Raw genomic sequence first — 227,588 nt, 5'->3', positions numbered from 1 at the left:
TCTGGCCCTGTGGAATCCCGCGCAGCTGCGGCGACCGCCGGCGCGCCGCCGGCGCAGCCGAGCGCGGCCCGCGAGCCCAAGCGCGGCGCCAAGGTCGAACGACCGGGCGAGACGCTGTCGGACATCGAGCGGGGTCAGCGCAACAAGTTCCTGGGGAAAATCGGTGCCTGGGCGGAACAGGAACCCATCAAGGCGCGCCTGGCCAAGGCATCCGATCGTTGGCAGGCAAAGCTGGTGCAGGGGGTTTTCGATCAGTTCGCGCCGCTCAAAGGGATCAGCGCCACTGCCTACATGCAGGCGCGGCTGTCCAAGGGCGCCGACGGTGCCGCCGAGTATCTGGTGCGCCATGGCGCGGTCAAGCTGCAGGATGGCGCGCTGGACACCGCCGGCGGCAAGGGGCTGGCCGAGATCCTGGCCGACCTGAATGGCGAGCACGACCATTTCATGGCCTGGATCGCCGCCAACCGGGCCGAGCGCCTGGCCGCCGAATGGCAGGTGCGGTTCGACAATGGCGTGACCGAGCGCTTCTCCAGCGAGGCCGCGGCGCGCGCCGAGGCGGGGAAGTGGCCCGGCGCCAAGGCCGAGCCCGCGTCGCGCGAACGGCTTTTCACGCCCGACGATATCGAGGCCGGCAAGCGCCTGGCTCAGGGCAAGATGGCCGACGGCCGCGACCGAGCCTCCGTCTACCGCGAAGCCCTGGCCCAGTTCAACGAGCTGCAGCGCTCCGTCCTGGACGTGGCGCAGGAGGCCGGCCTGGTAGACCCCAGCTCGCGCAAGCTGTGGGAGAGCGAGTTCTATGTGCCGTTCTACCGGGTGATGGAGGATGACGCCACCGGCACCATGGGGCCCGGCCAGATCGGCGGCCTGGTGGGCCAGCACGCATACAAGCGCCTCAAGGGCGGCACGGACAAGCTGGGCGACCTGGTCGCCAACACGGTGTCGAACTGGTCGCATCTGCTGTCCGCCAGCATGAAGAATCTGGCCGCGCAGGGCGCGCTGCAGGCGGCGGAAAAGCTGGGTGTCGCCACGCGCGTGCGCCAGGCCGAGCGCGGCAGCGTGCGCGCGATGTTCGCTGGCCAGGAGCGGAACTACCAGGTATCCGATCCCCTGGTGCTGAACGCTCTGACGGCCCTGCACTATGTCGGCTCCAATGACCCGTTCACCAAGGCGGCGCGCAAGTTCAAGCACGCGCTGACCGTGGGGGTGACCATCAGCCCGACCTTCCGCGTCCGCAACCTGCTGCGCGACACGATCCAGGCGATGGCGATCGACAGCAACCTGTCCACCAACCCGCTGCGCAACCTGGTGGAAGGGTGGAAGGCGACGGGTGCCGAGAGCGACACTTGGCGCCGGCTCATGGCTGGGGGCGGGGCGGTGCGCTTCGGATCCTTCAACGACGGCAACGCCCGCAACGTGAAACGCCTGGTCGACGAGCTGGGCGCCCATCCCGATGACGTCATCACGTCGCCGGCTGGCATGGGCCGGGCACTGCGCAAGGCCTTCGACTGGTACCAGGAAACCGGCGATCGGTCCGAGACGATCAACCGCGCGGCGATCTACCAGCAGGCACGCAAGGCCGGCCGCAGCCACCTGGAGGCCAGCTACGCCGCCCGCGACCTGATGGACTTCACCGGCGGCGGCACGTTCTCCGCAGTGCGGATGCTGTCGCAGGTGGTGCCGTTCTTCAACGCCCGCCTGCAGGGCATGTACAAGCTGGGCCGCGGCGCGGCCGCGGATCCTGCCCGGTTCGCCGCGGTAACGGGCGCCGTGGCGATGGCGTCGGCGCTGCTGTACCTGGGCATGAAGGACGACGACGACTACAAGCAGCTGCCCGACTGGGCGCGCAATTCGTTCTGGATCACGAAACTGCCGGGTACCGATCATTTCGTCTACATCCCCAAGCCGTTCGAAATCGGCGCCCTGGGCAGTGTCGTCGAGCGCGGTACCGAGCTGGCTTTCGGCGGCGAGGATTTCCGCCTGCGCGACTTCGGCCGGACGGTGGGCGCCATTCTGAGCGAGCAGCTGTCGATGAATCCGGTTCCGCAGCTGGTCAAGCCGGCCATGGAAGCCGCGTTCAACTACGACTCTTTCCGCGAACGCGACATCTACAGCGTCGGTCAGCAGCGCCTGCCGGCCGGCGATCGCTTTACTGCGTCGACGTCGGCCGGGGCGGTGGCGGTAGGCAAGGCCTTGGGCCTGTCACCGCAGCGTTTGGAGCACTTGGTGCGCGGCTACTTCGGCTGGCTGGGCACGCAGGCGCTGAACGTGTCCGACCACCTGGCGCGGCCGCTGTCCGGCCTACCGGAAAACCCGCGCCGCGACCTGAACCGCTTGGATAACTGGTTCGTCGTGGGCGACTTCGTCAAGGAGTCCGACCCGCGCTCGAGCAAGTACATCCAGCGGTTCTACGACGAGCAGCGCGAAATCAATCAGGTCTACGCGGCGTTCTCCCAGGCCCGCGAGCTGGGCGATTTGGAGCGCGCACGCGAGCTGGCCGGCGACGACCACATGCGCGTGCGCGCTTTGTTCAAGGCCGCCGACACTCAGTTGCGTGACGTCAACCAGAAGATCAAGGCGCTCGAACGGGCCAGCATCCCGGCCGACGAGAAGCGCACGCAGCTGGACCTGCTGTACCGCGCCCGCAACCGCCTGGCCGCGCTGGCCGACCTGCACGCCCGCAGCGCACGCCCCTGACACCTACCTTTCCGATTCACCCGCCGCGCGCCCTCGGGCGCGCTTTTTCATTGAGGAGCAACCATGCCCGGATTCAACCTATCGGCGCGCAGTCTGCAGCGCCTGGACGGGGTGCACCCCCGACTTGTCGAAATCGTCAAACTGGCGATTCAGCGAACGGCGGTGGATTTCACTGTCGTGGAAGGGGTGCGCACGGCGGAGCGCCAGCGCGAGCTGGTCGCCCAAGGCGCCAGCCAGACGCAGAACAGCCTGCATCTCAAGCAGCAGGATGGCTTTGGTCACGCCGTCGACCTGGCGCCGTTGGTGGGCGGCACGATACCCTGGGCCAATTGGGAGGCGTTCATTGCTGTGGCAGATGCCATGAGATCGGCGTCGCTCCAAGTCGGTGTCTCTATCCGTTGGGGCGGTTCATGGACGCTCTTGTCAGAGCTTCCGAAAACGATCACTCGCTCCATTCTTCACAAGACATTTCCGGATGGCCCGCACTACGAGATCAAAGGGCTTCGTTGATCCGCTCAATTGTGTGCCCCATACATTTCCAGCCATATTTCAATGCCTTGTAGATGCGGTCCTGACTTGTTCCCAGCATGTCAGCAGCTTCGGCCAATGACTCTAGGCGGAAGTGGCCGTCAACTAGGACGGCCACGTTTGCGCGCGTATTTCGGGCTTGGCCTGTCCTCGTTATCCATCGGCAGTTTTCGGGGCTGTATCCCAGATCGTTGTCGATACGGTCGAGCGTAAGTATCGGCGAAAAGCCACTGGATTCCGCCCACGCAATGAACGCGCGGGGGGTGTGCCATTCCTCGCAAACCGTGATGCCTCGTTCCTTGTAGTACGGCTTTTTTTGTTCATCGTCGCTTTGACAGCGAGACATCATCGTCTTCCAGCGCGTGTAGGCGGGGTGAGCAGAAAGAGCGGAATTGAGCAATGTCCGGGTTTGCGCCGCACAAGATTGGCATCGTCCTTGTGTTCTCTTGGCCGTGTCGGCTCGCACCAATCGCAGCGTCCCGCAGGACGGGCACGTTTGCATGACTTGCGTACGTACTCGATTTTTCGCTAGGCAAGCGCGGCAGGTTCTTCTGCGCCCAACAGTCACCGTTCCGCTTGGTAGCTTATTGCGGAATTCCTCAAACGATTCAGGAGATTTGGTCTCATGACACGCTTTGCACTTGATCATCGGTTCAGTATAGCAACGGGGTTTGGTTCCCTCTTTCAGTTGCCGCGCGGTTGGACGGCGGCAGCATGATGACCGCCGGCGAAAAGGTGGCCGGCCTGTTGTTGGGGTGGCGGGGTTACGCCGCAGCGGCGTTGGTCGGGGCGCTTGCCGCGGGCAGTGGCGCCTGGACGGCGCAGGCCTGGCGCTACACGGCGCAGGTGGCGGAGGTGCGCGCCGCCCACGCGCAGGAACGAGATGCCCAGGCCCAGGCCACTGTTGCCGCCGTCGAGGCGGTCAGAAATGAAGAATGGCGGCGTATGGCCGCCGTGGAGAAAGCCCGTGATGATGCCCAGAAACAAGCCTCTGCTGCGGCTGCTGACGCTGCTGGCGCTCGCGATGAGCGCGACCGGCTGCGCACCCGCACAAACGCGTTGGCTCGCGCCGCAGCTGCCGAACACCCCCGCCTTGCCGACGGAAGCCCGTCAGGAACAACTGCCGTCGATCTGCTCGCCTACATGCTCGGCCGCGCTGTCGATCGAGCTGAGGCGCTTGCGGGCGTTGCAGACCGTGCCCGCCTCGCGGGACTGACGTGCGAACGCTCATATGACGTGCTGACTACGGTGAAGTGATGGCGCGGGGTGGTGGCGGCGGAGTAGCCAAGACGGAAAATGGCTACCCAAGAGGGAAGCCATTTTGATGTGAGCACTAAGAAACAGAGAACCCCGAAGGGAGAGCAATAGGCTACGCCGATCTTAGCGGGCGCCGCACAGGTGAAAAGGGAAGTATCTGGCCCCTTCCTTCGATACTACTGTCAAGGGGGGAGGGCACCCGATTAGAAATGTCTTTGAGCTTTGGTAGTTCAACAACGTCCCCTTTCCCGTCAAGAAACAGTGCTGGCAAGCCAGTCAACGATTCTATATCTCGCTCGGAAAGCCCAAAGTGGCGTGCTACGCCATCGATTGCCATAATTCCGGCATCAAGCACTAACTCCACCGCCCGACGAAGCATCCGGGGCGTCTCCGGCTGCCTAGACGGATCACCAGGCTCAGATTTGGCACCCCAGCGGGCGGATCGTTGCTTAAAAAGCGCGGTCTTGCCGAAATCATTGATGATGTCGAGCGCTCGCAGGCGCATGATCATAGCCCCGACGGATGCTCCCCACCGTTGCTTCAATAGCAATAGACTGTCTAGCGTCACAGGAAGTCTAACTTCGCCAGCAAAGGTCTCAGCAGGAAGCAAAAATGCGCCAGCAAAAGCATGGGCTTGTTGTTCCATCTCGGCGTGCCCAGCAGCTGCCCTCGTCGCTGGAATCGATTTATGGAGCATGAGGTGCCCGAGTTCGTGCGCAGCGTCGAATCGGCCACGGAAAGCATTCCCCTTGTCTGCGACGAGAAGGATGATAGGGCGATTTAGAGGATGAGCCCAAGTCGAGAGCCCTTCTATTTTTACCGTACCGGTTTCTTCCCTCACCAGTATCACACCTGCGTTTTCAAGAGCTAGTGAAACGTCGGGAATCGGCCCAGAGCCGAGACCCCAAGCGTCTCGGCATTCTTGCGCTGCAGCTTCAATATCTTGCTGTGAAATATCGTCGCTCGACAAAAAAGCTCGTGCAGGAATGTTCACCGCGGGGAAATCCATGAATTCCTCGAGCGCCAACGCGATGTCCTGCGCCCATTCAGTGCGCGCGGCCAGCATGGCTCGAGCCGCAGCATGGGCAGACGCGTTGCTTCTGTAGAGGGGAGCGGTAATTTCAGCCGAAATCGGCCGAGTAAACCATTCCGGCGCCACATTCACGACAGACGCGAGCCGGTCTAAGGCTGTGGCATCTGGTGCTTGAGTACCTGCTTTCCACTTGCTGACCGTAGACGGTGCCATTCCAACCATAGTGGCAAGCTGAGTTTGGGATAGCCGTCGAGCCGACAGGACCTGCTGGAGACGTTCTGGCTGAAAGCCATTTATGCCTCGTTTCATGATGATGTACCACCTTCGTTGCTTTGCTTGCGCGTCCGATTTGCTTTGAGCGCTGGCTGAGCCTTGTCGACTTGTTCGACGGGTTTGCTATAGCACTGGAGAAACTCCGCCACAGACTTTGTGTATAGCCAGGTGCGCATCTCTGGATCTGGGACCGCAATTTGAATATCTACTGGACGCTCGGGTGACTCCGCCAAGCTTTTCGCAAAAATCGCTACGAAGAAAACCGTAGCCTTTGTGGGTGCTTCTTGGTGTTCCCCGAACAAATCTGGTTGCACTAGGTGTGAGATCGTCCGATTTACCTCAGCTAGAGCTCTCCGCTGCACGCTGCGCCGCGCGTTGTACCATGGGCCATCCTTTATGCTCATGCGCGCGACGCTGAACATTCCCGCCTTTCCCACCACGAGGGCGTTGCCCCGTAAGGGGGTCGGCTGGCCGCCGGTCGCCTCCAGCGCATCATAGAACGCTTCGCCGATTTGAAAGTGCCGCATCATTCCCACAACGTGAGCCTTGTGGCCATTTCTGGCGTTCTTGGAAACGTCGTGCGCCAGTTGAGCTCCGGCATCGAAAGATGCCTGTACGGCGAGAACTAGTTCCCGCGGCAGATCTCTAGTTAACAGGGACTCAATGGATTCGGGAGCGGACATCGGCATAAATCACATCTCTGTACGGGTTGCGTGAAACCGGATTTTACATCAAAAAAATTTCCAATGTGAGATGTGTTGTTTTTTTTGTCAGTCCCCAGGCTCTCGACATCCGTCCGATTGTGGGTGCCGTTTTTACGGTCCATCGTCGCAGACGGCGGCAACCCGCGCAGCATAGTGGTGGGCTGTTTTTTTGTACAGTAAAAATCGTCTAGGGGCGACCCAAGCTCAGCTTGGGTACGCCTGCAAATGCGCCCACGGCTCGAGGTCGGCGCCATAGCAGGGGTAACCCGGCCACACCAGATCTATCGCTTCTGGTTGTGCTTACGTCGAGTCAGAAACGAACCCCCCCCCCAACCCGTGAGGGGGCTTGGGGGCGTAGTGTCCAGATGCTGCCCGCGAAGGGCGCAAATGGGCGGCAGGAGTCTATCAGGTAGACCATCTTTCGGATTTGGCTGATCAGGCCCCAGCGGCCCACGACGGCCTCGCGCTCGGGAACTGCCTCGTCGCCGGCATCGTGCTCGACCGGTCGGCGGATGAAAACGCCCGGGTAGCGCGGCCACATGTCGTACTTGCCACCGGCCGGCTTGTTGGGCGCGCCGAACTTCTTCAGCAGCAGCTCGGCGTCCTTCAGGGTCTGGTAGTGGCTGCACATCAACGTTCTCCCACGACGCGCGTTCACGTGGCCGCTATTCCGTCAAGCCAAGTTCCTTAAGCGCGCGCTTGACGGTGTTGACATCGAACCGCTCGATCAACGCCATGATGACGGCCTTAGGCACAGTATCGTGTGGCGATTCCTCAAGATACTCCAGGTCGCCGAGAGCTGCGAGGGCCTGGGGCGTCAACTCGCGGACGCGCTGTTTCAGTCGGCGATCACTATGGACTTCTTCGATCGACAAACGCAAGTCGGCCAAAGGCGTCTGCATCTCGACGGGCCCGTCCGGACCTTTGAGAAAGACGTGATCGGTGACTTCAATGTGGCCTTTCGCCACCAGCTTTCGGGCCAGATGTGCCAGGTCCAGAACCGTAGCGTCATCCGGTAGCCGCTCGATGCTTCCATCGAACCGGATGCCGCGGCGTTGGATGAACCGATCCTTCCGCTTTTGGCGCCCGTCTTCGTTGGCAGTAACGAGATGGTATCCGGGGATCAGGCGCTGATAACGCAAGAGGCGATCCGAAAAATCTTCCCAAGTGCTTATGGCCATGCCAATTCCTTTATGGGTGTTAAGGATGGCAGGCAGTATATCTTTCTTGCCAGCAGAAAACAATATCGATGCTATAGATAAATAATTTCACGTGGGGTTTAAATTTTGTGGTAAGCACTGCATCATCCGGCTTGGCGCAACGGTGTCACGTTCCATTCTGCGCCCGAGGCGCAACTGCCCAGGAAAGCCGCCCACAGTTCCAGCGCCACGCGCCGCTCGGGGATGTCCTCCCGAACATCGTAGATCCCCTCCATCCCCTTGAGCTTGTGGTTCAGCGCCAGTTCTGACACCTCATTGCTGACGCCGAGGTTTCGCATGTGGCCTTTGGCCGTGCTGCGGGTGTCGTGCGGGGTAAACCGCCGGATGTCAATGTCGCCGCGCGCGAACGCGCGCTGGATGGCTGCCCACAGGGTGGTCTTGCCCACGTGGGTGTCGCCGCCCTGGTTGCGTCGGCGCCGTTCCTGGCGTGCGGGCAGCACCCATTCGGAAGTCCCGGCCAATTCCTGCAACTGACGGAACCAGCCGACCACGGTAGGGGTGAGCGGCACCATGAAGGCGCGCCGGACCTTGACGTTTTCCTCTGGCACGATCCAGCGGCCAGCCTCGAGGTCGACATACTCCCACCGCGCCGTGGCCAGTTCGGTCGATCGCACGCACGTGGCCAGGAGAATCCGCAGGGCCAGCGCGTTCTCGGTGCCGATATCCTCGAGGCCGGCCAGCAGCGTGCGCAGTTCCGGCTCGGTGAGCATGACGCGCCGACGGACCGGCGGCCGGGGGCCGCGCAGCGCAACCAGGTCAATGCCGACCACTGGGTTGACGTTGATCAGCCGTAGGCCGCAGGCGTGGGCGAACAGCATCTTGGCGCTGGTGAGGATGCGCTTGGAGATCGTCCAGGTGCGGTTTGCCGTCTCGAGCATATGCACGACGTCGGCAGGCTGCACCTGGTCGACGGGCAACGATCCCAGCTTGGGCAGGATGATCTTGTCCAGATCCCAGATGCGGTAGCGCACCGTGTCGACCGCCAAGCCGCCCAGCTTCTTGCCTTTGAAGTCCTCGACCAGTTGCCGCACCGTGGCGATCTTGGTGACGCGGGCCTTTTCCTGGCGCTTCTCCACCGCTGGATCATCGCCGCGGTCGATCGCGGCGCGCAGCTTCCGGGCGGTCTTCCTGGCCTCGGCCAGGGTGACGTCTGGATAGTTCCCGATCGTCACTTCTTTCTGGGGGCCGCCAAGGCGATAGCGCAGCACCCAGGTGGCCGTACCGGCCGCTGACAGGGTGAAGGTCAGGCCGTCGCCGTCGCTGCGCGCGATGCGCTCGCCGGCGGCGATCCACCGCCGCAATTGGATATCGTCCAGCAGGTTCGATCCACGCTTTGCCACACAGGTCTCCCACTCATTTTGAGTAGCTGGGGCCCTGGCTACTCATCTGGCTACTCATTGAATTGTCGCCAGCAAAGTACTACATGGCACGCCCAGAAACAAAACAGCCCGCGTTTATGCGGGCTGGCGGGGAGGCGGGTGTTCGCTGGGAAACGGTCTGACACCTGCATGCAGCTTGCAGGTGGCGAGTTTCATGTTTCTTGTGGATCGCTTCGGTGTTGCGGGAGGGCGGGCTGCGGGGACCGCGTCAGGAAAGCCTGGCCACGTGCGCGCTGCGCGCCAGGCGATGCGCCGGGACAGGCCAGATGATACCGCGCGTGGGCGGCAGGGCTGCCTTGCGCGGCTTGCGCTTACGCCGTTCTCGGCAGGCGGTCTTCAGACGTGGGCGGGTGGCCATGACACAACGCCTGCGCGACGCTGACCCAGTCAACTAGATCGAAAAATGGAAAAGTGTGTTCGGATAAATGGAACTTTGGCAGAATATGGGGGCCGGCCCCAATTTTTTTCCGATGAATCCCATGAGTCCTGGTCGTGTTGATTTTCGAGGCGCATGCCGCGCCGCACGCTCGCAATGGCGCCCCTTTCTACTGGGGGTGCTGATGGTCTTTCTGGTTGCGTTGACCTGTTATCTGTATCTGCACGGTTCTGAACGCGCTGAACGCGCCGCGCTGGCCATGGGCGGCACGTTCATCGGCATGCTGGGCGTGGCGTGGTGGGTCTGCCGGCGGTAAGACTATCCCTTCACCAAGCCCCCATCCACGATCAGGTTCTGTCCCGTCACCGCACGTGACCACGGGCTGGCAAAGAACAGTACCGCGTCCGCGAACTGGTCGGGTGTGGTCACTTCGCGCAGCGGCGTGCCTTCGGCGATCAGGTCGAACACGGCTTCGGGGGTGGCGGCCGACGCGTCGGTGGTGCGCAGCAAACCGCCGGACACCATGTTGACGGTGATGCCGTCGGCGCCCAGTTCATGCGACAGGGTGCGGGTGAAGGCCAGCAGCGCGGCCTTGGCGGCGGTGTAGTCGTGGTAGGGCACCACCGGGTTCTGGACCAGGTTGGTGCCCACGTTGATGATCCTGCCGCCGCCGGCCGCGCGCATCAGCGGCAGCACAGCCTGGGTGGTGTTCAGGGCCGCGCGCACGCTGCCTTCCAGTTGCGCTTGCATCTGCGCCCAGTTCAGCGTGTCGGCATGCGGCCGCGCGTCGCCGTTGAACTGGAAGGCGGGCAGGGCGTTGTTGACCACGGTGCTGACGGGCCGGCCGAAATGCTGGCTGGCGCGGGCGACCATCGCGGCCACGGCCTCGGCATCGCGCACATCGGCCTGCAGCGCCAGGGCGCGGTCGGGCGCGGTGGCGGCCAGCGCGCGGGCCTGGGCTTCGCTGTTCAGGTAGTTGATGACCACCTGCGCGCCTTCGCGCAGGAAGGCGCGCGCGATGGCCGCGCCCAGGCCGCGGCTGGCGCCGGTGACGATGACGAGTTGCTGGTTCAGGTTCAAGACGGGACGTTGCATGGGAGATTCATGGCGCGTGCAGCGCCGCGGTTCGGATTCAGGAAAACGGTCGCTGGCCGGCGGCGTGGCCGGGCAAGCATCGAAGGCGCAGTGGCGCCGGTTCAGTGTTCCGAGCCGCTGTTGAGCATGCGGCTGCGGGCTTTCTCGATATGGGCCAGCATGATGTTGCGGGCGCCGTCGGCGTCCTGCTGCTGGATCAGGCGGTAGATCTGGCGGTGTTCGTCGATGGCGGCGCGGGTGCGCTTCCAGGGTTCGCTGTGAACCAGGTGGCGCATCATGTTGACGGCATGGCTGACGTCGTATTCCAGGGACTTGAGCACCTGCACGAAGCGCTGGTTGCCGGTGGCCGCGGCGATGGCGCGATGAAAACCGTAGTCGTGGTGATGGGCGATGGCGCCCGCTGCGTCGGCCGCCTCGTAGCCGGTCAGCATGCGGTCCATTTCGTGCAGATCGTCGTCGGTGCGGCGCAGTGCGGCCAGATAGGCGCATTCGGGTTCGATCACGCGGCGCAGTTCCAGCCCTTCCAGGATGTGGCCCACGCGCCGGGCCGGGTCCACCGCGGGCATGCCGCCCATCAGGTCGGGTTTGGCGCGCACGTAGCTGCCGGATCCGCGTATCGACTCGACCAATTGGTCTTCGCGCAGCCGGTCCAGCGCCTGGCGCACGACGGGGCGCGACACTTCGAACAGCGCAGCCAGTTCCAGTTCGGTGGGCAGCTTGGCGCCCGGGCCGATCTTGCCGGTGGCGATGGCATAGAACAGGCTTTCGTAGACGCGCTCGGCGAACCGTTCGGCGCGCACATAGCCCAACCCGGAAGCGACTTCCGCCAGCACATCCAGTTCGGGCCGCGGCCGGCTGGCCGCGATCAGCAGCTTGTCCAGCTGCGGGTCGCGCACATTGCTCATTGCTAGGTTCCTCCGGTCGGGCCGGTCGGTTTTGTTATTTGTCCTGACAAATCGGGTCGGTGGCAGGGGCTTTGTAAGATCGCCATCCAACTAGGGATTTCCCCAGGTCGGCCCAAATTATCCTGAAGCTTGGGACGAAAGGTGTCAATTGAATTGACAAGTCGAGGAGGGCTCTCGTACCTTGTTCCGATACCGACACCCCCGCCATACGGCCCACACTTTACTCCGCACACCGTGACTCAGAAGAACTTTATCGCCAATCAATGGGTGGCCGCCGCCACCGGTGAAACCATTCCCGTGCTGAACCCGTCCGATGGCAAGCCGTTCGAGGCCATCGCGCGCTCGGGCGAGGCGGACGTGGACCGCGCGGTCGTAGCCGCGCGCGAGGCCTTCGAGGGCGAGTGGGGCCAGATGGCGCCGGCTGCCCGCAGCCGCCTGCTGATGCGCATCGCCTTTGCGTTGCTGGACCGCCAGGAAGAACTGGCGCAGCTGGAATCCGCCGACACCGGCAAGCCGATCAAGCAGGCCCGCGCCGACGCGGCCGCCGTGGCCCGCTATTTCGAGTTCTATGCCGGCGCGGTGGACAAGCTGCATGGCGAGACTATTCCCTACACCCCCGGCTTCACGGTGCTGACCGTGCGCGAAGCGCATGGCGTGACCGGCCACATCGTGCCGTGGAACTATCCGCTGCAGATCTTCGGGCGCAGCGTGGGCGCGGCCCTGGCGGCGGGCAATGCCTGCGTCGTCAAGCCGGCCGAAGACGCCTGCCTGTCGCTGCTCAAGGTGGCCGAGATCGCGGCCGAAGCCGGCCTGCCGGCCGGCGCGCTGAACATCTGCACGGGCTACGGCCACGAAGCCGGCGCGGCGCTGTCGGCGCATCCGGGCATCGACCACATTTCGTTCACCGGTTCGCCGCAGACGGGCAAGATGGTGGCGCACGCCGCCGCCGACAACCACGTGCCGGTCACGCTGGAACTGGGCGGCAAGTCGCCGCAGATCGTGTTCGACGATGCCGACCTGGACGCCGCGATGCCGGTGCTGCTGGCCGCCATCATCCAGAACGCCGGCCAGACCTGCTCGGCCGGCAGCCGCGTGCTGATCCAGCGTGGCGTGTACGAAAAGGTGTTGACGCGCCTGGGCGAGGCGTTCTCGGCCACCGTCACCGGCCCGGCCGCCCAGGACCTGGACGTGGGCCCGCTGATCAGCGCTCGCCAGCATGATCGCGTGCGCGGCTTCCTGGCCGAGGCCGAAGCCGAAGGCCTGAAGGTCGCCGCGCGCGGCAAGCTCAAGGACGGCACGCCCGAATCCGGCTTCTACCAGCCGCCCGTGCTGTTCCGCGACGTGCCGCCCAATAGCCGCCTGGCGCAGGAAGAAGTGTTCGGTCCGGTGCTGGCTGCCATGGTGTTCGACACCGAGGAAGAGGCCCTGGAAATCGCCAACGGCACGCTGTACGGCCTGGTGGCCGGCGTGTGGACGCGCGACGGCGGCCGCCAGCTGCGCCTGGCGCGCCAGCTGCGCGCCGGCCAGGTGTTCGTCAATAACTACGGCGCCGGCGGCGGCGTGGAGCTGCCCTTCGGCGGGTCGCGCCAATCGGGCTACGGCCGCGAAAAGGGCTTCGAGGCACTCTACGGCTTCACCACCCTGAAGACCATCGCCATCCGCCACTGATCCGGCGGCAATCGGGCGCCGCGCCCCGCCCGGGGCGGGCGTCCGGTGGCAAAATATCGGTTAACTTTGATGTTTTGCCAGGGGCGCCACGCCCCGTATCCAGGATCAGCATGTTTACCGGTATTGTCCAAGGCACCGCGAAGATCGCGAACATCGCGGACCGCGAAGGCCTGCGCACGTTTACGCTGCAATTTCCCGAAGGCTTCTGCCAGGACCTGGCCATTGGCGCCAGCGTCTCGACCGACGGCGTCTGCCTGACCGTCACCGAAATCCTCGACGCCAACCAGGCTACCTTCGATGTCATGCTGCAAAGCCTGGCCATCACCACCCTGGGCAGCTACCAGGAAGGCGACCGCGCCAACGTCGAGCGCGCCGCCAAGGATGGCGCCGAGATCGGCGGCCACCCGCTGTCCGGCCACGTCGATTTCACCTCGGAAGTCGTGATGGTGAAATCGTCGGACACCAACCGGCTGATGCGTTTTTCCATTCCCGAGGCGTTCCGCAAGTACGTCTTCGCCAAGGGCTACATCGCCATCAACGGCGCCAGTCTGACCGTATCGGAAGTGAACCGCGCCGAAGGCTGGTTCGAAGTCTGGCTGATCCCCGAAACCCGCCGCATGACGGTGTTCGAAGACAAGCAGGTGGGTGATTCGGTCAATATCGAAATCGAACGCAGCACCCAGGTGGTGGTGGACACGGTGCGCGAAACCGTCCAGGAAAGCCTGGGCCGCCTGCAGCCCCTGCTGGAAGCCATCCTGAAGGAAAAAGGGCTGACGCTCGAAGATTTCGTCAGCCCCCAGGGCAAGCTCAAGTAACGCTGGCTCTGCGCGGCGCGGCGGCCGTCGTGCCGCTTGCCGCGCCCATTCATTCACTCGGTAAACGCGCGCCCCAGCGGCTTGACGCGGATGCCCGGCTGCAGCCGGGTCCAGGGCAGGTCGGCGGGGTCGGCCTGCATCGGGCCGGGGGCCTTGGCCACCAGCACCTCGTGCGCGATCGGCTGGAAGTCGGCGCGAAAGTGCACCGAGCTCTTGACCACCAGGATGGCCATTTCCTCGGGCTGCACGCCGCCCACGCGGAACAGGTTGCGGTCCAGCATCTGCGTCTTGGTGGCGCTGACCACCACGCGCACGCCGCCCAGCCGCAGGCCGGCCACGGCTTCCAGGTCCACGTCCATGCCGTGCATCATCGGGCCGTCATAGCGCAGCTTGCCGGGCGACAGCGTTTCCACCACGAATTCCCCTTCGAAGGGCGTATCGCCGGCCACGCCGGACTGCCCGCCCAGCCGCAGCCGCACCGTGTTGCCCACGCCCGCGGCGGTGGCCTGGCGCACGGCGTCGGGATCACAGAGCAGGCCCAGCGCCGCGTTCTGCGCGTCGGCCTCGACCAGCGCGCGCAGCATGCCGGTGGTGTTGGCGTCGCCGCCCGCCCCGGGGTTGTCCTGCGTGTCGGCGATGACCACGGGCCGCGAGGCGCCGGCCGCCAGGGCCTGCGCGCGCTTGACGGCGTCGGCCGGCGCCAGGAAGTCGGGCGACCACTGCGGCTCCAGTTCCAGCACGCGCTGGTACAGCGCTTCGGTCACGCGTTCGACCGCGGCGGCGTCGGTGCCATAGGCCCAGACCACCGGCCCGCACTCGGGAAAGTCGGCTGCCGGAAAGCCCGGCGCGAACGAGATGGACGCGACACCCGGCGTCTTTTCCAGGCGTTCCAGTTCTTCGTACACGCCTTGCGACGGCTGCAGCAGCGTGCACATGCCGTTGATGGGAATCAGGAAGGGCAGGCGGCGCTCGGCCCGCACCCAGGCGTTGCCCGCCGCGAGGCGCGCGGCCAACAGGCGCGCGGTGTGCTCGCCGGTATCGGCCATGTCCACGTGTGGATAGGTGCGAAACGCCGCCAGGCCATCGGCCTCTTGCAGCATCTGCGCGGTGACGTTGGCGTGCAGGTCCAGGCTGGCCACGACCGGCAGATCGGGGCCGGCCACGGCGCGCACGCGCGCCAGCAGCTCGCCTTCGCCATCGTCCAGGTGCTCGGCGACCATGGCGCCGTGCAGGTCCAGGTAGATGGCGTCGTAGCCGCCGGCCCGGGCCGCGTCGACGATCTCGCCGGCAATGCGCTCATAGGCGTCGCGGGTGACGTGCGCCGACGGGCTGGCACCCGCCCAGATCACGGTGCTGACCGTATGGCCGTCGGCCAGCACGGCGTTGATGAAGCCGCCCGCGGGGATGTTGACCTCGCGCAGCGCCAGCATGTCTTGGCCGCGCACCATGGCGGGAAATCCCTCGCCGCGCACGAAGTTTTCGTAGGCGGCCTTGGACGGCGCAAAGGTATTGGTTTCGTGCTGGAAGCCAGCCACCAGGATATGCATGATCGATTCCTTGGTTCGTCAGGCGCGCGCGGGCGCGGATTTCGGAGGACGGTTCACCAGCAGCAGCAAGGCCCCGGCCACCAGCAACGCCGAGATCACATACAGGCCGCCGGCCAGCGTGCCGGTGGCCGCTTTGGACCAGCCGATGATGGACGGGCTGAGAAAGCCGCCCAAGAGGCCGATGCTGTTGATCAGCGCGATGCCGCCGGCTGCAGCTTCGCCTTGCAGATACTGCGACGGGATCGCCCAGAATACCGTGTATGCCGCCCACATGAACCCCGTGGCAAGCGTGATGGCCGTCAGGGATAGCGCGAATTGCGTCGGTGCGGCGGTGGCCACGCACAGGGCGATGCCGGCCAGCAGCGCGGGCACCAGCGTGTGCCAGCGGCGCTCGCGGCGGCGGTCCGAACTGCGCGCAAACGCCAGCATGAAGATGGCCGCGGCAATGTACGGAATCGCCGAATACAGGCCGATCTCCATCGTGTCCTGCACGCCCGCCAGCTTGAGCAGGGTGGGCAGCCAGAAGCTCACGGCGTAGATGCCGCAGATCAGGCAGAAATACGTCAACGCCATGCCGTAGATGGCCGGGTCGCGCAGCACCTGGGCAAAGGCGTGCTTCTTGTGCGCGCCGCGGCTTTCCAGGTCGGCGGCCAAGAGGGCCTTTTCGTCGGCGCTGAGCCAGCGGGCATCGGCCGGCTTGTCGTCCAGGAAGCGAAAGGCAATGACGCCCAGCAGCACGCAGGGCAGGCCTTCGAGCAGGAACATCCATTGCCAGCCGTCCAGCCCGTGCGAGCCGGAGAACGCCGTCATGATCCAGGCGGACACCGGGCCGCCGACGATGCCGCCGATGGGCCCGGCCAGCATCACCACGGCCATCACGCCGGCCATGCGCGACTGCGAATACCAGTAGGTCAGGTAGAAGATCATGCCGGGCGCGAAGCCGGCTTCGAACACGCCCAGCATGAAGCGCAGGACGTAGAAGCTCCATTCGCCCTGCACGAACAGCATCGAGGCCGACGTCAGGCCCCACAGCACCATGATGCGGCTGATGGTGCGGCGCGCGCCGATGCGCGTCAGCAGCAGGTTGCTGGGCACCTCGAACATGACGTAACCCAGGAAGAAGATGCCGGCGCCCAGGCCGTAGACGGCATCCGAGATGCCGATGTCCTGCTGCATCTGCAACTTGGCAAAGCCGATGTTGATGCGGTCCAGGTAGGCGAACACATAACAGAGCAGCAGGAACGGCAGCAGGCGCCAGGTGATCTTGCGGTAAAGGGGGGCCAGGCGCGGATCGGCGCCTGGCGTGGCCTGATGGGGCATTGTCGAGTCTCCTCGCGCGGGTCTGCGCCCGCGGCGGCTGAAATAGGGGGGGGCGGTCCCGGGGCGGGTCCGCGCGGCGTCCATATTGCGAGAGCCGGGTGTTCGAAACAATGACCAGGGTGATAAATTATCGTTGCCTTCAAGGCAACACTTAAAACAAGACGCAGCACGGGACGGTTGCGCGGCAGGGACGGCACGCGTGCGGTCGCGCGCCGCGCCGGCCACGCCGCGTCAGACGGGGAAGCGCCATGCAGGAAATCAGCCAGCTGCGGCTGAAGTACTTCAACGAGGTCGTGGCCTGCGGTTCCATCCGCGGGGCGGCCGACAAGCTGGGCACCGCGCCGTCGGTCATCAGCCGCCAGATCCAGCTGCTGGAAAAAGAGCTGGGCGTGGCGTTGTTCGAGCGCCGTTCGCGTGGCCTGACGCCTACCGAAGCCGCCGACATGCTGCTGGAATACCACCGCGGCTGCCGCGCCCAGCAGGAACACCTGAACACCCGGCTGCAGGAACTGCGCGGCATGCGGCGCGGCAATGTCCACCTGATGATCAGCGAAGGCTTCATCGACAGCCTGATGGAACACGTGGTGGGGCCGTTCTGCATCGAGCACCCGCAGATCAACATCAGCGTCAATGTCGGGTCGGTGAACGAGGTGGTTGAAGCGGTGGCCACCGATGCCGCGCATATCGGCCTGGCCTACAACCCGCCGGTGGACCCGCGGCTGCGCTGCCGGGTCAGCCGCAAGCACCCGGTATGCCTGTTGGCGGCGCGGGGGCATGCGCTGGCGCGGCACCGCGCGCCGCTGACCATCGCGGACATCCTGCCGTATCCGTTCGCGCTGATGTCGGCGCCCTATGGCCTGCGCCAGGCGGTGGACCTGCTGGAATTCACCGAGCGCATCCACCTGACGCCCAGCCTGACCACCAATTCGCTGCGTGTGCTCAAGCAATACGCCATCAGCGGCGCAGGCGTGACGCTGATGCCCAACCTGGGCGTGCACCACGAGCTGGCCAGCGGCGAGCTGGTGGCGCTGCCGATTGCGCATCCGATCCTGAGCGCGCCGGAATGCCAGGTGCTGCTGCGGCTGGGGCGGCCGTTGTCGTCGGCCGCCCACGACGTGGTCAGGCGCATCGAGCAGCGCCTGCCCGCGTTTGTGCAGGAATAGCCGGGGAGTGCCGGCGGGTGGCGGCTACGGGGGAGGCGGGTAGGCGCCGGGTGGGTTCGGCGCGGCGTCAATCCATTTGGCGTGGCCGGACCTGGCTCCAGATGTCGGCGGGCATCAGGTTGGCCAGCCACTCCTGGCGCTGGCGCAGAATGTCGTCGGCGTAGGTGGACCCAAGTGCCTGGCAGAAATCGCTTTCGATGGCGCCAGTGAGCGCCGACGTGATGCGGGCGCACCAGGCCGGATCGTCGTACAGGGCGGTGTGCACGCCGATGACGACGGTGCGCAGGGCTTCGAGCTGGGCCTGGCTTTGCAGCAGCGCGATGTGCATTTTCTGGACGGTTTCGGCCAGCGTCAGCAGCAGGTCGTGTTCTATTTTTTTCAAGCGATGTCTCCCCTTGCGGACCCGCGAGCGGGGTGCCGCGGGTGGGTAACGGAGATCATGGACGGGGCAAAGGGCGGCTGGAATCAGAACTTTCTGAAAAGGGCCCGATCGTTCGAGGCGGCGTGCATTCCGTTACCGTTGGCCGTGAGGTGAAAATTTAAAATCCAGCATTCATGCGATTTTCAGGGCATTTTGTTGCTGTAGGTCAATGAATACGCCACTTCTGTTGCAAGAAAACCGTGTGACGGGCATTTCAGGGCAGTGTCAGCTACAATGGAGCCACTTTCGGAGGTTTCTATGTCGGTCATATCCGATATCAAAATACGCCCCCTGGAGCGCGGCGACCTGCACTTCGTGCACAAGATCAACAACAACGACGTCATCATGCGTTATTGGTTCGAAGAGCCCTACGAGGCCTACGACGAACTGGTCGCCCTGTATGACCGCCACTTGCACGACCAGAACGAGCGGCGCTTCATCATCGAGCACGATACCGGCCAGCCTGCGGGCCTGGTCGAGCTGGTGGAAATCGACTACATCCATCGTCGCGCCGAATTCCAGATCATCATCGCGCCCAGCTACCAGGGCCGGGGCTACGCCAAGGCGGCGACCCGCATCGCAGTGGGCTACGCGTTCCGCGTGCTGAACCTGCACAAGGTCTACCTGGTCGTCGACAAGGACAACACCGCCGCCGTGCACGTGTACGAGCGCTGCGGCTTCCAGATCGAAGGGCTGCTGAAGGAAGAATTCTTCTCCAACGGCATGTACCGCGACGCCTACCGCATGGCGCTGTTGCAGCACGAGCACCTGCGCGACGTGGGGCCGGGTGCGCCCGATGCGCCGGTGCTGCGTGACTGGCCGCAGGAAGAGCAGACGGGCTGACGGGTTTGCCAGGCCAGGCCGCCCGACTGTGCGTCGATCAAGGCATCGGCCAATCCGCCGGCCCCAAAGCAAAACGCCCTGGAGGTTTCCCTCCAGGGCGTTTTGCATTGCACTGGCCTTGCTGCGCGGGATCAGGCCGCCTGCGGCGCCGCGCGCAGCAGGCGCAGGCCGTTGGCCACCACCAGCAGGCTGGCGCCTACGTCGGCGAACACCGCCATCCACAGGGTCGCGTTGCCGGTCATGGCCAACGCCAGGAACACCACCTTGATGCCCAGCGCCAGCACGATGTTCTGGATCAGCACGCGGTGGGTGGCGCGCGACAGCCGCAGGAAGGTGCCGATCTTGCGCAGGTCGTCGTCCATCAGGGCCACGTCGGCCGTTTCGATGGCGGTGCCGGTGCCTGCCGCGCCCATGGCGAAGCCGATGTCGGCGCGGGCCAGCGCGGGGGCGTCGTTGATGCCGTCGCCCACCATGCCGACCTTGCCCGCGGGCGCCAGCTTGCTTTCGATGGCGGCCAGCTTGTCTTCAGGCAGTTGGTCGCCGCGGGCTTCGTCGATGCCCACCTGGCGGGCAATCGCTTGCGCCGTCGGCGTGTTGTCGCCCGTGAGCATCAGCGTGCGCACGCCCAGGGCATGCAGGTCGGCAATGGCCGCCGCGCTGGTGGGCTTGACCGTGTCGGCCACGGCCGCCACCGCCAGCACGCGGGCGCCGTCGGTCAGGGCGATGGCGCTCTTGCCCTGGCGTTCCAGCTCGTCCAGCCGGGTTTCCAGCTGCGGGCTGGCCACGCCCAGTTCTCGCATCAGGCGCCGGTTGCCCAGCTGGAACGGCACGCCGTCCACCCGGCCGCTGACGCCGCGCCCGGGCAGGGCGGTGAAGTCGTCGACGTCCAGCAGGGGCTTGCCGGCTTCGCGCGCGGCGTTGGCCACGGCCAGGGACACCGGGTGGTCCGAACGCGCGGCCAGGCTGGCCGCGATCAGCGCGGCGGGTTGGCGGGTCTGGTCGGACACATCCCAATCCAGCAGGTCGGTCTGTACGGGCTTGCCGTGGGTCAGCGTGCCGGTCTTGTCCAGCGCCAGCCACTTCAGGTTGCGGCCTTCTTCCAGATAGACGCCGCCCTTGACCAGGATGCCGCGGCGCGACGCCGCCGTCAGGCCGCTGACGATGCTGACGGGCGTGGAGATCACCAGCGCGCAGGGGCAGGCGATGATCAACAGCGCCAGCGCGCGGTAGATCGCGTCGAACCAGGGCTGGCTCCAGAACAGCGGCGGCAGCACCGCCACCAGCAGCGCCACGCCGACCACGGCCGGGGTGTAGATGCGCGAGAAGCGGTCGATGAAACGCTGGGTCGGGGCGCGGGCGCCCTGGGCTTGCTCGACGGCGTGGATGATGCGCGCCAGCGTGGTGTTGCCCGCCGCCGCGGTGACGCGGTAGTCGAACGAGCCGGCCGCGTTGACGGTGGCGGCATAGACGGGATCGTTCTCGGCCTTTTCCACCGGCAGGCTTTCACCGGTGATGGGTGATTGGTCGACCGCGGAACGGCCGCTGACGATGATGCCGTCCGCGGCGATGCGTTCGCCCGGGCGCACGCGCACCACGTCGTCCACCTGCAATTGCGCCGCCGGCACTTCGCGCCAGTTGCCGTCAGCCTGACGCACGGTGGCGGTTTCGGGCGCCAGGTCGAGCAGACCGCGGATGGCGTTGCGGGCCCGGTCCAGCGAGCGCGCTTCGATCAGTTCGGCCACGTTGAACAGGAACATCACCATGGCGGCTTCGGGCCATTGGCCGATCAGCACGGCGCCGGTGACGGCGATGCTCATCAGCGCGTTGATGTTCAGGTTGCCGTTGCGCACGGCGATCCAGCCCTTGCGGTAGGTGCTGATGCCGCAGGCCAGGATGGCGGCCAGGGCCAGCGCTGCCGTGGCGCCCCAATGCATGCCGGCAAAGTGCGAGGCTTCGGACAGGGCGGCCAGCACGCCCGCGCCGCCGATGGCCCACCAGTTCACCGGGGCGGCGGCGGGGGCCGGCGCGCGGGGAGCGTCGTCGGCCAGGGGCTCGGGCGTCATGCCCAGCGAGTGGATGGCGGCCACGACGCGGTCCAGCGCGCCTTCGGCGTGCACCACGGTCAGGATGCGCTGCATCAGGTTGAAGTCCAGCGCGTGCACTTCATTCATGCCGTCCAGCTTCTTGCGGATCAGCGTTTCCTCGGTCGGGCAGTCCATCTGGCCGATGCGCAGGCGGGCCAGCACCTGGCCCGGGCCGGCTTGCAGCGCGGCTGCGCCGCCCGCGGACAGGCGCACGTCGGCCGCGCCATGGTCGTGGCCGCAGCAGGCCGCGGCGGCGGGGGCGTGGCCGTCAGCGTGGTCGTGCTTGTGGTCGTGATTATGGTCGTGCCCATGGTCATGGCCGTGATCGTGCCCGTGGTCATGCTTGGGGCCATGATCTTGCGCCCGGGCCGGGGTATCGCCGTGGCCGCCGCAGCAGGCGTCGGCCTGCGCAGGAGGGGTGCCGCGAGAGATTTTGATGGGTGCCAGGGACATGCTCGTTGCCTTTTCGTAAGCGATTGGCCGCATTTCACACCTTGGAGTTACTATAGGGTCAACCCCCTGGGGCTTTTTCGTGTGAATCGGCCCCGACCCATCGGATGCATTCCGGGAGGCGTCATGCGTATCGGCGAATTGGCCACGGCGGCCGGCACCACGGTCGAAACCGTCAGGTATTACGAGAAAGAAGGGCTGCTGCCCGCCCCGGAACGGGGGCTGAACAACTACCGCAGCTACGGCCAGACCCATCTTGAGCGGCTGCGGCTGATCCGCAACTGCCGCGCGCTGGACATGACGCAGGACGAAATCCGCGCCATCCTGTCGCTGGCCGACAATCATCAGACCGGATGTGGCCCCATTAACGAGCTGTTCGACGAGCATATTTCCCACGTGGATGAGCGCATCGCCGAACTGACCCAGTTGAAGTCGCAGCTGACCGACCTGCGCCAGCGCTGCCTGTCGGCGCGGCCGGATACGGACGATTGCGGCATCCTGCACGGCCTTTCGGAAATGCAGGTCGAAGAACGCCAGGAACGTCATACCCACCTGGGATGATCCTGCCGGGCCGCCGGGCATTTCCCGCGCCGCCGGCCCGAGTCGCCATGCCCGGGGCAGGGGGATAGCCCACCCGGCCGCGGTCGTGGCGTAATATGAGAACCTTTCCTATTTACGCCGTTGCGGTTCTTGCCGCTCCAGCCCCATTGCGCCAGATCTATGACCCAGACCACCACTGCCACGCCGCTGCACGCCATCACCTCACGCCGTTCCGTCAAATTCCTGCGCGCCCCGGCGCCCAAGCCCGACGAACTTGAACTGATCCTGCAGGCCGCCATGTCGGCCCCCGACCATGGCGCGCTGCGTCCGTGGCGTTTCGTGGTGATCCAGGGCGAGGCCATCGGCAAGCTGGCCGACGTGGCGCTGGACGCGGTCAAGCGCAGCGGCGATCCGCGCATGACGCCCGAAAAGGAAAAGTCGGTGCGCGAATGGATGGCGGCGGTGCCGCTGTTCATCGCCGTGGCGCAGAAGATCGCCCACGACAACACCAAGATCCCCGAAGCCGAGCAATTGCTGGCTACCGGCTGCGCCACCATGAATATCCTGAACGCCGCCCACATGCTGGGCTACGGCGCATTCTGGAGCACCGGCATCGGCACCTACGTCGAAGACGTGCAGCACGCGCTGGGCCTGGATTCCCTGGACTACCGCTTCCTGGGTTTCCTGGCCATCGGCACGCCCGCCTGCGCAGTGCCGCCGGCCAACCGCCCGGCGTACAGCGAATTCGTCACCACCTGGACCGGTCCGGTCTGACGCGGGGCGCGAGTGCGTCATGAAGTGAAAAACCCGGCCACGAGCCGGGTTTTTCATTCTCCCGCCGGGCCATCGCAAGCCCTCGTGCCCTGTGCTAATCTGGCCCCCGGCCATGCATGATCATCCCTTTGCATGCGCCGACGATGGCAATGTTCGAGGTCACCCCCTTGAACAGTGTCTTTGGCAAGAAGAAGACGCATGACACGATCAAGCGTGGAGACAATACATGAGCCAATATGGGCCGCTGAAGTTGCACGTCCCCGAGCCTACCGGGCGTCCGGGTTGCAAGACAGACTTTTCCTACCTGCGCCTGTCGCCGCCAGGCGAGGTGCCCAAACCCCCCATTGATGTTGCCGCGATCGATACCGGCCCCCTGGCGTACAGCCTGGTGCGGGTGATCGACGACGATGGGCGCGCCGTCGGGCCCTGGGCCCCGGAGATCAGCAACGAGCTGCTGCGCGCAGGCATGCGCGCCATGCTCAAGACGCGCATCTTCGATGGCCGCATGCTGACCGCGCAGCGCAAGAAGAAAATCTCTTTCTACATGCAGAGCCTGGGCGAGGAAGCCATCGGTTCGGCCCATGCGCTGGCGCTGGAGCAGGGCGACATGTGTTTCCCGACCTACCGCCAGCAAAGCATCCTGCTGTCGCGCGACGTGTCGCTGGTGACCATGATGTGCCAGCTGATGTCCAACGAGCGCGACCCGCTCAAGGGCCGCCAGCTGCCGGTGATGTATTCCGACAAGCCCAACGGCTTTTTCACGATTTCGGGCAACCTGGCCACGCAGTTCATCCAGGCGGTGGGCTGGGCCATGGCCTCGGCCATCAAGGGCGACACGCGCATCGCGTCGGGCTGGATCGGCGACGGCGCCACCGCCGAGGCCGACTTCCACACCGCGCTGACCTTCGCGCACGTGTACCGCGCCCCGGTGATCCTGAACGTGGTCAACAACCAATGGGCCATCTCGACCTTCCAGGCCATCGCCGGGGGCGAGGGCGCCACCTTCGCCGGCCGCGGCGTGGGCTGCGGCATCGCCTCGCTGCGGGTGGATGGCAACGATTTCCTGGCGGTGTACGCCGCCTCGCGCTGGGCCGCCGAACGCGCCCGCCGCAACCTGGGCCCGACCCTGATCGAATGGGTGACCTACCGCGCGGGCCCGCACTCTACCTCCGATGACCCCTCCAAGTACCGTCCGGGCGACGACTGGAGCCACTTCCCGCTGGGCGACCCGATCGAGCGCTTCAAGAAGCACCTGATCCTGCTGGGCATCTGGTCCGACGCCGAACACGACGCCGTGCGCGCCGAGCTCGACGCCGAGATCCAGGCGGCCCAGAAAGAAGCGGAAAGCTACGGCACCCTGGTGGACGGCCACGTCCCCAGCGCCGCCAGCATCTTTGAAGACGTCTACAAGGACATGCCGGATCATCTGCGCCGGCAACGTCAGCAGCTCGGAGTGTGAGTGATGGCTATCGATAACAACGTGGGTCCGGCCTCTGCGCCGATGACCATGATCCAGGCTTTGCGCTCGGCCATGGATGTCATGCTGGAGCGCGACAACAACGTAGTGGTGTTCGGCCAGGACGTGGGCTATTTCGGCGGCGTGTTCCGCTGCACCGAAGGCCTGCAGGCCAAGTTCGGCAGTTCGCGCGTGTTCGACACGCCCATTTCCGAAGGCGGCATCGTCGGCGTGGCGGTGGGCATGGGCGCCTATGGCCTGCGGCCCGTCTGCGAAATCCAGTTCGCCGACTATTTCTACCCGGCGTCCGACCAGATCGTGTCCGAGGCGGCGCGGCTGCGCTACCGCTCGGTGGGCGAATTCATTGCCCCCATGACCATCCGCATGCCTTGCGGCGGCGGCATCTACGGCGGCCAGACGCATAGCCAGAGTCCCGAGGCGATGTTCACCCAGGTGTGCGGCCTGCGCACGGTGATGCCGTCCAACCCGTACGACGCCAAGGGCCTGCTCATCGCGTCCATCGAAAACGACGATCCGGTCATCTTCCTGGAACCCAAGCGGCTGTACAACGGCCCGTTCGACGGCCATCACGACCGCCCCGTCACGCCCTGGACCGGGCGCCCCGGCAGCGTGGTGCCCACCGGCTACTACACGGTGCCGCTGGATACGGCCGCCATCGTGCGGCCCGGCAACGCGCTGACGGTGCTGACCTACGGCACCACCGTGCACGTGTCGCTGACCGCGGCCGAGGAAACCGGCATCGATGCCGAGGTCATCGACCTGCGCAGCCTGTGGCCGCTGGACCTGGAAACCATTGTCAATTCGGTCAAGAAGACCGGCCGCTGCGTGGTGGTGCACGAAGCCACGCGCACCTGCGGCTATGGCGCCGAACTGATTTCGCTGGTGCAAGAGCACTGCTTCCATCACCTGGAGGCGCCCGTCGAGCGCGTGACCGGTTGGGATACTCCCTACCCGCATGCGCAGGAATGGGCGTACTTCCCCGGCCCGCGCCGGGTCGGCGAAGCGTTCAAACGCGCGATGGAGGTGTGAGATGGGGATTCATGTCATCAAGATGCCTGACATCGGCGAAGGCATTGCCGAGGTCGAACTGGTCGGTTGGCACGTCAAGGTCGGCGACACGGTCGCCGAAGACCAGCCGCTGGCCGACGTCATGACGGACAAGGCCACGGTCGAGATTCCGTCGCCCGTGGTGGGCCGCGTGGTCGCCTTGGGCGGCGACGTGGGCCAGGTGATGGCCGTGGGCGGCGAACTGATCCGCCTGGAAGTCGAAGGCGAGGGCAACCTCAAGGCCGACGCGGCGCAAAAGCCCCAAGCGGCAGCTGTGTCCACGGCGGCGCCGGCTGCGGCTTCCGCGGCGGCGCCCAAGGCGGACAAGGCGCCCGCGGGCGGCGTGGCGGGGCAGATCGCCGCGTCGCTGCAAGCGGCGGCGCCGGCGGCATCCACCGCAGCAACCCCGTCGCACGCGGCCGCGCCGCAAGGCCAGGGCCGTTCGGGCGCCGCGCGCCAGGCGCCCGCCGCGGCGCGCCAGCCCGGTGAAAAGCCGCTGGCCTCGCCTGCCGTGCGCAAGCGCGCCTGGGACCTGGGCATCGAACTGCGCTTCGTGCCGGGCAGCGGCCCGGCCGGGCGCGTCTTGCACGAAGACCTGGACGCCTACCTGCAAGGGCAGGGCGCCGCCAGCGCGCGCAGCGGTCCGGCCTACGCCGAGCGCAACGACGAGGAACTCGTGCCGGTCATCGGCCTGCGCAGGAAGATCGCGCAGAAGATGGCCGAGTCCAAGCGCCGCATTCCGCACTTCAGCTATGTGGAAGAGATCGACGTCACCGAGCTGGAAGACCTGCGCGCGCAGCTGAACCAGAAGTTCGGCGAGGCGCGCGGCAAGCTGACGCTGCTGCCGCTGCTGGCGCGCGCCATGGTGATCGCGCTGCGCGATTTTCCGCAGATCAACGCGCGCTATGACGACGAAGCGGGCCAGGTGACGCGCTACGGCGCCGTGCACATCGGCATCGCCACGCAAAGCGACGGCGGCCTGATGGTGCCGGTGATGCGCCACGCCGAAGCGCGCGACGTCTGGGCCATGGCGGCCGAGATCACGCGCCTGGCGCAGGCGGTGCGGTCCGGCAGCGCCGGGCGCGACGAGCTGTCCGGGTCCACCATCACCATCACCAGCCTGGGGCCGCTGGGCGGCATCGTCACCACGCCGGTCATCAACCATCCCGAGGTTGGCATCGTGGGCGTGAACCGCATCGTCGAGCGGCCCGCCTTCCGCCAAGGCGCCGTGGTGGCGCGCAAGCTGATGAACCTGTCGTCCTCGTTCGACCACCGCGTGGTTGACGGCATGGACGCCGCGCGGTTCATCCAGGCCGTGCGCGCGCTGCTGGAACAACCCGCGCTGCTTTTCGTGGAGTAAGCATGAGCCAGACTACCAAGACGACAACCTTGCTGGTGATCGGCGGCGGGCCCGGCGGCTATGTGGCCGCGATCCGGGCCGGCCAGTTGGGCGTGCCCACCATCCTGGTCGAAGGCGACCGCCTGGGCGGCACCTGCCTGAACATCGGCTGCATTCCGTCCAAGGCGCTGATCCACGCGGCCGAGGAATTCGACAAGGCGCGGCACTACGCCGGCCAGTCGGCGCTGGGCATCTCGGTGTCGGCGCCGGCCATCGACATCGGTCGCACCGTGGCCTGGAAAGACGGCATCGTCGGCAAGCTGACCGGCGGCGTGGGCGCGCTGCTCAAGAAGAACGGTGTGCAGGTGGTACACGGCTGGGCCAGCCTCCTGGACGGCAAGACGGTCGAGGTCGATACCGCCGACCAGGGGCGCGTGCGCATCCAGTGCGAACACCTGCTGCTGGCGGCCGGGTCCGAGCCGACGCCGCTGCCGTCGGTGCCGTTCGGCGGCATCGTGGTGTCGTCCACCGAAGCGCTGTCGCCGGCCGACATCCCCAAGAAACTGGTGGTGGTGGGCGGCGGCTACATCGGCCTGGAACTGGGCACGGTGTACCGCAAGCTGGGCGCCGAGGTGGCCGTGGTCGAGGCGCAGGACCGCATCCTGCCAACCTACGACGCCGAACTGACCAAGCCCGTGGCGGCCGCGCTGGCCAAGCTGGGCGTCGAACTGCACCTGGGCCGCAAGGTGCTGGGGCTGAACGGCGCCGGCAACGCGGTGCGGGTGCAGGACGCCAGCGGCGCCGAGACCCAACTGCCGGCCGATCGCGTGCTGATCGCCGTCGGCCGGCGCCCGCGCACGCAGGGCTGGGGCCTGGAAAACCTGCAACTGGACCGCAAGGGCAACGCGCTGCGCATCGACGATCAATGCCGCACGTCCATGCGCGACGTCTGGGCCATCGGCGACATTGCCGGTGAACCCATGCTGGCGCACCGGGCCATGGCCCAGGGCGAGATGGTGGCGGAATTGGTGTCCGGCAAGCGCCGCCACTTCCAGCCGGCCGCCATCCCCGCCGTGTGCTTCACCGACCCCGAGGTGGTAGTGGCGGGCCTGTCGCCCGCCGACGCCGAAGCCGCGGGGCTGGACTGCCTGGCGGCCTCGTTCCCGTTCGCCGCCAATGGCCGCGCCATGACGCTGGAATCCACCGACGGCTTCGTGCGGGTGGTGGCGCGTCGCGACAACCACCTGATCGTGGGCTGGCAGGCGGTGGGGCGCGGCGTGTCCGAGCTGTCCACGGCCTTTGGCCAGTCGCTGGAAATGGGCGCCACGCTGGAAGATGTGGCGGGCACCATCCATGCGCATCCGACGCTGGGCGAAGCGGTGCAGGAAGCGGCGCTCAAGGCGCTGGGGCACGCATTGCACACCTAGCAGGCCTGGCGTGCATTGACTGGCTCGGCGTGACCGGCCGCGGCGCGAGGAAATCGCGCCGCGGCTTTTTCATGGGCAATGACGATGCCGCCGCCACGTTTCAAGCGGCACGGCGGCGCTGCTCAACGGCGGCCGTCGACGTAGGGCCGCGATTGCAGGATCACGATCTTGTCGCCCACCACGGCCCACTCGATGTCCTGGTCCACACCGCCCAGCCGCTGCTTGATCTGCCTGCCCACGGCGGCCAGCCGCGCCACCAGCGCGTCGTTCAGCACCTGGCGGTTGTCCGTCAGCGCCACTTCGCGCACGCCGCCGGCAGCGTCCGCCACCAGTTGCGTGTCTTCGGCCGAGCGGGTCAGCACCTGTACCGCCTTGGACCAGCTGGAATACATCACCTGTTCCGCCTGGCGCTTGCCTTCGACCACCTTGATGCCCAGGCCGCGCTTGGCCGAAATGTAGGTCACGTAGCGCCGGCTGGCGTCGAACGGGTCACGCGTGATCATCACGCCGGAGCTGTCGGACGGCGCGGCCAACTGCACCAGCACGGCCATCACCACCGCGTCCTGGCCGATGCCCGCGGCGCGGCGCGCCTCGTAGGCCTCGAAGTTGTAGACCGAGGCCCATACCGTCAGCACGGCCTGCACGAACGCGTCGGCCTGCACCACGTTCGGCACGGTGGTGTACAGCCCGGCGCCGCTGAAGCCCGGCAGGTCTTCGGAATTGGACGAGCTGCGCACGAACACGCCGCGGCCTTTCAATTGCTGTTGCCAGCGCGCCTGCCAGGCGGCGGCCAGCGCCGGGTCGGGGCGGGCGGCCTGGATGTCCTGGCGCAGCTTGGCCAGTTCCTGCCGGCGCACCGTGGCGTCGGCCTTGAAATCGTCGCGCTGTTCCAGCGCTGCCACCCGCTGGGCGATGCCCAGCTGCGTCATGAATGCCGCGTACTGCGAGAACGGAATGCAGAAGCCGTCCGGCACGCTGGCAGCCGGGGGCAGGGCGGATTTCAGCGCACCCAGGTTCGCGGCCTTGACGCCGCAGTGGCGACTGTCGCGCACCGCCAGGGCGTCCAGCGGCTTCAGGACCTGCACCGTCAGGTCGGGCTTGGGCAGCACGGCCTGCGGCTTGGGCGGCTGGCTGCCGGGCCCGGCCGTGGCGGGGCGTTCGGCGGGCTGCACCTGGTAGTCGTTGCCGGTGACGGTCAGCGTCACCCATTGCCCGTCGTACTGGCGCAAGGCCGTGGCCGCATCGCGCACATAGGCGTTGGGCACGCCCCAGCCCTTGGCCAGCAGGTTGACGTGCGACAGCAGCGTGGACGGCCGCTGCGTGATCAGCCCGGCCACGGGCGGCAGCCAGATCGGCACCTCGTCCAGCACCACGATGTCGTCGCGCGCCAGGTCGGGGGTGTTGTCCACCGACGCGACGATGCGCAACCGGCCCTGGGCGCGGCCCGGGTTCAGCGGCAGAAAGGGCTGTTCGCGCAGCAGGGCTTCCTGCGTCACGAACGTCAGTCCCGTGGTCTTGGCGGCCTGTTCCTGCAAGGTGGAATTGCTTTTGAACTTCACCGGGGCATAGAAGCTTTTGCTGACCGCGTCGTCCGCCACTTTCAGCAGATCGGGCGTCAGGCGGTCGCCTTCCCAGAATTCATAGGTGTAGCCCGGCAGGTCGCGCTGCCAGCTGAGGGTGCCGAACAGCAGGCGCCGGTTCGGGTCCTTGTATTGCGCGGTCAGCGCGGCCTTGTCCTTGCCGGGCAAGAGCTTGCGTTCGCGCGCAAAGGTCTCATGCAGGCCATAGCGCGGCGTGTCCAGATAGAAGATGCGGTTGCCGCGCTGGCGGTCGATCACGAACAGCAGGTGAGGAATCTCCAGCGGCGTGCCGGCGTTGTACACGCGGGCCAGTTGCTGGAATTCGGCTTGGCTTTGCACCTTGGCCAGAAAGGCCGGCCCGCCGCGGCGAGCATCCTCGGCCTTGCGCGCCTCGATTTCATCGGGCGTCGGCGGGCGCAGGTTCTCGTAGGGCGACGGCTTGCGCGCGGTCTGCGCCTGGGCAAGCTGGCCGGCGGCCAAGGCCAGCAGGCAGGCGCCAGTCAGTAGAGACAGGCGCAAACGGGAGGAAGCGAACGGCGTGGCGGCAGACGAGCGCAAGGCGGGCATGGAGGGAAATAAGGGCCGGAAAGCGAACATGATAACGAACCTGGCGGGGCTCGAGAGTGTCCCCCTCATGGGGCATGAGTACGTCCGATTTGTGGCCAATTGCGACGGATAGACGGCGGAAGGCAGTTAACGTGGACTGCTTTCGCCAACCGCTGGGCGCCGTGCAGATCTATCCCTACATCCTGATGCTGGATTCCAACCATACGTGGCTTGTGCGTTTCCCGGACATCCCGGAGGCGGTGACGTTAGGTGAGGATGTACGCGAGGCTGCGATCAACGCCCAGGAGGCGCTTGAGGCCGCACTGGAAATCTACGTTGACGAGGGGCGTCTCATCCCTGCGCCATTCTCTACAACGATGGTCCCGGCCTCGGCTACGTTGTCGCCCTTGGCCACCAACCATGATTCGAAATCCACGTATCTGGGGTGGGCAGTCGCTGATTTGCCAACGTTCAAATAAAAAACGGCTCCGGAAACCCGGAGCCGTTTTTGCGTGCAGAGCCGACTGGCGTGTCAGGCTGCCGTTTCCTGCAACACGCGGCGGGCTTCTTCGGCGACGCGGTCGGGGGCGGTGCCGCCGACGTGCTTGCGGGCCGCGACGGAGCCTTCCAGGGTCAGGACCTGGTGGACGTCGTCGCCGATCTGGGCGTGGTAGGCCTTGAGTTCGGCCAGCGACAGGTCGGCCAGGTCGCAGCCGCGTTGTTCGCAGTCGCGCACGGCGTGGGCCACGACTTCGTGGGCGTCGCGGAAGGGCACGCCGCGCTTGACCAGGTAGTCGGCCAGGTCGGTGGCGGTGGCGAAGCCTTGCAGGGCGGCGGCGCGCATGTTGTCGGCCTTGACCTTGATGCCGGCAGCCATGTCCGCGAAGATGGTCAGCGTGTCGCGCACGGTGTCGACCGTGTCGAACAGGCCTTCCTTGTCTTCCTGGTTGTCCTTGTTGTAGGCCAGCGGCTGGCCTTTCATCAGGGTCAAGAGGGCGACCAGGTTGCCGTTGACGCGGCCGGTCTTGCCGCGGGCCAGTTCGGGCACGTCGGGGTTTTTCTTTTGCGGCATGATCGAGCTGCCGGTGCAGAAACGGTCGGCCAGATCGATGAAGCCCACGCGCGGGCTCATCCAGAGCACCAGCTCTTCGGACAGGCGCGAGACGTGCGTCATGATCAGTGCGCCGGCGGCGCAGAATTCGATGGCGAAGTCGCGGTCGGAGACGGCGTCGAGCGAGTTGCGGCAGACGCCGTCAAAGCCCAGGGTCTTTGCGACGCGTTCGCGGTCGATCGGGAACGACGTGCCGGCCAGGGCGGCGGCGCCCAGCGGCAGGCGGTTGACGCGGCGGCGGCAGTCGGCCAGGCGTTCGGCGTCGCGGCCGAACATTTCGGCGTAGGCCAGCAGGTGGTGGCCGAACGTGACGGGCTGGGCCACTTGCAGGTGGGTGAAGCCGGGCATGATGGTGCTGGCGTTGTCCAGCGCGACCGAGGCCAGCGCGTGGCGCAACTGGCGCAGCAGGTCGATCAGGGTGTCGATTTCGCCGCGCAGCCACAGGCGGATGTCGGTGGCGACCTGGTCGTTGCGCGAACGGCCGGTGTGCAGGCGCTTGCCCGCGTCGCCGACCAGCTCGACCAGGCGCTTTTCGATGTTGAGGTGGACGTCTTCCAGGTCGAGCAGCCACTGGAAGCTGCCGGCGTCGATTTCGGACAGGATCTGGGTCATGCCGCGCTGGATGTCAGCCAGGTCCTGGGCGCCGATGATGCCCTGGGCGGCCAGCATGTCTGCGTGCGCGAGCGAACCTTGAATGTCGACGCGCGCCAGGCGCTTGTCGAAATCCACGGACGCCGTATAGCGTTTGACGAGTTCGGAAACCGGTTCCGAGAACCGGGCGGACCAGGCCTGCGCCTTGTTGGCGAACTGGTTTTGATCGGGGGAGGGAGTGTTTGCCATGATGGCCCGAATTATAGGGCCTGCCATGGGGGGCTGACTTGTCGGATAATTCAGGGTCGCATCCGCGGGCCGCCGGGGCGTATCCTGGCGGCAGCGATCTGGCCGGTTCGCGCCGCGCCGCCTTGTCCGAATCACCATAGAGAGCACCCGAGCTATGCCCATGGAATGGGAAGAACTGGCCACCGAACTTGATACCTACATGCCGCACCAGCCCTGGGCCCAGACGCTGGTCGGCATCGGCGTGCTGATCCTGACGGCGCTGTTCGTCCAGTGGGTGGTCGCGCGGGTGGTGCTGCTGCTGGCCCACCGGCTGCTGGTGGTGAGCGGCCACGAAGACTGGGACAAGGCGCTGCAGCGCCGCCGCGCCTACCAGAACCTGTGGTACGCCGTGCCCTTCGCGGTGGTGTCGATCGGCATCGAGCTGGTGCCGCACGTGGAAAAGGCGGCCGCGCTGGTGGGCCGGCTGGCGCATGCCGGGGCCTGGATCTGCGTGTTCGTGGCGTTTTCGGGGGTGCTGAGCGCCTGGCAGGACACCTATTCGGCCACCACGCGGGCGCAGACCCGCTCCATCAAGGGCTACATCCAGATCAGCAAGCTGATCCTGATGGCCGTATGCACCGTTTTGGTGCTTTCGATCTTGATCGACCGCTCGCCGCTGTGGATGATTTCGGGTCTGGGCGCCTTGTCGGCGGTGTTGCTGCTAGTGTTCAAGGACACGTTGCTGTCGCTGGTGGCCAGCACCCAGCTGACCAGCAACGACATGCTGCGCATCGGCGACTGGATCGAGATGCCGCAGTCCAACGCCGACGGCTTCGTCAAGGATATCGCCCTGCACACGGTCAAGGTGCAGAACTGGGACAACACCGTCACCACGGTGCCGACCTACAAGCTGTTTTCCGAAAGCTATCGCAATTACCGCCACATGTTCGAGTCGGGCGGCCGGCGCATCAAGCGCACGCTGCGCATCGACGCCAGCAGCGTGCGCTTTCTGACCGACGAAGAAGCCCAGCGGCTGATGCGTTTTCGCCTGCTGCACGACTACCTGCGGGTCAAGACGCACGACATCGCCCAGGCCAACCAGACCATGGGCGAACTGGCCAGCGTGCCGGCCAACCGCCGCCGCCTGACCAATATCGGCACGTTTCGCGCCTATGGCCTGGCGTTCCTGAAGCAGAACACCGAGGTGCGCCAGGACATGGCGATGATGGTGCGCATGATGGAACCCACGGCCGACGGCATCCCGGTCGAGGTCTATTGCTTCACGGCGGTCACGGCCTGGGTCGAGTACGAGCGCATCCAGGGCGACATTTTCGACCACCTCCTGGCGATCCTGCCGGAACTGGGCCTGCGCCTGTACCAGCAGCCGTCCGGCGCCGACATCGGCGCCATGGGCAGCTACCTGCGCGACGGCGCCATCCAGGCCGCGCTGGCGGCGGAAGGGGGGCGCCAGGGGCCCGACCGTCTGGCGCCACCCGCCGCCTAGGCGGCCTGCGGGCGGCTGGCAGGTGGGGGGCGACTCGTCGGCAGGCGCTTGCCGCACCCTGCCGCTCATAGGGGAATGCCCCGGTTCGCCGGATGACGCCGTGAGATAATCGGCGCTTGGATTCCTAGGCGATAGAAACCCGATGTCGAACCCGTTCTTCAACCTGTATTCCCACGGTTTCGCCCGCGTGGCGGTGGGCGTGCCCGAGTGCCGGGTCGCGGACCCGGCCTTCAATGCCGCGCAGACCATTGCGCTGGCGCAGCAGGCCGCCCAGGGCGGCGCCGTGCTCGCCGCGTTCCCCGAGCTGGGCCTGTCGGCCTACACCTGCGACGACCTGTTCCACCAGAAGGCCCTGCTGGACGCCTGCGAGGCGGCGCTGGACCAGGTGGTGCAGGCCACGGCCGAACTGGATATCGCCCTGATCGTCGGGGCGCCGCTGCGGGTGGCGCACCAGCTGTTCAATTGCGCGGTGGTGGTGGCCGGCGGCCGCATCCTGGGCGTGGTGCCCAAGACCTATCTGCCGAACTACGGCGAATTCTACGAAGCGCGTCAGTTCAGCGCGGCCGATTGCGCCGCGCAGGCTGAAATCTCCCTGCTGGGCCAGACGGTGCCGTTCGGCGCCGAACTGCTGTTCCAGATGGAAAAGCTGCCGCTGTTCCAGTTCCACGTCGAGATCTGCGAAGACGTGTGGGTGCCGATCCCGCCGTCGTCGTTCGCGGCGCTGGCGGGTGCGACGGTGCTGGTGAACCTGTCGGCCTCGAACATCGTGGTGGGCAAGTCCGAATATCGCCACCAACTGGTGGCGCAGCAGTCGGCGCGCTGCCTGTCGGCGTACCTGTACACGTCGGCCGGGCGCGGCGAGTCGTCGACCGACCTGGCCTGGGACGGCCAGGCGCTGATCTACGAAAACGGCGAACTGCTGGGCGAGTCCGACCGCTTCCTGACCGAATCGCATCTGCTGTTCTCGGACGTCGACCTGGAACGCCTGTCGCGCGAGCGCATGCGTCAGACCACCTTTGGCCAGTCGGTGCGGCGCCACCAGGACGAAGTGCGCAAGTTCCGCAGCGTGCTCGTGCCGGTGAATCCGCCGCTCGAAGACGCCGAGCTGCCGCTCGAGCGCCGCGTGGCGCGCTTTCCCTATGTGCCGGCCGATGCGCAGCGCCGCGACGCGCGCTGCAAAGAGGTCTACAGCATCCAAGTGCAGGCGCTGGCGCAGCGTCTGTCGGCCAGCGGCATGTCCAAGGTGGTGATCGGCATTTCGGGCGGACTGGATTCGACCCACGCGCTGCTGGTGTGCGCGCAGGCGATGGATACGCTGGGGCTGCCGCGCTCGAACATCCTGGCGATCACGATGCCGGGTTTCGCGACCAGCACGCGCACGCTGCAGCAGGCGCGCCAGTTGATGGCGGTGGTGGGCTGCACGGCGTCCGAGATCGATATCCGCCCCAGTTGTCTGCAGATGCTGAAAGACCTGGGGCATCCTTATGCCGACGGCCAGCCGGTGTATGACATCACGTTTGAAAACGTGCAGGCGGGCGAGCGCACCAACCATCTGTTCCGCATCGCCAATTTCAAGAACGCGATCGTGATCGGCACGGGCGACCTGAGCGAACTGGCGCTGGGCTGGTGCACGTATGGGGTGGGTGACCATATGTCGCACTACAGCGTGAACGCCAGCGTGCCCAAGACGCTGATCACGCACCTGGTGCGCTGGGTGGCCGAGTCGGGCCGTCTGGGTCCGGAAGGCGCGGCGGTGTTGCTGGACGTGCTGGGCACGGACGTGAGCCCCGAACTGGTGCCGGGCGGGGCCGACGGCAAGCCGGGGCAAAAGAGCGAGGACACGATCGGGCCGTACGAGCTGCAGGATTTCAATCTGTATTACACGCTGCGCTACGGTTTTTCGCCGACGAAGGTGGCTTTCCTGGCCCTGGCGGCCTGGCGCGACCGGGATGCGGGGGCCTGGCCGGACGGCGGCCACGTGGCGCGCAACCAGTACGACCTGGCGGCGATCAAGCGCAATCTGAAGATTTTCCTGGATCGGTTCTTCCGGCTGAGCCAGTTCAAGCGGACGTGCGTGCCGAATGCGCCGAAGGTGGGGTCGGGCGGGTCGCTGTCGCCGCGTGGCGATTGGCGGGCGCCGAGCGATTCGGAATCGGTGGTGTGGATGCGGGACGCGGACCGGATTCCGGACGAGGCGCCGGGCAGCTAGGCGCCTGCGGGTTTTCCCGGCAGCACGGGGGGCGGCGCCAGGGTGGCGGCCGCTATGCCCGGTGGTATTCTCTTAATCATTGCGCCTTGCCGGCATGTGGCCGGGGCGGGGCGTTGCAACAGATCAAAAACCAGGACGACGAACGTGAAACAAGTCACCGCCATTATCAAACCCTTCAAGCTCGACGAAGTCCGCGAGGCGCTGGCCGAGGTGGGCGTCAGCGGGCTGACCGTGACGGAAGTGAAGGGGTTCGGGCGCCAGAAGGGGCATACCGAGCTTTACCGGGGGGCGGAATACGTGGTGGATTTCCTGCCGAAGATCCGGGTGGAAGTGGTGTTGCCGGATGATCAGGTCGAAGCGGCGATCGAAGCGGTGGTGAAGGCGGCGCGTACGGGCAAGATCGGGGACGGCAAGATTTTCGTCACCCCGGTTGAGCAAGCCATCCGGATTCGGACGGGTGAGAGCGACGAAGAAGCTTTGTGATGGTTGTTGGATAGGTTTTTTTTGTAGGTTGTTGTCTTCGTAGGTCGCCCGGCACGGGCCGCGCATCGCGTGTGCGCGCCAACGATTGCGGTCCGGAGCCTTCGCTCCGGACTTCCCCCTCGTCATCTTCGTACGGGCCTTCGGCCCTCCCTTCAGATTCCCTCGGGCGCATCGACGGCGCGCACACGCGATGCGCGGCCCGCGCCGGGCTACGGGTTGCCAGAAATGGTTCGCCGCTAGACCTGTGAGGGGGGCGAGGTTTGCGGGGCCCGCCGAAAACGGCCGCGCGGGCGGCCGTCCCCGGCTTACGCGTTGTGGGGCGTCGTGGCGGTGGCCGCTGCGCGCTGGCGTTGAGCGGGTTTTTTTGGGGTGTCGTAGCTTGCTGGCTGCGGACCTTTGCTATTTGCGTCGCGTGCAATGCGCGTATCGCCGGTTTGCTTTCTAGCGGATCAGTTGATTCATTTCCAGAATCGGCATCATCACCGCCAGCACAATCAACAGTACGAATCCCCCCATCAGCAGGATCAGCGCGGGCTCCAGCAGCGCCGTCATGGCCATGGCTCGGCGTTCCAGGTCGCGGGAGAGGTTTTGGGCGCCTCGGTCCAGCAGTTCGGGGAGCTGGCCGGTCTTTTCGCCGCTGGCGATCAGGTGCACGAGCAGGGAGGGGAAGACTTTCTGGGCGGCTAGCGAGCTGGACAGGGCGGCGCCTTCGCGGACGCGGGCGGAGGCTTCGTCGACTGCGGTGCGCAGCACGTCGTTGCCGAGGGTGCGGCGGGCGGCTTCGAGGGCGGTGAGCAGGGCGACGCCGCTGCCGCACAGGATGGCGAGGGTCGAGGCGAAGCGGGCGGCGTTGACGCCCAGGACGAAGCGGCCGGCCAGGGGCAGGCGCAGGACGCGGGCGTGCCAGGCGTGGCGGGCGGCGGGCACGCGCAGGGAGTAGCGCCACAGGATGATGGCCAGGGCGATGGCGGCGCCGGTGGCCAGGCCCCAGTCGCGCACGTAGTCGGACAGCGACAGCATGATGCGGGTGAGCAGCGGCAGCTGCTGTTTGGCGTGGCTGAAGGCGGAGACGACCTGAGGCACGACGTAGCCGAGCAGGAAGATGACGATGATGACCGAGACGCAGCCGACGACGGCGGGGTAGATGAACGCGGTCATGACCTTGCTGCGCAGGGTGTTGCGTTCTTCGATGTAGTCGGCAAGTTTTTCCATGACCTGGGCGAGGTCGCCGGATTCTTCGCCGGCGCCGATCAGGGCGCGGTAGATCTCGGGGAAGTCGCGGGGGCGCGAGGCGAGCGCGGTGGACAGGCGGTGGCCGGCGCGCACGTCGTCGCGCACGCCTTCGAGCGTGGCGGCGATGTGCTTCTTTTCGGCTTGTTCCAGGGTGGCGGACAGCGCGGCGTCCAGCGGCAGGCGGGCGGCGAGCAGGCTGGCGAGCTGGCGGGTGAGCCAGGCCAGGTCGGCATCGGACAGGCGCGTGCGCAAGGCCGCGCCCAGCCCTTCGGCGCGCGCGGCGGGGGACGTGGACAGGGGCAAGAGGCCGCGGCCGCGCAGTTGATTGCGGGCGCCGCGTTCACTGTCGGCGTCGATCGTGCCGTGCACGATTTTTCCGAGCGCGTCAGTCGCTTCGTAACGAAAGGATGGCATGGTGGGAGGGTGATCCGGGTGCCTGCCCGCAGGCGCGAGAGGCCCGTGAATAAAGGCTTTCCAGGCCGTCACCTTGCCTTTGGATTATGACCGTAGTGTTGCAGTGTCACCCCGTATACTCCGACGCGCTTTCACCTTTTTTTACACGACTTCACGTCTCAGGCACATCCCGTCATGCGTCATATCGCGCAATTCAGCCTTGCGGTCTTGCTCGCGGCAAGCCAACTCGGACCTGTGGCCAGCACGGCCTACGCTCAACAGGCGGACAATCGCGTCAGCCTGAACTTCGTGGACACGGATATCCCGGCCGTGCTGCGTGCGCTGTCGCTGTTCACCAAGCGCAATTTCCTGGTGGACCCTCGGGTCAAGGGCAAGCTCACGCTGGTGTCGGACCGGCCTGTCGATAGCGGCCAGGCGTTGTCGATGCTGACGGGGGCGCTGCGCTTGCAGGGCTTTGCGATCGTCGAGGTGGACGGCGTGACGCGCGTGGTGCCGGAAGCCGACGCCAAGCTGCAGGGCAGCGCGGTGGTGGGCGATCCGCGGCCGGCGACGCCCGCGGGCGGATCGGGCAAGGGCTCGGTGCCGGTGGCGGCGTTTGCACGCAACGGGTCGGGCAACAGCGGCGAGATGCTGACGCGGGTGTTTCCGCTGAAGTACGAGAACGCGGCGAACCTGGTGCCGGTGCTGCGCCCGATGGTGCCGCCGAACAACCCGATCAACGCGTATCCGGGCAACAACACGCTGGTGGTGACGGACTACGCGGACAACCTGGACCGCATTGCGGCGGTGATCGCGCGCATCGACGTGCCCAGTTCGATCGACACGGACGTGGTGCCGGTGCGGTCGGGCATTGCGTCGGATATCGCGGTGTTGGCGTCGCAGTTGCTGGACACGCAAAGCAACGACCCCACGCAGCGTATCGCGGTGGTGGCGGACCCGCGCAGCAACAGCGTGCTGGTGCGCGCGGGCAGCCCGGCGCGCACGCGGTTGGCGCGCGACCTGATCCTGAAGCTGGACGCGCAGCAGAACCGCGCGGGCAACCTGCACGTGGTGTACATGCGCAATGCGCAGGCCACGCGTATCGCGGAAGTGCTGGGCGGCTTGCTGGCCGGCCAGGCCAATGCCGCGCCGGGCGCCAACCAGGCGGGTGGAAATACGGGCGGTGCACAGACGGGCAACAACCGGCCGCAGCAGCCCACGGGCAGCAGCACGGGCAACAACGGCCTGGGGCTGTCGGGCTCGACGGGCTCGTCCAGTTCGTCCAAGGGCGGCATGTCGGGCGACCAGGAACGCATCGCGCGTGACGAGACCGGCAACCAGGCCGTGTCGTATTCGGCGGGCGGCGCCACCATTCAGGCGGACCCGGCCACCAATTCGCTGATCATCTCGGCGCCGGAGCCGCTGTACCGCAGCCTGCGTGAAGTGATCGACCAGCTGGACCAGCGCCGCGCGCAGGTGCTGGTGGAAAGCCTGATCGTCGAAGTGAGCGAAGACGCGGCGGCCGAGTTCGGCATCCAGTGGATGACGGGCGCGGGCAACATCAACAGCGGCGGCACCAGCTTCATCGGCGGCACCAACCTGGGCGGCAGCGGCCTGTCGGGCAAGGGCCCGACGTCGATCGATGCGCTGGGCGGCGGCCTGAGCCTGGGCGTGGTCAAGGGCACGGTGGACGTGCTGGGCAACAAGGTGATCAACCTGGGCGTGCTGGCGCGGGCCATGCAGAACACAGGGCAGGCCAACATCCTGTCCACGCCGAACCTGCTGACGCTGGACAACCAGTCGGCCAGCATCCTGGTGGGCAAGACGGTGCCGTTCGTGACGGGGCAGTACGTGACCAGCGGCGGCAACAACAACAATCCGTTCCAGACCATCGAACGCGAGGACGTGGGTCTTAAGCTGAACATCCGGCCGCAGGTGTCGGAAGGCGGCTCGGTCAAGCTGGACATCTACCAGGAAGTCAGCAGCATCGACGAAAGCCGTTCGACGCCCACCACGGGCATCGTGACCAACAAGCGCGCCATCGATACCAGCGTGCTGGTGGACGACGGCGAGATCATCGTGCTGGGCGGCCTCTTGGAAGAAAACGTGACGATCACGTCGAACAACGTGCCGGGCCTGAGCTCGATTCCCGTGCTGGGCGAGCTGTTCAAGTACGAAAGCCGCAAGCGCACCAAGACCAACCTGATGGTGTTCCTGCGGCCCTACGTGGTGCGCGATGCCAATCGCAGCGCATCGGTCACGTTGGACCGCTACGACTACATGCGCCGTGCGCAGGCGGCCACCCAGCCGAGCAACCACTGGCTGCTGCCGGACGCGCAGGCGCCGATGCTGCCGCCGGCCGGCGCGGGCGCGGGCTCGGTGTCCAACAACGTCTACGACTTCCGTGGCAACCCGCAGGCCCAGGCCACGCGGCCGGCCGCGGCCACGGTGCAGTCGTTCGCCGTGCGGCAGTATCCGGACCTGGTGCAAACCGGCGATCCGTCGGTGCCGATCCGCGCGACCCGGCCGCTGGCCGCGGGCGCGGCGCGTGACCTGTCGTCGCTGCAATGAGCGCGCATCCCTTGCCCTATGCCTGGGCCCGCGCCCAGCGGGCGGTGCTGTCGCTGCGCGCGGGCCATGCGCAGTTGACGGTCAGCCCACGCACGCCGGAATGGGCGGTGCGCGAGATCCGGCGCTGCCACGGTGATATCGCCGTGGCGCAGGTGGACGACGAGGCGCTGGAAACGCTGCTGGCGGCTGCCTACAGCCATGCGGAGGATGCGGCATCGGTGATGGGCGTGGCCGAAAACGAGATCGATCTGGACCGCCTGCTGCAGGACATGCCCGAAGTGGCGGACCTGCTGGACGCGCAGGACGACGCGCCGGTGATCCGAATGATCAACGCGCTGTTCGCGCAGGCCGCGCGCGACGGCGCCAGCGACATCCACATCGAGCCATTCGAGACGCATTCGGTGGTGCGCTACCGGGTGGACGGCACGCTGCGCGACGTGGTGTCGCCGCGCAAGGCGCTGCATGCGGCGCTGATCTCGCGCATCAAGATCATGGCGCACCTGGACATCGCCGAAAAGCGCTTGCCGCAGGATGGCCGCATTGCGCTGCGGGTGGGCGGCCGGCCGATCGACATCCGCGTGTCCACGCTGCCCACGGGGCACGGCGAACGCGCGGTGCTGCGCTTGCTGGACAAGGAAGCCGGCCGGCTGCGGCTGGAAAAGCTGGGCATGGCGCCCGGCGTACTGGGCCAGCTGGACCGGCTGATTCGCCAGCCACACGGCATCGTGCTGGTCACCGGGCCGACCGGTAGCGGCAAGACCACCACGCTGTATGCCGCGCTGAGCCGCCTGGATGCCTCCACCAGCAACATCCTGACGGTGGAAGACCCGATCGAATACGACCTGCCGGGCATCAGCCAGACGCAGGTCAACGCCAAGATCGACATGAGTTTCGCGCTGGCGCTGCGGGCGATTCTGCGGCAGGACCCGGACGTGATCATGATCGGCGAAATCCGCGACCTGGAAACGGCGCAGATCGCCGTGCAGGCGTCGCTGACGGGCCACCTGGTGCTGGCCACGCTGCACACCAACGATGCGGTGTCGGCCGTGACCCGGCTGACAGACATGGGCGTGGAACCCTTCCTGTTGTCGTCGTCGCTGCTGGGCGTGTTGGCGCAGCGGCTGGTGCGCAAGCTGTGTCCGGCGTGCAAGAAGCCGTCGATGCAGGATGGCGCGCCGGTGTTCCAGCCGGTGGGCTGCGAGGCCTGCAACCACACGGGCTACAGCGGCCGCTCGGGCATCCACGAGCTGTTCACGGTGGACGACGAGGCGCGCAGGCTGATCCACGAAGGCAGCGACGAGCGCGAGCTGCGCCGCGCGGCCAGCGCTGCGGGCATGTTCAGCATGCGCGAAGACGGTGCACGCTGGGTGGCAAGCGGCGATACGTCGCCGGAAGAAATCCTGCGGGTGACGCGGGACGCCTGAAGGACGCGGGGCGGCAGTGCGCACGCCCCGCAATGCAAGAGGGCGCGAGCCCGCGTGGCATGCGCGCCCTTACTTGCCCCCTTACTTGCCGGTGCCGAACTCCACCGTATCGCCGCTGCGCCGCCCCAAGGTGGACATCAGGCCGTCCAGCGCCGCGCGGTCGGCCTCGCTGGCTGACGGCGCAAAGGTGGCCTGGCCCGTGAAGCGCACGCCGCGCGCGTTGGCGCTGCCCTGGCCGGTGACGGCCAGCGGACCGCTTTCGGTGGTGAGCGCCAGCGTGGCGCCGGACTTGCCGTTGCCGCGAATCCTGAGCAGATACGTGCCCACCGGCGCCACGCGCGTGAGCGCCGTGCCGGCATCGCGCCAGCGCAGGTCGGCCAGCGGCGCGTCGGGCAGGTTGCCGCCCAGGCGCAGGGCCTGCCAGCTGACCTCGATCGTGCCTTCGGGCGCCAGCGTGTTCCAGGGCGCGCCCAGCGCGGGCAGGGCGGTGGCCGGCAGGCGCAGCGATTGGGCCGAGAGCGTGACGCCCGTCCAACTGACGCCAGCGCGTACCGGCCCTTGCAGCCAGGGGTGCGACAGTTCCAGTGTCATCGACGGCCAGCGCCATTGCCAATGCAGCGCCTGCGGCAGCAGCCGGCGCGCGCCGGGCGGACCCAGCGCGATCCAGGCATTGCCGTTCCAGATCGTGCCGGCGGCATCGGCCAGCGTGACCGGGGCGTCGGCGGGCAGCAGCGCCAGCAGCCAGCGGGCCGGCAATACTGTGGCGGCGGCCGCCAGCGCACAGGCGCCGCAGGCCAGCGCCAGGCCGGTGCGCTTGGGCAAACGGGGCAGGCGCATCAGGACCGGGCCTTGCGTGCCGGCAGCGCCAGCGTGACGCTGCCATTGACCAGGCCCGGCAACGGGCGGCCGTTGGCATTGGCGGCGCGGGTCAGGTCCACGTCTTTGACGGCCAGGCCCCAATCGCCCGCGGCGTTTTCCAGCCAGCGCAGCAGAGCGGACGAGGGGATTTCGGACAGGGACAGCGTGACGCTGTCGCCCTGGCCCGGGTGGTCCAGCTTCCAGTGGTCGGCCGGCAGGCCCGCGCGTTCCAGGCTGGCGCCGATGTCGGCCGCAGCAGGCAGGGTGGCGGCGGGCGCAGCCGCCTTGCCGCGCAAGGCCATGGCCTGCGCGCCCAGGTCGGCCACGGATGCCGCCTGCGTGCGCAGCAGGGGCAGTTCATCGCGCAGCTTGCGGGTGGTGGTCAGGGCCGGTTCGATCATCACGGTAAACACCACGACCGCGCCCAGCAGCGCGCCGGCCGTGTTGACCAGGCGGCGTTCGCGCGGGGCCAGGGCCAGGTAGCGCTGACGGGCGCGTTCGGCGGCGGGCGCCAGGGGTTTGCGGACGGCGCGCCAGGCGGCGTCCAGGCGTTCGAGGGGCTTCATGGTTGGCTGCGCGTGATGCGCCAGGTGTTGTCGGTATCGCCGCGTTCCAGCTTCAGGCCTTGTGCGGCCGCTTGCTGGATCAGCGCGGGGGTTTCGGCCACGCGTTGGGCGGCAGGGCCGGCGTCGGCCAGTTGCAGGGTGAGAGCCTGGTCGGCGTAGGTCAGCCGCGCCACTTTGTCGGCGGCGAACGGCAGGGTTTGCGCCGCGGCACGGGCCAGCGGCAGGAAGTCGCCCGCGCTGGCGGCGCCGCGATGGTTGCGCAGCGCGTCCAGGCCTTGCTGGGCCTGGCGGGCCGGGTCCAGCACCACGGGAATGTCCGGGAACGCGGCCAGCACCTGGCGGCGCATGCCGTCGCGCAGGGACTGGGCCTCGCCGCGCAGTTGCGCGGCATGCAGATTCAATCCGCCGATCCAGACCACGGCGGCCGCCGCGCCCCAACGCCAGACGGGGCGCCAACGCGACACGCGCGCGGGCGCCAATTGCGGCATGGCGAGCGACCAGGAGGGCGATGGGGCCCGCCAGCGCGGGTCCGCGGGGTCGCGCAGCGGCGTGGCGTCGTCGGGCGCCAGGGTCTGCGGCGCGATCAAGGCGTGGGCGCGCAGGCCGTGCGTGTTCAGCAGGCTCCAGGCGCGGCGCACCGGCTCGCGCGCGGCCCAGGCCAGCGGCACCGAGCCGTCGGCCGCGCGCGGGCCGTGGCCGATCGCCAGGTCGTCCAGGTCGCTCAGCACCAGGGGTTCAAGCGCGCTGCGCACCGCGGCGCCGAAGCGTGCGCGCGTTACGGCCGGCACCTGCACGGTGGCGGCGATGACGTCGCCGGGATGCAGCACGGCTTCGCAAGCGGCTTGCGGATAGGCCTGGCCCAGGGCGGCCAGCGTCAGTTCACCGCGGCGCGCGCAATTGCCGCGGCGGTCGAACCACGCAAAGGGCAGCGGCGAGCCGGGGCCGAATTCGGCCAGGGGGGGCAGCGCGATGCGCAAGGAATTCTTCACGGATTTTCTCTTGTCCAGAGGGTGTCGGGCGCGGCCGGCGGGGCGCTGCGTATCAGTGCCTGCATCGAGACCCGGGCCCGTTCGTAGGCAACCACGCCATTGGCGATGAACCAGCCGCTGGCGGTGACGACGGCTGGCGCCGGGGTTTTCACGCCCGTGGCGGCAAGCCGGTTGGCGAAGTCGCCGCTGTTGTTGAACCAGTTGCCGCGGTCGCGTTCGCCGGTGATGGCGCGGGCCTGGCTGAGCGACAGGCCCGGCACCAGCGCGGCGATGACTTCGGGCGGTGCGGTGTTGACGTTGACATTGGTGGCCAGCGGCAGCACGGTCATGGTGCGGCGCAGTTCGTTGCGCACCGCGGGCTCCAGCCCCAGCAATGCGGCCACATCGTCGATGCCGCGCGGCTGCGGCGCACGGGCATCCGGGGTCTGGCCACCCTGGGCCGGCGTGGGCGCATCGGCCGGCTGCGCGGGCGGCTGGCTGGCCACGATGATGTCGAGCATGCGCGCGGCCAGCGCGTCGGGCAGGCGCAGGCTGGCGAGCAGGCGCCGCAGCACCTGTTCCTGTTCAGGCTGCGGCACGCCGTGGCTGGCCAGGTTGTTCAGGTTGTACTTGCCTTGTTCGTCCTGCACGCGGCCGGAGAACACGGCCACGCGGTCGTCACCGGGGCGTTCGATGCGGGTGTCGAGTATCGGCGTGGCCCAGATCTGGTCGCCGCGGGTGGTGGATTCGCGCTTGCCATGGTCGCGGATCACCAGGCGGGCCCAGTCGATGCCGCCGGCCAGCATCATGCGCGCCTGCACGCGTGCCATTTCGTTTTCGACGCGGCGCGTGCTGGCGGTCTGGCGCTGGAACAGGCTGGTGGTCAGCGCGGCCACGATGGCCACGATGATCAGGGCGCTGATGACGGCAGCGCCGCGTTCGCGCGGGCGGGGCGCGTTCATGGCAGCTCCAGGATGCGGCTGTAGCGGCGGGTGTCGGCGCCCGCCCCTCGGTCCAGCGCGATCTCGATGCCGCTGGGCGTGGCCGAAAACGGCGAGCGCGTATCCATCCAGCCGGCGCCGGGCACCCAGCCGCGCAGCACCAGCGCGCGCACGCCGGGCAGGAGCAGCACGCCGTCGCCCGCGGGCGGCAGCGGCGCCTGTTCGGCCGACGCACCGCTGGCGCGCCACAGCCCGTCCTTGCGCACGGACCATTGCACGCGCTGCCAGCGGCCGCTGCCGTCCGGATCGGGCCGCAGGATTTCCAGCGTCTGGGCGCCGGCGGTGCCGGGCAACAGGCGGATACCGCTGGTGAAGACGCGCGCATCGATGCCGGGCGAAGCGAACGACGGGCCGTTGTAGGCCAGTTCGGCGTCGCGTCCGATCTGGCCCAGCGTACGCACGATGGCGTCGGTGTCTTCGGCCTGCTGCGAGATCCATTCGCGTGCGCTGGACACGCTTTCCAGGCCGCGCCAGGCCATCAGGCTGACCAGCGCCATCAGCGCCAGGGCCACCAGCACTTCGATCAGCGTGAAGCCCGCTTCGGCGCGGCCGCGGGGGCGGCGAGCGTGGCGCGGGGTTGGGTGCGGGGTGTGGCGCAAGGTGTGGAGCAGACTCATCGCAGGCTCGACAACAGGCCGTCCAGTTGCAGCAGGACCCCGCCGTCCGCGTTGTCGCGGACCTTGACCGAGACCTGGCGGAAACTGCGATTCAGCGAATTGGTGAATTCCAGCTCGCAGCGCAGCGCCAGGCCGCCTTGCGGGCAGGGCACGGTCTGCGTGCCGGCGCGCGGCAGCGTCTGCTCCAGCCGCAACTGCGTCAGCGCGTTCTGCGCGGCCAAGAGCGCCAGCGTCTTGTCCTGCAGCGCGCGGTTGTTGGCGGCCATGACGCCGGTGGCGCGCAGGGCCGCGCCCATCGCGACCGCGATGATGGCCAGGGCCACCAGCACTTCAATCAATGTGAAGCCGCGCTGGCGCTGGCGTTGCCGCAAAGCGGGAAATTCAGCGGATGTCATAGCGTCCCGACGCATCGCGCGACAGCGTCACGAGCGATTCGCCCGCCCGCAGTTGCAGGCTGAACGGATCGGCCACCCACTCGGTATTGAAGACCAGCGGCCGGTTCGGGTTCAGCCGCAGTTGCACGGGGCCAGCCAGCCAGGCGCGCGGACGCAGCGCGTCGTCGCGTTCCAGCTTGTCCACGGGCAGCGTCACGTCTTCGTCGGCGGTGGGCGAGTCGGCGCGGCCCTGGCGTTCGAACGACCAGCCGGCGGCGGCGGGCAGCCAACGTATCGGCCGGCCGTCGCTGCGGGCTTCGCTTTGGGCCACGGTAAAGGCGTCGGCCAGGCGCTGCGCGTCGTCGCGCAGCGGGTCCGGGCCCTTGCCGATGGACAGGCTGACCATGCTGGCGGCGATGGCGACGATCACCAGCACCACCAGGACTTCGACTAGCGTGAAGCCGCGTTCAGAGTTCCCACGAACCGATGTCGGCATCACCGCCTTCTCCCCCGGGCTTGTTGTCGGCGCCGAACGAGAACACATCGATATCGCCTTTGACGCCAGGGCTCAGGTATTGATACGGGTGGCCCCAGGGGTCATTGGGCAGCTTGTCCAGGTAGCCGCGCCAGTTGGACGCGCCTTCGGGCTTTTCGACCAGCGCGCGCAGGCCCTGGGCGGTGGTGGGGTAGCGGCCGTTGTCCAGCCGATACAGCTTGAGCGCCTGCATGATGCCGCCGATATCCTGGCGCGCCGCCACCTGGCGGGCCTGGTCGGGACGGTCGAGCACGCGCGGAACGATCAGGGCCGCAAGAATCCCCATGATCACGATGACCACCATGATCTCGATCAGGGTGAAACCTTGCTGGCGGGCAGGCCCACGCGATGTCTGACGCACTTTACAACTCCGGTCTTTCAGTAGAAGCGGAGGATTGTGGACATGAAATATGACAGCAATATGAGCCTGGCGCGCTCACTTGGCCGCGCTGGCGATGCCGTCCGCGGGGGCCGGGAACACCGGGGCCGCCAGGCGGTTGGCGCGGCCGCCTTGCTCGACCGTGATGGCGTCGGCGCCGATCTCTTTCAAGACAATCCCCGGCGCGACTTCATCGCCCACGCGCCAGGCCAGCGGCGGGCCGCCGTCGACGCTGAAGACGGCGGCGCCATCCGTGCCGGCGGCAATCACGCCCAGCACGCTGATCTGCGTGCGCATCACTTCATCGCGGCCGAACCAGAGCGCCACCGGCGTGTTGTCGGCGGCGCGCGGTGCGGGCGCCGAGAGCGCGGGGGGCAGGGGGCCGGGGCCGGGTGCGAGCAGCACCGCGCCCCAGACGCCCAGGCCGGCGGCCAGCGCCAGCACGGCCAGGACACGAAGCGCGGCGGGCGCCGCGGGAAGAGACAAGCGTAGGGACAAAGGCATGAAGGGCAAGGCGAAAGGCGCGCACCGGCAGTCCGGCGCGCGCAAACAGGAATGCGCCCGACTATAGCGGCCGATCATGACAAGCCTGCGATAGCGCGGCGCCATTGCTTTCAAGATGCAAACGAAGCGCTGTCATCAAGCTTAAATGCCGCCTGTCTAGCATGCGTGCACGCTGCGGCGAAGCCCCGCGGCATTGACCCCTCCCCACAGGAAACAACGATGCAAGACACGACACACGCCAACCGCCGTCGCCTTCTGAAAATGCTCGGCGGTGCGCCGATGCTGCCGCTGGGCGGCGTAAGCATGGCCGCGCTGCTGGCGGGCTGTAATTCCAGCGACGATGACGATGATGAAGTCGTCACGCCGGGCAATCCGCCCGCGCCCAACGTCACGTTCAAGTCCGCCTCGTTCACGTCGATGCCCGCGCCTTCCCTGGCCAACCCCGCCCTGATGGCGCGCACCACGGTAGGCTCGTCGATGGTGCTGACGTTCAGCGACGGCTCGACCCGCAAGGTCGACCTGGGCTACGAACAATTCTTCATGACCGGCGACGCGGTGCCGGACGGCAAGGGCGGCAGCATCATCGCCGGCGCCTATTTCGACAACACCGGCGCGCCCATCATGGACAACTCGGTGCCCGCCAAGGCGCGCGCGTTCTTCTCGAACTGCCCGGACGGCATGTCGCTGTTGAAGCTGGAAGCGCCCAAGGTGCCGGGCGTCAATGGCAACACCGTGTTCGCCGTGGTGCAGTTCGAATACCAGTCGATGGACCAGGCCGGCAACGACATGTACGGCCGCCTGCCGTCGCCGATCGCCGTGCTGACCCTGGCGCAGGACCCGGCCACCGGCAAGCTCAGCCTGGTCAAGTACAGCAACGTCGACACCTCGTCGGTGAACGGCCTGTGGATCACCTGCGGCGCCAGCCTGTCGCCCTGGAATACCCACCTGTCCAGCGAAGAGTACGAACCCGACGCCACCGTCGCCAAGACCCAGGCGCAGTTCCAGGCCTACAGCCAGAACCTGTTCAACGACCCCAACAAGGCCAACCCGTACCACTACGGCCACATGCCGGAAGTGACGGTGAACCCGGACGGCACCGGCAGCATCAAGAAGCACTACTGCATGGGCCGCATCTCGCACGAGCTGGTCCAGATCATGCCCGACCAGCGCACCGCGCTGATGGGCGACGATGCCACCAACGGCGGCCTGTTCATGTTCGTGGCCGACCGCAAGGCCGACCTGTCGTCGGGCTCGCTGTACGTGGCCAAGTGGGCGCAGACCTCGGGCACCGGCCCGGGCGCCGGCACGCTGACCTGGATCAACCTGGGCCACGCCACCAGCGCCGAAGTCAAGGAACTGGCCGACCAGCTGACCGCCGCCGACATCATGGACGTGCGCAAGACGGACCCGGCCGACAACACCTTCACCAAGATCCGCTTCAGCGGCGGCGACAACTGGGTCAAGCTGATGCCGGGCCGCCGCCAGGCCGCCGCCTTCCTGGAAACCCACCGCTACGCCGCACTGGTCGGCGGCACGCTGGGCTTTACCAAGATGGAAGGCACCACGGTCAACGTCAAGGACAAGATCGCCTACAGCGCCATGTCGCGCATCGAAACCTCGATGGTCGACGGCACCGTGGCCGGCATGAAGGTCACGGCCAATTCGGCCGGCGCCGTCTACCAGCTGCACATGAAGGCCGGCCAGGTCGACACCAACGGCCAGGCGATCGACAGCGAATGGGTGCCGGTGGACATGGCCGCCGTGGCCGAACTGGTCGGCGCGCCGATCTCGCCGGTCGACGAGCTGGGCAACACCCACAACGCCGACAAGATCTCCAACCCCGACAACCTGAAGTTCTCGGAAAAGCTGCGCACGCTGTTCGTGGGCGAAGACAGCGGCGGCCACGTCAATAACTTCCTGTGGGCCTACAACGTCGACACCAAGGCGCTGTCGCGCCTCTTGTCGTGCCCCGTGGCGGCTGAATCCACCGGCCTGCAGGCGGTGGACGAGATCAACGGCTGGACCTACATCACCAGCAACTTCCAGCACGCCGCCGACTGGACGGGCTTGCACGCCAAGGTGCGGCCCACGCTGGAACCGCTGGTCAAGGCCAACTACAAGGACGGCTTCGGCGCGTCGGTGGGCTACCTGACCGGCGTGAAGATCGGCAACTGATCGGCCTGGCGCCGAACAGGGCGCAGGCGGCGCGCAAAACGCCGCGTCCGCCTGCGCGATACCTCGAAGGGACCGGCGTGCCGGTCCCTTCGCTTTGTTTCCGTCTGTGTCGCATCAGAAAAAAATCCTGATCCGTCGATCAGCGATTCCTTTCTTTGCTTCATGCGTCGTTCACCTTGCGAAGCCACTATGTGGGCCACCCACAAAGCGGGTTTCGAAAGGGAAAGAACATGCAGGTAATGAAGTGGAAGCGCTGGTGCGCGGCACTGGCCGCCCTGGGCGCGCTGGCCGGATGCGGCGGCAGCGATGACAAGAACGACGACGATGCGGCGACGCCGCCGGCCACGCAGCCGCCCGCCGCGTCTGCGGCCAACAAGGTGCTGTTCATCGGCGTGGACGGCCTGACGTACGACGCCTACCGCCAGAGCGTGGCGGACAAGTCCCTGCCCAGCCTGGCGCAACTGACCGTGACGCGCAGCTGGACCGGCGGCGTGACGGGCGGCGTGACGCAGCAACCCACGCTGCTGGTGCCGGGCTGGACCACGCTCCTGACCGGCCAGTGGGCCGACCAGCACGGCGTGCGCAGCAACGCGCCGGGCCAGGCGCCCAAGACGCCGACGCTGTTCCAGCGTGTCAAGACGGCCAAGCCCGCCGCGCGCACGGCAGCGGCCTTCAATGCAACGTTGCTGGCCAGCCTGGCGGGCAACGACCGCGCCGCCGGCTACCTGCAAAGCCTGACCGACTGTGCGGGCGTGGACACCTGCGTGGCCAGCCAGGCGCGCGATCGCATCACCGAAGGCTACGACGTCGTGGTGGCGCAGTTCGGCGCGCCCGAGACCGCGGCCCTGGCCGCTGGCTTCGGCGCCGGCTACCAGGCCACCCTGCGCCAGACCGACAGCGCCATCGGCGCCTTGCTGGCCCAGGTGGCCGGCCGCCGCACCGACCATCCGGAAGAGAACTGGCTGGTGGTGGTGGCGTCCAGCCATGGCCTGGACCGTACGGGCGGCAGCGACGGCCTGCAGCTCTCGCTCAACAAGACCACGCTGCTGGCGATGAACCGGCCGCAATTGCTGGGCGGCAGCGCCGACGACGCGTCGTTCGACGGCGTCTGGAACAGCGCCTGGTACGCCTTGCCCAGCGCCGCCGACGCCGCGCCCACCGTGCTGGCGCACCTGGGCGCCTTGCCGGCGGCCGGCCAGTACGACATGGCGGGCGCTTCCCTGACCGAGTCGGTGGCCCTGCGCCGCGCCGCCAGCCGCACGTCGATGGACAACAAGAGCGTGTCGCTGAACTGGACCCGCGTCGGCATCCCGACCGGCGACATCGTGATTGCGCGTGACGGCGCCGAAATCGCCCGCCTGCCCGGCACGGCGACAGACTACGTCGACACCGCGTTCTCGTTCACGACCGAAGGCATGCACGAGCTGAACTACACCATTTCAGTGGGCAATGCCGTGACGGCAGTGCGCGCCACGGTGGTGTACACGGCGCCGGTGCCGCTGCTGGCGTCGCTGCGTACCGGCCTGACGATGCTGTTCCCGTTCGAAGGCAACCTGACCGACAAGGCGGCCGGCGGCGGGGCGATCACCCCCTACGACGGCACGCAGACGCCGGTGTTCGCCGACAAGGGCGTGTTCGGCAAGATGTTCCAGAACGTGCGTACCGGTGACCCCATCGGCGCCTTCAAGCTGGACTATCCGGCGGGCCTGCTGGACACCGTCAACGCCTTCACCATCGGTTTCTGGTACCAGTCGGACGGCACCGCCAACGACCGCTCCATCCTGGGCAACAAGGACTACAACTCGGGCGGCAACCCTGGCATCACCATCGCCCAGTGGGCCGGCCCCGAGCTGCGCTTCAACCTGGCTGGCGGTACACGCGTCGACATCAATGGCGTGAAGTTCACGCCCAACAAGCCCGTCTACGTGGCCATGTCCGTGGACAAGACCGCCAAGACCATGTCGGCCTACGTCTATGACCCGGAACTGGGCTTCACCAGCCGTTCCACGCCCACCGCCGCGGTCGACCTGACCAAGATCGCCGGCCTGTTCGGTCCGCACCTGGGCCTGAATGAAGACGGCAAGGGCACCTACGGCGTGTGCTGCGCCGGCACCAAGGGCCCCTACACGATGTATTTCGACGACCTGGCCTTCTGGTCGCGCGCGCTGACCGAAGCCGAGGTCAAGTCGCTGGCCCTGTCCGGCAAGTCCGTTTCCGAACTGATCCCCTGATGTCCCAAGGATAGACACAACATGAATACTTCCCCGATCTTGCGCGCGTTCCTGCGCCTGGGCGCGGTGCTGATGATCGCCGCCACCCTGACCGCCTGCGGCGGCGACAAGGACGACGACAGCGACAGCGGCACCCCCGGCGGCGGCAACCCCGAGACGCCGACCCAGCCCGCCAAGCCCCAATTGCGTTGCGCGCCCTGACGGCGGCGCCTCAATCAGAATTCAAGGAATAGCACCTGTGACGTCCGAAAAAGACCCGATCCACGCCGGCAAGCGCCGCTTCCTGCGCAATGCCGCCGCCTCGACCGCCGGCCTGACCGCCTTGTCGATGTTCCCGCCGGCCATCCGCCGCGCGCTGGCGATTCCCGCCAACAACCGCACCGGCACCATCAACGACGTCGAGCACGTGGTCATCCTGATGCAGGAAAACCGCTCGTTCGACATGTACTTCGGCACGTTCAAGGGCGTGCGCGGCTTTGGCGACCGCATCACCGTCCCGCTGCCGCAGAACCGCTCGGTCTGGGAACAGACCAACGGCACCCGCGTGGTGCTGCCGTATCACCTGGACAGCACCAAGGGCAACGCCCAGCGCGTGTCCGGCACGCCGCACGACTACCTGGACGCGCAGAACGCCTGGGACGGCGGCCGCCTGTATCAGTGGCCGCGCTACAAGCAGAACCAGTCCATGGGCTACTACACCCGGCAAGAACTGGGCTTCCAGTTCGCGCTGGCCGAGGCCTTCACGTTGTGCGATGCCTATCACTGCGCCTCGCACGGCGGCACCAACACCAACCGTCTGTTCCACTGGACCGGCACCAATGACCCGCTGGCCCAGGGCAACGGCCCGTCCACTCGCAACCAATGGGACGGCCTGGGCGCCTCGACCATCGGCTGGACCTGGAAGACCTACCCCGAGCGCCTGCAGGAAAACGGCGTGACCTGGAAGGTCTACCAGAACCTGCCCGACAACTTCACCGACAACCCGCTGGCCGGTTTCCGCCAGTTCCGCAAGGCCTACGAACTGTCGGGCAACGACCCCACCGTCACGCCCAACCCGCCGGCCTGGACGCCCGCGTCGGACGCGACCAACCCGCTGTACAAGGGCACCGCCAACACCATGCCGGACGGTGGCCTGCTGCAGGCCCTGCGCGATGACGTGATGAACGGCAACCTGCCGCAGGTGTCCTGGATCGTCGCGCCCGCGAACTATTCCGAGCACCCCGGCCCGTCGAGCCCGGTGCAGGGCGCCTGGTACATCCAGGAAACGCTGAACGCCCTGACGGCCAACCCGGACGTCTGGAGCAAGACCGTGCTGCTGGTCAACTTCGACGAGAACGACGGCTTTTTCGACCACGTGCCGTCGCCGGCCGCGCCGTCGATCAACCCGGACGGCTCGATGGCGGGCGCATCCACCGTCAACACCGACCTGGAACGCCACACGCGGCCTTCCGCCCAGGATGCGGCCGACAACCGCGTCTATGGCCCCGGTCCGCGCGTGCCGATGTACATCGTGTCGCCCTGGAGCCGCGGCGGCTGGGTCAATTCGCAGGCGTTCGACCACACCTCGGTGCTGCGTTTCCTGGAAGCGCGTTTCGGCGTGGCGGAAAAGAACATCAGCCCGTGGCGCCGCGCCGTGCTGGGCGACCTGACGTCGGCCTTCAACTTCGCCACGCCCAACAACGAAAAGCTGCCCGACCTGACCTTGCTGACCAAGTCCCAGGCGGACCAGACCCGTGCCGACCAGCAGGCGCTGCCCCAGGTGGCCTTGCCCGACACCACCACGCAGGCCAAGCCCGTGCAGGAAACCGGCGTGCGCTTCTCGCGTCCGCTGCCTTACGAACTGCACACCAGCGGCCGGGCCCAGCCGGGCACCAGCGCCATGTGGCTGGTGTTTGCCAACACCGGCACGGCCACCGGCGTGTTCCACGTCTATGACCGCCTGCACCTGGACCGCCTGCCGCGCCGCTATACGGTCGAGCCGAACAAGCAGCTGGAAGGCAGCTGGGACACGGCCGCCGACGGCGGCAAGTACGACCTGTGGGTGATGGGCCCGAACGGCTACCTGCGCCATTTTGCCGGCGACCTGGCCCTGGCCCGCAGCGAGCAGCTCGATGCCGAGATCCGCGTCTGCTACGACGTGGCCAACGGCGACGTCTACGCCAGCTTCATCAACAGCGGCAAGAAGCCGGTCACGTTCGTCGTCACGCCCAACGCCTACTACACCAATAACGAGAAGTGGTCGTTCACGGTGCCGGCGGGCAGCCAGGTGGAACAGTCGTGGGCCCTGAAGGCCAGCGGCGCCTGGTACGACTTCTCGGTGCGCCTGAACGAAGACCCCGCCTACCTGCGCCGCTTTGCCGGCCGCGTGGAAACGGGCAAGCCGGCGGTGACCGACCCGGCGATGGGCACGTAAGACACGGCCCGCGCGCCCCGGAACCTGCCATCCCCGGGCAGGTCCGGGGCCGCTCTGTTTCGGCTGGCCCCCCGGCGCTGCCGAAGCCGGCCTGGCGTTGCCGTCAGGCCGGAGCGGCCCCTTGCGGTTCGCGTGCCCGGAACGCCGCGGCGCAGGCCTCGCAGATGGCCGCGGTGATGCCCTGGCGGGCGTGTTCACGCCGTTCCAGCATGCCGATGGCCCGCGACATCGGGCCCAGGTCCGCGGGCAAGGGCAGGATGCGCAGTTCCGGACTGGCGTGCCAGTTCGAGCCGTTGATCAGCGGCAACAGCGTCACGCCGACCTCCTGGCGCACCAGCTCGACCAGGGTCTCGATCGCGTTCAGTTCCAGGAATTCGTTCAGCGGCACCGCCAGGCGCCGCAGCAGCCGGTCGATCTGCAGCCCGGTGCGCTGGGTCCGGTCGAACCGCAAAAAGGGGTTGCCCGCCAGCACCTGGCGGGCATCGCGGCCCGCAGCGGACGGCGAGGCGATCACCACCAGCGGTTCTTCATATAGCGGCACCCAGCGCGTGCTGGCCATCTTGCGGCCGGCTTCCACCAGGAACGCGGCATCCAGCTCGCCGTCTTCGACCTTGCCGGCCAGTTCACTGGCCTTGCCCGACAGAATCCGCACGTCCAGCTTGGGATGGGCCTTTTTCATGCCCGACACGACCTTGGACAGCGTGCCCATGCAGGACACGATGCTGCCCACCGACACCGACCCTGCCAGTTCACCCGGCACGGTGCGCGGCAGCCGCATGCGGTCGTATAAATCCAGCAAGTGCTTGATTTCCGGTAGCAATTCCCGGCCGGCTGCGTTAAGAATGGCAAGACGCCCGCTGCGGTCGAACAATTCGCGCCCCAGCTCGGCTTCCAGCGAGCGCATCTGGAAGCTGACGGCGGCCTGGGTCAGGGCGACTTGTTCGGCCGCCTCGGAAAACGACCCGTGGTGGGCCACGGCCAGGAACGTGCGCAGGAAGCGGATGGTGCTCATCAGGGTGATTCCGGGGTTGAATCCAGGGGCGATCTGTGCAGGAAAAGCCCCCATTGACTCACAAAAATTTCTTTTATGAGCGAACAAAAAATCAAATTGATTTAATTAGATCACGGGAGTACCTTCGCGGGCTTACCTATCTGAGACACGCGCCATGAAATCCTTCGACTGGGTCAACCCTTACCCCTCCGTCCGCATCCCGCTGTTCGCCCGCAACGTGGTGTCCACGTCGCACCCGCTGGCGGCCCAGGCAGGCCTGCGCATGCTGCTCAAGGGCGGCAACGCCGTGGACGCCGCCATTGCCGCGGCCGCCACCATCGTGCTGGTCGAACCGGTGTCGTGCGGCCTGGGTGGCGATTGCTTCGCCATCGTCTGGGACGGCAAGGAACTGCATGGCCTGAACTCGTCGGGCGTGGCTCCGGCCGCCTGGAACGTCGAATACTTCAAGCGCAAGTACGGCACGGGCCCTGACGGCCTGGCCATCCAGCCCAAGCGCGGCTGGGACTCGGTGACGGTGCCGGGCGTGGTCGCCGGCTGGTCGGCCCTGCACGAAAAGCTGGGCAAGCTGCCGTTCGAACAGCTGTTCGAACCCGCCATCGAAATCGCCGAGCGCGGCTACGCCGTGCCGCCGGTGGTGGCGCACAAGTGGGCCGCCGCCGCCAAGGAACTGAGCAATCAGCCGGGCTACGCCCAGGCCTTCATGCCGGAAGGCCGCGCGCCCAAGGTCGGCGAACACTTCCGCTTCCCGGACGCCGCCAACACGCTGCGCCGCATCGCCGAATCGCATGGCCGCGACTTCTATGAAGGCGAACTGGCCGAACGTATCGCGGCTTTCGCCAAGGAAGGCGGCGGCGCGATGACGCTGGAAGACCTGCGCGGCTACCGCCCGGAATGGGTCAAGCCGATCTCCAAGTCGTACCGCGGCTACGAGCTGCATGAAATTCCGCCGAACGGGCAGGGCATCGCCGCGCTGATCGCGCTGGGCATCGTCGAACGCTTCGACATGGCCAGCCTGCCGGTCGATTCGGTGCAGTCGCAGCACGTGCAGATCGAAGCCATGAAGCTGGCCTTCGCCGACCTGTACAAGTACGTGGCCGACCCGCGCTCGATGGAAGTCACGCCCGAGCAGATGCTGTCCGACGACTACCTGGACAGCCGCGCCAAGCTGATCCGCCTGGACGGCGCCACCCACTTCGAAGCCGGCCGTCCGCATGCCGGCGGCACCGTCTACCTGACCGCCGCCGACGAAAACGGCATGATGATCTCGTTCATCCAGTCCAACTACATGGGCTTCGGCTCGGGCGTGGTGGTGCCGGGCACCGGCATCAGCATGCAGAACCGCGGCGTGGGCTTCTCGATGAATCCCAAGTCGGCCAACGTGGTCGAAGGCGGCAAGCGCCCGTTCCACACCATCATCCCGGGCTTCTTGACCCGCGGCGGCAAACCGGTCATGAGCTTTGGCGTGATGGGCGGCGACATGCAGCCCCAGGGCCACATGCAGACCGTCGTGCGCATGATCGACTATCACCAGAACCCGCAGGCCGCCTGCTGCGCGCCGCGCTGGAAGGTCAACCGCGATTTCACGCTGGATATCGAGACCAATATGAAGGCTTCCACTATTGCGGGCCTGAAAGACCTCGGGCATGCTTTGAAGTCGGTGGACGATCCTTACATGGACTTCGGCGCCGGCCAGTTCATCTGGCGCATGTCCGAAAGCGACAACGAGCTGGGCTACGTCGCCGCCAGCGACAGCCGCCGCGACGGCCAGGCCGTCGGCTTCTGATACTCGGCAGTGCAGCCTCAAGGGGAAAAATCACAATGAAACGCTTGACCATGACCTTCGGCGCCAGCGTGCTGGCGCTGGCCGCCGGCGCCGCCTGCGCGCAGAACATCCGGATCGGCCTGCAGGAAGATCCCGACGTCCTGGACCCGCACCGCGCCCGCACCTACGTCGGCCGCATCGTCTTCACCTCGCTGTGCGACAAGCTGGTGGACATCGATCCCAAGCTGCACTTCGTGCCGCAGCTGGCCACCTCGTGGTCGTTCAGCCCCGACAACAAGGTGCTGACCTTCAAGCTGCGCGAAGACGCGCTGTTCCACGACGGCAGCAAGTTCGATGCCGCCGCCGCCAAGGCCAACCTGGACCGCGCCATGACGCTGCCCGACAGCCTGCGCAAAGGCGAACTGGCCTCGGTCGAGAAGGTCGACGCGCCTGACGCCACCACGCTGGTGCTGACGCTCAAGCAGCCCGACGCCACGCTGCTGGCGCAGCTGTCCGACCGCGCCGGCATGATGCTGTCGCCCAAGACCTTCGCCGATCCCGACGTCGCCTCGGTGGGCCGCAAGCCCATCTGCTCGGGCCCGTACAAGTTCGTCGAACGCATCCAGAACGACCGCGTCGTGCTCGAGAAATTCGACCAGTACTACGACGCCAAGGACTACGCGTTCAAGCGCATCACCTTCCTGCCCATCCCGGACACCACCGTGCGCCTGTCGAACCTGCGCGCCGGCGACCTGGACATGCTCGAACGCCTGAACCCGTCCGACGCGCCGCAGGTCAAGACCGACGCCAGCCTGACCTTCGCGCCGGTGGCCGGCCTGGGCTTCCAGCAGTTCATGTTCAACGTGGGCAACGGCAAGCGCGCCGAAGACAACCCGTTCAAGAACAAGCTGGTGCGCCAGGCGTTCCAGCTGGCCATCGACCGCAACGCCATCAACGACGTGGCCGGCGGCGGCATCTTCGAACCGGCGCAGCAGCCGTTCCCGCCCGCCAGCCCCTACCACAGCGACAAGTTCCCCGTGACCAAGCGCGACGTCGCCAAGGCGCGCGCGCTGCTCAAGCAGGCCGGCTTCGACCGCGTCAAGGCCGAGGTCATGTTCGGCAACAACACCACCACCTCGTCGGTGGCCGAAATGGTGCAGGCGATGGCCTCCGAAGCCGGCTTCGACCTGTCGCTGCGGCCCACCGAATACGCCGCGCTGCAAAAGGAATCGGCCGGCGGCAACTTCCAGGTCGTGATGCTGGGCTGGTCGGGCCGGGTCGATCCGGACGGCAACATCCACACCTTCGTGACCTGCAAGGGCGCCCTGAACGACGGCCACTATTGCAATCCGGAAGTCGACAAGCTGCTCAACGAGGCCCGCACGGTGCCGGATGAAACGAAGCGCCGCGCCATCTACGACCAGGCCCAGGCGATCATCCAGGACGAACTGCCCGGGGTGTACAACTACTACCAGCCGTGGCCGTTCGCGCTGGGCAAGAAGGTCAAGGGCTTCGTGCCGTACCCGGACGGCATGATCCGCCTGAAGGGCGTGACGTTCGCACAGAAGTAAACGGGATGCGGCGGCTTGCCGCCGCGCCCGCCGGCCGCGCGTTTCGCGCGGCCGCTTGTTTCCCGCGGTGGCCGTGCGCCAAGCCTGACCGGCCCGGCTCCGTCCACCGCTTTTGTTCTACGGTTTTCCCACATGCTTAAACTTATCTTGCGCCGCGTGATCGTCGCGATACCGACACTGATACTGGTGTCGATGATCGTCTTCATGCTGCAGAAAATCCTGCCCGGCGACGCGGTGCTGACCATGGCCGGCGAAGAGCGCGACCCGGCCGTGCTGGATTACCTGCGCGAAAAATACCGCCTGAACGACCCCTTGCCGATGCAGTACGTCGCCTGGGCCACCCAGGTGGTGCAGGGCGATCTGGGCAAGTCGCTGCGCACCGACGTGCCGGTCACCACGCTGATCGCCCAGAAGCTGCCCGTGACCCTGCAACTGGCGGCCATGGCCATGTTCTTCGCGTTGCTGGTGGGCATACCCATGGGCATCCTGGCCGCGGTGCGCAAGGGCAAGCCCATCGAAATGGGCGCCAACATCGCGGCGCTGTCCGGCATGTCCATCCCCAATTTCTGGCTCGGCATCATCCTCATCATGGTGGTGTCGGTGCAATGGAAGCTGTTGCCGGCGTCGGGCTACGTGTCGCCGGCCGAAGACTTCTGGCTGTCGATCAAGACCATGCTGATGCCGGCGCTGGTGCTGTCCACGGCCATCGCCGCCTACCTGATGCGCCACACCCGTTCGGCCATGCTCGAAGCGCTGTCGGCCGACTACGTGCGCACCGCGCGCGCCAAGGGCGTGTCGCCGCGCCGGGTGGTGCTGCGCCATGCGCTGCGCAATGCGTTGATGCCCATCGTCACCCTGGTGACGCTGTTGTTTGGTGAATTGCTGGCGGGCGCCGTGCTGACCGAGCAGGTCTTCACGATCCCGGGGTTCGGCAAGCTGGTGGTCGACGCGGTATTCACGCGCGACTACGCGGTGGTGCAGGGCGTGGTGCTCTGCGTTGCAGTGGGCTTCATCCTGATGAACCTGCTGGCCGACATCCTGTACATCCTGGTCAATCCCCGCCTGAGGCACTCATGAGCGCACTTCCTGCAACGGCCGCTGCCGTCACGCCGCCCCGCAGCCGCAACCGCGCCTGGGGAAAATTCAAACGCAACCACGTGGCCATGCTGGGCCTGGCCATCGTGCTGTTCTTCGTGCTGCTGGCCCTCCTGGCGCCGCTGATCGCCAACCACGATCCGTTCCAGACCAGCTTCACCACCATCCGCAAGGCGCCGTCGGCCTCGTACTGGCTGGGCACCGATGAGCTGGGCCGCGACATCTTCAGCCGCATGGTCTATGGCGCGCGCGCCTCGCTGATGGCCGGCCTGGTGTCGGTGCTGATCGCGCTGGCGGTTGGCGTGCCCTTCGGCCTGGCCGCCGGCTATTTCGGCGGCTGGACCGACAGCGTCATTTCCCGCGCCACCGAAGCCCTGCTGGCGATTCCGTTCCTGATCCTCGCCATTGCGCTGGCGGCCTTCCTGGGGCCCAGCCTGATCAACGCCATGATCGCCATCGGCGTGTCGGCCGCGCCCAAGTTCGTGCGCCTGACGCGCGGCCAGGTGCTGGCCGTGAAAAACGAAGACTACGTCCAGAGCGCCCGCGCGCTGGGCGCGTCCGACCTGCGCATCATCGCCCGGCACGTGTTCCCCAACGTCATGCCGCCGCTGATCGTGCAGGCCACCATCACCATTGCCACGGCCATCATCGCCGAGGCCAGCCTGTCGTTCCTGGGCCTGGGGCTGCAGCCGCCGAACCCGTCGTGGGGCTCGATGCTGAACACCGCCAAGAACTTCATGACCCAGGCCCCCTGGATGTCGATCTTCCCCGGATCGGCCATTTTCCTGGTGGTGCTGGGCTTCAATCTGCTGGGCGACGGGCTGCGCGACGCGCTGGATCCCCGTCAGGAAAAATGATCACCATGGCAACAATGGATCCCAAACGCGTCGTCCAGGTCAACGACCTGACCGTACGTTTCAAGACCCCCGAACGCACGGTCGAGGCCGTGCGCAATGTGTCGTTCCACGTCGATCGCGGCGAAACGCTGGCGATCGTGGGCGAGTCCGGCTCGGGCAAGTCGGTGACGTCGCTGGCCTTGATGCGCCTGGTGGAATACGGCGGCGGCAAGATCGTCAATGGCGGCATGCTGCTGCGCCGTCGCAATGGCGAGGTGCTGGACCTGGTCAACGCGCCCGACAGCACACTGCAACGCGTGCGCGGCGCCGACGTGGCCATGATCTTCCAGGAGCCCATGACCTCGCTCAACCCCAGCTTCACGGCCGGCAACCAGATCGCCGAAGCCCTGCAGCTGCACCAGGGGCTGGACGCCGCGGCCGCGCGCGCCGAAACGCTGCGCATGCTGGAACGCGTGCGCATCCCCGAGGCCCGCGCCATTCTCGACCGCTATCCGCACCAGCTGTCCGGCGGCATGCGCCAGCGCGTCATGATCGCCATGGCGCTGTCGTGCAAGCCGCAGCTGCTGATCGCCGACGAGCCCACCACGGCCCTGGACGTCACCATCCAGGCCCAGATCCTGCAGCTGATCCGCCAGTTGCAGGAAGAAATGGACATGGGCGTCATCTTCATCACGCACGACATGGGCGTGGTGGCCGAAGTGGCCGACCGCGTGCTGGTCATGTACCGCGGCGACAAGGTCGAAGAGGGCGGTTCCGACGAAGTCTTCGCGCGGCCGCAGCATGCCTACACCCGCGCCTTGCTGTCGGCCGTGCCGCGCCTGGGCGCCATGCACGGCACCGACGAGCCCGCGCCGTTCCCCTTGCTGAAGGTCGAGGAAGCGGCGCATCAGCCCCTGCCGGACCAGGCCCCCGTGGCTGCTGCGTCCACCGTGCGCCGCGAAAACGGCCCGGTGCTGAAGGTACGCGACCTGACCACCAGTTTCGACATCACCGGCGGCATCCTGGGCCGGGTGCAAAAGCGCGTGCACGCCGTGGAAAAGGTCAGCTTCGACCTCTATCCCGGCGAAACCCTGTCGCTGGTGGGCGAGTCCGGTTGCGGCAAGACCACCACCGGCCGGTCGCTGCTGCAACTGGTCAAGAGCCAGGGCGGCTCGATCGAATTCGACGGCCAGAACATCGGCGCGCTGCGCGGCAGCGCCATGCAGACGCTGCGCCGGCACATCCAGTTCATCTTCCAGGACCCGTTCGCCTCGCTCGATCCGCGCATGACGGTGGGCTATTCCATCATGGAACCCCTGCTGATCCACAACGTGGCGCGCGGCCGCGAGGCCCAGGAACGGGTGCGCTGGCTGATGGACAAATGCGGCCTGGCGCCCGAAATGATCGACCGCTATCCGCACGAATTCTCGGGCGGTCAGCGCCAGCGCATCTGCATCGCGCGCGCCCTGGCGCTGAACCCCAAGGTCGTGATCGCCGATGAATCCGTGTCGGCGCTGGACGTGTCGATCCAGGCGCAGATCGTGAACCTGCTGCTGGACCTGCAACGCGAACTGGGCGTGTCGTTCCTGTTCATCTCGCACGATATGGCGGTGGTCGAACGCGTCAGCCACCGCGTGGCGGTGATGTACCTGGGGCAGATCGTCGAGATCGGCCCGCGCCGTGCCATCTTCGAGAACCCGCAGCATCCCTACACCAGGAAGCTGATGGCGGCGGTACCCATTGCCGATCCGCAGCGGCGCCACCGCGAGCGTTCGCTGCTGGTCGACGAGATCCCCAGCCCGATGCGCAAGCTGGGCGACGACCCCCTGGTCGAACCGCTGGTGCAGGTGGGCGAAGGGCACTACGTCGCGCGGCACGCCATCGGCGTGTATTGATGCGGTAGACGCCTGCCGCCGCCAGGCGGCCTGGACCAAAAGAAGCGCGGCCCGACCTTGTCCGGCCGCGCTTCTTTTGGTCTGATTGTGAAACATTTATATCGGGGTAATCATTAATGGATCAAACGTTTCATAAGCGCCTACGATGACTGCCTGAGCCGGGCCGTCTCCCGGCCAAAGAAGATCCAGGGGAAAACCATGTTGCACCGAGTCTTGAAACGTGGCGCCGCGCTGCTGTCCGTGGGCGCGGCGTGTTTGCTGGCCCAGGCCAGCCACGCGCAGGAATATCCATCGCGGCCGATCCGGCTGGTGGTGCCGTCGGCGGCGGGCGGCTCGCCCGACACGGTGATGCGCCTGGTGGCGCAGGAAGCCGGCAAGCGGCTGGGCCAGACGCTGGTGGTCGAGAACAAGCCGGGCTCGTCCGGCATCGCCGGCATGCTGGACGTGTATCGGGCCGCGCCCGATGGCTACACGCTGGGCTACGCCAACAACGTCACGCTGGCGATCAACCGCAGCACCTTCAGCCAGCTGCCCTACGATCCGCAAAAGCTCACGCCCGTGATCTTCGTGCTCAAGGTCGCCAACGTGCTGGCGGTGAATCCGGACATGCCGGTCAAGACCTTGCCTGAATTCGTCGAATACGTGCGCCAGCATCCCGACAAGGTCACCTTCGCGTCGCCCGGCCAGGGCACCTCCGGCCACCTGACCGGCGAAATGCTGGCGCAGGCATCCAAGCTGCGGATGATCCATGTGCCGTACCGCGGCAGCCCCGCGGCCACCACCGACGTGATCGGAGGGCAGGTGGATGCCATCTTCGACAACACCATCAGCATCACGCCCTACATCCGCTCGGGCAAGCTGCGGGCGCTGGCCTCGACGGGCCTGGCGCGCTCGCCGCAATTTCCTGACCTGCCCACCGTCGCCGAAGGCGCCTTGCCGGGCTTCGAAGGCGTGGCCTGGGGCGGCATCGTGGCGCCGCCGGGCACGCCGGCCGCCATCGTCGACCGCCTGAACCGCTGTTTCAATGAAGTGCTGGCCGATCCGGCCGTGCGCGACCGGCTGGTGGCGCTGGGCAACGATGAAATCGTGGGCGGCGCGCCGCAGGCGTTGGCGGATTACGCCGAAAAGGAAACCGTCAAATGGGCCGCCGTGGTGCGTGCGGCCAAGCTGCCGGTGCAGTGATGACGGCAGTGTGCCCGGCGCGGCGCGCCGGCACACCGACGCCGGCCGGGCGCCGCGCGGAGGTCAGCGCTTTTCCAGCGCCAGCCGGATGCCGAAGGCGATGAACACCGCGCCGGTCATGCGATCCAGCCCGCGCATCACGGCGGGGCGCGACAACCAGCGCGCCAGCGGCCGGGTCGCCGCCACCAGCAGTGCAAACCACAGCACGCCCAGCAGGGCGTGGATGCCGGCCAGCAGCAGGCTGAAACGCAGCACGTCTACGCCCGCGGGAATGAACTGCGGCAGGAAGGTGATGTAGAACACGCCCACCTTGGGATTGAGCGCGTTGGTCAGGCAACCGCGTGCGAACCAGCCGGCCGCGCTGGCGCTGGTGGGCGCGACCGCTGCCGGGGCATCGCTGGCGCCCGTTGCCACGCGGCGGCCGGGCAGGGTGCGCCACAGCAGCTTGGCGCCCAGGTAGAACAGGTACACGGCCGCGCACAGGCGCAGCACATCGTAGGCCAGCGTCGATACCGCCAGCAGCGAACCCAGCCCCAGCGCCGCGATGGCGCCCCACACCAGGCAGCCCGCGCAGATGCCCAGGCCCGCCATGAAGGCGCGGCGTCCGCCTTCGACCGCGGCGGTGCGCAGCACCAGGGCGGTGTCCAGCCCCGGCGTGATGGTCAGGATGGCGGCGGCCAGGGTGAAGGCGAGCAGGGCGGCGGTGGCGGTCATGAGGGTCTGCCTTGAAGGGAAACCGGCTGCAAGCAGGCCGGGGGGAAAGCCGGCCAGCGACGGCCTGGCCGAGGGCGTCAGTGTAGCGCCGGGCGTGCAGGCGGTATCATGGCGGCCTTCGACAATTTGCTTTCTGAACGGATTTTTCGCCATGGCCCTGCGCGCCACCATCTACAAGGCCGAGCTCAACGTCGCCGACACCGATCGGCACTACTACGGCAGCCACTCGCTGACCGTCGCCCGCCACCCGTCCGAAACCGATGAGCGCATGATGGTGCGTCTGGTCGCGTACGCGCTGCACGCGCAAGAAGACCTGGCCTTCACCAAGGGCCTGAGCGACACCGACGAACCGGACCTGTGGGTCAAGGACCTGACCGGCGCAGTCAAACTGTGGATCGAAGTGGGCCAGCCCGAAGAACGCCGCATCCTGCGCGCCTGTGGCCGCGCCGATGAAGTCATCGTGTATTGCTACGGCGGCTCGGCCAGCAAGATCTGGTGGGATGGCGTGCGCAACAAGCTCGAACGCACGCGCAACCTCAAGGTGGTCAACCTGCCGTCGGACCAGACCCGCGCACTGGCCAAGCTGGCCGAGCGCACCATGCAGCTGAACGCCAATATTTCCGACGGCGTGGTGTATTTCTCGGCCGACAAGGGCGAAGTCAGCGTCGAACCCGAAGCCTGGCGCTGAGGTGCCTCGCAGGCGCTAGCCGCGTGCGGCCAGCGCCTGGATATCCGCCGTTTCCAGCACCGCCGACGGCGCCCCGTGGCGCGCCGCCGCCAGCATGGCCTGGCCCACGCTGCGCGTGGTCAGGATATGGCGCGGCAACAGCCGGCGCAGCGGCGTGAGCAGCGGGCCGATCACCCGGTACATCCAGCGGTAGGCGGGCGTCTTGGACTGGATGCCGTCCAGCGGCTGGATCATGCCCGGCCGCATCAGGTACACCGCCTTGAACGGCAGCCGCAACAGCGCGTTTTCGGTACGGCCCTTCACCCGCGCCCACATCGTGCGCCCCTGCTCGCTGCTGTCGGTGCCGGCGCCCGATACATAAATGAAGGTCATGCCCGGATTGGCGGGCGCCAGCGCGGTGGCGATGGCAAGCGTCAGGTCGTAGGTCAATCGCTGGTAGTCGGCTTCGGCCATGCCGCCTGACGACACGCCCAGGCAGAAAAAGCAGGCGTCGTAGCCCGTGGGCAGCGGCTGGGCGGTGGCAAAGCCGAACAGGTCCGGCAGCACCAGGTCGCGCAGCTTTGCGTGCTGCAACCCCGACGGCCCCCGGCCCACGGCCAGCACCTCGGTCACGTCGTCGGCCTGCAGGGCCGCGCGCAGCGCGCCTTGCCCCACCATGCCGCTGGCGCCGAACAGCATCACTTTCATGGCGTGCTCCTTACATTTTGGCCGGCAGGCCCATGAAGGCCCGGGTGGACCAGTCACGCAGGCGGTCGCTGCCCAGCAGCTTGCCCACCCACAGCATGACACGCGCGGCGCGCGGCGCGGTATAGGCCGATTTCGGCCGCGCCGCCGAAATGGCGCGCTGGGCCACGTCGGCAATCACGGCCGGGTCGCCCGCCATCTTCTGCAGGCGTTCGCTGGTGAACAGGGCATGCAGCGCGCCGACCGCCGCGCCGTAGGGGCCGGCGCCGGACACCTCCTGCATGTGGCCGGCCGCGATGTCGGCCCACTCCGAGCGGATCGCGCCCGGGCGGATCAGCACCACGTCCACGTCGAACGGCGCCAGTTCCTGGCGCAGCGACGACGACAGCCCTTCGACCGCGAATTTGGTGGCGTGGTACCAGCCGCCGTAGGGCGCGGCCTGCACGCCGCCGATGGACGTGATGTTCAGGATCTTGCCCCAGCGCTGCTCGCGCATGTGCGGGATGACGCGGCGGGTGATCGCGGCCAGGCCGAACAGGTTCACTTCGACCTGGCGGCGCGCTTCGTCCATGGGCATTTCCTCGACCGAGCCGTAGGCGCCGTAGCCGGCGTTGTTGACCAGGATGTCCACGCCGCCATGGCGGGCAGTGATCTGCGCCACGCAGTCGTCGATGGACGCGGCGTCGGTCAAGTCCAGTGGCAGCACGTGGATGCCGTGCTGGCGCAGCGCCGCCATGCGGTCGACGCGGCGCGCGGCGGCGTAAGTGGTGATGCCCATCGAGGCGAATCGCAGGGCAATGGCTTCGCCGATGCCGGAAGAGGCGCCTGTCACCAGGGCGACGCGTTGGGTGAGAGGGGTGGTCATGAGGGCGAATCCAATCGGCGCAGCAGGGTTGGGTAGGGGTTTCAGGTATCCAACCAACTGGTTGGTTTTATCAATGTACGGCCGGCATCGCGATGTTGTCAACCAACCGGTTGGTTATAATTCGCCATGGCCAGAAATTCAGAAGACACCCGCAAGCGCCTGCTCGAAGCGGCCGCCGCCGAATTCGCCGCGTATGGCATTGCCGGTGCCCGGGTCGACCGCATCGCCGAGGCCGCCCGCTGCAACAAGCAGGCCATCTACGCCTATTACGGCAGCAAGGACGGCCTGTGCGACGCCGTGCTGGACGCCATGGTCGAAGACATCCTGGAAAGCGTGCCCATCGACGCCTTTGACCTGCCGGGCTACGCGGTGCGCCTGTTCGACCGCTACCAGGCGCATCCCGAAACCTTGCGGCTGGCCGGCTGGTACCAGCTGGAAGGCAAGCCGCTGCCGCCGGCCGCCATGGCCTCCATGGGGCACAAGATCGATGCCGTGCGCCAGGCGCAAGAGGCCGGCCGTGTCAGCAAGCGCTTCAGCCCCGAGATCCTGCTGCTGCTGGTGCTGACGCTCACCCGGATGGGCGCGCCTGACAGCCCCGAGGCCCACAGCGGCATGGTGCCCCCGGCCGATTCGCGCCAGGCCATCGCCGACGCGGTGGCTCGCCTGATCGAGCCCTGACGCAGGCGACGGTGGGGCGGCAACCTGTCGTCCCCTGGGCCGACGCCCATTCCAGAATGAATACTGCGCCGCAACAAAAAAGAACGTGCAAAGTTCTTTGGGCGGATTTATATTGCGACCATCATATTTTAGGAATCCCGATCATGGCCGGCCCCGCCTCCCGCAAAGAGCTATCCCACGAGCGCATCGTGGAAGCGGCCGCGCGCGCGATCCGGCGTGAAGGGTATGCCGGCGTGGGCGTGGCCGACGTCATGAAGGAAGCCGGCCTGACCCACGGCGGCTTCTACGCCCATTTCCCGTCGCGCGATGCCATGCTGGCCGCCGCGATGGAACGCGCCGGCCGCGACGGCGCCGCCCGCATGGCGCAAGGCATGGCCCGGCGCCAGGCCGAAGGCGCCAGCCCGCTGCGCGCCATGGTCGAGAGCTACCTGTCCGACAGAATGCTGGTCAGTTGCGAAACCGGTTGCCCGATATCGGCGCTGGCCTCGGAAATGCCGCGCCAATCGGTCGAGGTGCGCGCAGCCTCCGCCGCCCGGGTGCAGGGGCTGGTCAGGGCGGTGCAGCAGGCGCTGCCAGCCGATGCGGGCGAGCACGCGGCCATGGCCATCACCGCGAACCTGGTGGGCGCCATGCAACTGGCGCGTGCGCTGGGCGACAACGCCGAGGGCAGGGCCATGCTGGCCGCGGCGCGCCAGTCCATCCTGGATCAATACGACACCGAAGGCGGGCAAGCTTCCCATTGATGCCCGCCGTGGCCGGCCGCCGTCCGCGGCCTTTTTTCACTCCCTAAATATGATGATCGTCATATTTATATAACCGGCCTTGCTATCGGGGCCACTGCTGCGAACCTGAAGGAACCCATCATGCAACTGAAGAACGCAACCGTACTGATCACCGGCGCCAACCGCGGCATCGGCCTGGCCTTTGCCCGCGAGGCCCTGGCGCGCGGCGCCCGCAAGGTCTATGCCGGGGCCCGCGACCCGGCCAGCGTCACGCTGCCCGGCGTAACGCCGATCAAGCTGGACGTCACCCGCGACGACGACGTGGCTGCCGCGGCCGCGCGGGCCGGCGACGTGACGCTGGTCATCAACAACGCGGGCATTGCGGCCATCGGCGGTTTCCTGGCCGAAGACGCCATCGAATCGACCCGCCGCCACCTGGAAACCAATCTGATCGGTTCGCTGCGCGTGGCGCAGGCTTTCGCTCCGGCGCTGGCCGCCAACGGCGGCGGCGCGCTGCTCAACGTGCTGTCCATCGCCAGCTGGATCAACCGCCCGCGCCTGGGCGTGTACGGCATGAGCAAGTCGGCCGCCTGGGCGCTGACCAACGGCCTGCGCCACGAACTGCGCGAGCAGGGCACGCAGGTGCTGGGGCTGCACATGGGCTTTGTCGATACCGACCTGACCCGCGACCTGGACGCGCCCAAGCTCAGTCCCGACGCGGTGGTCAAGGCGGCGTTCGACGCGCTGGAAGCCGGCGCCGAAGAAGTGCTGGCCGACGACGCGACCCGCCAGGTCAAGCAAGGCCTGTCCGCCGAACAGGCGTCCTACCTGCAAGCCTGATATCCCCTTTCGAGCCCGACCATCATGTCCTCCCCTGCAACTTCCGCGGCGGCCCAGCCCGCCGTCGTGCCGCATGCGGCCGCGTCGCCCTGGCCCATCTTCTGGATCGCCAGCGTCGCCGTCTTCCTGGTCTCGCTGGACGCGACCATGCTCTACGCCGCGTTCAGCGCCATGCGCGCCGGCTTTCCCGAGGCCTCGGCCGCCGACATGTCGTGGGTGCTCAACGGCTACACCGTGGTCTACGCGGCGATGCTGATTCCATCGGGCGGCCTGGCCGACACGCATGGCCGCAAGCGCATGTTCATGGTCGGTGTGCTGCTGTTCCTGGCGGCGTCGGCGGCCTGCGGGCTGGCCGGCAATGTGGGCTGGCTGATCGCCGCGCGCGTGGCGCAGGCGGTCGGCGCTGCGTTGCTGACGCCCGCGTCGCTGTCCATCGTGCTGGCCGCCTTTCCGGCATCGCAGCGTTCGGTGGCGGTCAGCCTGTGGGGCGCCGTCGCGGGCTTGGCGGCGGCGGTCGGCCCCAGCCTGGGCGCCTTCGTGGTGGACGCCGCCGGCTGGCCCTGGGCGTTCTACATCAACCTGCCGCTGGGCGCGCTGTCGCTGTGGTTCGGCGCCAGCCGGCTGGTGGAATCGGTGCGGCCCGAAGCGCGCCGCCGCGTCGACGGCGTGGGCATGGCGCTGCTGATGGTGGGCGTGGGCGCGGTGGCGTTGTCCATCGTGCAGTCCGAGTCGCCCACCTGGACCCGCGGCGAGCTGTGGATGGTGGCGGCCGTGGGGCTGGTATCGCTGGCGGCCTTCGTGGGCTGGGCCCGCACCACGCCGCATCCGCTGGTGGATCTGTCATTGTTCAAGCATCGCACCTATCGCTACGTGAACCTGGCCACGCTCAGCTTCGGCATCGCGTTCGCGATGATGTTCTTCGCCTTCTTCTTCTACATGACGGGGGTCTGGCACTACAGCCTGCCGCGCGCCGGCCTGGCCGTCACGCCGGGGCCGCTGCTGGTGATGCCCACCGCCATCATCACGGGCAAGCTGGCCGCGCGCCGGGGCCATCGGCCCTTCCTGGTAGGCGGATCGCTGGTGTACGCGGCCAGCGGCCTGTGGTTCCTGCTGGTGCCGGGCGCCGAGCCTGCGTATCTGACGCAATGGCTGCCGGGGCTGATCCTGAGCGGCCTGGGCGTGGGCATGGTGCTGCCGTCACTGGCCGGCGCCGCGGTCAACCGCCTGCCGCCGCAGCACTATGCGGTGGGCAGCGCCGTCAACCAGGCGACGCGGCAGATCGGCGCCGTGCTGGGCGTGGCGCTGACGGTGCTGCTGCTGGGCAAGGGCACGCTGAGCCATGCGGATTTCGATCCGCTGTACATCGGCCACGTGGGCCTGGCGCTGCTGACGGCGCTGTTGTGCCTGGCGGTGGATACCCGGCCGCGGCCCGCGCATGCCTGAGCGCGCGGGCAGGGCGCGCCGCGCGCAACGATCAGCGCGGGGTGCGCTGGTGCGGCACCAGGGGCGGCGCCTGGCGGCCCGCCACCTGTTCCCAGAAGCCCGGCAGGAAGCATTCGGCCACCAGCAGCGGCTGGCCCTGGCGCCAGAACACCGAACGGCGCGCCCAGACGCGGTCGGCATCCTGCGGCCGTCCGCCTTGCGCCAGCGCCGTGGCGGCGGTGGCATGGAACGGCACGGGCGAGGCCAGGCGCCGGCAGGCGAACGGCGAACGGATGACGGTGCTGTCGTGATACAGCATGTCGGCAAGCGGCCGCGTCAACAGGCGGCGCATGCCTTGCCAGGCGCCGTGCGAGGCGCGCAGCGGCGTCAGGCTGCGCGCCGGCACGCTGTCCACGCCATTGACCGACATCAGCACTTCGCGCACCCACACCGGCGAGCCGGGGGCGATGCGCATGGCGCGCGCTTCGTCGGCGGGGGCGCCGTCGGCGTATTCGGCCAGCACCCGCAGGCGTACCTGGCCGACCTGGCGCAGGCCGGCGGTCAGGGCGCCGGGACGGAACAGCCAATGGCGCTGGGCCAGGGTCAGCACGGGCGGGGCGCTGGCCAGCCAGCCCGTTGCCAGGGGAGGGTGATGTGCTACGGCTAGGTTCATCATGGCTGCGTATTATGCCAAGGGCCGCGGGCGGATTCGCGCCCGCGCCCTGTGTCCGATTGCCGCAGGGGCGCAGGGTACGGCGCGGCGTCGGCCGCGCGCCGGGCTCCGCATACAATACCGCCCATGGAAAAAGTACGTATCTCCAAGCTCATGTCCGAGCGTGGACTCTGTTCGCGCCGCGAGGCCGACAGCTATATCGAACGCGGCTGGGTCCGGGTCGACGGCGAAGTGGTGTCCGAACTGGGCGCCAAGGCCTATCCCGACCAGGTCATCACGCTGGAACGCGCGGCGCAGGCGCGCCAGACCTCGCGCGTCACCATCCTCATCAACAAGCCGGTGGGCTACGTGTCGGGCCAGGCCGAAAAAGGCTACACGCCCGCCGTCGCGCTGATCGACGCGCGCTCGCGCTTCGAGGGCTGCCGCAGCCCGCAGCGCTTCGAACGCGGCCACCTGGACGGCCTGGCCGTGGCCGGGCGGCTGGACATCGATTCGCAGGGCCTGTTGGTGCTGACGCAGGACGGCCGCATCGCCAAGCACCTGATCGGCGAGGATTCCAGCGTCGACAAGGAATACCTGGTGCGGGTGCAGGGCGACCTGTCCGACCATGGCCTGGCGCTGCTCAACCATGGCCTGTCGCTGGATGGCAAGGCGCTCAAGCCCGCGCAGGTGCGCTGGCAGAACCACGACCAGCTGCGCTTCGTGCTGCGCGAAGGCAAGAAGCGCCAGATTCGCCGCATGTGCGAACTGGTCGGGCTGAAAGTGGTGGGACTCAAGCGCGTGCGCATCGGCCGCGTGTCGCTGGGCGACCTGCCGCTGGGGCAATGGCGTTACCTGCGCGACGACGAACGCTTCTAGGGGCCGGCGCCCGCGCGCCGCTCAGCGCGGTGCGGGGCCTGGCCGCCGCGCCACAAATTTTTCAGTCTGTTTCCAAACCGCCTTCATTTCATGAAGGGCGCGGTATCCTTCGCCTGCCCGTCGCCGCCCAGGCGTTCCATCAGGAATTCGATGAAAATCCGGGTCTTGGCGGGCAGCAATCGTGTTTCCGTGACGGCATACACCGGAAACGGGCCCAGCTGCCAATCGGGCAGCACACGCCGCAACTGGCCCGATTTCTGTTCGGCGGTCTGCCCGCCGACCAGCACGGTGATTCCCGCGCCCAGCATCGCCAGGCGCCGGGCCATCGCCACGCCATTCACGGAAAACCGGTTGCCCGGCGTGAACTGAATGTGCTGGTCACCGCTGTTCAGTGGCCAGCGGGTCACCCGGCCGGCGCCTTCGGCGCGGAACTCGATGCACTCGTGGCGGGTCAAGTCGCTGGGGTGCGTGGGTTCGCCATGTTTCTCCAGGTATTCGCGCGAGGCGTACAGATGGGCCGGCAGCATGCCCAGCAGCCTCGCAATCTGCGTCGAATCGGGCAGATCGCCGATTTCGATGGAAATATCGCAGGTCTGGAACACGCGCTGTGCGTGGTCGGGATTGGCAAGGTCCAGGAAAAAAGTGACGTCGGGATAGCGGCGCGAGAATTCCATGAACGATTCAGCCAGGAAGTCCGTGCCGAAATCCGCCGGCATGTTCACCCGCAGCGGCCCCGACGGCGTGTCGACCAGCTTCTGCAGCTCTTCATGGGCGATCTGGGCCTCGGCCACGATGCGCTGGCAGCGTTCGAAGTACAGCCGGCCGGCGTCTGTCAGCTCGACCTTGCGGGTGGTGCGGCTGAGCAGGCGCAGGCCGACCGAACGTTCAAGTTCGGCCACCTGGCGAGACAACGTGGATTTCGGGACACCCAACGCGGCCGCGGCGCGGCTAAAACTACGCGTCTTGGCGACCTCGACGAAGAGTTCCATGCCTTGTAAGCGTTTCATGAAAGCGATTCTGTCACACGTTGGGACGAAAGATTGTCCCATATCTGGAATGATGTTTTCTCCATATGCCCCTTTGTTTCTGGAGCGGGATAACGCAAAATGCAATTTCTGCAATGCAGCATTGCGTCTAAGCCCCGCCTGATGCCTGAGGCAACACCACCCCAGTCAATCCTCGCGATCCCGACCGCCGCGCGGCTCGGGACGTGCCGCCGATGCCGCCGCGACTCCCGCGGCGACCGGGGCCTTCCAGCGGGCGATCAGCCCCTGACGGGCGGGCGCGAGGGCTACCTTTTTAGTTGGAAATCGGGAATGCAATCTATGAACAAGAAAAGCGCTATGTGGCGCAGCGCGGCGGTGGTCACGCTGACGGCATCGGCTCTGACGTTGGCCGCTTGCGGCAAGAAGCAGGACGCGCCCCAGGCGGGCAAGCCGCAAGTGACGGTGGTGACGCTGACCACCAAGCCGGTTTCCCTGACCACCGAACTGCCCGGCCGCACCTCGCCTTTCCGCGTGGCTGAAGTCCGCCCGCAGGTCAACGGCATCGTGCAAAAGCGCCTGTTCACCGAAGGCGGCGAGGTCAAGGCGAACGAGCAGCTCTACCAGATCGACCCCGCGCTCTACCAGGCCAGCTTCGACAGCCAGAAGGCCGCGCTGGCGCGCGCCCAGGCGCAGCAAAAGACCGCCGCGCTGCTGGCCGAACGCTACAAGCCGCTGGTCGCCACCCGCGCCGTCAGCCAACAGACCTACGACAACGCCGTCGCCTCGCGCGACCAGGCCGTTGCCGACGTGCTGTCGGCCAAGGCCGCGCTGGACACCGCGCGCATCAACCTGGTCTATACCAAGGTGCTGTCGCCCATCGACGGCATCATCGGCCGCTCGGCCGTCACCGAAGGCGCGCTGGTCACGGCCAACCAGGCCACGGCCCTGGCCGCGGTCCAGCAGATCGACCCGATGTACGTCGACCTCACCCAATCCAGCGTCCAGCTGCTGCGCCTGCAGAATGCGCTGGCCAGCGGCCAGCTGAAAAAGGCTGAAGGCGAGCAGGCTGCGCTGGTGACGCTGACGCTGGAAGACGGTTCGCAATATACCCAGCAAGGCAAGCTGCAGTTCTCGGAAGTGACGGTGGACCAGGGCACGGGCTCGGTCACGCTGCGCGCCGTGTTCCCCAACCCCGATCGCCGGCTGCTGCCGGGCATGTTCGTGCGTGCCCGCCTGGTCGACGGCGTGGCGGCCGATGGCCTGCTGGTGCCGCAACGCGGCGTGACGCGCAACCAGCGCGGCCTGCCGACGGCCCTGGTGGTGAACGCCGAGAACAAAGTCGAACTGCGTGAACTCAAGACCGATCGCGCCATCGGCGACCAGTGGCTGGTTACCGACGGCCTGAAGGCCGGCGAAAAGGTCATCGTGGAAGGCGTGCAGATGGTGCGTCCGGGCGTTGAGGTGGTCGCCACCGAAGCCGGCGCCAAGTCGCCGCAGCAGCCGCAAGCGGGCGCCGCGGCCGCCAAGCAGTAGTCAGGGAGCCTTGCATGGCAAAGTTTTTTATCGAAAGACCGGTTTTCGCATGGGTGATCGCGATCGTGCTGATGATGGCCGGCGCGTTGTCCATCCTGAAACTGCCGGTTTCGCAATATCCGAATATCGCGCCGCCGGCCATCGGCATCGCGGTGACCTACCCGGGCGCGTCCGCGCAGACCGTGCAGGACACCGTGGTGCAGGTGATCGAGCAGCAGATGAACGGCCTTGACGGCCTGGAGTACATTTCCTCGGAAAGCAACTCCGACGGCAGCATGTCCATCACGCTGACGTTCCGCCAGGGCACCAACCCCGACACCGCCCAGGTGCAGGTGCAGAACAAGCTGTCGCTGGCGCAACCGCTCTTGCCGCAGGAAGTGCAGCAGCAGGGCATTCGCGTCACCAAGGCCACCAAGAACTTCCTGATCGTGGCGGGCTTCGTGTCCACCGACGGCACGATGACCAAGGACGACCTGGCCGACTACGTCGCCTCGTACGTCCAGGATCCCATCAGCCGTACCGAGGGCGTGGGTGACTTCCAGCTGTTCGGCTCGCAGTACGCCATGCGCATCTGGCTCGATCCGGCCAAGCTGGTGAACTACGGCCTGACCACGGTCGACGTGGTCAACGCCATCAAAGAGCAGAACGTCCAGGTGTCGTCCGGCCAGCTCGGCGGCCTGCCCGCCGTGCGCGGCCAGCAACTGAACGCCACCATCATCGGCCCCTCGCGCCTGGAAAAGCCGGAAGACTTCGGCCGCATCCTGCTCAAGGTCAATCCCGATGGTTCCCAGGTGCGCCTGGCCAACGTCGCCCGCATCGAACTGGGCGGCCAGACCTACGCCATCGACAGCTACTTCAACGGCAAGCCCGCTTCGGGCCTGGCGATCAAGCTGGCCCCGGGCGCCAACGCGCTGGATACGGCCCAGGCGGTGCGCGACACCATCAACAACCTGAAGCCTTACTTCCCGCCGGGCATGGACGTCGTCTATCCGTACGACACGACGCCGTTCGTCAGCCTGTCCATCGAGGAAGTGTTCAAGACGCTGATCGAAGCCATCATCCTGGTCTTCCTGGTGATGTACCTGTTCCTGCAGAACTTCCGCGCCACGTTGATTCCGACGCTGGCGGTGCCGGTGGTGCTGCTGGGTACGTTCGGCGTGTTGGCCGCGTTCGGCTATTCCATCAATACCTTGACGATGTTCGGCATGGTGCTGGCCATCGGCCTGTTGGTGGACGACGCCATCGTGGTGGTGGAAAACGTGGAACGGGTGATGGCCGAAGAGGGCTTGACGCCCAAGCAGGCCACGCGTAAATCCATGAGCCAGATCACCGGTGCGCTGGTCGGCATCGCCATGGTGCTGGCCGCCGTGTTCATCCCGATGGCGTTCTTTGGCGGCTCCACCGGCGTGATCTACCGCCAGTTCTCCATCACCATCGTGTCCTCGATGGTGCTGTCGGTGATCGTGGCCATCGTCTTCACGCCGGCCTTGTGCGCCACGCTGCTCAAGCCCATTCCCAAGGGGCACCACGGCACCAAGCGCGGCTTCTTCGGCTGGTTCAACCGCACGTTCGAGCGCAGCAGCAACGGCTACGCCAACACCGTGGCGCGCGGCCTGGGCCGCACCAAGCGCCTGATGGTGGTGTACCTGGCCATCGTCATCGCGATGGGCTGGATGTTCACCCGCATCCCGACCGCGTTCCTGCCGGGCGAAGACCAGGGCATTCTGTTCGCCCAGATCCAGACCCCCGCCGGCGCCACCGCTGAACGCACCAAGGCCGTCATCGACGAAGCCACCAACTACCTCCTGACCGAGGAAAAAGACGCCGTCACCTCCGTGTTCGCCGTCAACGGCTTCAACTTCGGCGGCCGCGGCCAGAACGCCTCGATCCTGTTCATCAAGCTGCGCGACTGGGAAGAGCGCGGAGACGCCAAGTTGAAGGCGGCCGCCGTGGCGGCGCGCGCCAACGCCCACTTCAGGAAGACCCAGCGCGACGCCCAGCTGTTCGTGGTGCCGCCGCCCTCGGTGATGGAACTGGGCAACGTCGACGGTTTCGACTTCCAGCTGATGGACCGAGCCGGCGTGGGCCATGACAAGCTGCTGGCCGCACGCAACCAGTTGCTGGGCGAAGCGGCGCAAAGCAAGATCCTGCAGGGCGTGCGCCCCAACGGCATCGAAGACGCGCCGCAGTACCAGCTGGACATCGACCGTGAAAAAGCGCGTGCGCTAGGCGTGTCCGTGTCGGACATCAACAGCACGCTGTCGACCGCGTGGGGCTCGTCGTACGTCAACGACTTCATCGATCGCGGCCGGGTCAAGAAGGTGTTTGCGCAGGGCGAAGCGTCCTCGCGCATGCTGCCCGACGACCTGGATAAATGGTACGTGCGCAACAACAACGGCGACATGGTGCCTTTCTCGGCGTTCGCCAAGGCCACCTGGAGCTTCGGCCCGCAAAAGCTGAACCGCTACAACGGCGTGCCGTCCTTCAACATCCAGGGCCAGGCGGCGCCGGGCTACAGCTCGGGCGCGGCCATGAACGAAATGGAACGCATCGCCAGCAAGCTGCCGGTGGGCGTCGGTTTCGAATGGACCGGCATGTCGTACGAAGAACGGCTGTCGGGCGCCCAGGCTCCCGCGCTGTACGCGATTTCGCTGATCGTGGTGTTCCTGTGCCTGGCGGCACTGTATGAAAGCTGGAGCATCCCGACGGCGGTCATGCTGGTGGTGCCGCTGGGGATCATCGGCGCGCTGGCGGCCACGCTGCTGCGCGGCCTGTCCAACGACGTGTACTTCCAGGTGGGCCTGTTGACGACAATCGGGCTGGCGGCCAAAAACGCCATCCTGATCGTGGAGTTCGCCAAAGAGCACTACGAGGCCGGCGCCAGCCTGACCGAATCGGCCATCCACGCGGCTCGCCAGCGTCTGCGCCCCATCCTGATGACGTCGCTGGCGTTCATCCTGGGCGTGGTGCCGCTCGCGATCTCGTCGGGCGCCGGTTCGGGCAGCCAGAACGCCATCGGTACCGGCGTGATCGGCGGCATGCTGACCGCGACCTTCCTGGCCATCTTCTTCGTCCCCGCGTTCTTCGTGATCATGCTGCGCCTGTTCAAGGTGGAACGCATGAGCGCGCGGCGCGACAAGCACGATCCCAGCGCCAACGATGCGCAGGACGTGTCCGTCGAAGGAAAACCGCAATGAAGCTTCAGATGAGAACCTTGCTGTCTGTTTCCCTGGCGGCGGCCCTGGCGGGCTGCTCGCTGGCCCCGACCTACGAGCGGCCCGATGCGCCGGTGTCCTCGTCGTACCCCACCGGTCCGTCCTACAAGGCGGACGCGGCGGGTACCGGCGTAGCCACCGCCGACATTGGCTGGCGCGACTTCTTCACCGATCCGCTGCTGCAGCAACTGATCGAGCAGTCGCTGGCCAACAACCGCGACCTGCGCGTGGCGGCCCTGAACGTCGAGGCTGCCCGGGCGCAATACCGCATCCAGCGCGCCGACCTGTTGCCCAGCGTGGGCATCGCCGGCAAGGAGACCGCGCAGCGCACGCCGGCCGACCTGTCGGCCAGCGGCCAGGCGTCCACCAGCCACAATTACCAGGTCGGCGCCGCGTTGTCGTCGTGGGAACTGGACCTGTTCGGCCGCATCCGCAGCCTGAGCGACAAGGCGCTGGAATCCTACCTGGCGCTGGACGAAACCCGTACGGCGACCCAGTTGACGCTGATCGCCGAAGTGGCCAACGCCTACTTGACGCTGCGCGCCGACCAGGAACTGCTGAACCTGACCCGCGACACCTTCAAGAGCCAGGACGATTCGTACAAGCTCACCAAGCAAAGCTTCGACCAGGGCCTGTCGACGGCGCTGGACCTGAGCCAGGCCGAAGTGTCGCTGCGCACCGCGCAGAGCAACCTGTCGCAATACACGCGCCAGGCCGCGCAGGACCGCAACGCGCTGGTACTGCTGGTGGGCCAGCCGCTGTCGCCGGACTTGACGGCGGCGCTGGACAACGCCGTCAAGCTGGACGACGGCATGCTGCCTACCGCCTTGCCGGCCGGGCTGCCGTCCGAACTGCTGGCGCGCCGCCCGGACATCCGCGCGGCCGAGCACCAGTTGAAGGGCGCCAACGCCAACATCGGCGCGGCGCGCGCCGCGTTCTTCCCGACCATCAGCCTGACCGGCAACGCCGGCACGGCCAGCGCCAGCCTGGGCGGCCTGTTCGACGGCGGTTCCGGGGCCTGGAGCTTCGTGCCCCAGATCACCGTGCCGATCTTCGCGGGCGGCTCGCTGCTGGCGAATCTGGACTTGGCCAAGGTGCAGAAGAACATCCAGGTCGCGCAGTACGAAAAGTCCATCCAGACGGGCTTTCGCGAGGTCGCCGACGCCCTGGCCGGGCGCGGCACGCTGGACGAGCAGATCCAGGCGCAACAGCTGCTGGTGTCCGCCAACCAGCGCGCCTACGACCTGTCCGACCAGCGTTTTCGCCAGGGTATCGACGACTACCTGACGGTGCTGGACTCGCAGCGTTCGCTGTACAACGCCCAGCAGACGCTGGTGAACACGCGCCTGACGCGCCTGTCGAACCTGGTGACCTTGTACAAGGTGCTGGGCGGCGGCTGGACCGAGCGCACCGTCACCGCGGCGCAGCCTGGCTGACGCTGCATCCGGCATGGTGCACCGCCTCGCAGCACGGGGCGGCGCAAAAAAAAGCGGGCCGATCGAAAGATCGGCCCGCTTTGTTTCTGGCGTGCGCGACGGAGCGTCAGCCGCGTTTCTTGGTGACCAGGCCGACCACGAACAAGACGATGATCGCGCCGACGACGGAACCGATCCAGCCTGCCGGTTCGCCGGGGGCATACCAGCCCAGGTTCTGGCCCAGGAAACCGGCCACGACGGCGCCGATGATGCCCAGGATGGTGGTCATGATGATCCCCATGTTCTGGTCTCCGGGCATGATCGCGCGGGCGATCAGGCCCACGATGAACCCGACGATGATCATGATGATGATGCTCATGCGCGTACTCCTTGCGAGGGTAAAGGGGCAATGCGTCCTGATATTACTCACGCGCGCCGCGCAGGGGCTGTAACAACTGGTATGTGGGGCGAGGGCGCAACATGCTGCGCCGCATCGTGCCGGTGTCGTGCGGGTGAAGCAATCGTCAGGACGTCAGGTCGATCAGCTGGCGCAGGTCGTGGGTCAGCGTCTCGATGCTGTCGGTGTCCGAGGCCAGCAGCCGCGCGCGGCCTTCCTTGTCGAATATATACACGCCGCGGCTGTGCGTGACTTCGTACTGGTCGGCATCGTCGCCCGGCCTGGGCTTTTCGATCTGGTAGGCCACGCGGTAGCGCCGCGCCAGGTCGGCCACCTGCTTTTCGTTGCCGGTCACGCCGATGGCGTTGTTGTTGAAGGCGTTGACGTAGGCCTGCAGGATGTCGGGCGTATCGCGGTGCGGATCGACGCTGACGAACAGGATGCGCACGTCGCGGGCCTTGTCCCCCAGGTTCTGCAACACGGCCGACAGCTGCGCCATGGTGGTGGGGCAGATGTCCGGGCAACTGGCGTAACCGAAGAACAGCAGTACTGTCTTGCCCTTCAGGTCGTCGCTGCTGACCGTCTTGCCGCCGGCGCCCGGCAACGAGAACTTCAGGTCGGGCAGATGGCCGCGAACGTTGTACAGCTTCCAGTCGACGTTGCGGTCGCCGCACGCGGCAAGCAGTACGCACAGGGCCAGCAGCAGGCCGCGCCAGGCGCGGCCGGTGTTCAGGTGTCGCATGAGTTCCATCGCCGGTTGGGGGATAAACCCGTCGATTCTACCTGCTTGGGTGGGGGCGGCCGGCGGGGCGGCAGACGCGGACTTGTCCTGGCGCAAAGGGCACTTGTGAAGCTTTGTCTGAATATTGTTGGCCTTCTGCCAAAACGGCCCCTGCGGGGCGCGGCAGGGCATACATTCAGGGCCGTGTCAGTAACCGAACCGGCGAGGCGTCATCCATGAATACTGCGGCCACCCATGCGCTGGGCTATCCCTATTTTCCGTATTACCCGGTAGTGCTGGACATCCTGCGCAGCCGGCGCGCCGACAGCGTGCTGGACGCCCCGTGCAATCGCGGCTGGCTGGGCGACATGGCGCGCCCAGCCACGGGGCGTGACGTCGAGGTGGACGGCATCGGCCCGGCCGCCTTGCCCGAATCGGCCAATGGCTATCGCCGGCTGACGGTACACGACCTGGAATCGCCGCTGCCCGTGCCGGCACCCTACGACGCGGTCGTCTGCAGCGAAGCCATCCATCAGGCGACCGATCCCGGCCTGCTGGTCCAGGCGTTGCGCCAAGCGTTGCGCCCCGGCGGCACGCTGGTGGTGACCGCGCCGAATGCGGCCGATGTGCGTGCCCGGCTTCGGGCGCTCAAGCGCGGGTTCCAGGCCGGTCCCTCGGCGCAATCGAACCCGCCCGGCAGCACCGCGAGTGCGATGCCGTTGCCCTGGGGCTTCGCGCAATTGCATCGGCTGCTGGCGGACCAGGGCTTTGCTGATATCACCCTGCACAATGTGGTCGAAGCCGGCCAGGGCCCCTGGCTGGACCGGCTGCTGGCGTGGCCGGCACGGCGCGATTGCCAAGTCCGCCTCAAACGCGCCCAGGACGAACCCAGCCGCCATTTCTGGCGGCAGGCTGGGTCGGATTCATCGCTGCACGGGCGCTGGCTGGTGGTGTCAGCGCGCCGGCCCGGCGGGCAGTAACGCTGCGCGCCGACCTCAGGCCGGCTGCATGCCGCTGTGACGCAGCAAGGCGTCGATGCGTGGCGCACGGCCGCGGAACGCGGCGAACGATTCGGCGGCCGGGCGCGAACCGCCCACCGCCAGCACTTCGCGCCGGAAACGCGCGCCCGTAGCCGGGTCCAGCGTGCCCAGGGCGTTGCCAGCTTGGCCAGCGGCCGCTTCTTCAAAGGCCTCGTAAGCGTCGGCGGACAGCACCTCGGCCCACTTGTAGCTGTAGTAGCCCGCGCCGTAGCCGCCTGCGAACAGGTGCGAGAACGCGTGCGGCAGGCGGTGCCAGGCCGGCGGGAACAGCACCGCGACCTCGCTGCGTACCTGCTGCAGCAGGGCCAGCACTTCGTCGATGGACGCACCCTTGGTGCGGTCGTGCATCAACATGTCGAACAGCGCGAATTCGATCTGGCGCACGGTCTGCATGCCGCTCTGGTAGTTGCGGGCAGCGACCAGGCGGTCGTAGAGCGCGCGCGGCAGTGGTTCGCCGGTATCGACGTGGGCCGACAGCTTTTGCACCACGGCCCATTCCCAGCAGAAATTTTCCATGAACTGCGAGGGCAGTTCGATGGCGTCCCATTCGACGCTGGCGAAGGCGGCGGCGCCGGGCTCGTCCACTTCGGACAGGAGCGCGTGCAGGGCGTGGCCGGTTTCGTGGAACAGGGTGATGACGTCATCGTGCGTCAGCACGGCGGCGCGGTCGCCGTTGGGGCGAGAGAAATTGCAGGTCAGGTAGGCGATGGGCGTCTGCACGCGGCCGGCCACGACGCGGCGGGTGCGCTCGCTGTCGACCCAGGCGCCGCTTTGCTTGCCCGAGCGGGCGTACAGGTCCAGGTACAGATAGCCGATCAGGTCGCCCTTGGGGCTTTCGACGCGCACGCCGCGCACGTCCGCATGCCAGGACGACACCGGGGTTTCGGCCAGGCGCACGTCGAACAGCGTTTCGATGACCTCGAACAGGCCGGCCAGCACGCGCGGTTCGGTGAAGTACTGCTTGACCTCGTCTTCCGAATACGCGTAGCGCGATTCGCGCAGGCGTTCGGACGCATAGCCCACGTCCCAGGGTTGCAGGTCGGCCAGGCCGAGTTCGGCGGCGGCGTAGGCCTTCAGTTCGGCCAGGTCGCGTTCGGCGTAGGGCTTGGCGCGCGCGGCCAGGTCGCGCAGGAAACCGGTGACTTCGGCGGCGTCGCGCGCCATGCGGGTCTGCAGGCGCAGCGCGGCAAACGTGCCCAGGCCCAAGAGGTTCGATTCTTCGGCGCGCAGCGACAGCAGTTCTTCGATCAGCGGGGAATTGTCGAACTGGGCATCGCCCTGTTCAGAGGCCACCGTGCCGTAGCCGCGGTACAGCGCTTCGCGCAGCGTGCGGTCCTGCGCGTACTGCATCACCGGCAGGTAGCAGGGCATCTTCAGCGTCAGCTTCCAGCCGGTCTGGCCGTCTTCGTCGGCGGCGGCGCGGGCGGCGGCCAGCACGTCGGCCGGAATGCCCTTCAGGCGGGATTCGTCCTCGACCACCAGCGACCAGGCGTCGATGGCGTCCAGCACGTTTTCAGAGAATTTCTGCGAGGCCTGGGCTTCGCGGTCGGAAATCGCGGCATAGCGCTCGCGGTCGGCGCCGCGCAATTCGACGCCGCTCAGGCGGAAGTCGCGCAGGGCCATTTCCACGATGCGTCGGCGCACCGGCGTCCACGATGCGAAATCGGGCGCGGCGGCCAGCCGCTGGTACTGCTGGTACAGGCCTTCGTGCAGACCGACCCAGGTGGAAAACTCGGTCACCAGCGGCAGGGCGGCGTTGTAGGCCTCGCGCAGTTCGGGCGTGTTGACCACGGCGTTCAGGTGGCCGGCCACCGACCAGGCGCGCCACAGGCGTTCGGACGCCGTGTCCAGCGGCTCGACCACGGCTTCCCAGGTGGGCGCCAGCGCCGGGTCGGCGGCGCGGTCCACGGCCTGGCGGGCGATGCCCAGCAGTTCTTCGATGGCCGGCACCACGTGGGCGGGCTTGACCGCCTGGTAATCGACCAGTTCGGAGACGGGGGCGAGCAGGGGATTCTGGGTCATGGCGTTACCAATTGCGTAAGAGGGGGGGCGGGCAGCACGCGAGCGCACCGGCAAACATAAGGATCAGGTTGGGGCGGCGCGCCGAAAAGCAAGGGCGTCGCTTGCCGCAGGCGCGCGGGCCGCGGCGGGTGACCCTGGCCGCGCCCAGAAACGATTATGGGTTTGCCCCCCGTCCCTCGAAAGGGCGCGGGGCAAACCCACAGGGGCGCCGCAGCAGGGCAGGCGGCCGGCTTCAGGCAGCGGCCCGTTCCGCCGCTTCGACGGTGTTGACCAGCAGCATGGCGATGGTCATGGGGCCTACGCCGCCCGGCACGGGCGTGATGGCGCCGGCCACCTGGCTGGCGGATGCAAAGTCCACGTCGCCGCACAGCTTGCCGTCGGCGCCGCGGTTGATGCCGACGTCGATGACGACGGCGCCGGGCTTGATCATCGAGCCGTCGATCATGCCGGGCTTGCCGGTGGCGACCACCAGGACGTCGGCGCGGCGGGTCTGGGCCGCCAGGTCGCGCGTCTTGGAGTTGCAGATCGTGATGGTGGCGCCGGCGGCCAGCAGCAGCATGGCCATGGGCTTGCCGACGATGTTGCTGGCGCCCACGATGACGGCTTCGGCGCCGCGCAGGGCCACGCCTTCGGATTCCAGCATCTTCATCACGCCGTAGGGCGTGCAGGGGCGGAACAGCGGCTGGCCCGTCATGAGCAGGCCGGCGTTGCTGATGTGAAAGCCGTCCACGTCCTTGTCGGCCGCGATGGCTTCGATGACCTTGTGGGAATCCATGTGCTTGGGCAGCGGCAGCTGCACCAGGATGCCGTGGATGGACGGATCGCGGTTCAGCGTGTCGATGCGGGCCAGCAGGTCGGCCTCGGTCATGTCGGCGGGGTACTGCTCTTTCACGGAGTGCAGTCCGGCCTTTTCGCAGGCCGCGACCTTGTTGCGGACATACACTTGCGACGCCGGGTCTTCGCCGACCAGCACCACGGCCAGCCCGGGGCGCGTGCCCTTGGCGGCCAGGGCGGCGACGCGTTGGGCGACTTCTTCGCGAATGCGCAGCGACAATGCCACGCCATCGATAATCCTAGCGGTCATGCGTGAGCCTCGGGTTTGGCCAAGGCCACTTTCATCAAATCAGCAACGGTGGTCACTTCAAGTTTTTCCATGATGTTGGCGCGGTGCGCCTCGACGGTCTTGATGCTGATGCCCAGGTCGTCGGCGATCTGCTTGTTCAAGCGGCCGGCGACGATGCGCTCCAGCACCTGCTGCTCGCGCGCGGTCAGGCGCGCCAGCATGGCTTCGTGGTCCTTCTGGGCCTGGTGCTTGCTCACGCGTTGCGTGGCCTGCTCAAGCATGCGCGCCACGATTTCGCGCAGGTCGGATTCGTTGAACGGCTTTTCCAGGAAGTCGACGGCGCCTTTCTTCATGGTCGACACGGCCATGGGCACGTCGCCGTGGCCGGTGATGAAGACGATGGGCAGCGGGGCGTTGCGGGCGATGAGCTGCTCTTGCAGTTCCAGGCCGCTCATGCCGGGCATGCGCACGTCGGCGATCAGCACCCCGATCTGGCTGGCGTCGTAGTCTTCCAGGAAGGATTCGCCGCTGGCGTAGGCGCGGACGCGATAGCCGTTGGCTTCCAGCAGCCAGCGCAGCGAATCGCGGACCGCTTCGTCGTCATCAACAATGAATACCGTGCTCGACAGGTGGGGCGTGTTCATGCGTGCAACTCCTCGGACTGATCATTCTGAGCCTGCGTCTGAGACGCAGCGCAGGGCAGGGTAAAGCGGAAAATAGTACCGCCGGCGGGATTGGGGTCCGCCCAAAGGCGGCCGTGGTGCGATTCGATAATGGTACGGCAGATATTCAGTCCCATGCCCAGGCCCTGGGTCTTGGTGCTGAAGAAGGGTTCGAACAGGCGTTCCGGCTCGGCCAGGCCGTGGCCGCGGTCGACCACCGCCACTTCGATGTGCTGTTCGTGCAGGATGACCGCCACCTTGAGCTCGTCGGACTCGCTCTTTTCCATGGCTTCCAGGCCATTCTTGAGCAAATTCAGCAACACCTGTTCGATCAGGATGGGGTCGGCCAGGACGTCGGGCGCGTTGGACGGCACGAAGCTGTCGATGCGGATGCGGCGCTTGCGGGCGTCGATTTCGGCAAAACCGATGGCGTTGTCGACAATGCGGCCGATGGCCACGCGCTGGCGGCGCGGCTCGCTGCGCTTCACGAATTCGCGGATGCGGCTGATGATCTTGCCGGCGCGCTCGGCCTGCGAGGCGGCCTTTTCCAGGGCGGGCAACAGCATGTTGGGGCTGGTGTGGCCGGCCTTGACCAGGGCCACGGCGCCCATGCTGTAGTTGGCGATGGCGGTCAGGGGCTGGTTCAGCTCGTGCGCCAGCGACGACGCCATTTCGCCCATGGTGGTCAGGCGGCTGGTCAGCTGGATCTTTTCCTGCTGCACGCGCGAGGCTTCTTCGTGGCCGCGGCGTTCGGTGATGTCGCGCGCCACCTGCATGCGCACGCGGCGCCCGTCGGTCCAGGCCAGCATGCGGTGGTGCACTTCGAACCAGCGCTGCACCGATGGCGCGAACACTTCGACGGACTCGTCGGTGAAGCGGCCGCGGCGGCCGGCCAGCAGTTCGTCGTGGCCGCCCGTCTGGGCGCCGAACACGCGGCGGTAGGTGCGGTTGGCGAACAGCAGCTCAAGCCCGTCATGGGTATCGGCCGTGACCGAGATGGCGTCGTCCAGGCCTTCCAGCACGGTCATGAAGCGTTCGTGGGCGGCCGTCAGGGCCTCGCGGATGCGCTTGGGCTCGGTGATGTCGGTCATGGAGGTCATCCAGCCGATCTGGTTGCCGTTGGGGTCCAGCAGGGGCGACACGTACATGCGCGCCGTGAAGCGCGAGCCGTCGCGCCGCTGGGCTTCGACTTCCAGGCCGCTGCTGGGCGTCTTGCCGGACATCAGCACGTCCAGCGTGTGCTGGTGCTGCTCGTGGCGGCCGGGGACCCAATACGGGAAGGGCGGGCTGCGGCCGATCAGGTCGGCCTCGTTCCAGCCGATCATGCGGCAGAACGCCGGGTTGACGTAGGCGATGCGGCCTTCCATGTCGAGCACCCGCATGCCGGTGGACATGGAGTTTTCCATGGCGCGGCGAAAACCCGTTTCGGCGATGAGCGCGGCCTCGGCCGCCGACCGGAAGCGGGTATAGCGCCACAGCATCAGGAGGCTGATGACGATCACGCAGGACAGCGCCAGCACCACCCAGATCAGGCGCTGCTGCCGCATTTCCTGGTCGATGGTCACGAACATGACGCTGTCGTCATGGATGCGCTGCAACCAGAAGAACACCCCCATCACACAGATATAGAGGATCAGCACCATCGCGGGCGTGACCCAGTACACCCCGCGGCGGCGCGTGCGGGCGTGGTCGTGGAACGGCGTGGGTATATTGGACTTGGGCGCGCTGGACATGGAATTCGGGCCGGATAGGGCGGGCATTTTTCATTGCCGAGCCGCCTCAAGATGAAAACGACCCCGCGGGGGCAGCAAGCCGAAGGCGCGGCGTGGGGGGCATTTTAATGCGTGTCGGAACGGAATTGCCGGGAATCAAGCCCGCGAACCAGGAGATCGGCTAAAAAAGTGGCTCTCCTCCTTTTCAGCTTGCGTTCATATTTTCGCATTATGAAATGCCGTACCGCAACATGAAATTTTCCTTGCGACCGGTTAATCTTCTTTCTTAGAATGCCGGCTGATAGAGAGATACCGCTCATCTAGTAGCCGGTCTCTAGCACAACACCCCGACCCATGCATGGCAGGGTAGCCCGGATGATCCCAGCTACCATGGCGTGTCCGCGAGTAGATCAAATAAGCGGGTGTGGTCACGAACGAACCCCAACAGGAGACACACGATGTCCTCTTTCGCCCAGGCTGGCGCCGTGCAGGCTGCCAACGACGAAGACACCCTTGAAACCCAGGAGTGGCTCGAAGCCCTGGCGGCAGTCCTTGATCGCGAAGGACCGCAGCGCGCACATTACCTGCTGGAACGCCTGATCGACGAAGCCCGTCGCTCCGGCGCCCACATCCCGTTCTCGCCGAATACCGCTTACGTCAACACGATTCCCCCGGGCCTGGAGCCCGCGCATCCGGGCAACCTGGAACTGGAATCGCGCATTCGTTCGTACGTGCGCTGGAACGCCATGGCCATGGTGGTCAAGGCCAACAAGCACAACCCGCCGGACGGCGGCGACCTGGGCGGCCACATCGCGTCGTTCGCCTCGCTGGCCACCATGATCGGCTGCGGCCAGAACCACTTCTGGCACGCCGAAGCCGAAGGCCACGGCGGCGACCTGGTCTACTTCCAGGGCCACACCTCGCCCGGCATGTATGGCCGCGCCTACCTTGAAGGCCGCCTCACCGAAGAGCAGTTGAACCACTTCCGTCAGGAAGTGGACGGCAAGGGCCTGTCGTCGTACCCGCATCCGAAGCTGATGCCCGACTTCTGGCAGTTCCCCACGGTGTCGATGGGCCTGGGCCCGCTGATGGCCATCTACCAGGCCCGCTTTCTGAAGTACCTGCACGCCCGCGGCATCGCCGACACCAGCAACCGCAAGGTCTGGGTGTTCTGCGGCGACGGCGAAATGGACGAACCCGAGTCGCTGGGCGCCATCGCCCTGGCGGCCCGCGAAAAGCTCGACAACCTGATCTTCGTCGTCAACTGCAACCTGCAGCGCCTGGACGGCCCGGTGCGCGGCAACGGCAAGATCATCCAGGAACTCGAAGGCGACTTCCGCGGTTCGGGCTGGAACGTCATCAAGCTGATCTGGGGCGGCTACTGGGACCCGCTGCTGGCGCACGACAAGGAAGGCATCCTGCGCAAGATCATGGAAGACACCGTCGATGGCGAGTACCAGGCGTACAAGGCCAACGACGGCAAGTTCGTCCGTGAGCACTTCTTCGGCAAGCACCCCAAGCTGCTCGAAGCCGTGTCGCGCATGAGCGACGAAGACATCTGGCGCCTGAACCGCGGCGGCCATGATCCCCACAAGGTCTTTGCCGCGTTCGACGCCGCGACCAGCCACACCGGTCAGCCGACCGTCATCCTGGCCAAGACCATCAAGGGCTACGGCATGGGCCACGTGGGCCAGGCCAAGAACCCGACCCACCAGCAAAAGAAGCTGGAACTGGACTCGATCCGCGAATTCCGCGACCGCTTCGGCATCCCCATCCCGGACGACCAGCTGGCCGATCTGCCGTACTTCAAGCCGGCCGAAGATTCGCCCGAAATGAAGTACCTGCACGAGCGCCGCGCCGCGCTGGGCGGCTATCTGCCGCGCCGCCGCGCCAAGGCCGACGAGCAACTGAAGGCGCCCGCCCTGGAAGCCTTCAAGGCCGTGCTGGAACCCACCGCCGAAGGCCGTGAGATCTCCACCACCCAAGCTTTCGTGCGCATCCTGAACCAGGTGCTGCGCGACAAGGAACTGGGTCCGCGCGTCGTGCCGATCCTGGCCGACGAATCGCGTACCTTCGGCATGGAAGGCCTGTTCCGCCAGATCGGCATCTACGCGCCGGAAGGCCAGAAGTACACCCCGGTCGACAAGGACCAGGTCATGTACTACAAGGAAGCGGCCGACGGCCAGCTCCTGCAGGAAGGCATCAACGAAGCGGGCGCGATGAGCTCCTGGATTGCGGCGGCCACGTCGTACTCCTCGAACAACCGCATCATGATCCCGTTCTTCATCTACTACTCGATGTTCGGGTTCCAGCGCATCGGCGACCTGGCCTGGGCTGCCGGCGACATGCAGGCGCGCGGCTTCCTCCTGGGCGGCACCGCGGGCCGCACCACGCTGAACGGCGAAGGCCTGCAGCACGAAGACGGCCACAGCCATATCCTGGCCTCGACCATCCCCAACTGCGTCTCGTACGACCCGACGTTCGGCCATGAACTGGCCGTCATCATCCAGCATGGCCTGAAGCGCATGGTGGAAGACCAGGAAAACGTCTACTACTACCTGACGGTGATGAACGAAAACTACCCGCAGCCCGGTCTGACCCAGGGCGACGAGGAAGGCATCATCAAGGGCATGTACAAGCTCAAGTCGCACGGCAAGGGCAAGAACCGCGTGCAACTGATGGGTTCGGGCACGATCCTGCGCGAAGTCATGGCCGCGCAAGAGCTGCTGGAAGCCGATTGGGGCGTGGCATCCGACCTCTGGAGCGTCACCAGCTTCACCGAGCTGCGCCGCAACGGCCTGGACGCCGAGCGCCACAACATGCTGCACCCCGACGAGAAGAAGCCCCAGGTGGCCTACGTCACCGAGCAGCTGGCCAAGACGGAAGGCCCGATCATCGCGTCGACCGACTACATGAAGCTGTTCGCCGACCAGATCCGCCCGTTCGTGCCCAAGGGCCGCGAATACAAGGTGCTGGGTACCGACGGTTTCGGCCGCTCGGATTTCCGTGCCAAGCTGCGTGAGCACTTCGAAGTGGATCGCCACTTCGTCGTGGTCGCCGCGCTGCGCGCGCTGGCCGACGAAGGCAAGGTGCCGGTTGCCAAGGTGGCCGAAGCCATCAAGAAGTACGGCATCAATCCGAACAAAGCCAACCCGCAATACGCCTGAGGGTAAAGAGACATGAGCAACGTCGTGCAAATCAAGGTTCCCGACATCGGCGACTTCAAGGAAGTGGAAGTCATTGAAGTGCTGGTGGCGGTGGGCGACACGATCAAGGCCGAGCAGAGCCTGATTACCGTCGAGTCCGACAAGGCCTCGATGGAAATCCCCGCCTCGCAGGGCGGGGTGGTGAAGTCGATCACGGTCAAGGTCGGCGACAAGGTCGCCGAAGGCGCCGTGGTGCTCGAAGTGGAAGCATCGGACGCTGCCGCGCCGGCCGCCAAGGAAGAAGCCCCCAAGGCCGAAGCCAAGGACGCGCCCAAGCAGGCTGCCGCCGCTGCGCCCGCCGCCAAGGCGCAAGCGGCCGCGCCGGCCGCCGCCAGCGGCCCGATCGAGATCGAAGTGCCGGACATCGGCGACTTCAAGGAAGTGGAAGTCATCGAAGTCATGGTCGCCGTGGGCGACACCATCAAGGCCGAGCAAAGCCTGATCACCGTCGAGTCCGACAAGGCCTCGATGGAAATTCCCGCCTCGCAAGGCGGCGTGGTCAAGGAAGTGAAGGTCAAGGTTGGCGACAAGGTCGCCAAGGGCTCGATCGTGGTCGTGGTGGAAGGCAGCGCGCCTGCCGCTGCAGCTGCTACTGCTTCTGCCACCAAGACCGAAGCCGCTGCCGCCCCGAAGGCCGAAGCCAGGACGGAAGCCGCCCCGGCCGCGCCCGCCTCGCGCCCGGCCCCGGCCGCCGCGCTGGAAGACGCCAACCTCAAGCCCGGCCAGCTGCCGCACGCATCGCCGTCGGTGCGCAAGTTCGCCCGCGAACTGGGGGTGAACCTCAGCCGCGTCAAGGGTTCCGGTCCCAAAGACCGCATCACCGCCGAGGACGTGCGCGCCTTCGTCAAGCAGGCCCTGTCGTCGTCGGCCGCGCCTGCCGCCGCCGGTGGTTCGGCCGACGGCGCCGCGCTGGGCCTGTTGCCGTGGCCCAAGGTCGACTTCACCAAGTTCGGTCCGGTCGAAGCCAAGCCCTTGTCGCGCATCAAGAAGATTTCCGGCGCGAACCTGCACCGCAACTGGGTCATGATCCCGCACGTCACCAACAACGACGAAGCGGACATCACCGACCTGGAAGCGCTGCGCGTCACGCTGAACAAGGAAAACGAGAAGTCGGGCATCAAGGTCACGATGCTGGCTTTCCTGATCAAGGCCGTGGTGGCGGCCCTGAAGAAATTCCCCGAGTTCAACGCCTCGCTGGATGGCGACAACCTGGTGCTCAAGCAGTACTACCACATCGGTTTCGCCGCCGATACGCCCAACGGGCTGGTGGTGCCGGTGATCCGCGATGCCGACAAGAAGGGCATTTTGCAGATCGCCCAGGAAATGACCGACCTGTCCAAGAAAGCGCGCGACGGCAAGATCTCGCCCGCCGACATGCAGGGCGGCTGCTTCTCGATCTCGTCGCTGGGCGGCATTGGCGGCACGTCGTTCACGCCGATCATCAACGCGCCCGAAGTGGCCATCCTGGGCGTGTCGCGTTCGGCGCACAAGCCCGTCTGGGACGGCAAGCAGTTCGTGCCGCGCCTGATCGTGCCGCTGTCGCTGTCCTATGACCACCGCGTCATCGACGGCGCCTCGGCTGCCCGCTTCAACGCCTATCTGGGCGCCTTGCTGGCCGACTTCCGCCGCATCGCGCTGTAAACGGGGAGCCCTATGAGCAATACCGTTCAAATCAAAGTGCCGGACATCGGTGACTTCAAGGAAGTCGAAGTCATCGAAGTGCTGGTCGCCGTGGGCGATACGATCAAGGCCGAGCAAAGCCTGATCACCGTCGAATCCGACAAGGCCTCGATGGAAATCCCGGCCTCGCAGGGTGGCGTGGTCAAGTCGATCGCCGTGAAGGTGGGCGACAAGGTCGCCGAGGGCGCCGTGGTGCTCGAGGTCGAAGCCTCGGACGCCGCCGCCGCGCCGGCTGCCAAGGCCGACGCGCCCAAGGCAGAGGCCCCGAAGGCAGAGGCTCCCAAGGCCGCCGCCGCACCGGCTCCCGCTGCCGCCACCTACAAGGGTTCGGCCGATTCCGAATGCGACGTGCTGGTGCTGGGCGCCGGCCCTGGCGGCTATTCGGCCGCCTTCCGCGCCGCCGACCTGGGCCTGTCCGTGGTCCTGGTCGAACGCTACGCCACCCTGGGCGGTGTTTGCCTGAACGTCGGCTGCATCCCGTCCAAGGCGTTGCTGCACAACGCCGCCATCATCGACGAAGCGCGCGAGCTGGCTGCCCACGGCATCAGCTTCGGCGAACCCAAGATCGACCTGGACAAGCTGCGCGGCTACAAGGACAGCGTGGTCGCCAAGCTGACCGGCGGTCTGGCCGGCATGGCCAAGGCGCGCAAGGTGACCGTGGTGACGGGCGTGGGCGAGTTCGCCGACGCCAACCACCTGGCGGTCAAGGGCGCCGACGGCAAGTCGCAGACCATCCGCTTCAAGCAGGCCATCATCGCCGCCGGCAGCCAGTCGGTGAAGCTGCCGTTCCTGCCCGCCGACGAGCGCATCGTCGATTCCACCGGCGCGTTGCTGCTGCGTGAAATCCCCAAGAAGATGCTGATCATCGGCGGCGGCATCATCGGCCTGGAAATGGGCACGGTGTATTCCACGCTGGGCGCGCGCCTGGACGTCGTGGAAATGCTGGACGGCCTGATGCAGGGCGCCGACCGCGACCTGGTCAAGGTCTGGCAAAAGAAGAACACCGGCCGTTTCGACAACATCATGCTCAAGACCAAGACGGTCGGCGCGGAAGCCAAGAAAGACGGCATCTACGTCACCTTCGAAGGCGAGGGCGCGCCGAAAGAGCCGCAGCGCTACGACCTGGTGCTGCAGGCCGTGGGCCGCAGCCCCAATGGCAAGAAGATCGGCGCCGACAAGGCGGGCATTGCCGTGACCGACCGCGGTTTCATCGAGGTCGACCGCCAGATGCGCACCAACGTGCCGCACATCTTCGCCATCGGTGACATCGTCGGCCAACCCATGCTGGCGCACAAGGCCGTGCATGAAGGCCACGTGGCGGCCGAAGTGGCCGCCGGCCAGAAGTCGTTCTTCGACGCCCGCGTGATTCCGTCGGTGGCCTACACCGATCCGGAAGTGGCGTGGGTCGGCCTGACCGAAGACGAAGCCAAGAAGCAGGGCATCAAGGTCGAGAAGGGCGTGTTCCCGTGGGCTGCCTCGGGCCGCGCCATCGCCAACGGCCGCGACGAAGGCTTCACCAAGCTGCTGTTCGACGCCGAGACGCATCGCATCCTGGGCGGCGGCATCGTGGGTACCCACGCTGGCGACCTGATCAGCGAAGTGGCGCTGGCCGTGGAAATGGGCGCGGATGTCATCGACATCGCCAAGACCATCCACCCGCACCCGACGCTGGGTGAATCGGTGGGCATGGCGGCCGAAGTGGCCGAAGGCGTCTGCACCGACCTGCCGCCCATGAAGAAGAAGTAAGCCGCGGCGTGTGCCGGACTTCGGTCCGGCCTGGCCAACGCAACGCAGCCCGGCGGGGATCTTCCCCGCCGGGCTGTTTTCATTGGGACGTTTTTCTGGATAATCCATCCCGCGCCAGCGGGCTGATTCCGGCGGGGCGGCTGCCTAGAATCGAATCTCCCCTTACCGATGCAGGAGATTTTCCATGGCAGACCATTCCATCAAAGGCAAAGTCGCGCTGATCGCCGGTGGCGCCAAGAACCTGGGCGGTCTGATCGCCCGCGACCTGGCTACGCAAGGCGCCCGCGCCGTCGTCATCCACTACAACAGCGCCGCATCCAAGCCGGACGCCGACGCCACGGTGGCCGCCATCGAGGCCGCCGGGGCCAAGGCGGTGGCGTTGCGGGCCGACCTGAGCACGGCGGGCGCCGTCGAAAAGCTGTTTGCCGATGCCGTGGCCGCGGTGGGCCGCCCCGACATCGCCATCAACACGGTCGGCAAGGTGCTCAAGAAGCCGCTGGCCGAGATCAGCGAGGCCGAGTACGACGAGATGGCTGCCGTCAACGCCAAGTCGGCGTTCTTCTTCCTGAAAGAGGCGGGCCGGCATGTGAATGACAACGGCAAGGTCTGCACCCTGGTGACGTCCCTGCTGGGCGCCTTCACGCCGTTCTACGCGGCCTATGCCGGCAGCAAGGCGCCGGTCGAGCATTACACCCGTGCCGCGGCCAAGGAGTTCGGCGCCCGCGGCATCTCGGTGACGGCGGTGGGCCCGGGCCCGATGGACACGCCGTTCTTCTATCCGGCCGAAGGCGCCGATGCGGTGGCGTATCACAAGACCGCCGCTGCGCTGTCGCCATTTTCCAAGACCGGCCTGACCGACATCGAAGACGTGGTGCCGTTCATCCGCCACCTGGTCAGCGACGGCTGGTGGATCACGGGGCAGACCATCCTGATCAACGGCGGCTACACCACCAAGTAAGCGGCGGGGGCAGCGGGCCGGCAGACGGACCGGCTATGCTGAGCCCGGCGGCACCGTGCCGCCGGAACACGCCGGAACGGGTATGGACAGATTCGAGCAGTACCGCGTCTTCGCGCAGGTGGCGGAGATGGGCAGTTTCATCAAGGCCGCCAATGCGCTGGAGCTGCCGCGCGCCTCCGTATCGGCGGCCATCCAGCAATTGGAAACCCAGGTGGGCGTGCGGCTGCTGCACCGGACCACGCGCCAGGTGCGCCTGACCGCCGACGGCGCCCAGTTGCTGGAACGCCTGCGGCCGCTGCTGGCCGAGGTGGAAGAGATCGACCACCTGTTCCAGCAGAGCGCGCGCCAGGTGGCCGGACGCCTGAATGTGGACGTGCCCAGCCGCATCGCCCGGCGGCTGGTGGCCCCGGCGCTGCCGGGGTTGCTGCGCCGCCATCCCCGCTTGCAGCTGGCGCTGGGGTCCAGCGACCGCGCCATCGACCTGATCCAGGAAGGCGTCGACTGCGCGGTGCGCATCGGCGCGCTGCACGACAGCAGCCTGGTGTCGCGGCCGCTGGGCCGCATTGCCCTGGTCAATTGCGCCAGCCCGGCCTATTTGCGCGAACAGGGCGTGCCGCTCACGCCCGAGGACCTGGCGCAGGGACACTGGATGGTGGGCTACGCGTCGCCCACGACGGGCCGCGAACTGCCCTGGGACATCGCCGCCGGCCCGGCTATCGCGCTGCCCAGCCGCGTGGTGGTGAACAACGCCGAAAGCTATATTGCGTGCTGCCTGGCGGGCCTGGGGCTGATCCAGATCCCGCGCTTCGACGTGCAGCACCTGCTGGACGCGGGGGAATTGGTCGACGTCATGCCGGCCCACCGCGCCGCGGCCATGCCGGTGACGCTGCTGTATCCGCACCGGCGGCAGCGCTCACGCCGGTTGGCGGTATTTCTGGAATGGTTCGAGGAACTGATGCGCAAGCACCTGGACGCCTGAGGGCGGACGGAATGCAGGGCAGAAAAGCCTGCGAGGCAGGCTGTAGGAAGGCGAGCTGCGCCTCTCGAGCGCGTGGGCGCCGCCGCGTGGCGGCGAGAGCGCGGCGGGTATTACGCCTGCGTGTTGATGCGCGTGCCCAGCGTGCCGTCGATGGCGACCACCGGCAGCGATTGCATCAGCGTGGCGACGGTGTCGGCCTGCGCGTTGATGGCTTTCTTGGTGACGCGCGCCTGGATTTCCGCCATCAGTTGCGCGTCGCGCATGGCCAGGCCGGTGTTGACGGTGTTGTTGACGGAAAGATCCATGGCGGGGTGTCCTGGTGGCATGCATGCCGGGCGGGAGCCGGCAAGGGTGAGTCGATTATCGCCTGCTTCGTGCGGGCGGGGCAACGTTTTACCGCACGCCGTCTGGCGATTTCATTGCTGGATCGGGCATTCCTTGATCGCGCCCCAGCCGTGATTCGCGCCGCAGAACAGCTTGCGTGCGGCCCAGGCGCAGTCCGGCCGCTCGAAAAAGCCCAGCGTGGCGCAGCGCGCCAGTTCCGCCTTCAGGGTGTCGACCCAGGCGTGGGGGTTCTCGGCGGGAATCTCGGTGATGCGCAGTGTGGATTTAGGGGCCGTGGCGGCGGGGGCGGCGGCCGGTTCACGCGGGGTGGGGGCGTCCGCTGCGGGCGCGTTCGCCGTCGCAGGGGCGTCGGTATCACTCGTATCGGTGGGGGCCGACGTGGGCGGGGCGGCGGCGGGCTCGGTCGGGGCTTCCGTTGGGGTTTCCGCCTTTACGCGATCATCCACAGCGCCCACCACCGGCGCCGGTTCGCGGGTCTCTGCCGGATCGGACGGTTTGGGCGCAGCGTCCGCGCCGGGCGCAGGGGGCGATTGCAGCGGCACCCGCACGGGGCCGGCCGCGTTCACGCCGGAGCGCGCGGCGTTGGGCGTGCTCCAGGACACCACCAGCAGCACCAGGGCGCCGTAGATCGCCAGCGTGTACAGAACCGTCAATGTGGCGTAACCCACCCGTTTGCCCGTCATGGGCTCGGCATCTTCCCGGCCCAGCAGGCTGCGCCAGCCGACCAGGGCGGCGCCCGGGGCGCTGATCAGCCACCAGGCCAGGCGCCTGGCCAGGCTGGGGCGCGGCAGTGAAGCCTGCACTTGCGCCGCCAGCAGCTCCCGCAGCGCGCGGTTTTCTTCGCGCAACTGCTGAGTCTGCGCATCCTCCGGCTCCGCGTCGTGGGGATCCGTAGTGCTGTCGTGCTGCGTAGCGAGTGGATCGGGAGGCGTGGCGGTCATGTTGCGAAAGATATGGATACAAAAGGCGTGCGACGGCAATTATGCGGGAAGTGCCAAGACAGGCAAATCACGAATAGCTGGGAAAAAGGGGGGCTTGGCGTTGATTCGCCGGGAGGAAGCGGGCGCGCTGGCGAATCGCTGCGACGGCCTCGCACAAAAAAACAAGCCGGCTTGCGCCGGCTTGGGTTGCGACCAGGTGCGAAGGACCTGGTGCGAAGGCGGGTGGAGCAGGCCTTGCGGCCTGTCCGACCCAACCGTCGGACGTTGCGGCGTGATTAACGCAGCAGCGACAGAACGGTTTGCGGCACTTGGTTGGCTTGCGCCAGAACCGAGGTACCAGCCTGTTGCAGGATCTGAGCCTTCGACATGTTCGACACTTCCGTGGCGTAGTCCGCGTCTTGAATACGCGAGCGGGCGGCCGACAGGTTGTTCACGACGTTGTTCAGGTTGGCAACGGTCGATTCCAGACGGTTTTGCACAGCGCCCAGTTCGCCGGTCAGCTTGTTCAGCTTGGTGAAGGCGGCGTCCAGCGTCTTCAGCGGGTCGGCGGTCTTGTCGCCCTTGCTGGTCGTGTCCGTGGTCAGTTGGCCCGAGGCGCTGACGTAGGCGGTAGCGCCAACCTTGGGAGCGTAGTCGCCCGTGCCCGTGCCGCTCTTGACCGTCGCCTTGCCCGTGTTGGGGTCAACGTTGTACACGGTGCTGTACGTCTGGGTGCGGGTGAAGTTGCCCTTGCCGTCAACCCACGTGTCGGTCGAGGTGCCGGTCGTGAACGTCAGGGTCGCGGCGGTGATGCCTTGGCCCAGGTTGATCGTGCTGCCAGCAGCGCCGGCCTTGAACGTGGCCAGCAGAGCATCCTTGGAGACCGTGTCGGTGTACGTCACGACGCCAGCGGTGCCGCTGCTGTTGAACGTCTTGCCGCCGATCGAGACGCTGGCGCCACCGACGGCTGCCTTGCTGGTAGCGGTCAGGACGTTGTCCAGCGTGGCTTGCGTAGCAGCGCCGGTCGGGTCGTTGGTCGACAGTTCGCCGGTGGTGGCCAGGTAGGCAGCCTTGCCGCCGATGGTGACCTTGCCAGCCGAGTCGACTTCGAACGTCGTTGCGGCCGAGCCCTTGTTGGCGTAGGTGCCGGTGGCGGTGCCGGTGGCCGGGGTCAGCGACGTGGCCAGCTTGGTCAGCGCGGCGGCGTCAGCGGTCTTGTTCTGGAACGTGAAGTTGCCGTTGGCGGCATCGTACGTGTAGGTCGTGCCGCCCACAGCGACGGTGTTGCCGTTTTCCAGCTTGCCGAACGCTTGATCAGCGGTCGCGGCAGCGTGGGTGGTGTTCACGGTCCAGTCGTTGCCGACAGCGGTGCCGCCAGCAGCTTGCAGGTCGGACACGGTGGCGGTGCGGTTGTTCGTCACGCCGGTGCCGTTCACGTTGAAGCCGTCCAGACCCAGCGTCTTGACGCTGATTTCCGACAGGTTCAGGGTGATCGTTTCGCCGTCGTTGGCGCCGACTTGCAGCGTCAGCGGCTTGGCGTTGCCCGACAGAACCTTCACGCCGTTGAAGTCGGTTTGTTCGGAGATGCGGTTGATGTCGTCCAAGCGTTGCTTGATTTCATCTTGCATCGAGTTCAACTGCTCTTGCGAGTAGTTGCCGTTGCCGGCTTGCACCGTCAGTTCGCGAACGCGTTGCAGGTGGGTGTTGATTTCGCCAGCGGCGCCTTCCGTCGTCTGGGCCAGCGAGATGCCGTCGTTGGCGTTGCGGGCGGCTTGGGTCAGACCCTTGACGTTCGCGGTGAAGCGGTTGGCAATGGCCATACCGGCGGCGTCATCCTTGGCGCTGTTGATGCGCAGGCCGGACGACAGACGCTCGATGGCGGTACCCAGGGCGGATTGGGACTTGTTCAGGTTGTTCTGGGCAACCAGCGACAAGTAGTTGGTATTGATAACTGCAGCCATGTTTAAGCTCCCAAGGAGAGAAAGGCTTCTTCAAACCGGGCAGCTGAGCCGCCCAACTGTAACGTGAAGAACTGACTTAGTTGCTTTCAAGTTCGTCCGTTGCCAGGATTACGGCATTGCCAAATCAATCTTTAGGGCTAATTCGCGAAAGTCGCATTTTTTTCCATTCCTCTCGTCCATTCGCATGAATGTAGAACGAGAGGAATGGCGAGGATTACAGCAAGATGCCGCCGATGCGCAGGCCGCCAAGGACGCGCATCAGTAATTCCTGCGCGACCGGGTCGACATTGCGGGCGCCCTTGAGCGCCAGGCCGTCCGGATGAGCAAGGCGGCCGGAGGTTAGCGCGTCGCGCAACTGCGTGCGGACTTCCGCCTGCGTCAATGTGCCATCGAGCAGGGCGGCGACGTAGCGGGTGGCCGGGTCGGCGCTCAGGTTCACCCATTGGTGCCACAGGTTGTAGTGGCCGACCTGCAGGGTCTTTTCGCTGGCGGCAATGATCAGTTCTCGCGCGCCCGGAATCAGGCGGGGCTTGGCCGAGTCGTTGCCATAGCCCACGGGTTCGCGGCGATAGCGCAGGGCGCCGCAATTCATCAGTGTAATCAGATGCAACAGCGTGGCATGTTCCAGGGCCGCTCCGGTCTGCGTCGATTTGGTGGCGGCGATGGCCAGGGCCTGCTCGAACGGGATCGGCGCGGGCCATTGTTCCAGCAGCGCTTCGATCAGCGCGATCAATGCCGGGTCCTGGGTGGCCAGGCCCGTGTTGGCCGGCGTGCGGAAATGCCGGAAACCGGGATTGTGGCGGTCGCGTTCGGTCTCGGGTTGCAGTTGGGCAGACACATGCATCGACGCGAAGTGGCCCGCCTCGGGGCGCTCACGGATCTGGTCGGCCCGGTCCGCGTGCACCAGCAGGCTTTGGCGGAATTGCCGGCCTACCGCGAAGTCCAGGTATTGCTCGCGCATGATGCGGTCGGCATCGGCGGACATGGCGGCCAGCGCCTGGGCCGTGGCGTCGCCGTAATTCGAGGCGAAGGAGCCTTCGGGTTGCACGTCGCTGACGTAGGCCAGGCCGGCCTGCTGGATGCTGGCGACGAACTCCAGGAAATAGCAGGGCGAATTGATCATTTCCAGGTATTCGTGGAAAAGATAATGGTCAGGCTGCTGGCTCAGCGTATGCGCGGCCTGGCGAATCGCCTCGCGCATCGGATTATTGGGCGACAGGCCATGTTCCAGCAGGCCCAGCATTTCCTTGGCCTTTTTCAGTTTCTCGGCCGGGGAGGTGGCCGAGAAACTGTTCAACTGCATCGCGTCGCGCAAGATGTCCGACGCTTTCCAGCCTGGATAGGTGTTGTAGCTGATGAAGGCAATGCCTTCGGGCGCCAGGTTGTCGCGGCAGACGCGCAGGATGGCTTCGCGCACGACCGGGGGCACCCAGCTGAAGACGCCGTGGCAGATGATGTAGTCGAACTTGCCCAGGCTGTCGTCGATGTCGGTGATGCTCAGGGCGCGCAGGTCCAGGTTGCGCACGTCCAGCCGCTCGACCAGTTCGCGCCCGGCGTTGATCTGCTCGGGCGACAGGTCGATGCCGATGACCTCGGCATCCGGATGCGCGACCGCGAACGGGATCAGGTTGCCGCCGGCGGCGCAACCCAGCTCCAGCACGCGCGCCCGCGCCAGCGGCGCGGAGTCCAGGCCGTACAAGTGCGCGACCGCCCGCAAGTGTCCCGGCGCGGTCTGCGAGAGGGCGTTGGACGTGTAGGGGGTTTCGTCGTAGGCGTCGGAAATCGCCTGGTTGAGCAGATCGGGTTGGGTCATCTCGGGGTCCGTGTCGAGGCCGCCACAAAACGGGCGGCCTGGTCGCGCGCGTAGGCAATGGCAATAACAGGCTGACAGCGTATCAGCGGGCGGCCAGCCTGGAAGGGTCGAAAAAGGGTGGAAAGAGCCCGGGTTTCAGCGGCCCGGGCGGGCAGGCGGTCGCGCTCTGCCTGGCCTGTGGTCCAGGCGCCTAGATGATCTGCGCGATCTGCCCTTCCTGGGGCAAATCCTGCCAGGCCTGCTCGCGCAGCTTGGCGCGGATGCGGGCGGTGGCCTGCGAGCGCAGCTGGCAGACGCGGGCCTCGGTCACGTTCATGATCGCGCCGATTTCCTTCAGGTTCAGGCCCTGCTCGTAGCACAGCGACAAGAGCAGCTTTTCGCGGTCGGGCAGGGTGTCGATGGCGTGGATGAGCGCCTGGCGGAAATCGCCGGCCAGGAGCGAATCCAGCGGATTGCCGCCGGCCGAGCCGTGGTTCAGCGTGGCGGTCCAGTCGGTCTGGCCCGAAGCGGCGTCGGGCTCGGTGGCGAAATCTTCGTAGTGCACGATCTGCACGCCCTGGGCGTCGTGCAGCAGCGTCTGGTATTCGTTCAGCGGCATGTCCAGCTGCTGCGCGATCTCGGCCTCGGTGGGGGCGCGCATCAGGCGCTGTTCCAGTTGCTGGATGGCCTGTTCGATCTTGCGGGCCTTGGCGCGCACGCTGCGCGGCAGCCAGTCCTGGCCGCGCAGCTCATCGAGCATGGCGCCGCGGATGCGGGTGGTGGCGTAGGTTTCGAACTGCGCGTCGGCGGTTTCCTGGTAACGCCGCACGGCGTCCAGAAGGCCGATCATGCCGGCTTGGATCAGGTCGTCCAGTTCGACGCTGGCCGGCAGCCGGGCGAGCAATTGCAGGGCCAGCTTCCGCACTAGCGGGGCATATTCGACCAAGCTGTCATCTGCGTGGGGCATTGCGGGAATGTCGGGCGGTGTCCATCGTGACGCATCGTCGATTGTTGTCAATTTGCGACATTGTCGACAAACGCGCGGCTGCGCTAAAGCTACCAAGATTCTGTGATCGGCAAGGTGTCATTGTCGGCAAAAGCCGTTATTTCATTCCTTAAAGTACGCAACGTTTTGAATGCTTATTTGGCAAATTGACGTAGATTTGTCAGGGATTTCTATGTCAAGGTGTATCTAAAGTCACGAGTTGCGCAATATCAACAAAGATTTGTCATATAAGTCATAGAAAATGACATGACCTGTGGTAAATTTTACTTAAATTGCGAACAAATGATACATTTCGCATTAAAACAGGATGCAGCGGGCAGGGCGCAACAATGTTGCGAATTGTCCTTGGTTATCAAGCCCCTTCGGTGGGATAGGGAATAGGGAGTCGGGCGTGCAACAAGTCGAAAATTCTTTGCTGGCAGATATTCGCGAAGTGAATCTGTCTTATCTATTGCTCGCACAGCGCATGCTGCGCGATGACTATGCTGCATCGATGTTCCGCTTGGGTTTCAGCAACGAAGTTGCCGATATCCTGATGCGTCTTTCTCCGGCTCAGCTGGTGAAGCTGGCCAGCTCCAGTTCGCTCCTGTGCCGTTTCCGTTTCGACGACTACAGCCTGCTGTCCGCACTGACGCATGATGTGCTGGGCGGCGCGCTGCAGCAAGCGCACGCGACGATCCTGCTGGCCAAGCAACCTGTTGAAGAACTGGCCTGACGGCCTGTCGACCCCACTGGGACACGTGTAATGGCCACCAAGAGCGTTTCGCAGGAAGCGGATGACATCCTGCTTGCCAGCTCCATGATCACGCTGGGGGCGCGGCTGCAGGTGCTTGAGGCTGAAACCAGCCTGAGCCACGACCGCCTGGCACGCCTGTACCGCGAAATACGCGGCTGCTCGCCACCGAAGGGCATGCTGCCGTTTTCGGTCGACTGGTTCATGACCTGGCTGCCGAACATCCATTCCTCGCTCTTCTATAACGTGTATTCGTTCCTGAATGCACGCACCAGCAGCAAAGGCATCCGCGCCATCATCGACGCGTATCGCCTGTACCTCGAAAACGCCGGCGTGGACAACGCCGAATCCGCCGAACCCGTGCTGAGCTTCACGCGTGCATGGATGCTGGTGCGCTTTTTCGACAGCGGCATGCTGCAGCTGTCCGCCTGCCGCCAGTGCGGCGGCCATTTCATTGCGCACGCGCATGATCCGCAGTCGGATTTCGTGTGCGCGATCTGCCGCCCGCCACCCCGGGCGGGCAAGACCCGCGCTGCGGCCAAAGCCCGCGCCGGCAGCCGTCCCGCACCCGCCGTGGACGCCGCCCGCTCCTGAGCGGCGCGTCCAAATACATCAAAAGCCCTGGAAAACTCCCCGTAACCCGCCTTTTTGGGTCGGGGGGAACAGGGGATCATTGACGCCGGTTTTAGACTTCGTTGGCAGGGGCCTGATGTGTTGATTGTTATCGGTTTTCTCGTGGTGATCGTGTCGGTCGTCGGCAGCTTCATAGCGCTGGGCGGCCACTTGGGCGCGCTTTACCAGCCGTTCGAACTCACGCTGATCTTTGGCGCCGCCTTCGGCGCCTTCCTGGCCAGCAACAGCAAGAAGTCCTTGATGCTGGTCAAGAGCGCGCTGCCCGACATGCTGAAAAGCTCGCGCTACGGCAAGGACGTCTACATGGAGCTGATGGCGCTCCTGTACGTGCTGCTGAACAAGGCGCGGCGCGAAGGCCTGATGGCCATCGAATCGCATATCGAGGATCCGGCGTCCAGCCCGATCTTCAGTGAATACCCTCGTATCGCCAAAGACGCCAAGCTCATGGAGTTCATCACGGACTACCTGCGCATCATGATCAGCGGCAACATGAGCTCGTTCGAAATCGAAACGCTCATGGACGAGGAAATCGAGACCTACCGCCACGAGCGCGAAGTGCCTGCCAATGCGCTCAAGCAGATGGCCGACGGCCTGCCGGCCTTCGGCATCGTGGCCGCGGTGCTGGGCGTGATCAAGGCGCTGGCCGCCGTGGACCAGCCGCCCGCCATCCTGGGCGACCTGATCTCCAAGGCCATGGTCGGTACCTTCCTGGGCATTTTGCTGGCTTACGGCTTTGTCGGCCCGATGGCCTCGCGCGTCGAACGCCGTTCGGACGAAGCCATGAAAGTGCTGGAATGCATCAAGACCACGCTGCTGGCCAGCATGAACGGCTACCCGCCGCAACTGGCGGTGGAATTCGGCCGCAAGGTGCTGTTCTCGTCCGTGCGTCCGACCTTCGGTGAGCTGGAAGAGCACGTCCGGCAGACCAAGTCGACCGCCAAGGCCTGACGGAGCGGGCCATGAGCACGGTAAACAACCACCGTGTGGTGATCCGCCGCAAGAAGGTCCACGGCGGCGGACACCACGGCGGCAGCTGGAAGATTGCCTACGCCGACTTCATCACCGCGATGATGGCGTTTTTCCTGGTGATGTGGCTGATCAGCATCGTGCCGCGCGAAGAACTGAAGGGCATCGCGGAATACTTCCGCATGCCGCTGCGCGTGGCGTTGACCGGCGGCCCCAGCAGTTCGGCCGAGACCAGCGCGGTGCCCGGCGGCGGGCGCGACCCCTTGCGCAACGACGGCGATGTGCGCCGCGCCCAGGGCAACCGGGTCGAGGCCCAGCCCATGGGCGACGCCGAGCGGCGCGACCAGCACCGCCTGGAAAACCTCAAGAAGCGCCTGGAAAACGTCATCGAGAACAGCCCGGTCCTGAAAAGCTTCCGGCCGCAGTTGCTGATCGACCTGACCACCGAAGGCCTGCGCATCCAGATCATCGACAACCAGAACCGCCCGATGTTCGCGACCGGCCGCGCCGAGGTGCAGCCCTATATGCGCGACATCCTGCGCGAATTGGGGCCGGTTCTGAACGAGCTGCCCAACAAGGTCAGCATCTCTGGTCACACGGACGCGTCACAGTACGCCCGGGGCGAGCGCGCCTACAGCAACTGGGAGCTGTCGGCCGACCGCGCCAACGCGTCGCGCCAGGAATTGGTGGCCGGCGGCATGAACGAAAGCAAGGTCATGCGCATCCAGGGTCTGTCTTCCAGCATGAGTCTGGTTAAAGATGATCCGTATGCGGCCGTTAATAGACGTATCAGCCTAGTGGTGCTCAACCAGAGCACCCAGCGGCGCATCGAAAACGAGAACGCCGCCGCAGCGGACGTGAGCGCCAAGGATGCCCGCGAGGTTGGAACGGCCGTGGAGGCGGTGCAAGCCGCCGCCCAGGCCACGACGGCAACCAAGCAAGGCGAAACGGCGGCAACGCCGCAAGCCGAAGGGGCTCGATAGCAATGGCGGCAACGATTCTGGTGGCGGACGACTCGGCGACGATGAGAATGATCGTGCAGGCGACGCTGACGGGCGCGGGGTGGAAGGTGCTGACGGCCGGCAACGGCCAGGAAGCGCTGGAGATGGCCAAGCGCCATCCGGTGGACCTGGTGGTCAGCGACTGGAACATGCCTGTGATGGGCGGCCTGGAGCTGATCCAGGGTTTGCGTGAGCAGGACCAGTACCTGGATGTGCCAGTGCTGGTGCTGACCACCGAAGACGATGTGGATAGCAAGATGGCCGCTCGGGATCTGGGCGTTTGTGGCTGGCTTTCCAAGCCGGTCGACCCCGATGTGCTGGTGGAATTGGCGTCCGAATTGCTCGATGAGCAGTCCGGCGCGTAAGCAAGTTCATTTATGAAGGCGTACGGGTCATGAGTTCTGGTTTGGACCTCAGTCAGTTTTACGAGACCTTTTTCGACGAGGCAGACGAGCTGCTCGCGCAAATGGAGCAGCTTCTGCTCGAGCTCGACGTGGGCGCGCCCGACATCGAGCAGCTCAATGCCATTTTCCGCGCGGCCCACTCGATCAAGGGCGGCGCGGCCACGTTCGGCTGCTTCACGCAGCTGGCGTGCACGACCCATCTGCTGGAAAACCTTCTGGACGCGATCCGCCGCGGCGAAATGGCGCTGCGCACGGACATGATTGATATTTTCTTGGAAACGAAAGACGTGCTCAAAAGCCAACTGGATGCCTACCGGGCCTCCGAAGAGCCCGATGAAGCCGTGTTTGAACGCATCTGCGCGGTCTTGAGGCAGCTCGCCCTGGAGCAGAAGGACCCTGCCGCCGCGGCGCCCGTTCCGGCCCCCGTTGCCGCGCCCGCACCCGCGCCGGTGCAGGCTGCGCCCGAACCGGTGGCTGAAGCCGCCCCGGCTGCTCCGGCCGCCGACAGCGCCGGCCTGCCGCTGCGCGTGCGCATCACCAAGGTGTCCGACAAGGACGCCGCGTCGTTGCTGGAAGAAATGGGCAACCTGGGCCAGGTCAAGGCCAGCGAGCGCGCCAACGGCGTGCTGACAGTGTGGGTGGACAGCACCTGCACGCCGGACGATATCGAAGCGGTGTGCTGCTTCATCGTCGATGCCGACCAACTGAACATCGCCCGTGAAGCCGCGCCTGCTGCAGCGGCGCCGGCAGCGGCCGAGCCGGCCGCAGCCGCCCCGGTGGCGGCGGCCCCGGTAGAGGCCGCCCCGCAAGCCGCGGCCGCGCCGGCCGTGGCCGAATCCGCCGCGGCGGCCGAAGCCATCTCGCAGGCCGCACGCACCAGCCGCGCCGCCGCGCCCGCCCATGCCGACAAGGAATCGACCTCGATCCGCGTGGGCGTGGAAAAAGTCGACCAGGTGATCAACCTGGTCGGCGAACTGGTCATCACCCAGGCCATGCTGGCCCAGACCGCGTCCACGCTGGACCCGGTGCTGCACGACCGCCTGCTCAACGGCATGGAGCAGCTCGAGCGCAACGCGCGCGACCTGCAGGAAGCCGTGATGTCCATCCGCATGATGCCGATGGACTACGTGTTCAGCCGCTTTCCGCGCCTGGTGCGCGACATTGCCGGCAAGATGGGCAAGCAGATCGAACTGCAGACCTATGGCCGAGCCACCGAGCTGGACAAGAGCCTGATCGAACGCATCATCGATCCGCTGACCCACCTGGTGCGCAACAGCCTGGACCACGGCATCGAGACGCCTGAAAAGCGCGTCGCCGCAGGCAAGGACCCGGTCGGCCAGCTGGTGCTGTCGGCCCAGCACAACGGCGGCAACATCGTCATCGAAGTCAGTGACGACGGCGCCGGCCTGAACCGCGAGAAGATCCTGAAGAAGGCCATGGCCCAGGGGCTGCCGGTCAATGAGAATTCGCCGGACGACGAAATCTGGCAGCTGATCTTCGCGCCCGGTTTTTCCACCGCCGAAAAGGTCACCGATATCTCGGGCCGCGGCGTGGGCATGGACGTGGTGCGACGCAACATCCAGGACATGGGCGGCCACGTGCAGCTGTCGTGCGAGCCGGGCAACGGCACCACCACGCGCATCGTGCTGCCGCTGACGCTGGCGATCCTGGACGGGATGTCGGTGCGGGTGGGCGAAGAAACCTTCATCCTGCCGCTGAACCACGTGACCGAATCGCTGCAGCCGTCCAACGACCAGATCTATTCCGTGGCCGGCAACGAGCGCGTGATGCATGTGCGCGGCGAATACCTGCCGCTGGTGGAAATGCACCGCGTGTTCTCGGTCGGCTCGGCGCAGACCGACCCGACCCAGGCCATCGCGGTCATCATGCAGGCCGAAGACCGCCGTTTCGCGCTGCTGGTGGATCACCTGATCGGCCAGCACCAGGTGGTGGTCAAGAACCTGGAATCGAATTACCGCAAGGTCCCCGGCATTTCCGCCGCCACCATCCTGGGCGATGGCAGTGTGGCGCTGATTGTCGACGTATTTGCGCTTGCGCGCGCCAACCGTGAGCGTTGGTCGCAGCCCGAAGCCATTCTGAATTGATGGAGAAATAGCCCCATGGCAGCCAAACCGCAAGCGCAAGCCGCGCGCAATGAAGATGTCGGCAACGAGTTCCTGGTGTTTACGCTGGGCGACGAAGAGTACGGCATCGACATCCTGAAGGTGCAGGAAATCCGCGGCTACGACGCCGACACGGTGACCCGCATCGCCAACGTCCCGCCGTTCATCAAGGGCGTGACCAACCTGCGCGGCATCATCGTGCCGATCGTGGACCTGCGCATCAAGTTCAACCTGGGCAGCGTCGAATACAACGAGCAGACCGTTGTCATCATCCTGAACCTGGACCGCCGCGTCGTCGGCATCGTGGTCGACGGTGTGTCGGACGTGCTGATGCTGAACGCCGGCCAGATCCGTCCGGCCCCCGAGTTCGGCGCCACGCTGTCCACGGAATACCTGACGGGCCTGGGTACGGTCGACGAACGCATGCTGATCCTGGTCGACATCGAAAAGATGATGACCAGCGACGAAATGGCATTGGTGGAGAAGGCCGCCTCCTGATCGGAGCGGTTGCAATCCTGTGAGATGAGCGCGCCATATTGAACCAATATGGCGCTTTCCTTAACGATGGCAGTCAGGAGTGGTTCTTGTGATGCGCAAGTTTTTCGCGAACATGACGATACGCAGCAGCCTGTTGTGGGTGCTGGCGTTCTTCTCATTCATGTTGGTGATTGGAGCGGCGCTTGGCGTGCTGTCGCTGCGCATCAGCAACGGCACCCTGGCGGAAATCAAGCAATCGCAGGAACTGGACGACGCGGTGGGCCGTGTCGTGTCCAGCTATAAAGACACCCTGAACGGCCTGGGTCGATCGGCCGCGGCCAACTACGCCGACATCGTGCGCAGCGTCGGCCAGCCCACGCTCTTGACGCAAGGCCTGTCCAGCGAGGCCGCCGGCCTGCTGGAACGCGCCAAGGCATCGATGAACAAGGGCCAGGCCGAATTCGATTTCTTCAAGACGCTGCCCAAGCCCCCGGAAGCGGCAGAGTCGTTGAAAGAGGTCGAGGATTCGTACACCGCACTGGTGCAGCAAGGGTTGACGCCGCTGACCGCCGCGCTGGAAAAGGCCGACATGCCGGCCTACCAGTCGCAGGTGCAGAAGGTGCAGGACGCGCTGGAAGGGCGCTTTGCCCGCGCCGTCGAAGGTTTTGATTTCTGGCGCGCCAGCAAGATGCTGGACGCCCATGAAGTGGCGCAGGTGCGCTACCAGTTCGTGCTGCTGGCCGTCAGCGCCGGCGGCGTGATCGCCGCGCTGCTGGTGTTCGCCACCTACGTGTTCCTGCGCCGCCGCGTGCTGCAGCCGCTGAAGGAAGCCGGCCATCACTTTGACCGCATTGCCGGCGGCGACCTGACCGCCCGCGTCGACGCCCGCAACACCAACGAGATCGGCCAGCTGTTCGCCGCGCTCAAGCGCATGCAGGAAAGCCTGACCCGCACGGTGGCGTCGGTGCGCCGCGGCGTGGATGAAATCAACGTCGGCTCGCACGAGATCGCGGCCGGCAATACGGACCTGTCCAGCCGTACCGAGCAGCAGGCGGCGTCGCTGGAAGAAACCGCGGCATCGATGGAAGAACTGGCCTCGACCGTGAAGCAGAACGCCGACAACGCGCGCCAGGCCAACCAGCTGGCGGCCAGCGCGTCGGACGTGGCCGAGCGCGGCGGTTCCGCCGTGGCCGAGGTGGTCAACACCATGCACGGCATTTCGGCCAGCTCGCGCAAGATCTCGGAAATCGTGTCCGTCATCGACGGCATTGCCTTCCAGACCAACATCCTGGCGCTGAATGCGGCGGTGGAAGCGGCCCGTGCGGGCGAGCAGGGCAAGGGCTTTGCGGTGGTGGCGGGCGAAGTGCGCTCGCTGGCCCAGCGCAGCGCGCAGGCGGCCAAGGAGATCAAGGGCCTGATCGAGGACTCGGTGACCAAGGTGGGCGCCGGTTCGCAGCAGGTCGAACGCGCCGGGGCGACGATGCAGGAAATCGTGGCGTCGGTGAAGCGCGTGACGGACATCATGGGCGAGATCTCGGCGGCGTCCGAGGAGCAGTCCAGCGGCATCGACCAGGTGAACCGCGCGGTCTCGCAGATGGACGAAGTGACGCAGCAGAACGCGGCGCTGGTGGAAGAGGCCGCTGCCGCGGCCGGCTCGCTGCAGGAACAGGCGCAGCGCCTGGCCGAGGCCGTGGCCGTCTTCAAGATCAATGCGGGTGAAGTCATCGAAGTGCCGGCGCACCGGCTGTCCGCGGGGCGCGCGGCGCCTGGGGATGATTCGCGGTTGCAAGCGCCCGATGCGCTTGCCCTTGGACACTGAGGGCAGTGGTGGCGACAGCAGCAAACACGGCGCCGTCCATTTCGGTGGACCGCCAATTCGATTTTCGCGACGCGGATTTCACCCGCGTGCGCAAGATGATCCACGCGCGTGCCGGCATTTCGCTGGGCACGCACAAGCGCGAAATGGTCTACAGCCGGTTGGCGCGACGCCTGCGGGCGCTGGGCCGGCAGGACTTCGGCAGTTACCTGGACCAGCTTGAAAACGAGCCCGACGCGGCCGAATGGGAAGATTTCGTCAATGCCTTGACGACCAACCTGACGGCGTTTTTCCGCGAATCGCATCATTTCCCGATCCTGGCCGATTTCGCGCAAAAGCGCGGCGGCCCCGTGTCGGTGTGGTGCTGTGCGGCGTCGACCGGCGAAGAACCGTATTCCATCGCCATCACCCTGGCCGAGGCGCTGGGCGCCCGGGCCAGCGGCTGCTCGGTGCTGGCGACCGACATCGACACCAATGTGTTGAATCGGGCGCGCACGGCGGTCTATCCGGCCGAGCGCGTGGCCAAGATGGAAGACAGCCGGCTCAAGCGGTTCTTCCTGAAGGGCCGCGGCGCCAACGAGGGCCAGGTACGGGTGCGGCCCGAGATTGCGGACATGGTGCGGTACGAGACGTTGAACCTGCTGGCGCCCTCCTGGCCGATCAGCGAAAAGTTCGATGTGATCTTCTGCCGCAACGTGATGATCTATTTCGATAAACCGACCCAGGCGAAGATTCTTGAGCGCTTTGTTCCGCTGCTCAAGCCGGGCGGCCTGCTGTTTGCGGGCCATTCCGAGAACTTCACCTACATCAGTCGGGATTTCCGTCTGCGCGGGCAGACCGTGTATGAATGCGCGGGTCGTGCGTAAAGCTACGTGAGACTGAGGCGGCAAAACAATGCAAAAAATAAGAGTGTTATGTGTGGACGACTCCGCGCTGGTGCGGGGGCTGATGACCGAGATCATCAACAGCCAGCCGGACATGGAGGTCGTCGCGACCGCGCCGGACCCGCTGGTGGCGCGCGAACTGATCAAGAAGCACAACCCGGACGTGCTGACGCTGGACGTGGAAATGCCCCGCATGGACGGGCTGGATTTCCTGGAAAAGCTGATGCGCCTGCGGCCAATGCCGGTGGTGATGGTGTCGTCGCTGACCGAACGCGGCGGCGAAATCACGCTGCGCGCCCTGGAACTGGGCGCCATCGATTTCGTGACCAAGCCCAAGCTGGGCATCCGCGACGGGCTGCTGGAATACACGGAACTGATCGCCGACAAGATCCGCGCGGCCTCGCGCGCCAAGCTGCGCGCACCCAGCCCGCACGCGGCGCCGCCGGCGCCGTCGCCGATGTTGCGCCGGCCGCTGTCCAGCTCGGAAAAGCTGGTCATCGTGGGCGCGTCCACGGGCGGCACGGAAGCCATCCGCGAGGTGTTGCAGCCCTTGCCGCCGGACAGCCCCGCCATTCTCATCACGCAGCACATGCCGGCCGGCTTCACGCGATCGTTCGCGCAGCGCCTGGATGCGCTGTGCGCGGTGACGGTGCGCGAGGCCGTGCACGGTGAGCGCGTGCTGCCCGGCCACGTCTACCTGGCGCCGGGCGGCGACACGCACATGCGGCTGGGCCGCAGCGGCGCCAACTACGTGATCGAGCTGGACGCCAGCGAACCCGTCAATCGCCACCGCCCGTCGGTGGACGTACTGTTTAATTCCGCCGCCGTGGCAGCGGGCAAGAACGCCATCGGCGTCATCCTGACCGGGATGGGCAAGGACGGAGCGGCCGGCATGTTGGCCATGCACCGTGCCGGCGCCCACACCATTGCGCAGGATGAAGCCAGTTGCGTGGTCTTCGGCATGCCCCGGGAGGCTATCGCGATAGGCGCGGCTGACGAAGTGGTGCCGCTGTCGGCGATGAGTGAGCGCATTCTGACTCGCCTGGGCGACCGGGGGCACCGCGTTTGACGCGGACGTCTCCCCGATCGGTCTCAAGCACATTTCTTTTGGAGTAGAAGATGGTAGACAAGGGCATCAAGATTCTGGTGGTGGATGACTTCCCCACCATGCGGCGGATCATCCGCAACCTGCTCAAAGAGCTGGGTTTCGAGAACGTGGATGAGGCCGAGGACGGCGCCATCGGCCTGGAAAAGCTGCGTAACGGCGGCTTCCAGTTCGTCGTGTCCGACTGGAACATGCCCAACCTGGATGGCCTGGAAATGCTCAAGCAGATCCGCGCCGATGCCGCCCTGGCGTCGCTGCCGGTGCTGATGGTGACGGCCGAGGCCAAGAAGGAAAACATCGTTGCGGCGGCCCAGGCCGGCGCCAACGGCTACGTGGTCAAGCCTTTCACCGCGGCGACGCTGGAAGAGAAGCTGGTCAAGATCTTCGAGAAAATTGCCGGCTGAGGTGCGTGAATGAGCACGACGCAGAACGTTGACCCGGCCGAGTCCCCGGACCTGATCCACCGCATCGCCTCGCTGACCCGCATGCTGCGCGACAGCATGCGCGAGCTGGGCCTGGACCAGGCCATCAAGGACGCGGCCAACGCCATTCCCGACGCCCGCGACCGCCTGCGCTACGTGGCGCAGATGACCGAGCAGGCCGCCAACCGCGTGCTGAACGCGACCGAAGCCGCCGGCCCGATCCAGGACGGCATGTCGCGCTCGGCCCAGGCGCTCGATGGCCGCTGGCAGCAATGGTATGACCAGCCGCTGGAATTGCCCGAGGCCCGCGAACTGGTCAAGGACACGCGCGCCTTCCTGCAGGACGTGCCCAAGCAGACGCAGCAGACCCAGTCCAAGCTGATGGAAATCATCATGGCGCAGGACTTCCAGGACCTGACCGGCCAGGTCATCATGCGCATGATGGACGTGGTCGGCGCGATCGAACGCGAACTGCTGCAGGTGCTGCTGGACAACGTGCCGCAAGAACGCCGCGACGAGGCCAACAGCCTGCTCAACGGCCCGCAGGTCAGCCCGCAAGGCAAGACCGACGTGGTCACCAGCCAGGATCAGGTCGACGACCTGCTGGCCAGCCTGGGTTTCTGACCCGGACTCGGCGGCGGCCGGGGCTTGTCCCGTCCGCCGCTTTGCTTGACCGGGCATGGTCGTATTCCCTAAGAGTACGAAGCCGCATGCTTGGGTAGACTGCACAACCATAAGAATCGGGGCCAGCAGCAGGAGACAGGGCGCGTCCGCCGCGCCCAGGCAACGGATGCCCATAGAAGGCGATCCGGGCCGCACAAGGAGGTGCATCGTGGCCAGATCCGTATTCGCATTCGGAGGCATCTGGGGTTTACTGCGCCGGCTCAATCGCGGCCGCGCCGCGCTGTCCGATCGCCCGCTATCCGTCAGTCCGGCCGCCTGGCCGCTTTACCGCTTTCTGTCCGGCATCCGCAGCCGCGTCGTGACCGTGCGGCAATCCAGCATCGAAATCGCCCTGAACACCGCCCGCACCCAGTTCCAGGCGGGGCGTTGCGCCGTGCTGGCGCAGGAACAGGCGCGCGCGGCCGAGGCCCTGGCCGCCAGCGGCGCGCAGATCGCGGCCCTGTCCGCGTCCACCTCGACCCATGCGCGCGAGATCGCACAGGTGTCGGGCCAGAACCTGCGGGCCGCCGAGCAGGCGCTGGCGGAACTGTCCGAGGTCAAGGAACGGGTCGACCGCATGACCCGCGAGATGGCCACGTTCACGACCGTGGTGGAACAGCTGACCGGCCGGGCGCGCTCGGTGGGCGACATCAGCAAGCTCATCAAGGACATTGCCTTGCAGACCCAGCTGCTGGCGTTGAACGCCGGGGTCGAGGCGGCCAGGGCGGGCGACGCCGGCCGTGGTTTCGCGGTGGTGGCCAGCGAAGTCGGCCGGCTGGCCGAGCGGGTCAATGCGGCCACCAGCGACATCGGCCGCCATACCGGCGAAATGCTGGAACTGGTGGATTCGACCCAGCGCCAGACCGGCCTGTTGCGCGAAGACGTGGATGCCTCGGGCGCCGTGCTGGACAAGACCCGCCAGGATTTCCAGCATTTCGTGCGCGATTTCGACAGCATGAACCGCCAGGTGGGCGAGGTGGTGCAGGCCATCGGCGAGGTCGACGCCACCAACCACGGCATGAGCCAGGACGTCAGCCGGATCGCGGCGCTGAGCGCCGACGTGCGCGAGCGGGTGGCCAGCATGTCCGGCGAGATCGACCGCATCCGGCGCCAGACCGAGAGCGTGCAGGAAGTGCTGTCGGACATGCGCACGGGCAATACGGCGTTCGACCGGCTGTCCGAGACGCTGGACGCCTTCCGGCTGGCGGCCATCCGGCTGCTCGAACATGCCCAGGGACGCGGGCTGGACGTGTTCGACCGCCATTACCAGCGGATCGCGGGCAGCGAGCCGCCGCGCTATCACACGGCCTACGACCGGGGCATCGACGAGGCCCTGACGCGCCTGCTGGACAGCGTGCTGGAAGCGGTGCCCGGCGGCAGTTACACCTTGCTGGTGGATCAGCGCGGTTACGCCCCGGCCCATAACAGCCGCTATTCCCACCCGCCCAGCGGCGATCCGGCCCAGGACATCCTGCGCTCGCGCCACAAGCGCATCTTCAACGACCCGGTGGGGGCCCGCCTGGCGGCCAACACCGAAACCCTGCTGTTTCAGACCTATTCCCGGGATACCGGGGAGATCGTCAACGACATTTCGGTGCCCCTGTACCTGGATGGCGAGCACTGGGGCGCGGTCCGGATCGGGCTGGATTACATGCGCTTCCAGGCCGCCCTGGCGGCCGGTGAACCCGGCCGGCACCCGCTGGCGGCGGCGGGCTGAGGAATAGCGCCGCTTTCCCCCCGTTTCTTGGCTTATCGCCAAACGGCCATGCCACCTAGAATCTCGGCGGGCAGCTCGTAATCCGTCAATCCGCGAGCCGCAACGACACCGCAGAGCATGGCCGAAGAAAGCGACCTCGAGAAATCCGAAGCCGCCTCTCCCAGGCGCCTGGAAAAGGCGCGCGAGGAGGGGCAGATTGCGCGTTCCCGGGAATTGGGCACGTTCATGATGCTGGCCGCCGGTGTCGCGGCCATCTGGATGGGCGGCGGCTCGCTTTATCAGGGACTGAGCGGGGTGCTGCGCGGCGGGCTGGCATTCGATCAGCGGGTGGTGACCGACCCGGGCGTGATGGTCGAAGTGGCCGTCAACGGCTTTGGCCATGCCCTGATGGTGATCCTGCCGATCTTCGGCCTGCTGGCGGTGATTGCCGTGCTGTCCAGCGTGCTCTTGGGCGGCATCGTGATCTCGGGCAAGCCGCTGTCGCCGAATTTCTCGAAACTGAGCCTGTTCGCCGGCCTGAAACGCATGTTTTCGGCGCAGACGGTGGTGGAACTGGTCAAGGCGCTGGCCAAGGCCCTGCTGGTGGGTGGGGTGGCCGTCTGGATCATCTGGCGCTACCACGATGACATGCTGGGCCTGATGCACGTGGCGCCGACGGCGGCGCTGACCAAGGCCCTGAGCCTGGTGGCGATGTGCTGCGCCTTCATTGTGGCCTCGCTGATGGTGATCGTGATGCTGGATGTGCCGTGGCAGATCTGGAGCCACCTGAAAAAGCTGCGCATGTCCAAGGAAGACGTGCGCCAGGAACACAAGGAAAGCGAGGGCGACCCCCACACCAAGGCGCGCATCCGCCAGCAGCAGCGCCAGGCCGCGCGCCGCCGGATGATGTCCGAAGTGCCCAACGCCGACGTGGTCGTGACCAACCCGACCCACTACGCGGTGGCGCTGAAGTACGAAGAAGACAAGAACGGCGCGCCCAAGGTGCTGGCCAAGGGCACCGGGCTGATCGCGGCCAAGATCCGCGAACTGGCCGCCGAACACCGTATTCCCACTTTGGAGGCGCCGCCGCTGGCGCGCGCCCTGTATCAACACGTCGAGCTGGGCAAAGAAATCCCGGCCGAGCTATATACCGCGGTCGCGGAAGTGCTGGCGTGGGTCTTCCAGTTGCGCTCATGGCGTTCGGGATGGGGGGTCGAACCGACGGCGCCGTCGTCTCTGCCCGTGCCGGCCGACCTGGACCCGCAGGCCAAAACCGCAGCACAAGGAGTGTAAGGAATGAGCGCTTTGCTCACCATGTTGAAAAGCAGCGGAGGCACGCACGCGCGCCTTCTGGCCGGCCCCGTCCTGATTGTGATGGTGCTGGGCATGATGGTGCTGCCGCTGCCCACCTTCCTCCTGGACTTGCTGTTCACCTTCAACATCGCCTTGTCGGTGATGATCCTGCTGGTGGCCATGTTCACGCGCAAGCCGCTGGACTTTGCCGCCTTTCCGGCCGTGCTGCTGTTCGCCACGCTGCTGCGCCTGTCGCTGAACGTCGCCTCGACCCGGGTGGTGCTGCTGCATGGCCACACCGGGCCGGATGCCGCGGGCAAGGTGATCGAGGCCTTCGGCCACTTCCTGGTGGGCGGCAACTTCGCCGTCGGTATCATCGTCTTCATCATCCTGACGATCATCAACTTCATCGTCATCACCAAGGGTGCGGGCCGTATCGCCGAAGTCGGCGCGCGCTTCACCCTGGACGCCATGCCCGGCAAACAGATGGCCATCGACGCCGACCTGAACGCCGGCCTGATCGGCGAGGACGAGGCCCGTCGCCGCCGCGCCGAGGTCTCGCAGGAATCCGACTTCTTCGGCTCGATGGACGGCGCCAGCAAGTTCGTGCGCGGCGACGCCATCGCCGGCCTGCTGATCATGGCCATCAACATCATCGGCGGCCTGATCGTGGGCGTGGCCCAGCACGACATGTCGATGAGCGATTCGGCCCGCGTCTACACGCTGCTGACCATCGGTGACGGCCTGGTGGCCCAGATCCCGGCGCTGGTGATCTCGACCGCGGCGGGTGTGGTCGTGTCGCGCGTGTCGACCGACCAGGACATCGGCCAGCAGATCATCAGCCAGCTGTTCTCGAACCCCGCCGTGCTGTTCCTGACGGCCGGCATCATCGGCATCATGGGCCTGATTCCCAACATGCCGCACGTCGCCTTCCTGACCCTGGCCGGCGGCCTGGCCTGGGGCGGCTGGGCGCTGCACAAGCGGCGCAAGGCGGCCGAGGTGGCTGCCCGAGACGTGCCGCAGCAAGCCGTGACGCAAGCGCAGGCTGCGGCGGCCGAAGCGAGCTGGGACGACGTGTCGATGGTGGACCAGCTGGGCCTGGAAGTGGGCTACCGGTTGATTCCGCTGGTGGATCATGCCCAGAACGGCGAGCTGCTGCACCGCATCCGCAGCCTGCGCAAGAAGTTCGCCCAGGACGTGGGCTTCCTGCCGCCGGTGGTGCACATCCGCGACAACCTCGAGCTCAAGCCGAACGACTATCGCATCCTCTTGTCCGGCGTCGAGATCGGCCACGGCGTGGCCATGCCGGGCCAGTGGCTGGCCATCGACCCGGGTGGCGTCACCATGCAGATCAAGGGCACGCCCACCACCGATCCGGCCTTCGGCCTGCCGGCGCTGTGGATCGACGGCAGCCTGCGCGACCAGGCCCAGGTGGTCGGCTACACGGTGGTGGACGCCGGCACCGTGGTGGCGACCCACTTGAACCACCTGATGCACCGCCACGGCTCGAACCTGCTGGGCCGCCAGGAAGTGCAGCAGCTGCTGGACCGCATCGGCCGCGACGCGCCCAAGCTGGTCGAGGACCTGGTGCCCAAGACCCTGTCGCTGACCGCGCTGCAGAAGGTGCTGCAGGGCTTGCTGGCCGAGGAAGTGCCGATCCGCGACATGCGCACGATCATCGATACCCTGTCCGAACACGGTCCGCGCCTGGCGGCGCTGGCGGCCGGGGCGGGCGGGCAGCCGGACATCAACGAACTGATCGCGCTGACGCGCCGCGCGCTGGGCCGCGCCATCACCCAGCAATGGTTCCCGGGCGAAGGCGAACTGCGCGTCATCGGGCTGGACGTCAAGCTAGAGCGCGTGCTGTCGCAGGCGCTGACCACCAGCGGCGGGCTGGAGCCTGGCCTGGCCGACACGCTGCTGCGCGAGACGCAGGCGGCGGTCGAACGCCAGGAATCGCAGGGCAATGCGCCGGTGCTGCTGGTATCGCCGGTGCTGCGCGCGCCGCTGTCGCGCTTCCTGCGCCACCATTTGCCGCAGTTGGGTGTGTTGTCGAATACGGAAATTCCGGATGAGCGCATGGTCCGCGTGACCGCGCTGATCGGCGGGGGTAATGGTCAATGAAGATAAGCCGCTTCTTTGGGGCGAATAGCCGCGACGTCATGCGCCAGGTGCGCCAGGTGCTGGGGCCGGACGCGCTGATCGTGTCGAACCGCAGCGTCGATGGCGGCATCGAGGTGCTGGCCACGGTGGAAGGCGCGTTTGACGACGTACCGCAGGAATCGCCGCGTCAGCCGGCGCCGCAGGAAACCGCGCCTGCGCCGGCCTACGCCGCGCCGCAGCCTGGCTATGGCGCCCCTCAGCCTGCCTACGCTGCGCCTGCCGCCGCGCCGCAGCCGGCCTATATTCCGCCTCAGCCTGCCTATGCCGCACCGGCCGCCGTGCCGCAGCCCGGCTATGCTGCGCCGGCGCGCTCCATCGCCGCGTATCAGTCTGCCTACGCCTCGTCGGCATTGCCGGAACAGGATGAACCGCAGGAATCGGTCGCACCGGCGGCGCCGCCCGTCGCCGCGGCACCGCCTGCCGCCGCCGTGGCCGCGCCCGTCGCGCCGGTGCGCATGGAAATGCCGGCCTTGCCGCCGCTCTCGCGCGAGCAGCCGGCCGCGGCACAGCCGCCGATGGCCCGCATGCCGCAGGCGCCCCAGCCGCCCGTGTCGCCACCGACAGCGCCCCAATCGTCCATGTCCCGCATGCCCGACGCGCCTCTGCGCAACGGACCGGTGATGCCGGCCGCGGCCTTGCCGGGCGATGCCGCGGCCGGCCTGCAGGACGCGATCAGCGCCTTGCGCGGCGCGCTGGAAAGCCGCATGGACGGCCTGCTGTGGGGCGGCCGCCAAGGCCCTGGCCGCGAGCCGGCCGGCGCGGCCTTGTTCCGCAGCCTGCTGGACGCGGGCTTCAGCACCAAGCTCGTGCGCGCGCTGGTCGAGCGTATGCCGGAAGGCCTGTCTGCCGAGGCCGCGCTGGCATTGGCCCGCAATGAACTGGTGACCCACCTGCCGGTGCTGGGATCGGAAGACGAATTCCTGGGCGGCGGCGTGTACGCGCTGGTCGGCCCGACCGGCGTGGGCAAGACGACCACCCTGGCCAAGCTGGCGGCGCGCTGCGTCGCCCGTGAAGGCCGCGAGCAGGTGGCCATGCTGACCACCGACAATTTCCGGATCGGCGCGCTGGAACAGTTGCAGATCTACGGCCGCCTGATGGGCGTGCCGGCGCACTCGGTGCGCGATGCGGGCGAACTGCGCCGCATCCTGGCCGAACTGGGCAACCGCAAGATCGTGCTGATCGACACCACCGGCATCAGCCAGCGCGACCGCCATGTGGCCGAGCAGGCCGCCATGCTGTGCAACGCCGGCAAGCCGGTGCGCCGGCTGCTGGTGCTGAACGCCGCCAGCCAGGGCGACACGCTGGACGAAGTGGCGCATGCCTACCGCAATGGCGTGGGCGAAGACGTGGCCGGCTGCATCATCACCAAGCTGGATGAAGCCTCGCGCCTGGGCGCGGCGCTGGACACGGCGATTCGCCACCGGTTGCCGATCCACTATTCGTCGATTGGCCAGAAGGTGCCCGAGCATCTGGAACTGGCCCGCGCCGATGCCCTGATCGACCGCGCCTTTGCGATGGTCGAGCGCGCCCGCGCCCTATATACGCCCAGCGAAGCGGACCTGGCCTCGCTGTGGTCCGCCGCCTCGCGCGACAGCACGGCCGTGGATCCGGCGCGGCGGCGCCAGCTGCTGGCGTCCGCCATCCTGCGTCCGCAGGGCGGCGCGGCCGCCATTGACGCCGCGCAGAACCTGGACGACGCCATCGGCTGGCTCGACAGCGACGCGGCCTGCGTGCAGGCGCGCGCGTCGTGGCGCGAATATGTCAGCGACGGCGCGGGTTCCAGCCTGACCGCGCTGGGCGAATCGCCCCTGGCGATGGTGCGGCGCGAATTCTCCAGCGCCTGCGGCCGCCATCTGCTGGCCATGCACGGCAAGACCAGCATGAAGGGTGAGGGCCTGCCGGGCGGTACGCTGCTCAGTTCGGTCCTGATGAGCGATCGCGGCGCCGCGATGGCCGCGCCGGCGCAGCAATTGGTGTTGCCGCACGGCATGCTGTCGTCGTTCGATCCCGCCAGCGCGGCCCAGCCGGACACGGCGCTGGCGCTTGAAGCCCGCATTCGTTGGCTGGGCGGCCAGCTCGATCGCCTGCCCGTGGTGCACATGCTGGAAGCCGGCACGTCCGCCTTGTGGCAGAGCCTGAGCGAGCAGGGCGTGTCGTGGGTGGCGCGCAATCCGGGCGGCCTGCGCGTGATCCAGGATGAATGCCCGACCAACCTGAATGCGGTCGGCAAGAGCGTCGGCTACCTGCCGGTGGGCCAACCGGGCGACATGCCCGGCCTGCGCGCCGTGCCGGGTTCGCGGCCGGCGCCTTTGGCCTTGTGGGCCTCGGGCACCGAAATCGGCCTGCCGGGCCGGGGCGATGACACGCGCCTGCGGCTGGTCTGCGCCCGCCTGATCGATACCGCCAGCGGCGAGGTCGCCGGCCAGCTTTTCGGCCTGACCAACCTGACGGCCAGCCAGGCAGACGCCGCCACTGTGGCGCGCTGGCTGGTGTTGCAGGAAGAAGCCCGCGCCGGTTTCCGCTACATGGCCAACGCCTGGCAGGCGCTGCCTGCCGTGGACGGCGCGCACACCCTGGCGCGGCAGTCGCTGATGGCCGGCCAACTGGGCGCTGCCTGCTGGCAGTTGGCACACGCGCCGGCCGCCGATTCCGCGCGCTCGACGCTGTCGGGCGTGGTCAGCGCCGACCGCAAGCTGTCGGGACGTCTGTTGCCAGTCGCGTTGCTGAAAATGTTCGCCCTGCTGGAAATGGCTGAGGGGTAAAACAAAACAGCCCGCGGATGCGGGCTGTTTGCTTTGGGCGGGCTGGCGGTCAGCCGGCGACGATGGGCTTGCGGCCCGGGGCGCTGCGGGCGCCGCGGCCTTGCGCGTCGTAGGTGGACGTGACGCCCATGCCGCCCAGGTTGCGCAGGGCGTCCAGCGATTGCTGGTTGTAGCGCATGTGCACGTCGATCAGCGCGCCATTGCGCATGTTGATCTCGTTGGCCGACGCGGATTTGCTCAGCAGCGCCTGCCACACGCCCGACAGTTGCGGGTGCAGTACGGCAGCCTGTTCGGTGCCGGCGTGTCCGGCGGGCAGGCCAAGTTCGGCCAGCAGGCCGTCGCGAGCGTGGCTCAGGTCGACCAATTGCTGGGCCACGTTGCCCTTGCGTTCGGTGACGTCATGCAGCGCGTCGACGTTGCCCGGGCCGACCAGCACCTTGGTTTCTTCTTCCAGGATGGCGGAGAACTCGGTGATCAGGGCATCTTCCTGCTTGAGGCAGGCTTGCAGGGAATCGACAGGGTTCATGGTCATGCGGGTGGCTGCGGGTCGTAAGGAGAATCGGACTGGGGCAAACGGGCCTGCGCGGGGCAGGCCTACTTCAACAGGTCACGGGCGCTGGCGATCAGGCCGTCAGCGATGCGGCTGGTATCGATCTTGAGCTGGCCCGAGGCGATGGCCGCGCGGATGGCGGCGACGCGTTCGACATTGATGTCGTTCGAGCCGTCCTGCAGGGCGAGCATTTTGCGCGAAGCCGAGCTCAGCGCGACTTGCGAGCTGCTGGCGCCGCTGCCGCCGCCGGCGCCGTAGGCCTGGGCGACCGAGGACTCGGCGCGGGGGCTGACAGCGTCGGCCGAGATGGGCCGGTTGGTGGTCGAATTGATTTTCAAGGTTTTCTCCGCAGGGCGTCCTGGGTCGATGTGCGACGGTTCCGCCTACTTATGTCTCTGTAACGACAGGGCCGGAAAGAACTTTAGGGTAGACCGGACTCTGCCGCTGCGCGATATGTAACATAGCCTAAAGTTGTATTTCGACCAGCCCGGCGTTGCGCACGACGCCCGTCACGACCTGTCCGCTGGCGGTGCGCACCTGCACCGTGGCGCCAGGCGCCGCGTTGTCCAGCGCCTGGCCCTCGCTGCTGACCACGAAGCCGTTGCCGCGGGCGTTGATGCGCACATTCGAGCCACGCGTGACCGACTGGGCGTTGCGCAGAGCGGCGCCCTTGACCGGCTGGCCGGCATTGATGCGATAGGCCGCCGTCATGCCCACCACGGTATCCGGGTTGGTGATGACGCCCGGGGGCAGGGCGACCAGGTCGCCGTCGCGCGGCGACAGGTCGGCCGGCGTCAGGGCCTGGCCGGCCGCGATCATGCGCGAGGCCACGTAGTAGTAACCGGGCACGCTGACCGTGGCCTGCACGTAGGTGGTCCAGGGCTTGGGCGCATTGCAGCGCACGCCCACGGTCATGCGCGACCGGGGCTTCATGCCCGCCGGCATAAATGGGGACAAGGCATCGCAGGGCGCCAGCCGCTCGACCCGCGGCGGGTCGATGGCCACCGACGGCTGGCCGGACAGGCCCGCCAGCTGTTCCAGCAGATAGGCCTGCGCGGCGATGACGATCGCCTCGGGCGCCTGGACGGCCTCTTGCGCCTGGGCCGCCGCGGTGGGGGCCAGGAGCAGGGCGGCCAGGCAGGCGGCACGCGCGCGGATGCTTGCGGGGAATTTCATGATGACTGAATTGTAGAAGCCCGCGCCGCTTGGCAATACGTGAATTGGATGAGAAATGACGGGTTATTTGGCTGATTGTGTTCTGCCCGCGGCCCCTATGATGCCGTCATCCAATGGGATAACGGTGCGTCCGCTGTCCCGGGTTTCATCCGTATTGAAGGCGATCCGATGCTAGACAGGCTTAACGAAGATTTCCGCTTCTACCAGCAGTCCCTGGGACTGCGCGCACAGCGCCAGGAAGTGCTGTCCTCGAACATCGCCAACGCCGACACGCCCAACTACAAGGCGCGTGACTTCGACTTCAAGGCCGCGATGCAGAACGCGATGGAAGGGTCCAAGCGCCTGCCGGACACCTCGCTCACGCTGACGTCGGCGCGCCATATTCCCGCCAAGGCCGTGTCGCAGGGTCCGACGGACCTGCTGTACCGCCTGCCGTACCAGCCCAGCCTGGACGGCAACACGGTGGACATGGACATCGAACGCGTCCAGTTCGCCGACAACACCTTGCACTACCAAAGCACCATGCAGATGCTGTCCGGCCGTATCCGGACCATGATGGCCGCCATCCAGGATTGATTTTCATAGGGAGCCGCAGGCAATGTCCTTGTTGAGCATTTTCGATATCGCCGGTTCGGCGCTTAGCGCGCAATCGCAGCGCATGAACGTGGCGGCCAGCAACATGGCCAACGCCGACAGCGTGGTGGGCCCCGACGGCCAGCCGTACCGCGCCCGCCAGGTGGTGTTCCAGGTCAACCCGTCGGCCGGCCAGGCCCTGGGCCAGGAGATCGGCGGCGTGCGCGTGGCCGGCGTGGTCCAGGACCAGTCGCCCCTGAAGCAGGTCTATGACCCCAAGCATCCGCTGGCCGATGCCCAGGGCTACGTCAGCATGCCCAACGTCGATCCCGTGGCCGAAACGGTCAACATGATCGCCGCGTCGCGCTCGTACCAGGCCAACGTCGAGGTGCTGAACACCGCCAAGAGCCTGATGCAGAAGACGCTGACCATCGGTCAGTCCTGATTCCCACATTCCGCGCGCCGCGCCGCCCGCGCGGAATAATCCAGACAAAGTGAATTCATGACCACCGTCGACCAATCCACGAGCAAGACCGGCCTGGGCCTGGCGCAATCGGGCGCCAACGGCTCGTCCACCGCGCAAGGGCTGCAGGACCAGTTCCTGAAGCTGCTGGTGACGCAGCTGAAGAACCAGGATCCCCTGAACCCGATGCAGAACGCCGAGCTGACGTCGCAATTGGCGCAGATTTCCACGGTGGAAGGCATCAACAACCTGAAGAACACCATGCTGGCCATCAGCGGCCAGATCGACGTGTCGCAGTCGATGAATGCGGTGGCCATGATCGGCAAGGGCGTGCTGATTCCGGGCTCGACCGTCAAGCTGGGTGTGGATGCCGAGCACCCGTCCGAGCGCGTGGTCACGCCTTACGGCATCGACCTGCAAGGCGATGCGAACAAGGTGCAGGTGCGGATTTCGGATTCCAACGGCGCCGTCGTGCGCACCATGGAACTGGGCCAGAAGGGCGCCGGCGTGTACACGCTGGATTGGGACGGCAAGAACGACGCCGGCCTGGCGCTGGACGCGGGCGCGTACACCGTGTCGGTGTCGGCGTCGGATGCCGACGGCAAGAAGGTTTCCGCTGAAGTGCTGAAGTACGGCCAGGTCAAGAGCGTGGCGTACTCCACCAACGGCTTGCGTCTGGACCTGGGCCTGGACGGCCAGACCAGCATGCTGGATGTGCGCAAGGTGATCGGCGCCTGACGCGGGCCGGTTTGATTATCAGCCGGCGCCACGGCGGCGGTTTCCACATTAGAGATTAGCGAGAGAAAACATGGGCTTCGGACAAGGATTGAGCGGCTTGAACGCCGCTGCGCAGAACCTGGACGTCATCGGCAACAACATCGCCAACTCGGGCACCGTCGGCTTCAAGTCGTCGACCGCGTCGTTCGCCGACGTGTACGCCAGCTCGCGCGTGGGCCTGGGCACCAAGGTGTCGGCGATCACCCAGCGCTTCACCGTGGGCACCGTGAACGGCGGCGGCGGCGAATACGACATCGCCATCGACGGCGCCAAGGGCATGTTCCGCGTCACCGACCAGAGCGGCGCCGTGATGTACACCCGCAACGGCGAGTTCCTGGTCGACAAGAACAACTTCATCGTCAATGCCCAGGGCTACCGCCTGACCGGCTACCCCGCTGGCGCCATCGGCGCGAACCCGGTCGAGCTGCAGCTGCCCACCGCCAACGTGGCGCCCAAGGCGACCACCACCGCGACCACCGTGGCCAACCTGGATGCCAACGCCAAGGTCATCTACGAAACCAACACCGTGACCTCGCCGGCCGTGAACGGCTCGGTGACGATGACCGGCACCACGCCGCCGTCGCCGGCCACGCAATACGACTTCACCCGCGACCCCGTGGGCAACATCGTGTGGGTGAACCAGCCCCCGGCCGGCACCTATGGCGCCGCGCCCAACCTGGTCACCATCGATGCCGCCGGCGCCGTCACCACGGGCGACCTGGCCCAGGTGCCCGGCTACAAGAACTACACGGCCGCCGTGACCGAAGTCGGCAAGCCGTTCGACCCCAAGGTCACCAGCAGCTACACCAACGCCTCGCCCATGACGGTCTATGACTCGCTGGGCAACTCGCACCAGGTGATGCAGTACTTCGTCAAGCGCGCGGCCGATGCCGCGGGCAACAGCACCTACGACGTCTACTACACGATGGACGGCCAGGCCATGGCACCGACCACGCAGGTCGGCGCCACCTGGGGCAACCCGGCCAAGTTCACGTTCAACAAAGCCGGCGTGATGACCAGCGCCCCGACCATCAACCTGTCGTTCGCGACCCCGGGCGGCGGCACCACGCCCGCCGATCCGCTGGCGATCGCCGTGAACTACACCGGCACCACCCAGTACGGCAGCGCCTACGCGCTCAAGTCCGTGCCGGACGGCTACACCTCGGGTGAATTCCGCGGCATCAACATCGGCGCCGACGGCAGCCTGGTGGCCGACTACACCAACGGCGAAACGTCCGTGGTGGGCACCATCGTGCTGGCCGACTTCGCCAACCTGCAAGGCCTGCAGCCGGTGGGCAACAACGCCTGGAAGGAAACGTCGACCTCGGGCCAGCCGATCCTGGGCCAGCCGGGCAGCAACGGCTTGTCCAAGGTGGTGGGCCAGGCGACCGAAGCCTCGAACGTGGACATGAGCAAGGAGCTGGTGAACATGATCATCGCCCAGCGCACCTACCAGGCCAACTCGCAGACCATCAAGACCCAGGACGAAATCATGCAAGTCCTGATGAACCTGAAGTAATGGCTGACGGGCAAGCGACGACACCGACGGAATAGGCAATGGATCGAATCATCTACACCGCCATGAATGGCGCAGCGCGGATCACGGAGCACCAGGCCGCGCTCTCCAACAACATGGCCAACGTGAACACGCCGGGCTTTCGCGAGCAGATCGCGCTGTACCGGTCGGTTCCGGTGAATGACGGCGTGAGCCTGCCGACGCGTGTCTCGACGGTGGCGTCCACGCCCCGCAACAACTTCGAAATGGGCAACATGCAGACCACGGGCCGCGACCTGGACGTGGCGCTGGCCAGCTCGAACGGCTGGATCGCCGTGCAGACCCCGCAGGGCGAGGCCTATACCCGCGCTGGCAGCCTGCAGGTGGGCGTGAACGGCCTGTTGCAGACCTCGCTGGGCCAGCCGGTGATGTCCGACCAGAACGGCATCATCGACGTGCCCGACCAGGCCTCGCTGACGATTACGTCTGACGGCACCATCACCGCCATCGGTGCGGGCGACGCGCCCAACAACATCCTGAACCTGGGGCGCATCAAGCTGGTCAACCCGCCGGAAGCGCAACTGGTGCATGGCGACGACGGCGTGTTCCGCCTGGCGCCGGTCAATGGCCAGCCGGCGCCGCCGGCCCCTGCCGACCCCAGCCTGCGGGTGTTGTCCGGCGTGCTGGAAGGCAGCAACACCAACCCCATGGCAGCGATGGTGGGCATGATCGAAAACGCCCGTCGCTTCGAGCAGCAGATGCAGGTGGTGCAGCAGGCGGATCGCAACGCCGAGCGCGCCAACGGCATCCTGTCGGTCAGCTGATCCCAATACCAATTTTCGCGGGCGGCCCGGCCGCCGTAGCAGGAGTACTTCATCATGATGCGTTCACTGTGGATTGCCAAGACGGGCCTGGAAGGTCAACAGACCTCGATGGACGTCATTTCCAACAACCTGGCCAACGTCTCGACCAACGGCTTCAAGCGCGGCCGCGCCGTGTTCCAGGACCTGATGTACCAGACCCTGCGCCAGCCGGGCGCCCAGGTGGGCGACGCCACGCAGCTGCCTTCGGGCCTGCAGCTGGGTACCGGCGCGCGCGTGGCCGCGACCGAGCGCATCCACACCACCGGCGGCCTGAACAACACCGGCGGCGAACTGGACGTGGCGATCAATGGCCGCGGCTTCCTGCAGGTCGAACTGCCTGACGGCACCCAGGCCTACACCCGCGACGGCGCGCTGCAGCGCGACCAGAACGGCCAGCTGACCACGGTCAGCGGCTACGTGATCCAGCCGCCCATGAACGTGCCCGACAACGCCTTGTCCATCTCCATCGGCAAGGACGGCATCGTCTCGGTGACGCAGCCCGGCGCGGCCGGCGTGAACGTGCAGATCGGCCAGTTGCAGGTCGCCACCTTCATCAACCCCACCGGCCTGCAAAGCGTGGGCGAGAACCTGTACCTGGAAACCGACGCGTCGGGTCCGGCCAACCTGCTGCAGCCCGGCGTCGATGGCGCCGGCACGTTCATGCAGAACTACGTGGAAACGTCCAACGTGAACGTCGCTGAAGAACTGGTCAACATGATCACGACCCAGCGCGCCTACGAAATGAACAGCAAGGCCGTCAAGACCTCGGACGAAATGCTGGCCCGCCTGACCCAACTGTGATGCCCATGTCTGTCCTGCGCCTGGTTTCGAGTGCGGCCCTGGCTTTGCTGGTGGCCGGTTGCGCCATGATTCCGCCCGAACCCATCGTGACCGGGCCGACGACGGCGGCACCGCCGCCGCCGCCGATGCCCATGGCGCAGCCCACGGGCTCGATCTACCAGCCCACGACCTACGGCAACTATCCGCTGTTCGAGGACCGCCGGCCGCGCAACGTCGGCGACATCGTCACCATCGTGCTCAACGAGAAGACGAACGCCTCCAAGAACGTGGCGACCAACACCAATCGCAGCGGCAATGCCAGCCTGGGCATCGCCGCCGCGCCGTCCTTCATGGACAGTTGGGCCAACGCCAACCTGAACCTGGATGCCAAGGGCGGCAACGTGGCCCAGGGCAAGGGCGACAGCACGGCCAACAACGCGTTCACCGGCACCATCACCACCACCGTGGTGGGCGTGATGTCCAACGGCAACCTGCAAGTGGCCGGCGAAAAGCAGATCGCCATCAACCGGGGCAGCGAATACGTGCGCTTCGCCGGAGTGGTCGATCCGCGCTCGATCACCGGAACGAACACCGTATCGTCCACCCAGGTGGCTGATGCCCGCATCGAATACCGCAGCAAGGGCGTCATGGACGAAGTCCAGACCATGGGCTGGCTGCAACGCTTCTTCCTGATCGCTTCGCCGTTCTGACCATGAAACAACCCACTCCGATTTCCGCCTTGCTGTCCCTGCTGGCCCGCGTGTGCGTGGCGGCCGGCCTGTTGGCCGGTGCGTCGGCGGCGCACGCCGAACGGCTCAAGGACCTGGCGTCGATCCAGGGCGTGCGCGGCAACCAGCTGATCGGCTACGGCCTGGTGGTGGGGTTGGACGGCAGCGGCGACCAGGTGCGCCAGACGCCGTTCACGCAGCAGAGCCTGACCAACATGCTGTCGCAGCTGGGCATCACCGTGCCCGCCGGCAGCAACATGCAATTGAAGAACGTGGCGGCCGTGATGGTCACGACCACCTTGCCGGCCTTTGCCCGGCCCGGCCAGACGCTGGACGTGGTGGTGTCGTCCATGGGTAACGCCAAGAGCCTGCGCGGCGGCACCTTGCTGATGACCCCGCTCAAGGGGGCCGACAGCCAGGTCTACGCCATCGCCCAGGGCAACATCCTGGTCGGCGGCGCGGGCGCGTCTGCGGGCGGCTCCAGCGTGCAGATCAACCAGTTGAATGGCGGGCGCATCAGCGCGGGCGCCATCGTCGAGCGCGGCGTGCCGACCACCTTCGCCCGCGACGGCTACATCTACCTGGAAATGAACAACACCGACTTCGGTACCGCCCAGAACGTGGTGGCGGCGCTGAACCGCAAGTTCGGCCAGGGCACGGCCACGGCGCTGGACGGCCGGGTGGTGCAGGTACGCAGCCCGATGGAGCAGGCCTCGCAGGCGCGCTTCCTGTCGCAGATCGAAGACCTGCAGGTGACGCGCGCGCCGACGGTGGCCAAGGTCATCATCAATGCCCGCACCGGCTCGGTCGTGATGAACCGCACGGTGATGATCGAAGAGGCCGCCGTGGCCCACGGCAACCTGTCGGTCATCATCAATCGCCAGAACCAGGTGTCGCAGCCGGACACGCCCTTCACCGAAGGGCAGACGGTGGTGGTGCCGAACACCCAGATCGAAGTGCGCCAGGACAATGGTTCCTTGCAGCGCGTCACCACCAGCGCCAACCTGGCTGACGTGGTCAAGGGCCTGAACGCCCTGGGCGCCACGCCGCAGGACCTGCTGGCGATCCTGCAGGCCATGAAGAGTGCCGGCGCGCTGCGCGCCGAGCTCGAGATCATCTGACCGCCATGGCCTATACCAACGACGCCGCGCGGGTGGGCAGCCGCCAGGACTCCGTGTTCGACATGGGGCGCCTGTCGGACCTGAAGCGCGATGTGACGAAGGACCCCGACGGCCCCGGCACCGACCAGCAAAAGCAGGTCGCCAAGCAGTTCGAGGCCCTGTTCCTGCAGATGATGCTCAAACGCATGCGCGAAGCCACGCCCAAAGAGGGCCTGTTCGACTCGCAGCAGACGCAGATGCTGCAATCGATGGCCGACGAGCAGTTGGCGCTGCACCTGGCCACCCCGGGCATCGGCCTGTCCAAGTCGATCCTGGCGCAGATGCAGCAGGGCAAGCCGGGCGACCTGTCGGCCGACGCGGTCAAGAACCTGGGGCAGGGCGCCGATTTCGACTTCCGTACCGGCAGCTCGCGCGAGGTGTCGGCGTTGATGGACGTGATGCGCAACAACCGCGCCAGCGACCGGGCCCTGGCCGCGGCCGAAGGCGCGCCCGAACACGTCATCAATTTCGTCTCGAAGATGTCGCGCGCGGCCAACCTGGCCTCGCAGCAAAGCGGTGTGCCGGCCCGCCTCATCATGGGCCAGGCGGCCCTGGAATCGGGTTGGGGCCAGCGCGAGATCAAGCATCCGGACGGCAGCACCAGCTACAACCTGTTCGGCATCAAGGCGGGCGCCAGCTGGAAGGGCAAGGTCGTCAACGTGCTGACCACCGAATACGAAGACGGTGTCGCAAAAAAGGTGACGCAACCCTTCCGCGCCTACGCCTCGTACGAAGAATCGTTTGCGGATTACGCCCGCCTGATCGGCAACAGCCCGCGCTACGAAAGCGTGACCCAGGCGCGCAACGAAGTCGAGGCCGCGCGCCGCATCCAGGCCGCCGGCTACGCCACCGACCCGCAGTACGCGCAGAAATTGATCGGTGTCATGGGCCAGCTGCGAGGGGCCGCCGCCAAGGTGGATATTTCTCGCCAGATGTTGGAAGGACTCTAAATTTGGACCATCTGCTGCCGTTAAGCAGGTATCCAGACATATCAGTTGCGGTTACATACGGGGCATTGTCAGCATGAATCTGTATAAATTGGCATTGGGCGGGCTGAACGCGTCCCAGGCAGGCCTGGCCACCACCAGCCACAATATCAACAATGCCACCACGGTCGGTTACAACCGTCAGCGCGTCATGATTTCGTCGGCTGGTGCCCAGGCCACCAGCAACGGCTACATCGGCCGCGGCGTGCAGGTCGACACCGTCGTGCGCAGCTACGACAGCTTCCTGTACAAGCAGCTGGTCGGCGCGCAGGGCAGCGGCGCCCAGTTGCAGGCCCAGTTCGACCAGGTGTCGCAGGTGAACAACCTGTTTGCCGACCGCACGGTGGGTATTGCTCCCGGCCTGTCCAATTTCTTCACCAGCATGAATACCGTGGCCAGCAAGCCGGCGGATCCCGCCGCGCGTCAGGATTTGCTGGGCAAGGCCAACAGCATGGCCACCCAGATCCGTTCGGCCTACCAGGAAATGCAGAACCAGCGCCTGGGCCTGAACACGCAGATCTCCACGACGGTGGACCAGGTCAACAGCTACCTGACCCGCATCGACGACCTGAACACCCAGATTTCGACCGCCCGCGCCAAAGCTGGCGGCAATCCGCCCAACGACTTGATGGATCAGCGCGACCAGGCCGTGTCGGAGCTGAACCAGCTGATCGGCGTGACCACGTACGAGCAGGGCGACAAGATCAATATCTCGCTGGCCTCGGGCGGCCAGGCGCTGCTGTCGGGCCAGACCATCTACCCGCTGCAAGCCGTGTCCTCGTCCAAGGACGTGAGCCGCACCGTCATCGCCTACACACTGCCGGCCGGCTCGGGCGGCAAGACCGTGTCGGTGGAATTGAACGACTCCGAGGTCACCGGCGGCAAGCTGGGCGGCCTGTTGCAGTTCCGCGCCACCTCGCTGGACGTGATGCAGGCGCAGCTGGGCCAGATGGCCGTCGGCCTGGCGCTGTCGTTCAACGACCAGCACAAGCAGGGCCTGGACACCGCCGGCAACCCCGGTACCGATTTCTTCAGCGTCGGCAAGCCCCAGGGTGTGCCGAACGCCAACAACAAGAGCGGTGCGCAGATCAGCGGCACGTTCACCAACGTGAACAACATCAACGCCAAAGACTACGACATCACGTTCGACGGCACCAACTACATGGTGACGCGCCTGCCGGAAGGCACCCAGGTGTACAACGGCCCGGCCAACGGCACTCCGCCGACCGCGACCCTGAACCTGGACGCCGAAATGGGCGTCACGCTGACGATCGACGCGCCGCCCCAGGCGGGCGACAAGTGGTCGCTGTCGCCTACCCGCGACGCTGCCCGCGACATCAACGTGCTGATTACCGATCCGAACAAGATCGCCGCGGCCGATGCCACCGGCGGCGACGCCAACGGCAAGAATGCCTTGAAGCTGGCGCAGCTGCAGACGGCCAAGGTGCTGGGCCACGGCACGATGAGCATCAACGAAATGTTCTCGCAGGTGGTCAACACCGTCGGCGTGCAGACGCAGCAGATCAAATCGGCCGCCACCGCCCAGGCCAACCTCATCACGCAGAAGCTGGAAGCGCAGCAAGCCGTGTCGGGCGTGAACCTGAACGAAGAATACGTAAGCCTGTCGCTCTACCAGGAGCAATACCAGGCAAGCGCTCGCATCATCGACGTAGCAAGCACGTTGTTCGACACGCTGCTGGGTTTGCGCGGCTGATCGGACCGTTGACTCGTGACCAATAAAGATAAATTCGGAGCTTCCCCATGCGCCTGAGCACCTCCATGATGTATTCGAACGGCCTGAAGGGCGTTCTTTCTCAGGAATCCGACATGAACCGCCTGGTTGAACAGGTGGGCAGCGGCAAGAAGTTCCTGACGCCCGCCGACGACCCGCTGTCGGCGTCGCTGGCGATCAACGTCGCACAGACGCAGAGCATGAACTCGACGTACTCGCTGAACCGCGGTACGGCCAAGACCAATCTGGGCCAGGAAAACAACATCCTGGATTCGATCACGACGGCGCTGGCCGACGTGCGTACCCGCGTCGTGCAGGCCGGTAACGGTACCTTCGCCGACAGCGACCGCCAGGCCTTGTCCACGGCCCTCAAGAGCGCCCGCGATGCGCTGCTGGGCCTGGCCAACAGCACCGACGGCAACGGCCAATACCTGTTCTCCGGCTATCAGGGCGGCGTGATTCCGTACGCCCAGGACGCCAACGGCAAGATCGTCTACAGCGGCGCCACCGGCGAGCGCACCGTGCAGGTCGACCAGTCGCGCCAGATGTCCACCAGCGACATCGGCAGCGACATCTTCAACCGCGCCAACCCGGGCTCGCAGGCCTACGTCAGCACCGCCGCGTCGGCCAACAAGGGCACCGCGCAGTTCAGCACGGTGTCGGTGACGCCGGGCAGCCCCAACATCGGCAAGAATTTCAGCCTGCAATTTGAATCGGACCCCGCCACGGGCAACATGGGCTATCGCGTCATCACGACTTCGCCCAACGCCAATCCGCCGGTTCCGCCCGTCATCAACCCGGCGCCGCCGGCCGTGCCGACCCCCTACAAGCCGGATTCGGCCATCGATTTCGGCGGCGTGGCGGTAACGGTCAAGGGCACGCCGCAGAACGGCGACGTGATCGACGTCCAGAGCATGCAGTCCGCCAACGTCGACATGTTCAACACGCTGGACAGCCTGATCAAGACGCTGGATTCGCCGATTGCTGGCGACGAAGTGGCTCTGGCCAAGTTGACCAATGAACTGGCCACGGCCAACAAGAAGCTGTCCAACACCTACGACAACGTGCAGACGGTCGCCGCCTCGGTCGGCGCCCGCATGAACGAACTGGAAGCGCTGGACGGCACGGGTGTCCAGAAGGGCCTGTCGTATTCCAAGTCCTTGTCGGACCTGGAAGACCTGGATTACTACTCGGGCGCCAGCCAGCTGGCCTTGCGCCAGGTGGCGCTGCAGGCGGCATCGGCTGCGTTCATGACCATCCAGGGCTCCAGCCTGTTCAGCCGCAAGTAATGCGGTGAGTCCATAGGCCGCGCCCGGAAGGCGCGGCAAGTTGCGCCCTTGCGGACGCTTCCGGTGCAGAGCCGGAGCGTCCGTGTGTGCGTGCAGGGTAGGAAATTTGTCGTTTCACGCTGCATAACGCTCGGATATTTCATGCTTGTCAATTTGAAAGTTCGCACCTGCATAGTTTTGGTGTTGTTGCTCTTCACGGGCGCCATGTTCATCTCCAACGGCGTGGCGTGGATGGGATTGAATTCCAGCAACGACAAGCTGGAGCAGATCAATAACGCGTATTCGGACCAGGCGGTGCCGCTGAATCGCGCCTACACCGTGTTCCTGCGCGCGCGGCTGTTGCTGTCGACGTCGCTGATGGACATGCAGCAGGGCAAGACCGAGCAGGCGACCCAGCAGGCCAAGCGCTCGGAAGGCCTGATGCAGGATGCGTTCAAGATGATGGACGCCTTTCGCAAGACCCCGCAGTTGCCCGGCACCGAGCCGCTGCTGCAAGCCGTGGACGCCGCGCTCAAGGAATACGACAGCGTGCTCAAGCGCCAGTCGGCCGCGCTGGCCAACATGGCCATCCAGGACTACCTGAACCTGAACGACGCAGCCAGCAACGTCAACACCAAATTCCGCGAAGCGGTCGATGCGTACCTGGGCTTCATCGACAAGCGCACCGACGAACTGGCGGTGCAGGCCGAAGTCGACCACAAGATTTCCCGCACGGTCACGATCGCCTTGCTCGCCATTGCATTGCTGCTGGCGGTGGGTTGCTGGGTTTTCATCAGCCGCACGGTGCTGCGTCCCTTGCACGAAGCCAGCGACCATTTCGAGAAGATCTCGGGCGGCGACTTCACGGGCCGCATCGACGTCCGCAGCACCAATGAAATCGGCCAACTGTTCGGCGCCATCAAGCGCATGCAGGAAAGCCTGACCCGCACCGTGGCGTCGGTACGCCGTGGGGTGGACGAGATCAACGTCGGGTCGCGTGAGATTTCCGCGGGCAACACCGATCTGTCCAGCCGTACCGAGCAACAGGCGGCGTCGCTGGAAGAAACCGCGGCGTCGATGGAAGAACTGGCCTCGACCGTGAAGCAGAACGCCGACAACGCGCGCCAGGCCAACCAGCTGGCGGCCAGCGCGTCGGACGTGGCCGAGCGCGGCGGTTCCGCCGTGGCTGAAGTGGTCAGCACGATGCAAGGCATTTCGGCCAGCTCGCGCAAGATCTCGGAAATCGTGTCGGTCATCGACGGCATTGCTTTCCAGACCAACATCCTGGCGCTGAACGCGGCCGTGGAAGCGGCCCGTGCCGGCGAACAGGGCAAGGGCTTTGCGGTGGTGGCGGGCGAAGTACGCTCGCTGGCGCAGCGCAGCGCCCAGGCGGCCAAGGAAATCAAGGGCCTGATCGAGGACTCGGTGACCAAGGTGGGCGCCGGTTCGCAGCAGGTCGAGCGCGCGGGTGCGACGATGCAGGAAATCGTCTCGTCGGTGAAGCGCGTGACGGACATCATGGGCGAGATCTCGGCGGCGTCCGAAGAGCAGTCCAGCGGCATCGATCAGGTGAACCGCGCGGTGTCGCAGATGGACGAAGTGACGCAGCAGAACGCGGCGCTGGTGGAAGAAGCCGCTGCCGCGGCCGGTTCGCTGCAGGAACAGGCCCAGCGCCTGGCCGAGGCCGTGGCCGTGTTCAAGATCAATGCGGGCGGCGTGATTGACGTGCCGGCGCGCCAGTTGGCCCAGCAGCGCAGCGCGCCGCGGGTCGCTACCTCGGCGGCCGCACCGGCCCCCGAGGGGCAAGCCGCGGCCCCGGCCGCGCCGGAGCCGGCTGCGGCCCCCAAGCCGGCGCCCGCGCCGCGCCTGGCCCAGCCCGCCCGCGCCAAACCCACCGCCAACAGCGGCGCCACGGCGGCACGCCCGCTGCGCCGTCCGGTGGTCAAGACCAGCGACGCTACGGATGCCAAGCCGCTCAAGCCGGCCCCCGCCGCGGCCCGCCGCGCGCCGCCCGCGGATGACGATTGGGAGTCCTTCTGACGGTCACGCCCGTCCTTGCATTGAACAGGTCGTAGAGAACAACTCCCCTTTACGTCCGGACGGCCAGACAGCGCCGCCCGGACGACCACCGGAACTATCGGAAAATGTTTAGCAATCTGAAGGTGCGCACGGGCTTGATGCTTGCCCAGTTGGCGGTTGCCGTGGCCGCGCTGGTTGCCATTGCCTTGGGTTGGAGCAACATGCAGTCCAACACCGAGGCGATCAACGCCTTGGACAGCCTGAGCGTCCAACAGAGCAATCTGATCAAGGACGCCTACGTGCAGATGCTGCGCGCGACCATTCGCGCCGATCTCGCCGCAGCGCAACGCGCGGCGGGCGACAAGGCGGGTGCGGCGGAGAACACGCGTACCGTGCAGCAGCTGATGACCGATGCCAAGAAGAAGCTGGACAGCTTCAAGGCCATTCCGAAGGTCACCGACATCGGCCGTACCGCCGAAGGCCAGCTGCTGGCCTCGTTCAATGGCTTTGCCGACGGCTTGCAAGCGATGCTGGCCGCGCTGGACCGGGGCGACAACGCCGAATATCTGAGCCTGAAGAACACCAAGACGGCAGCCGCAAGCGGCGCCTTTTCCAAGCAGTTGACCGAGTTCGCCGCCACCATCAATACCTACAGCGAAGAGCAGGTGGCGGCATCGCGTTCGCAGGCCACGGTGATGACGTATGTCTACATCGCCCTGGCGGTCGTGATCCTGTTGGTGTCGCTGGGCGCCTTCCTGTTCATGAACCGGGTCGTGTTGCGTCCGCTGCGCCAGGTCAGCGACAGCTTTGACCGCATCGCGGGCGGCGATCTGACCACGCGTGTGGAAGTCAACTCCACCAACGAGATCGGCGCGCTGATGGCCGCCGTCAAGCGCATGCAGGAAAGCCTGACGCGCACCGTGTCGGCCGTGCGCCGTGGCGTGGACGAGATCAATGTGGGGTCGCGCGAAATCTCGGCCGGCAATACCGACCTGTCCAGCCGCACGGAAGAGCAGGCCGCGTCGCTGGAAGAAACTGCCGCCTCGATGGAACAGTTGGCCTCGACCGTCAAGCAGAACGCCGACAACGCGCGCCAGGCCAACCAGTTGGCGGCCAGCGCGTCGGATGTTGCCGAGCGTGGCGGTTCCGCCGTGGCCGAAGTGGTCAACACGATGCAGGGCATTTCGGCCAGCTCGCGCAAGATCTCGGAAATCGTGTCGGTCATTGACGGCATTGCCTTCCAGACCAACATCCTGGCGCTGAACGCGGCCGTGGAAGCGGCCCGAGCCGGCGAGCAGGGCAAGGGCTTTGCGGTGGTGGCGGGCGAAGTGCGCTCGCTGGCGCAGCGCAGCGCCCAGGCGGCCAAGGAAATCAAGGGCCTGATCGAGGATTCGGTGACCAAGGTCGGCGCCGGTTCGCAGCAGGTCGAACGCGCGGGTGCCACGATGCAGGAAATCGTGGCATCGGTGAAGCGCGTCACCGACATCATGGGCGAGATCTCGGCCGCGTCCGAAGAACAGTCCAGCGGCATCGATCAAGTGAACCGCGCGGTGTCGCAGATGGACGAAGTGACGCAGCAGAACGCGGCGCTGGTGGAAGAAGCCGCTGCCGCGGCCGGTTCGCTGCAGGAACAGGCCGAACGCCTGGTTGAAGCCGTGGCCGTGTTCAAGATCAACGCAGGCGGCGTGATCGACGTGCCGGCGCGCCAGTTGGCCCAGCAGCGCAGCGCGCCGCGGGTGGCGGCCCCGGCTGCGGCGCAGCCCGCCGCGCCGGCGCCGCAGGCCAAGATTGCTGCCGCACCGGCGGCGACGCGTCGGGCGGCGCCCGCCGTGCGTCTGGCGCACAGCGCGCCTGCGCCGGCACGCGCCAAGCCGGCCCCGGCCGAAGCGGCCAGCGCTGCGCGGCCGCTGCGGCGTCCTGCGCCGCGTCCGGCCGCAGCGGCAAACGAAGCCAAACCGGCGCCTGCGGCCACGCGCCGCCAGGCACCGTCGGATGACGATTGGGAATCTTTTTGACGCCGGTTTCGACCGGTAAACGGGCAGGTATGCGAGGCTATCTACATCTTCTGGCTGCCGCGGCGATTGCGGCGTTGATCGCGGGCTGTTCCGCGACGGGGCACAACTTCGACCCCGGCAAGCTGTCGACCCTGACGCCGGGGCAGACGACGCTGGAAGAGGCCTCGCGAGCGCTTACCGCGCCGCCCGACAAGTTCTACAAGCAGACCGACGGCACCTTCCTCGCCCTCTGGTCCTTCAAGATCACGTTTGTCCCCGACGGCCTGTACAGCCGCAAAGAGGCGCTGTTGCAGTTCGGCCCCGATGGCCGGCTGATGCGCCTTGTCGACAGCACCAATATTCTGCTGGAACCCTGGGAACGCCAGAAATTGCTGGGCCCCGCGCCCGTGCCTGACGCCAGTCAGGAATGGGCGCAGCAACCCGCGCCGGCCCCCGAGGTGGAAACCATCGTCATTCCGGTGCCGGCTGCGCCGCCCGAATCGACGCGCAAGGGGTCGTAAGCCCCCTGGTTGTCCGCAGAGAGCGCCCCGGCTTCGCGGCCGGTGTGTACGTCGCCCTGATGCGTGCCCGTTCTGCAAGGACGGCGCGCCGGGGTGGTTTTTCATTTGGTCAGAGCAGTTCCTGAGGGATGGGGAAAAAATATGGAAGCGAGTCTGGAAACCGGTGCGAAGTCCGGCAAGGTCGGTAAGAAAAAGGCCGCGCGCGCGCCCAAGGTGAAGCGCAAACTCAGGCTGCGCGATGCCCGCGTCGGCACGATGCTGTTGTGGGTCATGGCGTTCTTTGCCGTGCTGATTGCGGCGGTGGGCGGCCTGGCCGCGTTCTTCCTGCAGCACAACTACGAATCCATTCGCGAGGTCAATGCGCTGACCGAGCGTTCCAAGCAGGTCGAAGTCATCAACAGCGACATGCTGCGCGCCCGCGTCAGCCTGATGGTCGCGGCCCGCCACCTGCAGGAATCCGGCTGGGGCAGCGGCGAGAACTCGGCCCGTGACGCCGCGGCAGCCCTGAAGGGCGCCACCGATCTCCTGACCGGCGTGCGCAGCCGCTTCGCCGATTTCCAGAAGAACATGCTGCAGGACGACACCGGTCGCCAGCTGTCCATGAACCTGGTGCGTCGCTACCGTTCGTACATCGATGACGGCGTGGACACCATGGTCGAAGCCCTGCGCAGCGAAGACTATTCCACGTTCTACATGGTCAACAATGAATACGGCACGCCGCGCAGCGCCGCCTTCATCGAGGCCATCAACGAGTTCGGCAAGTACATTTCCGACCAGCAGCAGGCCACGATCGACCAGGCCGAGACCAACTTCAACCGCGCCATGATCGCGGTGGCCGTGGCCGTGGGCCTGGCCCTGGTGCTGATGGTGTTCTGCCGCGTGCTGTTCGGCCGCCTGGTGGTGCGCCCGCTGGTGGAAGCCGGCCAGCATTTCGACAAGATCGCCGCAGGCGACCTGACCAGCCGCGTCGAGGTGCGTTCGCACAACGAAATCGGCCAACTGTTCGCCGCGCTCAAGCGCATGCAGGAAAGCCTGACCCGCACCGTGGCCACGGTGCGCCGTGGCGTGGACGAGATCACGGTGGGTTCGCGTGAAATTTCCGCCGGCAACACCGACCTGTCCAGCCGTACGGAAGAGCAGGCCGCGTCGCTGGAAGAAACCGCCGCCTCGATGGAAGAGCTGGCCTCGACCGTGAAGCAGAACGCCGACAACGCACGCCAGGCCAATCAGCTGGCGGCCAGCGCGTCGGACGTGGCCGAGCGTGGCGGTTCCGCCGTGGCCGAAGTGGTCAACACGATGCAGGGCATTTCGGCCAGCTCGCGCAAGATCTCGGAAATCGTGTCGGTCATCGACGGCATCGCCTTCCAGACCAACATCCTGGCGCTGAACGCGGCCGTGGAAGCGGCCCGTGCGGGCGAACAGGGCAAGGGCTTTGCGGTGGTGGCGGGCGAAGTGCGCTCGCTGGCGCAGCGCAGCGCCCAGGCGGCCAAGGAAATCAAGGGCCTCATCGAGGACTCGGTGACCAAGGTGGGCGCCGGTTCGCAGCAGGTCGAACGCGCGGGTGCCACGATGCAGGAAATCGTGGCATCGGTGAAGCGCGTTACCGACATCATGGGCGAGATCTCGGCGGCGTCCGAGGAGCAGTCCAGCGGCATCGACCAGGTGAACCGCGCGGTCTCGCAGATGGACGAAGTGACGCAGCAGAACGCGGCGCTGGTGGAAGAGGCCGCTGCCGCGGCCGGCTCGCTGCAGGAACAGGCCCATCGCCTGTCCGAGGCCGTGGCCGTGTTCAAGATCAATGCCGGCGAAGTGATCGAAGTGCCGGCGCAGCAACTGGGCGGCTACTCGGCCCCGACGCTGACCCAGGACTGATCCGCCGCGGCCCGCCCGGGCCGCTGACCGGCATCTTCGCCCCGGCGCCCGTTCGCGGCCGTCGGGGCGAAAGCTATTGGCCGTTAAGTTTTCGAAAATATTGTCGTTAATGACAATAACGCCTGAAACCTGGCCGGTGTACAGGCCGTGGCTCGATATGATGTAAACCGGAGACAAGCTGTGCGCGTGAACCTTCCAGTCAATGATGTGGAAACCAAGCTGCGCGAGGATCAGTACCTGATCTCGCGTACCGATACCAAGGGCCGCATCCTTTACGCGAATCCGGCTTTTGTCGAGGTCAGCGGATTTTCCCGCGAAGAATTGATCGGCAAGGCCCACAACATCGTGCGCCATCCGGACATGCCGCCCGAGGCCTATGAAGACCTGTGGCAGACGCTGGAGGCCGGCGAGTCGTGGCTGGGTCTGGTCAAGAACCGCCGCAAGGACGGGGGCTACTACTGGGTGCTGGCCAATGCCACGCCCATCGTCGAGAACGGCGAGGTGGTGGCGTATTCGTCGGTGCGCGTGCGTCCCAGCGACGAGCAGATCGAGATGGCCGAAGCGCTGTACGCCCGCATTCGCGAAGGCCGTGCCCGCGGCGTGCGGATCGAACGCGGCCGCCCGGTGCGGGCCGGCTGGCGCCGCAGCCTGGACGTGCTGGCCTTTCCCTTCAAGCGTAGCGTGCGCAGCCGCATGTTCCGCCATGCCTTGCTGTCGTCAGGCATCGTGGTGGCGGCGGGCGCCTATGGCCTGCGCGCCAACTGGGACACGCTGGATGCCACTGGCGCCGGCTTGGCCTGCGGCCTGTTGGCGCTGGGCGTGGTCGGCATCTTCGCGTTGGGCTGGAGCCTGTCGCGCTCGCTGCTGGAACCGATGGTGGACGCGGCCAACATGGCCCGCCAGGTCGCCGCCGGCAACCTGACGACCCAGATCGTGGCCGATTCCGACGACGAGATCGGCAGCTTGAAGTTCTCGCTGGAAGTCATGCGCAAGAGCCTGGTCGGCATTGCCCAGGACGTCTATCGCGGCATCGAGGGCACGACCCAGGCGGCCGTGCACATCGCCCGCGGCAACCAGGAACTGGCCGGCCGCACCGAAGGCCAGGCCGCGTCGCTGCAGCAGACGGCCGCCAGCATGGAACAGCTGACGTCCACCGTGCGCCAGAACGCCGACAATGCTCGCCAGGCCAATCAACTGGCCGCCAGCAGCATGGACGTGGCGCGGCGCGGCGGCGTGGCGGTGGGGCAGGTGGTCAACACCATGCACGGCATTTCCGACAGCTCACGCAAGATCGTCGACATCGTCAGCATCATCGAAGGCATCGCGTTCCAGACCAACATCCTGGCCCTGAACGCCGCCGTGGAAGCGGCGCGGGCGGGCGAGTCCGGCAAGGGCTTCGCGGTGGTGGCGGGCGAAGTGCGCAGCCTGGCGCAAAAGAGCGCGCAGGCCGCCAAGGAGATCAAGGGCCTGATCGAGGATTCGGTCGATCGCGTCACCGAAGGCTCGGCCCAGGCCGAACAGGCGGGCGCCACCATGCAAGAGATCGTGGCCGCCGTGCACCGCGTGACCGACATCATCGGCGAGATCTCGCAGGCGTCGCAGGAACAGTCCAGCGGCATCGAGCAGGTCGACACCGCGGTCTCGCAGATGGATGTGATGACGGTGCAGAACACGGCCCTGGTGCAGGAACTGGGCGGCGCCGTGCTGCAGCTGGGCAACCAGTCGGGCGCGCTGCGCGAGACGATCCGGGTGTTCCGCCTGACCGGACAGCAATGAGGTTGGCGGGGCCGGCTTCGGCCGGTCCGCCCAACAAAAAGCCGGCTCATCGTGGCCGGCTTTTTCATGCCCGAAGCAGAAAGATCTAGCGCCCCGCCAAGGCGTCGGCCACCCGGCTCATCGTCGACAGGCCGGACTCGAACAGGGCCTCCAGGAACGGGCCCGAGTTGGGCAGCACCACGGTCAGCAGCACCACGCCCACGATCAGGCTGACCGGAAAGCCCACGGAGAACACCGACAGCTGCGGCGCGGCGCGGTTCAGGATGCCCATGGCCAGGTTGATGGTGAGCAGCGCGCAGATCAGCGGCAGCGCTAGCAGCAGGCCCGACACGAACACGGTCTTGCCCCATTCCACCACCACGCCCCAGCCGTTCTGGTGCAGCTGGATGGCGGCGACCGGCAGCGTGTCGAACGACCGCACCAGCGCGGCCAGCACCAGCAAGTGGCCGTCCAGCGCCAGGAAGGTCAGCATCGCCACGATGTTGAACAGGCGCGACAGCACGGCCGTGTTGGCGCCGGTGCTGGGGTCGAAGAACGAGGCGAACGACAGGCCCATCTGCAGGCCGACGAATTCGCCGGCCGTCTGCGCCGCGGCGAACACCAGGCGCATGGAAAAGCCCATGGCGATGCCGATCAGCACCTGCTGCATCACCATCCACAGGCCGGCAAACGAACCCGGGGCGATGGGCGGTGCGGGGTCCAGGGCCGGGCTGACGGCCACGGCCAGCACGAACGCCAGGCCGACCTTGACCTTGACCGGCACGGTGGATTCGGAAAAAAGGGGAGCGGTGCCGATCAGCGCCAGGATGCGCACGAACGGCCAGATGAACTGGCCGATCCAGCCGTTGAGCTGTTCGATCGTGAAGGAAAACATGTGGGCGCGTTCCCCGGGGCCGGCGGCGCGCGCCGCTACGACACCAGGCCGGGAATCTGGCCGATGAGCTGGCGGATGTAGTCGACCATGATGCCGATCAGCCAGGGGCCCAGCAGCACCAGCACGCCGCACATGGCCAGCAGCTTCGGAATGAACGACAGCGTCATTTCGTTGATCTGGGTGGCGGCCTGGAAGATGCTGATGACCAGGCCGACGATCAGCGTGATGATCAGGAGCGGACCGGCCATCGCCAGCGCGACTTTCATCGCCTGGTAGGTCATGGTCATGACGGTTTCAGCGGTCATGGCGATTCCCCGGCTATTGGTAGAAGCTCTGGGCCAGCGAGCCCATCAGCAGGTTCCAGCCGTCGGCCAGCACGAACAGCATCAGCTTGAACGGCAGCGCCACGGTTACCGGCGGCACCATCATCATGCCCAGGGCCATCAGCACGCTGGCGACCACCAGGTCGATGATGAGGAACGGAATGAAGATGGTGAAGCCGATCTGGAACGCGGTCTTGAGTTCGCTGGTGATGAACGCCGGCACCAGGATGCGCAGCGGCACCTGCGACGGATCGTCCAGCGCCGGTTGCTTGGCCAGGTTGGCGAACAGCGACAGGTCGTTTTCGCGGGTCTGATGCAGCATGAAGGTGCGCAGCGGGCCGGCGGCCCGCTCGACCGCGGTCTCGAACGGGATCGAGCCTTCGGACAGGGGCTTGTAGGCGTCGGCGTAGATCTTGTCGAACACCGGCGACATCGTATAGAAGGTCAAAAACAGCGCCAGGCCGATCAGCACGTGGTTCGGCGGCGACATGGCCGTGCCCATCGCGCTGCGCAAGAGACCCAGCACGATGATGATGCGGGTAAAGCCCGTCATCATCAGCAACGCGGCCGGCAGGAACGACAGCGACGTCATCAGCAGCAGCGTCTGCATGCTGAGCGAGTAGGTTTCGGACCCGTTCGGGCCTGGGGTCGCGGTCAGCGCGGGCAGGGTCGCCTGGGCGATGACGCCAGCCGGAAACAGGGCCAGGCCCAGCACCGCGGCGGCGCCCAGCAGGGGCAGCATGTTGCGGCGGGCGCGGGGAAGGGTGCTTGTCGGCAAGCTCATGATCCGGGGAATACGGGCGCCGTCTAGCGGCGCTTGAGCGCCTGGCCCAGCTTGGCCGCGAAGGCGGCGGCCGGCAACGGCGCGCCCTGCGGCAGTTCGCCGGCGGGCAGGGTATGCAGGGGGGTGATCTGGCCGGGGCTCACGCCCACGACCAGCCAGGTATTTTCGATTTCGACCACGACGATGCTCTGCCGCGCGCCCACCGGCATGCTGGCGACCTGCTTGAGCAGGTTGCCGCCGCCGCGCTGGGTGAGGCCGGCGCGGCGCGCCATCCAGGCCGCGGCCAGGATGGCGGCCAGCACCAGCACCAGGCCGATGATGACGCGCAGCAGGGCGGAATCGTTCATGGCGGACAACGCGTCAACGCCGGTTGTTCAGGCGGTTGATGCGTTCGGACGGGGTGATGATGTCGGTCAGGCGGATGCCGTACTTGTCTTCCACCACCACCACTTCGCCCTGGGCGATCAGGTAGCCGTTCACGAAGATGTCCATCGGTTCGCCGGCCAGGCCGTCCAGTTCCACCACCGAGCCCTGGCCCAACTGAAGCAGGTTCTTGATGGTCAGGCGGGTGCGGCCCAGCTCGACCGTCAGCTGGACGGGCACGTCCATGATCAGGTCGATGTCGGTGCCGGTGCCGGCAGCGCTGCCGGCCAGGGGCTTGAACACCGATTGCGCCGCCGATTGCGCGGGGGCTGCGGCCGGCGCCGCAGGTGCGGGCGCAGGGGCAGCCGGCGCGGCAGCCGCGGGCGGCGTGGCGGCGGTCTGTTCAGCCATGGCGGCGGCCCAGTCGTCCTGGGGCTTCAGGCCATCCGCCTGGGTGGGCGGATTGGCGCGGGATTGTTCGGCGAGCGCGTCGGCCCAGTCGTCGGCCGGGGACGAGCCAGTGCCGGGCTCGTTCTTGTCAGTCATGGTCGGGGGCCTCGTTTGATTCGGTATCGTAGGTAAACATGTTTTGCACGCGCAGGGCGTACTGGCCATTGAAGACGCCGTAGCCGCATTCCATCAGCGGTACGCCGTCGACGTTGGCGATGACGGTTTCCGGCACATCCACGGGCAGGATGTCGCCGACTTTCAGGCGCATCAGTTCGCGGATGTTGGACGGGATGCGCGCGAATTCGGCAACCACGTCGATGTCGGCGCTGCGCACCTGGCGCGACAGCTGCTGCGACCAGCGCTGGTCTACTTCTTCCAGCGTGGTTTCCTGCAGCGGCCGCGTGAGCAGGTCGCGCACCGGCTCGATCATGGAGTAGGGCAGGCAGATGTTCAGGTCGCCGCCGGTCGCGCCGAATTCGATGTGGAACGAGGTGACGACCACCACTTCATTGTTGCCGGTGATGCTGGCGAACTTGGTGTGCATCTCCGAGCGGACATAGTCGAACTCGATCGGATAGACGGGGTCCCAGGACTTGCCGTAGCTTTCCAGGGTCAGGTTGAGCAGGCGCCGGATGATGCGCTGCTCGGTGGTGGTGAAGTCACGGCCTTCGACGCGCGTGTGGTAGCGGCCATCGCCGCCGAACAGGCTGTCGATGACCAGGAACACCAGGTTCGGGTCGTACGTGAACAGGGCCGTGCCGCGCAGCGGCTTCATCTGGACCATGTTCAGGTTGCTCGGCACGGGCAGGTTGCGCTCGAAGTCCGCGTACTTCTGGATCTTGATCGAGCCGACGGTGATGTCGGCGCTGCGGCGCATGAAGTTCAACAGCACGCTGCGCATCTGGCGCGCGAACCGCTCGTTGATGAGCTCCAGCGTCTGCATGCGCCGCCGCACCACGCGGTCGGGCGAACTCAGGTCATAGGCGCGGGCGCCGTCGCTTGCGCCCGCGGATTCCTTTTTGCTGTCGCTCTCGCCCGTGACGCCGGCCAGCAGCGCGTCGACTTCGTCCTGCGAAAGAAACGCCTCGTAGGCCATGCTTATTGCACCACGAACGCCGTGAACAGTACGTCGGTGACATACTGGCCGTCCGGCATGGGCGAGAACGGACGGTTGACGGCTTGCTTGATGGCGTTGGCCATGTCGGTCTTGCCTTGTTGGGTCTGCACGCCGGTAGGCGATTGCGACGACAGCACCATCAGGATGCGGCTGCGCACTTCAGGCATGTACTTTTCCAGGCGCACGCGGGTCTGCTCGTCGCTCACGCGCAGCGTCAGGCCGACGTGCATGATGCGCTCGGTGTCGGCGTTCTGCAGCGTCACCGTGAAGGCTTCGATCGGCACGAAGATCGGGGCGGGCACGGCGGCCGGCGTGGCCGGCGGGGCCACGAACGTGGTCGGCGTGGCTTGCGGGCCCGCGGCGCCGGGCTGGCCCGGTTGGCCGGCGGGCGTCTGGCCCACGCCCAGTTGCACCGGCGCGCCGCCTTGCGGCTGCATGCGCTGGGTGATGAACCAGGTCGCGCCCGCGCTGGCGGCGGCCACCAGCAGCAGCACCAGGATCATGATCAACGGGCGAAGAATGCGGCCGATGCCGCCAGAGCGTGTCGGAAGCGGGCCGCGCGGCGGCATGGTTGTGGGTTTGGAAGTCGCCATCTCGGTGTCGATGCGTGTTTTGCCGCTGATGAAAACGGATTCTTAGTGGATGAAAGCATTCTGCCCGAAATCCCGCTCCCTCTTGGAGGCGAAAAACAGGGCGAAAGCCGCGTATCTCAAGCTATTGCTGCACTGCCCGCAACCGTTGCCAGCTGCGGGCCGCGGGATTGTTACGCGAAGGTGTCGACCAACGCATTGGCGTTGCGCGGCGACGTCACGGCGACCGGCTGGCCATCGATTGCGCCATCGGCCACCGCGGCGCCATTGCCGCCGCCCTGGCGCTGCGAACCGCCGCCATTCTGTTGCGCGAATTCCTGTTGCGCGGCCTGCTCGCCGACGCTGGTCTGGCCCAGCGAGATGCCGGCCTGCGCCAGCGCCTGCTGCAGTTGCGGGATCGCGGTTTCGATCGCCTGGCGCACGGACGCATGGGCCGATACGAACGAGGCGCTGGCCACGCCGTCGGCCAGATTCAGGCTGACGCGCAAGGGGCCCAGGTCCGGCGGGTCCAGGCGCAGTTCGGCGGTCTGGGTGCCTTGGCGCACGTTGTTGCTCATCACCACCATCTGCTGGCCCAGTTCGGTGCCCCAGTGGGTGCCGCCCACGGGCGTGGCCACCTGCATGACGACTGGCACGTTCGGCACGGCGACGCTGGCAGGGTTGGCGATCGGCGCGGGCTGCTGGCGCTGGACGGCGGCGGCAACGGCCTGGGCCAGGTGATCCTGAGCGCCGGTCGCGTGCTGCGGTACCTGGAATTGCTGAGCGGTGCTGAGCACCGGCTCGTTCGATTCTTCTTCGGGGCGTGCGTGCAGCGGCGCGGCGGGCGCGGCTTCGGCAGCCACGCGCGGGGTGGCGGCACGTGGCACGGCGGTTTCGGGCGTCGGACGCGGCAGTTCGGCGGCCGGGGCCGTCTTGGCCTGGGCCGCGTCGGGTGCGGGCGCGGTGCCGGGCTTGACGGCGGCGGTGACCACCGGCAGCGCAACCTGCGCATCGCGGCTGGCCTGTGCGGCAGCGGCTTCGGCCTGCTGCGCGGTGGCGGCCACCGGCGCGCGCGGCGTGGCGACGGCGTCGTTGGCGGTCAGGGCGGCCTGTACCACGGCGGCACCGGTGTTGACGGCGGTCGCGGCGGCCTGGGCGGCGCCACGCGCCAACTGCACCTGTTCGGCCGCCTGGGCGGCGATTTCCAGCGTCTGTTGCGGCAACACCACCGGCGTCACCGGTTGCTGCGCGGCGGCGACGGCCAGCGCGCCGGCTTCGGCCTGGGTGGCGGTCTGCACGGCGTTGTCGATCGCGCCGGCCGCGGCGTTTTCGGCGTTGCCGGCGGCATCGCTGGTGGTCTTGCCGTTGTTGGACGGCGTCTTGGTGTTGTTGCCGTTGGCCGGGCGCGCATCGGCAGCCTGGTTCGGGCGCTGTTGGGCCAGCACGTCAGAGAAGGACGGGCCCTTCCTGGACGAAACGGCGGACGACTTGGCGCCGAGCGCGTCGGCGATCGAGGTCGGCGCGGCGGGCGCGACGGTGGGCAAGGGCAGGGGAGCGGTCATCTCAGGCTTCCTCTAATTAGTGCATCCCGGACTGGCGCTGGACCAGGCGGGCGGAGTATTCATCGTTGGCGCGTTGCTCGCGGCGGGATTCCACCACGGCCTGCGCGCGCAATTCGCGTTGCGCCAGGGCGTCGTACGAACTGAGCTTGCGTTTTTCCTGCTGCCAGTAAAGGCGGCCCTTGGCCAGGTTCTCGTCGGCCTGGCGCAGCACGTTCTGCTGTTGGCCGATGGCGTCGTCCAGGGTGCCGATGAAGCGCTGGTAGTTATGGCAGTCGCTGGCCGACATGCCGGTCGTCATGGCTTGCTGCAGGCGTTCCAGGTAGTCCTGGCGGTAGTCCTGCAGCATGCCGAGCTGGCGTTCGGCGTTGGTGCGTTCGGCGCTGAGCCGGCCGAGCAGGCGGGCGGCTTCGTCCGTGCTCTCCTTGGCCAGGTTGATCAGCATGTCCAGGGGCAATTGGCTAGGCATAGGTGTCCCTCAATTCGAAGCTTGCGCGCAACTGGTTGACCGCATCCTCGTAGCCGACGTTTTCGCCGATATCCTGCTGCAGGAAGGCTTCCAGGCGCGGATAGCGGGCGATGGCATCGTCCAGCTGCGGGTCGTTGCCGGCGGCGTAGGCGCCCACGGCGATCAGGTCGCGATTGCGCTGGTAGCGCGACAGCGTCTGCTTGAAACGGCGCACGACCGCGAACTGCTGTTGCGGAATCAGCGAGGTCATGGCGCGGGAAATCGAGGCTTCGATGTCGATAGCGGGGTAGTGGCCGGCCTCGGCCAGGTGGCGCGACAGCACCACGTGGCCGTCCAGGATGGCGCGCGCCGAGTCGGCGATCGGGTCCTGCTGGTCATCGCCTTCGGCCAGCACGGTATAGAAAGCGGTGATCGAACCGGCTTTGCCGCCGGGGCCGGGTGCGCCCATGCCGGCGCGTTCCACCAGCATCGGCAGTTTGGCGAACACCGACGGCGGATAGCCCTTGGTGGCCGGCGGCTCGCCGATGGCCAGCGCGATTTCGCGTTGCGCCATAGCGTAGCGGGTCAGCGAATCCATGATCAGCAGCACGTCCAGGCCCTGGTCGCGAAAGTGCTCGGCCAGGCGCGTGGCGTAGGCGGCGCCCTGCAGGCGCAGCAGCGCCGACACGTCGGCCGGCGCGGCGACCACCACCGAGCGGGCCAGGCCCTCGGGGCCCAGGTTGTGCTCGATGAATTCCTTCACTTCGCGGCCGCGTTCGCCGATCAGGCCGACCACGATGACGTCAGCCTTGGTGTAGCGGGCCATCATGCCCAGCAGCACGCTCTTGCCCACGCCGGAGCCGGCGAACAGGCCCATGCGCTGGCCGCGGCCAACGGTCAGGAGGCCGTTAATGGCGCGCACGCCGGTATCCAGCACGGTATCGATCGGGGCGCGCGACAGCGGGTTGATCGGTTGGGCCGACAGCGGCGCCAGTTCCGCCCCGGTCAGCGGGCCCAGGCCGTCCAGCGGCCGGCCGGCGCCATCGAGCACGCGGCCCAGCAGGGCGTTGCCCACCGGCAGGTGGCGGCCCAGCTGGGGCTTGGCGTTGCCGTTCAGTTCGGCCTTGCGTGGGAGCGGAATCTGGCGCTGCACGGGCGGTTCGCCGGGCACCACGCGGGCGCCGGGCGGCAGGCCGGAAATATCGGCCTGCGGCATCAGGTACAGGGTATGGCCGTCGAAGCCGACGACTTCGGCGTCGGCCCAATGGTCATGGCCGCGCGCGATCTCGATGCGGGCGGCGGCGCCCACGGGCAGGCGCAGGCCGGTGGCGTGCAGTACCAGGCCGGTCGCGCGGGTGATCTTGCCGCTGACCAGCCACGGGTCGGTCGAGGCGGCGCGGATCGAGCCGATCTCCAGCTGGGTCTGCCAGCGGTCGATCACGGGCACGGCCGCCTGGCCGGGCTGCGCGGGGGCCTGGCTGCCGCTCACGCCGGCTCCTCCCAATTCACATTGCGGCCCAGCGAGGCCGCCACGCGGCGCCAACGGGTCTGCAGCGTGGCGTCGATATCGCCGAACGGCGTCTCGGCGCGGCAACCGCCGCGGGCGATGGATTCATCGGCCAGCACGCGCCAGTGGCCTTCTTTCAGTTCGTCGGCCAGGTGCAGGCGGATCAGTTCGATGTCGGCCGGGTTGGCCCACAGGCGCATCTGGCCACCGGCCGTCGGGTTGATGTGCAGCACTTCGCGCACGGCGCTGGCCACAGTCTCGGGCTGCTCGGCCAGGGTGGTGCGCACGACCTGCTGGGCAATGTCCAGCGCGAGCGTCAAGAGGCTCTGGCCCATCTTTTCTTCGAGCGAGCCGACGGACGTGGCGCAGGCTTCGACCAGGGCATGCAGCTGCCGGGCTTCCTCTGCGCCTTGCTCGCGGGCTTGCGCCAGGCCTTCGGCGTAGCCGGCTTCGCGCCCGGCGGCCAGGCCCGCTTCATGGCCTTCGGCGCGGCCGGCTTCCAGGCCGGCGGCGTGGCCCTGCGCAAAACCTTCTGCACGGCCCTCGGCGATGGCCTGGGCGCGCAGCTGAGCCATCACCACTTCGGGATCGGGGCCCGGATCGGGTTCCGGTTCGGGCGCAACTTCCACGGGCGGCGGCTCGTCGAACGACAGCATCTGCCAGCGGCGCCAGGCGGCGCTGCGCGAGATGAGCGTCGACTGGCCGGTATCCGCTTCAGACATACGCGTCGTCTCCGGAATTGCCCAGCACGATCTGGCCGCTTTCGGCCAGGCGGCGCGCGATCTGCAGGATCTTCTTCTGTTCGGTCTCGACCTTCGACATGCGGATCGGGCCTTGCGCTTCCAGGTCTTCGCGCAGCATTTCGGCGGCACGGCTGGACATGTTGCGCAGGAACTTGGCGCGCAGCTCTTCCTGGGCGCCCTTGAGCGCGACCATGAGCGTGTCGTTGTCGATTTCCTTGAGGATGAGCTGGATGGCGCGGTCTTCGACGTCGAGCAGGTTGTCGAACACGAACATCTCGTCGATGATCTTCTGGGCCAGGTCGTTGTCGCGTTCGCGCAGGCTGGCGACCACGGTTTCCTCTTCGGCCGAATTCATCATGTTCAGGATCTCGGCCGCGGTGCGCACGCCGCCCATCTTGCTGCGCTTGGCGCCCTGGCCAGCCAACACGGAATTGAGCACTTCGGTCAGTTCCGACAAGGCGGCCGGCTGCACGCCGCCGAACGTGGCGATGCGCAGCATGACGTCGTTGCGCAGGCGGTCGGTCAACAGCGCCAGCACGCCGGCGGCGCGGTCGCGCTCCAGGTGCACCAGAATCGTCGCGATGATCTGCGGGTGCTCGTCGCCGATGAGTTCGGCCACGGTGTGCGGATCCAGCCAGTTCAGGGCGTCGATGCCGCTGCCGCCTTCGCCGGCTTCCAGGATGTCTTCGATCAGGCCGGCGGCGCGGTCGCTGCCCAGCGCCTTGGTCAGCACGGTGCGGATGTAGTCGTCCGAGCCCAGCGTCACGGCCATGAACTGGTCGGCTTCCTGGCGGAATTCCTCCAGCACCACGGCCACGTCGTTGCGGGTCACCTGTTTCAGGCTGGCCATGGCGGCGCCGACCTGCTGGACTTCACGGGCCGACAGGTACTTGAAGACCTCGGCCGCCGCGTCTTCGCCCAGCGACATCATCAGGACGGCGCTGCGCGTCATGCCGTCCATGGGTTTGGAATCATTTTTCATCTTTGGTCATCCAGGTGCGCAGGACCATCGCGACGGCGCGCGGATCCTTGTTCGCCATCGTGCGGGCGCGGTCCAGGTTGTCTTGGTAGCGGTCCGTTTCCTTGGCGCGGGCCAGGTCCTGGGCCTCGCGCTGGGCTTCGATGCGCTCGGCTTCGGCCACTTCCGGATCCACCGGCGGGTACAGGTACTCGCCCACGGTGCGGCGAACCTTGCGGTACAGCCACAGGGCCAGTACGCCACCCACCAGCCAGGCCAGGATGGTCTTGAACAGCGAAATCATTTCCGGATCGCGCCACATCGGCAGTGCCGGCGGGCCGTCGTTGAACTGGCTGTTGACCAGGTTCAGCGAATCGCCACGGCTTTCGGAATAGCCCATGGCTTCGCGCACCAGGTTGGTGAGCTTGTTCAGTTCTTCCGGCGGCAGGGCCTGGGGCTCGCCGTCCTTGTCGCGGATGTAGTTCACGACCACGGCCACCGACAGGCGCTTCAAGTTGCCCACGGGCTGCTTGATGTGGCTGATCGTGCGGTCCACTTCGTAGTTGGTGGTGGCGTCGCGGCGCTCGTTCAGGCTGCCGCCGGCGGCCTGGGTGCCCGTCTGTTGCTGCTGTTGTTGCTGCTGCTGTTGGGCGTTGGGCTGCTGCGGCTGGCCGGGGCGGGGCGGCTGGGCCTGGGGCGGGTTGGCGATCGGGGCCTGGGCGTTGCCCGGGGGCTGGTTCGACAAGGCGCCGGGCACGCCCTGGGCGGGGTTGATGCCGCGCTGGGTCGAGTCGCTGGTCTGCTGGCTGCGCACGGCCGACTGGCCGGGCTCCTGGTTGGGGCGGTAGACCTCGGAGGTTTCCTCGCGGCGCGCGAAATCCATTTCGGCGCTGGCCTGGGCGTGCACGTTGCCCGGGCCGACCAGCGGGTTCAGGATGGTCAGGATGCGTTCGACGGTACGCTGTTCGGTTTCGCGAACCATGCGCGTCTGGTCGGCGTCCATGCCGCGGCCTTCGCCCAGCGGCGAGGACAGCAGGCGGCCGTTCTGGTCGACGATCGAGACGTTCTCGGCGGTCAGTTCCGGCACGCTGGAAGCAACCAGCCAGGAAATGGCCGAAACCTGGGCGTCAGACAGGCTGCGGCCAGGGTAGACGTTCAACAGCACCGAGGCGGTCGGCGGCTGGCGTTCGCGCACGAACAGCGACTGGCGCGGCATGGCCAGGTGCACGCGGGCGTGCTGCACGGTGTGCATCGATTCGATCGAACGCGCCAGCTCGCCTTCCAGGCCGCGCTGGTAGTTGATCTGTTCGGCGAACTGGCTGGCGCCGAAGCGGGCGTTGTCCATCAGCTCGAAGCCGACCGAACCGCCGCGCGGCAGGCCTTGCGAGGCCAGCTGCAGACGGGCGTCATAGACGCGGTCGGCCGGCACCAGCAGGGCGGTGCCCGTGTCGTTGTACTTGTAGGGCACGTTCATGGTGCCCAGGGCCGTCACGATGGCGCCGCCATCGCGGTCGTCCAGGTTCGAGAACAGCACCTTGTACTTGGGTTCGCTGCTCCACATCGCCACGGCGACAATGATCGCGACAAGCGCCGCGGCCGCGCCCAGCAAAATGGGCTTGGGCAGCGCGCGGATCCTTTCCAACACGGGAAACTTCGCCAGAAGCGACGCGCTCAGGGTAGCCTGCTGATTCATTGGCGGCTCCCGCTGGCTTCGCGGAGCAGGGAAAATGACTTCATGTTCGGGTAGGGCAGATTACACATGCAACGTGCTTCTGGTCTGGGGAGAGCCTGGATTATTGCTGCTGCGTTAGCAAACCCAATCGTCGAAAACAGCGGTTTTTTGGCGTTACTTATCCCCTATGTCCGCAACAGGGTGAAACCCGGGTCCGAAGCGGGGTGCGCCCGGCGGCGGCCGGGCCGGCGCATTCGCGGAAATATCGGGTGTTTTGGCGGTTTTTATCGGCAATGGCGCAGCGCCGCTGGCGTTACGCTCCTTGCATCTTTGGCGTAGTCCCACCAGCAAGGAATAACGTAATGGCTGTATCAGGCTTGTCCGGCATCGAAAGCATGCTCCAGCAGATGCGCGCGGTCGTCAGCAAGGCGGAAACCGGCAATCTGGCTGCGGGCGAGGCAGTGGCCCAACCCGATGGTTTCGCCGCCGAGTTGCACCGCTCGATCCGCCGCGTCACCGGCGCCCAGAACGCCGCGTCGGCGCAGGCCAAGGCTTTCGAGCTGGGCGCCCCCGACATCTCGCTCAACGACGTCATGATCGACATGCAGAAGGCCAGCATCGGCTTCCAGACGGCCGTCCAGGTCCGCAACAAGCTGGTTGCGGCCTACAAGGAAATCTCGTCGATGGCCGTGTAATGTTGCCCCCACGCCGCGCCCGCTACGCGGGCTAGCTGCCCCCCGAGGGGGCGGCCCGGCGGCCGGGCGGGCATTCTGGCGTAGATGATGCGCTTCGCGCATTGCGCGCGAACTCGTTGGTCTACCTTGCAGTTTTCTCTAGCCGCCAGACCACCTGTTGCAGCCAGTTTTCCTGGCGCGCATTCAGGTCCAGGAAGACCGCGCCCAGGTGGCTCATGGGCGGTTCGCCCGTCAGGGAAACATGCACCGGCGCCGGCTCGTCCGGGCTCGTGGCCTGGGACATGGGCTGGCCGGAAATCGGATAGACGTTGCGCACTTCCAGGCGCGCGCTCAGCTGGCCCAGGTCGCCAAAATCCAATTGCACGTCTTCCAGCACCGTGCCGCGTTCGGGCAGGGCTTGCACCGCCATGCCGACCCGCAGGCCGACGCCGTCCACCGATATATCGCGCACCGAAAAACTGATGGGCTTGTCCGTGGGGGCAGGGCGCCAGCTGGCCTGGCAGCGGCCGACGCTGGCGGCCAGCGACGCGCGGAACATCTTGCGGCGCTGGATGCGGGCCAGGCGGTCGGGAAACGGCGACATCAGCGCGGCGCTGCCGTCGTCGAAATGGATCACTTCGGGGCGCTGCACCCGGAAGCGGATCTGCACGCCGCCGTAGGCGGTGGCGTGGAAATGAAAGGTCGTGCCGCTCAAGAGCCCCATGCTGTCCGACTGTTCGAAGTCGGCGCCGGCGTAGTCGCGCGGCCGCCAGAAGAACTGGCGGGTCTGCTTGTCGGCGCCCAGCACCAGCACCGCCATCTCGCGGTCGGCGGCGTCGCGCACCAGGATGTGGCTGTCGGGGTGCGTCAATTCAAACAGCGCGGCGCGCATGTCTTCCGGCCGCGTAAGCAGGAATTCCGGATCGCTGGCATCCAACACGGTGATCGTCCTCAGGGAAATGGGGTCAGGCAGGCGGCGCGGCGTCGGGAAGGTCGCGCGATTCCAGGCGGTACAGCCAGGCCAGCAATTCTGCCACTGCTACGTAGAGTTGGGGAGGAATATGCGAATCCAGGTCCACCTGCATCAGCAGGCCGACCAGCTCGCGGGATTCATGCACATACAGCCCATTCTCTTCGGCGGCGCGCACGATCGTGTCGGCCAGTTGGCCGTAGCCCTTGGCCACCACCCGCGGGGCGCCGTCTTTTTCGTCGTAGGAGATGGCGACGGCCGCGTTGCGGTTGGCGTTCGGGCCGGTATCGGAGGGCGGAACGAGGCTCATCAGAAATCCGTCGGCATGACGGGACGCGGATCGACCACGTTCACCACCAGATGGCTGAGCGTCAGGCCCGACGCCAACAGGCGCGCCCGCAATTGGTCCGACGAGTCATTGATTTCCGTGGCGCTGTGCGGGGCCACCAGTTGCAGCACGATCTGATCGCCGGCCAGGTTCAGCCGGGCGTCGACCAGGCCCAGGCGCGGCAGGTCCAGTTTCAGGCGGGTGGCCCAGGTGGGCACGGCCGAATCGGGGTCGCCGCCGTAGGGCTCGCGTTCCACTTCCCATTCCATCGGCGTGCCGGGCCAGGCTTCGCCTTGCCAGGTCAGCGTCTGGTTGGCCAATACGTCCAGTTGCTGGCGAACCAGCAGGGTCAGGTCCTGGTGGATGCCGCTGACCGGGGTGCCGGGCGCGGGCGTGCTGGACGAGCCGGGCGTGGCCGGCGCGTCAGCGCTGGCGCGGCCCGAGGCTGGCGCGTCGGCGCGGGGGCGGGCGGTGTCGGTGTCGGTCGGCACGCCGGCCTTGGTCAGCCTGGCTTGCGGTTCAAGTTGCAGCTGGGCCGGATTGCTGCGGCCAAAGACCATGTCGGTCAGGTGCGATTCGTAGAACAGGCCGCTGGTCTGCAAGGCCGTGCGCAGCGCCTGGCCCAGCGCGCGGGCCGACGGACCGGCCGCGGCCAGGGCGGCATGCGCGGTGGCGTCGGCGCCCTTGGCGCCAGTCGGGGCATCGCCCGCGCCGGCAGGGCGGCTGGGTTTGGCGGCGGTCTGGGCGTCTGCGGCGGGATCGGCGGCGGCGGTCGCGGCCATGGCGGCGGCGGTGCTGGCAGGCAGGGCCGTCTGCGGTGCGTTGCCGGGTTGCGTGGGCGGTTGGCCGGGCTGGGCGGGTGGCTGCGCCGCAGGCTGGCCGGCGGCCGGCTGTGCGGGCGTGCCGGCGGGCTGCGCCGCAGTGTCCGGCGTCCAGAGCGGCGCGCGGCCTTGTACCGCGGGCGCGGCTTCAGGGTATTGGGCCAGCAGCGCCAGGATGGCGCGCGCGGTGGTGCCCAGCGTGGTCGGGGCCGATGCCGTCGTGTCGCTGCTGGTGACCAGGCCGCGCGCAGCCAGCGCCAGCGCGGCGGCTGTCTTCGCGTCGACAACGGTCGGCGGGCGGTCGCCGCGGGCGCCGCCCGTCTGCACGCCTTGGCGTGCGTCGCGGTTGGAACCGTCGGCCGAGCCGGGCCGGTCCAGGCCGGCGGGCTGGCTGACCGCATCGGGCCGCGCGCCCGACACCTGGTTGGCGTTCGCGGCGGACATGGTCGTGCCAAGCACGGCGTCCAACCGCTGCACCAGGACGTTGCCGAGTGCCGCGGGACCTACGCTCATTCTTCAGACGCCTGGTAGCCGTAGGCCGAAAGCAGGGTCTGCTGGCGCTTCATGCGGCCGAGCAGTTCGCCCAGCCGGGCCAGTTGCGGAAGCGCCAGGTCGCGCGTGAGGGCATCGTTTTCCAGGATGCGCACGAGCAGGTCGTATTTCATGGCGCGGCCCGCCTCGTCCAGCGGCGCCTTGGGTTCGGCGGCGCGCAGGCGCTCGACCAGCTCGCAATACTGCTGCCCATGGACCATCGCCGCATCCCAGTCGCCAGCCTGGGCGGCTGTCAGCATTTCGCCCGTGATGAGGGCGATCTCCTGGTAGTGTTCCAGGATGGGAGAAGAGTACTGGGTAAGGGACGTCATGGAAATCTCGGGCGTTCGATGGCTGGCTGAAATCGTGGAATGGGCCATCAGGGCTGCGTCACGCCAGCCGGTCGGTCGATGGAAGTCTGCCAAGCCTCGGCCAGGTCCGCCAGCAGGCGGTCGGCGATGTCGAGTTGCTCGGCATCCGCTTTCAGATTCGCCATCAGCAAAGTGCGGACGATGTAATCGTAGAGCCTGGCGAGGTTGGCGGCGATGTCGCCGCCAGCCTCCATGTTCAACCCGGTCTTCAACCCTTCATCGACGATCTTGATCGCTTTCGAGATAGCCGCGCCGCGATCGGCAATCCGGCCTTCCTGCATATGGATGCGTGCCTGCCCGATCGCCGCCCGGGCCCCCAGATACAACAGGGTGATCAGCCGCTCGGGGCTCGCGCCCAGCACCTGGGTTTCCAGGCCGATATCGGCGTAGGAGCGGACAGAGTGGGACCCTGTGGGACGGCGGGCGGCGTAAGTCATTAATGCATCTTCTACAGGTTATTTGCTCGATTTGTTCATCGCCGCAAATTGTTGGGTCAGGTAGTTGGCGGTGACGCTGGTCTGGGCAACGAATTTGTCCAAGGCGACGAAGCGGGTGCGCATCTGGTCCATTTCCGCATCGCTCGAGGCCTTGGCGCGCTTTTGCTGTGCGTCCAGGTCGCTCATGGTCTTGTTCAGGCCGTCGGTACGGGTCTTCAACGAGCCGTTGGTGCCCAGCACGTCCTTGAATGCGGCCTCGAAATTCTTGGCCAGGCCGTTATCGCCCGACAGCAGTTTGGTGAGGTCACCGGGGTTCTCGGCCAGGGCCTTGTCCAGTTTGGTCTGGTCCAGCTTCAACTGGCGCGTCTGCGGGTCGGTGGTGATGCCCAGGTCCGCCAGGGAACGCACGGTGCCCTCGCCCAGCACCGCTTGCAGTGCGCTGGTCATCGACGACTGGATCGAACGCGTGGTGCCGTCGCCGGTCAGCGGCTGGTTGGTGGCTGCCTTGGCGTCGAAGGCCGTCAGGTTCTTGATGGTCGACTGCAGTGCGTTGTAGTTCTTGACGAAGTCCTGGATGGCCTTGTTGGCGACGGACGTATCCGATTCCAGCTTCAGGGTGATCGGCTTGTCGGTCGGGGTCGTCTCGGTCAGGTTCAGCGTGACGCCGTCGATCGCCGTCGAAATGCTGTTCGAGCCACTCTTGACGGTGAGGCCGTTGATGACCACTTCGGCGTCGGCGGGCTTGGTCTGGGTCAGGCCGGTGGTGGTGCCGTCGGCGGCGGTGCTGAAGCTCAGCACGTTCTTGAGCGACTGGTCGCCCGTCACCGTGATGTTCTTCACCGCGGCCTGGACGCCGGTGTCCTTGGCCGTCAGCATCAGGTAGTTGTTACCGTTGCCGTCGTTGATGACGGTCGCGCGCAGGCCGGACTTGTCGTCGGCGTTGATGGCCTTGACGATGCCGTTCAGCGACGTATCACCCTTCAGGTCGACCGTGTGCTTGGTGCCATTGGCCAGCTCGACTTCAAAGGAGCCCGTGTCGCCGTTCTTGGCGGTACGGTCGGCCACGGCGCCCGATTGCAGGCTTTGAGCGCGTGCCAGGGTGTTCACGGCGATCGTGTATTGACCGGCCACGGCGCCCGGCTTGCCCGCAAGCGCGCCTTCGGCCGTGATGACGGCCGTCAAGGCGGTGCCGCCCGTGACGCTGCCCTTGATGGCGGACATCGTTTCGGCTTTGCCGAGCACGCCGGCCGATTTCTGCACGGCTTCCAGCGCGCTTTGCAGCTGCGCATAGGCATCGATGCGCGTTTTGTAGCTTGCCGCGCGAGTCGTATAGATCGAGAGCTTCTTATCCTCGGCGGCCTGCAGGTCCGACAGGATCTTTTCCAGGGGCAAACCGGAAACTGAACCGAGGTTAGTGATAGAGGCCATGTGAAATTCCTTCCTAGCGATGCGATTCTGTCAAAAATAGGGTGCCGGCGATTGGCCGGGTAAGGGCATAAGGCGGGCCTAATTCGATGCTTCTGTCATCGAATGGCGCCAAAACGGGCACAGCAGAAAATATTCGGGGCCATATCAAGCCGTGGTTTTGATGCCATTTCCCTGCATGTTCACGATCATTTTGGCGATCTTGAGCAGGGCCTCACTGGGGATGGTGCGGATGACGTCCCCCGTATTGGCGTCCACCACCGACACCACGACCTGGTGCACGTTCGGGTCGATCTCGAACTGCAGCTGGGTCGACCAGGCCTTCATCTGGTCGTTGATCTCGTCCAGCGCTTTTTCCAACGGCAGCTTCTGCGAGTTGGACTGCTCGGACGTGGCGGAGTCGGTGCCCCCGCTGTTGGTGCTCGCCACGGGCGGCGCGACGGTGACGGACGGGTCGGCGACGACGGGCGTCGCGGCGACCGACACCGGCGCGAACGTTGCGGGGGCTAAGGGGGTTACGGCCATGATCACTCCAACGGCGAGGTGGGCGTCTCGGAGGAACGCGCTGTTTTCAGGGAATTCTCAGCTACGATAACGGCACGCTCGCAGGGAACTTTAGCCCCCTGCGGGGACAGATGTTTCACGTGCTAAACAGTTCGGATCGGGCAATGAGTGTCAAAACGGCGTTGCGAGTCATAGAAATCATCGAAACCTACGCCCGGGAGAAGCGCGCACTGCCCCTGTCCGAGCTGGCCCGCCTGCTGGATGTGCCGGTGTCCAGCTGCCTGGCCCTGATCCGTACCCTGACGGGCCTGGGCTATCTATACGAAACCGGGCGCCGCCAGGGCTATTACCCGACCGGACGCCTGTTGGCGATGGCGCAGCGCATCGCCCGCGCCGATCCCGTGCTGGACCGCGTCTATCCCAGTCTGGTTGAATTAAGGGACGCAACTCGGGAAACCGTCGTCTTCGCCAAGCTGACGCAGGACGGCCGGGTGGTCTACCTGGATGTGCTGGATTCGCCCCATACGATCCGATACGCGCCTGTTGCCGGCGAGTTCAAGGACGTACACGCCAATTCGCTGGGAAAAGCCCTGATGTCGCTGATGGATGACGCCGGCCGGGATGCCCTGCTGGGGGCGACGCCGCTGACGCGCTACAACGAGCGCACGCTGGTCACGCGCGAGGCGGTCCTGGGCGACCTCGAACACTCGCGCCAGCGCGGCTGGTTCATGAACAGCGGCGAATCCATCGCCGACGTGGGCGCCATTGCCTGGCCCGTCACGCTGTCGGGCGAGCACTATGCGATTTCGGTAGGCGGCCCGATCTACCGCATCGAGCCGCACCAGGAAGAATACGCCCGCATCCTGCGGGCGGCCTGCACGGGGCTGGAACAGCAGTCGTAGGCCGGGCGGGGCCCGCTCAATACGACTTGGGCAGCCCCAGCACCTTTTCCGCAATGAAGCACATGATCAGCTGCGGGCTGACCGGGGCGATGCGCGGAATGAAGCTTTCGCGCAGCAGCCGTTCCACGTGGTATTCCTTGGCGTACCCCATGCCCCCCAGCGTCATCACCGCCGTCTGGCAGGCGTTGTAGCCGGCCTCGGCCGCCAGGTACTTGGCGGCGTTGGCCGCCGGGCCGCAGGGCTGGCCCGCGTCGTACAGGCTGGCCGCCTTGAACACCATCAGGTCGGCGGCCTCCAGCTGCATCCAGGCTTGCGCCAAAGGGTGCTGGATGCCCTGGTTCTGGCCGATGGGCCGGCCGAACACCGTGCGTTCGCCGGCATACTTCACTGCCCGGTCCAGCGCGGCGCGGCCGATGCCCACGGCTTCGGCCGCGATCAGGATGCGTTCCGGGTTCAGCCCGTGCAGGATGTATTCGAAGCCGCGGCCTTCTTCGCCAATGCGGTCGGCCGCCGGGATGCGCAGGCCGTCGATGAACAGCATGTTCGAATCGACCGCCTTGCGGCCCATCTTCTCGATCTCGCGCACCTCGATCTTGTCGCGGTTCAAGTCGGTATAGAACAGCGACAGGCCCTGGGTCGGCTTGGCCACCTCGGACAGCGGGGTGGTGCGGGCCAGCAGCAGCATCTTGCTGGCGACCTGGGCGGTCGAGATCCAGATCTTGCGGCCGTGCACCACGTATTCGTCGCCTTCGCGCACCGCGCGGGTGCTCAGCTTGGTGGTGTCCAGCCCGGCGTCCGGCTCGGTCACCGCGAAGCAGGCCTTTTCGCGGCCGGCGATCAGCGGCTCCAGCCAGCGGGCGCGCTGTTCGTCGCTGCCGAACACCACCACCGGATTCAGCCCGAAGATGTTCATGTGCACGGCGGACGCGCCGGTGAAGCCCGCGCCCGACGCCGCGATGGTCTGCATCATCAGGGCGGCCTCGGTCATGCCCAGGCCGGCGCCGCCGTATTCCTGCGGCATGGCGATGCCCAGCCAGCCGTCGCGCGCCAGGTCGGCATGCAGCGGCTCGGGAAAACCGCCTTCGCGGTCGCGCTCCAGCCAGTAGTCGTCGGGGTAGCGGTCGCAGATGCGGGACACGGCGTCGCGCAGCGCCAATTGGTCGGGAGTGAATGCAAAGTCCATCAGTTGGTTCCGTCTTGGGTGATGCGATGGGCGAACAGGGCGGCGATGCCGGCGTCGTCGTAGCCGGCTTCGGCCAGCACTTCGCGGCTGTGTTGGCCCAGCGTGGGGGCCGGGCGGCGCAGGGACGTGGGCGTGCCTTGATAGCGGCCCAGCGGGGCAGGGGTGCGCAGGCGGCCCTCGGTGGGGTGGTCCACGTCCTGCACGAAGCCGGTGGCGGTCAGGTGTTCGTCCTGCAGCAGGTCGTCCACCGTGTACAGCTGGGAGGCCGGAATGTCGGCCCGCGCCAGGTCTGCCAGCCAGGCCTTTGTCGCCCGCGTGCGGATCACGTCGGCGACAAAGGCGTACACCTCGCTGATATGCGCCGCCCGTGCCCCGTGGGTGCAAAAACGCGGGTCGTCGGCCAGCTCGGGCTGGCCGATCAGGTCGAAGAAATTGCGCCAGTGCTTGTCGTTGTAGATCAGCAGGCACAGGTAGCCGTCGGCCGTGGCGTAAGGCCGGCGGTGCGGCGCCAGCAGGCGCGCATAGCCGGTGGGGCCCAGCGGCGGTTCGAAGGTGGCCCCGCCCAGGTGGTCGCCCAGCACCAGGTGCGCCATGCCTTCGAACATCGGAATCTCCACTTGCTGGCCGTGGCCGCTGGCGCGGGCATGCAGCACCGCCGACACCAGCGCAATGCCCACGTGCAGCCCCACCGCGCGGTCGGCCAGCGTCAGCGGCGCATAACGCGGCACGTCGCCGCTTTGCTGCGCCGACAGCGCGGCGATACCGGTCTGCCCCTGGATCAGGTCGTCATAGGCGGGGCGGCCGGCATAGGGCCCGGCTTCGCCGAAGCCATAGGCGCCCAGGTAGACGATGCGCGGGTTGCGTGCCGCCACCGCGTCATACGACAGGCCCAGCCGGGCCATCGCCTGGGGGCGGATGTTGTAGAGCAGGGCGTCGCAGCTCTCGGCCAGCCGCAGGCAGGCCTCACGGCCTTCCGGCGTCTTCAGGTCCAGCACCACCGACCGCTTGTTGCGGTTCAGGTGCAGGTACAGGTGGCCCATGCCCGGATTGCGCATGGGGCCGACGGCCCGCATGTTGTCACCCAAAGGCGATTCCACCTTGATGACGTCGGCGCCCAGGTCGGCCAGCACCTGCGTGGCATAGGGCCCCATCACCACCGAACTCAGGTCCAGGATGCGCACGCCGGCCAGGGGGCCTGCGCCTGGGGCGGCGGGCGTAGTCGAAGCTTGCGTCATTGCTGCTCGATCCCCGCGTCGCGAATCAACTTGCCCCACAGGTCGCGCTGTTCGCCGACGAATTGGGCGAAGGCGTCCGGAGTGCTCGAAAAGGCGTCAAAGCCCAGGCCGGCCAGGCGTTTGCGCACGTCGGGCTTGGCCACGATCTGGTTGATGGCGTCGTTCAGCTTGGCCACCACGTCGGGCGGCATGCCGGCCGGGCCGAAGTAGCCGTTCCAGGAGTTCAGGTCGAAATCCGGCACGCCCGATTCGGCCATGGACGGCAGGTCCGGCACGATGGCGCTGCGCTCGGCGGTGGATACCGCCAATGCGCGCAACTGGCCCGACTGCACGAACGGCAGGCCTGAGGCCAGGTCGGTGAACATGAAGTCGACCTGGCCGCCGACCACGTCTGTCAGGCCTTGCGGAGTGCCCTTGTAGGGCACGTGCAGGATGTCGATCTTGGCGCGGTTGGCCAGCGTGGCGCCGGCCACGATGCCGGTGCTGTTGCCGCTGGCGTAGGTGATGCGGCCGGGATGCTGGCGCGCATCGGCCACCAGGTCGGCCACCGACTTCCAGGGGCGCTTGGGGTTGGCGACCAGGATGAACGGCAGGTTGCCGCCGCGGGCGATCGGCGTGAAATCCTTGACTGGATCGTACGGAATGTTCTTCATCAGCCAGGGGGCGGCCGAGTGCGAGGTATTGGTGGTGACGAACAGCGTGTAGCCGTCCGGCCGCGCCCGCGCCACGTAGCTGGCCGCGATGGTGGCATTGGCGCCGGGCTTGTTTTCCACCACCACCTGCTGGCCCAGGATGGCTGATAGTTCGACCCCGAAGATGCGGCCGACCGCGTCGGTGCCCGAGCCGGCCGGGAAGGGCACGATCAGGGTGATGGGCTTGTTGGGATAGTCCGCCGCGGCGTGTGCGGCGGGCTGCGCGAGCAGCGTGGCGCCGCTGGCGAGCAGGGCGGCAAATAGTCTCAGGGCTTGCATGGGGTTGTCTCCTGGTGGGGGTGCCGGGCGCGGCTCTGCGGCCGCTGCCTGGTTTTCTTGGGGGAAATCTGGGGGGGCTGAATTGCCGCGGTCTGCACGGCGCCTCAGGCGCCGGCCGCCGGGAAATTCCGTATCACGCGGTCGGGGGATTCTTCATAAGGCGGCGTATAGATCACCAGCAGGCGGGCGGGCTCGTCGCTGGTGACGGTGAACACGTGCGGGATGTCCGGCGGGAAATAGCAGCAGTCGCCCGGGCCCATGTCGGCCCATTCGTCCTGGACCTGCGCGCGGGCGGTGCCCGACAGCAGGTAACAGACCTGCTCGATGCCCGGGTGAGCGTGGGGCAGCGCGCCCTTGCCCTTGTCGATCACGCCCAGCAATACCTCCACGCCGCGCGCGCCCACCGTGTCCGGACCGATCAGCCGCCGATTCAGCGTGCCGGTGTGGTTGGCGGGGTGGTAGCCGGGAACGTCCGCTTCCCGGACCAGCCAGGCCGGGGTCTTTTGCTGCGTCATGTCTCTTCCTTTTGAATTTTCATATGTGAATTTATTTTCACGTATGAAAAAAACATCGGCAAGTGGTTTTTCCTTGGACATACCGCTGCGCTCCCTGGGGGATTAGGGAAAACACGGGCCGTGCACTGTTAAAATTGCAGGCTGACTTCCTTTGCGACCCCGACATGCCTTCTGCCCGCACGCCCGACGCTTCCGCCACCCTGTCCGACTGGCTGCAATACCTGGAATCCATCCACGCCACGGCCATCGACATGGGTCTGGACCGCGTACGCGAAGTGGCCGATCGCATGGACCTGCAACTGTCCGGCGTGAAGTTCGTGGTGGGCGGCACCAACGGCAAGGGCTCCACCTGCGCCATGCTCGAAGCCATCCTGCTGGCCGCGGGCTACAAGGTCGGGCTGTACACGTCGCCCCACCTCATCGATTTCAACGAGCGCGCCCGCGTCAACGGCCAGATCGCCACCGATGCGGCCCTGATCGAACAGTTCGTCGCCGTCGAGGCCGCGCGCGGCGAAACCTCGCTGACGTACTTCGAATTCACCACCCTGGCCATCCTGCGTCTCTTTGCCCAGTCGCGCCTGGACGCCGTGGTGCTTGAGGTCGGCCTGGGCGGCCGCCTGGACGCCGTCAACATCATCGATGCCGACTGTTCCGTCGTCACCAGCGTCGACCTGGACCACACCGACTGGCTGGGCGACACCCGCGAAAAGATCGGCTTCGAAAAAGCCCACATCTACCGCGCCGGCCGGCCCGCCATCTGCAGCGACCCCGTGCCGCCGCAGTCGCTGTTGGACCACGTCGAGAAAATCGGCGCCGATCTCTGGCTGTTCGGCCGCGACTTCAACTATTCCGGCGACCGCCAGCAGTGGGCCTACGGCGGACGTGAACAGCGCCGCGGCGCGCTGGCTTATCCGGCGCTGCGCGGCGCCAACCAGCTGCTGAACGCTTCGGCCGCGCTGGCCGCGCTGGAATCCGTGCGCGACCGCCTGCCGGTGCAGGCCCAGGCCGTGCGCCAGGGCCTGCTGCAGGCATCGCTGCCCGGCCGCTTCCAGATCCTGCCGGGCCAGCCCACGATCATCCTGGACGTGGCCCACAACCCGCACGCCGCCGCCGTGCTGGCCCAGAACCTGGACAACATGGGCTTTCATCCCTACACCTATGCGGTGTTCGGCATGCTCAACGACAAGGACCTGGCCGGCGTCGTGGCCAAGCTGGGCGCGCGCGTCGACCACTGGTTCTGCGCCGGCCTGCCCGGCCCGCGCGGCGGCACCGGCCAGGCCCTGGCCGACCAGGTCGCCGCTGCCTTGCCCGCCGCGCCCGCAGGGGGCCAGGCGCCGGGCGTGTCGGCTTACGCCGACCCCGCGCTGGCCTTTGCCGCAGCGCGCGAACGAGCGGGCGAGAATGATAGAATCGTAGTGTTTGGCTCGTTTCTCACCGTGGCCTCGGTTTTGCAGTCGCTGGGCCGCAAGGCGTAAGCAAAAAACACGTAGGCAAGGAATTCTCTCCCATGGGTTTTTTCAATCGCAAAGATCCTGCCGACCAGGCGCAGCCCTCCAAACGGGCGGCGGTGCCTAGCGAGGTCCAGGCGGCGGAACTGCGCGGACGCGCTCGGCGCAGATTGGCAGGCGCCATCGCGCTGGTGCTGGCGGCCGTCATCATTCTTCCCATGGTGCTGGATTCCCAGCCCGTCCCCGTTGCCGACAACATCCCCATCCGGGTGCCGGATCGCAACACGCCGTTCCAGCCCCAGGTAAGCGAACCCCAGGCCGGCGCGCCCGCCACCACGCCTGCGGCGCAGGGCACCGCGCCCAACGAGCCGCCCAATATTCCCACGCCGCCGCCGGTCACGTCGGCGCAGCCGCAGACCGCCACGCCGCCCGCGACCACGCCGCCGGCCACGACGCCGCCTGTCGTTACGCCGCCGGCGGTCACACCGCCGCGCACGGCCCAGGCCACGCCGCCCAAGCCGGAAACCAAGCCCGAGCCCAAGCCGGCCGCGCCCAAGCCTGAAACCCGTTCCGACGACGGCGCCCGCGCGCTGGCGCTGCTGGAAGGGCGCTCGGCGCCCGCCGCCGCCACGCCCGCGCCCAAGCCGGCTGCCGCCAAGGGCAATTTCGTGCTGCAGATCGCCGCGTACACCACGTCCGAAGACGCGCAATCGCGCCGCGACAAGCTGCACCAGGCCGGCGTCACCAATGCATTCGTCGAGCAGGCTTCCATCGGGGGCAAGCAGCAGTACCGCCTGCGCGTGGGGCCGTTCCCCTCGCGTGACGCGGCGCAGGCGGCCCAGGCGCGGTTGCGCACCCTGGGCTACGACAATGGTTTCATTGCCGCCGCTCAGTAGTGACCGGCTTCGACTTCGTCGTGCTGGCCATCCTGGCGGTATCGGGTGTGCTGGGCCTGGTGCGCGGCCTGCTCAAAGAGGTGCTGTCGCTGGTCGCCTATCTGCTGGCCTTCGTGGCCGCGATATGGTGGGGCCCCACGGTCTATACCTGGCTGGAGCCCTATATTGAAACGACGCTGCTGCGCATGGGTGTCTCGTACGCGGTGGTTTTCATTATCGTGCTGCTCGGCGTGGGGTTGGTCAACATGACGCTTGCCGCCTTGATCCGCAGCACCGGACTGGGCCCGGCCGACCACGGCCTGGGCGGTATGTTCGGTCTTGCCCGGGGTCTCTTGATCGTGCTGGCGCTGGTCGCCGCCGCCGGCTATACGCCGCTGCCCCAAGAGCCCTGGTGGCAGGACGCCATGTTTTCGCATTCGGCCATCGAGGCCATCAAACATATCAAGACTTGGCTGCCGCCGTCTCTGGCGACGTGGCTGCCGTATTGATTGGCTTTACATCAACCAGGAAATGTCACCATGTGTGGAATCGTAGGGGTCATCGGGCGCGGGCCGGTCAACCAGCTGCTCTATGACAGCTTGCTGCTGTTGCAGCATCGCGGGCAGGACGCCGCGGGCATTGCGACGTCGCAAGGCAACCAGTTCAATATGTACAAGGCGCACGGCCTGGTGCGCGACGTATTCCGCACGCGCAACATGCGCGCCTTGCCGGGCACGTCCGGCGTGGGCCAGGTGCGTTATCCCACCGCCGGCTCCAGCGCCAGCGAAGAAGAAGCGCAGCCGTTCTACGTCAATGCCCCGTTCGGCATCATGTTCGCCACCAATGGCAACCTGACCAACTGGCGTGAACTGCGCGAATCGCTCTACCGCGTCGACCGCCGCCACATCAACACCAACTCCGACTCCGAAGTGCTGCTCAATGTGCTGGCGCACGAGCTGCAGTCTGCCGCCAACGGCGTGTCGCTGGACGACGACGCGATCTTCCGCGCCGTGTCGGCCCTGCACAAGCGTGTGCGCGGCGCCTACGCCGTGGTCGCGCAGATCTCCGGCTACGGCCTCTTGGCCTTCCGCGATCCCAACGGCATCCGTCCGCTGTGCATCGGCCGCCAGGAAACCGACGAAGGCGTCGAATGGATGGTGGCTTCCGAATCCGTGGCCCTGGAAGGCAGCGGTTTTGCCTTCGTGCGCGACGTCGAGCCGGGCGAAGCCGTGTTCATCGACCTGGACGGCCGCTTCGTCAGCCGCCAGTGCGCCGACAACCCCCAGCTGGTGCCGTGCATCTTCGAATACGTCTACTTTGCCCGCCCCGATTCGCTGATCGACGGCGTGTCGGTGTACGACGCCCGCCTGCGCATGGGTGAATACCTGGCCGACAAGGTCGCGCGCAACATGCGCCTGGGCGATATCGACGTGGTCATGCCGATTCCCGACTCCTCGCGTCCGGCCGCCATGCAATTGGCCGCACGCTTGAACCTGGACTACCGCGAAGGCCTCATCAAGAACCGCTACGTCGGCCGCACTTTCATCATGCCGGGCCAGGCCGTGCGCCGTAAATCGGTGCGCCAGAAGCTCAACGCCATCGGCATGGAATTCAAGGGCAAGAACGTGCTGCTGGTGGACGACTCCATCGTGCGTGGCACCACCAGCCGCGAAATCGTCGACATGGCGCGCGCTGCCGGCGCCAACAAGGTCTATTTCGCCTCGGCCGCGCCGCCGGTGCGCTTCCCCAACGTCTACGGCATCGACATGCCCACGCAGAGCGAGCTCATCGCCACCGGCCGCAGCGACGAAGAAATCGCCCGCGCCATCGGCGCCGACAGCCTGATCTACCAGGACCTGCACGACATGCAGCAGTCTGTACGGGACATCAATCCCAAGCTGGCGCGCTTCGAAGCTTCGTGCTTCGACGGTGAATACGTCACGGGCGACATCACCGCAGAATACCTGGCCCGCCTGGGCCAGTCGCGTGCCGAACCCGGCCAGGACGAAGGCGCCAGCGGCCTGCAGTTCAACATGGGCTACGCGGCCAACGACGCCTGATCGCGTACGTCGCTTTGCCACGCAAATCGCCGCCCCTTGGGGCGGCGATTTTTTTTTTGAGCGCAGGGGTCAGGTCACGACGCCATCATTGGGCGGCCACGTCCCAGAGCGGCTGGCGCGTGGCCTCAAGATGGGTCAGGTACAGCCGCAGGTCGAACTCATACTGGTGGTAGTGCGGCTCCATCAACTGGCACAAGTTGTAGAAGGCCTTGTTGTGGTCCTTTTCCTTCAGGTGGGCCAGTTCGTGCACCGTGATCATCTTCAGGAATTCCGCGGGCACCGTCTTGAACAGCGTGGCTACGCGGATCTCGTGCTTGGCCTTGAGCTTGCCGCCCTGCACGCGCGAAATGAAGGTGTGCTGGCCCAGCGCGTGCTGGATCACGTGGATCTTGCTGTCGAATGCGATCTTGCTGAGCGGCGCGCCGTTGCGGATATAGGTGTTCTTCAGGTCCACCACATAGTCGTACAGCGCCCGGTCGGTGCGCACGTCGTGCGCGCCGCCGGGATAGCGGGCCAGGAGCGCCGGCCCCAGCTTGCCCTGGTCGAGCAGCGTGCGGGCCTGCGCCAGCAGCGATTCGGGGTAGCCGGTCAGGTACTTCAAAGGGTGCCCGGCCGGCCGCGTCCGAACACGACGGGCAGCGCCATGAAGAACAGGATCACGAACAGCGCCAGGCTCCACAGGGCGTACTCGATGCCCAGCACCGGCACCACGGCGTCCATGCAGGTGGCGTAGATGCCGAACAGCCAGGGCACGCTGCCGTCCAGGCCGATGCCGGTCATGAAGCGGTCGGCGAAGGTCTGGTCGCACGACAGCATCTTCGCGGCCACGCTGTACTGGTACCACGCCGCGGCCACGCCGGTGACGGCCAGCAGGGCGGCCAGGCTGCCGCAGACGCGGGTCAGCGCGCGGCCGCCGCCAAAGCCGCCCACCAGGGCAATGACGCCGATCACCAGGTAGATCAGGCGCTGCATCACGCACCAGGCGCAGGGCGGCATGTCGAAGGCGTACTGGGAAATCAGGGCAATGCCCACGGCGCCGAAGCAGAAGAGGGCGATCAGGCGAAGCAGGCGTTCTGAACGGGAAGTCATGGTGATTCTGCGTTAAGGGTTCAAAAGGTAAGCCCCGGTCGCGGCAGCCCGGGTCGGGTGCGGCGCGCCGGGACGGCGGACCAGGCAGGGCTTAGGCCTTGGGAATCGGAATTGGTTGCATGCCTTGCTGCAACACGCCCAGCAGCAGTTCACGCGAGCCTTCCCAGAAGATCTGCACGCCCAGGCACAGCATGATGAAGGCGGACATGCGCATGAACACGGCGGTGCCATTGTCGCCCAGCCGGTGCAGCATCTGCGCCGCAAAGCGCAGGCACACATACAGCGTCAGCGACACGACGATGATGCCGGGAATCGATCCGCCCAGCCGCAGCAGGCTCAGCACGTGGTTCTGGTCGCGCAGCGACACGCCCACGGTGATGGCCGCGGCGATCGAGCCCGGGCCGCAGCTGATGGGAAAGGTCAGCGGGTAGAACGCCCGCGCCTTGGCCATTTCGGGGGTGAACGATTCGGCCATGCGGGCCACGCGTTCGGTGTCGGCGTCAGGCGAATTGACCAGGCGCCAGGCGCTGGCGATGACCAGCAGGCCGCCGCCCACCCGCACGATCGACAGCGAGATGCCGAAAAAGCTCAGCAGCACGTTGCCGGCCACCATGGCCACGATCAGCATCAGGCCGACATTCACGGCAACCCGCTTGGCCAGCACCGTCCGGGTGGCCGATGACGCGCCTTCGGTCAGTGACAGGAAGATGGGGGCGATCGCCGGCGGATTCAGGAATGGCAACAAGGTCGCCAGCGCGAAAAAGAAGCTGGTACCCAGGACACGCAAGTATTCGTTGAGCTCCATCGCAGGGCATCGCCAAGCCGAAAACCGGATTGTATGCGGTCGGCGCCGGTCTGGCGATGCGGGGCGTTCGCCGGCCCGCACGCGGTGGCGACGGCCGGCGTGCGGGCAGGGAAGTCAGGCGGCCTGCTGGCGCGCGTCGTCGCCGGCCAGCGCGTCCAGGATGTCGCGTTCGAACTGCATCTGGCTGCGCGGGCGGGCCAGCGCCGAGCCGTCGACGATGAAGACGTCTTCGACCCGGTCGCCCAGCGTCATGATCTTGGCCATCAGCAGGTTGACTTCATGCTGGGCAAAGACCCGCGCCAGGGCGTGCAGCAGGCCGGGGCGGTCGGTCGCGGTGACCGACAGGCGCCACGAGGTGCTGCGTTCGTCGGGCTGCAGTTCGGCCTGCGGCATGATCGGAAACACCCGCGACATGCGCGACTGGCGGCCGCGGCCGTAATAGCCGCCGCGGCTGGGCTGCGCCTGCGCCGCCCGGGTGTCCTTCAGGCGCTCGGCCAGCTCGTGTTCGACGAGGGTAGCCTGGGCCCGCAAGTCGCTGGCGCCTTCGGGCAGCAGCACGATGAAGCTGTCCAGCGCCCAGCCGTGGCGGGTGGTGTGGATGCGCGCATCCTGCACCGACAGCGACTTGGCATCGAAATAGCCGCAGATGGCCACGAACAGGTCGGGCGCGTCGCGGGTGTACACCATGATCTGCAGGCCTTCGCCCTGCTCGGTGGGGCGGGCGCGCACCACCGCCTGGGCCGGCGCCACCTGGTGGTACAGGTGGCGGGTGTGCCAGGCGATGTCCGAGGCGTCGTGGCGCAGGAAATACGCCACGTCCAGCTGGTTCCAGAAGGCTTCGCGGGCGTCGTCGCGCAGGCCGGCCAGGCGCGTCAGGCGGGCGGCTTCTTCCTTGCGTTCGGTCAGCACGGTGTGCGCGTCGGCATGGGCGCCGCCCAGGGCGGCCAGGGTCAGCTTGTACAGGTCTTCGAGCAGCTTGCCTTTCCAGGCGTTCCAGACCTTGGGGCTGGTGCCGCGGATGTCGGCCACCGTCAGCAGGTACAGCGCGGTCAGGTGGCGCTCGTCTTTCACGGTGGCGGCGAAATCCTGGATGACGGCCGGGTCGGACAGGTCGCGCTTTTGCGCCACGGCCGACATCAGCAAATGCTGGCGCACCAGGAATTCCACCAGCCGGGTGTCTTCGGGCTCCATGCCGTGGTCTTGCGCGAACTTGCGCACTTCGCGCGCGCCCAGTTCGGAGTGGTCGCCGCCGCGGCCCTTGGCGATGTCGTGGAACAGCGCCGCCACGTACAGCAGCCAATGGCGGTCCAGCCCGGCGATCAACTGGCTGGCCAGCGGATATTCCTGGGCGTGCTCGGGCATGGTGAAGCGGCGCAGGTTGCGCACCACGGCCAGCGTGTGCTGGTCCACCGTGTAGGCATGGAACAGGTCGTGCTGCATCTGGCCGACGATGCGCCGGAACACCGGCAGGTAGCGCGGCAGGATGTTCAGCATGGTCATGCGGCGCAGTTCGTGCACGATGCCGCGCGGCTGCTGCAGGATCTGCAGGAACAGCTTGCGGTTGACAGGATTGCGGCGGAACTGCGCGTCGATGCGGTGGCGCGAATGCCAGATGGCGCGCAGCGTGCGGGCCGACATGCCGGTCAGCTCGGGTTGCTGCTGCATCACCAGGAAGGCGCGCAGCAGCAGCGTCGGGTTGCGCTCGAAACCGTCGTCGCGAATGATGTCCAGGCGGTCGCGCAGGTTGCGAAAGTCGTCGTCGATGTCGCGCGCGTCGCTGTCGGGGCGCGGAAACAGCCGTTCTTCGATGTTCTGCACCAGGATGCCGTTCAGCTGCGTCACCAGGCGCGCGGCCCAGTAATAGCGCTGCATCAGCAGTTCGCTGCCGCGCCGCGTGGCGGTGGCATGGATGCCATAGACCTCGGCCAGGGCCGGTTGCAGGTCGAACAGTACGCGGTCTTCGCGGCGGTTCGACAGCAGGTGCAATTCGATGCGCAGGCGCTTGAACGCCTGTTCCGCCTTGCGCAGGTCGCGCGCTTCGGACGAGGTCAGCAGCCCGGCCTGGGCCACCGCACGCCAGTTGTTGCCAAAGCCCGCCGCCCGCGCCATCCATAGAATGACCTGCAGATCGCGCAGGCCCCCGGGCGATTCCTTGCAGTTCGGTTCCAGCGCGTACGGCGTGTCGTGGTAGCGAGCGTGGCGCTGCTGCATTTCAACGCGCTTGGCGCGAAAGAACGCGCGCGGATCCAGCCGCGATTTGGTGGCCGCGTCGAATTTCCGCATCAGTACGCGGCTGCCCGCCAGCCAGCGCGATTCGAGCAGCGCGGTTTCCACCGTGATGTCGGCATCGGCTTCGCGCTCGCAGTCTTCGATGGTGCGCACGCTGTGGCCGGGCTCCAGGCCCAGGTCCCAGAGCGCGGCGACCAGGCGTTCGATGGCGGATTCGTCTTCGGCGGTGGGCACGTGGGGCAGCAGGATCAGCAAGTCCACGTCGGAATGCGGATACAGCTCGCCGCGCCCATAGCCGCCCACGGCGGCCAGTGAGGCGCCCAGCGGCAGCGGGCAGTGCTTGACCAGGTCGCGCAGCGCCGCGTCGACGATGCGGCGCAGGTCGCCCAGCAGCGTGTCAGGGCGTTCGTGTTCGCGGAACTGCGCCACCGCGGCCCGCCGGGATTCCTGGATGCGTTCGCGCAGGGAGGTAAGGATTTCGGCGGTCATGGTGGAGAGCGGCGGTGGCGAGCAGCCCGGTCAGACGGCGGGAATGACGATGGGCTCGGTAATGAAGGCGGGCGGCCGGGGCATGCCGGGCGACAGGGTCAGCACTTCGTAGCCCGTGTCGGTGACGCAGACAGCATGCTCCCATTGGGCGGACAGGCTGTGGTCGCGGGTCACGACCGTCCAGCCGTCGGACAGCTGGCGGATCTCGCGGCGGCCGGCATTGATCATCGGCTCGATGGTGAACAGCATGCCCGTCACCAATTTCACGCCCGTGCCGGGCTTGCCGTAGTGCAGCACCTGCGGATCTTCATGGAAGCGCTGGCCGATGCCGTGGCCGCAGAATTCGCGCACCACCGAAAAGCCGTTGGCTTCGGCATGCTTCTGGATCGCATTGCCGATGTCGCCCAATGTGGCCCCGTTTTTCACCTGCTGGATGCCTTTCCACATGCACTCGAAGGTGATGTCGGTCAGGCGGCGCGACAGGATCGACTGCTCGCCCACCGCGTACATCCGGCTGGTGTCGCCGAACCAGCCATCCTTGATGATGGTGACGTCGATATTGAGAGCGTCCCCGTTTTTCAGGGCCTTGTCGCCGGGGATGCCGTGGCACACCTGGTGGTTGACCGAGGTACAGATGGCGCCGGGGAAGGGCGGGTAGCCGGGGGGCGCGTAGCCCACCGTGGCCGACTTCACTTTCAGCTCGTCGGTCAGGAATTCCAGGCAAAGGCGGTCCAGTTCACCGGTGGTGACGCCGGGCTTCACGTAGGGGGTGATGAAGTCGAGGACTTTGGCGGCGTCCTGGCAGGCGGCGCGCATCTTGGCCAGGTCGGCCGGATTGGTAATGGTGCCCATGTGGTAACTGGCGGATCTCGCTTGAATGTCTGCTTGAAAGAATAGTAGAATTATAGGCTTCCCTAAAATTTTGGGGAGCAATCTGGGTAGCGGCAAGAGCCCGCCCGGCAAGTGCTTGGGCATGCGTGCCCAGACAAATTTCGATCTTTCTTTGATTTTCACCTATCTGCTGATTGCCAGCGAGATCGGTGGCAGGCCTGGATTTTTACCGCAAGCGAAGGTTGCGATACGAATTCGGTCAGGCCGCCAGGTTCCTGGAGATGGGCGGGGCAGGTGCGAAGCAGGGGATGCGCGAAATTGTCTGGATGCGAAGGCCGGCAGATGCTGGGCACGGCGTGTTCGCAAACCCGGGTCGTGTTTTCGAGCGGCGATGCAGGTTCGGTGTGGGTACCGGCTTAAGTTCTTGGAAACGTTGGCTTTTTGCCTGCGGTTCTTGAAGAGATGCCCCGGTGGCTGATGCGCGGCCTGGCTGAAAGGCCAGGGCGCGAGGAACTGGATTTCGCTGCCAACAAAACAGGTCCGGGCGCGCCTTGAAGAAACTGCCAGGAATTTCCTGGCGGGTCGGAAAGCGCAATGCAGGCATGCGGTACAGGTTCTTCGTCGTGGCGGCCGTCTGGGTTTATCGCGGCAGCGTAGTAGAAGGCGTGAAACAGGCGGCGTCGCAAGGCGCAACTGGCCACGCCGTAGTATTGCGGCAGTGATCGGCCGGCCCGGTTAAAATGATGTCCATCCCGCAGGTGCGGGAAATCGCGCGCAACACCACCCAGGGTGTCAGCCACAGGCTGATGCAGGTGCGGCGCAAGAAATCAACCCTTGGAGAAAGTTATGTCTTTGATGCGCGAAATGCTGGAAGCGGGTGTCCACTTTGGTCACCAGACCCGCTACTGGAACCCCAAGATGGCCCCTTACATCTTCGGCCATCGCAACAAGATTCACATCATCAACCTGGAAAAGACGGTTGATAAGTACCAGGAAGCCACCAAGTTCGTGAAGCAGCTGGCTGCTCGCGGCGGCAACATCCTGTTCGTCGGCACCAAGCGCGCTGCGCGCGAGCTGGTCGCCTCCGAAGCCGCTCGTTGCGGCATGCCCTTCGTCGACGCCCGCTGGCTCGGCGGCATGCTGACCAACTTCAAGACGGTCAAGACCTCGGTCAAGCGCCTGAAGGACATGGAAGCCGTGGTCGCCGAAGGCGGCGCCGAGCGCATGATCAAGAAGGAAGGCCTGCTGTTCCAGCGCGAACTGGAAAAGCTGAACAAGTCGATCGGCGGCATCAAGGACATGAACGGTCTGCCCGATGCCATGTTCGTCATCGACGTCGGCTACCACAAGATCGCCATCGCCGAAGCCAAGACGCTGGGCATCCCCGTCGTCGCCGTGGTTGACACCAACCACTCGCCCGACGGCATCGACTACGTCATCCCCGGCAACGACGACTCGGCCAAGGCCATCGCGCTGTACGCCAAGGGCATCGCCGACGCCGTGCTGGAAGGCCGCGAACAGAACCTGAACGGTCTGGTCGAAGAAATCGGTGAAGGTCAGGAAGAGTTCGTCGAAGTGCAGGACAACCAGGCCTAAGCCTGCTGTCATGTCCGGCGGTTAGTGTCTGGGGGCGGCCCGTCAATCCGGTACGCCCCCGCCTCGCCGGCTGTGCGAAGGTGGGCTCCCATCTTCCCGATCCGCCACCCGCGGACGTCCCATCGAATCACACCATTGCCCCGGCCCGCCGGGGCATGTCTTAGCAAAATTTGGAGCTAACATGGCTGAAATTACCGCCGCCCTGGTCAAGGAACTGCGCGAAAAGACCGATGCGCCCATGATGGAGTGCAAGAAGGCCCTGACGGAAGCCGAAGGCGACCTGGCTCGTGCCGAGGAAATCCTGCGCGTCAAGCTGGGCAACAAGGCCAGCAAGGCTGCCGCCCGCGTCACCGCCGAGGGCCTGATCGGCCTGTTCATTTCCGCCGACGCCAAGAAGGGCGCCGTCATCGAAGTGAACTGCGAAACCGACTTCGTGGCCAAGAACGACGACTTCGTCGGCTTCGTGAACAAGCTGGCCGAACTGGTCGCCACGCAGAACCCGGCCGACGTGGCCGCGCTGTCGGCGCTGCCCTACGGCGAAGGCACCATCGAATCGACCCGCACCACCCTGATCGGCAAGATCGGTGAAAACATCTCGATCCGCCGCTTCGAGCGCATCGAGACCCCGAACGCGCTGGCCAGCTACGTGCACGGCGGCAAGATCGGCGTGCTGGTGGAATACGCCGGCGCCGAAGAAGTGGGCAAGGACCTGGCGATGCACATCGCTGCGACCAAGCCCAAGGCCCTGAACGCCGACGGCGTCAACCCGGCCGACATCGCCGCCGAGCGCTCGGTGGCCGAGCAGAAGGCTGCCGAATCGGGCAAGCCGGCTGACATCGTCGCCAAGATGGTCGACGGTTCGGTGGCCAAGTTCCTGAAGGAAGTCACCCTGCTGTCGCAGCCGTTCGTCAAGGACGACAAGCACACGGTCGAGCAGATGCTCAAGGCCAAGGGTGCGTCGATCAGCAAGTTCGTGCTGTTCGTTGTCGGCGAAGGTATCGAGAAGAAGACCAGCGACTTCGCCGCTGAGGTTGCCGCTGCCGCCGCCGGCCGCGCCTGACCCCAGGGTAGTGCTTAGAGGCCGGGGCTAGATTATTCTAGACCGGCCTTTTTTCAGCGCCGCGCAGCTCCAAGGTGCTTTTTTCCCTGGGGCGGCCCATCCGCCTGGCGGGTGCGGCGTGGGGGATTTCCCCTTCTTGTCTTAAACTTTCGTCGGATTGTTCTTCGGGATATCACCTATGAGCAGCAGATCATACAAACGGGTTCTTCTCAAACTTTCCGGCGAGGCGCTGATGGGCGATGATGCATTCGGCATCAATCGCGCCACCATCGTCCGCATGACCGATGAGATCGCCGAAGTCGCCGCCACCGGCGTCGAACTCGCCATCGTCATCGGCGGGGGCAACATCTTCCGTGGCGTCGCCCCGGGTGCGCAGGGCATGGACCGCGCAACCGCCGACTACATGGGCATGATGGCCACCATCATGAACGCGCTTGCCCTGCAAGACGCGCTCAAGCACAAGGGTATCGATACCCGCGTGCAGTCGGCCCTGAACATCGACCAGGTCGTCGAACCCTACATCCGTCCCAAGGCCCTGCGTTACCTCGAAGAAGGCAAGGTCGTCATCTTCGCCGCGGGCACGGGCAACCCGTTCTTCACGACCGATACCGCGGCCGCCTTGCGCGGCGCCGAGATCGGCGCAGAGATCGTGCTGAAGGCCACCAAGGTCGACGGCATCTACAGCGCGGATCCCAACAAGGATCCCTCCGCCACGCGTTATGCGCGTATCAGCTTCGACGAAGCGATTGTCCGTCGTCTGGAAATCATGGACGCCACCGCGTTTGCGCTGTGCCGCGACCAGAAGCTGCCGATCAAGGTGTTTTCGATCAATAAGTCGGGCGCGCTCAAGCGCGTCGTCAGCGGCGAAGACGAAGGCACGTTGGTACACGTTTAAAGAAAAGGAAAATCCATGAGCGCCGCAGAAATCCGCAAATCCGCCGAAGCCAGGATGGCCAAGTCGCTTGACACGCTCAAGGCCAACTTGGGCAAGATCCGCACGGGTCGCGCCCACACCGGCATCCTGGATCACGTGCAGGTCGAGTATTACGGTTCGCCCGTGCCGGTGGGCCAGGTCGCCAACGTCAACCTGGTCGACGCCCGCACCCTGAGCGTGCAGCCGTACGAAAAGCACATGTCCGGCCCGATCGAAAAGGCCATCCGTGAATCGGACCTGGGTCTGAACCCCATCTCGATGGGCGACAACATCCGCGTGCCGATGCCCGCTCTGACCGAAGAGCGCCGCCGTGACCTGACCAAGGTCGTGCGCAGCGAAGGCGAAGACGCCAAGATCGCCGTGCGCAACCTGCGCCGCGAAGCCAACGATTCGCTCAAGAAGCTGGTCAAGGACAAGGAAATCTCCGAGGACGACGAGCGTCGCGCCCAGGACGACATCCAGAAGCTGACCGACCGCAACGTGGTCGAGATCGACAAGATGGTCGTCCAGAAAGAAGCGGAAATCATGACCGTATAATCCTTGGCATCGCCGCGGTGGGCCTGATGGCCCGCCGCGACGCCAGGATTCTTGCCTTCGCGCCGTCCCATTCATCGCCTCGCAGCGCTCGCTCGAGCGTGGTGGCTGGACGGCGCGGGTTTTTCCCCCGTATTCCCCCCCTCATATCCATGGCAACCAGTTCTACCCAGGCGGTTCCCGATATCCGCGACATCCCGGAGCACGTGGCCATCATCATGGACGGCAACGGCAGATGGGCGACGCGGCGGTTGCTGCCGCGTACTGCGGGGCATGCCAAGGGGGTGCAGGCGGTGCGGCGCGTGGTCGAGGCCTGCGGCCGCGCCGGCGTGCGCTACCTGACCTTGTTCGCCTTCAGTTCCGAGAACTGGCGCCGTCCCGCCGAAGAAGTGTCCCTGCTGATGCGCCTGTTCGTGCAGGCGCTGGAGCGCGAAATCGGCAAGCTGGAAGAGCAGGGCGTGCGCCTGCACGTCATCGGCGACCTGTCCGCCTTCGAGCCCCGGCTGCAGGAACTGATCTTCGCCGCCCAGGCCCGCACCGCCCACAACGACCGCCTGCACCTGACGGTGGCGGCCAACTACGGCGGCCGCTGGGACATCCTGCAGGCTACCCGCGCCATGCTGGCGGCCGAGCCTGGCCTGGCCGCGCAGCCGCAACTGGTCGACGAAGAACGCCTGGCGCGCCATCTCTCCATGGCCTGGGCGCCCGAGCCCGACCTGTTCATCCGCACCGGCGGCGAACAGCGCATCTCGAATTTCCTGATCTGGCAGATGGCGTACGCGGAGTTCTACTTCACCGACCGCTACTGGCCCGACTTCGGCGCGGACGAATTGCGCGAGGCCTTCGAGTGGTACAAGACGCGCGAACGCCGTTTTGGCCGCACCAGCGCCCAGCTCGCCGAGGGCGGCGCAAAATAATGCGGCTGTGCCCGCTTGCGGTGACCCGCAAGCGACAGCCCTGAGTCGACCTCGAGGAGACCGTCATATGTTGGGCCAGCGTATCGTTACCGCCGTCATCCTGCTTGCCATCCTGGCAGCCGCGATGGCCAGCTCAAATCCCTGGTGGTTCGTGGCCCTGCTGGCGCTGGCCGCCGCCTGCGCCAACTGGGAATGGCTGCGCCTGACGCTGCCGCAGCCGCCTTCCCCCCTGATCGCCGTCGGTATTCCCGTTCTATTGTTTGCGGCCATGCTGGCCCTGGCATCGGCCTGGCTGGGCGGCAACCCTGCCGGTCTGGCCAACCCCGACTGGATCCTGCGCTACCTGACCCCCGCCGTCGCGCTGGTCTGGCTCGTCGGCGCCGTGGTGGCCGTGGTCCGCGGGCGCGCCGACGCGCCGCCCGCCAGCCTGGGCTGGTCCGTGTTTTCGGTGCCGGCCGCGTTTGTCGCCTGGGCGGTGCTGGCGCAACTGTTCATGGCGCATGGCGCCGTGTTCGTGGTGTCGCTGCTGGCCCTGGTGTGGGTGGCGGACATCGCCGCCTATTTTGCGGGCCGAGCGTTCGGCAAGCGTAAACTGGCCCCACGCGTCAGTCCGGGCAAGACCATTGCCGGCGCCGTGGCCGGCGTGCTGGGCGCGGTGGTCTGGATCGGGCTGTCCAGCCTGTGGGACGGCACCTTCGGCCACGCCCTGGTGGCGCGCTGGACGTTCTGGCTGGCCCTGCCCATTGCCGCCTTGCTGGGCGTGCTGTCCATTGTCGGAGACCTGTTCGAGTCGCTGCTCAAGCGCCGCGCGGGCCGCAAGGATTCCAGCACGCTTCTGCCCGGTCACGGCGGGGTCTATGATCGCATCGACGCGATCCTGCCCGTTGCGCCGTTCGCGCTACTTTTGTCTGGAGTCTTGTTTTGACGGCTTTTCAACGCGTCGTCGTGCTGGGGTCGACCGGCTCGATCGGCGAGAGCACGCTGGATGTGATTGCCCGCCACCCGGATCGCCTGGCGGTCTACGCCCTGTCCGCCTACAGCCGCATGGAGCGGCTTGCCGAGCAGGCGCTGGCCAGCCGCGCCGCGGTGGTGGTGGTGCCCCACGACCAGGCGCGCCAACAGTTTGTCGCTGCCTGGCCTGCCGGCCAGGCCATGCCTGAAGTCCGCGTGGGTGCACAGGCCCTGGCCGATACGGCAGCCGATCCGCAATGCGATTCGGTCATGGCCGCCATTGTGGGTGCGGCGGGTCTGCCTGCCGCCCTGGCTGCCGCTCGGGCGGGCAAACGGGTGCTATTGGCCAACAAAGAAGCCCTGGTGGCCGCGGGCTCGCTGTTCATGCAGGCGATACGCGATAACGGCGCCGAACTGCTGCCTATCGACAGCGAACACAACGCCATATTCCAATGCATGCCGCATGCGGGCCGGGCAGGGGCGCCGGATGCGCCAGCCCCCGGCGTACGCCGCCTGCTGCTGACGGCGTCCGGCGGGCCGTTCCGTGGCCGCGACCTCGAAGACCTGCACGACGTCACCCCGGAACAAGCCTGCGCCCACCCCAACTGGAGCATGGGCCGCAAGATCTCGGTCGACTCGGCCACCATGCTGAACAAGGGCCTTGAGGTCATCGAGGCGCACTGGCTGTTCGCCATGCCGGCAGACCGTATCGAAGTCGTGGTGCACCCGCAGAGCGTGGTGCACTCCATGGTGGAGTACACCGACGGCTCGATCCTGGCGCAATTGGGCCAGCCCGACATGCGCACGCCCATTGCCTACGGCCTGGGCTTTCCCGAACGGCTCGATAGCGGGGTCGGTCCCCTGGATCTCACCCGGCTGGGCCGCCTGGACTTCGAAAAACCCGACCTGGCGCGTTTTCCGTGCCTGGCGCTGTCGTTCGCCGCGCTGCGGGCAGGGCAGGCCGCCTGCATCGCCCTGAATGCCGCCAACGAGGTGGCCGTGGATGCCTTCCTGACCGGCCGCCTGGCGTATACCTGGATTCCCCGGGTTATCGAGGCCACCCTGGAGTGGCAGGGGGGGCAATCATCTGTTACGCTCAGCAGTCTTGATGATGTGCTGGCGCTGGATGCCGCGGCGCGCGTCTACGCGGGCAACCTGGGCTTGGCGTAATACGGCAGCCCCCGCACAGCAATCCCTGATCCCTGGATTTTCCGACCTCGATGCTTTTCACCCTGCTGGCCTTTGCCGTCGCGCTTGGCTCCCTGATCATCTTCCATGAACTGGGGCACTACTGGGTGGCCCGGCTTTGCGGCGTCAAGGTGCTGCGATTCTCGGTCGGATTCGGCAAGGTCATCCTGCGCCGCGTCGACAAACACGGCACCGAATGGGCCGTGTCGGCCTTGCCGCTGGGCGGCTACGTCAAAATGCAGGACGAAGCCCCGGCCGGCGCCAGTCCGTCCGAAGCGGCTGGCGCCTTCAACAACAAGTCCGTCGGCAAGCGCATCGCCATCGTCGCAGCCGGCCCCATCTTCAATCTCATCCTTGCGGTCTTCCTGTATGCCGGCCTGAACATGGCGGGTACCGAAGAGCCCGTCGCAGTCATCGCCCAGCCTGTCGCTGATACCCCCGCCGCCCGGGCAGGGCTGGCCGCGGGCGACCGCATCCTGTCCATCGATGGCCAGGAAGTGGCGTCGTGGTCCGACGCCCGCTGGCGCCTGATGGACCTGATGGCCACGGGCGGCCGCACGCAGATCGAAGTCGGCACCGCCCACGGCGGCTCGCAGCAACGCGAACTGACCCTGCCGGCCAACGCCATGGATCCGGCCGGTGGCGACCCGCTCGCCGCGGCCGGTATTCGCCTCGCCCAACCCAAGCCCGCCGTGCGCGTCGTCAACGACGGCGGCGAAGGGCAGGCCGCCGGCCTGCGCCAGGGCGACCTGATCCTGGCCGTCGACGGCCAGCCCACGCCGGATACCGGCGCGCTGGTCAAGCAGATCCAGGAAAGCGCCGGCAAGGTCCTGGCCCTGACCCTGGCGCGCGACGGCGCCAACATTACGGTCAACGTCACCCCGCGGGCCGAGACCGTCAACGGCCAGGTCATCGGCCGCCTGGGCGTGCAGCTGGGCGGCGACGTACCCATGGTAACGGTGCGCTACGGCGTGTTCGACAGCCTGTGGCGCGGCGCGGTCCGCACCTGGGACACCGCTTTGTTTTCGCTGCGCATGATGGGCCGCATGGTCACGGGCGATGTTTCCTGGCGCAATGTCAGCGGCCCGGTCACCATCGCCGATTACGCCGGCCAGACCGCCCGCATCGGCATTGTTGCGTACATCGCCTATATCGCGTTGATCAGTATCAGCCTGGGCGTACTAAATTTGCTTCCCATTCCTATGCTGGATGGTGGCCATCTGCTGTACTATCTCGTCGAAATTGTGCGGGGCAGTCCTCCGCCCGCACGATGGATCGATATCGGACAGCGCGCAGGCATTGGTTTATTGGCAAGCCTGATGGGGCTTGCGCTGTTTAATGATTTCACGCGTTTATTTACTTGAACGCCAATTAGCATAAAATTCCCCGCCATTTGCACGACCGAGGATACTCAAGGATGTCTTTTCGCCGGATGTTTCATCACAAAAAGGGTGTACTGCCGGGCATAGTGCCGAGTCTGATCGCCGCATTGCTGCTTCCAGGCATGGCCCACGCCTTCGACCCTTTTGTCGTGCGGGATATCCGCGTAGAGGGTATTCAACGAACCGACGCCGGCACCGTCTTCGGTTATCTCCCCGTTAAAGTCGGCGAGAAATTTACCGAAGAAGAAGCCACCGAAGCCATCCGCCGCCTTTATGGCACGGGTTTCTTCACCGACGTGCAGATCCAGACCGACAATAATGTCGTGGTCGTGGTGGTGCAGGAACGTCCAACGATCGCCTCCGTGAATTTCAACGGCATGCGCGAGTTCGACTCCAAGGCCATCACCAAGTCGCTGGGGCAGGTGGGTTTCGCCGAGGGCCGTATTTTCGACCGCTCGATGCTCGAACGCGCCGAATACGAACTCAAGCAGCAGTACCTGTCCAAGGGCAAGTACGGCGTCGAAGTGACGTCCACCGTCACGCCGCTGCCGCGCAATCGCGTCGGCGTGAGCTTCGACGTGTTCGAAGGCTCGGTCGCCCGCATCCAGGAAATCCGCTTCGTCGGCAACAAGGCTTTCTCGGAAAGCGATCTGCTCGACGAGTTCAAGCTGACCACGCCCGGCTGGCTGACCTGGTACACCGACACCGACAAGTATTCCCGCGAAAAGCTCGAGGGCGACCTCGAACGCCTGCGTTCGTTCTACCTGGACCGCGGCTACCTGGAATTCTCGGTCGAGCCGCCGCAGGTCACGATTTCGCCGGACCGCAAAGACATCCGCATCACGATCACCGTGCACGAAGGCGAGCCCTACAAGGTTCGCAGCGTCAAGCTGGCGGGCAACCTGATCGGCCTGGACAAGGAAATCAACGCCTTGGTCAAGGTCAAGCCCGACGAGACGTTCTCGGCCGCCAAGGCCAACGATTCGGCCAAGGCCATCACTGACTACCTGGGTGAGCTGGGCTACGCGTTTGCCAACGTCAACCCGAACCCGCAGCTGGACCGCGCCAAGCACGAAGCCGACCTGACGTTCTACGTCGACCCGAGCCGCCGTGTGTACGTGCGCCGCATCCAGATCGGCGGCAACACCCGCACGCGCGACGAAGTCGTGCGCCGCGAAATGCGCCAGCAGGAAGCCGCCTGGTACGACGCCAAGGACATCAAGACGTCCCGCGATCGCGTCGACCGCCTGGGCTACTTCAGCGACGTCAACGTCAAGACCGATCCCGTGCCGGGTTCGCCCGACCAGGTCGACGTCAACGTCGACGTGAAGGAAAAGCCCACCGGCATGATCAACCTGGGCGTGGGCTACGGCTCGTCCGAAAAGGCCATTCTGTCGGCCGGTATCAGCGAAGACAACGTCTTCGGCAGCGGCACCAACCTGACGCTGCAGCTGAACACCAGCAAGTCCAACCGCGCCGTGGTGCTGTCGCACACCGACCCGTACTGGACCAAGGACGGCATCAGCCGCACCACGTCTGCGTACTATCGCGTGACCGAGCCCTGGAACAACAACGACGGCGACTACCGCGTCAAGTCCATGGGCCTGGGCATGAACTTCGGCGTGCCGATCTCTGAATACGACCGGATCTTCCTGGGCGCCAACCTCGAGCGCAACCAGATCGATCTGTTCTCGAATTCGCCGCTGGCCTACCAGAAGTTCGTCAATCAATACGGCGACTCGACCAACTCGGTCATCTTCACCGCCGGCTGGTCCAACGACACCCGCGACAGCGCCCTGGCGCCGACCAAGGGTTCGTATACCCGCCTCAAGAGCGATATGTCGACGGTGGACCTGAAGTACTACATGCTGACCGGTCAGCAGCAGTACTTCATCCCGCTGGGCGGCTCGTACACCCTGGCGCTGAACGGCATGGTCGATTGGGGCCAGAGCTACGGCGGCAAGGACTACCCGATCATCAAGGACGTGTACGCGGGCGGTATCGGTACCGTGCGGGGTTACGAAGGTTCGTCGCTGGGTCCGCGCGACTCGATCACGGGCGACTACCTGGGCGGTTCGCGCCGCATCGTGGCGAACGCGCAGCTGTACCTGCCGTTCCCGGGCGCATCCAAGGACCGCACGCTGCGCTGGTTCATCTTCAGCGACGCGGGCCAGGTCGGTGCGGGCAGCGGCCTGTCTTGCACCAACGGCAAGCCGGGCAGCGAGGTCGACGATCCCTGCGGCTGGCGCTTCTCGGCAGGTATCGGCCTGTCGTGGCAGTCGCCGATGGGTCCGTTGCAACTGTCGTATGCCCGTCCGCTCAATGCCAAGCCGGGCGACGACAAGCAGGCCTTCCAGTTCCAGATCGGAACCGGATTCTAAGCGTCGCGTTACGCTTGAAAACAAGGGAGGGGGCCCTCGGCCCGGCTCCCTTGCCGTTTAGTGGCACAATACACACTTTGGCTTTGCCTTACTGGAAGGTGAGATTTTCATGATGTCTGATTTCGCACTTAAATCATCGAATTCGCCGCGCGCAAAACGTCGTGGCAAGCTGGGCGGCTCCATTGCCCTGGTGGGTGCGCTCATTCTCGGTTCCGTTGCGGCGGTGCCCGCTCAGGCTCAAACCACCAAGATCGGCTTCGTCAATACCGAGCGGATCCTGCGTGAGTCCGGTCCGGCCAAGACGGCGCAAAGCAAGATCGAAGCCGAATTCAAGAAGCGCGACGACGAGCTGCAGCGCCTGAACACCAGCCTGCGCTCGCAAGCCGAGAAGTTCGACAAGGACGCGCCTGTCCTGTCCGAATCCGATCGCGTCAAGCGCCAGCGTGAACTGTCCAACCTGGATACCGACCTGCAGCGCAAGCGCCGCGAATTCCAGGAAGACTTCAACCGTCGTCGCAACGAAGAGTTTTCCGGCATCGTCACGAAGGCCAACGAGGCCATCAAGCGCATCGCCGAACAAGAAAACTACGACCTGATCATCCAGGACGCCGTGACGGTCAACCCGCGCATCGACATCACCGACAAGGTGATCCAGAGCCTGGGCAAGTAAGTCTTAGCCGTATGCCGGTTTTACTGGATCTTGCCCGCGCGCCTACGCTCGAATCGCTGCTGAGCGCCGCCAATACCCAGGGCATGGACTGGCGCATCAGCGCGCCTGCCGAGGCAGACCCCTTGCGGGTCTGCGGCATCGGCACCCTGGCGTCGGCGGGCAGCCAGGAAATCACTTTCCTGGCCAATCCCAAGTACCAGAGCCAATTGGCCACCACGCAAGCCGGGGCGGTCATCGTCTCGGCCGAGGTGGCCGAAGCGCTCGAGGCGGGCGATGTTCGGCCGCCGTTTGCGCTGGTCGTCTGCAAGCATCCCTATCTGCTGTATGCGCGGGTCGCGCAATGGTTCGATGCCGCCCGGCGTCCGGCGCTGCCGGCCGCCACGCATCCTTCCGCCGTGGTCGCGGCTGACGCCACCATCGAAGCGGATGTGCGCATCGGCCCCCACTGCGTCATCGAGTCGGGCGCCCGCATCGGACGCGGTTCGGTGCTGGGGCCAGGCTGTGTCATCGGCGTGGGTTCGTCCATCGGGCCCGACAGCCGGCTGCACGCCCATGTCACGCTGTACGAAGGCGTGAAGGTCGGCGCCCGCGCCATCATCCACAGTGGTGCGGTATTGGGCGCCGACGGCTTCGGTTTCGCGCCGGACCCCTCGCTGGGCAAGGGCGCCTGGGGCAAGATTCCCCAGCTGGGCGGCGTGTCGGTCGGCGACGATGTCGAAATCGGGGCCAATACCACGGTCGACCGTGGCGCCCTCGAAGACACCGTCGTGGCCGACGGCGTCAAGCTCGACAACCAGATCATGGTGGCCCACAACGTGCGCATCGGCGCCCATACGGCCATTGCGGCCTGCGTGGGCGTGGCCGGGTCCACCACCATCGGCGAACGCTGCACCATCGGTGGCGCCTCGATGCTGTCCGGCCACCTGACACTGGGCGACGACGTGCATATTTCGGGCGGCACCGCGGTGACGTCCAATATTTCGAAGCCTGGCCGCTATACCGGGGTGTACCCGTATGCGGAACATGGCGAATGGCAGCGCAACGCCGCCGTGATACAACAGTTGGCGCAATTGCGCCGCCGCGTGCGGACGCTGGAAAAAGACTAGGGCGCTGTCACAGCCGCCCTGGCGCGTCCGGCGCCGCAAGATTTATCTCACTCGCAGGAATTCACAGAAAAATGGAACTCGACATCAAGGGGATCATGGAGAGGCTGCCGCATCGTTACCCGATGCTGCTGATTGATCGCGTCGTTGAAATGGTGCCCGGCAAATCCATCGTCGCCATCAAGAACGTCTCGATCAACGAACCGTTTTTCAATGGTCACTTTCCCCACCACCCGGTGATGCCGGGCGTGCTCATCGTCGAAGCCATGGCGCAGGCCTCGGCGCTGTTCTCGTTCACGGACGAAAACGGCGGCCTGAAGTGCGAAGGCTCCAAGACGGCGTATTACCTGGTCGGCATCGATGGCGCGCGTTTCCGCCGCCCCGTGGTGCCGGGCGACCAACTGCGCATTGAAGTCGAAGCCGAGCGCCTGAGCCGCAGCATCTGTAAATATCAGGCGCGCGCAACGGTGGATGGCCAGGAAGTGGCCTCGGCCAAGCTCATGTGCGCGATCCGTACTCTGGAAGAGTAAATGGCAGGAAACATCCATCCTACCGCCGTCGTTGATCCGGCGGCGAAAATCGACCCCAGCGTGGTCATCGGCGCGTTCTGCGTCGTGGGCCCCAACGTGACGATCGGCGCCGGCACCGAGCTTGGCCCGTATTGCATGGTCGATGGCGTGACCACCATCGGGCGCGACAACCGGTTCTACCGGTACTGCTCGATCGGCGGCATGCCGCAGGACAAGAAGTACAACGGCGAGCCGACCCGGCTGGTCATCGGCGACCGCAACACGGTGCGCGAGTTCGTCACGCTGAACACCGGCACGATGCAGGATGGCGGCGCCACGACGCTGGGCGATGACAACTGGATCATGGCCTATGTGCACGTGGCGCATGATTGCCACGTGGGCAACAACACGATCCTGGCCAATTCCGTGCAGTTGGGCGGCCACGTTCACGTAGGCGATTGGGCCATCGTGGGTGGACTGACCGGCGTGCACCAGTTCTCGCGCATCGGCGCGCACAGCATGACGGGCGGCAACAGCTCGTTGATGCAGGACACGCCGCCGTTCGTGCTGGCCGCGGGCAATCCGTGCCGCCCCGTGGGCGTCAACGTCGAAGGCCTGAAACGCCGCGGTTTCACGCCGGCGCAGGTGTCGGCGCTGCGCGACGCCTACAAGATCATCTACCGCCGCGGCCTGCCGCTGGACGAGGCGCGCGCCGAACTGCGTGCGCGCCAACAGGCCGAACCCGAGGTCGCCGAGCACCTGCAGACGTTGCTGGACTTCCTGGACGTCGCTTCCCGCGGCATCATCCGTCCATGAACATGCGGATCGGCATGGTGGCCGGCGAGCCTTCGGGCGATCTGCTGGCCGGGCGCATCATTGCCGGTCTGCAGGAACGCGACCCCGGCGTGCGCTGCCAGGGTATCGGGGGGCCGCAGATGCAGGCCCGCGATTTCGATGCCTGGCATCCGATGCACGCGCTGACGGTGTTCGGCTACGTGGATGCGCTCAAGCGCCTGCCCAGCCTGCTGCGCACCTATCGCGACGTTCGTGAGCGCTGGCTGGCCGAGCCGCCGTCGGTGTTCGTCGGCATCGACGCGCCGGATTTCAATCTGCGCCTGGAGCACAAGTTGCGCCAGGCCGGCACGCCCACCGTGCATTTTGTCGGCCCGTCCATCTGGGCGTGGCGCTACGACCGCATCCACAAGATCCGCGAATCGGTCTCGCACATGCTGGTGCTGTTTCCGTTCGAGGAAGAGATCTATCGCAAGGAAGGCATCCCGGTGACCTACGTCGGCCATCCGCTGGCCGGCGCGGTGCCTATGCAGCCCGACCGCGCTGCGGCGCGGGCGCGACTGGGCATCGACCCGAACGCCCGCGTGCTGGCGATTCTGCCGGGTAGCCGTTCGTCCGAGATTCGGCTGTTGGCGCCGCGCTTTCTGCAAGCGGCGCAATTGCTGCAAAAGCGCGATCCGGCGCTGCAGTGCGTGGTGCCCATGGTCAACGACCAGCGCCGCGCTGAATTCCAGGCGATCCTGGCTCAGTATCCGGTGCCGGGCCTGCGCTGCATCACCGCGAATGACCTGCACGGCGAGGGCGGCGACCGCCAGGCCCCGGTGGCCTGGTCCGTCATGGAAGCCAGCACCGCGGTGTTGGTGGCCAGCGGCACCGCCACGCTTGAAACGGCGCTGTACAAGCGTCCCATGGTGATCTCGTACGTGCTGTCGCCCTGGATGCGCCGCATCATGGCCTGGAAGTCCGGCCAAGAGCGGCCCTATCTGCCGTGGGTGGGCCTGCCCAACGTGCTGCTGCGCGACTTTGCCGTGCCCGAACTGCTGCAGGACGACGCCACGCCCGAGAAGCTGGCCGAGGCCACCTGGACGGCTCTGACCGACGAGGCCTACACCGCGCGTATCGAGGCGCGCTTTACCGCCTTGCACCAAGAGTTGCTGCGCGATACGCCAGCGCTCGCCGCCCAGGCGATCCTGGAGGTGGCCGGTGGAGCAGCCTGACCTGTTCGCCATGCCGGTCCAGCCGGCGCTGGTGACGGCTGGCGTCGACGAGGCGGGCCGCGGTCCGTTGGCGGGCGCGGTCTATGCCGCCGCCGTCATCCTGAACCCGGCGCGTCCCATCGACGGCCTGGCCGATTCCAAGGTGCTCAAGGCCGCCACGCGCGAAGCCCTGGCGCTGGAAATCCAGGCGCACGCCCTGGCCTGGTGCGTGGCCAGCGCCAGCGTGGCCGAAATCGACAGCCTGAACATTCTGCGCGCCACGCTGCTGGCGATGCAGCGCGCCGTGCAGGGCCTGGCCACCATGCCGCAGCTGGCGCTGGTGGACGGCAACCAGGCGCCCAAGCTGGGCTGCACGGTACAGACGGTCATCAAGGGCGACGCCCTGGTGCCGGCCATTTCGGCGGCCTCCATTCTGGCCAAGACCGCGCGCGATGCCGATCTGCTGCGCCTGCATGCCCTGTATCCCCAATACGCGTTTGACCAGCACAAGGGCTACGGCACCGCGTTGCACCTGCAGATGCTGCGCGAGCATGGTCCCTGCGCCGAGCACCGCCGCAGCTTCGCGCCCATCAAGGCCTTTGGCGCGACGCCATGAAACACATCAGTTCCCGCGACAATCCCGCGGTCAAGGCGCTGGTCAAGCTGGCTGGCACCGCCGGCAAGCGCGGCGCGCCCGTGTTGCTGGACGGCGTGCACCTGTGCCAGGCGTGGCTGCAACACCATGGCGCGCCGGACCAGGCCATTTTCGACATCGATCGCCTGTCGCAGCCTGACATCGCCGCGCTCGCCGCGTCAGTGGCGGACGCGCGCTGCCTGGCGTTGGACGCGCGCCTGATGCAGTCGCTGGCCAGCGTCGAAAGCGGGCAGGGCGTGGCTTTCCTGGTTACACCGCCCAGTCCGGCGTTGCCGGACGCCGTCGACGAGAACTGTGTGCTGTTCGACCGCATCCAGGACCCCGGCAATGTCGGCACCCTGCTGCGCACCAGCGCGGCTGCGGGCATCAAGCGGGTGTTCCTGGCCACGGGGACGGCGGCCGCCTGGTCGCCCAAGGTGCTGCGCAGCGGCCAGGGCGCGCATTTTGCGTTATCCATCCACGAACACGTGGATTTGCAGGCACTGGCGCCGCGCCTGGGTGTGCCGCTGGTCGCCACCGCGCTGGACGGCGCCCAGGACCTGTATGCCGGGCGCCTGCCCGCGCGTTGCGCGTGGGTGTTCGGCCATGAAGGGCAGGGCGTGGCGGCATCGCTGCTGGCGGCTGCCCAGCTCAAAGTGCGCATCCCGCACGACATGGCCGCCGTGGAATCACTGAACGTCGGCGCCGCCGCCGCCATCTGCCTGTTCGAGCAGCGCCGCCAGGCGCTTGCCGCCGCCGCGGGCTGATTCGGTCCGCTCTTCGCTCCCTGCGCTTTACCGGGGCCTGTCCCCGCTTATACTTTCGCCTGCCCGGGACGTGACGCCGCTATCGACGGCGCGACGCCCGCTATCGAGGAGGAAAGCGCATGAAGGGCTGGACCCGATTGACCCTGGCCGCGTCGGCGGCCGCGTTGTTGCTGGCAGGCTGCGCGGGGCCGCGCTACGGCGAGATCGCCGCGCAGATCCCCACCATCGAGGCCGGCAACGGCCGCATCTACGTCTACCAGCCCGCTCAGGCGGACGGCAGCGGCAGCGCCGCCGAACCCGCGATTCTGGTCGACGGCCGCAAGATCGGCCGCTCCAAGCCCGGCCGCTTCTTCTTCGTCGACCGCCCTGCAGGCAGGCATACGGTTGCCACCGCCACCGACAAGAAGGCGGGCAGGGCCGCCCTGGACGTGCCCGTGGACGCCGGCCAGACCCGCTATGTGCGCACCGAGGTCGTGGCGGGCACCCAGGTGCTGCGCCTGGAAGACGATGCCGACAAGGCGCAACAGGACATGGCGGGCTTGCGCTATTGGGGCGCGGGCTGGCGCGACCGCGAAAAGCTGCGTTACTGATCGGGCCGGCTGAACATGCGCCCGGTCCAAATGGCCGGCGCTGTTCTTGACATATATACTTACATGATTTGCCGGAGGGGTTCATGGCGTCCTCAGTGCTCATTGATTGCCTGACGCGACGCGTTCGGGGATTGCTGCTGTGTCTTGGCATCGCGGTCTTGGCGGGCTGCGCCTCCGGCGCGCCGCAACGGGTCAGTCTGGTGCCCGTGGCCGCGGACGAGATGGCGGGGGCTGTGCATCTCTCGCGTGATGTCACGGCTTCGCTGCCGAGCGGGACGACGGTGACGCTGGCATCGGGCTCGCAATGGCGCCGTACGGGCGCCATCGTGCAGGGCGACGTCTACCGTGCGCTGGCCGGGGCATTCACCATCCCGTTGCCTCGGCAGACCGAGGCCAACCTGGTGGCCTCTTCCGGCAAGCTGGTGGGGTTTTACCTGCCGAGCGACGGCACCTACATCGCGTTATCGCGCCCGGTGCCGTTGCCCGTGCCCCAGCGGCAATGACCGATTGATAACAACGTTGTAGTGGAGAAGAAGAAATGAAACGCGGGATCAGAATGTTGGCCGCCGTAGCCATTGCGGCAGGCGTGTTGGCGGGTTGCGGGGGCGCCCGGTATCGGGACGTGGCCGGGAACATACCCGTGATGGTGCCGGATACCGGCCGGATCTATTTCTACCAGCCGCCCGCGCCGGGCAGCGTGCTGTCCAGCCAGCCCTATCTGCGGCTCAATGGCCAGAAGGTCGGGCGGTCCAAGCCGGGCAGCTTCTTCTACATCAATCGACCGGCCGGCACCTACCGGGTCGACACCATGCGCGAGAACGACTTCCTGACCTTCGATCTGGCGCCGGGCCAGACGCGCTATGTGCGCCTGAGCATCGAGGGCGTGGGCGGCAATTCGTCCAGCGTGGGCACCCAGGCCATGCGGCTGGAAGATTCCGAGACGCTGGCGCAGCAGGAAATGGCGCCGTTGAAATACTGGGGGGCGGGGTCGCGCGACCGCGTCAAGCTGCGGCCTTGAGCGAGGCGTGAGCGGCAGGCAGGCGTAGAGCGAAAGTTCCCCGGCTATGCCTGGCCTGCAGTTCGCCGTGCAGTCAGTAGAAGATCCGGGCGCGCCATTGGCGCGCCCGGATCGTTTTCAGCCGCGGTCCAGGCCGACTTCCTGCAGCACCGTGGTCGAGATCTCTTCGATCGACTTGGTGGTGGTGGACAGCCACGAAATGCCTTCGCGGCGCATCATGCGTTCGGCTTCGGCGACTTCGTAGCGGCATTGCTCGAGCTGCGCGTAGCGGCTGTTGGGGCGACGTTCGTTGCGCACCTCGGACAGGCGTTCGGGCTGGATCGACAGGCCGAACAGCTTGGAGCGATGCGGCGCGATGGTCGAGGGCAGGGTGCCGCGCTCGAAGTCGTCGGGCGTCAGCGGGAAGTTGGCGGCCTTGATGGCGTACTGCATGGCCAGGTAGAGACTGGTGGGGGTCTTGCCGCAGCGCGAGACGCCCACCAGGATGACGTCGGCCTGGTCCAGCTGGTTCACGAACTGGCCATCGTCGTGCGCCAGGCTGAAGTTGATGGCGTCGATACGGTTGCGGTACTTTTCAGAATTGGCCTGCATGTGCGAGCGGCCGATGGAGTGGCTGGATTTGAGTCCCAGCGCCTGCTCGATATGGCTGACGAAGGTGCCGAACAGGTCCAGGAAAATTCCGTTCGCCTGGCGAACACGAGCCAGAATGTCGGGATTGACCAGGGTGCTGAATACGATGGGCGGTACCCCGGCTTCGAGGGCGCTGCGGTCGATGCGTCCGGCGACTTCGGCGGCTTTTTCCAGCGTGTCGACAAACGGCAGCCGCACAGGCTTGAAATTGACTTCCTCGAACTGGGAAAGCACTGACTGGCTGAAGGTTTCCGCAGTGATGCCGGTGCTGTCGGAAACGATGTATACCGTGCGTACGATCGGGGTAGATGTCATGTGTAAAAAATTCCAACCAGGCAGATGGCCGACTGTGCTCGTACGAGTACAATCAGGCCCCTATAAGTCACCCCAAGGGCGGTCCAAGGCCAGTTTGGTCAGCGCAGTCGGATCGGCAATTTCCGGGCAGTTGCCGGGCGCCGAATCTGCATTGACCAAACTCGCTTTCATTCCATTGTAAAAGGTGACTTCAATGTCGTATGTTGTTTTGTTCGAGCAGCTCCGCATGACGGACGTGGACTCGGTAGGAGGCAAGAACGCATCACTAGGCGAAATGATCAGCCAGCTGTCTGGCGCGGGTGTCCGCGTACCGGGCGGCTTTGCCACGACCGCTGATGCTTTCCGCGACTTCCTCAAGGCCTCGGGCCTGGATAAGCGCATCGCCGAACGCCTGACCACGCTGAACCCCGAAGACGTCCGCGAACTGGCCAACGCCGGTGGCGAAATCCGCCAATGGATCGTCGACGCGCCGTTCTCGTCCGAATTCGAAGCCCAGATCCGCGAAGCCTTCGCCAAGCTCGACGCTGATGGCAAGGGCTCGTTCGCCGTGCGCTCGTCCGCCACCGCCGAAGACTTGCCCGACGCCTCGTTCGCCGGCCAGCAGGAAACCTTCCTGAACGTGGTCGGCATCGACGACGTGCTGGACAAGATCCGCCACGTGTTCGCTTCGCTCTACAACGACCGCGCCATTTCCTATCGCGTGCACAAGGGCTACGCCCACGCCGATGTGGCCCTGTCGGCCGGCATCCAGCGCATGGTGCGTTCCGACAAGGGCAGCGCCGGCGTGATGTTCACCATCGACACCGAATCGGGCTTCCAGGACGTGGTGTTCATCACCTCGTCGTATGGCCTGGGCGAAACCGTGGTGCAGGGCGCCGTCAACCCCGACGAGTTCTACGTCTTCAAGCCCACGCTGGCCCAAGGCCACTTCCCCATCGTCGGCCGCCGCATCGGTTCGAAGCTCATCAAGATGGAATTCGATCCCGAGCGTCCGGAAGGCCGCGCCGTGCGCACGGTGGACGTGCCCGTGTCCGAGCGCAACCGCTATTCGCTGACCGACGACGAGGTCAATGAACTGGCCCGCTACGCCGTCATCATCGAAAAGCACTACGGCCGCCCGATGGACATCGAGTGGGGCCGCGACGGCGTCGACGGCAAGATCTACATCCTGCAGGCGCGCCCGGAAACGGTGAAGTCGCAGCAGGGCGTCAACGACGTGCAGCAGCGCTACCGCCTGAAGGCCACCGGCCAGGTCCTGATCACCGGCCGCGCGATCGGCCAGAAGATCGGCGCGGGCCCGGTGCGCGTGGTCGGCGACATCTCCGACATGGACAAGGTGCAGCCCGGCGACGTGCTGGTCACCGACATGACCGACCCGAACTGGGAACCCGTCATGAAGCGCGCGGCGGCGATCGTGACCAACCGCGGTGGCCGTACCTGCCACGCGGCCATCATCGCGCGTGAACTCGGCATTCCGGCCGTGGTGGGTTGCGGCAACGCCACCGACCTGCTCAAGGAAGGCCAGGCCGTGACCGTGTCGTGCGCCGAAGGCGACGAAGGCCGCATCTATGACGGCCTGATCGAGACCGAAGTCGAGGAAGTGCGCCGCGGCGACATGCCCGCCATCGATCTGAAGATCATGATGAACGTGGGCAACCCCCAGCTGGCGTTCGACTTTGCCCAGATCCCCAATGGCGGCGTGGGTCTGGCTCGCCTGGAATTCATCATCAACAACAACATCGGCATCCACCCGAAGGCGGTGCTGGACTACCCGAACGTCGATGGCGAACTGAAGAAGGCCGTGGAATCGGCGGCTCGCGGCCATGCCAGCCCGCGCGCGTTCTTCGTCGAGAAGATGGCCGAAGGCGTGGCGACCATCGCGGCGGCGTTCTACCCGAAGCCGGTCATCGTGCGCATGTCGGACTTCAAGTCCAACGAGTACCGCAAGCTGGTCGGCGGTTCGCGCTACGAGCCCGAGGAAGAGAACCCCATGCTGGGCTTCCGCGGCGCGTCGCGCTACATCGCCGAAGACTTCGCCGAGTGCTTCCGCATGGAATGCGAAGCCCTCAAGAAGGTGCGCGATGACATGGGCCTGACCAACGTCGAGATCATGGTGCCGTTCGTGCGTACGCTGGGTCAGGCCGAGAAGGTCGTGAACCTGCTGGCCAAGCACGGCCTGGCGCGCGGCGAAAACGGCCTGAAGCTGATCATGATGTGCGAAGTGCCGTCCAACGCCATCCTGGCCGACGAGTTCCTGCAATTCTTCGACGGCTTCTCGATCGGCTCGAACGACATGACCCAGCTGACGCTGGGCCTGGACCGCGATTCGGGCATGGAACTGTTGGCCGCCGATTTCGACGAACGCGACGAAGCCGTGAAGTTCATGCTGCGCCGTGCGATCAAGGCTTGCCTGGCCGCCAACAAGTACGTGGGTATCTGCGGCCAAGGCCCCAGCGACCACCCGGACTTCGCGCAGTGGCTCAAGGACGAGGGCATCCTGTCGATGTCGCTCAACCCGGACACCGTTGTCGATACGTGGCAGCGCCTGGCCAAGCAGTAATCGCCAGCCGCCCATCAAAACCCGCGCCGTTTTCGGCGCGGGTTTTTTTATGGCGGCTCGTGTCTGTTCCAGCACTGCGTTTATGGCGGTTGCACGTTTGCGGGGCGAGCGCCGGGGACCGATTTCAGGCCCCGTTGGGCGGGACCCTGAAGCGTTCGATGATGCGTTTCTCGGCGCGTGCCAGCGTGGCGTGCGCGGCGGTCATCCAGCGGCGCAGGCGCCCGCCGGGACGGTCTGGCGGCAAGTCCATGGCGGTCTGTTCGGCCGGGGCGCGTGGGGGGGAAGGCGGGGTGTGGTTGTGCATGGGCAGGATGGTCGGCGATGGGTTAGCATCCGTAAAGTTGACTTTATTGACCTGATTAGTCAGAAAAACTGATGCGTAACCTCAACCTGGACCAGATCCAGACCCTGGTGGCCATTGCGGACCTGGGCACATTCGCCGCGGCGGCGCAGGCCTTGCACCTGGCTCCGCCGACGATCAGCCTGCACGTGAAAGAGCTGGAAGCGCGCTTGCAGGTCGCGCTGGTGGCCCGCGGACGCCGGCAAGCCGAATTGACGCCCGCGGGCCTGGCGCTGGTGCAAGCGGGCCGCAAGCTGCTGTCGGCCAGCGATGATCTGGTCGATCTGGTGCGCCGCTGCGCGGCAGGCGGGGGCGGGGTGGTAAGGGTGGGGGTGTCTGCCGGGGTGGGGATGCGGCGGCTGCCGCTGATGCTCGATGCGCTGGGCCGGCGCAATCCCGGGGTGGAACTGAAGCTGGAAGCGGTGGGCTCTGCCGAGGCGATGCTGCGCTTGCAGGCCGATACGCTGGATATCGGCATCGTCGCCAGCCCGCAGCCGGCCGCGGCGCGGGTGACGCTGACGCCTTGGCGCAGCGATCCCATGGTGGCGCTGGTGCCGCCAGACTGGGATGCGCCGGAGACGGTGACGCCCGAATGGCTGTCAACCCGGCGCTGGGCGTCCTTTGCGCCGGGCACGCAGATGCACGGCCTGATCGCATCCTGGTTCGGACAGGCCGGGCTGAATCCGCGGCCCTACCTGGCGCTGAGCTACCCCGAGGCCTTGAAGCGGTTGGCCGCGGCGAACCAGAGCGTGGCGATCCTGCCGCTGGAAGAGGTGGGCGATGAGCCGGACCGGATACGCCCTTTGTCGCCGCCGCTCATGCGGCCGATGGCGCTGGCGTACCGCAACGCACCGGCCCCCGGTGATGCCGTGAGCGCGGTGCTGGAGGTGCTGGCGGCGTTTGCGACGTAGGGGCCAGAAAGCGGCCAGAATGGGGCCCGGCAGGAATCAGGCAAGGGCGCGGCCCGTCCTGCACCGGACTGCCCGAAGCCGGGTGGCCCGGGACTAGGCTGCCAGCGCTTCGCGTTCGATCAGTTCGCGCTTGCGATCGATGCCCCAGCGGTAGCCTGCCAGCGAGCCGTCGGTGCGCACCACGCGGTGGCAGGGAATGGCCAGCGCGATGTTGTTGGTGGCGCAGGCGCGGGCCACGGCGCGTACCGCGCTCGGGGCGCCGATGCGTTCGGCAATGTCGGTGTAGGTGGCGGTGGCGCCCACGGGGATGTCGCGCAAGGCTTCCCAGACGCGGCGCTGGAAGGCCGTGCCGCGCACGTCCAGCGGCAGGTGCAGGCCCACCGAGGGGTTTTCGACGAAGCCGACCACGGCCGCCATCCATTGCTCGAATTCGCGGTCGGCGCCGATCAGCCGGGCCGCCTTGAAGCGGTCTTGCAGGTTGCGCACGAGTTGTTCGGGGTCGTCGTGCAGGGCGATCTCGCAGATGCCGGTGTCGCTGGCGGCGACCAGCAGCGCGCCCAGCGAGCACTGGCCGACCGCGAAGCGGATCTCGACGCCGGCGCCGTCCTTGCGGAAGGCCGTGGGCGTCATGCCCAGGATGGCGGGCGCGGCTTCGTAGAAACGGCCGCTGGAATTGAACCCGGCGCCGTACATGGCGTCGGTGACGCTGGCGCCTTGCCGCAATTGCTGGCGTGCGCGGTCGGCGCGCAGCGCGGTGGCGTAGGCCTTGGGGGTGATGCCCGTGGCCGCCTTGAAAATACGGTGGAAATGGAAGCGGCTCATACCGGCCTGTTCGGCCAGCGTGTTCAGGTCGGGCGGCTGTTCGGCTTCAAGCGCGCGGCAGGCGCGTTCGACGGCGGCGGCGTGCTGCTTGCTCAAGGGGGCGGCTTGGGTCATGAGGGGCTCCAGGGCGCGGGAATTGACGCGCTTTTGGGTATGTTCTCAAAGGCCGCCCCGTGCCGCACTCCGGTTGTTGCGGGCGGGGCCGACGACCCGGCACGCTGCCGGGCAGGGGGCTCAGGCCGGCGCGTAGGCATCCAGGAAGCGCCGCACCAGTTCGCCGGACACGGGCGTGGCGCGCACGTTGGCCGACAGGCCGGGCACGTCGAGGTTTTCGGCGGCATAGCGGCGGCCGAAGCGTTCGAGGTGGGCGCGGACGAAGTCGGGGCCGAATTCGGGGTGGAACTGAGTCGAGAAGATGTTGCGGCCGATGCGGATCATCTGGTGTTCGTCGAGATCGGAGCGCGCCAGCACGGCCGAGCCGGGCGGCGGCTGCAGCACGGTCTGGGCATGCAGCATCTGGGCGGGGAAGGTGGGCGGCAGGCCGGCCAGCAGCTTGTCGCCGCTGGCGGCGGGCAACAGTTCGACGGTCTGGGTGCCGACTTCGCGGCCGGCCGGGTTATAGCCGACCTTGCCGCCCAGCGCGTGGGCCAGCAACTGGTGGCCGTAGCAGACGCCGAACATGGGCAGGCCGGCGGCGGCGGCTTCGCGCAGCCAGGCGGCGGTGTGTTCGCTCCAGGGTTCCAGGTCGGTGACCATGGCGGGCGAACCGGTGATGAGGGCGGCGCGGTACTGGTCGGGCGCGCGGGGGCGTTCGCCGTTGTGGACGGCGACGACTTCGAGGGCGTCGGCGGCCAGGCCGGAGGCCCGGGCGAGTTGTTCGGCATAGCCGCCGAACTGGCTCTTGAGCGTGTCGTCCGGATCGCCCGTGTGCAGGATGAGGACGGGGCGGACTGAGGGTATTGCAGCGGTCATGGGGGCTTATGCGTTGAAGATGCCGGGCGCCGGAGTCGGGCCGGATGGCGAACGCCAGCGCACATCATAATCCAGGCGATTGTCCGGGATGGGGCCGGATGGCCCCCGTTGTGTCCTGGAAATCCGTACAATCCGCTGAACGACTCATCCTTTCAGGCGAATTCGACTATGTGGATATGGCTGGGACTGGCCGCGCTGGCCCTTATCGGGGAATTGGCGACGGGAACGTTCTACTTGCTGCTGGTGGCGCTGGGACTGGCCGCCGGTGGTGTCGCGGCATGGCTGCTGGCGGGCCTGGAATGGCAACTGGTGGCCTGCGGCGTGGTGCTGCTGCTGGGCCTGTTGCTGCTGCGCAAGACGCGCGTGCTGAAAAAGCGCGAGGTCAACGCCGCCCGCAACGCCGACGTCAACCTGGACATCGGCCAGACCGTCAAGGTGGAAGCCTGGGCGGCCGACGGTTCGGCGCGCGTCTGGTATCGCGGCGCGCACTGGCAGGCGCAACTGGCCGAGGGCCAGCCCGCCCATGCTGGCGAGCACGTCATTACCGAAATGCGCGGCACATGCCTGGTCCTGACGCCCAAGGGCGACCTGGCCGGGGTCGCGCACTGACAAGGATTCCCCACGAAGGCATACCCCCAATAAGGAACCCCCGCATGGCCAGTCGGTCTTGCCGCGCGGGCGGCTTCCACGCAAGACCCAGGCCCGCCCCAGGCGGCGCCGGCCGCAGCAGGCGCCCTGGCTATCGCGGGCAGGAGCGCCACCGCATTCACCCCAGAAGAGGCTCTACATCATGATCGATACTTCCACTATCGTCCTGCTCGTCATCGTCGCGCTGGCGATCCTGATCGTCATCCGGGCGATCGCCATCGTTCCCCAGCAGCATGCCTGGGTGGTGGAACGGCTGGGCAAGTTCGACCGCGTGCTGTCGCCGGGCGCCGGCTTCGTGATTCCGTTCATCGAACGCGTGTCCTACAAGCATTCGCTCAAGGAAATCCCGCTGGACGTGCCGAGCCAGGTCTGCATCACGCGCGACAACACCCAGCTGCAGGTGGACGGCGTGCTGTATTTCCAGGTGACCGACCCGATGCGCGCCTCGTACGGTTCGTCGAACTACATCTCGGCCATCACGCAGCTGGCGCAGACCACGCTGCGCTCGGTGATCGGCAAGATGGAACTGGACCGCACCTTCGAAGAGCGCGATTCCATCAACAGCAACATCGTCTCGTCGCTGGACGAGGCCGCGCTGAACTGGGGCGTGAAGGTGCTGCGTTATGAAATCAAGGACTTGACCCCGCCCAACGAGATCTTGCGTTCGATGCAGGCGCAGATTACCGCCGAGCGTGAAAAGCGCGCGCTGATCGCGGCCTCCGAAGGCCGCCGCCAAGAGCAGATCAACATCGCCACCGGCGAACGCGAAGCTGCCATCGCCCGTTCGGAAGGCGAGAAGCAGGCCCAGATCAACCAGGCCCAGGGTGAAGCCGCCGCAGTGCTGGCCATTGCAGAAGCCACCGCCAAGGCCATCACGCAAGTGGCTGACGCGGTGCGCCAGCCGGGCGGCATGGAAGCCGTGAACCTGAAGGTGGCCGAGCGCTACGTCGAAGCCTTCGGCAACGTGGCCAAGGAAGGCAATACGCTGATCTTGCCGGCCAACCTGGCGGATGTCGGCGGCATGATCGCGTCCGCCATGACCATCGTGAAGTCCACCCGCAACACCTGACCCGCGCGCCGCAAGGCGCACCGCCCATGATCGCTCCCGTTCATTTGCTGTCGATAGCAGTGCTGGCGGGGGTGCTCTCGCTCTGCGTGCTGGGGTCCCTGGCACGCAGCGGCATGGCGGGGATACCCGAGACCATACGCGCCAACCTGCTCACGCTGTTGGCGTTTTTTTTATTCGGCCTGCAGGTGACCGAGGCGCCGCGCTGGCTGTCGATCCTGCTGCCCAACGCGCTGATCGGCCTGGCGCTGTGCGCCTACTACACCGGCATCCGCCGCCTGATGGGGCAGCGCGTGCCGCGGCGTCTGATGCTGCTGGCCTGCGCCGCCGCCTGGCTGGTGGTGGCCGGCTACACCTATATCGACAGCCAGGTGGCGCCGCGCATCGTGGCGATGTCGACGCTGCAGATGGGTTTCATGTTCGCGGTTGCCATGGGGGTGCGCTGCGGCATGCCGGTGAACCGCTCGCGCTACAGCTATTACTTCGTGTGGTCGGTGGCGATGATCTCGGGCCTGACCTGCGGGCTGCGGTCGCTGGTGTTTGCGTCGGGCGTGGCCCCGGCAGAATCGCTGCTGGCGCCTACCGCCTGGAACATCCTGTTCATGACGCTGGGCGTGCTGGCAATGCCTTGCCTGACGCTGGGCACCATCATGATCATCCACGACCGCATGCTGGCCGAGCGCGAGCAAGAGGCCAGCACCGATTTCCTGACGGGCCTGATGTCGCGCAAGGCGTGGTGGCTGCAGGCCGAGCGTTACTGCGCCCAGGCGCTGCGCACGCGCCGACCGCTGGCGCTGATGGTGCTGGACATCGACCATTTCAAGCGCATCAACGACACCCATGGCCATGCCGCGGGCGACGCGGTGCTGCGCCATTTCGGCCTGCTGGCCACCGCCACGCTGCGCACGGGCGACCACGTGGGCCGGGTAGGGGGCGAGGAATTCAGCGTGCTGTTCGCCGACATGCGCAGCGACGCGGTGATGGACGTGGCGGACCGGCTGCTGGATTCGGTGCGGCGCACGCCCTGTGCGCACGGCGGCAGCACGATCGCGTATACGTTCAGCGCCGGCGTGGTGGACTGGCTGCCGGGCGAGAACCTGCAAGCCTGTTTCGAGCGCGCCGACCGGATGCTGTATGCGGCCAAGCAGGCCGGGCGCAATCGGGTCGTGGGGCCGGGCGGCGCGGTCGTGGAACTGCCCGCGCTGCCGGCGGCGGCCTAGAAGGTGTCGACAGGCCGGGGTCAGTCGGCCTTGCGGGGGGCGCGGGTGTCGTGCTTCATGATGCGTTCTTTCTCGCGTTGCCAGTCTTTTTCGCGCGCCGTGTCGCGCTTGTCGAACAGCTTCTTGCCGCGGCCCAGCGCGAAGTCTAGCTTGATGCGGCCGTTCTTGTAGTGCAGGTTCAGCGGCACCAGGGTGTAGCCGCGCTGTTCGACCTTGCCGATCAGCTTGCTGATTTCCTCGGCCTTGAGCAGCAGCTTGCGCGTGCGCATGGCATCGGGATGGATGTGGGTGGACGCCGTGGGCAGGGGGCTGACGTGCATGCCCAGCAGGTAGAGTTCGCCGTCGCGCACGATGACGTAGCTTTCCTTGAGCTGCACGCGGCCATCGCGGATCGCCTTGACTTCCCAGCCTTGCAGGACCAGGCCGGCCTCGTAGCGGTCTTCAATGAAATAGTCGTGCGTGGCCTTGCGGTTATCGATAATGCTCATCTTGTTTTGCCCATCTTTCTTGGCCCATCTTGTTGGGGCGGCCGACGTGTTGGTCGAATTTTTGTCGACTGGAAGATCGATGCTGACGTTGGCTTTGCAGCCGACTTGGCGATCGTCTGTCTACCGCCGTTTTGGCCTGGAGGGCGCGGTGCCGGTAAAATCCTGTCATTCTAGCCATTTGCGATAGTCGATGCACAAAGTACAGCGATCCGTCCTGGTGCCTTACAGCGCCGCCCAGATGTTCGACCTGGTGGCCGACGTGGAAAAGTACCCCGAGTTCATGCCGTGGTGTGGCGGCGCCGAGGTGCAGACCCGCGACGAACACGGCATGCAGGCCTCCATCCTGATCAGTTTCGCGGGGATGAAGCAACGCTTCACCACGCGCAACACGCACGTCTATCCGGACCGCATCGATCTGGAACTGGTCGATGGCCCGTTTTCCAGCCTGGTGGGGCATTGGGAATTCCAGCCCCTGGCCGAAGACGCGTGCAAGGTCTTGTTCACCATGGAATACGCGTTCTCGAACCGTGCGCTTGAAATGGTGGTGGGGCCGGTGTTCAACCGCATCGCCACCAGCTTCATCGATTCCTTCACCAAGCGGGCGCAGGCCAAGTATGGCGAATGAGGCATCCGCCGATGGCCTGATCGGCGTCAGCGTCTGTTATGCCTTGGCCGCCCAGGTCTGGCTGCGCGATCTGCGCCTGCCGGCCGGGTCGACGGTTGCCGATGCGCTGCAGGCCAGCGGCTTTGCACAGGCCTTTCCGGTGGTGCAACCCTGGGAGCGGGGCGTGGGCGTGTTTGGCCGCGCGGCTGAGCCGCAGACGCCGCTGGCCGATGGCGACCGGGTCGAGATCTACCGCGGCCTGTCGTTCGACCCGAAGGAATCACGCCGCCGCCGCGCCGAACACCGGCGCGCCAAGACTGCCCGCAACGGGCGGGTACGGCCGGCCGGGCTGCTGTAGCGAAGGCGTGCGGCGCGGCGCCTGGCGCCGTCATCCGTGCAGGCGGGGCCGCGCCGCCGCCACATTGTCATCAATAGGACAAATTCCGCCGCCGCTTCCGGCGTAACATTATCGTCACCGCACTTACGTTTACGTCAACGTCATGTCAAAATCGGCAGGCTGGCGTTCACGAGACGGCAGCAACGCCAACAGACAATACCCATAACACCAGGAGACAGGCTGTGGACTTGGAACTGACCGACGAGCAGCGCGCGTTCGCGCAGGCCGCGCGCGACTACGCGCAAGGTGAACTGGCGCCCCACGCGGCGCGCTGGGACGCCGAAGGCATCTTCCCCAAAGACGCGTTTGCGCGGGCCGGCGAAATGGGCTTTTGCGCCATCTACGCCAGTGAAGACATCGGCGGTCTGGGCCTGCCGCGCCTGGACGCCACGCTGGTGTTCGAGGAAATGGCCGCGGTGGACCCGTCGACCACGGCCTTCCTGACGATCCACAACATGGCCACCTGGATGGTGGGCAAGTGGGGCCAGCCAGCCCTGCGCGAGGCCTGGGGCCCGCTGTTGGCCAGCGGCCAGAAGCTGGCGTCCTACTGCCTGACCGAGCCGGGCGCCGGGTCCGACGCCGCGTCGCTGTCCACCCGCGCGCAGCGCCAGGGCGACCACTACGTGCTCAATGGCGCGAAGGCCTTCATTTCGGGCGGCGGCGATACCGACCTGCTGGTGGTGATGGCCCGCACGGGCGGCGAGGGCGCGGGCGGCATCAGCGCCTTTGCCGTGCCTGCCGACAGCGAGGGCATCAGTTACGGCCGCAAGGAAGAAAAAATGGGCTGGAACAGTCAGTCCACCCGGCCCATCGTGTTCGAGAACGTGCGCGTGCCGGCGGCCAATCTGCTGGGCGAAGAAGGCGAAGGCTTCAAGATCGCCATGAAGGGCCTGGACGGCGGGCGCATCAATATCGGCACCTGCTCGGTGGGCGCGGCGCAGGGGGCGCTGGACGCGGCCCGGCGCTACATGGACGAGCGGCGCCAGTTCAACCGCCGCCTGGCCGAGTTCCAGGCGCTGCAGTTCAAGCTGGCCGACATGGCCACCCATCTGGTGGCGGCACGCCAGATGGTGCGCCTGGCCGCCTGCAAGCTGGACGCGGGCGCGCCGGATGCGGCCACCTATTGCGCGATGGCCAAGCGCTTTGCCACCGACATGGGATTCCAGATCTGCCTGGATGCACAACAGATCCACGGCGGTTACGGCTACCTGCGGGACTATCCCTTGGAGCGTCTGGTGCGCGATACTCGCGTACATCAGATTCTGGAAGGGACCAACGAGATCATGCGTGTGATCATCGCCCGCCAATTGTTGGAAAAAGGAGCCGACATAAGATGACTGCACCGGTGCTGTTCGAAGAAAGAACCGCTGCCAACGGGATGCGCTTCGGGATTGCGACGCTGAATTCGCCGCAGACCCTGAACGGCCTGTCGCTGGACATGGTGGACCTGCTGGCCGAGCGCCTGGATGCCTGGGCGCGCGACCCGGGCCTGGCGCTGGTGGTGCTGCAGGGCGCAGGCGAAAAGGCCTTCTGCGCCGGCGGCGACCTGCACGGCCTGTACCGCAGCATGACCGAGAACGCGGGCAAGGGCCCGTGGGGCAACGCCTACGCGCGCCGCTTCTTCGAGCACGAATACCGGCTCGACTACCGCATCCACAGCTACCCCAAGCCGGTGCTGTGCTGGGGCCACGGCATCGTCATGGGCGGCGGTATCGGCCTGATGATGGGCGCCAGCCACCGCGTGGTCAGCGAGACCTCGCGCCTGGCGATGCCGGAAGTGTCCATTGGTCTCTTTCCCGACGTGGGCGGCAGCTGGGTCTTGAACCGCATGCCGGGCCGCACCGGCGTGTTCCTGGCCCTGACGGGCGCGCAGCTGAGCACCGCCGACGCGTTCTTCGCCGGGCTGGCGGATTTCCGCCTGAACCACGAAGACTGGCCCAAGCTGCTCGAGTCGTTGCAAGAGCAACCCTGGGCCGGCCAGGCCACGGGCGGCGCCGAAGACGCGATTCCGCCGCGCTCGATCAACGACGGCCTGTTGCGCCGCGCGCTGACCGCGCTGGAACCGCAGACCCCGCTGGAAGTGGGCAACCTGCGCCAGCATTCGTTCCTGATCAACAGCGTGTGCAGCGGCAACCGCCTGGACGAGATCGTCGAAGAGCTGGCCGCCTTGAAAGACCACGCCGACCCCTGGCTGGCGCGCGCCGCGAAGACCATGCTGGCCGGTTCCCCGGGGTCGTTGCGCCTGTCGTTCGCCTTGCAGCAGCGCATGCGGCTGCGGTCGCTGGACGACGTGTTCCGCGCCGAATACGTGGCGGCGCTGCATTGCACGACGCAAGGCGACTTTGCCGAAGGCATTCGCGCGCTGCTGATCGACAAGGACAAGAATCCGCGCTGGAACCCCGCGGTGCTGGACATGGCCACCGAGGCCTGGGTGCAGCGGTTCTTCGATGAACCCTGGCCCGCCGGCCAGCCGCATCCGCTGGACGACCTGGGCAAGGAAGGCCGCTGATCTTCGCCCGCCGCGCCTGCGCGGCGGGCCCGCATTACGCAGCACACGATGATTTCATACCTACAGCAATAGCAACAGGAGACAGGACATCATGAGCAGTATCGCGTTTATCGGTTTGGGCAACATGGGCTCGCCCATGGCGTTGAATCTGGTCAAGGCCGGCCACAGCCTGACGGTGTTCGACCTGATGCCGGCCGCGGTCAAGGTCTTGACCGATGCGGGGGCCAAGGCGGCCGCATCGGCGTCGGAAGCCGTCAAGGGCGCCGACGTCGTGATTTCGATGCTGCCCGCCAGCAAGCACGTCGAAGGCCTGTACCTGGGCGAAGACCTGCTGGGCAAGATTTCGTCTTCGGCGCTGGTCATCGAATGCAGCACCATTGCGCCGGATTCGGCCCGCAAGGTGGCGCAGGCGGCTGAAGTGCGCGGCATCGCCATGATCGATGCGCCGGTGTCCGGCGGTACCGGCGGCGCGGCAGCCGGTACGCTGACCTTCATCGTGGGCGGCCAGGTGGCCGCGCTGGAACGCGCCCGCCCGGTGCTGGAAAAAATGGGCAAGAACATCTTCCATGCCGGACCGGCAGGCGCCGGCCAGGTGGCCAAGATCTGCAACAACATGCTGCTGGGCATCCTGATGGCCGGCACGTCCGAGGCGTTGGCGCTGGGCGTGGCCAACGGGCTGGACCCCAAGGTGCTGTCGGACATCATTGCCAAGAGCTCGGGCCGCAACTGGGCCACCGAGCTCTACAACCCGTGGCCCGGCGTGATGGAACACGCGCCGGCCTCCAAGGGCTATGCCGGCGGTTTCGGCGTGGACCTGATGCTCAAGGACCTGGGCCTGGCGGCCGAAGCCGCGCTGTCGGCGCGCGCCTCGATTCCGCTGGGCGAGCTGGCGCGCAACCTGTATTCGCTGCACAGCTCGGGCGGTTCGGGCAAGCTGGACTTCTCCAGCATCGTCAACCTGGTCAAGCGCGAACAGGACTGACATGGCGGCGCATCCGTCTTCCGCGGACCCCGCCGAACGCGTCAAGGCCAGCTTCGACCAGCAGAGCATCATGCGGCTGATCGGGGCCAGCCTGGACGTGGTCGAGCCGGGCAGGGTGGACATCGTCCTGCCTTACCGGCAGGACCTGTGCCAGCAGAATGGTTTCCTGCATGCCGGCATCTCCACCACCATCGCCGATTCGGCCGGCGGCTATGCTGCCTTCAGCCTGTTCCAGCCGGGCGAAGACGTGCTGACCTCGGAGTTCAAGATGAACTTCCTGGCGCCCGCCAAGGGTGACCGCTACGTGGCCAGCGGCCGCGTGGTCAAGCCAGGCAAACGGCTGTCGATCTGCCAGGTCGAGGTGCATGCGTACGAGGGCGAACAAGCCACGCTTTGCGTGATAGGCTTGCTCACCGCGGTGCGCGTGACGCCGCGCTGATCCGCTTGCGGCGGGCATCCGCCGCAAGTTTTGTCGCGCCTTGAACAGGTCTTCGGCAATGCCCTCGAAAGAACACCACCGCATCTTCCGCAGCAACTGGCTGCGCGCCGCCGTCCTGGGCGCCAATGACGGCATCGTGTCCACCGCCAGCCTCATCACCGGTGTCGCCGCGGCGCAGGCCACGCACGGCGCGGTGCTGACCTCGGGCCTGGCCGGCCTGGTGGCCGGCGCCTTGTCGATGGCCGCGGGCGAATACGTGTCGGTGCGGTCGCAGGCCGATACCGAGGCCGCAGACCTGCGTCTTGAGCAACGTTCGCTCAAGCGCAATTCCGACGAAGAGCTGGAAGAACTGATCGGTATCTACGTGGACCGGGGCCTGTCGCCGGACCTGGCCGAACAGGTGGCGCGGCAACTGACGCGCCACGATGCGCTGGACGCCCACGCGCGCGACGAGCTTGGCATTTCGGTGCACAACCGCGCCCGCCCGGTGCAGGCGGCGGTGGCCTCGGCCGCGTCTTTCGCGGGCGGGGCGGCATTGCCGCTGGCCGTGGCCGCGGTGACGCCCATGCCGCATTTGATTCTGTGGGTGATCGGCGCGTCGGTGGCCTGTCTGGCCGCCCTGGGCGCGTTGGCGGCGGGCGCCGGGGGCGCGCCCAAGGGGCCGGCGGCGCTGCGCGTGACCATCCTGGGGGCGTTGGCGATGGCGGCCACCGCGGGGGTGGGCGCCTTGTTCGGCACGGTGGTGTAAAGCCCGGCCGGCGCCGGAATTACGGCGTGATCGAATAGGGCAGCGGTTGGGCTGCAATGCGCGGGCCGTCGGCCGCGCCCAGCCGCAGGTCGCCTTCAGGCAGTGCGGCCAGCGTGGTTTCGAACAGCACCGACACCCCGCCTTGCGTCGCGGCGGCATCGACGACGCGGCCGGTGGGTTCGCCCGGCTGGGTGGCATCGAACACGTCGGTGCCGGCCAGCGCGCCGCCGGCCAGGCCGGCGTCGGCGATGGTGCCGTAGGCCATGCGGCGCTTGACGGTGCCGCGGTAGTGGCTGCGCGCCACCACTTCCTGGCCGGGATAACAGCCCTTGGTGAAGCTCACGCCCTGGATCAGGTCCAGGTTGACCGTCTGCGGAATGAAGACGTCTTGCGTGGCCGTGGTGATCCAGGGGATGCCGGCGGCCAGGTCGGCGGCGTGCCATTGCGCGGCGGGGGCCAGGCCCAGCGTGGCGGCCAGCGGCGCGGCGGCGGCCAGTTGTTGGTCAGAGGCGATCCACCACCAGCGCAGCGTGGCGTCGGCCGAGGGCGCGGCGATCCAGGTGCCGGACGGCAGGTCGACGCGCTGCCAGGCGCTGCGCGGCAAGGCGCCCGCAACGGCTTCCAGCGCGGCCGCCTGGGCGGCGTCGGCCTGTACGCCGGCCACATGCAGGGGGGCGGGGGCCAGCTTGACCTTGGCGCGCAGCACGAACATGGACAGGCGCTTGATCAGCGCGGCCGACAAGTCCTGGCGCACCAGGCCGTAGAGTTGCGGGGCGTCGTCGGCGGCGGGGGCGCCGCGCCACATCACCAGGGTGGCCAGCAAGCGGCCCTTGGCGGTGCAGTAGCCGGCCAGGCGGGCGGCATCGACGGGCAGGCCGGTGACGTCTTGCGTCAACTGGCCATGCAGGAAGGTCAGCGCGTCGGCGCCGGCAGCGGCGAATACGGAAAAATCTTCCAAAGGCGCGCATTGGGCGCAACCTTCCGCGCGCACAGGGATCGAAGAATAGAAAGCATGCATGGCGGCAAAGGCCCGTGACTCGTCATCAAAGGCTTGATGATAGCCGCCTTCCCCCTGATCGAGGCCCATGTCCTGGACAAGCAAAGGGGCGCAATACGCGCTCTGGCCCTGGTTTGGCCGCGACAGGGCCGCGCGATCCATTAAACTCCCCACACTTATGAAGAAGCGACTCCGTTTTTACGTCCTGTGGTCATTCCTGCTGCTCGTGCTGGCTGCCGCCGCCGCGGTCGGCGCCGCCTGGAGCTGGATGCACCGACCCCTGCATCTGTCGGCCGACAGGATCGATTTCGTGGTGGACCCGGGCAGCAGCCCGCGCACCGTCGTGCGCGCATTGAACGCCGCGGGCGTGCCCGTCTGGGAGCCCGGTTTTGTCTGGATGGCGCGGCTGACCGAGCAAGACAAATTGATCAAGGCCGGGGGCTACCAGGCCATCAATGGCGACACCCCCTGGCTGCTGCTGGAACGCATGGCGCGCGGCGACATGACCCAGCGCCAGATCACCTTCCTGGAAGGCTGGACCTTCCGCCAGATCCGCCAGGCGCTGCGCGAGAACCCGGACGTCAAGCAGACGCTGGGCGACATCAGCGATGAAGCGCTGATGGAACGCCTGGGGTCCGATATCAAGCATCCGGAAGGCCTGTTCTTCCCCGATACCTACATCTTCACGCCGGGCAGCACCGATTTCGACCTGCTGCGCCGCGCCTACCAGGAAGGCCAGCGCATCCTGGACGACACCTGGTCCAAGCGCCAGTCCGACTTGCCGGTGGCCACGCCGTATGAAGCGCTGGTGCTGGCGTCCATCATCGAAAAGGAAACCGGCCATGGGCCGGAACGCCGCCGCGTGTCGGGCGTGTTCACCAACCGCCTGAAGATCGGCATGCTGCTGCAGACCGACCCCACCGTCATCTACGGCATGGGCGACGCCTACCAGGGCCGCATCCGCAAGCGCGACCTGCAGACCGATACGCCCTGGAACACCTACACGCGTCCGGGCCTGCCGCCCACGCCCATCGCGGCCCCCGGCCGGGCGGCGCTGCTGGCGGCGGTGCAGCCCGAGCAGCATAAATTCCTGTTTTTCGTATCGCGGGGCAACGGCACCAGCGAGTTCTCGGTGAACCTGAACGAGCACAACCGCAACGTGTCTCGCTACATCCTGGGCCAGACCCCGGCGGGCCGGCCCGCCGCGGCCACGCCCGCGCCCGCGGGTGCGCCCACCCCGGCACCCGCCGCGCCGGCCCAGGCCCCCACTTCGACGCCGGACGCCGATCCGGCACCAGCACAAGGACAAGACCAATGACCTCACGCGGACGCTTCATCACGCTGGAGGGAGTGGACGGCGCAGGTAAAAGCACCCACACCGACTGGATCGCCGATTTCCTGCGCGGGCAGGGCCTTGAGGTCGTCTCGACCCGCGAACCTGGCGGCACGCCGCTGGGCGAAAAGCTGCGCGCACTGGTCTTGACTGACACGATGGGCCTGGACACCGAAACGCTGCTGATGTTCGCGGCGCGCTGCGAACATGCGCGCCAGGTCATCGAGCCGGCGCTGGCGCGCGGCGCCTGGGTGGTCTGCGACCGCTATACCGATGCCACCTACGCCTACCAGGGCGGGGGCCGCGGCCTGGGCGCTGAGCGCGTCGCCACCCTGGAAACCTGGATGCAGGCGGGCCAGCCCGACCGCACCTGGCTGTTCGACGTGCCGCTGGACGTGGCGCGGGCGCGGCTGGCCGATGCGCGCGAACCCGACCGGTTCGAGCGCGAGGGCGCCGCGTTCTTCGAGCGCACCCGCGCGGCCTATCAGGCGCGCGCCGCGGCCGATCCGGGCCGCATCCGCGTGATCGATTCGACCCGCACCATCGCCGCAATCCGCACCGACCTGGAAGCCGGCCTGCGCGAGCTGGTGGCAGCCCGCCCATGAGCGCACCTCAGTTCCTGCCCTGGCAGATGGAGACGGCGCGGGCCTGGCTGGGCAACCGCGACCGCTTCGCCCACGCCTGGCTGGTGCACGGCCTGGCCGGCATCGGCAAGCTGGACTTCGCCATTGCCGCCGCCGCCAGCCTGCTGTGCGAAACCCCGCAAGACGGCCTGGCCTGCGGCCATTGCGCCGCCTGTGCCTGGTTCGCCAGCGGCAACCATCCCGACCTGCGCCGCATCCGGCCCGAGGCCGTGGCGGTCGAAGAGGGCGCCGATGCCGCTGAAGCGTCCGACGACGCCGAGCCGGCCACCGGCGCCGCTAAGAAGGCGCCGTCCAAGGAAATCCGCATCGACCAGATCCGCTCGCTGGAATCCTGGTTCAACACGGCCACCCACCGGGGCGGCTGGCGGGTGGCGCTGCTGTACCCAGCCCACGCGCTGAACGTGGTGTCGTCCAACGCCTTGCTCAAGGTGCTGGAAGAGCCGCCGCCGCACACGGTTTTCCTGCTGGTGGCCGACGCGCCCGACCGGCTGCTGCCGACGCTGGTGTCGCGCTGCCGCCGCCTGCCGCTGCCGGCGCCGGACCCGGACACCGCGCTGCAATGGCTGCGCGACCAGAACGTGGAGCCGGCGCGCGAATGGCTGGCCGCCGCGGGCGGGGCGCCGTTGGCCGCGCTGCGCCTGGCGCAGCACGCCGAAACCGCTTGCCCGCCGTGGCTGACCCAATTGATCGGCCCGCTGGCCAAGGGCCAGGCGCCCGATGTCGGCACCCTGGCCGAAGCGCTGGAAAAGATCGCGCCCGCCGAATGGATCGACGCGTTGCAGCGCCTGTACACCGACCTGATGCTGGCCGCGGCCGGCGCGCCGGTGCGTTACTTCCCGGCGCTGGCTGCCGGCGTGGCCCAGGTGGCCGCCCGTATGAACACCGCGCGCGTGGCCGAGTCCGCCCGCTGGCTCACGCGCCAACGGGCGCTGGCCACCCACCCCCTGAATGCCAAGCTTTTCGCCCACGCGACGCTGCAGCGCGTGGTGCTATCCTGCCAGGCGTAACCCGCCGCCGTCCGGCCCGCCCGGGCGGCGCAATCCGAAGCCGAATTCCATGTACGTCGATTCCCACTGCCATTTGAATTTCCCCGAGCTGGCCGCCGACCTGCCGGCCATTCTCGACCGGATGGCCGCCAACCAGGTGACCCACGCGCTGGTGGTCAGCGTCAACATGCCTGAATGGCCGGGCTTGATGTCGCTGGTGGAGCCACAGGCCAACCTGTGGGCCTCGGTGGGCGTGCACCCCGACTACGAAGACACGCCCGACCCCGAACCCGCCGAACTGGTGCGCCTGGCGGCCCACCCCAAGGTGGTGGCCATCGGCGAGACCGGGCTGGACTACTACCGGCTGTCCGAGCCGCTGGACTGGCAGCGCGAGCGCTTTCGCCGCCACATCCGCGCCGCGCGCGACGTGGGGCTGCCGCTGATCGTGCATACCCGTTCGTCCGCCGAAGACACCGTGCGCATGCTGCGCGAAGAGGGCGCGGCCGACGTGGGCGGGGTGATGCACTGTTTCACCGAAACCTGGGAAGTGGCCCAGGCGGCGCTGGACCAGAACTTCCATATTTCGCTGTCGGGCATCGTGACGTTCAAGAATGCGCACATCGTGCACGAGGTGGCCGCCAAGGTGCCGCTGGACCGCCTGCTGATCGAGACCGATTCGCCCTACCTGGCGCCGGTGCCGTACCGTGGCAAGATCAACGATCCGTCCAAGGTGATCCACGTGGCCGAGAAGATCGCCGACCTGAAGGGCATCAGCGTGGCCGAGGTAGCCAAGGCTTCTACGGAAAATTTCTTTAATCTTTTCAATAAGATAAAGAGATAATTTAATCTGAATTATTTAAAGTAAATTATCAGGAGCGCCATGACCGTCCGCACCGCCTTGTCCCGCCGCCTTGTTGCGCATGGCCGCAACGCCTTGCTGGCGCTGTGCCTCGGCCTGTCGGCCCCATTGGCGCAGGCGGCCAATCCGGCCGACTGGTGGGTCTACGTCGCCAATGATTATCCGGACGACATCAAGGACCTGCTGGCCCAGGGCGCGGATCCCAACGTGCGCTACCGCAATGGCCAGCCGGCCTTGATGCGGGCCGTGGTGGATGGCGCCTGGAAGGTGTTCGACGTGCTGGCCGCCGACCCGCGCACCGACGTCAATGCCGAGAACCCCGCGGGCGAGACCCCGCTGATGTACCTGGCCATTGCCGGCCAGGTCGACCGCGCCCGCAGCCTGATGGCGCGCGGCGCCCAGGTCAACCGCCTGGGCTGGACGCCGCTGCATTACGCCGCGTCCAAGGGCCAGATGGCCATGGCCCGGCTGCTCCTGGACAACAAGGCGATGGTGAACGCGCCGGCGCCCAACGGCGAAACCCCGCTGATGATGGCAGCGCTGTCCGGTAACAAGCCCATGGTGGACCTGCTGCTCAAGGCGGGCGCCGATATCACCACCCGCGACACCAAGGGGCAGGATGCGTCCGACTGGGCGCGCACCGGCAAGTCCACCGCCCTGGCGGCGGAGTTACAGAAGCTGATCGCCCAGCAGGAAGCGGGGAAGCGCGCCCGCCGCGCCAGCGAGCCGCCCGAGCCGGAACCCGATCCGGCCGATGTCGCTGCGACCCCGGACGCCGCACCCGCGAATCCACCGTCTGCCGACGCGCCGCCGCCGATGGTGCAACCTGCCCCGGGCACGGGCAACGCCAGCCCCAAGGCTGCCCCGGCGTCGCCGGGCGTGGGGGGCGTGTCGGGCGTGCGCCTGAACAACTACGACACGCCCGCATCGCCCTGAGCCTTGCCGGCCCGTGCGGCCTTGCTGCTTCCCCTGAAAACCCGCCGTCCGGCGGGTTTTTCTTTTGGGGCGTGCCAAGAGGGGACGGGTCCGCAGGGAGGTCGGCGGGCTCGGCCTCGTCTGACTTTTTTGCCTTCCTGATTCGGGGTTTTCCCTGTGTATTCTCACTGGGTGGGAATATTTTTAAGTTCAACCACCATAAATTGATAATCTGCGCTTCATCAATGCTGGGAGTGCGTTTTTCATGTCGGATCAGTCGGTTGGGGCGGGCGCGGATCGCGTCTTGTATGTGTTGGCCACCTTGGCCCGGCACGATGGCCCCTTGAGCATTGCCGCGCTGGCGGAAAAGACCGGCCTGGCCCAAAGCACGCTGTACCGCCAGGTGGGGCTGCTCAAGCGCTGGGGCTTCGTGGCCGAGCACGAGGGCGAATACGGCCCCGGCCCGCTGTGCGTGCAACTGGCCTGGGGTTTCGACCAGTCGTCGTTCCTGATCCACGAAGCACAGCCGGACATGGCGGCGCTGGCCGCCGCGTCGGGCGAGACCATCGGCCTGCTGGTGGCCGTCAAGGACCAGGCCGTGTGCCTGGACATGGTCGAAAGCCAGCACCCGCTGCGCTGTTCCTTCACCAAGGGCCGCGGCCTGCCGCTGGCCCGTGGCGCGTCGGCCAAGTCGTTGCTGGCCTTCATGCCGGCCGCGCGCCTGCAGACCGCACTGACGTTCCTGGCCAAGGATCCGGGCGTGGACGTGGCGCGCCTGGCCGATGAACTGGAAGCCATCCGCGCCCAGGGCTATGCCGTGACCGACAGCGAAGTCGATGCCGGCGTATGGGGCGTGAGCGTGCCGATCTTCCAGCGCGCCAACCAGGCGGTGGCCTCCATTACGTTGATGGCCCCGTCCACCCGTGCCGACCAGCGGCCCCAGGCCTTCATCGACCTGACCGTGGCCGCGGCCCGCCGCATTTCTGCCAAGTTGCAGGCGCACTGACGCCGCCGCCATTCCGGATTCCTCGCTGTCCCCGCCATTCCCGCCTCATCTCTAGACGCCGCTGGCCTTACGCCGTACCGATAGACGTACCCCCGTACCCACTCATTCCTTTTAGGACCCGCCATGACCACTCGCCGCACATTGCTGACCGCCGCCCTGACGCTGGGCCTGGCCTGGACCGCCGGCTCTGCCCACGCCCAGGAAACCATTCGCGCCGTGACCGACGCCACTTTCCCGCCCATGGAATTCGTCAAGGACGGCAAGCGCACGGGCTTTGACATCGAACTGGTCGAGGCCCTGGCCGCCGCGATGGGCAAGAAGGTCGAATGGATCGACATCGACTTCAAGGGCCTGATTCCCGCCCTGCAGGCCGGCCGTGCCGACATCGCCGTGTCCGCCATCTACATCACGCCCGAGCGCAGCAAGGTGGTGGACTTCACCGACCCGTACTACGCGGGCGGCCTGGTCGTCCTGACCAAGAAGGGCGGCGACATCAAGGGCCTGAAGGACCTGGACGGCCGCAAGGTGTCGGTGCAGGTCGGCACCAAGTCGGTCAACTACCTGAAGGAACACTACCCGTCGGTGCAGCGCGTGGAAGTCGAGAAGAACCAGGAGATGTTCAACCTGGTGCAGATCGGCCGCGCCGACGCCGCGGTGACGGGCAAGCCCGCCGCCAAGCTGTTCGCGCAGAGCACGACTGACCTGGCCGTGCTGGACGAGCAGGTCACCACCGAGGACTACGGCATCGCCGTGCCCAAGAGCAAGCCCGAGCTGACCCGCGGCCTGAATGAGGCGCTCAAGAAGATCAAGGCCGATGGCAGCTACCAGGCCATCGTCAACAAGTGGTTCGAGGCGCCCGCGAAATGAACCTGGACTTTGCCCCTGTCTTTGCCGACTACGACTCGCTTCTGCGCGGCGCGCTGGTCACCATCGAGGTGACCGCCGGCGCGCTGCTGCTGGGCTGCGTGATCGGCCTCTTGGTCGGCGTGGGCCGGCTCAACCCGCAACGCCGCATCGTCTACAACCTGTGCAGCACCTACCTGCTGTTCTTTCGCGGCACGCCCTTGCTGGTGCAGCTGTTCATCTGGTTCTTCGGCCTGCCGCAGTTTGGCGTGACGCTGCCCGCGTTTGCGTGCGGCGTGCTGGGCCTGGGCATGTATTCCGGCGCCTATGTGTCGGAAATCGTGCGCGGCGCGATCCAGTCGGTGGATCGCGGCCAGACCGAGGCGGCCCGTTCGCTGGGCATGTCGTCGGGCCAGGCCATGCGCATCATCATCCTGCCGCAGGCCGTGGTGCGCATGATTCCGCCGCTGGGCAACGAGTTCATCGCGCTGATCAAGAATTCCGCGCTGGTGTCGCTGCTGACCATCCATGACTTGATGCACGAAGGCCAGAAGATCATCAGCGTATCGTACCGCTCGCTGGAAACCTATCTGGTGGTGGCGCTGATCTATCTGGTGCTGACCACGGTGGCCATGGTGATTCTGCGCCAGATCGAACAACGCCTGCGTGCCGGGGGGATGGTGCAATGAACTTCGGAAACCCGAAAGAAATGATCCGCATCCGCGGCCTGGAAAAATCCTACGGCGACCACGCCGTGCTGCGCGGCATCGACTTTGACGTGCTGCCGTCGCAGGTGGTGGTGGTGATCGGGCCCAGCGGCTCGGGCAAGAGCACCTTGCTGCGTTGCTGCAACGGGCTGGAAGTGGCGCAGGGCGGCACCGTGGAGATCTGCGGTCAGACGCTGCAGGACAACGGCGAAATGCTGCCCGAGGCTCAGCTGAACCAGCTGCGCATGCAGGTGGGCATGGTGTTCCAGGGCTTCAACCTGTTCCCGCACCTGTCGGTGCTGGAAAACGTCACGGTCGGGCCGCGCAAGCTGCGGGGCATGGGCCGCGACGAGGCCAACGAACTGGCGGCCGACCTGCTGGCCAAGGTTGGCCTGTCGCAGAAGATGTCGGCCATGCCGGCCAGTCTGTCGGGCGGCCAGAAGCAGCGCGTGGCGATTGCCCGCGCGCTGGCGATGCAGCCCAAGGTCATGCTGTTCGACGAGCCGACGTCGGCATTGGACCCGGAACTGGTGGGCGAAGTGCTGCAGGTGATGAAGCTCTTGGCCCGCGAAGGCATGACCATGATGGTCGTGACCCACGAAATGGGCTTCGCGCGCGACGTGGCCGACGTGGTGGCCGTGATGGACGGCGGCGTGATCCTGGAATCGGGTTCGCCCGAGGTCATCTTCAGCCAGCCGCGCGAGGCCCGTACCCGCGAATTCCTGCAGGCAGTGCTCAGTGCAGGGCAGGGGGCGGCATGACGACGGCGCAACTGGACAAGAGCCTGTGGACGGCTCGTGACGACAGCGCCGAACGTGGCGACACGCGCCGCCTGGCGCACATCGTCGAGCCGGTTGCCGGGCAGGCGGTGGCCAAGGGCGAAGCCGTGATCCTGGGCTTTGCCTGCGATGCGGGCGTGGCGCGCAACCAGGGCCGCGTTGGCGCGGCCGCCGGCCCGGCCGGCATCCGCAAGTTCATGGCGGGCCTGCCGGCGCATGGCTTGACGCGCCTGCTCGACGCGGGCGACGTGGCCTGCGATGGCGACCAGCTGGAAGACGCGCAGGAACGCCTGGGCCTGGCCGTGGCCGACCTGCTGCAACAGGGCGCCCGCCCGGTGGTGCTGGGCGGCGGCCATGAGATCGCCTGGGGCAGCTTCCAGGGCCTGGCGCGCTGGCTGGCGGGCCGGGACGACGCCGGCCCCGTGCTGGTGCTGAACCTGGATGCGCACTTCGACCTGCGCACCGGCCGCCCGGGCAGTTCGGGCACGCCGTTCGACCAGATCGCGCACTACTGCGAGGCGCAGGGCCTGGCGTTCCAATACGCCTGCCTGGGCGTGTCGCGGCTGGCCAATACGCCGGCGCTGTACGCGCGGGCTGCCGAAGTGGGCGCCATCTGGGTGGAAGACCGCGACATGCAGGAACGCCATCTCGAGGCACGGCTGGCCAACGTCGACGCCTTGCTGGCCCGGGCGCGCCACGTGTACCTGACGATCGACCTGGACGTGCTGCCTGCGGCGGTCATGCCCGGCGTGTCGGCGCCCGCGCCCTATGGCGTGCCGATGGCGGTGATCGAAGAGATCGTGCTGCGGGTGAAGGCCAGCGGCAAGCTGCGCCTGGCCGACCTGGCCGAGTTCAATCCGCGTTTTGACGTGGATGGCCACGGCGCCCGCTCGGCGGCGCGGCTGGCCTGGCAGTTGGTGTCAGCCTGAGGTACGGCGCCCGGGTCCGCGTGGCCGGGGCGTTCCAGGAAAACCGGCCCGCTTCGCGCGGGCCGGTTCGTTTTTGGGCGCCGATTACGCGCCCGCTATGCGCGGATTGCGCGCGGATGACGTCTGGGTGAGGCGTGCGTCAAGCGTGCGGCGGCGTCAGCGGAATCGACATCTCGTGGTGAAAGAGGTTGTCGGGATCCACCTGCCGCTTGGTGGCGATCAGGGCGGCGGCCTTGTCGCCGTAGTACAGGTTCAGCCAGTCCGGGTCGATGTGGCTGCGGCTGGCGTCGGTGTACTTCATGTCCGTGTCCGGATAGTTGATGTAGCACCCCTGGAACGGCGAGCCCGGCTGGTAGCTGGGCTTGCCGCCGTACTGCGCGAAGTACTCGTCGTACAGATCGGCGATCCATTTCAGGTGGAAGGCGTCGTCGGCAGGGTTGGTCCAGTAGACCTGGAACTGCGATTTCAGCAGCGAGGCGCGCTGGCTGACGCTGGTGGGGTTGGCGGTTTCGTCGTTGCGGTTGATGCGCCCGCCGTAGGAATCGATCTGCACCAGCGCCTGGTTCAGCCGCGGGTCGTCCGAGCCATTCAGGTATTCCCACATCGCCATGATTTCGACGTCGCTGAAATTGGCCTTGTGATACGAGGACTTGTACTTGCCGCGCTGGTTGCTGCCCGAGCCGTTGATGGTCTGGGTCAGCCACAGCCAGTCCATTTTCTGTGCGTCGGCCACGGGGTGTGCCAATAGGCGCATCGCCGGTTCGACCACGCGCCGCGACGGGCCGTGCCAGCTCGAGGCCAGGTTCACGCCCGGCGACGCGCCGGCCGCGGCGTTCATGGTGGCCACGAAGTCCAGGAAGGGCTGGTCGCGCGCGCCGCCCACCTTGCCGTCCAGCCCGGTGTACTGGATGTTCAGCACGATGTCGCCGGTGGAGCGGTGCTGCACCTTCAGCAGCGTGAACAGGCCGCCGTTGGCGCGCGCCGGGTCGGGGCTGTTCCAGTCGGCATCGTGGTCGGCGAACCATTGCCAGTAGGCCCGCATGAAGCGGGCGAAGGCGGCGCGGCCGGCCGTGCCGGTGCCGAAGCCGTCCCACGGGTATGACAGCGACAGCCAGTAGGCTTCCTGGGGCGCCTTGGGCAGCTCGGCGTAGTAGTAGGTCAGGATGATGCCGAAATTGCCGCCACCGCCACCGCGGCAGGCGATGAACAGGTCGCGGTCGCTGCCGGTGCTGTGCAGGTTGACGTGCTTGGCGACCAGCTTGCGCGCGCCCGGCCCCTGCGGCACCAGGATGTCCACGCCGGAGAGCCAGTCGACCGTCAGGCCGTGCAGCCGCGACAGCAGGCCGTAGCCGCCGCCCACGATATGCCCGCCCGAGCCGACCGAATAGCACGAGCCGCCGGGCAGGGTGCGGTTGGCGGTCTTGTACAGGTCCAGGTAGCCGTCCCAGTTCTGGTTGCCGGACGCCGCCGCGAAGCGGTAGCGCGCTGCCGGGTTCCAGGGCGATGCGATGTCGCCGGCGTCGCGGTAGCGCAGGCCGGTCATCAGGCTGAGATCGATGATGGCCAGGGACTGGCCGTGGTCTTCGGGCAGTTTGTCGGCCACGAAGCCTTCGTAGCAGTGGCCGCCGCTGCGCACCGTGATGCGGCAGCCCTGGGCCAGCGCGGCGTTGGCCGCGTCCAGCACGTCTTGCGGGGTCTTGCAGACGTAAATGGCGTTCGCGCCTTGGCCTGTGCTGGGAAAGCGCAGGTTGAACCCTTTTTGCAGGGTCGCGTAACGCGGGTCATGGCCGTCAATGAGAGAAAAATCCGACATGCGCACCTCTATGGTTGGTTTTCATAAGGGCAAGATGGCTGGCGGGGGTTGCCCGCTGCCGAACGCGGAAGTGACAAGCTTTACACGCCGCCGGTGCCGGGAAGAAAAAACCGGGGCCGGCTGATTCTGGGTGAAGTCGGGGTCGGTTTCAAGCGGGGCAGGTCGCACTGGGTGGCTGGACGCTGGCGTCTCGCAGGGCTAGGATAGGCGCAGCGTTTCGGCAGGCTCGGCAACGCTCGCGGTATCCGTCCGCTTTCATGTGTCCCCAATTAAAATATTTATATTAAATATGGGGACGCATTAAGGTTATGGATAAAATGGCGCAACTTTGTCAGGAGAGCATGTTCATGTCTCAAACTCCCACCCATGCCTTGCCGTCTTATCTGAATGCCGACGATCTCGGCCCCTGGGGTAATTACCTGCAACAAGTCGATCGGGTCACCCCGTACCTCGGCTCGCTGGCTCGCTGGGTCGAGACCCTGAAGCGTCCGAAGCGTTCGCTGATCGTCGATGTGCCGATCGAGCTGGACAACGGCAGCGTGGCCCACTTCGAAGGCTACCGCGTGCAGCACAACACCTCGCGCGGCCCGGGCAAGGGCGGCGTGCGCTTCCACCAGGACGTCACCCTGTCGGAAGTGATGGCGCTGGCCGCCTGGATGTCGGTCAAGAACGCCGCGGTGAACCTGCCGTACGGCGGCGCCAAGGGCGGCATCCGTGTCGACCCGCGCAAGCTGTCGCAGTCGGAACTCGAGCGCATGACGCGCCGCTACACCACCGAAATCGGCGTCATCATCGGACCGTCCAAGGACATTCCCGCCCCTGACGTGAACACCAACGCCCAGACCATGGCCTGGATGATGGACACGTACTCCATGAACGAAGGGTCGACCTCCACCGGCGTCGTGACCGGCAAGCCGATCGCGCTGGGCGGCAGCCTGGGCCGCGTCGAGGCCACCGGCCGCGGCGTGTTCGTGGTCGGCTGCGAAGCCGCGCGCGACCTGAACATCGACGTGTCCAAGGCACGCGTGGTGGTGCAGGGCTTCGGCAACGTGGGTGGCACCGCCGCCCGCCTGTTCCATGAAGCCGGCGCCAAGGTCATCGCCGCACAGGACCACACCGGCACGGTGCACAACCCGGCCGGCCTGGACGTGCACAAGTTGCTGTCGCATGTGTCGCAACATGGCGGCGTGGGCGGCTTCTCTGGCGGCCAGGCCCTGGACAAGGACGAATTCTGGACGCTCGAAACCGAATTCCTGATCCCGGCCGCGCTGGAAAGCCAGATCACCGTGAACAACGCCGCCAAGGTGCGCGCCAAGATCGTGGTGGAAGGCGCCAACGGCCCGACCACCCCGGAAGCGGACGACATCCTGGCTGAACACGGCGTGTACGTGGTGCCGGACGTGCTGGCCAACGCCGGCGGCGTGACCGTGTCGTACTTCGAGTGGGTACAGGACTTCTCCAGCTTCTTCTGGAGCGAAGACGAGATCAACCAGCGCCTGGAACGCATCATGCGCGAAGCCTACGCCTCGGTGGCGCAGGTGGCCAAAGAGCACAAGGTGACGCTGCGCACCGCCGCGTTCATCGTGGCTTGCACGCGCATCCTGCAAGCCCGCCAGGTGCGCGGCCTGTACCCGTAAGGTCTTCTTGCGCCGGGTTCAGGCCCGGCGCTGGAGGAGCAATGAGGAAGACAAGCACGCCGCCCCGAAAGGGGCGGTTTGCATTGGGGCGCCGGGATGCGGGGAGAAGCTGGAATGCCGTCCGCTGGCGCTATGCCGGCGTGACTGCCGCCAGCCGCAGATAGCGTTGGGGCGCGGCGCCCAGCGCGCGCCGGAACATGGCGCTGAAGGCATTGGCGTTGGCATAGCCCATGCCGCGCGCCACGCGGGCCACGGGTTCGCCCAGCGACAACTGGCATACGGCCTCGGCCAGCCGCAGTTGCTGGCGCCATTGGCCGAAGGTCAGGCCGGTTTCGCGCTTGAACAGCCGTCCCAGGGTGCGGATGCTCGCGCCGGCCTGGGTGCTCAGCAGTTCCAGGGTGTCGTTGTTGGCGGGCATGTGCATCAGGGTTTCGCAGACCTTCAGCAAGCGCTTGTCCTGCGGCAGGGGCAGTTTGCCCTGTTCGACCACCGGCGCCTCGCGCAATTGACGCAGCAGCAAGGGCACGATCAAAGCAGCATTGCTGTCCGGCGCGTATTCGCGCGCATCGCGCAGCATGCCGCCGATGAGCTCGCGCAGCAGGGCGCCCACTTCGATCTGGCGGCAGGCGGTCCAGAGCCACGGAGCGGTGTCGGGCTCGACTCGCAGCGACCGCATCTTGACGGCGCCCACCATGTGCAGTTCGTGGTCCACGCCTGGCGCGATCCAGAGCGCATGCAGCGGGGCAAGCGTCCAGGCGCCTTGCGAGGTGAGCACGCGCACCACGCCCTGGATGGCGTGCACCAGTTGGCCCTGTTCATGGCTGTGCCAGATTTCACGTTCGCCGTGGGCGTAGTCGTGGGCGTGGGCGATGACCGGCCGGGGCAGGCGCTGGTAACCGGTGGCGAAACGCTGCCGCCAGAGTGAGTCCATGACAAATCGCTTTGATCAAAAAAGATGTGAAAACGCCAGAAATTGGCTGGTTTGCAGCGGAATGTGGCGCCCTGCATTCTAGTTTAAATATTTAAATACTAATCATTGTTATTTGATGTTTATCTTGCGGCCGCCCGGCAGAGGCGGCCCGCCCATCGGAGAATGCCAAGCATGTTTGCAGGACTGACGCGATGCCCGCTGGGGGCGTCCACGCTGGCGCTCGCCTTGGCGGCGTGCTGGACGGCGCCCGCCGCCGCCCAGGAAACCCGCCAATTGCCCGCGATTACGGTAACGGCCGGCGCGACCGCCGAGAAGGCCGATGGCCCCGCGCCCGGCGTGGTGGCCAGTCGCAGCAGCGTAGGCAGCAAGACGGACACGGCCTTGATCGATACGCCGCAATCGGTATCGGTAGTGACGCGTGACCTGATGGATGCGCAGGCCGCGCAGACGGTGGACCAGGCGCTGCGCTACGTGCCGGCGGTGTACAGTCAGGACAACGACCTGCGCTTTGACCAACTGCGCATTCGCGGCTTTGACGCCGATTCGTATCTGGACGGCATGAAGCTGAACCGCACCACCTGGTTCGCCACGCCGCGCATCGACCCGTATTTCCTGGAACGCATGGATGTGTTGCGCGGCCCGTCATCGGTGCTGTACGGTCAGGCGAGTCCGGGCGGGGTGGTGGACATGGTGACCAAGCGTCCCACCAGCGAGCCGCTGCATTCGGTGGAGTTCGGCATTGGCAATCACCAGCGCTACCAGATGGGCTTTGATGTCGGCGGCCCGGTGGACGAGGACGGCAAATGGCTATACCGCGTGACGGGGCTGGGGCGCGACGCCAACACCCAGACCGACCACGTCAAGGAACAACGCGTGGGTATCGCGCCGGCGCTGACCTGGCGGCCCAGCGGCGACACTAGCCTGACGCTGCTGGCCAGTTACCAGTACGACCCTGAGGGCGGGCTGTTCAACCCCGTTCCGGCCTACGGCACCGCGTTGTGGAACCCCAACGGCCGGCTGCGCTCGGACGCCTATCTGGGCGATCCGGACCGCGACCGCTTCAAGCGCACGCAGTATTCGGTGGGCTACCTGCTGGAGCATCGTTTCAGCGATGCGTTGCAGGTGCGCCAGAACGTGCGCTATCTGCGAGACGATATCGACTACTACCAGACGTCGCTGTCCAGTCCGTTGGGGCCGGACCGGCGGTCGGCCTATATGTGGGCCAACGTCAACAAGGAACACCTGTCGCAGTTCACCATCGACAACCAGGCGCAGCTGGACTTCCAGACCGGGGCGCTGCGGCACACGCTGCTGGCCGGGGTGGACTACCAGTACCTGGAAAACGACATTCGACGCGGCGGGCAGTATTTCGGCGCCAACCCGATCAATGTGTATGACCCGGACTACAGCGGATTTCCGCGGGTGCCCGTCACGGTGAACCAGACCACCCGCCTGACGCAGCTGGGGGGCTACCTGCAGGAACAACTGCGCTGGGACCGCTGGCTGCTGACCGTGGGCGGGCGTCAGGACTATGCACGCACCGACGACACGCAGCACAACGCGCAGACCGGGGCGCGCACCGCGTCCACCGATGCGGGCGACCATGCCTTCACCTGGCGCGCGGGCCTGAACTACAAGTTCGACAACGGCATCTCGCCCTACGTCAGCTATTCCACTTCGTTCCAGCCGCAGAGCGGCAACGACGCCGCCGGCACGCCGTTCGTGCCGACGCGCGGCAAGCAGTACGAGGTGGGGGTGAAGTTCCAGCCGGCCAACGTGCGCAGCTTTGCCACGGTGGCGCTGTATGACCTGCGCCAGACCAACGTGCTGACGGCCGATCCGCAGCGGCCGCAGTTTTCGGTGCAGTCCGGGGAAATCCGGTCACGCGGGCTGGAGCTGGAAGCGCATGCCGAATTGACGCGTGAGCTGAGTCTGGTGGCGTCCTATGCCTACATGGACAACGTCGTCACCAAGGCCAACGACGCCAGCCAGGGCAAGCATCCCACCGGCGTGCCCAAGCACATGGCATCGGTCTGGACCGACTACACCATCCATGGCGGCGACCTGAACGGGCTGGGCTTTGGCGGCGGCCTGCGTTATGTCGGCAAGACATATGGATCAGTCGACAACAGTTTCACCTTGCCCAGCCGCCTGCTGGTGGACGCGGCGGTGCACTACGACACCGGCCGCTGGCGTTTTGGCTTGAACGCCAGCAACCTGTTCAACAAGCAGTACCTGGCGTACTGCAACAGCACCATGATCTGCTACTGGGGCGCGGACCGCACGGTGCTGGCAACGGCCAGATACCAGTGGTGAGGGGCGTTTGACGTACGTAAAAGCGGCGGCCTTGTGGGCCGCTTTTTTTTTGCGTGACGCCCAGGCAAGCCAGCCCGGCCAGGTCTGGCTGGACGGCATCAGGACTTGGGTAATAACTCCGGCTTGAGGATGCCGCGCAGGTCGGTATAGGGCAGGGTCAGCTCGGGTTCGCCATAGGAGTACGGCGCGATGGAGTAGGCGTCGTACTTGACCACGATGCCGTCGCGCGTCAGGGCGAAGTTGTCGCTTTCCTGGAACGGCCACATCTTGTTGTAGGCCGCGGGGTCGCGCTTGGCGTCGGCGTTGCCGGCCAGCCACTTGGCGTGGGCGCGTTGCAGCGCGGCGACGTATTCGCCGCGGCGGCCGGGAATCAGGGCTTCGTCCAGCGCCATGACGCGGCCGCGGCTGCGTTCCCAGTTCAGGTACTGGGTGGCCGGGATGCCGTGCGCGGCGCCCGTCAGGAATTGTTCGGTGTGCAGTTCGATGGACACGACGTCGCCCACGGTGTCCTTGACGCTTGCCTTGAAGTAGGTGGCGTCGCGCGGGCGGGCGGTGGACCAGAAGTACTGGGTGTATTCCGACAGCGTTTCATATGGCCCGCGGCGGTTGGCGTCGGTGCCGGTCATGTAGGCCAGCACGTGGTCGACCAGCGCGCTCAGCTTGGGGATGCCGGGAAACGCCACGCTGTCGATCTCGATGCGGGGGCAGTCGCCCTTGCAGCCGGGTTTGTCCGACGACCACTTGATGCGTTCGGTGGACAGGTCGCCCACTTTCTCGGGCGTGGCTGACGAGGACGCCGAGGCCGAGGCCGGCGATTCCAGCGTGATGTTGGCGGGCGGCGAACTGCCGCAACCGGCCAGCGCCAAGAGGGCGGTGCCCAGGAGCAGGGCGCTTATCCCGCCGCGAGGCGTAAAGGGGCGACGCATTGAACTACCTCCAGAAAGACCCGGCCGCGCCTTGCGGCGCGGCCGTCGAACGTAAACCCGGGGGCCGTCAGGGGACGACCGCGGTCCATTCGGGCGTGGAGAACTTCTCGGCGGCCTGGGCCTGGGCGTTCGCCAGCGTGGCGGCGCCCAGTTGGCCCGGCGTCAGGCGGTGCAGCCCGGCGAAGGTATCGACCATGCGCTGGATGATGACTTCGCGCGCCAGCCCGGTCTGGGTGCGCAGCGGGTCGACGCGCTTCTTGGCGCTGGTGGTGCCCTTGTCCGACAGTTTCTCGCGCCCGATGCGCAAGACTTCCACCATTTTATCGGCGTCGATGTCGTAGGACATGGTGACGTGATGCAGCACCGCGCCGGCCCGGCGCGCCTGGGCGGCGCCGCCGATCTTGCCGATGTCGGAGGCGATGTCGTTCAGGGGCTGGTACCAGGCCTTGATGCCCAGGTCGTGCAGCGCCTGCAGCACCCAGGCGTCCAGGAAGGCATAGGATTCCTGGAAACTCATGCCGTGCACCAGCGCCTGCGGGGCGCTGAGCGAATAGGTGATGCTGTTGCCGGGTTCGATGAACATGGCGCCGCCGCCGCTGACGCGGCGCACGACCTCGATGCCGTGACGTGCGGCGCCGTCGGGATCGACTTCGTTCTTGAGCGATTGGAAACGGCCGATCACGACCGCGGGCGCCGACCATTCCCAGATGCGCAGGGTGGGCGGGCGCGTGCCGGCGCCGACTTCGTCGGTGATGACGGCATCCAGCGCCATGTGCAGCGCGGGTGGCTGCGGCGGCTCGTGGATCAGTTGCCAGTCGTAGTCGTTCCAGTCGGTGCGGGTCATGCCAGGGCCCTCCGCAGCACCACGGCCACGGCTTCGGCCGAAAAACCGAACATTTCGGTGTTGTCGGGCAGGGCCGACTGCACGGCCACCGCCAATTCCAGCTCGCCGGCGTCCGCCGGCATGCCGTTCAGGCCGCTGTTGATGGCTTCCAGGGCCTCGGGCGGTTCCAGGAAAAAGTCGCCGCTGATGCGGACGTTGGCCAGGCGGCCGTCCTGGACTTCGAGGTCCGCGACGACCAGCTTGCCGCCGGGGACTTTGTATTCGCCGTGCATGGGGCGCTCCTTAGTGATGGCCTGGGCGCCGGGGGGCGCTACAGGCTCAGTTTCATGCCGTCGTGGCTGGCCACGAAGCCCAGGCTTTCGTAGAAGCGGCGGGCGTCGGGCCGGGCGCGGTCGGTGGTCAGCTGCACCATTTCGCATCCCTGCGAACGGCACTGCTCGATGGCCCACTCGAACATGGTGCGCCCCAGGCCCTGGCCGCGCGAGGACGAGGCGATGCGCACGCTCTCGATCTGTCCGCGCCATTGGCCCAGCCGCGACAGGCCGGGTATGAACGATAACTGCAAACAGCCGACCAGGTGCGCGTCGCGCTCGACCACCGCGAAGAACTGGTTCGGGTCCTGCTCGATGGCGGTAAAAGCGGAAGTGTAGCGGGGGTTCAGCGGAATGGAGGGATCTTCGCGCTTGGCCCCCAGTTCGTCGTCGGCCAGCATGGCGACGATGGCGGGCAGGTCGGCCAGGGTGGCGCGGCGAAAGCGCAGCGGGGAATCGGTGCCGGTCGCGTTATCGGTCATGGGGGGCCTCGTTCAGCGCACGTGCTGGGCAGTCTGGCCGAACAGGATGCGGCGCGATTCCTCATCGCTGACCGACGGCGTGGTGTTGATGCCGTCTGCCAGCGCGTAGGCGCGTTGGGTGGCCGGGCGCGCGGCAATGGCGTCGAACCAGCGCTTCAGGTGGGGGAAGTCGTTCAGGTCCTGGCCTTGCTTGGCGTGCGGCACGATCCAGGGGTAGGCGGCCATGTCGGCGATGGAATAGTCGCCGGCCACGAATTCGCGGTCGGCCAGGCGCTTGTTCAGCACGCCGTACAGGCGGTTGGTTTCCTTGACGTAGCGGTCGATGGCGTAGGGAATGCGTTCGGGGGCGTAGCCCGAGAAGTGGTGGTTCTGGCCGGCCATGGGCCCCAGGCCGCCCATCTGCCAGAACAGCCATTGCGACACCTCGGCGCGGCCGCGCAGGTCGGCGGGCAGGAAGCGGCCGGTCTTTTCGGCCAGGTACTGCAGGATGGCGCCGGATTCGAACAACGAGATCGGCGCGCCGCCATCGGCCGGTGCCTGGTCGACGATGGCCGGAATGCGGTTGTTCGGCGCAATGGCCAGGAAGTCGGGCTTGAACTGGTCGCCCTTGCCGATATTGATCGGATGAATCTGGTAGGGCAGGCCGGTTTCTTCCAGGAAGATCGTGATCTTGTGGCCGTTCGGGGTGGTCCAGTAATAGAGATCGATCATGCGGATTCCTTTCTCGTCATGGCGCCGCCGGGCGGAGCCGGCGGATAGGAAAACCATGATAGCGGCGGGTGGGGGCGGGGGGG

Annotated in this window: 213 protein-coding genes and 1 pseudogene (1 of these 214 running past the window's edge); 126 read left to right on the top strand and 88 right to left on the bottom strand. The window is 66.6% G+C overall.

Annotation, left to right across the window (positions count from 1 at the left end; all coding sequences use genetic code 11):
* Together U858_RS0120305 and U858_RS0120300 are read left to right on the top strand one after the other, a co-directional pair.
* A protein-coding gene (locus U858_RS0120305; RefSeq protein WP_025138993.1) for an LPD5 domain-containing protein crosses the window boundary here: on the top strand, positions 1-2,694 show its 3' portion. 6,825 nt of this gene lie to the left of the window's left edge; 2,694 of the gene's 9,519 nt are visible here — the last part of the coding sequence; its start codon lies beyond the left edge, outside the window; the stop codon is at positions 2,692-2,694.
* 63 nt (positions 2,695-2,757) lie between these two features.
* Positions 2,758-3,204 carry a M15 family metallopeptidase gene (locus U858_RS0120300; protein WP_025138992.1) on the top strand — a complete coding sequence of 149 codons (447 nt, stop codon included), beginning with the start codon at positions 2,758-2,760 and terminating at the stop codon, positions 3,202-3,204.
* Here the strand turns inward: U858_RS0120300 and U858_RS35690 are convergent.
* Positions 3,188-3,622, bottom strand: coding sequence for a hypothetical protein (locus tag U858_RS35690; RefSeq protein ID WP_157838828.1), 435 nt, complete (start codon positions 3,620-3,622; stop codon positions 3,188-3,190). The two genes, U858_RS0120300 and U858_RS35690, sit on opposite strands and share 17 nt — an antisense overlap.
* Before the next feature lie 314 nt (positions 3,623-3,936).
* Here U858_RS35690 and U858_RS0120290 point away from each other — a divergent pair, with 314 nt between their 5' ends.
* Positions 3,937-4,479: a DUF2514 family protein gene (locus U858_RS0120290; RefSeq protein ID WP_232786568.1), complete on the top strand. Its 543-nt coding sequence runs from the start codon at positions 3,937-3,939 to the stop codon at positions 4,477-4,479.
* 112 nt (positions 4,480-4,591) lie between these two features.
* Here the strand turns inward: U858_RS0120290 and U858_RS34940 are convergent, their stop codons facing one another.
* From U858_RS34940 to U858_RS0120265, 6 genes and pseudogenes are all read right to left on the bottom strand, one after another.
* Positions 4,592-5,545 (bottom strand): ImmA/IrrE family metallo-endopeptidase, encoded by a 954-nt coding sequence (locus U858_RS34940; RefSeq protein ID WP_232786571.1) that lies wholly within the window; start codon positions 5,543-5,545, stop codon positions 4,592-4,594.
* A gap of 87 nt (positions 5,546-5,632) precedes the next feature.
* Positions 5,633-5,821 (bottom strand): annotated as a pseudogene (locus U858_RS36395) (helix-turn-helix domain-containing protein); the annotation flags it as partial.
* A complete protein-coding gene (locus U858_RS0120280) occupies positions 5,818-6,468 on the bottom strand; it encodes a hypothetical protein (RefSeq protein ID WP_042885270.1) in 651 nt (216 codons plus the stop codon). The pseudogene U858_RS36395 and the gene U858_RS0120280, both read right to left, overlap by 4 nt.
* Before the next feature lie 331 nt (positions 6,469-6,799).
* On the bottom strand, positions 6,800-7,120 hold the full coding sequence (locus tag U858_RS36205) for a hypothetical protein (RefSeq protein WP_025138989.1): 321 nt from the start codon (positions 7,118-7,120) through the stop codon (positions 6,800-6,802).
* Between the two features lie 34 nt (positions 7,121-7,154).
* Entirely contained in the window at positions 7,155-7,670 is a 516-nt protein-coding gene (locus U858_RS0120270; protein WP_025138988.1) for a hypothetical protein, read from the bottom strand.
* A gap of 122 nt (positions 7,671-7,792) precedes the next feature.
* On the bottom strand, positions 7,793-9,049 hold the full coding sequence (locus U858_RS0120265) for a site-specific integrase (protein WP_025138987.1): 1,257 nt from the start codon (positions 9,047-9,049) through the stop codon (positions 7,793-7,795).
* A 599-nt stretch (positions 9,050-9,648) separates the two neighbouring features.
* Here U858_RS0120265 and U858_RS36390 point away from each other — a divergent pair.
* The gene (locus U858_RS36390) at positions 9,649-9,780 is read left to right on the top strand and encodes a hypothetical protein (protein WP_255358798.1); all 132 of its coding nucleotides are present in this window, start codon (positions 9,649-9,651) and stop codon (positions 9,778-9,780) included.
* 2 nt (positions 9,781-9,782) lie between these two features.
* Here U858_RS36390 and U858_RS0120255 read toward each other — a convergent pair whose 3' ends face one another.
* Both U858_RS0120255 and U858_RS0120250 read right to left on the bottom strand, forming a co-directional pair.
* Positions 9,783-10,559, bottom strand: coding sequence for a 3-oxoacyl-ACP reductase (locus U858_RS0120255; protein WP_025138986.1), 777 nt, complete (start codon positions 10,557-10,559; stop codon positions 9,783-9,785).
* A gap of 101 nt (positions 10,560-10,660) precedes the next feature.
* Entirely contained in the window at positions 10,661-11,464 is an 804-nt protein-coding gene (locus tag U858_RS0120250; protein WP_025138985.1) for a FadR/GntR family transcriptional regulator, read from the bottom strand.
* Between the two features lie 234 nt (positions 11,465-11,698).
* On the opposite strand from U858_RS0120250, the gene U858_RS0120245 reads away from it, so the two are divergent.
* Positions 11,699-13,132, top strand: a complete 1,434-nt coding sequence (locus tag U858_RS0120245) for an aldehyde dehydrogenase family protein (RefSeq protein WP_025138984.1) — start codon at positions 11,699-11,701, stop codon at positions 13,130-13,132.
* Positions 13,133-13,242: 110 nt separating this feature from the next.
* Positions 13,243-13,947 carry a riboflavin synthase gene (locus tag U858_RS0120240; protein WP_025138983.1) on the top strand — a complete coding sequence of 235 codons (705 nt, stop codon included), beginning with the start codon at positions 13,243-13,245 and terminating at the stop codon, positions 13,945-13,947.
* 53 nt (positions 13,948-14,000) lie between these two features.
* On the opposite strand, the gene U858_RS0120235 is transcribed toward U858_RS0120240, so the two are convergent.
* Together U858_RS0120235 and U858_RS0120230 are read right to left on the bottom strand one after the other, a co-directional pair.
* On the bottom strand, positions 14,001-15,494 hold the full coding sequence (locus U858_RS0120235; RefSeq protein WP_025138982.1) for a M81 family metallopeptidase: 1,494 nt from the start codon (positions 15,492-15,494) through the stop codon (positions 14,001-14,003).
* A gap of 18 nt (positions 15,495-15,512) precedes the next feature.
* On the bottom strand, positions 15,513-16,814 hold the full coding sequence (locus tag U858_RS0120230; RefSeq protein ID WP_025138981.1) for an MFS transporter: 1,302 nt from the start codon (positions 16,812-16,814) through the stop codon (positions 15,513-15,515).
* 248 nt (positions 16,815-17,062) lie between these two features.
* Between U858_RS0120230 and U858_RS0120225 the strand changes: the two genes are divergently transcribed.
* Entirely contained in the window at positions 17,063-17,977 is a 915-nt protein-coding gene (locus U858_RS0120225) for a LysR family transcriptional regulator (RefSeq protein ID WP_025138980.1), read from the top strand.
* A 67-nt stretch (positions 17,978-18,044) separates the two neighbouring features.
* Here U858_RS0120225 and U858_RS0120220 read toward each other — a convergent pair whose 3' ends face one another.
* Positions 18,045-18,359, bottom strand: a complete 315-nt coding sequence (locus U858_RS0120220; protein WP_025138979.1) for a hypothetical protein — start codon at positions 18,357-18,359, stop codon at positions 18,045-18,047.
* A gap of 297 nt (positions 18,360-18,656) precedes the next feature.
* Between U858_RS0120220 and speG the strand changes: the two genes are divergently transcribed.
* Positions 18,657-19,241: a spermidine N1-acetyltransferase gene (speG, locus tag U858_RS0120215; protein ID WP_025138978.1), complete on the top strand. Its 585-nt coding sequence runs from the start codon at positions 18,657-18,659 to the stop codon at positions 19,239-19,241.
* 131 nt (positions 19,242-19,372) lie between these two features.
* Here speG and U858_RS0120210 read toward each other — a convergent pair whose 3' ends face one another.
* Positions 19,373-21,778 carry a heavy metal translocating P-type ATPase gene (locus U858_RS0120210; RefSeq protein WP_025138977.1) on the bottom strand — a complete coding sequence of 802 codons (2,406 nt, stop codon included), beginning with the start codon at positions 21,776-21,778 and terminating at the stop codon, positions 19,373-19,375.
* A 123-nt stretch (positions 21,779-21,901) separates the two neighbouring features.
* On the opposite strand from U858_RS0120210, the gene cadR reads away from it, so the two are divergent.
* From cadR to lpdA (U858_RS0120180), 6 genes are all read left to right on the top strand, one after another.
* Positions 21,902-22,336: a Cd(II)/Pb(II)-responsive transcriptional regulator gene (cadR, locus tag U858_RS0120205; protein ID WP_025138976.1), complete on the top strand. Its 435-nt coding sequence runs from the start codon at positions 21,902-21,904 to the stop codon at positions 22,334-22,336.
* A 159-nt stretch (positions 22,337-22,495) separates the two neighbouring features.
* Positions 22,496-23,089, top strand: coding sequence for a nitroreductase (locus U858_RS0120200; protein ID WP_025138975.1), 594 nt, complete (start codon positions 22,496-22,498; stop codon positions 23,087-23,089).
* A gap of 226 nt (positions 23,090-23,315) precedes the next feature.
* The gene (locus tag U858_RS0120195; RefSeq protein ID WP_025138974.1) at positions 23,316-24,548 is read left to right on the top strand and encodes a 3-methyl-2-oxobutanoate dehydrogenase (2-methylpropanoyl-transferring) subunit alpha; all 1,233 of its coding nucleotides are present in this window, start codon (positions 23,316-23,318) and stop codon (positions 24,546-24,548) included.
* 3 nt (positions 24,549-24,551) lie between these two features.
* Positions 24,552-25,595, top strand: coding sequence for an alpha-ketoacid dehydrogenase subunit beta (locus U858_RS0120190; protein WP_025138973.1), 1,044 nt, complete (start codon positions 24,552-24,554; stop codon positions 25,593-25,595).
* Between the two features lies 1 nt (position 25,596).
* On the top strand, positions 25,597-26,973 hold the full coding sequence (locus tag U858_RS0120185) for a dihydrolipoamide acetyltransferase family protein (RefSeq protein ID WP_025138972.1): 1,377 nt from the start codon (positions 25,597-25,599) through the stop codon (positions 26,971-26,973).
* Positions 26,974-26,975: 2 nt separating this feature from the next.
* Entirely contained in the window at positions 26,976-28,379 is a 1,404-nt protein-coding gene (gene lpdA / locus U858_RS0120180; protein ID WP_025138971.1) for a dihydrolipoyl dehydrogenase, read from the top strand.
* A 122-nt stretch (positions 28,380-28,501) separates the two neighbouring features.
* Here lpdA (U858_RS0120180) and U858_RS0120175 read toward each other — a convergent pair whose 3' ends face one another.
* A complete protein-coding gene (locus U858_RS0120175; protein ID WP_025138970.1) occupies positions 28,502-30,526 on the bottom strand; it encodes a PEP/pyruvate-binding domain-containing protein in 2,025 nt (674 codons plus the stop codon).
* A gap of 131 nt (positions 30,527-30,657) precedes the next feature.
* Between U858_RS0120175 and U858_RS34315 the strand changes: the two genes are divergently transcribed.
* Positions 30,658-30,984, top strand: coding sequence for a type II toxin-antitoxin system HicB family antitoxin (locus tag U858_RS34315; RefSeq protein WP_025138969.1), 327 nt, complete (start codon positions 30,658-30,660; stop codon positions 30,982-30,984).
* 53 nt (positions 30,985-31,037) lie between these two features.
* Here the strand turns inward: U858_RS34315 and argH are convergent, their stop codons facing one another.
* The gene (argH, locus tag U858_RS0120160; RefSeq protein WP_025138968.1) at positions 31,038-32,456 is read right to left on the bottom strand and encodes an argininosuccinate lyase; all 1,419 of its coding nucleotides are present in this window, start codon (positions 32,454-32,456) and stop codon (positions 31,038-31,040) included.
* Between the two features lie 154 nt (positions 32,457-32,610).
* On the opposite strand from argH, the gene U858_RS0120155 reads away from it, so the two are divergent.
* The 3 genes from U858_RS0120155 to U858_RS0120145 all read left to right on the top strand — a co-directional run bounded on the left by U858_RS0120155 (position 32,611) and on the right by U858_RS0120145 (position 36,631).
* Positions 32,611-33,939 (top strand): mechanosensitive ion channel family protein, encoded by a 1,329-nt coding sequence (locus U858_RS0120155; RefSeq protein ID WP_025138967.1) that lies wholly within the window; start codon positions 32,611-32,613, stop codon positions 33,937-33,939.
* A gap of 142 nt (positions 33,940-34,081) precedes the next feature.
* Entirely contained in the window at positions 34,082-36,148 is a 2,067-nt protein-coding gene (locus U858_RS0120150) for an NAD(+) synthase (protein WP_025138966.1), read from the top strand.
* Positions 36,149-36,292: 144 nt separating this feature from the next.
* The gene (locus tag U858_RS0120145) at positions 36,293-36,631 is read left to right on the top strand and encodes a P-II family nitrogen regulator (RefSeq protein ID WP_006386376.1); all 339 of its coding nucleotides are present in this window, start codon (positions 36,293-36,295) and stop codon (positions 36,629-36,631) included.
* Between the two features lie 441 nt (positions 36,632-37,072).
* Here U858_RS0120145 and gspF read toward each other — a convergent pair whose 3' ends face one another.
* Entirely contained in the window at positions 37,073-38,278 is a 1,206-nt protein-coding gene (gene gspF, locus U858_RS0120140; RefSeq protein ID WP_025138965.1) for a type II secretion system inner membrane protein GspF, read from the bottom strand.
* Positions 38,279-38,452: 174 nt separating this feature from the next.
* Between gspF and gspD the strand changes: the two genes are divergently transcribed.
* Both gspD and gspE read left to right on the top strand, forming a co-directional pair.
* On the top strand, positions 38,453-40,828 hold the full coding sequence (gspD, locus tag U858_RS0120135; RefSeq protein ID WP_025138964.1) for a type II secretion system secretin GspD: 2,376 nt from the start codon (positions 38,453-38,455) through the stop codon (positions 40,826-40,828).
* On the top strand, positions 40,825-42,252 hold the full coding sequence (gspE, locus tag U858_RS0120130) for a type II secretion system ATPase GspE (protein ID WP_025138963.1): 1,428 nt from the start codon (positions 40,825-40,827) through the stop codon (positions 42,250-42,252). The genes gspD and gspE overlap by 4 nt, the downstream gene beginning before the upstream one ends.
* An 81-nt stretch (positions 42,253-42,333) precedes the next feature.
* Here the strand turns inward: gspE and gspN are convergent, their stop codons facing one another.
* From gspN to U858_RS0120085, 9 genes are all read right to left on the bottom strand, one after another.
* Entirely contained in the window at positions 42,334-43,089 is a 756-nt protein-coding gene (gene gspN, locus U858_RS0120125) for a type II secretion system protein N (RefSeq protein ID WP_025138962.1), read from the bottom strand.
* Positions 43,089-43,676, bottom strand: coding sequence for a type II secretion system protein GspM (gspM, locus tag U858_RS0120120; RefSeq protein ID WP_025138961.1), 588 nt, complete (start codon positions 43,674-43,676; stop codon positions 43,089-43,091). Before gspM ends, gspN begins: the two co-directional genes overlap by 1 nt.
* Positions 43,673-44,665: a type II secretion system protein GspL gene (gene gspL, locus U858_RS0120115; RefSeq protein WP_025138960.1), complete on the bottom strand. Its 993-nt coding sequence runs from the start codon at positions 44,663-44,665 to the stop codon at positions 43,673-43,675. The genes gspM and gspL overlap by 4 nt, the downstream gene beginning before the upstream one ends.
* Positions 44,662-45,606, bottom strand: coding sequence for a type II secretion system minor pseudopilin GspK (gene gspK, locus U858_RS0120110; protein ID WP_025138959.1), 945 nt, complete (start codon positions 45,604-45,606; stop codon positions 44,662-44,664). Before gspK ends, gspL begins: the two co-directional genes overlap by 4 nt.
* Positions 45,603-46,262 (bottom strand): prepilin-type N-terminal cleavage/methylation domain-containing protein, encoded by a 660-nt coding sequence (locus U858_RS0120105; protein ID WP_025138958.1) that lies wholly within the window; start codon positions 46,260-46,262, stop codon positions 45,603-45,605. Before U858_RS0120105 ends, gspK begins: the two co-directional genes overlap by 4 nt.
* Positions 46,259-46,657, bottom strand: a complete 399-nt coding sequence (gene gspI, locus U858_RS0120100) for a type II secretion system minor pseudopilin GspI (protein ID WP_025138957.1) — start codon at positions 46,655-46,657, stop codon at positions 46,259-46,261. The genes U858_RS0120105 and gspI overlap by 4 nt, the downstream gene beginning before the upstream one ends.
* Positions 46,644-47,132: a type II secretion system minor pseudopilin GspH gene (gspH, locus tag U858_RS0120095; protein ID WP_025138956.1), complete on the bottom strand. Its 489-nt coding sequence runs from the start codon at positions 47,130-47,132 to the stop codon at positions 46,644-46,646. The genes gspI and gspH overlap by 14 nt, the downstream gene beginning before the upstream one ends.
* On the bottom strand, positions 47,104-47,532 hold the full coding sequence (gene gspG, locus U858_RS0120090; RefSeq protein ID WP_029954106.1) for a type II secretion system major pseudopilin GspG: 429 nt from the start codon (positions 47,530-47,532) through the stop codon (positions 47,104-47,106). The genes gspH and gspG overlap by 29 nt, the downstream gene beginning before the upstream one ends.
* A gap of 75 nt (positions 47,533-47,607) precedes the next feature.
* Positions 47,608-48,054 (bottom strand): general secretion pathway protein GspC, encoded by a 447-nt coding sequence (locus tag U858_RS0120085; protein ID WP_025138954.1) that lies wholly within the window; start codon positions 48,052-48,054, stop codon positions 47,608-47,610.
* 219 nt (positions 48,055-48,273) lie between these two features.
* On the opposite strand from U858_RS0120085, the gene U858_RS0120080 reads away from it, so the two are divergent.
* From U858_RS0120080 to U858_RS0120065, 4 genes are all read left to right on the top strand, one after another.
* Positions 48,274-50,229: a PhoX family phosphatase gene (locus U858_RS0120080; protein WP_025138953.1), complete on the top strand. Its 1,956-nt coding sequence runs from the start codon at positions 48,274-48,276 to the stop codon at positions 50,227-50,229.
* Between the two features lie 230 nt (positions 50,230-50,459).
* Entirely contained in the window at positions 50,460-52,460 is a 2,001-nt protein-coding gene (locus U858_RS35385) for an alkaline phosphatase family protein (protein WP_025138952.1), read from the top strand.
* A 21-nt stretch (positions 52,461-52,481) separates the two neighbouring features.
* The gene (locus U858_RS0120070; RefSeq protein WP_025138951.1) at positions 52,482-52,661 is read left to right on the top strand and encodes a hypothetical protein; all 180 of its coding nucleotides are present in this window, start codon (positions 52,482-52,484) and stop codon (positions 52,659-52,661) included.
* A 37-nt stretch (positions 52,662-52,698) separates the two neighbouring features.
* Positions 52,699-54,873, top strand: coding sequence for a phosphocholine-specific phospholipase C (locus tag U858_RS0120065; RefSeq protein WP_025138950.1), 2,175 nt, complete (start codon positions 52,699-52,701; stop codon positions 54,871-54,873).
* Positions 54,874-54,976: 103 nt separating this feature from the next.
* On the opposite strand, the gene U858_RS0120060 is transcribed toward U858_RS0120065, so the two are convergent.
* Positions 54,977-55,885, bottom strand: a complete 909-nt coding sequence (locus tag U858_RS0120060; RefSeq protein WP_025138949.1) for a LysR family transcriptional regulator — start codon at positions 55,883-55,885, stop codon at positions 54,977-54,979.
* A gap of 154 nt (positions 55,886-56,039) precedes the next feature.
* On the opposite strand from U858_RS0120060, the gene ggt reads away from it, so the two are divergent.
* The 6 genes from ggt (at position 56,040) to U858_RS0120030 (ending at position 64,226) form a co-directional block, all read left to right on the top strand.
* Positions 56,040-57,668 carry a gamma-glutamyltransferase gene (gene ggt, locus U858_RS0120055; protein ID WP_025138948.1) on the top strand — a complete coding sequence of 543 codons (1,629 nt, stop codon included), beginning with the start codon at positions 56,040-56,042 and terminating at the stop codon, positions 57,666-57,668.
* 35 nt (positions 57,669-57,703) lie between these two features.
* Positions 57,704-59,218 (top strand): ABC transporter substrate-binding protein, encoded by a 1,515-nt coding sequence (locus U858_RS0120050; RefSeq protein WP_025138947.1) that lies wholly within the window; start codon positions 57,704-57,706, stop codon positions 59,216-59,218.
* Positions 59,219-59,350: 132 nt separating this feature from the next.
* Positions 59,351-60,295 (top strand): ABC transporter permease, encoded by a 945-nt coding sequence (locus tag U858_RS0120045; protein WP_025138946.1) that lies wholly within the window; start codon positions 59,351-59,353, stop codon positions 60,293-60,295.
* Positions 60,292-61,170: a nickel transporter permease gene (gene nikC / locus U858_RS0120040; RefSeq protein ID WP_025138945.1), complete on the top strand. Its 879-nt coding sequence runs from the start codon at positions 60,292-60,294 to the stop codon at positions 61,168-61,170. Before U858_RS0120045 ends, nikC begins: the two co-directional genes overlap by 4 nt.
* A gap of 14 nt (positions 61,171-61,184) precedes the next feature.
* Entirely contained in the window at positions 61,185-63,044 is a 1,860-nt protein-coding gene (locus U858_RS0120035) for a dipeptide ABC transporter ATP-binding protein (RefSeq protein ID WP_025138944.1), read from the top strand.
* Between the two features lie 198 nt (positions 63,045-63,242).
* Positions 63,243-64,226 carry a tripartite tricarboxylate transporter substrate binding protein gene (locus tag U858_RS0120030; protein WP_029954104.1) on the top strand — a complete coding sequence of 328 codons (984 nt, stop codon included), beginning with the start codon at positions 63,243-63,245 and terminating at the stop codon, positions 64,224-64,226.
* A gap of 63 nt (positions 64,227-64,289) precedes the next feature.
* Here U858_RS0120030 and U858_RS0120025 read toward each other — a convergent pair whose 3' ends face one another.
* Positions 64,290-64,940, bottom strand: a complete 651-nt coding sequence (locus U858_RS0120025; protein ID WP_025138942.1) for a LysE family translocator — start codon at positions 64,938-64,940, stop codon at positions 64,290-64,292.
* Positions 64,941-65,091: 151 nt separating this feature from the next.
* Here U858_RS0120025 and U858_RS0120020 point away from each other — a divergent pair, with 151 nt between their 5' ends.
* Positions 65,092-65,628, top strand: a complete 537-nt coding sequence (locus U858_RS0120020) for a YaeQ family protein (protein ID WP_025138941.1) — start codon at positions 65,092-65,094, stop codon at positions 65,626-65,628.
* Between the two features lie 15 nt (positions 65,629-65,643).
* Here U858_RS0120020 and U858_RS0120015 read toward each other — a convergent pair whose 3' ends face one another.
* Both U858_RS0120015 and U858_RS0120010 read right to left on the bottom strand, forming a co-directional pair.
* The gene (locus U858_RS0120015; RefSeq protein WP_025138940.1) at positions 65,644-66,315 is read right to left on the bottom strand and encodes an epimerase; all 672 of its coding nucleotides are present in this window, start codon (positions 66,313-66,315) and stop codon (positions 65,644-65,646) included.
* Between the two features lie 10 nt (positions 66,316-66,325).
* Entirely contained in the window at positions 66,326-67,177 is an 852-nt protein-coding gene (locus U858_RS0120010; RefSeq protein WP_025138939.1) for an oxidoreductase, read from the bottom strand.
* Between the two features lie 126 nt (positions 67,178-67,303).
* Between U858_RS0120010 and U858_RS0120005 the strand changes: the two genes are divergently transcribed.
* The 4 genes from U858_RS0120005 to U858_RS0119990 all read left to right on the top strand — a co-directional run bounded on the left by U858_RS0120005 (position 67,304) and on the right by U858_RS0119990 (position 70,860).
* Complete coding sequence (locus U858_RS0120005) at positions 67,304-67,855, top strand: TetR/AcrR family transcriptional regulator (protein WP_025138938.1); 552 nt, start codon at positions 67,304-67,306, stop codon at positions 67,853-67,855.
* Between the two features lie 143 nt (positions 67,856-67,998).
* Positions 67,999-68,598, top strand: a complete 600-nt coding sequence (locus U858_RS0120000; protein WP_025138937.1) for a TetR/AcrR family transcriptional regulator — start codon at positions 67,999-68,001, stop codon at positions 68,596-68,598.
* A gap of 120 nt (positions 68,599-68,718) precedes the next feature.
* Positions 68,719-69,417, top strand: a complete 699-nt coding sequence (locus U858_RS0119995; protein WP_025138936.1) for an SDR family oxidoreductase — start codon at positions 68,719-68,721, stop codon at positions 69,415-69,417.
* 24 nt (positions 69,418-69,441) lie between these two features.
* The gene (locus tag U858_RS0119990; RefSeq protein WP_025138935.1) at positions 69,442-70,860 is read left to right on the top strand and encodes a DHA2 family efflux MFS transporter permease subunit; all 1,419 of its coding nucleotides are present in this window, start codon (positions 69,442-69,444) and stop codon (positions 70,858-70,860) included.
* Between the two features lie 31 nt (positions 70,861-70,891).
* Here U858_RS0119990 and U858_RS0119985 read toward each other — a convergent pair whose 3' ends face one another.
* Complete coding sequence (locus tag U858_RS0119985; RefSeq protein ID WP_025138934.1) at positions 70,892-71,512, bottom strand: chorismate lyase; 621 nt, start codon at positions 71,510-71,512, stop codon at positions 70,892-70,894.
* Positions 71,513-71,638: 126 nt separating this feature from the next.
* Here U858_RS0119985 and U858_RS0119980 point away from each other — a divergent pair, with 126 nt between their 5' ends.
* On the top strand, positions 71,639-72,370 hold the full coding sequence (locus U858_RS0119980) for a pseudouridine synthase (protein ID WP_025138933.1): 732 nt from the start codon (positions 71,639-71,641) through the stop codon (positions 72,368-72,370).
* Between the two features lie 83 nt (positions 72,371-72,453).
* On the opposite strand, the gene U858_RS0119975 is transcribed toward U858_RS0119980, so the two are convergent.
* The gene (locus tag U858_RS0119975) at positions 72,454-73,359 is read right to left on the bottom strand and encodes a LysR family transcriptional regulator (protein WP_025138932.1); all 906 of its coding nucleotides are present in this window, start codon (positions 73,357-73,359) and stop codon (positions 72,454-72,456) included.
* Between the two features lie 336 nt (positions 73,360-73,695).
* Here U858_RS0119975 and U858_RS0119970 point away from each other — a divergent pair, with 336 nt between their 5' ends.
* The 3 genes from U858_RS0119970 to adeC are packed head-to-tail and all read left to right on the top strand — an operon-like array spanning position 73,696 to position 79,540.
* A complete protein-coding gene (locus tag U858_RS0119970) occupies positions 73,696-74,889 on the top strand; it encodes an efflux RND transporter periplasmic adaptor subunit (protein ID WP_025138931.1) in 1,194 nt (397 codons plus the stop codon).
* Positions 74,890-74,903: 14 nt separating this feature from the next.
* A complete protein-coding gene (locus tag U858_RS0119965) occupies positions 74,904-78,086 on the top strand; it encodes an efflux RND transporter permease subunit (RefSeq protein WP_025138930.1) in 3,183 nt (1,060 codons plus the stop codon).
* A complete protein-coding gene (gene adeC, locus U858_RS0119960; protein WP_025138929.1) occupies positions 78,083-79,540 on the top strand; it encodes an AdeC/AdeK/OprM family multidrug efflux complex outer membrane factor in 1,458 nt (485 codons plus the stop codon). Before U858_RS0119965 ends, adeC begins: the two co-directional genes overlap by 4 nt.
* A 106-nt stretch (positions 79,541-79,646) precedes the next feature.
* Here adeC and U858_RS0119955 read toward each other — a convergent pair whose 3' ends face one another.
* Complete coding sequence (locus U858_RS0119955) at positions 79,647-79,898, bottom strand: GlsB/YeaQ/YmgE family stress response membrane protein (protein WP_025138928.1); 252 nt, start codon at positions 79,896-79,898, stop codon at positions 79,647-79,649.
* A gap of 145 nt (positions 79,899-80,043) precedes the next feature.
* Entirely contained in the window at positions 80,044-80,658 is a 615-nt protein-coding gene (locus U858_RS0119950) for an SCO family protein (RefSeq protein ID WP_025138927.1), read from the bottom strand.
* Between the two features lie 215 nt (positions 80,659-80,873).
* Between U858_RS0119950 and U858_RS33790 the strand changes: the two genes are divergently transcribed.
* Complete coding sequence (locus U858_RS33790) at positions 80,874-81,617, top strand: bifunctional 2-polyprenyl-6-hydroxyphenol methylase/3-demethylubiquinol 3-O-methyltransferase UbiG (RefSeq protein WP_025138926.1); 744 nt, start codon at positions 80,874-80,876, stop codon at positions 81,615-81,617.
* Between the two features lie 15 nt (positions 81,618-81,632).
* Here U858_RS33790 and U858_RS0119940 read toward each other — a convergent pair whose 3' ends face one another.
* The 4 genes from U858_RS0119940 to U858_RS0119925 all read right to left on the bottom strand — a co-directional run bounded on the left by U858_RS0119940 (position 81,633) and on the right by U858_RS0119925 (position 87,157).
* The gene (locus U858_RS0119940) at positions 81,633-83,699 is read right to left on the bottom strand and encodes a M3 family metallopeptidase (RefSeq protein WP_025138925.1); all 2,067 of its coding nucleotides are present in this window, start codon (positions 83,697-83,699) and stop codon (positions 81,633-81,635) included.
* Positions 83,700-83,931: 232 nt separating this feature from the next.
* Positions 83,932-84,783: a bifunctional methylenetetrahydrofolate dehydrogenase/methenyltetrahydrofolate cyclohydrolase FolD gene (gene folD / locus U858_RS0119935; protein ID WP_025138924.1), complete on the bottom strand. Its 852-nt coding sequence runs from the start codon at positions 84,781-84,783 to the stop codon at positions 83,932-83,934.
* Positions 84,780-85,406 carry a response regulator transcription factor gene (locus U858_RS0119930; protein WP_006219003.1) on the bottom strand — a complete coding sequence of 209 codons (627 nt, stop codon included), beginning with the start codon at positions 85,404-85,406 and terminating at the stop codon, positions 84,780-84,782. The genes folD and U858_RS0119930 overlap by 4 nt, the downstream gene beginning before the upstream one ends.
* Positions 85,403-87,157: a PAS domain S-box protein gene (locus U858_RS0119925; RefSeq protein ID WP_025138923.1), complete on the bottom strand. Its 1,755-nt coding sequence runs from the start codon at positions 87,155-87,157 to the stop codon at positions 85,403-85,405. The genes U858_RS0119930 and U858_RS0119925 overlap by 4 nt, the downstream gene beginning before the upstream one ends.
* A gap of 437 nt (positions 87,158-87,594) precedes the next feature.
* Here U858_RS0119925 and aceE point away from each other — a divergent pair, with 437 nt between their 5' ends.
* From aceE to U858_RS0119900, 5 genes are all read left to right on the top strand, one after another.
* The gene (aceE, locus tag U858_RS0119920; protein ID WP_025138922.1) at positions 87,595-90,303 is read left to right on the top strand and encodes a pyruvate dehydrogenase (acetyl-transferring), homodimeric type; all 2,709 of its coding nucleotides are present in this window, start codon (positions 87,595-87,597) and stop codon (positions 90,301-90,303) included.
* Between the two features lie 12 nt (positions 90,304-90,315).
* A complete protein-coding gene (gene aceF, locus U858_RS0119915; protein WP_025138921.1) occupies positions 90,316-91,983 on the top strand; it encodes a dihydrolipoyllysine-residue acetyltransferase in 1,668 nt (555 codons plus the stop codon).
* A gap of 12 nt (positions 91,984-91,995) precedes the next feature.
* Positions 91,996-93,768, top strand: a complete 1,773-nt coding sequence (gene lpdA, locus U858_RS0119910; protein WP_025138920.1) for a dihydrolipoyl dehydrogenase — start codon at positions 91,996-91,998, stop codon at positions 93,766-93,768.
* A 184-nt stretch (positions 93,769-93,952) separates the two neighbouring features.
* Positions 93,953-94,726: an SDR family oxidoreductase gene (locus tag U858_RS0119905; protein WP_025138919.1), complete on the top strand. Its 774-nt coding sequence runs from the start codon at positions 93,953-93,955 to the stop codon at positions 94,724-94,726.
* 82 nt (positions 94,727-94,808) lie between these two features.
* The gene (locus U858_RS0119900) at positions 94,809-95,705 is read left to right on the top strand and encodes a LysR family transcriptional regulator (RefSeq protein ID WP_025138918.1); all 897 of its coding nucleotides are present in this window, start codon (positions 94,809-94,811) and stop codon (positions 95,703-95,705) included.
* 110 nt (positions 95,706-95,815) lie between these two features.
* Here U858_RS0119900 and U858_RS0119895 read toward each other — a convergent pair whose 3' ends face one another.
* The 5 genes from U858_RS0119895 to U858_RS0119875 form a co-directional block, all read right to left on the bottom strand.
* On the bottom strand, positions 95,816-96,010 hold the full coding sequence (locus tag U858_RS0119895; RefSeq protein WP_025138917.1) for a putative motility protein: 195 nt from the start codon (positions 96,008-96,010) through the stop codon (positions 95,816-95,818).
* A 111-nt stretch (positions 96,011-96,121) separates the two neighbouring features.
* On the bottom strand, positions 96,122-96,991 hold the full coding sequence (locus U858_RS0119890) for a hypothetical protein (protein WP_025138916.1): 870 nt from the start codon (positions 96,989-96,991) through the stop codon (positions 96,122-96,124).
* 275 nt (positions 96,992-97,266) lie between these two features.
* Positions 97,267-98,931 (bottom strand): flagellin, encoded by a 1,665-nt coding sequence (locus tag U858_RS0119885; protein ID WP_025138915.1) that lies wholly within the window; start codon positions 98,929-98,931, stop codon positions 97,267-97,269.
* A 214-nt stretch (positions 98,932-99,145) separates the two neighbouring features.
* A complete protein-coding gene (locus U858_RS0119880) occupies positions 99,146-100,744 on the bottom strand; it encodes a methyltransferase regulatory domain-containing protein (protein WP_025138914.1) in 1,599 nt (532 codons plus the stop codon).
* Positions 100,745-100,934: 190 nt separating this feature from the next.
* A complete protein-coding gene (locus U858_RS0119875; RefSeq protein ID WP_025138913.1) occupies positions 100,935-101,690 on the bottom strand; it encodes an RNA polymerase sigma factor FliA in 756 nt (251 codons plus the stop codon).
* A gap of 430 nt (positions 101,691-102,120) precedes the next feature.
* Here U858_RS0119875 and flhD point away from each other — a divergent pair, with 430 nt between their 5' ends.
* From flhD to flhF, 16 genes are all read left to right on the top strand, one after another.
* Positions 102,121-102,444 (top strand): flagellar transcriptional regulator FlhD, encoded by a 324-nt coding sequence (gene flhD / locus U858_RS0119870; protein WP_006219025.1) that lies wholly within the window; start codon positions 102,121-102,123, stop codon positions 102,442-102,444.
* A gap of 30 nt (positions 102,445-102,474) precedes the next feature.
* Positions 102,475-103,056, top strand: a complete 582-nt coding sequence (gene flhC / locus U858_RS0119865) for a flagellar transcriptional regulator FlhC (protein WP_025138912.1) — start codon at positions 102,475-102,477, stop codon at positions 103,054-103,056.
* Positions 103,057-103,173: 117 nt separating this feature from the next.
* Positions 103,174-104,043, top strand: coding sequence for a flagellar motor stator protein MotA (motA, locus tag U858_RS0119860; RefSeq protein ID WP_025138911.1), 870 nt, complete (start codon positions 103,174-103,176; stop codon positions 104,041-104,043).
* Between the two features lie 11 nt (positions 104,044-104,054).
* Positions 104,055-105,044, top strand: a complete 990-nt coding sequence (gene motB, locus U858_RS0119855) for a flagellar motor protein MotB (RefSeq protein WP_025138910.1) — start codon at positions 104,055-104,057, stop codon at positions 105,042-105,044.
* Between the two features lie 2 nt (positions 105,045-105,046).
* Positions 105,047-105,427, top strand: coding sequence for a response regulator (locus tag U858_RS0119850; RefSeq protein WP_025138909.1), 381 nt, complete (start codon positions 105,047-105,049; stop codon positions 105,425-105,427).
* A gap of 29 nt (positions 105,428-105,456) precedes the next feature.
* Positions 105,457-107,571, top strand: coding sequence for a chemotaxis protein CheA (cheA, locus tag U858_RS0119845; protein ID WP_025138908.1), 2,115 nt, complete (start codon positions 105,457-105,459; stop codon positions 107,569-107,571).
* A 15-nt stretch (positions 107,572-107,586) separates the two neighbouring features.
* Entirely contained in the window at positions 107,587-108,087 is a 501-nt protein-coding gene (gene cheW / locus U858_RS0119840; RefSeq protein WP_025138907.1) for a chemotaxis protein CheW, read from the top strand.
* Positions 108,088-108,178: 91 nt separating this feature from the next.
* Positions 108,179-109,885: a methyl-accepting chemotaxis protein gene (locus U858_RS0119835; RefSeq protein ID WP_025138906.1), complete on the top strand. Its 1,707-nt coding sequence runs from the start codon at positions 108,179-108,181 to the stop codon at positions 109,883-109,885.
* A gap of 8 nt (positions 109,886-109,893) precedes the next feature.
* The gene (locus tag U858_RS0119830) at positions 109,894-110,748 is read left to right on the top strand and encodes a CheR family methyltransferase (protein ID WP_025138905.1); all 855 of its coding nucleotides are present in this window, start codon (positions 109,894-109,896) and stop codon (positions 110,746-110,748) included.
* A gap of 28 nt (positions 110,749-110,776) precedes the next feature.
* Positions 110,777-111,835 carry a chemotaxis response regulator protein-glutamate methylesterase gene (locus tag U858_RS0119825; RefSeq protein WP_025138904.1) on the top strand — a complete coding sequence of 353 codons (1,059 nt, stop codon included), beginning with the start codon at positions 110,777-110,779 and terminating at the stop codon, positions 111,833-111,835.
* A gap of 50 nt (positions 111,836-111,885) precedes the next feature.
* Positions 111,886-112,275 carry a chemotaxis response regulator CheY gene (gene cheY / locus U858_RS0119820; RefSeq protein WP_025138903.1) on the top strand — a complete coding sequence of 130 codons (390 nt, stop codon included), beginning with the start codon at positions 111,886-111,888 and terminating at the stop codon, positions 112,273-112,275.
* A 9-nt stretch (positions 112,276-112,284) separates the two neighbouring features.
* On the top strand, positions 112,285-112,917 hold the full coding sequence (cheZ, locus tag U858_RS0119815) for a protein phosphatase CheZ (RefSeq protein ID WP_025138902.1): 633 nt from the start codon (positions 112,285-112,287) through the stop codon (positions 112,915-112,917).
* Positions 112,918-113,125: 208 nt separating this feature from the next.
* Positions 113,126-114,673: a methyl-accepting chemotaxis protein gene (locus U858_RS0119810; RefSeq protein WP_232786567.1), complete on the top strand. Its 1,548-nt coding sequence runs from the start codon at positions 113,126-113,128 to the stop codon at positions 114,671-114,673.
* Positions 114,674-114,790: 117 nt separating this feature from the next.
* On the top strand, positions 114,791-115,945 hold the full coding sequence (gene flhB / locus U858_RS0119805) for a flagellar biosynthesis protein FlhB (RefSeq protein ID WP_025138900.1): 1,155 nt from the start codon (positions 114,791-114,793) through the stop codon (positions 115,943-115,945).
* 3 nt (positions 115,946-115,948) lie between these two features.
* Entirely contained in the window at positions 115,949-118,069 is a 2,121-nt protein-coding gene (flhA, locus tag U858_RS0119800; RefSeq protein WP_025138899.1) for a flagellar biosynthesis protein FlhA, read from the top strand.
* Positions 118,066-120,870: a flagellar biosynthesis protein FlhF gene (gene flhF, locus U858_RS0119795; protein WP_025138898.1), complete on the top strand. Its 2,805-nt coding sequence runs from the start codon at positions 118,066-118,068 to the stop codon at positions 120,868-120,870. The genes flhA and flhF overlap by 4 nt, the downstream gene beginning before the upstream one ends.
* Before the next feature lie 49 nt (positions 120,871-120,919).
* Here flhF and U858_RS0119790 read toward each other — a convergent pair whose 3' ends face one another.
* From U858_RS0119790 to flgA, 3 genes are all read right to left on the bottom strand, one after another.
* Entirely contained in the window at positions 120,920-121,396 is a 477-nt protein-coding gene (locus U858_RS0119790) for a flagella synthesis protein FlgN (protein ID WP_025138897.1), read from the bottom strand.
* 68 nt (positions 121,397-121,464) lie between these two features.
* Positions 121,465-121,758, bottom strand: a complete 294-nt coding sequence (gene flgM, locus U858_RS0119785; protein ID WP_006385251.1) for a flagellar biosynthesis anti-sigma factor FlgM — start codon at positions 121,756-121,758, stop codon at positions 121,465-121,467.
* 127 nt (positions 121,759-121,885) lie between these two features.
* Positions 121,886-122,596, bottom strand: a complete 711-nt coding sequence (gene flgA, locus U858_RS0119780; RefSeq protein WP_025138896.1) for a flagellar basal body P-ring formation chaperone FlgA — start codon at positions 122,594-122,596, stop codon at positions 121,886-121,888.
* Between the two features lie 168 nt (positions 122,597-122,764).
* On the opposite strand from flgA, the gene flgB reads away from it, so the two are divergent.
* The 16 genes from flgB to U858_RS0119700 all read left to right on the top strand — a co-directional run bounded on the left by flgB (position 122,765) and on the right by U858_RS0119700 (position 141,603).
* Complete coding sequence (flgB, locus tag U858_RS0119775; protein ID WP_025138895.1) at positions 122,765-123,172, top strand: flagellar basal body rod protein FlgB; 408 nt, start codon at positions 122,765-122,767, stop codon at positions 123,170-123,172.
* A 22-nt stretch (positions 123,173-123,194) separates the two neighbouring features.
* Complete coding sequence (gene flgC / locus U858_RS0119770; RefSeq protein ID WP_025138894.1) at positions 123,195-123,614, top strand: flagellar basal body rod protein FlgC; 420 nt, start codon at positions 123,195-123,197, stop codon at positions 123,612-123,614.
* Positions 123,615-123,671: 57 nt separating this feature from the next.
* Entirely contained in the window at positions 123,672-124,370 is a 699-nt protein-coding gene (locus tag U858_RS0119765) for a flagellar hook capping FlgD N-terminal domain-containing protein (protein WP_025138893.1), read from the top strand.
* 70 nt (positions 124,371-124,440) lie between these two features.
* Complete coding sequence (locus U858_RS0119760) at positions 124,441-125,928, top strand: flagellar hook-basal body complex protein (protein ID WP_025138892.1); 1,488 nt, start codon at positions 124,441-124,443, stop codon at positions 125,926-125,928.
* 38 nt (positions 125,929-125,966) lie between these two features.
* The gene (locus U858_RS0119755) at positions 125,967-126,728 is read left to right on the top strand and encodes a flagellar basal body rod protein FlgF (protein ID WP_025138891.1); all 762 of its coding nucleotides are present in this window, start codon (positions 125,967-125,969) and stop codon (positions 126,726-126,728) included.
* Between the two features lie 54 nt (positions 126,729-126,782).
* The gene (gene flgG / locus U858_RS0119750; RefSeq protein ID WP_006394443.1) at positions 126,783-127,568 is read left to right on the top strand and encodes a flagellar basal-body rod protein FlgG; all 786 of its coding nucleotides are present in this window, start codon (positions 126,783-126,785) and stop codon (positions 127,566-127,568) included.
* A complete protein-coding gene (locus tag U858_RS0119745; protein ID WP_025138890.1) occupies positions 127,568-128,257 on the top strand; it encodes a flagellar basal body L-ring protein FlgH in 690 nt (229 codons plus the stop codon). The genes flgG and U858_RS0119745 overlap by 1 nt, the downstream gene beginning before the upstream one ends.
* Positions 128,258-128,259: 2 nt before the next feature.
* On the top strand, positions 128,260-129,396 hold the full coding sequence (locus U858_RS0119740; protein WP_025138889.1) for a flagellar basal body P-ring protein FlgI: 1,137 nt from the start codon (positions 128,260-128,262) through the stop codon (positions 129,394-129,396).
* Positions 129,397-129,401: 5 nt separating this feature from the next.
* Positions 129,402-130,385, top strand: coding sequence for a flagellar assembly peptidoglycan hydrolase FlgJ (gene flgJ, locus U858_RS0119735; RefSeq protein WP_025138888.1), 984 nt, complete (start codon positions 129,402-129,404; stop codon positions 130,383-130,385).
* A 73-nt stretch (positions 130,386-130,458) separates the two neighbouring features.
* Entirely contained in the window at positions 130,459-132,135 is a 1,677-nt protein-coding gene (gene flgK, locus U858_RS0119730; protein WP_025138887.1) for a flagellar hook-associated protein FlgK, read from the top strand.
* A gap of 47 nt (positions 132,136-132,182) precedes the next feature.
* Positions 132,183-133,442 carry a flagellar hook-associated protein FlgL gene (gene flgL / locus U858_RS0119725; protein ID WP_025138886.1) on the top strand — a complete coding sequence of 420 codons (1,260 nt, stop codon included), beginning with the start codon at positions 132,183-132,185 and terminating at the stop codon, positions 133,440-133,442.
* A gap of 141 nt (positions 133,443-133,583) precedes the next feature.
* A complete protein-coding gene (locus U858_RS0119720; protein ID WP_025138885.1) occupies positions 133,584-135,461 on the top strand; it encodes a methyl-accepting chemotaxis protein in 1,878 nt (625 codons plus the stop codon).
* Between the two features lie 104 nt (positions 135,462-135,565).
* Positions 135,566-137,455, top strand: a complete 1,890-nt coding sequence (locus U858_RS0119715) for a methyl-accepting chemotaxis protein (protein WP_025138884.1) — start codon at positions 135,566-135,568, stop codon at positions 137,453-137,455.
* 29 nt (positions 137,456-137,484) lie between these two features.
* Positions 137,485-137,955, top strand: coding sequence for a hypothetical protein (locus tag U858_RS0119710; protein WP_025138883.1), 471 nt, complete (start codon positions 137,485-137,487; stop codon positions 137,953-137,955).
* Between the two features lie 141 nt (positions 137,956-138,096).
* The gene (locus U858_RS0119705) at positions 138,097-139,827 is read left to right on the top strand and encodes a methyl-accepting chemotaxis protein (protein WP_025138882.1); all 1,731 of its coding nucleotides are present in this window, start codon (positions 138,097-138,099) and stop codon (positions 139,825-139,827) included.
* Between the two features lie 180 nt (positions 139,828-140,007).
* Complete coding sequence (locus U858_RS0119700; protein ID WP_025138881.1) at positions 140,008-141,603, top strand: PAS domain-containing methyl-accepting chemotaxis protein; 1,596 nt, start codon at positions 140,008-140,010, stop codon at positions 141,601-141,603.
* Positions 141,604-141,688: 85 nt separating this feature from the next.
* Here the strand turns inward: U858_RS0119700 and fliR are convergent, their stop codons facing one another.
* The 13 genes from fliR to fliF form a co-directional block, all read right to left on the bottom strand.
* Positions 141,689-142,477, bottom strand: coding sequence for a flagellar biosynthetic protein FliR (fliR, locus tag U858_RS0119695; RefSeq protein ID WP_025138880.1), 789 nt, complete (start codon positions 142,475-142,477; stop codon positions 141,689-141,691).
* A 35-nt stretch (positions 142,478-142,512) separates the two neighbouring features.
* Positions 142,513-142,782: a flagellar biosynthesis protein FliQ gene (gene fliQ / locus U858_RS0119690; protein WP_025138879.1), complete on the bottom strand. Its 270-nt coding sequence runs from the start codon at positions 142,780-142,782 to the stop codon at positions 142,513-142,515.
* Positions 142,783-142,795: 13 nt separating this feature from the next.
* Positions 142,796-143,584: a flagellar type III secretion system pore protein FliP gene (gene fliP, locus U858_RS0119685; RefSeq protein ID WP_025138878.1), complete on the bottom strand. Its 789-nt coding sequence runs from the start codon at positions 143,582-143,584 to the stop codon at positions 142,796-142,798.
* A gap of 23 nt (positions 143,585-143,607) precedes the next feature.
* Positions 143,608-143,931, bottom strand: a complete 324-nt coding sequence (gene fliO / locus U858_RS0119680) for a flagellar biosynthetic protein FliO (RefSeq protein WP_025138877.1) — start codon at positions 143,929-143,931, stop codon at positions 143,608-143,610.
* 13 nt (positions 143,932-143,944) lie between these two features.
* Positions 143,945-144,493, bottom strand: a complete 549-nt coding sequence (fliN, locus tag U858_RS0119675; RefSeq protein ID WP_025138876.1) for a flagellar motor switch protein FliN — start codon at positions 144,491-144,493, stop codon at positions 143,945-143,947.
* Complete coding sequence (gene fliM, locus U858_RS0119670) at positions 144,486-145,493, bottom strand: flagellar motor switch protein FliM (protein WP_025138875.1); 1,008 nt, start codon at positions 145,491-145,493, stop codon at positions 144,486-144,488. The genes fliN and fliM overlap by 8 nt, the downstream gene beginning before the upstream one ends.
* Before the next feature lie 2 nt (positions 145,494-145,495).
* On the bottom strand, positions 145,496-146,107 hold the full coding sequence (gene fliL, locus U858_RS0119665; RefSeq protein WP_025138874.1) for a flagellar basal body-associated protein FliL: 612 nt from the start codon (positions 146,105-146,107) through the stop codon (positions 145,496-145,498).
* Between the two features lie 170 nt (positions 146,108-146,277).
* Positions 146,278-147,645: a flagellar hook-length control protein FliK gene (locus tag U858_RS0119660; RefSeq protein WP_025138873.1), complete on the bottom strand. Its 1,368-nt coding sequence runs from the start codon at positions 147,643-147,645 to the stop codon at positions 146,278-146,280.
* A 16-nt stretch (positions 147,646-147,661) separates the two neighbouring features.
* Complete coding sequence (gene fliJ / locus U858_RS0119655; RefSeq protein WP_025138872.1) at positions 147,662-148,111, bottom strand: flagellar export protein FliJ; 450 nt, start codon at positions 148,109-148,111, stop codon at positions 147,662-147,664.
* Positions 148,104-149,579 carry a flagellar protein export ATPase FliI gene (gene fliI / locus U858_RS0119650; RefSeq protein WP_025138871.1) on the bottom strand — a complete coding sequence of 492 codons (1,476 nt, stop codon included), beginning with the start codon at positions 149,577-149,579 and terminating at the stop codon, positions 148,104-148,106. Before fliI ends, fliJ begins: the two co-directional genes overlap by 8 nt.
* Positions 149,576-150,319, bottom strand: coding sequence for a flagellar assembly protein FliH (gene fliH / locus U858_RS0119645; protein WP_025138870.1), 744 nt, complete (start codon positions 150,317-150,319; stop codon positions 149,576-149,578). The genes fliI and fliH overlap by 4 nt, the downstream gene beginning before the upstream one ends.
* Entirely contained in the window at positions 150,312-151,322 is a 1,011-nt protein-coding gene (gene fliG, locus U858_RS0119640; RefSeq protein WP_025138869.1) for a flagellar motor switch protein FliG, read from the bottom strand. The genes fliH and fliG overlap by 8 nt, the downstream gene beginning before the upstream one ends.
* Complete coding sequence (gene fliF, locus U858_RS0119635; RefSeq protein WP_025138868.1) at positions 151,312-152,991, bottom strand: flagellar basal-body MS-ring/collar protein FliF; 1,680 nt, start codon at positions 152,989-152,991, stop codon at positions 151,312-151,314. Before fliF ends, fliG begins: the two co-directional genes overlap by 11 nt.
* A gap of 341 nt (positions 152,992-153,332) precedes the next feature.
* On the opposite strand from fliF, the gene fliE reads away from it, so the two are divergent.
* The gene (gene fliE / locus U858_RS0119630; protein WP_025138867.1) at positions 153,333-153,665 is read left to right on the top strand and encodes a flagellar hook-basal body complex protein FliE; all 333 of its coding nucleotides are present in this window, start codon (positions 153,333-153,335) and stop codon (positions 153,663-153,665) included.
* Positions 153,666-153,786: 121 nt separating this feature from the next.
* Here fliE and U858_RS0119625 read toward each other — a convergent pair whose 3' ends face one another.
* From U858_RS0119625 to U858_RS0119595, 7 genes are all read right to left on the bottom strand, one after another.
* Positions 153,787-154,584 (bottom strand): flagellar brake protein, encoded by a 798-nt coding sequence (locus U858_RS0119625; RefSeq protein ID WP_025138866.1) that lies wholly within the window; start codon positions 154,582-154,584, stop codon positions 153,787-153,789.
* 25 nt (positions 154,585-154,609) lie between these two features.
* Positions 154,610-154,924 carry an EscU/YscU/HrcU family type III secretion system export apparatus switch protein gene (locus tag U858_RS0119620; protein ID WP_051593634.1) on the bottom strand — a complete coding sequence of 105 codons (315 nt, stop codon included), beginning with the start codon at positions 154,922-154,924 and terminating at the stop codon, positions 154,610-154,612.
* Positions 154,924-156,276, bottom strand: a complete 1,353-nt coding sequence (locus U858_RS0119615) for a flagellar hook-length control protein FliK (RefSeq protein WP_025138864.1) — start codon at positions 156,274-156,276, stop codon at positions 154,924-154,926. Before U858_RS0119615 ends, U858_RS0119620 begins: the two co-directional genes overlap by 1 nt.
* Positions 156,273-156,626: a flagellar protein FliT gene (locus tag U858_RS0119610; RefSeq protein WP_025138863.1), complete on the bottom strand. Its 354-nt coding sequence runs from the start codon at positions 156,624-156,626 to the stop codon at positions 156,273-156,275. Before U858_RS0119610 ends, U858_RS0119615 begins: the two co-directional genes overlap by 4 nt.
* 47 nt (positions 156,627-156,673) lie before the next feature.
* Positions 156,674-157,102, bottom strand: coding sequence for a flagellar export chaperone FliS (gene fliS / locus U858_RS0119605; protein ID WP_025138862.1), 429 nt, complete (start codon positions 157,100-157,102; stop codon positions 156,674-156,676).
* An 18-nt stretch (positions 157,103-157,120) separates the two neighbouring features.
* A complete protein-coding gene (fliD, locus tag U858_RS0119600; protein ID WP_025138861.1) occupies positions 157,121-158,530 on the bottom strand; it encodes a flagellar filament capping protein FliD in 1,410 nt (469 codons plus the stop codon).
* A 144-nt stretch (positions 158,531-158,674) separates the two neighbouring features.
* Complete coding sequence (locus U858_RS0119595; protein ID WP_025138860.1) at positions 158,675-159,052, bottom strand: flagellar protein FlaG; 378 nt, start codon at positions 159,050-159,052, stop codon at positions 158,675-158,677.
* 143 nt (positions 159,053-159,195) lie between these two features.
* Between U858_RS0119595 and U858_RS0119590 the strand changes: the two genes are divergently transcribed.
* Positions 159,196-159,933 (top strand): IclR family transcriptional regulator, encoded by a 738-nt coding sequence (locus tag U858_RS0119590; protein WP_025138859.1) that lies wholly within the window; start codon positions 159,196-159,198, stop codon positions 159,931-159,933.
* Positions 159,934-159,949: 16 nt separating this feature from the next.
* Here U858_RS0119590 and U858_RS0119585 read toward each other — a convergent pair whose 3' ends face one another.
* The 4 genes from U858_RS0119585 to U858_RS0119570 all read right to left on the bottom strand — a co-directional run bounded on the left by U858_RS0119585 (position 159,950) and on the right by U858_RS0119570 (position 163,837).
* Complete coding sequence (locus U858_RS0119585) at positions 159,950-161,116, bottom strand: acyl-CoA dehydrogenase family protein (protein WP_025138858.1); 1,167 nt, start codon at positions 161,114-161,116, stop codon at positions 159,950-159,952.
* Positions 161,116-162,351 (bottom strand): CaiB/BaiF CoA-transferase family protein, encoded by a 1,236-nt coding sequence (locus U858_RS0119580; protein WP_025138857.1) that lies wholly within the window; start codon positions 162,349-162,351, stop codon positions 161,116-161,118. Before U858_RS0119580 ends, U858_RS0119585 begins: the two co-directional genes overlap by 1 nt.
* On the bottom strand, positions 162,348-163,322 hold the full coding sequence (locus tag U858_RS0119575) for a tripartite tricarboxylate transporter substrate binding protein (protein WP_025138856.1): 975 nt from the start codon (positions 163,320-163,322) through the stop codon (positions 162,348-162,350). Before U858_RS0119575 ends, U858_RS0119580 begins: the two co-directional genes overlap by 4 nt.
* Positions 163,323-163,426: 104 nt before the next feature.
* Positions 163,427-163,837 (bottom strand): cupin domain-containing protein, encoded by a 411-nt coding sequence (locus U858_RS0119570; RefSeq protein ID WP_025138855.1) that lies wholly within the window; start codon positions 163,835-163,837, stop codon positions 163,427-163,429.
* Between the two features lie 164 nt (positions 163,838-164,001).
* On the opposite strand from U858_RS0119570, the gene folC reads away from it, so the two are divergent.
* The 4 genes from folC to purF are packed head-to-tail and all read left to right on the top strand — an operon-like array spanning position 164,002 to position 168,220.
* Complete coding sequence (gene folC, locus U858_RS0119565; RefSeq protein WP_025138854.1) at positions 164,002-165,312, top strand: bifunctional tetrahydrofolate synthase/dihydrofolate synthase; 1,311 nt, start codon at positions 164,002-164,004, stop codon at positions 165,310-165,312.
* A gap of 32 nt (positions 165,313-165,344) precedes the next feature.
* Positions 165,345-166,181, top strand: coding sequence for an SPOR domain-containing protein (locus U858_RS0119560; RefSeq protein ID WP_025138853.1), 837 nt, complete (start codon positions 165,345-165,347; stop codon positions 166,179-166,181).
* The gene (locus U858_RS0119555; protein WP_025138852.1) at positions 166,181-166,669 is read left to right on the top strand and encodes a CvpA family protein; all 489 of its coding nucleotides are present in this window, start codon (positions 166,181-166,183) and stop codon (positions 166,667-166,669) included. The genes U858_RS0119560 and U858_RS0119555 overlap by 1 nt, the downstream gene beginning before the upstream one ends.
* 30 nt (positions 166,670-166,699) lie before the next feature.
* On the top strand, positions 166,700-168,220 hold the full coding sequence (gene purF / locus U858_RS0119550) for an amidophosphoribosyltransferase (protein WP_025138851.1): 1,521 nt from the start codon (positions 166,700-166,702) through the stop codon (positions 168,218-168,220).
* An 85-nt stretch (positions 168,221-168,305) separates the two neighbouring features.
* Here the strand turns inward: purF and U858_RS0119545 are convergent, their stop codons facing one another.
* From U858_RS0119545 to U858_RS35685, 6 genes are all read right to left on the bottom strand, one after another.
* Positions 168,306-168,821, bottom strand: a complete 516-nt coding sequence (locus U858_RS0119545; protein ID WP_025138850.1) for a M48 family metallopeptidase — start codon at positions 168,819-168,821, stop codon at positions 168,306-168,308.
* Positions 168,818-169,309, bottom strand: coding sequence for a disulfide bond formation protein B (locus U858_RS0119540; protein WP_025138849.1), 492 nt, complete (start codon positions 169,307-169,309; stop codon positions 168,818-168,820). Before U858_RS0119540 ends, U858_RS0119545 begins: the two co-directional genes overlap by 4 nt.
* A gap of 91 nt (positions 169,310-169,400) precedes the next feature.
* On the bottom strand, positions 169,401-170,114 hold the full coding sequence (locus U858_RS0119535; protein ID WP_025138848.1) for a MarC family protein: 714 nt from the start codon (positions 170,112-170,114) through the stop codon (positions 169,401-169,403).
* A gap of 114 nt (positions 170,115-170,228) precedes the next feature.
* Positions 170,229-172,832 carry a [protein-PII] uridylyltransferase gene (locus U858_RS0119530; RefSeq protein ID WP_025138847.1) on the bottom strand — a complete coding sequence of 868 codons (2,604 nt, stop codon included), beginning with the start codon at positions 172,830-172,832 and terminating at the stop codon, positions 170,229-170,231.
* Positions 172,833-172,862: 30 nt separating this feature from the next.
* The gene (gene map, locus U858_RS0119525; RefSeq protein WP_025138846.1) at positions 172,863-173,684 is read right to left on the bottom strand and encodes a type I methionyl aminopeptidase; all 822 of its coding nucleotides are present in this window, start codon (positions 173,682-173,684) and stop codon (positions 172,863-172,865) included.
* A 395-nt stretch (positions 173,685-174,079) separates the two neighbouring features.
* Positions 174,080-174,463: a hypothetical protein gene (locus U858_RS35685; protein WP_157838827.1), complete on the bottom strand. Its 384-nt coding sequence runs from the start codon at positions 174,461-174,463 to the stop codon at positions 174,080-174,082.
* Between the two features lie 46 nt (positions 174,464-174,509).
* Here U858_RS35685 and rpsB point away from each other — a divergent pair, with 46 nt between their 5' ends.
* From rpsB to U858_RS0119430, 19 genes are all read left to right on the top strand, one after another.
* The gene (rpsB, locus tag U858_RS0119520; protein ID WP_025138845.1) at positions 174,510-175,259 is read left to right on the top strand and encodes a 30S ribosomal protein S2; all 750 of its coding nucleotides are present in this window, start codon (positions 174,510-174,512) and stop codon (positions 175,257-175,259) included.
* Positions 175,260-175,440: 181 nt separating this feature from the next.
* The gene (gene tsf, locus U858_RS0119515; RefSeq protein ID WP_025138844.1) at positions 175,441-176,319 is read left to right on the top strand and encodes a translation elongation factor Ts; all 879 of its coding nucleotides are present in this window, start codon (positions 175,441-175,443) and stop codon (positions 176,317-176,319) included.
* Between the two features lie 178 nt (positions 176,320-176,497).
* Positions 176,498-177,214, top strand: coding sequence for a UMP kinase (gene pyrH / locus U858_RS0119510; RefSeq protein ID WP_025138843.1), 717 nt, complete (start codon positions 176,498-176,500; stop codon positions 177,212-177,214).
* Between the two features lie 15 nt (positions 177,215-177,229).
* A complete protein-coding gene (gene frr / locus U858_RS0119505) occupies positions 177,230-177,790 on the top strand; it encodes a ribosome recycling factor (protein ID WP_025138842.1) in 561 nt (186 codons plus the stop codon).
* Positions 177,791-177,939: 149 nt separating this feature from the next.
* On the top strand, positions 177,940-178,704 hold the full coding sequence (gene uppS, locus U858_RS0119500; protein ID WP_025138841.1) for a polyprenyl diphosphate synthase: 765 nt from the start codon (positions 177,940-177,942) through the stop codon (positions 178,702-178,704).
* A gap of 67 nt (positions 178,705-178,771) precedes the next feature.
* Complete coding sequence (locus U858_RS0119495) at positions 178,772-179,629, top strand: phosphatidate cytidylyltransferase (RefSeq protein WP_025138840.1); 858 nt, start codon at positions 178,772-178,774, stop codon at positions 179,627-179,629.
* Positions 179,626-180,825, top strand: coding sequence for a 1-deoxy-D-xylulose-5-phosphate reductoisomerase (locus U858_RS0119490; RefSeq protein WP_025138839.1), 1,200 nt, complete (start codon positions 179,626-179,628; stop codon positions 180,823-180,825). The genes U858_RS0119495 and U858_RS0119490 overlap by 4 nt, the downstream gene beginning before the upstream one ends.
* A 50-nt stretch (positions 180,826-180,875) precedes the next feature.
* Positions 180,876-182,207 carry an RIP metalloprotease RseP gene (gene rseP, locus U858_RS0119485; RefSeq protein WP_025138838.1) on the top strand — a complete coding sequence of 444 codons (1,332 nt, stop codon included), beginning with the start codon at positions 180,876-180,878 and terminating at the stop codon, positions 182,205-182,207.
* 53 nt (positions 182,208-182,260) lie between these two features.
* Complete coding sequence (gene bamA / locus U858_RS0119480; protein ID WP_025138837.1) at positions 182,261-184,606, top strand: outer membrane protein assembly factor BamA; 2,346 nt, start codon at positions 182,261-182,263, stop codon at positions 184,604-184,606.
* 109 nt (positions 184,607-184,715) lie between these two features.
* Complete coding sequence (locus tag U858_RS0119475; protein WP_025138836.1) at positions 184,716-185,276, top strand: OmpH family outer membrane protein; 561 nt, start codon at positions 184,716-184,718, stop codon at positions 185,274-185,276.
* Positions 185,277-185,287: 11 nt separating this feature from the next.
* Positions 185,288-186,382 carry a UDP-3-O-(3-hydroxymyristoyl)glucosamine N-acyltransferase gene (gene lpxD, locus U858_RS0119470; protein WP_025138835.1) on the top strand — a complete coding sequence of 365 codons (1,095 nt, stop codon included), beginning with the start codon at positions 185,288-185,290 and terminating at the stop codon, positions 186,380-186,382.
* Between the two features lie 71 nt (positions 186,383-186,453).
* Positions 186,454-186,909 (top strand): 3-hydroxyacyl-ACP dehydratase FabZ, encoded by a 456-nt coding sequence (fabZ, locus tag U858_RS0119465; RefSeq protein ID WP_025138834.1) that lies wholly within the window; start codon positions 186,454-186,456, stop codon positions 186,907-186,909.
* Positions 186,910-187,704 (top strand): acyl-ACP--UDP-N-acetylglucosamine O-acyltransferase, encoded by a 795-nt coding sequence (gene lpxA / locus U858_RS0119460; protein ID WP_025138833.1) that lies wholly within the window; start codon positions 186,910-186,912, stop codon positions 187,702-187,704.
* Positions 187,701-188,897 (top strand): lipid-A-disaccharide synthase, encoded by a 1,197-nt coding sequence (gene lpxB, locus U858_RS0119455; protein WP_025138832.1) that lies wholly within the window; start codon positions 187,701-187,703, stop codon positions 188,895-188,897. The genes lpxA and lpxB overlap by 4 nt, the downstream gene beginning before the upstream one ends.
* Positions 188,884-189,492: a ribonuclease HII gene (gene rnhB / locus U858_RS0119450; RefSeq protein WP_025138831.1), complete on the top strand. Its 609-nt coding sequence runs from the start codon at positions 188,884-188,886 to the stop codon at positions 189,490-189,492. Before lpxB ends, rnhB begins: the two co-directional genes overlap by 14 nt.
* On the top strand, positions 189,489-190,277 hold the full coding sequence (locus U858_RS0119445; protein WP_025138830.1) for an RNA methyltransferase: 789 nt from the start codon (positions 189,489-189,491) through the stop codon (positions 190,275-190,277). Before rnhB ends, U858_RS0119445 begins: the two co-directional genes overlap by 4 nt.
* Positions 190,278-190,396: 119 nt before the next feature.
* Complete coding sequence (locus U858_RS0119440; RefSeq protein WP_025138829.1) at positions 190,397-190,867, top strand: DUF2846 domain-containing protein; 471 nt, start codon at positions 190,397-190,399, stop codon at positions 190,865-190,867.
* A gap of 83 nt (positions 190,868-190,950) precedes the next feature.
* Positions 190,951-191,370 (top strand): hypothetical protein, encoded by a 420-nt coding sequence (locus tag U858_RS0119435; RefSeq protein WP_232786566.1) that lies wholly within the window; start codon positions 190,951-190,953, stop codon positions 191,368-191,370.
* 35 nt (positions 191,371-191,405) lie between these two features.
* Positions 191,406-191,885 (top strand): DUF2846 domain-containing protein, encoded by a 480-nt coding sequence (locus U858_RS0119430; RefSeq protein WP_025138827.1) that lies wholly within the window; start codon positions 191,406-191,408, stop codon positions 191,883-191,885.
* 117 nt (positions 191,886-192,002) lie between these two features.
* Here the strand turns inward: U858_RS0119430 and U858_RS0119425 are convergent, their stop codons facing one another.
* The gene (locus tag U858_RS0119425; RefSeq protein WP_025138826.1) at positions 192,003-192,830 is read right to left on the bottom strand and encodes a pyruvate, water dikinase regulatory protein; all 828 of its coding nucleotides are present in this window, start codon (positions 192,828-192,830) and stop codon (positions 192,003-192,005) included.
* Positions 192,831-193,023: 193 nt separating this feature from the next.
* Here U858_RS0119425 and ppsA point away from each other — a divergent pair, with 193 nt between their 5' ends.
* Complete coding sequence (gene ppsA / locus U858_RS0119420; protein ID WP_025138825.1) at positions 193,024-195,390, top strand: phosphoenolpyruvate synthase; 2,367 nt, start codon at positions 193,024-193,026, stop codon at positions 195,388-195,390.
* 124 nt (positions 195,391-195,514) lie between these two features.
* On the opposite strand, the gene U858_RS0119415 is transcribed toward ppsA, so the two are convergent.
* A complete protein-coding gene (locus U858_RS0119415) occupies positions 195,515-195,694 on the bottom strand; it encodes a hypothetical protein (protein ID WP_025138824.1) in 180 nt (59 codons plus the stop codon).
* 71 nt (positions 195,695-195,765) lie between these two features.
* On the opposite strand from U858_RS0119415, the gene U858_RS0119410 reads away from it, so the two are divergent.
* Entirely contained in the window at positions 195,766-196,641 is an 876-nt protein-coding gene (locus tag U858_RS0119410) for a LysR family transcriptional regulator (RefSeq protein WP_025138823.1), read from the top strand.
* Between the two features lie 93 nt (positions 196,642-196,734).
* Here U858_RS0119410 and U858_RS0119405 read toward each other — a convergent pair whose 3' ends face one another.
* Both U858_RS0119405 and U858_RS0119400 read right to left on the bottom strand, forming a co-directional pair.
* Positions 196,735-197,577 carry a bifunctional transcriptional activator/DNA repair enzyme AdaA gene (locus U858_RS0119405; protein WP_025138822.1) on the bottom strand — a complete coding sequence of 281 codons (843 nt, stop codon included), beginning with the start codon at positions 197,575-197,577 and terminating at the stop codon, positions 196,735-196,737.
* A gap of 120 nt (positions 197,578-197,697) precedes the next feature.
* Positions 197,698-198,435, bottom strand: a complete 738-nt coding sequence (locus U858_RS0119400) for a glutamine amidotransferase (RefSeq protein WP_025138821.1) — start codon at positions 198,433-198,435, stop codon at positions 197,698-197,700.
* A gap of 168 nt (positions 198,436-198,603) precedes the next feature.
* Between U858_RS0119400 and U858_RS0119395 the strand changes: the two genes are divergently transcribed.
* From U858_RS0119395 to U858_RS0119385, 3 genes are all read left to right on the top strand, one after another.
* Positions 198,604-199,044, top strand: a complete 441-nt coding sequence (locus tag U858_RS0119395) for an NfeD family protein (RefSeq protein ID WP_025138820.1) — start codon at positions 198,604-198,606, stop codon at positions 199,042-199,044.
* Between the two features lie 181 nt (positions 199,045-199,225).
* The gene (locus U858_RS0119390) at positions 199,226-200,152 is read left to right on the top strand and encodes an SPFH domain-containing protein (protein WP_025138819.1); all 927 of its coding nucleotides are present in this window, start codon (positions 199,226-199,228) and stop codon (positions 200,150-200,152) included.
* A 26-nt stretch (positions 200,153-200,178) separates the two neighbouring features.
* Entirely contained in the window at positions 200,179-201,369 is a 1,191-nt protein-coding gene (locus U858_RS0119385; RefSeq protein WP_025138818.1) for a GGDEF domain-containing protein, read from the top strand.
* A 20-nt stretch (positions 201,370-201,389) separates the two neighbouring features.
* On the opposite strand, the gene smpB is transcribed toward U858_RS0119385, so the two are convergent.
* Positions 201,390-201,938: an SsrA-binding protein SmpB gene (gene smpB / locus U858_RS0119380; protein WP_175194351.1), complete on the bottom strand. Its 549-nt coding sequence runs from the start codon at positions 201,936-201,938 to the stop codon at positions 201,390-201,392.
* Positions 201,939-202,047: 109 nt separating this feature from the next.
* Here smpB and U858_RS0119375 point away from each other — a divergent pair, with 109 nt between their 5' ends.
* The 7 genes from U858_RS0119375 (at position 202,048) to U858_RS0119345 (ending at position 207,536) form a co-directional block, all read left to right on the top strand.
* Positions 202,048-202,482 (top strand): type II toxin-antitoxin system RatA family toxin, encoded by a 435-nt coding sequence (locus U858_RS0119375; RefSeq protein WP_006223413.1) that lies wholly within the window; start codon positions 202,048-202,050, stop codon positions 202,480-202,482.
* On the top strand, positions 202,472-202,819 hold the full coding sequence (locus U858_RS0119370) for an RnfH family protein (RefSeq protein WP_025138816.1): 348 nt from the start codon (positions 202,472-202,474) through the stop codon (positions 202,817-202,819). Before U858_RS0119375 ends, U858_RS0119370 begins: the two co-directional genes overlap by 11 nt.
* Before the next feature lie 221 nt (positions 202,820-203,040).
* Positions 203,041-204,195, top strand: coding sequence for an acyl-CoA dehydrogenase family protein (locus U858_RS0119365; RefSeq protein WP_025138815.1), 1,155 nt, complete (start codon positions 203,041-203,043; stop codon positions 204,193-204,195).
* Positions 204,192-205,367, top strand: a complete 1,176-nt coding sequence (locus U858_RS0119360) for an enoyl-CoA hydratase/isomerase family protein (protein ID WP_025138814.1) — start codon at positions 204,192-204,194, stop codon at positions 205,365-205,367. The genes U858_RS0119365 and U858_RS0119360 overlap by 4 nt, the downstream gene beginning before the upstream one ends.
* A 91-nt stretch (positions 205,368-205,458) precedes the next feature.
* Entirely contained in the window at positions 205,459-206,349 is an 891-nt protein-coding gene (mmsB, locus tag U858_RS0119355) for a 3-hydroxyisobutyrate dehydrogenase (RefSeq protein ID WP_025138813.1), read from the top strand.
* A 1-nt stretch (position 206,350) separates the two neighbouring features.
* Entirely contained in the window at positions 206,351-206,788 is a 438-nt protein-coding gene (locus U858_RS0119350) for a PaaI family thioesterase (protein ID WP_025138812.1), read from the top strand.
* Positions 206,789-206,846: 58 nt separating this feature from the next.
* Positions 206,847-207,536 carry a VIT family protein gene (locus U858_RS0119345; protein ID WP_025138811.1) on the top strand — a complete coding sequence of 230 codons (690 nt, stop codon included), beginning with the start codon at positions 206,847-206,849 and terminating at the stop codon, positions 207,534-207,536.
* 19 nt (positions 207,537-207,555) lie between these two features.
* Here U858_RS0119345 and U858_RS0119340 read toward each other — a convergent pair whose 3' ends face one another.
* Positions 207,556-208,554, bottom strand: a complete 999-nt coding sequence (locus U858_RS0119340) for a folate-binding protein YgfZ (protein ID WP_025138810.1) — start codon at positions 208,552-208,554, stop codon at positions 207,556-207,558.
* Between the two features lie 157 nt (positions 208,555-208,711).
* Between U858_RS0119340 and mltG the strand changes: the two genes are divergently transcribed.
* The 10 genes from mltG (at position 208,712) to hutG (ending at position 217,534) form a co-directional block, all read left to right on the top strand.
* Positions 208,712-209,851: an endolytic transglycosylase MltG gene (gene mltG, locus U858_RS0119335; RefSeq protein WP_025138809.1), complete on the top strand. Its 1,140-nt coding sequence runs from the start codon at positions 208,712-208,714 to the stop codon at positions 209,849-209,851.
* On the top strand, positions 209,848-210,471 hold the full coding sequence (gene tmk / locus U858_RS0119330; RefSeq protein WP_025138808.1) for a dTMP kinase: 624 nt from the start codon (positions 209,848-209,850) through the stop codon (positions 210,469-210,471). The genes mltG and tmk overlap by 4 nt, the downstream gene beginning before the upstream one ends.
* Positions 210,468-211,517, top strand: a complete 1,050-nt coding sequence (gene holB / locus U858_RS0119325; protein WP_025138807.1) for a DNA polymerase III subunit delta' — start codon at positions 210,468-210,470, stop codon at positions 211,515-211,517. Before tmk ends, holB begins: the two co-directional genes overlap by 4 nt.
* 49 nt (positions 211,518-211,566) lie before the next feature.
* Positions 211,567-212,337 carry a TatD family hydrolase gene (locus U858_RS0119320; RefSeq protein ID WP_025138806.1) on the top strand — a complete coding sequence of 257 codons (771 nt, stop codon included), beginning with the start codon at positions 211,567-211,569 and terminating at the stop codon, positions 212,335-212,337.
* 39 nt (positions 212,338-212,376) lie between these two features.
* A complete protein-coding gene (locus tag U858_RS0119315) occupies positions 212,377-213,291 on the top strand; it encodes an ankyrin repeat domain-containing protein (protein WP_025138805.1) in 915 nt (304 codons plus the stop codon).
* Positions 213,292-213,535: 244 nt separating this feature from the next.
* Positions 213,536-214,276, top strand: coding sequence for an IclR family transcriptional regulator (locus tag U858_RS0119310; RefSeq protein WP_025138804.1), 741 nt, complete (start codon positions 213,536-213,538; stop codon positions 214,274-214,276).
* A 123-nt stretch (positions 214,277-214,399) separates the two neighbouring features.
* Positions 214,400-215,143: a transporter substrate-binding domain-containing protein gene (locus tag U858_RS0119305; protein WP_025138803.1), complete on the top strand. Its 744-nt coding sequence runs from the start codon at positions 214,400-214,402 to the stop codon at positions 215,141-215,143.
* Entirely contained in the window at positions 215,140-215,808 is a 669-nt protein-coding gene (locus U858_RS0119300) for an amino acid ABC transporter permease (protein ID WP_025138802.1), read from the top strand. Before U858_RS0119305 ends, U858_RS0119300 begins: the two co-directional genes overlap by 4 nt.
* Positions 215,805-216,587: an amino acid ABC transporter ATP-binding protein gene (locus U858_RS0119295; protein WP_025138801.1), complete on the top strand. Its 783-nt coding sequence runs from the start codon at positions 215,805-215,807 to the stop codon at positions 216,585-216,587. Before U858_RS0119300 ends, U858_RS0119295 begins: the two co-directional genes overlap by 4 nt.
* Positions 216,584-217,534, top strand: coding sequence for a formimidoylglutamase (gene hutG, locus U858_RS0119290; RefSeq protein ID WP_025138800.1), 951 nt, complete (start codon positions 216,584-216,586; stop codon positions 217,532-217,534). Before U858_RS0119295 ends, hutG begins: the two co-directional genes overlap by 4 nt.
* Positions 217,535-217,673: 139 nt before the next feature.
* On the opposite strand, the gene U858_RS0119285 is transcribed toward hutG, so the two are convergent.
* Positions 217,674-219,347 carry a BBE domain-containing protein gene (locus U858_RS0119285; RefSeq protein ID WP_025138799.1) on the bottom strand — a complete coding sequence of 558 codons (1,674 nt, stop codon included), beginning with the start codon at positions 219,345-219,347 and terminating at the stop codon, positions 217,674-217,676.
* Between the two features lie 347 nt (positions 219,348-219,694).
* Between U858_RS0119285 and U858_RS0119280 the strand changes: the two genes are divergently transcribed.
* A complete protein-coding gene (locus U858_RS0119280) occupies positions 219,695-220,984 on the top strand; it encodes a Glu/Leu/Phe/Val dehydrogenase (RefSeq protein ID WP_025138798.1) in 1,290 nt (429 codons plus the stop codon).
* A gap of 130 nt (positions 220,985-221,114) precedes the next feature.
* Here U858_RS0119280 and U858_RS0119275 read toward each other — a convergent pair whose 3' ends face one another.
* Positions 221,115-221,915 carry a helix-turn-helix domain-containing protein gene (locus tag U858_RS0119275; RefSeq protein ID WP_025138797.1) on the bottom strand — a complete coding sequence of 267 codons (801 nt, stop codon included), beginning with the start codon at positions 221,913-221,915 and terminating at the stop codon, positions 221,115-221,117.
* A gap of 171 nt (positions 221,916-222,086) precedes the next feature.
* Between U858_RS0119275 and U858_RS0119270 the strand changes: the two genes are divergently transcribed.
* Entirely contained in the window at positions 222,087-224,231 is a 2,145-nt protein-coding gene (locus tag U858_RS0119270) for a TonB-dependent siderophore receptor (protein ID WP_025138796.1), read from the top strand.
* 98 nt (positions 224,232-224,329) lie between these two features.
* On the opposite strand, the gene U858_RS0119265 is transcribed toward U858_RS0119270, so the two are convergent.
* The 5 genes from U858_RS0119265 to U858_RS0119245 form a co-directional block, all read right to left on the bottom strand.
* Complete coding sequence (locus U858_RS0119265; protein ID WP_025138795.1) at positions 224,330-225,157, bottom strand: RsiV family protein; 828 nt, start codon at positions 225,155-225,157, stop codon at positions 224,330-224,332.
* Between the two features lie 67 nt (positions 225,158-225,224).
* Positions 225,225-226,001 (bottom strand): biotin/lipoate A/B protein ligase family protein, encoded by a 777-nt coding sequence (locus U858_RS0119260; RefSeq protein WP_025138794.1) that lies wholly within the window; start codon positions 225,999-226,001, stop codon positions 225,225-225,227.
* Positions 225,998-226,273: a lipoate protein ligase C-terminal domain-containing protein gene (locus U858_RS35380; protein WP_025138793.1), complete on the bottom strand. Its 276-nt coding sequence runs from the start codon at positions 226,271-226,273 to the stop codon at positions 225,998-226,000. The genes U858_RS0119260 and U858_RS35380 overlap by 4 nt, the downstream gene beginning before the upstream one ends.
* Before the next feature lie 38 nt (positions 226,274-226,311).
* Entirely contained in the window at positions 226,312-226,794 is a 483-nt protein-coding gene (locus tag U858_RS0119250; protein WP_025138792.1) for a GNAT family N-acetyltransferase, read from the bottom strand.
* 12 nt (positions 226,795-226,806) lie between these two features.
* A complete protein-coding gene (locus U858_RS0119245) occupies positions 226,807-227,505 on the bottom strand; it encodes a glutathione S-transferase N-terminal domain-containing protein (RefSeq protein WP_025138791.1) in 699 nt (232 codons plus the stop codon).
* Between the last annotated feature and the right edge of the window lie 83 nt (positions 227,506-227,588).

This window comes from Achromobacter sp. DH1f, assembly GCF_000633435.1.
Taxonomy (GTDB): domain Bacteria; phylum Pseudomonadota; class Gammaproteobacteria; order Burkholderiales; family Burkholderiaceae_B; genus Achromobacter; species Achromobacter deleyi.
Note: the sequence above shows the minus strand (reverse complement) of the source record. Positions and strands in the feature narration are given on the sequence as shown.

Excerpts from the sequence above, each read along its gene's own strand:
- U858_RS0120300 (WP_025138992.1), top strand. The coding sequence starts at position 2,758 with ATGCCCGGATTCAACCTATCGGCGCGCAGTCTGCAGCGCCTGGACGGG.
- U858_RS0120290 (WP_232786568.1), top strand. The coding sequence starts at position 3,937 with ATGATGACCGCCGGCGAAAAGGTGGCCGGCCTGTTGTTGGGGTGGCGG.
- U858_RS34940 (WP_232786571.1), bottom strand. The coding sequence starts at position 5,545 with ATGCTGGCCGCGCGCACTGAATGGGCGCAGGACATCGCGTTGGCGCTC.
- U858_RS0120280 (WP_042885270.1), bottom strand. The coding sequence starts at position 6,468 with ATGTCCGCTCCCGAATCCATTGAGTCCCTGTTAACTAGAGATCTGCCG.
- U858_RS36205 (WP_025138989.1), bottom strand. The coding sequence starts at position 7,120 with ATGTGCAGCCACTACCAGACCCTGAAGGACGCCGAGCTGCTGCTGAAG.
- U858_RS0120270 (WP_025138988.1), bottom strand. The coding sequence starts at position 7,670 with ATGGCCATAAGCACTTGGGAAGATTTTTCGGATCGCCTCTTGCGTTAT.
- U858_RS36390 (WP_255358798.1), top strand. The coding sequence starts at position 9,649 with ATGGTCTTTCTGGTTGCGTTGACCTGTTATCTGTATCTGCACGGTTCT.
- U858_RS0120255 (WP_025138986.1), bottom strand. The coding sequence starts at position 10,559 with ATGCAACGTCCCGTCTTGAACCTGAACCAGCAACTCGTCATCGTCACC.
- U858_RS0120250 (WP_025138985.1), bottom strand. The coding sequence starts at position 11,464 with ATGAGCAATGTGCGCGACCCGCAGCTGGACAAGCTGCTGATCGCGGCC.
- U858_RS0120240 (WP_025138983.1), top strand. The coding sequence starts at position 13,243 with ATGTTTACCGGTATTGTCCAAGGCACCGCGAAGATCGCGAACATCGCG.
- U858_RS0120235 (WP_025138982.1), bottom strand. The coding sequence starts at position 15,494 with ATGCATATCCTGGTGGCTGGCTTCCAGCACGAAACCAATACCTTTGCG.
- U858_RS0120230 (WP_025138981.1), bottom strand. The coding sequence starts at position 16,814 with ATGCCCCATCAGGCCACGCCAGGCGCCGATCCGCGCCTGGCCCCCCTT.
- U858_RS0120225 (WP_025138980.1), top strand. The coding sequence starts at position 17,063 with ATGCAGGAAATCAGCCAGCTGCGGCTGAAGTACTTCAACGAGGTCGTG.
- speG (WP_025138978.1), top strand. The coding sequence starts at position 18,657 with ATGTCGGTCATATCCGATATCAAAATACGCCCCCTGGAGCGCGGCGAC.
- U858_RS0120210 (WP_025138977.1), bottom strand. The coding sequence starts at position 21,778 with ATGTCCCTGGCACCCATCAAAATCTCTCGCGGCACCCCTCCTGCGCAG.
- cadR (WP_025138976.1), top strand. The coding sequence starts at position 21,902 with ATGCGTATCGGCGAATTGGCCACGGCGGCCGGCACCACGGTCGAAACC.
- U858_RS0120200 (WP_025138975.1), top strand. The coding sequence starts at position 22,496 with ATGACCCAGACCACCACTGCCACGCCGCTGCACGCCATCACCTCACGC.
- U858_RS0120195 (WP_025138974.1), top strand. The coding sequence starts at position 23,316 with ATGAGCCAATATGGGCCGCTGAAGTTGCACGTCCCCGAGCCTACCGGG.
- U858_RS0120190 (WP_025138973.1), top strand. The coding sequence starts at position 24,552 with ATGGCTATCGATAACAACGTGGGTCCGGCCTCTGCGCCGATGACCATG.
- U858_RS0120185 (WP_025138972.1), top strand. The coding sequence starts at position 25,597 with ATGGGGATTCATGTCATCAAGATGCCTGACATCGGCGAAGGCATTGCC.
- lpdA (WP_025138971.1), top strand. The coding sequence starts at position 26,976 with ATGAGCCAGACTACCAAGACGACAACCTTGCTGGTGATCGGCGGCGGG.
- U858_RS0120175 (WP_025138970.1), bottom strand. The coding sequence starts at position 30,526 with ATGCCCGCCTTGCGCTCGTCTGCCGCCACGCCGTTCGCTTCCTCCCGT.
- argH (WP_025138968.1), bottom strand. The coding sequence starts at position 32,456 with ATGGCAAACACTCCCTCCCCCGATCAAAACCAGTTCGCCAACAAGGCG.
- U858_RS0120155 (WP_025138967.1), top strand. The coding sequence starts at position 32,611 with ATGCCCATGGAATGGGAAGAACTGGCCACCGAACTTGATACCTACATG.
- U858_RS0120150 (WP_025138966.1), top strand. The coding sequence starts at position 34,082 with ATGTCGAACCCGTTCTTCAACCTGTATTCCCACGGTTTCGCCCGCGTG.
- gspF (WP_025138965.1), bottom strand. The coding sequence starts at position 38,278 with ATGCCATCCTTTCGTTACGAAGCGACTGACGCGCTCGGAAAAATCGTG.
- gspD (WP_025138964.1), top strand. The coding sequence starts at position 38,453 with ATGCGTCATATCGCGCAATTCAGCCTTGCGGTCTTGCTCGCGGCAAGC.
- gspE (WP_025138963.1), top strand. The coding sequence starts at position 40,825 with ATGAGCGCGCATCCCTTGCCCTATGCCTGGGCCCGCGCCCAGCGGGCG.
- gspN (WP_025138962.1), bottom strand. The coding sequence starts at position 43,089 with ATGCGCCTGCCCCGTTTGCCCAAGCGCACCGGCCTGGCGCTGGCCTGC.
- gspM (WP_025138961.1), bottom strand. The coding sequence starts at position 43,676 with ATGAAGCCCCTCGAACGCCTGGACGCCGCCTGGCGCGCCGTCCGCAAA.
- gspK (WP_025138959.1), bottom strand. The coding sequence starts at position 45,606 with ATGAACGCGCCCCGCCCGCGCGAACGCGGCGCTGCCGTCATCAGCGCC.
- U858_RS0120105 (WP_025138958.1), bottom strand. The coding sequence starts at position 46,262 with ATGAGTCTGCTCCACACCTTGCGCCACACCCCGCACCCAACCCCGCGC.
- gspI (WP_025138957.1), bottom strand. The coding sequence starts at position 46,657 with ATGACATCCGCTGAATTTCCCGCTTTGCGGCAACGCCAGCGCCAGCGC.
- gspH (WP_025138956.1), bottom strand. The coding sequence starts at position 47,132 with ATGCCGACATCGGTTCGTGGGAACTCTGAACGCGGCTTCACGCTAGTC.
- U858_RS0120085 (WP_025138954.1), bottom strand. The coding sequence starts at position 48,054 with ATGCCTTTGTCCCTACGCTTGTCTCTTCCCGCGGCGCCCGCCGCGCTT.
- U858_RS0120080 (WP_025138953.1), top strand. The coding sequence starts at position 48,274 with ATGCAAGACACGACACACGCCAACCGCCGTCGCCTTCTGAAAATGCTC.
- U858_RS35385 (WP_025138952.1), top strand. The coding sequence starts at position 50,460 with ATGCAGGTAATGAAGTGGAAGCGCTGGTGCGCGGCACTGGCCGCCCTG.
- U858_RS0120070 (WP_025138951.1), top strand. The coding sequence starts at position 52,482 with ATGAATACTTCCCCGATCTTGCGCGCGTTCCTGCGCCTGGGCGCGGTG.
- U858_RS0120060 (WP_025138949.1), bottom strand. The coding sequence starts at position 55,885 with ATGAGCACCATCCGCTTCCTGCGCACGTTCCTGGCCGTGGCCCACCAC.
- ggt (WP_025138948.1), top strand. The coding sequence starts at position 56,040 with ATGAAATCCTTCGACTGGGTCAACCCTTACCCCTCCGTCCGCATCCCG.
- U858_RS0120050 (WP_025138947.1), top strand. The coding sequence starts at position 57,704 with ATGAAACGCTTGACCATGACCTTCGGCGCCAGCGTGCTGGCGCTGGCC.
- U858_RS0120045 (WP_025138946.1), top strand. The coding sequence starts at position 59,351 with ATGCTTAAACTTATCTTGCGCCGCGTGATCGTCGCGATACCGACACTG.
- nikC (WP_025138945.1), top strand. The coding sequence starts at position 60,292 with ATGAGCGCACTTCCTGCAACGGCCGCTGCCGTCACGCCGCCCCGCAGC.
- U858_RS0120035 (WP_025138944.1), top strand. The coding sequence starts at position 61,185 with ATGGATCCCAAACGCGTCGTCCAGGTCAACGACCTGACCGTACGTTTC.
- U858_RS0120030 (WP_029954104.1), top strand. The coding sequence starts at position 63,243 with ATGTTGCACCGAGTCTTGAAACGTGGCGCCGCGCTGCTGTCCGTGGGC.
- U858_RS0120025 (WP_025138942.1), bottom strand. The coding sequence starts at position 64,940 with ATGACCGCCACCGCCGCCCTGCTCGCCTTCACCCTGGCCGCCGCCATC.
- U858_RS0120020 (WP_025138941.1), top strand. The coding sequence starts at position 65,092 with ATGGCCCTGCGCGCCACCATCTACAAGGCCGAGCTCAACGTCGCCGAC.
- U858_RS0120015 (WP_025138940.1), bottom strand. The coding sequence starts at position 66,315 with ATGAAAGTGATGCTGTTCGGCGCCAGCGGCATGGTGGGGCAAGGCGCG.
- U858_RS0120010 (WP_025138939.1), bottom strand. The coding sequence starts at position 67,177 with ATGACCACCCCTCTCACCCAACGCGTCGCCCTGGTGACAGGCGCCTCT.
- U858_RS0120005 (WP_025138938.1), top strand. The coding sequence starts at position 67,304 with ATGGCCAGAAATTCAGAAGACACCCGCAAGCGCCTGCTCGAAGCGGCC.
- U858_RS0120000 (WP_025138937.1), top strand. The coding sequence starts at position 67,999 with ATGGCCGGCCCCGCCTCCCGCAAAGAGCTATCCCACGAGCGCATCGTG.
- U858_RS0119995 (WP_025138936.1), top strand. The coding sequence starts at position 68,719 with ATGCAACTGAAGAACGCAACCGTACTGATCACCGGCGCCAACCGCGGC.
- U858_RS0119990 (WP_025138935.1), top strand. The coding sequence starts at position 69,442 with ATGTCCTCCCCTGCAACTTCCGCGGCGGCCCAGCCCGCCGTCGTGCCG.
- U858_RS0119985 (WP_025138934.1), bottom strand. The coding sequence starts at position 71,512 with ATGAACCTAGCCGTAGCACATCACCCTCCCCTGGCAACGGGCTGGCTG.
- U858_RS0119980 (WP_025138933.1), top strand. The coding sequence starts at position 71,639 with ATGGAAAAAGTACGTATCTCCAAGCTCATGTCCGAGCGTGGACTCTGT.
- U858_RS0119975 (WP_025138932.1), bottom strand. The coding sequence starts at position 73,359 with ATGGAACTCTTCGTCGAGGTCGCCAAGACGCGTAGTTTTAGCCGCGCC.
- U858_RS0119970 (WP_025138931.1), top strand. The coding sequence starts at position 73,696 with ATGAACAAGAAAAGCGCTATGTGGCGCAGCGCGGCGGTGGTCACGCTG.
- U858_RS0119965 (WP_025138930.1), top strand. The coding sequence starts at position 74,904 with ATGGCAAAGTTTTTTATCGAAAGACCGGTTTTCGCATGGGTGATCGCG.
- adeC (WP_025138929.1), top strand. The coding sequence starts at position 78,083 with ATGAAGCTTCAGATGAGAACCTTGCTGTCTGTTTCCCTGGCGGCGGCC.
- U858_RS0119955 (WP_025138928.1), bottom strand. The coding sequence starts at position 79,898 with ATGAGCATCATCATCATGATCATCGTCGGGTTCATCGTGGGCCTGATC.
- U858_RS0119950 (WP_025138927.1), bottom strand. The coding sequence starts at position 80,658 with ATGCGACACCTGAACACCGGCCGCGCCTGGCGCGGCCTGCTGCTGGCC.
- U858_RS33790 (WP_025138926.1), top strand. The coding sequence starts at position 80,874 with ATGAATACTGCGGCCACCCATGCGCTGGGCTATCCCTATTTTCCGTAT.
- U858_RS0119940 (WP_025138925.1), bottom strand. The coding sequence starts at position 83,699 with ATGACCCAGAATCCCCTGCTCGCCCCCGTCTCCGAACTGGTCGATTAC.
- folD (WP_025138924.1), bottom strand. The coding sequence starts at position 84,783 with ATGACCGCTAGGATTATCGATGGCGTGGCATTGTCGCTGCGCATTCGC.
- U858_RS0119930 (WP_006219003.1), bottom strand. The coding sequence starts at position 85,406 with ATGAACACGCCCCACCTGTCGAGCACGGTATTCATTGTTGATGACGAC.
- U858_RS0119925 (WP_025138923.1), bottom strand. The coding sequence starts at position 87,157 with ATGTCCAGCGCGCCCAAGTCCAATATACCCACGCCGTTCCACGACCAC.
- aceE (WP_025138922.1), top strand. The coding sequence starts at position 87,595 with ATGTCCTCTTTCGCCCAGGCTGGCGCCGTGCAGGCTGCCAACGACGAA.
- aceF (WP_025138921.1), top strand. The coding sequence starts at position 90,316 with ATGAGCAACGTCGTGCAAATCAAGGTTCCCGACATCGGCGACTTCAAG.
- lpdA (WP_025138920.1), top strand. The coding sequence starts at position 91,996 with ATGAGCAATACCGTTCAAATCAAAGTGCCGGACATCGGTGACTTCAAG.
- U858_RS0119905 (WP_025138919.1), top strand. The coding sequence starts at position 93,953 with ATGGCAGACCATTCCATCAAAGGCAAAGTCGCGCTGATCGCCGGTGGC.
- U858_RS0119900 (WP_025138918.1), top strand. The coding sequence starts at position 94,809 with ATGGACAGATTCGAGCAGTACCGCGTCTTCGCGCAGGTGGCGGAGATG.
- U858_RS0119895 (WP_025138917.1), bottom strand. The coding sequence starts at position 96,010 with ATGGATCTTTCCGTCAACAACACCGTCAACACCGGCCTGGCCATGCGC.
- U858_RS0119890 (WP_025138916.1), bottom strand. The coding sequence starts at position 96,991 with ATGACCGCCACGCCTCCCGATCCACTCGCTACGCAGCACGACAGCACT.
- U858_RS0119885 (WP_025138915.1), bottom strand. The coding sequence starts at position 98,931 with ATGGCTGCAGTTATCAATACCAACTACTTGTCGCTGGTTGCCCAGAAC.
- U858_RS0119880 (WP_025138914.1), bottom strand. The coding sequence starts at position 100,744 with ATGACCCAACCCGATCTGCTCAACCAGGCGATTTCCGACGCCTACGAC.
- U858_RS0119875 (WP_025138913.1), bottom strand. The coding sequence starts at position 101,690 with ATGCCCCACGCAGATGACAGCTTGGTCGAATATGCCCCGCTAGTGCGG.
- flhC (WP_025138912.1), top strand. The coding sequence starts at position 102,475 with ATGGCCACCAAGAGCGTTTCGCAGGAAGCGGATGACATCCTGCTTGCC.
- motB (WP_025138910.1), top strand. The coding sequence starts at position 104,055 with ATGAGCACGGTAAACAACCACCGTGTGGTGATCCGCCGCAAGAAGGTC.
- U858_RS0119850 (WP_025138909.1), top strand. The coding sequence starts at position 105,047 with ATGGCGGCAACGATTCTGGTGGCGGACGACTCGGCGACGATGAGAATG.
- cheA (WP_025138908.1), top strand. The coding sequence starts at position 105,457 with ATGAGTTCTGGTTTGGACCTCAGTCAGTTTTACGAGACCTTTTTCGAC.
- cheW (WP_025138907.1), top strand. The coding sequence starts at position 107,587 with ATGGCAGCCAAACCGCAAGCGCAAGCCGCGCGCAATGAAGATGTCGGC.
- U858_RS0119835 (WP_025138906.1), top strand. The coding sequence starts at position 108,179 with ATGCGCAAGTTTTTCGCGAACATGACGATACGCAGCAGCCTGTTGTGG.
- U858_RS0119825 (WP_025138904.1), top strand. The coding sequence starts at position 110,777 with ATGCAAAAAATAAGAGTGTTATGTGTGGACGACTCCGCGCTGGTGCGG.
- cheY (WP_025138903.1), top strand. The coding sequence starts at position 111,886 with ATGGTAGACAAGGGCATCAAGATTCTGGTGGTGGATGACTTCCCCACC.
- cheZ (WP_025138902.1), top strand. The coding sequence starts at position 112,285 with ATGAGCACGACGCAGAACGTTGACCCGGCCGAGTCCCCGGACCTGATC.
- flhB (WP_025138900.1), top strand. The coding sequence starts at position 114,791 with ATGGCCGAAGAAAGCGACCTCGAGAAATCCGAAGCCGCCTCTCCCAGG.
- flhA (WP_025138899.1), top strand. The coding sequence starts at position 115,949 with ATGAGCGCTTTGCTCACCATGTTGAAAAGCAGCGGAGGCACGCACGCG.
- flhF (WP_025138898.1), top strand. The coding sequence starts at position 118,066 with ATGAAGATAAGCCGCTTCTTTGGGGCGAATAGCCGCGACGTCATGCGC.
- U858_RS0119790 (WP_025138897.1), bottom strand. The coding sequence starts at position 121,396 with ATGAACCCTGTCGATTCCCTGCAAGCCTGCCTCAAGCAGGAAGATGCC.
- flgA (WP_025138896.1), bottom strand. The coding sequence starts at position 122,596 with ATGAAATTCCCCGCAAGCATCCGCGCGCGTGCCGCCTGCCTGGCCGCC.
- flgB (WP_025138895.1), top strand. The coding sequence starts at position 122,765 with ATGCTAGACAGGCTTAACGAAGATTTCCGCTTCTACCAGCAGTCCCTG.
- flgC (WP_025138894.1), top strand. The coding sequence starts at position 123,195 with ATGTCCTTGTTGAGCATTTTCGATATCGCCGGTTCGGCGCTTAGCGCG.
- U858_RS0119765 (WP_025138893.1), top strand. The coding sequence starts at position 123,672 with ATGACCACCGTCGACCAATCCACGAGCAAGACCGGCCTGGGCCTGGCG.
- U858_RS0119760 (WP_025138892.1), top strand. The coding sequence starts at position 124,441 with ATGGGCTTCGGACAAGGATTGAGCGGCTTGAACGCCGCTGCGCAGAAC.
- U858_RS0119755 (WP_025138891.1), top strand. The coding sequence starts at position 125,967 with ATGGATCGAATCATCTACACCGCCATGAATGGCGCAGCGCGGATCACG.
- flgG (WP_006394443.1), top strand. The coding sequence starts at position 126,783 with ATGATGCGTTCACTGTGGATTGCCAAGACGGGCCTGGAAGGTCAACAG.
- U858_RS0119745 (WP_025138890.1), top strand. The coding sequence starts at position 127,568 with ATGCCCATGTCTGTCCTGCGCCTGGTTTCGAGTGCGGCCCTGGCTTTG.
- U858_RS0119740 (WP_025138889.1), top strand. The coding sequence starts at position 128,260 with ATGAAACAACCCACTCCGATTTCCGCCTTGCTGTCCCTGCTGGCCCGC.
- flgJ (WP_025138888.1), top strand. The coding sequence starts at position 129,402 with ATGGCCTATACCAACGACGCCGCGCGGGTGGGCAGCCGCCAGGACTCC.
- flgK (WP_025138887.1), top strand. The coding sequence starts at position 130,459 with ATGAATCTGTATAAATTGGCATTGGGCGGGCTGAACGCGTCCCAGGCA.
- flgL (WP_025138886.1), top strand. The coding sequence starts at position 132,183 with ATGCGCCTGAGCACCTCCATGATGTATTCGAACGGCCTGAAGGGCGTT.
- U858_RS0119720 (WP_025138885.1), top strand. The coding sequence starts at position 133,584 with ATGCTTGTCAATTTGAAAGTTCGCACCTGCATAGTTTTGGTGTTGTTG.
- U858_RS0119715 (WP_025138884.1), top strand. The coding sequence starts at position 135,566 with ATGTTTAGCAATCTGAAGGTGCGCACGGGCTTGATGCTTGCCCAGTTG.
- U858_RS0119710 (WP_025138883.1), top strand. The coding sequence starts at position 137,485 with ATGCGAGGCTATCTACATCTTCTGGCTGCCGCGGCGATTGCGGCGTTG.
- U858_RS0119705 (WP_025138882.1), top strand. The coding sequence starts at position 138,097 with ATGGAAGCGAGTCTGGAAACCGGTGCGAAGTCCGGCAAGGTCGGTAAG.
- fliR (WP_025138880.1), bottom strand. The coding sequence starts at position 142,477 with ATGTTTTCCTTCACGATCGAACAGCTCAACGGCTGGATCGGCCAGTTC.
- fliQ (WP_025138879.1), bottom strand. The coding sequence starts at position 142,782 with ATGACCGCTGAAACCGTCATGACCATGACCTACCAGGCGATGAAAGTC.
- fliP (WP_025138878.1), bottom strand. The coding sequence starts at position 143,584 with ATGAGCTTGCCGACAAGCACCCTTCCCCGCGCCCGCCGCAACATGCTG.
- fliO (WP_025138877.1), bottom strand. The coding sequence starts at position 143,931 with ATGAACGATTCCGCCCTGCTGCGCGTCATCATCGGCCTGGTGCTGGTG.
- fliN (WP_025138876.1), bottom strand. The coding sequence starts at position 144,493 with ATGACTGACAAGAACGAGCCCGGCACTGGCTCGTCCCCGGCCGACGAC.
- fliM (WP_025138875.1), bottom strand. The coding sequence starts at position 145,493 with ATGGCCTACGAGGCGTTTCTTTCGCAGGACGAAGTCGACGCGCTGCTG.
- fliL (WP_025138874.1), bottom strand. The coding sequence starts at position 146,107 with ATGGCGACTTCCAAACCCACAACCATGCCGCCGCGCGGCCCGCTTCCG.
- U858_RS0119660 (WP_025138873.1), bottom strand. The coding sequence starts at position 147,645 with ATGACCGCTCCCCTGCCCTTGCCCACCGTCGCGCCCGCCGCGCCGACC.
- fliJ (WP_025138872.1), bottom strand. The coding sequence starts at position 148,111 with ATGCCTAGCCAATTGCCCCTGGACATGCTGATCAACCTGGCCAAGGAG.
- fliH (WP_025138870.1), bottom strand. The coding sequence starts at position 150,319 with ATGTCTGAAGCGGATACCGGCCAGTCGACGCTCATCTCGCGCAGCGCC.
- fliG (WP_025138869.1), bottom strand. The coding sequence starts at position 151,322 with ATGAAAAATGATTCCAAACCCATGGACGGCATGACGCGCAGCGCCGTC.
- fliF (WP_025138868.1), bottom strand. The coding sequence starts at position 152,991 with ATGAATCAGCAGGCTACCCTGAGCGCGTCGCTTCTGGCGAAGTTTCCC.
- fliE (WP_025138867.1), top strand. The coding sequence starts at position 153,333 with ATGGCTGTATCAGGCTTGTCCGGCATCGAAAGCATGCTCCAGCAGATG.
- U858_RS0119620 (WP_051593634.1), bottom strand. The coding sequence starts at position 154,924 with ATGAGCCTCGTTCCGCCCTCCGATACCGGCCCGAACGCCAACCGCAAC.
- U858_RS0119615 (WP_025138864.1), bottom strand. The coding sequence starts at position 156,276 with ATGAGCGTAGGTCCCGCGGCACTCGGCAACGTCCTGGTGCAGCGGTTG.
- U858_RS0119610 (WP_025138863.1), bottom strand. The coding sequence starts at position 156,626 with ATGACGTCCCTTACCCAGTACTCTTCTCCCATCCTGGAACACTACCAG.
- fliS (WP_025138862.1), bottom strand. The coding sequence starts at position 157,102 with ATGACTTACGCCGCCCGCCGTCCCACAGGGTCCCACTCTGTCCGCTCC.
- fliD (WP_025138861.1), bottom strand. The coding sequence starts at position 158,530 with ATGGCCTCTATCACTAACCTCGGTTCAGTTTCCGGTTTGCCCCTGGAA.
- U858_RS0119595 (WP_025138860.1), bottom strand. The coding sequence starts at position 159,052 with ATGGCCGTAACCCCCTTAGCCCCCGCAACGTTCGCGCCGGTGTCGGTC.
- U858_RS0119590 (WP_025138859.1), top strand. The coding sequence starts at position 159,196 with ATGAGTGTCAAAACGGCGTTGCGAGTCATAGAAATCATCGAAACCTAC.
- U858_RS0119585 (WP_025138858.1), bottom strand. The coding sequence starts at position 161,116 with ATGGACTTTGCATTCACTCCCGACCAATTGGCGCTGCGCGACGCCGTG.
- U858_RS0119580 (WP_025138857.1), bottom strand. The coding sequence starts at position 162,351 with ATGACGCAAGCTTCGACTACGCCCGCCGCCCCAGGCGCAGGCCCCCTG.
- U858_RS0119575 (WP_025138856.1), bottom strand. The coding sequence starts at position 163,322 with ATGCAAGCCCTGAGACTATTTGCCGCCCTGCTCGCCAGCGGCGCCACG.
- U858_RS0119570 (WP_025138855.1), bottom strand. The coding sequence starts at position 163,837 with ATGACGCAGCAAAAGACCCCGGCCTGGCTGGTCCGGGAAGCGGACGTT.
- folC (WP_025138854.1), top strand. The coding sequence starts at position 164,002 with ATGCCTTCTGCCCGCACGCCCGACGCTTCCGCCACCCTGTCCGACTGG.
- U858_RS0119560 (WP_025138853.1), top strand. The coding sequence starts at position 165,345 with ATGGGTTTTTTCAATCGCAAAGATCCTGCCGACCAGGCGCAGCCCTCC.
- purF (WP_025138851.1), top strand. The coding sequence starts at position 166,700 with ATGTGTGGAATCGTAGGGGTCATCGGGCGCGGGCCGGTCAACCAGCTG.
- U858_RS0119540 (WP_025138849.1), bottom strand. The coding sequence starts at position 169,309 with ATGACTTCCCGTTCAGAACGCCTGCTTCGCCTGATCGCCCTCTTCTGC.
- U858_RS0119535 (WP_025138848.1), bottom strand. The coding sequence starts at position 170,114 with ATGGAGCTCAACGAATACTTGCGTGTCCTGGGTACCAGCTTCTTTTTC.
- U858_RS0119530 (WP_025138847.1), bottom strand. The coding sequence starts at position 172,832 with ATGACCGCCGAAATCCTTACCTCCCTGCGCGAACGCATCCAGGAATCC.
- map (WP_025138846.1), bottom strand. The coding sequence starts at position 173,684 with ATGGGCACCATTACCAATCCGGCCGACCTGGCCAAGATGCGCGCCGCC.
- rpsB (WP_025138845.1), top strand. The coding sequence starts at position 174,510 with ATGTCTTTGATGCGCGAAATGCTGGAAGCGGGTGTCCACTTTGGTCAC.
- tsf (WP_025138844.1), top strand. The coding sequence starts at position 175,441 with ATGGCTGAAATTACCGCCGCCCTGGTCAAGGAACTGCGCGAAAAGACC.
- pyrH (WP_025138843.1), top strand. The coding sequence starts at position 176,498 with ATGAGCAGCAGATCATACAAACGGGTTCTTCTCAAACTTTCCGGCGAG.
- frr (WP_025138842.1), top strand. The coding sequence starts at position 177,230 with ATGAGCGCCGCAGAAATCCGCAAATCCGCCGAAGCCAGGATGGCCAAG.
- uppS (WP_025138841.1), top strand. The coding sequence starts at position 177,940 with ATGGCAACCAGTTCTACCCAGGCGGTTCCCGATATCCGCGACATCCCG.
- U858_RS0119495 (WP_025138840.1), top strand. The coding sequence starts at position 178,772 with ATGTTGGGCCAGCGTATCGTTACCGCCGTCATCCTGCTTGCCATCCTG.
- rseP (WP_025138838.1), top strand. The coding sequence starts at position 180,876 with ATGCTTTTCACCCTGCTGGCCTTTGCCGTCGCGCTTGGCTCCCTGATC.
- bamA (WP_025138837.1), top strand. The coding sequence starts at position 182,261 with ATGTCTTTTCGCCGGATGTTTCATCACAAAAAGGGTGTACTGCCGGGC.
- U858_RS0119475 (WP_025138836.1), top strand. The coding sequence starts at position 184,716 with ATGATGTCTGATTTCGCACTTAAATCATCGAATTCGCCGCGCGCAAAA.
- lpxD (WP_025138835.1), top strand. The coding sequence starts at position 185,288 with ATGCCGGTTTTACTGGATCTTGCCCGCGCGCCTACGCTCGAATCGCTG.
- fabZ (WP_025138834.1), top strand. The coding sequence starts at position 186,454 with ATGGAACTCGACATCAAGGGGATCATGGAGAGGCTGCCGCATCGTTAC.
- lpxA (WP_025138833.1), top strand. The coding sequence starts at position 186,910 with ATGGCAGGAAACATCCATCCTACCGCCGTCGTTGATCCGGCGGCGAAA.
- lpxB (WP_025138832.1), top strand. The coding sequence starts at position 187,701 with ATGAACATGCGGATCGGCATGGTGGCCGGCGAGCCTTCGGGCGATCTG.
- U858_RS0119445 (WP_025138830.1), top strand. The coding sequence starts at position 189,489 with ATGAAACACATCAGTTCCCGCGACAATCCCGCGGTCAAGGCGCTGGTC.
- U858_RS0119440 (WP_025138829.1), top strand. The coding sequence starts at position 190,397 with ATGAAGGGCTGGACCCGATTGACCCTGGCCGCGTCGGCGGCCGCGTTG.
- U858_RS0119435 (WP_232786566.1), top strand. The coding sequence starts at position 190,951 with ATGGCGTCCTCAGTGCTCATTGATTGCCTGACGCGACGCGTTCGGGGA.
- U858_RS0119430 (WP_025138827.1), top strand. The coding sequence starts at position 191,406 with ATGAAACGCGGGATCAGAATGTTGGCCGCCGTAGCCATTGCGGCAGGC.
- U858_RS0119425 (WP_025138826.1), bottom strand. The coding sequence starts at position 192,830 with ATGACATCTACCCCGATCGTACGCACGGTATACATCGTTTCCGACAGC.
- ppsA (WP_025138825.1), top strand. The coding sequence starts at position 193,024 with ATGTCGTATGTTGTTTTGTTCGAGCAGCTCCGCATGACGGACGTGGAC.
- U858_RS0119415 (WP_025138824.1), bottom strand. The coding sequence starts at position 195,694 with ATGCACAACCACACCCCGCCTTCCCCCCCACGCGCCCCGGCCGAACAG.
- U858_RS0119410 (WP_025138823.1), top strand. The coding sequence starts at position 195,766 with ATGCGTAACCTCAACCTGGACCAGATCCAGACCCTGGTGGCCATTGCG.
- U858_RS0119405 (WP_025138822.1), bottom strand. The coding sequence starts at position 197,577 with ATGACCCAAGCCGCCCCCTTGAGCAAGCAGCACGCCGCCGCCGTCGAA.
- U858_RS0119400 (WP_025138821.1), bottom strand. The coding sequence starts at position 198,435 with ATGACCGCTGCAATACCCTCAGTCCGCCCCGTCCTCATCCTGCACACG.
- U858_RS0119395 (WP_025138820.1), top strand. The coding sequence starts at position 198,604 with ATGTGGATATGGCTGGGACTGGCCGCGCTGGCCCTTATCGGGGAATTG.
- U858_RS0119390 (WP_025138819.1), top strand. The coding sequence starts at position 199,226 with ATGATCGATACTTCCACTATCGTCCTGCTCGTCATCGTCGCGCTGGCG.
- U858_RS0119385 (WP_025138818.1), top strand. The coding sequence starts at position 200,179 with ATGATCGCTCCCGTTCATTTGCTGTCGATAGCAGTGCTGGCGGGGGTG.
- U858_RS0119375 (WP_006223413.1), top strand. The coding sequence starts at position 202,048 with ATGCACAAAGTACAGCGATCCGTCCTGGTGCCTTACAGCGCCGCCCAG.
- U858_RS0119370 (WP_025138816.1), top strand. The coding sequence starts at position 202,472 with ATGGCGAATGAGGCATCCGCCGATGGCCTGATCGGCGTCAGCGTCTGT.
- U858_RS0119360 (WP_025138814.1), top strand. The coding sequence starts at position 204,192 with ATGACTGCACCGGTGCTGTTCGAAGAAAGAACCGCTGCCAACGGGATG.
- mmsB (WP_025138813.1), top strand. The coding sequence starts at position 205,459 with ATGAGCAGTATCGCGTTTATCGGTTTGGGCAACATGGGCTCGCCCATG.
- U858_RS0119350 (WP_025138812.1), top strand. The coding sequence starts at position 206,351 with ATGGCGGCGCATCCGTCTTCCGCGGACCCCGCCGAACGCGTCAAGGCC.
- U858_RS0119345 (WP_025138811.1), top strand. The coding sequence starts at position 206,847 with ATGCCCTCGAAAGAACACCACCGCATCTTCCGCAGCAACTGGCTGCGC.
- U858_RS0119340 (WP_025138810.1), bottom strand. The coding sequence starts at position 208,554 with ATGCATGCTTTCTATTCTTCGATCCCTGTGCGCGCGGAAGGTTGCGCC.
- mltG (WP_025138809.1), top strand. The coding sequence starts at position 208,712 with ATGAAGAAGCGACTCCGTTTTTACGTCCTGTGGTCATTCCTGCTGCTC.
- tmk (WP_025138808.1), top strand. The coding sequence starts at position 209,848 with ATGACCTCACGCGGACGCTTCATCACGCTGGAGGGAGTGGACGGCGCA.
- holB (WP_025138807.1), top strand. The coding sequence starts at position 210,468 with ATGAGCGCACCTCAGTTCCTGCCCTGGCAGATGGAGACGGCGCGGGCC.
- U858_RS0119320 (WP_025138806.1), top strand. The coding sequence starts at position 211,567 with ATGTACGTCGATTCCCACTGCCATTTGAATTTCCCCGAGCTGGCCGCC.
- U858_RS0119315 (WP_025138805.1), top strand. The coding sequence starts at position 212,377 with ATGACCGTCCGCACCGCCTTGTCCCGCCGCCTTGTTGCGCATGGCCGC.
- U858_RS0119310 (WP_025138804.1), top strand. The coding sequence starts at position 213,536 with ATGTCGGATCAGTCGGTTGGGGCGGGCGCGGATCGCGTCTTGTATGTG.
- U858_RS0119305 (WP_025138803.1), top strand. The coding sequence starts at position 214,400 with ATGACCACTCGCCGCACATTGCTGACCGCCGCCCTGACGCTGGGCCTG.
- U858_RS0119300 (WP_025138802.1), top strand. The coding sequence starts at position 215,140 with ATGAACCTGGACTTTGCCCCTGTCTTTGCCGACTACGACTCGCTTCTG.
- U858_RS0119295 (WP_025138801.1), top strand. The coding sequence starts at position 215,805 with ATGAACTTCGGAAACCCGAAAGAAATGATCCGCATCCGCGGCCTGGAA.
- hutG (WP_025138800.1), top strand. The coding sequence starts at position 216,584 with ATGACGACGGCGCAACTGGACAAGAGCCTGTGGACGGCTCGTGACGAC.
- U858_RS0119285 (WP_025138799.1), bottom strand. The coding sequence starts at position 219,347 with ATGTCGGATTTTTCTCTCATTGACGGCCATGACCCGCGTTACGCGACC.
- U858_RS0119280 (WP_025138798.1), top strand. The coding sequence starts at position 219,695 with ATGTCTCAAACTCCCACCCATGCCTTGCCGTCTTATCTGAATGCCGAC.
- U858_RS0119275 (WP_025138797.1), bottom strand. The coding sequence starts at position 221,915 with ATGGACTCACTCTGGCGGCAGCGTTTCGCCACCGGTTACCAGCGCCTG.
- U858_RS0119270 (WP_025138796.1), top strand. The coding sequence starts at position 222,087 with ATGTTTGCAGGACTGACGCGATGCCCGCTGGGGGCGTCCACGCTGGCG.
- U858_RS0119265 (WP_025138795.1), bottom strand. The coding sequence starts at position 225,157 with ATGCGTCGCCCCTTTACGCCTCGCGGCGGGATAAGCGCCCTGCTCCTG.
- U858_RS0119260 (WP_025138794.1), bottom strand. The coding sequence starts at position 226,001 with ATGACCCGCACCGACTGGAACGACTACGACTGGCAACTGATCCACGAG.
- U858_RS35380 (WP_025138793.1), bottom strand. The coding sequence starts at position 226,273 with ATGCACGGCGAATACAAAGTCCCCGGCGGCAAGCTGGTCGTCGCGGAC.
- U858_RS0119250 (WP_025138792.1), bottom strand. The coding sequence starts at position 226,794 with ATGACCGATAACGCGACCGGCACCGATTCCCCGCTGCGCTTTCGCCGC.
- U858_RS0119245 (WP_025138791.1), bottom strand. The coding sequence starts at position 227,505 with ATGATCGATCTCTATTACTGGACCACCCCGAACGGCCACAAGATCACG.